The organism is Methylobacterium carpenticola (assembly GCF_042748905.1).
GTDB lineage: Bacteria > Pseudomonadota > Alphaproteobacteria > Rhizobiales > Beijerinckiaceae > Methylobacterium > Methylobacterium carpenticola.
Map to the genome: position 1 here is coordinate 792,363 of NZ_JBHZEO010000001.1, position 222,301 is coordinate 1,014,663.

Genomic DNA, 222,301 nt, shown 5'->3' on the forward strand with positions numbered 1-222,301 from the left:
CGGCGACGACGAGCAGGCAGTCGAACCCGACCTCCTGCGGCGAGCGGCCGAGGCGCTCGCCGAGGAGGAACGGCGCGACGGCCAGGAAGGCGTAGAGGCTGGTGCCCGCGCAGGCTCCCGCCACCAGGTAGGCCCGGTAGGCCGGCGTGCCGAGGAGCCGCAGATAGGCCGCCGCCACGGCGGAGAGGCCGGGCAGCGCCACGGGCTGCCGGTTGGTCTCGGGCAGCGTCGTCACGACGAGGAGCCCCAGCACCGCGACGACGGCGGCGAGAAGCACGAACACGGCCCGCCAGCCGAAGGCGCCGCCCACCACCCCGCCGATCGCCGGGGCGAGCGCCGGGGTCAGGGTCATCGCCATGGTGAGGAGCGCGATCTTGCGCGTCGCGTCGGTGGCGCTCGACACGTCCCGCACCATCGCGCGGCCGAGGACGAGGGAGCCGCAGGCGCCGAGGGATTGCAGGACCCGGGCGGCGACCAGAACGCCGATGCTCTGCGCGGGAATCGCCAGGAGGAGCCCGGCGAGGTAGAGCGAGAGCCCGGCGATCAGCACCGGCCGGCGTCCGAAGCGGTCGGAGAGGGGGCCGTAGACGAGCTGCCCGCAGGCGAGCCCGACGAGGTAGAGCGTGATGGTGAGCTGCGCCGCCACCGGCGAGGTGCCGAGATCGGCCGCCGCCGCGGGCAGCACCGGCACGAAGATGTGGAGCGCCACGGTTCCGGTCATCGTCACGGCGACGAGGAGCGGCAGCGAGGCCCGGGCGGGCGCGGTCTTCAGCACGGTTGGATCCGGCGTCCTTCGATTCGACGGGTCCGCGCCGCGGGCCGAAGCGGCGGCCGCGGGGCGGTTGCGCCGGGACGGCGCGCCCGTGTCGGGAAGCCAATCCTATGCCCGCCGACGGGCGGAGCTGCCATGCCGACGTGGCATGGCAGGGTTCCGCCGCGCCGGCGCCGTGCTCAGTTGAGGCGCCGCCCGGTCTGCGTGTCGTCGCGCCCGAACTCGCGGAACACCGCCCAGGCGGCGTCGATCAGGGCCTGGACGGACGGCAGATCGTTCACCGCGGAGGCGGGCAGGCGCTGCAGGTCGAGGATGGAGGCGGCCGCGCGCAGGACGCAGAGCTCCGTCTGCGCGTCCGGGAGGCGGACGCTGTCGTGGTCTTCGAGGATCATGGCGGGGGCTTTCGAGCGAGAGGGATGGGAGTCAGGCCGCCGCGGCCAGCACGGGGCGATCCTCGCCGCGGACCGAGCGGAGCTGGCGCAGGGTGCGCTCGTCGAAGCCCGCCTCGACGGCGATGATCTCCTCGCCCTCGATCTGGCGGGGCAGGCCGAGCGGGAAGGCCCGGAAATGCAGCTGGATCAGGCGCAGGAGCCAGGAGGTGGGGTTCTGGGAGATGAACCGGGAGACGCCCCGCGGCAGCCCCCATTCCACGATCGCCGTGGTGAGCGCCAGGGCGATCGGATTGAGGCGCCGGCCGGAGATCCGGGCCCGGTCCGACACGCAGATCCGGCCCCATTCCCAGATGTGCGGCGCCGAGGGCGCCGGGCCGTCGCACAATTCCGGCAGCACGCTCGAGAGCAGGTAGGGCCGCGTCGTCGGCAGCAGGCGGGAATACCCGAGGAGGGCGCCCTCCTGCATCGCCAGCAGGTGCACGGCGTGCTCGTCATCGAACTGGTCGATCTCGCGCTGGTCGGGCTTGGCGAGGTCGTCCCAGCCCTTGTCCCGGACGAAAATATCGTGACGGAGCCGATAGACTTGCTCCATCTCGGACGCGTAGCGGTGGATGTTGGTGGCGTCGACGACGTGGATCATGGCGGGACTCCGCGATAAGGCGGAATCCTTTCTACTCACGGGCCGGGCCCGTCATAGTCCAAGAAATTGTACCAGGGTTTCAACTGATAATGCCGAGTCTGAGGCCGAGGGCAACCGCGTGGGCGCGGCTCGTCGTGCCGAGCTTGCGCCGCACCGCGCGCAGGTGCCGGATCGCCCCGTGCTCGGAGATGCCCATCGCCTCGCCGATCTCCCAGTCCGACTTGCCGTCCGCGGCCCATTGCAGGCTCTCGCGCTCGCGGGGCGAGAGCGGCTCGGCGAGCGCCTCGGCCTGCCCGTTGGCGATGAGCAGCGCCTGCCCGAGGGCGTAGGTGCCGACGAGGGTCAGCATCCCGCGCACGGCGGGGCTGAGATCGAGGCGCTCGCCCACGAAGCTCACCCCCGCCGTGTCGCCCTCCAGGGTGAGGAGCGGCAGGGTGAAGCCCTCGCGCAGGCCGAACTCGCCCGCCTCGCCGAGCACGCGCCGGGCGTTCGGGTCGTCGGGGGCGTAGAGGCCGGGATCGCTCCAGGAAAAGCCGCTCGCCCGCTCGCCGATGCCGCGCACCGCCGGGTCGTGGAGGATGTAGTTGCGGGCGTAGTAGCGGCGCGCCCATTCGTCCGGATAGGTGCCGATGAACACCGTCGGGCGCCGGTCGCAGGGCAGCGCGTCGCAGATCCGCAGGGTCGCCAGCAGCACGTGCTCGACCCCGATCCCGGCGAGCCGGGTCAGCAGCTGGTCGCGCAGCGCCTCCGGCGTGGCCGTGCGGTTGATCGCATGAAGCAGCTCGCGGGAGAGGTCGAGCGACTTGACGGACATGGCGGACCCTTCGGGCGCGAGGCCGGATCGCCGCCCGCTCGCGGCGCTGACGACCGGCCTCATGCCGTTCGTCCCGTGCCGCCATCGGCGAACCGACGGATCTCACGCAAAAGCCGTGACAAGCACCGAGCAGAACCGCCCGGCGGCGTGATCCTGCCCCACTTCAGCAGGAGCCGGTAGACCCCAATTCTTCGCGGGCCGGGGACATCCTGCCCGCGCGCGATGAAAGAGAGAATTTTACGGATGGGATCATCGGTCGACGTCAGTCGGCGAGGGTCACGTCACGGAAGAGATGCCGCCCGAGCGCGTCCATGACGTAGCCCCGCACCTCGCGCCGCGCGACCACGAACACGGCCGAATGCGCGATCGGCACCCAGGGGGCCTCGCGCTTGAAGATGCGCAGGGCCTGCGCGTAGAGGGCGGCCCGGCGGGATTGGTCGGTGGTGCGGCGCGCCGCGGTCACCAGGGCGTCGAAGGCCGGGTCGCACCAGCGGGCGATGTTGCTGCCGCCGGGCCGCGTCGCCGTGCAGCCGAGGAGCACGCCGAGGAAATTGTCCGGATCGCCGTTGTCGGCGGTCCAGCCGAACAGCGCGAGCGGCGTCTCGCCCGCGAGCATCCGGCCCCGGTAGGTGCTCCATTCCTCGGTCATCGGGCGGACCCGCACGTTGATCCGCGCGAGATCGGCCTGGATCAGGTCGGCGACGCGCCGGCCGTTCGGGTTGTAGGCGCGGCTGACCGGCGGATACCACACCTCCGCCTCGAACCCGTCCGGGTAACCCGCCTCGGCGAGGAGCCGCAGGGCCGCGTCGCGGTCGAAGGGGTCGTCGCGGATGGCCGGGTCGTAGGCCCAGAGGTTCGGCGGGATCGGCGTGCGCGCCGCGGTGCCGCCCGCCCCGTAGACGCCCCGGACGATGGCCTCCTTGTCGATCGCCATCCCGATCGCCCGGCGCACCCGCCCGTCGTCGAAGGGGGCCTTGCGCGTGTTGAGCGCGAGATAGCCGATGTTGAGTTCCTCCTGGCGCATCAGCGTGAGCGCCGGATCGGCCGCGATGGCCTCGAGATCGGCTGGGTTGGGGAAGGCCGTCAGATGGCACTCGCCCGCCCGCACCTTGGCGAGCCGCACCGCTGCGTTGGGGGTGATCGAGAAGACGAGGCTGTCGACCGGCGGGCGCCCGGCCCAGTGCTCCGCGAAGGCGCGGTAGCGCAGCACCACGTCGGGCTGGAAGCCGGCGAAGCGGAACGGACCGGTGCCGACCGGCTCCCGGTCGATCCGCGCCGGATCGCCCGCGGCGGCGGCCTCGGCGGCGTATTCGGCCGACTGGACGCCTCCCAGCGCCATGGCGATGTCGGCGAGGAAGGTCGCGTCCGGCTCCTTCAGGCGGATGCGCAGGGTGAGCGGATCGACCGCCTCCACGGCGTCGAGGAGTTCCGGCAGGCCGAGGTCGCGGAAATACGCGTAGGTGCCCCCCGAGACGCCATGGAACGGATGGTCCGGCTTCCATTGCCGCTCGAAGGAGAAGACCACGTCCGCCGCCGCGAGGGCGCGCGTCGGCCGGAAACGCGGCGTGTCGTGGAAGCGCACGTTCGCGCGCAGGCGGAAGGTGTAGGTGCGGCCGTCCTCGGAGATCGTCCAGGATTCGGCGAGGCCGGGGCGGATGGTGGTGGTGCCGGGCGCGAACTCGACCAGCGTGTTGTAGATCGGCCAGGTGGCGTCCATCCCGGTCGTCGTGGTGACGAGCTGCGGGTTGAGGGATTCGGGGTTGCCCTCCGAGCAGAAGACCAGGGTCTTGGCGGCGGCCGGGGAGGCGAGGGCGAGCGTCAGGAGGACCGTGCCGAGATGCCGCCGGATCGCCATGGCGCGGGTTCCTTTCCCATGAAGGCGCGATGGCCGCGACAATGGCGCGAGATGCCCGCTCCCGCATAGGCAAAGACCGTCATCCCTTGTCGGATGAGGCGGAGATCCGCCTACCCCGCGCGGGAGAGCGGTTCCCGCATCCGGTCCTCGGGGCGTTGCAGCAGGTTCGCCGCCGGGCGCACCTCCGGGCTCAGCTCCGCCGGGAACTCCACCCGCACCCGCGTGCCCTCGCCCTCGCGGCTCTCGATGGCGATGCGGCCCTGCAGCCGGCCCGTCACGAGGTTGTAGACGATGTGCATGCCCAGCCCCGAACTGCCCCGGTGCCGGGCCGTGGTGAAGAACGGGTCGAAGATCCGCTCGCGGTCCGCCGCCGCGATGCCCCGGCCGTCGTCGGCGACCTCGATGCGCACCCATCCCTCCTCCCGCGTCGCCGTCACGGTGATGGAGCCGGGCGTGCCCTCGGCGAAGCCGTGCACCACGGCGTTCGTCACGAGGTTGGTGATCACCTGCGCGAGCGCCCCCGGATAGGTGTCGATCTCGCTCTCCGCCCCCGCCCGCAGCATGATGCGGTGGCCGCCCTTGCGCAGCAGCGGCCCCAGGCTGCGCAGCAGCTCGTCGAGCCACGTGTGCAGGGCGATGCGACGGCGCTCGTCGCTGATGCGGTCGACCGCGACCTGCTTGAAGCTGTGCACGAGGTCCGCGGCGCGGCCGAGATTGGCGGTGAGGAGATGCGAGCCCTCCTGCACCCGGTCGATGAAGCTCGTGAGCCGCGAGCGCGAGAGCTGCCCGCTCGCCGCGAGGGTGTGGAACTCCCGCGCCTCGTCGCGCACCAGCGTCGCGGTGGTGAGCGCGATGCCGAGCGGCGTGTTGATCTCGTGGGCGACGCCCGCGACGAGCTGGCCGAGGGAGGCGAGCTTCTCCGCCTGGATCAGGTCGGCCTGGGTCTGGCGCAGCTCGGCGAGGGTGCGGTCCGCCTCCTCCTTGGCGAGGCGCAGGGCCCGCTCGCGCCGCCGGATCTCGGTGACGAAGATGCCGGTCGCCCGCGCCATGTCGCCGAGTTCGTCCCGGCGGTCCGTGTCGCCGACCTCGCGCCGCGACGGGTCGGCGGCGAGCGCCAGCATGCTGCGCTGGAGCCGCCGCAGGGGCGCGGTGATCGAGCGGGCCACGGCGAGCGCGACCCCGGAGCCGATCACGAGGCCCGCGGTCGCGCCGATCAGCAGCAGGCGCCGGATCGAGCGGCCGAAATGGTCGGCGTCGTCGATGAAGATCTGGTTGAGCCGGCGCGCGCTCTCGCCCATGCCGGCGGCGAGCCGGTCCATCTCGGCGATGCCCTCGTTCTGCCGGCTCAGGCCCGCGATGGTGGTGCCGAGCCGCGCCCGCCAGCCGTCGATCGCATCCACCATCTCGCCCTGGATCAGGGGAGAGATCGGCAGGGCGGCGGCGGTCTCCGACAGGGCCGCCCCCTCGTCCAGCATGGCGGCGGCGCTCGCGGCGTCCCGGCGGCGCAGGGCCTCGGCGGTGCGCTGGCCGAGCTTGAGCGTCGCGATCGCGATGTTCTGCGTCGCCTGCTCGGTCTCGTTGGCCTGCACCGCGTAGGCGAGGAGCTGGGTCACCTCGTCGTGCAGGGCGCGCTGGGCCGAGCCGTCGATCTTGAGCACCCGGTCGCACCAATCCCCGAGCACGCCGACGGGCGAGACCGCCGCCGCGGGCGCACCCATGGCGGCGAGTTCCTCCGGCTCCGGGCTCCGTCGCGAGGCCTCGTAGGCGGCGGCGAGGATCAGGCTCTCCTCCGCCTCCCGCGCCCGCCCGTCCGTGCGCAGGACCTCCGCGAGGTCGCGGGCGGCGTTGCGGATCTGCGTGAAGGCGGCCCCGATGCGCAGCGGCGGGGCGCCGCGCAGCATCTCGGCCTCCTGGGCCGCCACGACGGTGCGCAGCGCGTTGACGGCCGAGACCACGTCGCGGACCTGCCGCAGGCGCCGCGCCTTCTCGGTGAGCGAGGCGACGAGATCGGTATTGGCCGCGCGCTGCCGGTCGCGGGCCTGATCGGCGAGGCTCACGAGCGTGTCCGCGCGGGTCGCCATCTCGGCGATGAGCGCGTCGTTCTCCCGGGTGATCTGCGCCAGCCCCTGCATGCGCGCGACCGAATCGATCAGCGCGCCCTGGGCGGCATCGATCCGCGCCGCCTGCTCGGGCGTGCGCGCGAGCCCGCGCAGGTCGTCGAGCGCCGCCATCGCCCCGGCGGCGAGCCGGGAGAAGCGCTCCGCCTGGTCGCTGCGCGCGTCGGGAGCGGCGGCGAGGTACTCGTCGCGCACGGTCGTGGCGGCGCTGAGCGTCCGGTAGATGGTGCCCGCCACGACGGCACCGGCGCGCGCCCGCTCGGCCTCGGCGAGGAGCAGCCAGCCCGCGAGCGCGATGAGCGCCGCGATCGCGATCGGAAGACCGCCGACCAGGAGGATCTTGTGGCCGACCCGCATCCCTGCCCCGTACCCCCCGCGAACCGGAATCTCCGGGTCCGACCGCGCGGAACCGCACGCCGCGGTGGGGCGGGGCGGCGCGCACGCGGGAGAGTAGAGCCCAGTCAGGAGCGCGGGCAAGCCGAGCGTCGCGAGCGGCCGGTCTGCGGGCGGGACGGGCGGGCGCGCGATCCGGGGCGGCCGGAGCCGGCGACGGAGCGTGCGCTCGGCGGCGGAGGCGCGGATGCCGCGAACAGGGGCGGCGGCGTGCAGGCGCGGCACCTGTCCGGCCGGCCGGGTCCGAGGATCGCCCGCAGGAGCGCGGCGCCTTCGGGATCCTCGTCCAGGATGTCGGCGCTGAAATGGGGCATCGGCGTCACTGTCCGAGGGGCCGGCCATCGGCGATCCGGATCGGCGCGCCGATCACCCGCACGGAGGCCCGTCCGGTCTCCGCCGCGCAGCCCGCCGGGCGATAGGGCCAGGCGGCGCCCGCGCAGGGGTCGGCCGGCATCGCCGGAGCGGGGGCCCGCGTCGCGGCGCGCGCGGCCGTTCCGGCCGCCGGCCCCGGTCCGGTCGCCATCACCACGATGCCCGTCAGCAGCAGCGCGCTCACCAGGATCAGCCTCGCCAAGTTCAGTCTTGGCAGGGTCACCCTTGCAAGGGTCAGCCTTGGAAAGGTCAGCCTCGGAAGGGTCAGCCTCGTCTTGCCCATCACGACCGTCTCCGCCCCGCCCGTGCCGGGCTGTTGTGGGAATGGCGTATAGGCGGGGCGGATGTCCGGGGTTTTGCGTCGGGCGAGGCCCGGCCGGCCGTCCTATTGCGTGGCGCCCGGGTGGACGCAACATTTCCTGAGCCGCCCGCATCCGGACCCCGGCACGACAACGGACCGCAGGGCCGGCCCGCCACCCCGTCCTATCTCGCGGAGGTGTTGCCGGGAGACCCGACCCCATGCGCCGTGCCGCCCTGATCCTCGCCACGCTCCTCGCCGGGCCCGTCGCCGCGGCACCGCGCCCGCCGGCCGAGACGCAGCCGCCGAACGCCCCCGACCAGACACCGGCCTTTCCGGGCCAGACCCGCGCGCCGCAGCCGGACGAGGCCACCCGGGTCGCGGTCTCCACGGTCGCGCGCGGGCTTGCCGGGATCTGGTCCTTCGCCTTCCTGCCGGACGGGCGGATCCTCGCCACCGAGAAGGCGGGCCGCCTGCGCCTGATCCTGCCGGACGGCCGGACGGTGCCGGTCGACGGCGCCCCGAAGGTCGATGCCCGCGGCCAGGGCGGCCTCCTCGGCCTCGCGCTGAGCCCGACCTTCGCGAGCGACCGCTCGGTCTTCGTGAGCTTCAGCGAGCCGCGCCCGGGCGGCAACGGCACCAGCGTCGCCCGCGCCCGGCTGGTGGAGGAGGGCGGACGCGCCCGGCTCGACGGGCTCCAGGTGATCTTCCGTCAGATGCCGACCTATGACGGGGACAAGCATTACGGCTCGCGCCTCGTCTTCGCGGGGGACGGGGCGCTGTTCGTGACCGTGGGCGAGCGCTCGGACCGGCAGACCCGCGGGCAGGCGCAGGATCTGGGCAGCGGGCTCGGCAAGGTGTTCCGCATCCGGGCGGACGGGTCGGCGCCGGAGGACAACCCCTTCGCGGGCCGCCGCGACGCCCTGCCGACGATCTGGTCCTACGGCCACCGCAACGTGCAGGCGGCGGCTCTGGACGGCCAGGGCCGGCTCTGGACGGTGGAGCACGGGCCGCGGGGTGGCGACGAACTCAACCGTCCGCAGCCCGGGCGCAATTACGGCTGGCCGGAGGTGACCTACGGCATCGAGTACAGCGGCGGCAAGGTCGGCCGGGGCATCACCCGGCGCGAGGGGACCGAGCAGCCGGTCTATTACTGGGACCCGGTCATCGGCCCCTCCGGCATGGCGCGCTACGACGGCGCGCTCTTCCCGGCGTGGCGCGATGCCATGCTGGTCGGCGGCCTCGTTTCGGAGGGGCTCGTGGTGCTGCGGCTCGACGGCGACCGGGTGGCGACGGAGGAGCGCATCCCGCTCGATGCCCGCATCCGCGACGTCAAGGTCGGGCCCGACGGCGCGGTCTACGTGGCGACGGATGGGCGGGACGGGCGGATCCTGCGGCTCGCGCCCGGGCGTTGAGGCCTCCGCGTCATGCGCCGAAGCGGTCACTGCTTCGGCGGTGACGATGATGCGAAACCAGGGATCTGCGCCATATGGCGCGGGCCGTTCCGCTCAGGCCTTCGGCACCCAGGTCCAGGCGATGTCGCGCACGCGGATCGGCCGCGGGATCAGGCCCAGCTTGTGGAAGCGATCGGCGGTGAGCTGCTGGCTGTCGAGGACGGCCTCGTCGATCGGCTTGATCCGCAGGCGGCTGCGCGCCACCACCGCCGCCTCGATGTCGAGGGGGATTCCCTGCGCCGCATGGAGCGCCTGCGCGTAGGCGTCCCGGTTCGCGCCCGCCCAGACCGCCTCGCGGGCGAGCACGTCGGCGATCTGCCCGACCACGCCGGGATAGCGTTCCGCGAAGCCCTTGTTGGCGAGGTAGAAGCTGTGCGGGTTCGCGACCTCGCGGTTGAGGGCGACGATCCGGGCGCCCTTCGCCTGAGCGATGGCGAGATAGGGATCCCAGATCGACCACGCGTCGATCGCGCCGCGCGCGAAGGCCGCGACCCCGTCCGCCGGGGCGAGGTAGACCGGGGTGATGTCGCTCCACGACAGGCCGGCCTTCTCGACGGCGGCGACCAGCGTCGCGTGCGCGCTCGACCCCTTGGGCACGCCGATCGTGCGTCCCTTCAGGTCGGCGAGGCTGCGGATTGGGGAGGCGTCCGGCACGATCACCGCCTCGCCGCCGGCCTCCTGCGCGGCGACGTAGAGGAGGTTGCCGGCGGCCGCCTGGGCGAAGATCGGCGGCGCGTCGCCCACCGTCGCGAAATCGATCGCCCCGAGGTTCAGCGCCTCCAGCATCGGCGGTCCGAACTGGAACTCGACCCAGCGCACCGCCACGCCGAGCGGCTGGAAATGCGCCTCGTAGACCCCGCGTTGACGGGCGGACACGAACAGGCCGGCCTTCTGGAAGCCGAGCCGCACCTCCTTCGGCAGCGGCGCGGCCTCGGCCCGGGCGGGGAGCCGGCCCGCGGCGAGGAGGGCGGTGGCTCCGGCGAGAAGGTCTCTGCGTCGCATGGGCATGATCCGGTAGAGCGGCTGCGTTGTTCGTTTTGGCGAACGGATGCGCCATCGCTACCGGATCGGCCTGGAAAATCAATCGGTTCGCAAGGCGCGGGCGGCGGTTCGGCCGATCAGGGGCGCTGCTGATCGCGCGGACGACGCACGTGCCATTCTCCGCCCGGACCGCACCGGGGACGAACCTTCCCGGGGATTGTCGCGGAGGGAAAGCACATGCTCCCGGTGCGGCATTCCGGCTCAGGTGCGGTGCGGCGGGAGGTGGGGGTGCTCTTGGGGAGCCCGAACCGGCGATGGTGGCCAGCGGACCGGCTCCTGGAAGCCGAAACGGTCCTCAGCATGAGGATGGGATTTGCTATCCCGATTTCCGCGCCGGCTTTCTCCCGCCGCTTGTTCCGAGCTGCATGCCCCGTCGCCCCCTCAAGGCCCTCCGGTCTCATCGAGCGGGTAGGCTGCCTCGACCACGTAGGGACCGCCGCCGACCGAGTCGCGCGCCGAGTAGAGGGCGAAGCGCTCCGCCGTGAAGGCGAGCGGCGCGAAGGCTCCCTGAAGGGCGAGGTAATGCGCCACCGCCTCGGGCGTCGCCTCGCGCCGCAGCCGGGCCAGGGTGACGTGCGGCGTGAAGCGGCGCGTGTCGGGCTTCAGGCCGAGGCGGCGCATCAGGCGCTCCTGCTCGGCCTGCAGCTCGTCGAGGCCCGGGGAGGGGACCACGCGGGCGAAGACCGCGTTCGGCCGCTCGCGCCCGAAGCTCGCGAGCCCGTCGAGGCCGAGCGGCAGGACGCCCCGCGGCCGGGTCTCGCCGAGGGCGACGGCGATCTCCTCGGCGAGCCCGCCATCCACGTCGCCGATGAAGCGGAGGGTGATGTGATAATCGGTGGGCTCCACCCAGCGGGCACCGGGCAGGCCGCCGCGGTGGCGGGCCAGGGCCTCGCCGATCGCGAGGGGGATCTCGATCCCGGTGAACAGGCGCGGCATGGCGTTCTCCGGTTGGGATGTCTTGCCGGTCAGGGCGCCTTGCGCAGGCGCGCCACGAAGGTCTCGACGGTGGGCAGGATGCCCGCGACGATCCGCTCCACGCCCGCGGCGGTCGGGTGGAGCCCGTCCGGCAGCGCGAGGCCGCGGTCCCCGGCGACGCCGTCGAGGAAGAAGGGATAGAGCAGCAGCCCGTGCCGCTCGGCGAGGCGCGGGTAGATCGCGTCGAAGCGGGCGACGTAGTCGGGGCCGAGATTGCGCGCCGCCTTCATGCCGGCGAGCAGCACCGGGATGCCGCGCGCCGTCAGGCGGGTGATGATCGCATCGAGGTTCTTCTCCGCCACCGCCGGGTCGGTGCCGCGCAGCATGTCGTTGGCGCCGAGTTCGAGGATGACGCCCTCCGTGCCGTCGGGCACCGACCAGTCGAGCCGGTCGAGGCCGCCCGTGGTGGTGTCGCCCGAGACGCCGGCATTCTCGATGCTCACGGCGAGGCCCTTCGCGGTGAGCGCCCGCTCCAGCACCGCCGGGAAGGCGGCCTGCGCCGGAAGGCCGTAGCCGGCGGTGAGGCTGTCGCCGAGGGCGACGAGGCGCAGGCGGTCGGCCGCGCGGGCGGGGCCGGAGAGCAGGGTCATGGCGGAAACACACAGAAACAGGAGCGTCGCGAGGCCGCCACGGTAGCTGGCTAGGAGGTGGCGGAGCCGGGGACGACCGACCATATCGGGCGGGCGGGCGGTCGTGCGATCGTCACTGCGGCTCACCTGATTGTCCTCCGGGGCACCGTCCTGATGCCCTCACAGATCGGCCAAAGACCCATGACCGACAAGGCCAGCGCAGCGGCCAAGGCCCCTGCCATCACCCTCGACGGCGTCGATCTCAGCCTCGGGCGGGGGGCTGCGCGGGTGCACATCCTCAAGGGGATCTCGCTCTCCGTCGCGGCGGGCGAGGCGGTGGGCCTCGTCGGCCCCTCGGGCTCGGGCAAGTCCACCCTGCTCATGACCATGGCGGGGCTGGAGCGGCCGGATTCCGGGCGCGTCCTCGTGGAGGGCACGGATCTCTCGCGCCTCGACGAGGACGCGCTCGCGCGCTTCCGCGGCCGGCGCATCGGCATCGTCTTCCAATCCTTCCACCTCGTGCCGACCATGACGGCGCTGGAGAACGTGGCGCTGCCCCTCGAACTCGCCGACCAGCCGGACGCTCACGCGCGGGCCGAGCGGGAGCTGACGGCGGTTGGGCTCGGGCACCGGCTGCACCACTATCCCGCCCAGCTCTCGGGCGGTGAGCAGCAGCGCGTCGCCATCGCCCGCGCGGTGGCGCCCGATCCGGCGATCCTCGTCGCCGACGAGCCCACCGGCAACCTCGACGAGGCGACCGGATCCTCGATCGTCGACCTGCTCTTCGCCCTCAAGCGCGACCGCGGCGCGACCCTCGTGCTCGTGACCCACGATCCCGGCCTCGCCCGGCTCTGCGACCGCACGGTGCGGCTGCGCTCCGGGCACGTCGAGGCGGCGGCCGCGGCCTGACGGATCGGACCCCATGCACGGCAGCCTGCCCTCCCTGAGCGCTCCCGGGCGCCGCAACCCGGCTCCGCGCCTGCCCCTCGTCCTGCGGCTCGCCCTGCGCGAGCTGCGCGGGGGCCTGCGCGGCTTCGCGGTGTTCCTCGCCTGCCTCGCCATCGGCGTCGCGGCGATCGCCGGGGTCGCCTCCGTGTCGCGCTCCCTCACCGACGGGCTCGCCCGGCAGGGGCGGACCATCCTCGGCGGCGACCTCGCCTTCGGCCTCATCCACCGGGAGGCGAGCCCGGCCGAGCGGGCCTTCCTGGAGGCGCGCGGTCGCGTCTCGGCGGTCGCCTTCACCCGCGCCATGGCGGTGGCGGGCGACAAGGGCGCGGCCCTGGTGGAGCTGAAGGCGGTGGGCCCGGATTACCCGGCCTCCGGCGACCTCGTCACCGAGCCGGCCCTGTCCCGCGCCGACCTCCTCGCCGAGCGTGGCGGCGCCTACGGGGCGGCGGTCGATCCGGCGCTCCTCGCGCGGCTCGATCTCAAGCTCGGCGACCGCGTCACCATCGGGACCGCCACGGTCGAGCTGCGCGCCGTGCTGACGAACGAGCCCGACAAGATCGCGAGCGGCCTCGGCTTCGGCCCGCGGCTCCTCACCGGCGAGGGGGCCCTGCGCGCCTCCGGCCTGATCCAGCCGGGCAGCCTCAACCGCTGGGTCTACCGGCTCCAGCTCGCCGACCCGTCGGATGCACGGGTCGAGCAGGTGATCGCCGAGACGAAGGCGGGCCTGCCGGAGGCCGGCTGGGAGATCCGCTCGCGGCTCAACGCCGATCCGCGTTTCTCGCGCAGCGTCGAGCGCTTCACCCAGTTCCTGACCCTGGTCGGCCTCACCGCCCTGATGGTCGGCGGGGTCGGCGTCGCCAACGCCGTGCGCGGCTTCGTCGATCGCAAGCGGGCCTCGATCGCCACCCTGAAGAGCCTCGGCGCTCCGGGCGGGCAGGTGGTCGGCCTCTATCTCACCCAGGTGATGCTGATCGCCGCCCTCGGCATCGCCCTCGGCCTCGCGGTCGGCACGGCCCTGCCCTTCGGGCTCGTCGCCGTCTTCGCGGACCTGCTGCCGGTGCCGCTCGAGCCCACGGTGGCGCCGGGCGAGCTCCTGGTGGCGGCGCTCTACGGGTTCCTCACCGCGCTCGCCTTCGCGATCGGGCCCCTCGGTCGCGCCCACGACATCGCCGTCTCGGGGCTGTTTCGCGACACGGTCGATCCGGAGCGGCGCTGGCCGCGCCCGGTCTACGTCGCGGTGCTCGCCGCCGCCCTCGCGGGTCTGGTGGCGCTGGCGCTCCTCACCGCCTTCGACCGCAAGGTCGCGCTGATCTTCATCGTCGCGGCGGGGCTCGCCTTCGCGCTCCTGCGCGGCATCGCCCTCGGGCTGATGGCGCTCGCGCGCCGCCTGCCGCGCCCGACCCGCGCCGCCCCGCGCCTCGCGCTCGCCAACCTGCACCGGCCGGGGGCGCTCACCCCCTCGATCGTGCTCTCGCTCGGGCTCGGCATCACGCTCCTCGTGACCCTGAGCCTGATCGATGCCAGCATCACCCGGACGCTGACCCGCTCGCTGCCCTCGCGCGCGCCGAACCTGTTCTTCCTCGACATCCCGGGCCGCGACGCCGCCGCCTTCGACCAGCTCCTCGGCGGGGCCGCGCCGCGGGCCAAGATCGAGCGGGTGCCGATGATGCGCGGGCGCATCGTCGCCCTGAACGGCCGGCCCGCCAGCGAGATCAGGGCGCCGGAGGACGCGGCCTGGGTGCTCGACGGCGACCGGGGCATCACCTACGCGGAAGATCTGCCGGACGGCTCGCGGGTCACCGCCGGATCGTGGTGGAACGCCGAGCAGGCCCGGACCCCGCTCGTCTCCTTCGACGACCAGCTCGGCCGGGCGCTCGGCCTCAAGGTCGGCGACAGCGTCACGGTGAACGTGCTCGGCCGCAACCTCACGGTGAGGATCGCCAACCTGCGCCATGTCGAGTGGCGCAACCTCGGCATCAACTTCGTGATGGTGTTCTCGCCCGGCACCTTCCGGGGCGCGCCGCACGCCGACCTCGCGACCCTGACCCTGCCGGAGGCGGACCCGGCCCTGGAGGCGCAGATCCTGCGGCGGGCCGCCCTGGCCTTCCCCTCCGTCACCAGCGTGCGGGTCAAGGACGCCCTGGAGGCGGTCAATGACCTCGTCGGCAAGCTCGTCTTCGCCATCCGCGGGGCGAGCGGCGTCGCGCTCGTCGCGAGCCTCTTCGTGCTCGCGGGCGCCCTGGCGGCCGGGCACCGGGCCCGGCTCTACGATGCGGTCGTGCTCAAGACCCTCGGCGCCACGCGCGGGCGGCTCCTCTTCGCCTACGCCCTCGAATACGGGGCGCTCGGGCTCGCCACGGCCGTGTTCGGCCTGATCGCCGGCACCCTCGCCGCCTGGGTGATCGTCACGCAGGTGATGCGGATCGACTTCCTGCTCGACCTCTCGGGGGCCGTGACGGCGGCGGCCCTGGCCGTGGTGGTGGCGATCGGCCTGGGCCTCGTCGGGACGTGGCGGATCCTCGGTCAGAAGCCGGCGTCATACTTACGAAGTCTGTGAGGATTTAATCCCGACTTGGTGATGCGGCCGATGGACGTAGCACCCGGGCCGGGCCGGCGGCGAGCTTTGCCGGCCTGAGGCCTTGTGCGCATCGGCCAGGCCTCACATATTCCCGGCACGACGCCGTGCTGCGGCGTCCGAGGATCGCGTGAGCCTCGATTCAGGAATCACCACGCTAGAGAGCTTCCGAAGGAATCTCCCATGGCATTCGAGAACAGCCCGTTCCGGCAGGGCGGCGCGAGCGGATACGGAGCCCCGACGGGCTACGCCCGCGGCCAAGTCGAGGTCGACCAGGGCCTGCGCGCGTTCATGCTCGGCGTCTACAACAACATGGTGCTCGGCCTCGCCGTCTCGGCGGTGGTCGCGCTCGGCGTCAACAAGCTCGCGGTCGCCAGCTCCTCGGCCGATGCCGTGGCCCGCATCGGCTCCATCCCGCTGACCGCGTTCGGCAAGGCCCTGTACGGCTCGCCCCTGATGTGGGTGGTGGCGCTCGCGCCGCTCGCCTTCATCTTCTTCTTCTCCTTCCGCATGGACCGGATGTCGGCGGCGACCGCCCGCACGACCTTCCTGGCCTTCGCGGCGGTGATGGGTGCCTCGCTCTCCACGCTGCTGATCCGCTACACCGGCGCCAGCGTGGTGCAGGTCTTCTTCATCACCGCGGCGGCGTTCGGTGGCCTCAGCCTCTACGGCTACACCACCTCGCGCAGCCTGTCGGGGATCGGCTCGTTCCTGGTCATGGGCCTGATCGGCCTCGTGATCGCGAGCTTGGTGAACATCTTCCTCGCGTCGAGCGCGCTGCAATTCGCCATCTCGGTGATCGGCGTCGTGATCTTCGCGGGTCTCACCGCCTACGACACGCAGAAGCTGAAGGAGATGTACCTCTACGGCAACTTCGATCAGGAGGCGGCCGCGAAGGTCTCGGTGTTCGGCGCGCTGACGCTGTACCTGGACTTCATCAACATGTTCCAGTTCCTGCTGTCGCTGATCGGCAACCGGAACAACTGACAAATGGCGGCGCCCGAGCGTCGCGCCAGCCCCGGCCGCGCCCCGCGCGGCCGGGGTTTTTCGTGGGCGGATCAGCCTTTCCGCAGGCCGGCCAGCAGCAGGTCGATCATTCCGTCGAGGGGCGGGGCGACGTCGCCCGGGCAGCGCACGAGCAGCACCGGGTGGCAGTAGCGCAGGATCGCCGTGTGCACGTAGCGGGCGGCTTGCGCCGGATCGGAATGGCGGAACTCGCCCATGCGCACGCCCTCGGCGATGACGCGCTCCATCACCGTGGTGATCCGGTCGACGTGGTGGTGGCAGACGTCCCAGCTCTCGGTCATCGCCGCCTCCACCATCTCGTGCAGGCGGGGGCTCGCGGTGACGCGCTCGGCGCTGTCGCGGTGGAGGGTGTGGATGATCGCCCGCAGGCGCTCCGCCGCCGGTCCGGGCCGGGCGGCGACCGCGGCGATCATGGCCTCGACCTCGCCGGTGAGCCGCTCCACCACCGCCTCGTTGATCGCCTTCTTCGATTCGAAGAAGCGGTAGACGTTGGCCGGGCTCATGCCGAGCGTCTTGGCGATGTCGGCCACCGTGGTCTTCTGGTAGCCGATGTCCTGAAAGAAGCGCGCCGCCGTCGACAGGATGCGGCAGCGGGTGGTCGGGGCGGTCTCGTCCGGAGGCGGCTCGGCGATGGTCATCCCGCGAGCCTATAGGACCTCGCCCGAGCAGTTCAAAAGCACGCCCGCCCCGGCGGTGACGGATTTACCCATCTGTCGCGCAATTGCGTCACCTTGCGTCACCCATGAGGGCGCGCGTCACGCACCCCCTTAAGCCGAACCGGCATCATTCGCTGAAGGAGATGCCGGTCACGATCCGAACTGCGAGCCGAGCTGCTCCAGGTATTCCGCCAGATCGAGGCCGCCGACGCGCATGCCGTAATCGAAGCGCATCCCGGGACGGATCGGGATGCTCTCGCGGCGGGTGGTCAGCGTGAAGGGCTTGGTGCAGACCCAGGCGCCATCGCGACGATGCTCGAAGTAGTCGAGGATCTCGTGTCGGCCCATGATCGTCTCCGCTGCGACTCTGTTCCGACAACGTGGCAGTTGCAGGAAGGTTCACCGCAAATGTCATGCGGTCCGGTTCCGGTGCTAAGCTTGACCGATCTTACGGGGTGCGACGTCGTGGAGCAGGGAACAGTGTCGTGAGACGGGTGCGGGGCGGCTTGCCGGGACGCCGCGGGAGGCCGATGGTCGAAAGCCGGATCATCCCTCGGAGCGTCCCCCGATGCCGATCGCCCGCCGCGAGGCCCTCATCCTGCTCGGTGGCCTGATGGCGGTTCCCGCGCGGGCCGGTTCCCAGAGCGCGGCCACCGCGGCCGCCTTCGGCTTCGACCGGGCCGATGGCACCCGCCTCGCCCTGTCGGACCTCGCCGGCAGGCCGATCCTCGTGGTCAACACCGCGACCGCCTGCGGATACGCGCCGCAATTCGCCGGGCTGCAGCAGGTCTGGACCCGCTTCGGCGCGCGGGGGCTCACCGTCATCGCGGTGCCCTCGGGCGATTTCGGACGCCAGGAGCCCCTCGACGGTCAGGCGATCGTGGAGGCCGTGCGCCGGGCGCACGGCGTGACCTTCCCGGTCGTCGGCAAGACGGCGGTGACGGGGCCGGACGCCCATCCGTTCTACCGCTGGGCCGCCGGCGAGAAGCCGGGGGAGACCCCACGCTGGAACTTCCACAAGTACCTCGTCGGCCGGGACGGCCATCTGGCCGCCGCCTTCGCCTCGCCGGTCGAGCCCACCGATCCCCGCATGGTCACGGCGATCGCCCGCGAGCTCGATTCGCAGGCCGGCTGACGGCGGAGCCGCACCGTCCGGCAATCATCTGCTAGATGTGGGGGCGCGCAGTCGAGCGACCGGGAGCGACGGTCCCGGTGGGCATCCGCCGCATCGGGGAACCGTATTCGTCGGCATGACGGCTCCGCATGTCCGATGACGCACCTGCGCACGCGTCGAATTTGCGAGATCGACGCTCGCAGCTGTGCTTCGGAAGTCTGCATCCGGGGCGCTTGCCGCGATGCATCGGAAGCGGGACCCTGGCTCGGCGCCTCGTGAGTCGTTTCTGAAATCCATGGGAAATAGAGACGAATACGTGATGCCGGTCAGTATTTGACATTTGTTTGTTCAGGTGCCGGTGAACCGCTGGTTTGGTGTTGCTGTCCCGCAACTTTCTTGATCAATCGTCGCAGTGACAGTGTCCGCCCGGTTCCGGACCGCGACCACGGCGTGCTGATTATCCCTTTTCATCCGTTAGACTTTTCCATCCGGTCCGCGGATTGATCGAGCCTGAGTAACGTGGGTCCGATGCTGCTGGACCCGATGGATTTCCCGGCCGGTTTCGGGACAGCATGCCCATTGCCAAGCTTGAACGGCAACGAATCGAGCGCTGCGGTTCGGGGGGAGGCACCAAGTGGGGATGCAATCGATGACACCAACCATGAACTCGCGCCGCGCGATGGCGGCGGCCGTCGGCGGGGCGCTTCTGGGCGGCCTCGCGTTCGGGCAGGAGGCGGCCGCGCAGCCCGCTCCGGCCCCGAGCCCGCTCCAGGCCTCCTGCCCCTTCGATCAGCCGACGCTGCAATACGTCATCCGGCGGGCTGCCCAGGAGGATTCCACCGGCCTCGACAACGACTTCTGGGCGGTCATCGTGAACGTGGCCGGCCAGGTCTGCGCCGTGGCGCATTCCGGGCCGTTCCGCGAGTCGCAGTGGCTCGGCAGCCGGCAGATCGCCGCCGCCAAGGCCTACACGGCGAACGCGTTCAGCCTCAACCTGCCGAAGGGCCCGCTCTCGACGGCGCAGCTCTACGGCTTCGTGCAGCCGGCGCCGAGCGGCGGCAACCCGCTCTACGGGCTCGAAGGCGGCAACGTGGAGAGCAGCCTCGTCTATGCGGGGGACTACGCCACCTTCGGCACCCCGAACGATCCGCTGGTGACCCAGCGCGTCGGCGGCACGATCACCTTCGGCGGCGGGCTCGCCCTCTACCAGGGCAACACCAAGGTCGGCGCCATCGGCGTGTCGGGCGACACCGCCTGTGCCGACCACTCCGTGGCGTGGCGCGCCCGCGTCATCCTCGGCGCGGTCGGGCCGGGCACCGACAAGCTGACCTTCGTCAACAACGCCACGCCCCAGACCGGCGGCCATCCGCGCTGCCCGAACGACGCCGGCACGCAGGGCGCGACCTTCCCGCCGAACTCGTAAGCCTCGGCGCCGGGAGGCGGCCCGCGCCGCCTTCCGGCCTCTGCCCGGTTTGGGGGCGACCGCTGGCCTCCCGGACGAGAATCGGAGAGGGTGGCGCGGCCCGAGGCCGGTGCTCCGGGGCGAGGTCCGGATCGTGTCGATGTCCGCAGCGTGCCGCAGGGGAAATCCGGGCCGGGCCGGCGCGCGGGACCGCGCCGGCGGCTTCGTCCTGCTGGAACTGGTCCTGGCCTTCGGCATCCTCGCCCTGCTGGCGGCGCTCGCGCTGCCCCGCTCCCGCCCCTTCGACGGGCCGGCGCGCCTCGGGCTCAAGGCGCATGAGATCGCCGTGCTCCTGCGCCGCGACCGCGACGCGGCCCGCCGGGCGCAGCAGAGCGTGAGCACCGCGATCGACCCGCTCGGCGGCACGGTCCGCTCCGGCGCCGCGAACGGCGCGGTGACCGTGCCGCCGGCCTTCGTGCTGCGCAGCGCCGCGCCGGCGATCCGCTTCGCGCCGGACGGCAGCGCCTCGGGCGGGCGCATCCTCCTGGCGGGCCGGACCTCCGGCGCGGTGGCCGTCGCGATCGACGGCCTGACCGGGGCCGTGACCGTGACGCGCGAGGACGCCCGTGTCCGGTGAACGCGACCGGTCCGGCGGCTTCTCCCTCCTGGAGGTGCTGGCGACGCTGGCGATCGCCGCCGCAACCCTGGTCGCGCTCTCCTCCTTCGTCTTCCTCATGACCCGGCAGGCCGACCGCGTGGCCGCCGGATCCCAGGAGCGCGAGGTCGTGGGGCAGAGCCTCGACACCCTCGCCCGGGCGATCGAGCGGGCGCAGCGCCTGCGCTGGGCCGGGCCCGAGCCCCGCTTCGTCTTCGCGGGCACCCGCGACACGCTGCTCTTCGCCTTGGACCGGGGGGAGGGGGAGGCGCCGCGGGTGGTCGAGATCCGCAGCATCGCCGAGGCCGGCGGCGGCGTGCTGCTGTGGCGCGAGGGCGCCTTCGATCCGCGCCGGCGCGACGGGATGCCGGCGAGCTTCGGCGCCACGCAAAGGCTGCCGGTCGGGGGCGCCGTCCTGCATTTCGCCTACGTGACCCCGGGCACGCCGCGGCGCCCCGAGATCCTCACCGACGACTGGCCGGCGGTCGATGCCATGCCGGAGGCGGTGCGCCTCGCGCTCACCGACCCGCGCACGGGCGCGATCCGCTCCAGCCTGCGCGTGCCCCTCCGCATCGGGGCCGAGCCCGGCTGCCTGTCGCCCCGCAAAGCCCCCTGCAGCCGCTTCGACGAGCGCACGGCGCCGCCCTCGGACGACGACGCCCCCGCCCTCGGCACGATCCTCGGGAACCTGCCCTATCAGGTGCGGCGATGAGGGGCCGGGACGGCTTCATCCTCGTCGCGACGCTCGGCGTGCTCGCCCTGCTCGCGAGCCTCGCGGGCGGCGTCGCCCTGCTCACGCGCGGCGCCCATGACGGGCTGCGCACCGCCTCGGACCTGCTGCGGCTCGACGCCCTCGTCCGGGCGGGAATCGAACTTGCCGCCCATCAGCTCATCGGCCTGCGACTGCCCCCCGACCGCATCGCGGGCGAGATCCGCCTCGACGACGGCACGGTGCGGATCGCCGCGAGCGACGAGGCCGGCCGGATCGATCTCAACTGGTCCGATCCGCTGCTCCTTGCCGCCGCCGCCCAGGCCGCCGGCCTGCGCAGCCTGCCGCCCGCCGCCTTCGCCGCCGCGGCGGTGGCGTGGCGCACGCGCAACGAGCCCCCGCCCGCCGCGCGCGCCTCCCGCGGCGCGGACGGCGCGGCCCCGATTCCCAAGCGGGACGGCTTCCGCACGGTCGGCGACCTGCGCTGGATCCCGGGCCTGACGGCGGAGGAGATCGGGCGCCTGTCCGAACTCCTCACCGTCCACAACCCCTCGGGCAAGGTGAACCCGCTCGCGGCGTCCGACGCCGTGCTCCTCGGGCTGCCCGGCGCCACGCCGCAGATGCTCGCGGGCGTCGCGGCCCTGCGCCGGCTGCCGCCCGCCCAGGCCGCCGAGCAGGTGGCGCGGATCGTCACCGGGCCGGCCGCCTCCTTCGTCACCGCCCGGCCGGGCCGGGCCTTTCGCCTGCGCGTCGAGGCCGAGCGCCCCGCCGCGCGGCGGGCGGCGAGCGTCGTGCTGATCCGCGCGCCGCCGGACGAGGCGCCGTATTTCCTGACGGAGTGGAGCGACTGAGCTCGCCGGATCTCCCTGTGATGCCCGCGACACAGGCGCGCTGTTTCTGAAGTCCGGCCCGTTGCTTCGGGGCGATGGTCCCGCATCTGTCATGGACTTCCCTCGGGCCGCGGGCGAGGAATTCGGCAAGCCGTCCGGAAGGACTGGCCGGGGGGGTGGTCCGTGGGGGCGCTGGAACGATCCGTCGCGCGCGATGCGACGCCGCTCGACGGCCCCGAGGCCGCGTGGCGCGAGGGCCGGATGGCCGCGGGCGAACTCGCCGACGCCCTCGCCGCCCATCACGGCCTGCCTCGTTTCGACCGCGACGCCGTGGCGGCGCTCACGGACCTGACCGCCGGGCTGTCCCGCCGCTTCCTGCGCGATGCCTTCCTGTACCCGGTCGCGGGACCGGACGGGCCGCTGCTGCTCGTCGCCGATCCGGGCAACGGCGAGGCCATCCAGGCGGTGGGTCTGGCGCTTGGCGCGGAGCCCAGCCTCGGCATCCTCTCCTTCGAGGAGATCACCGACCTCCTCGCCCGCGGCCACGCGGCCGATGCGGAGCCGGAGGCGGGCGCCCGGCCGGCGCGCAACGATCTCGGCCTCGCCGACGACGTCGAGGCCCTGCAGGATCTCGCCCGCGGTGCCCCGATCGTGCGGGCGATCGACGCGCTGCTGGAGCGGGCGGTGGAGACCGGCGCCACCGACATCCACCTCGAGACCGGGCGGGAGGACCTGAAGGTCCGCTTCCGCATCGACGGCCGGCTGCGCCTCCAGCAGGCCCTGCCGCGGGACATGGCGCCGGCGATCATCTCTCGGGTCAAGATCCTGGCCGGGCTCGACATCGCCGAGCGGCGCCTGCCGCAGGACGGCCGCACCACCGTGCAGGTGCGCGGCGGCGAGGCGGATCTGCGCGTCGCCGTGATGCCGACCCTCTACGGCGAGACGGCGGTGCTGCGCATCCTGCTCAAGGACACGCGCCTGCTCGATTTCGGCCGGGTCGGCCTCACGCCGCGGGATCAGCAGGCTCTGGAGCGGATCCTGGCGGAGCCGCACGGCCTCATCATCGTCACCGGGCCGACCGGCAGCGGCAAGACGACGACCCTCGCCACCGCGATCTCGCTCCTCAACGATCCTGCCCGCAAGATCGTGACCGTCGAGGATCCGATCGAGTACCAGATCCCGGGCATCCACCAGACCCAGGTCAAGCCGGCGATCGGCCTCACCTTCGCGAGCGCGCTGCGCTCCTTCCTGCGCCACGACCCCGACGTGATCATGGTCGGCGAGATGCGCGACCGGGAGACGGCCGCGATCGGCATCCAGGCGGCCCTCACCGGCCACCTCGTGCTGACGACGCTCCACACCAACAGCGCCCCGGACGCGGTCATCCGCCTCGCGGATATGGGGGTCGAGCCCTACCTGATCGCCTCGTCCCTGCGCGGCGTGATCGGCCAGCGGCTGGTGCGGCGCCTGTGCGAGCGCTGCCGGACGCCCGATCCCGCGGGCGAGGAGGCGCTCGATGCGATCTGCCGCCGCCGCGGCTTCGAGCGCCCGGAGGCCCCGCGGATCCACCGGCCGGTCGGCTGCCCGCATTGCGGCGGCAGCGGCTTCCGCGGCCGGATCGGCGTCTTCGAGATCATGCCGGTGACCGACGACCTGACCGGCCTCATCCGCCGGGAGCCCGATCCCCTGGCGCTCCTGCGCGTCGCCCGCGGCGCCGGGATGCGCACCATGCTGGAGGACGGCCTCGCCAAGGCCGCCCGGGGCCTCACCTCGCTCGACGAGGTGATGCGGCTGACGGGCTAGGGCGATGGCGCTCCTCCCGTTCCGGGCCCGGCTCTCCGGGCCCTCCCTCGGTCCCGTCGGGCCGATCCTCGGCGCGATGCTCGACGCGACGGCGGCCCGGCTCGCGCCCTGGTTCGGCCGCCTCCAGGGGGCGCGGCGGGTGGTCGTGGTCGAGGCCGAGGCCCTCCTCCTCTACGGCGTGGCGCGCGGCGGCGCGGCGACTTTGCTCGCCCGGCTCGGGCCCGGGGAGCGCGCGCCGGAGCGCCTGCGCGGCGGCGCCCTCGAAGCCCGGCTGCCCCCCGGCCTCTTCCTGCGCCGCTCGCTCGCCGTGCCGGAGGCGGGGCGGGCCTATCTGCGGCCGATCATCGAGCACCGCCTCGAACGCCTCACCCCCTGGCAGCCCGAGCGGGTGCTCTACGGCTTCAGGGCCGCGCCACCTTCCGGCACCGAGGCCGAGCTGACGGTCGATCTCCTCGTCACGGCCCGGGAGCGCATCGCCCCGCATCTCGCCCGGCTCGAGGCGGCGGGCCTCGTCCCGACCGCTCTGGGGAGCGCGGAGGAGCCGCTCGCGGCGCCCCTCGCCATCGATCTCTATGGGGGTCGGGCGGGGGCCGGCGATCCGCGCCTGCGCCGGCGCCTCGGCTCCGCGATCGGGGCGGCCTTCGCGGTCCTGGCCCTCGCGGTCGCGGTCACGGGCTGGCTCGCGGCCTCGGCGGAGGCGGAGCTGGCCGCCATCGACGAGCGCCTGGGCGCCCTGCAGCGCCGGGTGCAGGCGCGCGCTGCCCCGCGGGCGGGCCGCGCGCAGGCGCTGCTCGCCGCCCACCGTCCCGAGGACGGGGTCGGCCCCCTCCTCGACAGGCTCAGCGAGGCGCTGCCGGACCACACCGTGCTGCGCGAATTGGAGATCGGCCCGGGCAAGCTCCGGCTCGCCGGGCGCTCCGGGGATGCGCCCGCCCTCGTCGGCCGGCTCGAAGGGCAGGCGGGTCTCGCGGGCGTGCGCTTCGCCGCCCCAGTGGTGCGCGACGGGGAGGGGCGGGACCTGTTCGATCTCGCCGCCTCCCGCGGCGCTCCCGCCGCGCCGGGAGGATCCCCGTGAGCGAGACCGGCCTCCTCTCCCGGCGCTGGCTGTGGCCGGCCGCCCTGGCCCTGTTCCTCGGCGGGCCCTGCCTGCTGCTGGCGCTCGCCGCCGGGAACACCGTGCGCTGGATGCAGGCCGCGGAGGCGGCGACGGAGCGCGGCGCGCAGCTCGCCCGGCTGGAGGCCCGGGTGCGCGGCCTCGCCCAGTCGCCGGCCGCCGCACCGGTCGAGACCGCGTCCCTGTTCCTGTCCACGGGAAGCCCGAGCCTCGCCCGCGCCGAGTTGCAGACCCGCCTCGCCGATCTCGTGGCGAAGGCCGGCGGGCGCCTCGTCGAGGTGCAGATCGAGGACGAGCCGCAGCCGGCCGATCCGCTGAGCCTGCTCGCCCGCCTCACCCTGGAGAGCCGCAATCCCGGTCTCGTCGATCTGCTGGAGGCCCTGGAGGGCGCCCGGCCCCTCCTCACCATCGAGGGCCTGACCATGCGCCCGGCGCAGGCCCGCGGCACCACCGCCGAGGACGATCCGCTCCTGCGGGTCGGCCTCGCCGTGCGCGGCTACCGGCCGGAGGAGCGGCCGTGAGCCTCCGCGTCGCCCCGCTCCTCACCGGACTCGCCCTGCTCGCCGGCAGCGCCACGGCCGCCGCCGCGCAGGCCGGCTCCATCGGCGCGATGCTGTTTCCCGGCACCGCGCCGCCACCGGCAGCGGCGCCCGCTCCGGCAGCCACGGCTAGCCCCACGGTCGGCCCCTCGGCTCCGACCGGGCCGGCGCCGGCCGAGGCGGGCCGGCCCGCCCGCGCGCGGCCCCTGTTCTCGGCCACCCGCCGCCCGCCGCCGGTGAGCGTCGCCGCCGCGGTGGAGGCCGCGCCGGTGATCGAAGCCCCGCCTCCTCCGCCGAGCCCCCCGCCGCAACTGCGCCTCGTCGGCATCGTCGAGGGCATCGACCGGCCGCTCGCGCTCCTGCGCGGCGAGATGGGCGAGCGGACCCGGACCGTGCGGGTCGGCGACCGGATCGAGGCGTGGGAGGTCGTCCGGATCGAGGCGGGCGGCATCCTGCTGCGCGACGGCGATCGCGAGCAGGATTACCAGATCTTCGCCAAGGAGGCGGCTCCGGGCTCCGTCGCTGCGCCCTTCGGCACCGCATCACCGGTTCGTCCGATGATGTCCGGGGCCTCCGCTCTCCCGCGCTGAGTCCGGGCCGGCCGTCGCGCCCACCCGGCCACGGCCTATGCTGGTCCGGCAATCATGATGCCGGCTGGTTCATCTGGTCGTAACGCGGACTCTATTTCCATGTTGCGTGGCGGTCTGGGCACAGTGCTTCATCGTAAGTCTTAACATTCAGAAATGAATTTGACTCCCTGATCAGCCCTGCCTACGCTCCGACCGACGCACTTCGGATCGAACTCTCATGCACGTTGCGCGCATCGGCTCCGGAGCGCTGTTGATTGCCGGCCTTATGGGGATCTTCGGCTCCGTGCGGGCGGAGGACCTGTCGCGGGCGACGCTGGCCGGGCCGACGATGGGGGTCGATCTGAGCGCGCGGCCGACCCGTGATGCCAGGGCGGCGCGCGAGGGCGGTCTCATGCCCCGCGACGCCGCGCCGGGGCGCAGCTACCATTTCCCGGCCGAGCCGGTGGAGGCGACGGCCGGCCTGCCCATCGACCTCAACGAGCCGCTCGAGGTCGGCAACGGCCCGGGCGGGGAGGGCACCTACCGGCTCAATTTCGAGCGGGCCGACATCAAGGACGTGCTGCGCACGGTACTCACCGAGACGCTGGGGCTCAGCTACAGCCTCGGCGCGGACATCTCGGGCCAGATCACCATCTCCTCGCCGCGTCCCCTGACCCGGGCCGAGATGCTGGGCGCCATCGAGAGCCTGCTCGCCAGCCAGGGCCTCGCGCTCACCCGCAACGGCGGCGGCTACCTCATCGCCCCCACCGCGCTGGGAGCGGGCTCGGTGCAGTTCGGAGCGGGGACGCAGGCCGGCTACGGCGTCTCCGTCGTGCCGCTGCGCTACGTCTCGGCCGCCGTGATGTCGCGCCTCGTCTCGGGCTTCGTCACCGAAGCCGAGGGGGTGCGGTTCGACATCGCCCGCAACACCATCGTGCTGAAGGGGCCCGGCACCAAGCGGCAGGAGGCGGTGAGCGCGATCCTCTCCCTCGACGGGGACTGGATGCGCGGTCAGTCGGTCAGCCTGTTCGAGCTGCGCCGCACCCGGCCCGAGGCGGTGGTGGCCGAACTCGCGCAGCTCTTCGACACCGCCGAGAACGGCGCCGGCTCCGGCCTGATCCAGTTCAAGCCGGTGGCGCGCCTGCGCTCGGTGCTGGTCCTGTCGAAGAACCCGGCCCTGATCCGCCGGGCCGAGACCTTCATCCGCAAGCTCGACAACACCAGCGAGGCGGCGGAGGAGAACGTCTTCGTCTACAAGGCGCGCTACCGCGACGCGCGCGAACTCGCCCGGGTGGTCAACGGCCTGTTCGGCAACGGCCAGAGCGGCGCGATGGGGGGGCTCGCGCAGCAGCAGCAGAACCGGGCCGGGCTCGGGTCGGGGGCGGGCGGGCTCGGCGGCCAGGGCGCCGCCGGCTCCGGGCTCGGCGGGGGCGGCGGCTTCGGAGGCGGCGGGCTCTCCTCTCCGGGCGGCTCCGGCTTCGGTGGGGGCGCCCAGCCGCAGGGCGGCGGCAACGGCACGGATCTGCTGCGGGCGCGCTTCGCCTCGGCCTTCGGCGATGCGGTCCCCGCCGGCCCCGCCGACGCCCCGGGTCCCGGCATGAACAGCGCCATGATCGACCTGACGACGCAGCCCGGCGCCCGCGGCCGCGGCGTCGCCATCAGCGCCGATCCGGCCAACAATGCGGTCGTCACCTACGCGGACGGCGACACCTACAAGAAGATCTACGCCGCCCTGCGCCGCCTCGACGCCACGCCCGCGCAGGTGGCCGTCAACGTCACCATCGCCGAGGTGCGGCTGAACGATCAGCTCAAATACGGGGTCCAGTACTTCCTCGACAGCAGCCGCATCGGGCTCGGCAAGAACAAGGGCTCCTTCGGCCTCGTGAGCGCGGCGGCGACGAGTGCCACCAACGTGCTGAAACCCGCGGCCGGGTTCAACTTCCTGGTCGGCGGCTATTCCGGGCCGGACGTGGTGATCTCGGCGCTCGACGGCTTCACGGACGTGAAGGTGCTCTCCTCCCCGTCCCTGGTCGTCCTGGAGAACCAGCCCGCGACCCTGCAGGTGGGCGATTCGGTGCCGATCACCACCCGGCAGGCGCAGAGCGTCGAGATCGTCAACGCGCCGCTCATCAACCAGGTGGAGTTCCGCGATACCGGCATCATCCTCAACGTGATCCCGCGCATCGGCCAGAACGACGCGGTCACCATGCAGATCGAGCAGGAGATCTCCGCGGTGGTCGCCGGCTCCGACACCCTGACGCCGACCATCTCCAAGCGCCGGGTGGCGAGCACGATCTCGGTGGCGAACGGCCAGACCGTGCTCCTCGCCGGCCTGATCAGCGACAAGCGCCAGCGCGAGCGCGACGGCATCCCGTTCCTCAGCCGCATCCCCGAGGTGGGCCGCCTGTTCAGTTCGACGGACAACGCCGCCGAGCGGACGGAACTCGTCGTCTTCATCCGCCCCGTCGTGGTCCGCAACGGCCGCGACGCGCAGCGCGTGGCGGAGGATTACCGCGGCCAGATCCTCGATTCGGGCGTGCGCCGCGGCGCCCGCGCGCCGGTCTACAAGCCGTAGGGACGGCGGCCGTGGCGGCATCGATCCTCGGCCGAGCCCGGCTTCCGTCAGGCGGCGGCGCGGCCGGGACCGCCCCCCTGGGGACCGAAGCGCCGCCAGCCGGCCGCCGGGTTCCGGGCCGGCCCCATCGCCCCCCGTCCTGTGGCGTGGGGGACCGTTCGACCGAAACCCGCCCCTGGTCCCGCCGATGACCGCCGCCATCGCCGTCTGCCCCGCCGAGCGGGCCGGCCGCCTCGTCCTGCCCCTGGTCGCCGCCGCGCTCGCGCCCGCCCTCTGGCTCGGCCCCGGCCCGCTGCTCTCGCTCGCGCTCGGCCTCGCCCTCGCGGTGGCCGTGGCCCAGATCGTCTGGCAGGACGTCGCGAGCCTCACCATCGCCGACGGGGCGGTCGCGGCCATCGGGCTCGTCGGCGCCGTGGCGCGGCTGAGCGGGGAGGAGCCCGGAGCCGCGGCCCTGGCGCTCGGCATCGACGCTCTCGTCTGCGGCGGCGGCCTCTGGCTCGTGCGCGAGGCCTATTACCGGCGCCGCGGTCATGACGGCATCGGCCTGGGCGACGTGAAGCTCGCGGCGGCGGGCGGCTGCGTCGCCGGTCTCGACGGCTTCGCCTGGGCGCTCCTCGCGGCCAGCCTCGCCGGGCTTGCCGCCGTGGGCCTGAGCCGCCTGCACCCGCGCCCGCTCGGATCCGCCGACCGGCTGCCCTTCGGGGCCTTCCTCGGCCCGGCCCTGCTCGCCGTCTGGGCCTGGGGCGCGCTCGCCGGGGGCGTGCTGCCGTGAGCACCACCTTCGAGTACCGCGCCCTCGACACGGCCGGCCGGATGCTGACCGGCACGATCGAGGCCGAGACCAGGGCCGAGGTGATCGCGCAGCTCGATCAGGCGGGCTTCACGCCGCTCGCCGCCACGGCCCGGGGGCCGGCGGGGGCGGCGCGGGGCTGGCGCGACCTCCTGACCCCGGAGCCGCAGCCCGACGACATCACGGCGATGACCCTCGATCTGGCCATGCTCCTGCGCGGCGGCGTCGCCCTCACGGATGCCTTGATGATCCTGGCGCAGCTCGATTCGCGGCGCTGGCTGGTGCGGGTGCTGCGCGACCTGCACCTCTCGCTCAGCCAGGGCCGCAGCCTGTCCCAGGCGGTGGCCCGCCATCCCCGCCTGTTCCCGCCGATCTACCGCAAGATGGTGGAGGTCGCCGAGGCCGCAGGGCGGCTGGAACAGGCGCTCACCAGCCTCGCGGCGGAGCGCCGGCGCGGCGAGGCGCTGCGCCGCCGCTTCGTCTCGGCCATCGCCTACCCGCTCTTCCTCGTCGTCGCCGCCCTCGGCGTGCTGGCCTTCGTGCTGATCTACCTGATCCCGAAATTCGAGGTCGCCCTGCAGGGCTTCCGGGACCGCATCGACCCCTCCGCGTTGTTCGTCTTCAACCTGTCGGCGGCGGTGAACGCGCATCTCGACCTGATCGTGATCGGGATCGCGGCCCTGCTCGGGGGCGGGCTGGCGGTCGCCCGGCTCGGGCGCGAGCGCGGCTTGTGGCTCGGCCTCCTCGCCCGCCTGCCGGTCACCGGCCCGCTGCTGTCGCACGAATTCACCGTGACCTTCTGCCGGACGCTGGCGATCCTGGTCGGTGGCGGCGTCGACATCTCGACCGCCCTGCGGCTGATCCGCGGCGTCGTGCGCCTGCCCGGAGCGGGACCGGAAATCGACCGGATCATTGCCGACGTGCGCCAGGGCCAACGCCTGTCGGAGGCCCTCGGCCAGGGCCGGCTCTTCCCGCGCCACGTGGTCCAGATGCTCCGGGTCGGCGAGGAGGCGGGCGAATTGCCCGATAGCGCCGGACGGGTCGCGGAATTCTACGAGACCAAGCTCGAGGCGGCGCTCGGCCGCCTGATCGCCGTCGTCGGTCCCGCCGTGATGGTGCTGGTGAGCCTCCTGATCGCGTGGCTGATCATCTCCGTGATGACGGCGCTGATGAGCATCAACGATCTGCTCACCTAGGGTCCGCCATGACACCGGTCGACACGCCACTCCGCACCCGATGGGTCCCTGCCATGATGATCACCAGCCTCCGGCGCCGGATCCCGCCCGCCCGCCCGCCCGCGGCGCGGATGCGCGACGCGCGGGGCGGCTTCACCCTCGTGGAACTGCTCGTCGTGCTGGTGATCCTCGGCTTGGTGATGGGGCTCGCCGGTCCGCGGGTGCTCGGCTACCTGTCGAGTTCGCGCGAGCGCACGGCGAAGCTGCAGATCGAATCCTTCGCCTCGGCGCTCGATCTCTTCTTCCTCGACAACGGGCGCTATCCCTCCACGAGCGAGGGCTTGCAGGCCCTGGTGCAGCGCCCGGCCGCCGCCGAGAGCTGGGGCGGTCCCTACCTGAAGCAGAATACCGTGCCGGCCGACCCTTGGGGCCGCCCCTACGAGTATCGCGCGCCCGGCAAGGCCGGCCCCTACGCGATCATCTCGCTTGGACCCGACGGGCAGCGCGGCAGCGGCAGCGCGATCGGCCGCGAGTGAGCGGGGTGCCGCGGGCGGGGATGCGATCGAGGTCGTCCGGCGCCGTCCGGGGTCCGGAACCCGCGCCGCCCCTCATGCCGAGGTGCTCCGAGGGAGCCTCGACGCAGGCCGCGACGGCGATCCGGTCATCGGATGTGCGGGGGCAGGGGCCAGGGGTGCTTCGCGGGCGCTTCGCGCCGCCGCGGCATGAGGACCGGGTCGGGCTCCAGGGCCGCCCCGACGCGCCGGATCGCGGGCGCGGCCCGCGCAGCCGCGCGGGCTTCACCCTGGTCGAGGCGCTGACGGCGCTCGCCATCGTGGCGATGCTCGGCCTCGCGGTGCAGCGGGGGGTGATCCAGTCGCGCCTCGGCTGGCTCTGGATCGACGACCGGGTCGCGGCCGAGCGCGTCGCCCGCTCGCTCCTCGCCCGACCGGTCAACCTCGCGCAGACCCAGGCCGGCGGCTGGAGCGGCACGGCGGAGGATGGCCGCGCCTTCACGGTGCGCCTCTCGCCCGTGACGCTGCCGCTGCCCGACCCGCTCCCGGATCCCGACGCCAGGACGCCGGCCGCTCCCGCACCGCCGGGGCCGGGCACCGCGCAGCAGGCGCCTCAGGAGCCGCCGATCCGCTGGGTGCCCCGGCGGCAGCGCATCGAGGTCGCGAGCGGCCGGGGCAGCCTGACGATCGAGACGATCCGGCTCTGCCCCGTCGAGGACGGGCCGGTCAACCGCGCGGGAACACCCGGGCCTCGCTCGCGCTGAGCGCCACCCGGTCGCCCTTGCGGTAGACCTCGGTCACCGTCACCTCGACCGCGCCCTCGGCGCCGTCGAGCTGGATCTCCGCCACCGTCCCGCGGGCGGTGCGGCGCCACTCGCGCACCGTGCCGTAGAGCGAGGCCGGGCCCTCCGCCACCGAGAGGTGCCAGGGCCGCAGGCAGAGATCCACCGGCCCCTCCGGCCAGCCCGGCTCGGCGGCAAGCGTCGGGCGGCCGTCCACGAGGACGCGCCCGCCCGTCACCTCGGCGGCGATCCGCGCGGTCTCGCCCACGAAGGACATCACGAAGCGCGAGGCCGGGTCGTCCTGCACCTCGTGCGGCGCGCCGACCTGCTCGATGCGGCCCCGGTTGAGGATCGCGATGCGGTCGGCGAGTTCGAGGGCCTCGTCCTGGTCGTGCGTCACGAAGATCGTGGTCTGGCCGGTCTCCCGGTGGATCTCCCGCAGCCAGCGGCGCAGGTCCTTGCGCACCTGCGCGTCGAGGGCGCCGAAGGGCTCGTCGAGGAGCAGCACCGAGGGCTCCACCGCGAGCGCCCGGGCGAGGGCCACGCGCTGGCGCTGGCCACCCGAGAGCTGGCCCGGATAGCGCGCGGCGAGCGTCGGCAGCTGCACGAGGTCGAGGAGGTGGCCGACCCGGCGCCGGATCTCCGCCTCGGGCGGGCGTCGGCTGCGCTCGCGCGAGCGCAGGCCGTAGGCGATGTTCTCGAACACCGTGAGGTGGCGGAACAGGGCGTAGTGCTGGAACACGAAGCCGACGCCGCGCCGCTGCACCGGCACGTCGGTGGTGTCGCGCGCGCCGAAGAACACCCGGCCGGCATCCGGGATCTCCAGGCCCGCGATCACCCGCAGGAGCGTGGTCTTGCCGGAGCCCGAGGGGCCGAGCAGGGCGAGCAGCTCGCCGGGTGCGATGGTGAGGCTCACCCCTTCGAGGGCGGCCGGCCCGCCGCCGCTGAAGCTCTTCGCCACGCCCTCGACGCGCACCTCGGTGCCCGCGCTGCTCACCGAGCGGGCGGCCGTGGCCTCCCCGCTGCGCGCGCGGGCATGGGGGGCGGTGAGGGCGTCCACGGTGCCTGCCACCATCTCAGTGCGCTCCCCGGCCAGCGAGGGAATCCGCGTGGCGCCATTCGAGGAAGCTCTTTCCCGCCAGGGTGACGAGGGCCAGGAGAGCCAGGAGAGAGGCGATCCCGAAAGCCGCGACGTAGTTGTATTCATTGTACAGGATCTCGACGTGGAGCGGCATGGTGTTGGTGAGGCCCCGGATCCGTCCCGACACCACCGAGACGGCGCCGAACTCCCCCATCGCCCGGGCGTTGCACAAGAGGACGCCGTAGAGCAGCGCCCAGCGGATGTTGGGCAGCGTCACCGTGCGGAACACCCGCCACGGACTCGCGCCGAGGGTCAACGCGGCTTCCTCGTCGGTGGTGCCCTGGTCCTGCATCAGCGGGATCAGCTCCCGGGCCACGAACGGGAAGGTGACGAACACCGTCGCCATCACGATGCCCGGCACCGCGAAGATGATCTCGATGCCGTGGCGCTGCAGGAACGGCCCGAGCAGGCCCTGGGAGCCGAAGATCAGCACGTAGATCAGCCCCGCCACGACGGGCGAGACCGAGAAGGGCAGGTCGATCAGGGTGATCAGCAGGTTACGGCCGCGGAAGTCGAACTTGGCGATCGCCCAGGAGGCCGCGATGCCGAACACCACGTTGAGCGGCACGGCGATGAGCGCGACGAGGAGCGTGAGGCGGACCGCCGCCAGCGCGTCGGGCTCCGCGAAACTGGCGAAATAGGTCCCGAGCCCGCGGCTCAGTGCTTCCGTGAACACCACGGCGAGGGGCAGGAGCAGGAACAGCGCCAGGAACGTCACCGCCGCCAGGGTGAGCGCGACGCGCACGCCCTTGGGCTCCGTCAGCGGCGAGGGGCGGGCGGAGGCCGTTTCAGAAGTCGTCGGATCAGACATGGCCGAACCTGCGGCGGCTGTAATCCTGGATCAGGTTGATGGCGAGCAGCGCCCCGAAGGACATCAGCAGCATCACCGCCGCGATGGCGGTCGCGCCGGTGTAGTTGAACTCCTCGAGCTTGATCACGATGAGGAGCGGCGCGATCTCCGAGACGTAGGGCAGGTTGCCGGCGACGAAGATCACCGAGCCGTACTCGCCGACCGCCCGCGCGAAGGCGAGGGCGAAGCCGGTGAGCACCGCCGGAATCAGCGGCGGCAGGATCACCGTGACGAGGGCCCGGAAGCGCGAGGCGCCGAGGATCGCGGCGGCCTCCTCGCTCGACTTGTCGATCTCGGCGACGAGGGGCTGCACCGTGCGCACGCAGAAGGGCAGGCCGACGAAGACCAGTGCCACCAGGATGCCGAGCGGGGTATAGGCGACCTTGAGGCCGAGCGCTTCGAGGGGCGCGCCGAGCCAGCCGTTGCCGGAATAGAGCGTCGCGAGGCAGATGCCCGCCACCGCGGTCGGCAGCGCGAAGGGAAGGTCGACGAGGGCGTCGATCAGCCGGCGGCCGGGGAAGCGGTAGCGGGTCAGCACCCAGGCGATCAGCAGGCCGAAGACCGAATCGATCGCCGCGGCGGCGAGCGAGATGCCGAAGGAGGTCTTGAGGGCCGCGAGGTTGCGCGCGTCGGTCACCAGGGCCCACAGGCCGGCCGGGCCGATCGCCGAGGCGCGCAGCAGCAGCACCGCGAGCGGGATCAGCACCAGCAGGCTCAGATAGGCGATCGCGAAGCCGAAGGTGAGCCGGAAGCCCGGCAGCGCGCTCGGCCGCCGGAACCGGCGCCGCGCCGCGATGCGGCCCGGTGCCGGGAGGGCCGAGGCCGTGCTCACTGCTTGGCCTTCAGGATCGCGTCGAAGACGCCGCCGTCATCGAAATGCGTCTTCTGCGCCTTGGCCCAGCCGCCGAAGGTGTCGTCGATGGTGACGAGCTTCAGCTTCGGGAAGCGGGCGAGGTCCTCCTTGGCGGCGGCGGATTCGTCCCGCGGCCGGTAGAAGTTCTTGGCGATGATCGCTTGCGCCTTCGGCGTGTAGAGGAATTGCAGGTAGGCTTCGGCCTGCTTGCGGGTGCCCTTCTGGTCGACGTTGCCGTCGACCAGCGCCACTGGCGGCTCGGCCAGGATCGAGAGCGAGGGCACGACGATGTCGAACTTGCCCTTGCCGAATTCCTCGTCCGCCAGGAAGGCTTCGTTCTCCCAGGCGATCAGCACGTCGCCGAGGCCGCGCTGCACGAAGGTCGTGGTGGCGCCGCGCGCGCCGGTGTCGAGCACCGGCACGTTCTTGAACAGGGCGGTGATGAAGGCCTTGGCCTTCTCGTCGTCGTTGCCGTTCTGGGCGAGCCCGTAGGCGTAGGCCGCGAGGTAATTCCAGCGCGCGCCGCCCGAGGTCTTCGGGTTGGGAGTGATCACCTGGACGCCCGGCTTCACCAGGTCGTTCCAGTCCTTGATGCCCTTCGGGTTGCCCTTGCGCACCAGGAACACGATGGTCGAGGTGTAGGGCGTCGAATTGTTGGGCAGGCGCTTCTGCCAGTCGGCCGGGATCTTCTTCGAGCGCGCGGCGATGGCGTCGATGTCGCTCGCCAAGGCCAGCGTCACCACGTCGGCGGGCAGCCCGTCGATGACGGCCCGGGCCTGGGCGCCCGAGCCGCCATGCGAGGCGCGCACGGTCAGGCTCTCGCCGGTCTTCTGCTTCCACTCCGCCGCGAAGGCCGCGTCGATCGCCCGGTAGAGTTCCCGGGTCGGATCGTAGGAGACGTTGAGCAGCACCTGCGCGTCGGCCGCGCGCGGCGCCGCCGCGCCGCCGAGAAGGGCGGCGCCCGCGACCAGGGCGAGGGCCTTGCCTCCGAACAGGCGGCGCAGGCCGGAGAGCAGTCCGCCGCGCGGCGCGGTCGCCGTCTCGCCCGGGGTCCCGCTGCGGGCGGCCGGGGCGGCCTCGCGCGGGGCCTGCACGAGGCCGAGCGCCGCCGTATCGGTGGTCTCGCGGTCGATCAGGATCAGGCTCCCGGTGTCGCGGTTGTCCCGGTAGGCATCCACCGCCACCGGACGGTCGAGGGTCAGCACCACGTCGCCGATGTCGTTGACGGCGAGGCTGTCGGCGCCCTGCGACAGGCCGGTTTCCGGATCGATGCGCGAGACGATGCGCTCGACCACCGCGTTCGCCGTCACGGTGCCGACCTTGGCGGTGAGCGTCGCGCCGGGCGTCAGATCCGTCTCGCGGGCCCAGAACAGGCGCACGTCGAGCCGCTCGGTGACCCGCGGCAGGGCCTCCGCCGCCGCGATCACGCTGCCGCGCGAGGCGTCGCGCTCGTCCGCCAGCACCAGCGTGACCGACTGGCCGGCGATGGCGACGTCGAGGTCGCCGTCGGCCGTGAAGATCCGCGCGATGGTCGAGGACTGGCCGGAGGGCAGCACCGTCACGGCGTCGCCCGGCGCCACCCGCCCGGAGGCGATCAGGCCCGAGAAGCCGCGGAAATCGAGGTTCGGCCGGTTCACCCACTGCACCGCCATCCGGAAGGGGGCGACCTCCTCCTCCACGTGGGCGGGCACCTCCTCGAGGTGTTGGAGCAGCGGCGGGCCGGAATACCAGGCGGCGGCGGTGCCCGGCAGCACGACGTTGTCGCCATTCGCCGCCGAGAGCGGGATCGCCGTCACGTCGGAGAAGCCGAGGGGCTTGGCGAAATCGTGGAACTCGGCCGCGATCGCCTCGAACCGGCTCTCCGACCAGCCGATCAGGTCCATCTTGTTCACGGCGAGCACGACCCGCCGGATGCCGAGCATCGAGACGAGGAGGGCGTGGCGCCGGGTCTGGCGGCTCAGCCCCTTGCGGGCATCCACCAGCAGCACCGCGACGTCGGCCGTCGAGGCGCCCGTCGCCATGTTGCGGGTGTACTGCTCGTGGCCGGGCGTGTCCGCGACGATGAAGGAGCGCCGCTCGGTCGAGAAGAACCGGTAGGCGACGTCGATGGTGATGCCCTGCTCGCGCTCGGCCTGGAGGCCGTCCACGAGGAGCGCGAGGTCGATCTCGGTGCCGCGCGTGCCGTGGCGGCGGGAATCGCGCTCCAGCGCGCTCACCTGATCGTCGAAGATCTGCTTGGTGTCGTGCAGCAGGCGCCCGATCAGGGTCGACTTGCCGTCGTCGACCGAGCCGCAGGCGATGAAGCGCAGCACTTCCTTGCGCTGGTGGACCGCGAGAAACGCCTCGTAGCCGAAGGCGCGGGTGGACTGGTGCACCGTCATCAGAAATAGCCTTCCTGCTTCTTGCGCTCCATGGCGCCCGCCCCGTCCTTGTCGATCACGCGGCCCTGCCGCTCCGAGGTGCGGGCGGCCAGCGTCTCGCCGATGATCTCCGGCAGGGTCGCCGCATCGCTCTCGACCGCGCCGGTGAGCGGGTAGCAGCCGAGGGTGCGGAACCGGACCGTGCGCAATTCGGGCGTCTCGCCCGGCTCCAGCGGCAGCCGCTCGTCATCGACCATGATCAGCTGCCCCTCGCGCCGCACCACCGGGCGCTCGGCGGCGTAGTAGAGGGGCACGATCGGGATGTTCTCGCGCTCGATGTAGAGCCAGATGTCGAGTTCGGTCCAGTTCGAGAGCGGGAAGACGCGCAGGGATTCGCCGCGCTTCTTCTTGAGATTGTAGAGGTGCCAGGGCTCGGCGCGCTGGCGCTTGGGATCCCAGCGGTGCTGCGCCGTGCGCAGGGAGACGATGCGCTCCTTGGCGCGCGAGGCCTCCTCGTCGCGCCGCGCGCCGCCGAAGGCCGCGTCGAACTTGTACTTGTCGAGGGCCTGCCGCAGGGCCTGCGTCTTCATCACGTCGGTATGGACCTCGGAGCCGTGGCTCACCGGCCCGATGCCGCGGGCGAGCCCGTCCGGGTTGGTGTGGACGAGGAGGTCGAGGCCGAGGTCCTTCGCCCGCTGGTCGCGGAAGGCGATCATCTCCCGGAACTTCCAGGTCGTGTCGACATGGAGCAGCGGGAAGGGCAGGCGGCCCGGCGCGAAGGCCTTCAGCGCGAGGTGCAGCAGGACGGACGAGTCCTTGCCGATCGAGTAGAGCATCACCGGGTTCTCGGTCTCGGCGACCGTCTCCCGCATGATGTGGATGCTCTCCGCCTCCAGGCGCTGGAGGTGGGTGAGGCGCGGCAGATCCGCGTCGGGGTGCTTCAGCGCGGCGCTCATGCGGCCAACTCCGATTTGCGGGACTGCGGAGCACCGGGCGCGCCGCCCACGTGCAATCCGCATTCCTTCTTGGCTTCCTGCTCCCACCACCAGCGACCGGCCCGCTCCGGCTCGCCGACCTTCACGGCCCGCGTGCAGGGCGCGCAGCCGATCGACGGAAAGCCCCGGTCGTGCAGGACGTTGTAGGGAACGAAGTTCTCGTGGACCGCGTGGGCCACGTCGTCCCGCGACCAGTCGGCCAGCGGGTTGATCTTGATGAGCCCGCGGGCCGCGTCGGCCTCCGCGAGCGGGGTGGCCGCGCGGTTCGCCGACTGGCCGGCGCGCAGGCCGGTGATCCAGGCCGCGGCGCCGTCGAGGGCGCGGCCGAGCGGCACCACCTTGCGCAGGCCGCAGCAGGCCTGCCGGGCCTCCACCGACTGGCGGAAGCCGTTGATGCCCCGCTCGGCCACGAAAAGCTCCTCGGCCTCGCGCTCGGGCACGTAGGCGCGGATGCGGAAGCCGTAGGCGGCCTCGGTCTCCGTCCAGACGTCGTAGGTCTCGGGGAAGAGCCGGCCGGTATCGAGGGTGACGATCTCCGTCCGCGACTTCGCCATGCGCAGGAAATGCGTCAGCGCCTGATCCTCGAGCCCGAAGCTCGTGGTGAAGACGAGCCGTCCCGCCACGCGCTCATCGATGAGCGCGAGGCGGGCGGCCATGTCGAGGGGAGCGAGCGCGGAAGCGAGCTCCTGCGCCGCACGGTCGAGAGCCTCAGTCATGGAATCCGTGGGGGAACGCCTTGTCGGATCCGCTAAGTGTTCGCTATACCGAACGGTGTCAAGGCATGGCTGCCGCGCGTGCCCATCGTTTTGCGCGGTGCAGCGCGGCCGATGCACGGTGAAGTCCGGCCCCGTAGGGGCTGGACGGCAGCGGAACTAGAACGTTCTTCTCCTCCGGCAAGCCGGCGCCCCAAGATCCTTCTCTCCAGCCTCCGGAGACCGTCGTGGATGCCATCGATTTGAAGATCCTGGCCCTGCTCCAGCAGGATGCGACCCTGTCGATCGCCCAGATCGGCGAGCGCGTCGGCTTGTCGCAGACCCCCTGCTGGAAGCGGATCCAGCGCCTGGAGGCGGACGGAGTCATAGACCGCCGCGTCGCGGTTCTCGATCCCGTCAAGCTCGGCCTCGGCCTGACGGTCTTCGTCTCGGTGGAGACGAGCGACCATTCCCGGGAATGGCTCGACCGCTTCGCCTCTGCGGTAGCGGCCATGCCGGAAGTGCTCGAATTCTACCGGATGGCCGGCGACGTCGACTACATGCTGCGGGTCGTCGTCTCGGACATGCAGGCCTACGACGCCTTCTACAAGCGGCTGATCGGCTCGCTGCCGCTCAAGAACGTCACCTCCCGCTTCGCCATGGAGAAGGTGAAGAGCACGACGGCGCTGCCGCTTCCCACGGCGCCATTCACCCCCGTCCTGGTGGCCGCCGGAGGGGGTGGGAAATAATATTCTCCCGCGGCGCGTCATGGCAGTGGCGTTGATCTCCTTCCGGCCCGTTCTTCAAAAAGAACATTCCCGTTGACTCCCGGCCCCCGGGGCCACACATGGTGCGCGCATGTCTCGATCCGCCCTGCTCCCCCGCACGGCCCCCTTCGGCGATGCCGAGCGGGCCCATCTCGATGCCGCCCTCGGGGCGGCGACGCCGATCCAGCGCGCCTGGCTCGCCGGCTTCCTCGCGGGCCTCGACGCGGCCGCGGGAGCGCCCACCGCCGACCAGCCCCAGGCCGCGGCGCCCCCGCGCGCGGCCGAGCCGCTGACGATCCTGTTCGCGAGCGAGTCGGGTAACTCGGAGAAGCTGGCGGGCGACGTCGCCAAGCTCGCCCGCAAGGGCGGCTTCAAGCCCAAGGTGGTGGATTTCGCCGATCTCGACCTCGCCGCGCTTCCCAAGGAGAAGCGCGTCGTCGTGATCGCGGCGACCTGGGGCGAGGGCGAGCCTCCGGCCCGGGCCGTGCGGGCCTATAACGAGCTGATGGGGGAGGGCGCCCCGCGCCTCGACGGCGTGGAGTTCGGCGTGCTCGCCCTCGGCGACACGTCCTATGCGGAGTTCTGCGCCATCGGGAAGCGCCTCGACGCGCGCCTTGAGGCGCTCGGCGCCAAGCGGGTGCTCGACCGGGTCGATTGCGACCTCGACTTCGACAAGCCGGCTGCCGCCTGGATCAAGGACGCCCTCAAGGCCCTGGCCCCGGCCGAGCCGGCCGGGAACGTGGTGGCGGTGGATTTCGCCCGCCCCGCCCCGGGCGAGGCCGACGAGGCCGAGGTCAGCCGCGAGCCGGTCACCGCCGAGGTGATCGAGCACGTCAACCTGAACTCGTCGCGCTCCGACAAGGAGACGATCCACCTCGCGCTGGCCTTCGAGGACGGGGCGCCGGCCTACGAGCCGGGCGATTCCCTCGAACTCTACCCCGAGAACGACCCGGCGCTGGTCGACGAGATCCTCAAGGCCGCGGGCCTCGCGGGCGATGCTGCCCTGCGCCAGGCCCTGCTCGCCGAGCGCGACATCACCACCCTGTCCTCCGCGACGGTGGAGCGCTTCGTGAAGGCGACGGGCCACGCCGAGGCGCGCCGCCTCATCGACAACGGCGAGGTGCGGGCCTGGATCGAGGGGCGCCACCTCATCGACCTCCTGGAGACCTATCCGGCGAAGCTCTCGGCCGAGCACCTGACCGACATCACCCGGCCGCTGCCGCCGCGGGCCTACTCGATCGCCTCCTCCCGCAAGGAGGTCGGGGACGAGGCGCATCTCACCATCGCGGCGGTGCGCTACGCGACCCACGGCCGCTCGCGCACCGGCGTCGCCTCCGTCCACGTGGCCGACCGCATCCGCAACGGCGCCAAGCTGAAGGTGCGGGTGAAGCCCAACAAGCACTTCCGCCTGCCGAGCGATCCGTCGACCGACATCATCATGGTCGGGCCGGGCACCGGCGTCGCGCCCTTCCGGGCCTTCGTGCAGGAGCGCCGGGCCGCCGAGGCGCCGGGCCGCAACTGGCTGTTCTTCGGCGACCGCCGCTTCACCCACGACTTCCTGTACCAGCTCGAATGGCAGGAGGCCCTGGAGGACGGCTCGCTGAACCGCATCGACGTGGCCTTCTCGCGCGACCAACCCGAGAAGATCTACGTGCAGGACCGCCTCTACGCGCAGCGGCGCGAGCTGGTGGAGTGGCTGGAGAACGGCGCCCATTTCTACGTCTGCGGCGACGCCAAGGCGATGGCCAAGGACGTGCGGGCCGCCCTGGTGCGGGCCTACGCGGACGTGAAGGCGCTCGCGCCGGAGGCGGCCGAGGCGGCCGTCGCGGCGCTGGAGAAGGCCAAGCGCTACCAGCAGGACGTTTACTGAGCCCGCTCTCCCGACATGGATCGCGGGAACCCCTCTCCCGAACGGGAGAGGGGTTCCGCGTCTGACACGGATCATCCCGATGGACGACCACAAGACCGATTATCCGGCTCGCGAGCGCAGCTACGAGACGCCCCCGTCCGAGCGGCCGATCACCGATGCCGAGGCGGCGCGGGCGGCGGCGCTCTCGGCCAACGAGCACATCAAGATCGCGAGCGGCTACCTGCGCGGCACCCTGGCCGACGGGCTCCTGAAGCACGCGACCGGCGCCATCTCGGACGATGACGGCCAGCTCGTGAAGTTCCACGGGATGTACCTGCAGGACGACCGCGACCTGCGGGCCGAGCGGACCAAGAAGAAGCTCGAGAAGGCCTTCTCGTTCATGATCCGCCTGCGCATCGCGGGCGGCGTCGTGAGCCCCAGGCAGTGGCTCGCCCTCGACGACATCGCCCGCACCTACGCCAACGGCACGCTGCGGGCGACGACGCGCCAGACCTTCCAGTATCACGGCGTGATCAAGTCGAACCTCAAGCGCACCATGCAGGCGATCGACGCGGTGCTGCTCGACACCATCGCGGCCTGCGGCGACGTCAACCGCAACGTGATGGCGGCGACGAACCCGGCCCAGACGGGGGCCCACAAGGCCGCCTACCAGCTCGCCAAGGACATCTCCGACTCGCTCCTGCCGAAGACCAACGCGTGGCGCGAGATCTGGCTCGACGGCGAGCGCGTGGTCGGCGGCGAGGACGAGGCGGCGGTGGAGCCGATCTACGGCAAGACCTACCTGCCGCGGAAGTTCAAGACCGTGGTGGCGGTGCCGCCCTCGAACGAGGTCGACATCTTCGCCCACGACCTCGGCTTCATCGCCATCCTCGACAAGAAGAACAAGCTCAAGGGCTGGAACGTCACGGTCGGCGGCGGCATGGGCATGACCCATGGCGAGACCGACACCTTCCCGCGCACCGCCGACGTGATGCTGTTCTGCGAGCCCGCGGACGCCCTCAAGGTCGCCGAGGCGGTGATGACCGTCCAGCGCGACTGGGGCAACCGCAAGTCGCGCAAGAACGCCCGCCTCAAATACACGATCGAGCGCTACGGTCTCGCCGCCTTCCGGGCCGAGGTGGAGCGCCGGGTCGGCAAGCCGCTGCAGGATCCGAAGCCCTTCAAGTTCGAGAGCAACGGCGACCGCTACGGCTGGGTCGCGGGCGAGGACGGGCGCCACCACCTCACGCTCTACGTGCCCTCGGGCCGCATCAAGGACGTCGAGGGCGGGCCGCGCTATCTCTCGGGCCTGCGCCGCATCGCCGAGATCCACGAGGGCGATTTCCGCCTCACCGGCAACCAGAACGTCATCGTGGCGAACGTGCCGGCGGACAAGCGGGCGGAGATCGACCGGCTCGTGGCGGAATACGGCCTCACGATCGGGGCGTCGGCCCTGCGCCGCAACAGCCTCGCCTGCGTGGCACTGCCGACCTGCGGCCTCGCGCTGGCCGAGAGCGAGCGCTTCATGCCCGATCTCCTCACCGAGCTGGAGGCGAGCCTCGCCGCGCACGGGCTCCAGGACGACGAGATCACCATCCGGATGACCGGCTGCCCGAACGGCTGCGCCCGGCCTTTCATCGCGGAGATCGGGTTCGTGGGCCGCGGGCCCGAGCGCTACAACCTCTATCTCGGCGCGGCCTTCGACGGCTCGCGGCTCTCCAAGCTCTACGCCGAGGACGTGATGGCCAAGGACATCCGCGCGACGCTCGATCCGCTCTTCGCGGCCTATGCGCGCGACCGGCTGCCCGGCGAGCGGTTCGGCGATTTCGTGATCCGGGCCGGCTTCGTGGCGAAGACCACCAACGGGCCGGACTTCCACGACAGCACCGGAGCGCTCAAGGCGGTTGCCTGAGGCCGGACGGATCCGGCCTCGACCCTTTGCCCCGGGCGCATGACGCGCGCGAAGTGCGGCCCGGGATCGAGTATGGCGGGATCGCGGAGGTCTCGGGCCCGCCCGGCGGACGGGCTCCGGACCGGGCCCGAAGATCCGCTCAGCCTCCATGCGCATAGGCCCAGTACAGGTCCCGCGCCTGCTGGTAGAACGGCCCGGGCTCCAGCTCCCGCCCGTCGATCGCGGTCACCGGCATCACCTTCGAGAAGTTGCCGGAGGAGAAGATCTCGTCGGCCCGGGCGAAATCCTCGTAGGTGAGGGTGGTCTCGACGACGGTCATGCCCGCCTCGCGCAGGAGGGCGATCACCCGGTTACGCGTGATGCCGGCGAGGTAGGTGCCGTTGGCGGCCGGGGTGTAGACCACGCCGTCCCGGGCCAGGAAGGCGTTGGCGTTGGCGAATTCGGCGATGTTGCCGAGGGCGTCGCGCACCAGGCAGTTGCCGAAGCCGCGCGATTGCGCCTCGGTGAGGGCCCGCGCCCCGTTCGGATACAGGCAGCCGGCCTTCGCCTCGACCGGGGCGCATTCGGCGGTCGGGCGGCGGAAGGGCGAGAGGGTCACCGAGAGGCGCCCCGGCACCGGCATCGGCGCCTCGTAGAGGCACAGGCACCAATTGGTGGAATCGGGATCGAAGCGCACGCCGCCGGCAAAGCCGCTCTCGGCCCAGTACATCGGCCGGATGTAGAGGGGCGTCGTCGCGTCGAAGCGGCGCAGGCCCTCCTGCACGAGGTCGCGCCACGCCTCGACGGCGACGACCGGCTTCAGGCCGAGCGCCGTCGCCGAGCGGTTCACCCGCGCGAGATGGAGATCGAGGTCGGGGGTCACGCCCTCGAAGGCGCGGGCGCCGTCGAACACCGTCGAGCCGAGCCACGCGCCGTGCGTCCGCGGTCCCATCATCCGGACATTGCCGGGATGCCACGCATCCTCGAAGAAGGTCCAGGTCGTCTCGGCCATGCGCGTGCCTCCGGCTCAGCGATTCATGCGGCGATCAGATCGCGAAATCCGCGTCCGGTCCAGGCGACCGATGCTTCCGCTCCTCACCCGCCGAGCGAGAAGGCGGGCGTCGGCGCGGCGCGGCCGGTGAGCAGGCGCTTGGCGAAGGCGGCGCCCCGGACGGCGAGGCCGACCGGCTTCGGCAGCGTGCGGTGGCAGAAGGCGAGCTTCTTGACGTAGGATTCCACCCGCCACTGCGCCACCGACCCCTTGGGCAGGAACAGCACGTCGCCGGCGGCGTAGCGCCGCGGCGGGTTGGTCGCGTCGCCGATGATCGCCGCACCGTCGAGGAAGTAGAGCGTCTCGTCGATGTCGTAGTGCCACTCGAACTCGCCCGCGGTGCAGTCCCACAGCAGGGTGCTCGCGGTGCCGTCCGAGCTGCGCGCCAGGAGGGCGTTGCGCGCCTCCGGCGCTCCCGCCCGCACCCAGCCCGGGTTGATCGGGGCGGACTTGAGCGAGACGTCGGTCGGGCAGTAGACGATCGGCGGCAGCGACACGGTGGAGCCTCCTCTGAGCGGCCGGGGTCACGCTGCGCCGGTCCGGCGGCGTCCCGCCCGCCGCGGGCGGCGGGGCATCGACGCGCCGGAGCCGCTGCGGCTCCCGCAAGACCGCGTGTAGCAGTCGGGCCCTTGAGGCGCGTTGAATCGGATCCGCGAAAACCGCGGACCCGTCTCAGGATTTGGCAAGGATTGTCCGCCCCGATGGCCGAACCTGTCCGATAGGGGGCCGGCCGCGCGGCATGACCGACGAGGAGTTTCATCGCCGATGCCGCTCGACCCCCGGCTCCGCCGCTATCTCGAGGTCATCGCCTTCGCGGGCGGAGGCCGGCCGACGACGATCGCGGCCCGCCGCACGGGCCTCGAAGGGCTCGGCCGTCTCGCGGGCGCGCCGGTGCCGGTCGCATCCGTCGAGGACCTCGCCCTCGACGGCGCGGCCGGCGCCCTGGCCGGGCGGCTCTACCGGCCCCTGGCGCCGTCCGGCGCGGGGCTCCTGTATTTCCACGGCGGCGGCTTCGTGGGCGGCAGCCTCGACGCCCACGACGCGATCTACCGCCGCCTCGCGACGGCGAGCGGCTGCACCCTCGTCGCGGCGACCTACCGGCTCGCTCCCGAGCATCCGTTCCCGGCCGCCCATGCGGATGCCCGGGCGGTGCTGTCCGGTCTCGCCGGGCATCTCGCGGCGCTCGGCCTCGATCCCGCTCGGCTCGCGATCGGCGGGGATTCCGCAGGGGCCAATCTGGTGGCGGGCTTGTGCCAAGCGGTGCGGGACGCGGGCGGGCCGCCGATCGCCGCCCAGCTCCTGCTCTGCCCCGTGCTCGACGTGGCCGGGGAGGGGGAATCCTACCGGCTCTACGGAGAGGGGCACGGCCTCGACCGGGCGACGCTCGCCCTCGACATCGCGGCCTATGCGGCCGGGGCGGATCCGGCCGATCCGCGCCTGTCGCCCCTGCGGGCGCCCTCGCTCGCGGGGCTGCCGCCGGCGCTGATCCACACGGCGGAATGCGACATGGTGCGGGACGACGGGGCCGCCTACGCGGAGCGCTTGGCGCAGGCCGGCGTGGCGGTGCGGCACACCTGCCATCCCGGCATGATCCACCACTTCTACGGCATGGGCGGACTCATCCCGGAGGCGGGACAGGCCCTCGATGCGATCGGCGCCGAACTCGGCGCCGTGCTGTCCGCGTCCCGCTCCCGCGGCGGCGCCGTCCGTTGAGACCGGCGCCGCCGCGGGAGCGCCCGGGCTTCAGGACGCGGCTGCTCGGCGGCGCGTGGCCGGGGTGCGCAGGACGGCGTCGGGGGCCGCCTTCTTGGCCGCGGCCGGCCGGCGCTTCTGACCGAGGCCGATGCTCTTGGCGAGTTCGGAGCGCTGCGCGGCGTAGTTCGCGGCCACCATCGGGTAGTCGAGCGGCAGGCCCCACTTCTGGCGGTACTGCTCGGGGGTGAGGCCGCGGGTGGCGAGGTGGCGCTTCAGCGACTTGTACTGACGCCCGTCCTCCAGGCTGATGATGTAGTCCGGCGTGACCGACTTGCGGATGGAGATCGGCGGGACCAGCTTCTCGGGCTCGGGCGCGGCACCCTTGCGCAGGCCGCTCAGGGCCGTGTGCACCGATGTCAGCAGCTCCGGCAAGGCCGAGGCCGGCACTGCGTTGCGGGTGACATAGGCCGCAACGATGTCGCTCGCGAGCGCGATCGTCGCGGCGCCATCGATCGAGTTATCCGCCGTCATAAGGCTGGTCCCCTGTGCTTTTCGCTCCTCGGCACCTGTGGACGGTGCTCGGGATCATCGTGAGACCTAGGTCGAAGGTCGGAGATGGGTGCCGGTTACGATCCCCAATGACTGAAATCCCAGGTCGGTCACCCAAATGGGTGATGACGCCGATAAGTCAATCGCCTCTGCTGCCGGGTGGTGAATGGAGGCAGCCTTGAGCGAGTTCGGTCCTGTTCCGTCCTGGGCCCGGCGGCGCATGCAGCGGGTCCGCGAGCGGAGTCGTGGTGGGAAGGTCGTGCGCTGGATCGCCTTCGCGGCATCCGATCGAATGCAAGCTCCGCCGATGGTACCCGCCGAGGTTGCGTCCGCGGCTCCAGCCGGCAACGTGATCCCGTTCGCGCCGCGCGCGACCGGCGCCGAGGCCGACAACGCCGCGGCCTGAGCGTTGCGCGCCGAACCGGTGATCCACGGGGGCGAGCAGGCGCAGCATGAAAAAGGCGGGTCGGCGCTCGCGCGCCGCCCGCCTCGTGCGTCGGAACGGTTATCGATTCCTCAATGCGCCTCGCGCAGGGACACCGCGGCCGGCCGGAGGCCGAAGCGCTCGGCGAGATGCCAGCGCAGTTCGCGGGAAGAATGATAGCCGTAGCTCTTGTCGATGAGATGGCTGATGTCGATCGGGCCATGGCCCTCGCCGTAGCGGCTGATCTGATCGACATGGAATGTGCTGCCGTCGTTGAAGACGGACGGGGCGCCGGAGCGCCGGGAGTACTCGAATATCATTGTTGGGTCGTTTCTTGTCTCGTTGCAGCGCTCCCGAGGGAGCGCCTGTGTCGGTGTCGTGGGCGACCGGACGCGGTGTCCGGCGCCGGGCGGACCGGGCCGCCCGGGGCAGGCCGTGGGGCCCGCCGGGACCGTTAACCCTCAGGCGACCTGAAGGTTGCCGGCCGAGACCTTCCCGCTGCGCTTGTCGGTCTGAAGCTCGTAGGAGAGCTTCTGACCCTCGGCGAGGCCGCGCAGGCCGGCCCGCTCCACAGCCGAGATATGGACGAAGACGTCCTTGCCGCCGTCATCCGGCTGAATGAAGCCGTAGCCCTTCTGGTCGTTGAACCACTTGACAGTACCAGTATTCACGAAGTCGTCCTCGTCTCGTGCAGGATTCCCCGACCGAAGCGGCCTGGCGGGCCGGTCGGCGCGACAGCGTCTGCGGCGGGGAAAGCGATGGGAAAGTCCGGCCCGGCTCGCGCTCGGCGCAAGCCGTCCGCCCGATTCGCTGATCCACATGTAGGGGGCGTATGGGGCCGGAACAAGGCCGGGATCTGCGATCAGGGGTTGGTGCGCCCGCGCTGGTCGGGGTCGATGCCGCCTTCCGGCGTGGTGTCGTTGGCGACATCGCCCTCCTCGGTGTTGACGCCCGCGAGGTCCGCCGGGTCGGCACCGGCGCGGGTCGTGCCCTTGCTGGTGCCGATGCCGGGATTGCCCTTCAGGTCCGCATCGGTCGGGGTCGTGGTCTTCGGCTGCTTCGACGTCATGCACGCTCCTCGTTCGGGAGAGGGGAATTCGGCGATGGATGCGCTCAACGGTTGAGAGCCCGTTCGAGTTCGCTCCGGCTCATGCGCGAGCGGCCCTTGATGTCGCGGCGCTTGGCCTCCGCGTAGAGGTCGGCCCGGCTCGCCTCCGAGCGCGTCTCGCGCTCCTTGCGGCGGGTGCGGCGGAAGGTGCTGCGGTTCTGCTCCGGAGTGTCCTGATTCGAGGCGCCCGCCTCGCGCAGGGCGATGGCGATGGCCTGCTTGGGATTGGTGACGGCGCGGCCGTCGCGCTGCGCGAGGTCGCCTTCCTTGAATTCGTGCATCACGCGTTCGATGGTGCGCTTCTGCGCGTCAGTGGTGCGGGCCATGGCCGGACTCCGGCATTCGGGTTTCGCGACTTGACTCCACAACGCCGCAATGCACGGACCGTTCGCCGGTCATGCGCAACCTTGCCTGTCGCATCCGCGCGTCTCTCCCCATATAGGTCAGGGCGTAAAGACGGTCGGGTCGTTCATGGCGGGTATCTCGGTTTCTCTCGAAGGCTCCAACATCCAGCTCTCGTTCCAGAAGGATGACCAAGCCACGGCGGTCGTCATGGACGCGCGCGCCGCGCGCGCGCTGGTGCGCGCCGTGGGGCAGCTTCTGACGGCCATCGACGAGAGCGACGAGACGGATGCGGGCGACGAGATGAGCGAAGAGGACATCGCCATGCTCGACGTCACCTCCCCGGTGATCGAGGTCGGCACCGACGAGAGCGGGCAGGCGGTGGTGGCGCTCCAGGCGGGCGCGCTGCCGCCCTTTCAGCTCCGCCTCACGGACGAGGAGGCCCGCCACGTGGCGACGAGCCTCAACGAGATCCTGAACGCGCCGCGCGACGTGCGCACCTCGCACGGCGGTCACTGAAGCCGGGACCTCACATCCGGATGCCGGGATCCGTCGGGCCGCCCGGCAGGTAATCGGGTTCGGACCCTGGGCCTTTCGGATCGCTCACGCCGGGATCGTTCACGGGATAGGGGCTGCGCGGACCGGTCGGGCCGGTATCCGGCAATTCGTCCGGCTGGGTCGGCGGGACGTCGGTGGGCGGGGTGCCGGGGTCGGGCAGGCCGGGATTGGCCATGGCGGCCCTCCTTTCATCCATGGTGTTCGGTGTGGGGAATCAACCGGGGGGGCTCCGGGGCGGTTCCGGCCGAGGGGACGGCGCCGCAGGCGGGAACTGCGGCAGGCGGGGTCGGTTGCCCCGGCGAGATCCCCAACCCCGGAGACATGGCATGCCCGACATCCGCCAGGCGAAGATCCTCATCATGGCGACCGATGGTTTCGAGCAATCGGAACTCGAAGTGCCGAAGACGACGCTGAGCCAGGCCGGCGCCACGGTGACGGTCGCGGCCCCGAAATCCCGGCAGAGCGGCGATTCGATCCGGGGCTGGGACGCGAAGGATTGGGGGCGGCCGGTGAAGGTCGATGCCGACATCGAGAGCATCGATCCTGCCGGCTTCGACGCCCTGGTGCTGCCCGGCGGCCAGATCAATCCCGACAAGCTGCGGCTGGAGCCGAAGGCGCTGGAGATCCTGCGCAGCTTCCTCGGCAGCGGCAAGGTCGTGGCCGCGATCTGCCACGCGCCGTGGCTGCTCGTGGAGGTCGGCGCCGCCAAGGGGCGCAGGATGACCTCCTACGCCTCGATCAAGACCGACGTCATCAACGCGGGCGCCGATTGGCGCGACGAGGCGGTGGTCACCGACAAGGGCATCATCACGAGCCGCAACCCGGGCGACCTCGACGCCTTCTCGGCGAAGATCATCGAGGAGGTTCAGGAAGGCCGCCACGACCGCGCGGCGTGACCGGGCGGGCTGGGGAGGGACGGGCGCTTCTCCCCTCTCCCGAGCGGGGGAGGGGCCGCCTCTTCCTCAAGGCGCGTGCCCGGGCGGCCCCACCGTCACGCCTCGTGGCCTTCGGTCTCCATCAGGATCTCGCGCTTGCCGGCGTGGTTGGCGGGACCGACGATGCCCTCCCGCTCCATCCGCTCCATCAGCGACGCCGCCCGGTTGTAGCCGATCTGAAGACGCCGCTGGATGTAGCTCGTCGACGCCTTCTTGTCCCGCAGCACCACCGCGACCGCCTGGTCGTAGAGGTCGGCCGCCGGATCGGCGAAGCTGCCCTGGTCGAAGACCGGCGCATCGGCCGGGGCGGCCTCGGCCTCCTCTTCGTCGGCGGTCACCGCGTCGAGATAGGCCGGCCGGCCCTGGCGCTTGAGATGGGCCACGATCGCCTCCACCTCGTCGTCCGACACGAACGGGCCGTGAACCCGCGTCGTGCGGCCCCCGCCCGCCATGAACAGCATGTCGCCCTGACCCAGAAGCTGCTCGGCTCCCATCTCCCCCAGGATCGTGCGCGAGTCGATCTTCGAGGTCACCTGGAACGAGATCCGCGTCGGGAAGTTCGCCTTGATCGTCCCCGTGATCACGTCCACCGAGGGCCGCTGCGTCGCCATGATCAGGTGGATGCCCGCCGCCCGCGCCATCTGCGCCAGGCGCTGGATCGCCCCCTCGATGTCCTTGCCGGCCACCATCATCAGGTCGGCCATCTCGTCCACGATCACCACGATGTAGGGCAGCGCGCCCAGGTCCATCACCTCGTCCTCGTAGACCGCCTCGCCCGTCTCCCGGTCGAAGCCCGTCTGCACCGTCCGCGTGATCACCTCGCCCCGCTCGCGCGCCTCCGCCACCCGCGCGTTGAACCCGTCGATGTTGCGCACGCCGAGCTTCGACATCTTCTTGTAGCGCTCCTCCATCTCGCGCACGGCCCATTTGAGGGCGATGACCGCCTTCTTGGGATCGGTGACCACCGGCGAGAGCAGGTGCGGGATGCCGTCGTAGACGGAGAGTTCCAGCATCTTGGGATCGACCATGATCAGGCGGCACTCCTCGGGCTTCATGCGGTAGAGGAGGGAGAGGATCATGGTGTTGATGGCCACCGACTTGCCGGATCCGGTGGTGCCGGCGACGAGCAGGTGGGGCATGCGGGCGAGGTCGGCGATGATGGCCTCGCCGCCGATGTTCTTGCCGAGGCAGAGGGCGAGCTTCTGCTTGGTCTCGGCGAAGGCGGGGCTGGAGAGGATCTCGCGCAGGTAGACGGTCTCGCGCTTGACGTTGGGCAGCTCGATGCCGATGGCGTTGCGGCCCTGGACGACGGCGACGCGGGCCGAGATGGCGGACATCGAGCGGGCGATGTCGTCGGCGAGCGAGATGACGCGCGAGGACTTGGTGCCGGGTGCGGGCTCCAGCTCGTAGAGCGTCACCACCGGCCCGGGCCGCACCGCCAGGATCTCGCCCCGCACCCCGAAATCCTCCAGGGTCGATTCGAGCAGCGTGGCGTTCTGCTCCAGCGCGTCGGTCGAGACGGTGGCGCTCGGCGAAGGCCCGCGCGGCTCCGCGAGGAGCGCGAGCGCGGGCATCTCGTAGGCATCCGCCTGCACGGGAGCGGACGCCGGGGCCCGCCGGGGCGCGAGCGGGGGCGCCGGCGGGGCGACCCGGCTGCGCGGGGCGGCCTCGGCCTCCTCGGGCGCGGGGCCGGCCGGGGCCTTGCGCGGGGCCGGCCGCACATCGCCGAAGGTCGGCTCGCGGCGCCCTGGTGCGGCGGGGGTGCGGTCCGTCTCCACGGTCTCCTCGTCCCAGAGGGCGTCGTCGCCCTCCGCGAAGGCGCGCCGGGCGGCGAGAGCCGGGGAAGCCTCGTCAGGCTCGAGGGCCTCGGCGCCGCGGCGGCTCTCGCGCCAGGACACGATCCGCTGTGCCACGTGATCGCGGGCGCTCAGGGCCCAATGAGTCAGGGCGTCGAGGCTGGCGATGCCGAGACCGGGGCCATCGTCGTCGCGGGCCTGGGCCGCGGGACGGCGGCTGCGCGTCGGGGTGCGGGTCGGCGCGGCGAGGTAGAGGTCGGCATCCTCGTCCTCCTCCTCGTCGGCGTCGCCGAGGCTGCAGGCCGCCGTGAGGCAGATCACCGCCGCGGCCGCGTAGGCGAAGCCCGCGAGCGCGCCCACCGGCCCGAGCACGGCCTTGGCGGCGCCGAGCAGCGCGTCGCCCGCCACGCCCCCGAGGCCGGTCGGTAGGGGCCAGCGGGCGGTGGGGGGCAGGGCGCTCGCCACCGCGCTCGCCGCCGCGGCCCCGACGAGCCACAGGGCGAGCCGGGCCTTCAGCCGGCCGAGCCGGTGCGTGCGCAGGATCTGAACGCCCCAGACGGCCAGCGGCAGCGCGAAGGCGAGCGCCCCGAAGCCGATCAGCTGCATGCCGAGATCGGACACGATGGCCCCGCCGGAGCCCAGCAGGTTGCGGGCGGGCCGGCTGGTCGCGTGGTTGAGGCTCGGGTCCTCGACCGACCACGTCGCCAGGGCGAGGGTGAAGGCCACCGAGCCGAGCAGGAGCGTGAGCCCTGCCAGCTCGGTCATGCGCCGCTTCAGGAACGAGCGGAGCGTGTCGACGAGTGCATCGTAGGGCGATGCCGAGCGGCGAAGCGAACGCATGCGAAAGCGAACCGGGTACGCGGAACCTTCCACAACCTAGGGCTCGCGAGGTTAATGCCCGTTTAAGACTAACGGCCTCAAGACGTCTTGAGAATCAACGATTTGGCGCGGGGCGGGGCCGCCCGAACGACGAGAGCCCCGGCCGGGATGGCCGGGGCTCTCTCGCGGCCGGGACTGGCCGCCCATGCGGGCGGCCCTCCGGGGTCAGTAGTTGTAGGCGCGCTCGCCGTGATCCGCGACGTCCAGACCCTCGCGCTCCTCCTCCTGGGTGACGCGCAGGCCGACCAGGAGATCCACGACCTTGTAGAGGATCGCCGAGCCGATGCCCGACCACAGGATGGTGAAGCCGACGGCCTTGGCCTGCGAGATGAAGGCGGGGCCGAACTCGTAGGCGGCCGCGACCATCTCGCCGGGCTTGGCGGCGTAGTCGGGGGCGCCGGTGCCGCCGAGGGCCGGGTTGACCAGGATGCCGGTGGCGAGAGCGCCGATGATGCCGCCGATGCAGTGCACGCCGAACACGTCGAGCGAGTCGTCGTAGCCGATGGCGTTCTTCACCGCCGAGCACATCACGAAGCAGGCGGCGCCCGCCACGAGGCCGAGCACGATCGAGCCCATCGGGCCGGCGAAGCCGCAGGCCGGGGTGACGGCGACGAGGCCGGCGACCGCGCCCGAGAGCATGCCGAGCAGCGAGGGCTTGCCCTTGGCGGCCCATTCCACGAACAGCCACGACAGGCCCGCCGCGCAGGTGGCCACGAAGGTGTTGATCATCGCCAGGGCGGCGGAGCCGTTGGCCTCGAGGTTCGAGCCGGCGTTGAAGCCGAACCAGCCCACCCACAGGAGCGAGGCGCCGATCATGGTCATGGTCAGCGAGTGCGGGGCGAGGAGGTCGCGGCCGTAGCCGATGCGCTTGCCGATCAGGAGGCAGCCGACGAGGCCCGCGACGCCGGCATTGATGTGCACCACGGTGCCGCCCGCGAAGTCGAGGGCGCCCCACTTGAAGAGCATGCCCGCGTCGGCGTTGACGGCGTCGAGCGCGTCCTGGGCGGCCTTCTTGGCGGTGTCGTCGGTGGCCGCGGCGAGCGCCTTCGCGGCGTTGCCGACCGCGTCCGGGCCGCCCCAGTACCAGACCATGTGCGCCATCGGGAAGTAGATGAAGGTGACCCACAAAGCCGTGAACAGCATGAGCGCCGAGAACTTCATCCGCTCCGCGAAGGCGCCGACGATCAGCGCGGGCGTGATCATCGCGAACGTCATCTGGAAGCAGATGTAGACGTATTCGGGGATGACGACGCCGTTCGAGAAGGTGCCCACCGTGCTGTTCGGGTCGATGCCCTTCAGGAAGGCCTTCGAGAAGCCGCCCACGAAATCGTTGAGGCCGCCGCCGTTGGTGAAGGCGAGGCTGTAGCCGTAGAACACCCAGAGGATGCCGACGAGGCTGACGATGGCGAAGACCTGCGTGAGCAGGGACAGCATGTTCTTGGTGCGCACGAGGCCGCCGTAGAAGAGCGCCAGGCCCGGCACCGACATCAGCAGCACCAGGGCCGTGGAGATCAGCATCCAGGCGGTGTCGCCCTTGTTCGGCACCGGCGCCGCGGCCGCGGCCGGCGCGGCCTCGGTGGTCGGCGTCTGCGCCAGCGACGGCTCCACCAGGAGGAGCGCCAGGGCGGCGCCTCCCAGGCCGAGAGCCAGGAGGTTGCGAAGCTTCATGGGAACGGAACTCCCGATCGATACGATCACAAACGGGTCAGGTTGAGAGGCCGCCGCGCCGGGCGCGGGCAGGGAATCACGGCTGTTGGATCACGACTCCTCGATCGCGGCGCCCCGATCAGAGCGCGTCGGCGTCGGTCTCGCCGGTGCGGATCCGGACGGCCTTCTCGAGCGGCAGGACGAAGATCTTGCCGTCGCCGATCTGGCCGGTACGGGCCGCCGCCGCGATGGTGTCGACGACGTTGCCGACGAGGTCGGAGGCCACCGCCACCTCGATCTTCAGCTTGGGAAGGAAGCTCACCGCGTACTCGGCTCCGCGGTAGATCTCCGTATGGCCCTTCTGCCGACCGTAACCCTTGACTTCGGTCACGGTCAGGCCGTGCACGCCGATGCTGGTGAGCGCGTCGCGCACTTCCTCCAGCTTGAACGGCTTGATGATGGCCATGACGATCTTCATGGGTCGTGCCCCCTTTCCGATTGGCACCCGGTTCCCGCGCTGGTGAGGCCCGGCCGGCAGCATGACGGGGATGCCGCTCGCTGCGGGCACCCGTCGCGCCCCGCATATCAAGGAACGTGCCAGAATCTTCGGCGGGCCTTGCGGACAAGCTGCCCGGTTCCTGGGCCGATTGCGGAGAATGAAGCCGATCCGGCCGGCAGGGCAGATTAAATTTTGTGCATCTGCAAACGGAATAATCAAAAGCGGGCCGGGCTCGCGCCTCAGCCCGCCGGCTTCTCCTGCACCGGACGGATCATGCCCTCCTGGGCCACCGAGGCGACCAGGGTGCCGTCGCGGGTGAAGATCAGCCCGCGGGCGAAGCCGCAGGCACCCGAGGCGCTCGGGCTGTCCTGGGCGTAGAGCAACCACTCGTCGGCGCGGAACGGGCGGTGGAACCACAGGGCGTGGTCGAGGCTGGCGGGCTGGATCGAGCGCTCGAAGACGGTCCGGCCATGGGCGGCGAGCGAGGTGTCGAGAAGCGTCATGTCGGAGGCGTAGGCGAGCACGCTCTGATGCACGGCGGGATCGTCCGGCAGGGGCGCGGTGGCGCGGATCCAGACGTGGAAGCGCGGCGGCTGCGGAGTGCGCTGCGTGTAGCGCTCCGGCTCGACGGGGCGCAGCTCGATCGGGCGCTCGCGCTCGAAATAGGCCCGCACCGGCTCGGGCATGGCGGGCATGATCGAGGCCCTGAGGCCGGTCTCGTCGGCGAGATCCTCCGGCATCGGCACGTCGGGCATCGGCATCTGGTGGTCGAAGCCCGGCTCCTCCAGGTGGAAGGAGGCCGACATGGCGTAGATCGGGCGTCCGTGCTGGATCGCGGTGACGCGGCGGGTGGTGAAGCTGCGCCCGTCGCGGATGCGGTCGACCTCGTAGATGATCGGCACGCGCGGGTCGCCGCCGAGCAGGAAATAGGCGTGGAGCGAGTGGGGCCGGCGCTCGGCCGGTACCGTGCGGCTCGCGGCGACGAGGGCCTGCCCGATCACCTGCCCGCCGAAGACGCGCTGCCAGCGATCCTTGGGCGAGCGCCCGCGGAAGAGGTTCTGTTCCAGCTGCTCCAGATCGAGGATGTCGAGAAGTTCGTCGACCGCGCGCGTCATCAGCGTTTTCCAGATCCCGGACAGGCGAGAAGCGGGGCGATCTGGCGCGGGCCCGCGCGCGCCGTCAAGCGGCGGTGCCCCGTGCTTCGTGCTATGGCGGGCCATCGGCAGGGAGGGCGGCGGGATGGCGGCACAGGCTCGGCCTCATCGGGAGATCATCGTGGCGGGGGGCGGATTGCCCGGCCTCTCGCTCGCCGTGGCGCTCCGGCGCGCCTTCGGCGAGGCGGTCCGGATCACGGTCTGCGACCCGGCCTTCGCGCGTGCCGGCGGTCCCGATCTGCGGGCCTACGCGGTGGCGGCGGGCGGGCGGCGGATGCTGGAGCGGCTCGGCGTCTGGCCGGCGGTGGCGGCGGGCGCCCAGCCCATCCGCGAGATGGTCATCACCGACAGCCGGCTCTCCGACCCGGTGCGGCCCACCTTCCTCACCTTCGCCGGCGAGGTGGAGGAGGGCGAGCCCTTCGCACACATGGTCGAGGGCGGCGCCCTGCTCGGGGCCCTGCGGGCGGCCGCGGCGGAGGCGGGGGCGATCCTCGATCCGACGCCGGTGAGGGCGGCGGTGCCGGAGAGCGGCGCGATCACGGCGCGGCTCGCCGATGGCCGCTCCCTGCGCGCGAGCCTCGTCGTCGCGGCCGACGGCGCCCGCTCGCGCCTGCGCGAGGCGGCCGGCATCAGCTGGATCGGCTGGTCCTATCCGCAATCCGGGATCGTCGCGACGGTCTCGCACGAGCGCGACCACGAGGGCCGGGCGGTCGAGCATTTCCTGCCCTCGGGCCCCTTCGCGATCCTGCCGCTCTCCCCCGGCGGCTCCCTCGGCCACCGCTCCTCCATCGTCTGGACCGAGCGGCAGGCGGACGTGCCGGCCCTCCTCGGCGGCGACCGCGAGGACGCGCTGCGCGAGGTGGAGCGCCGCTTCGGCCTCACCCTCGGCGCGCTCGCCCTGGAGACGCCGCTCGCCGCCTATCCGCTCTCCTTCGGCATCGCCCGGCGCTTCGGCGCCCCGCGGCTCGCGCTCCTGGGGGATGCCGCGCACGTGGTCCATCCGATCGCCGGCCAGGGACTCAATCTCGGCCTCAAGAGCGCGGCGGCCCTCGCCGAGGCGCTGACCGACGCTATGCGCCTCGGGCTCGATCCGGGCGGACCGGACGCCTTGCAGGCCTACGAGCGCAGCCGGCGGGCCGACACCCTCGCCATGGGGGCGGCGACGGACGGGCTCAACCGGCTCTTCTCCACCGACGTCCTGCCGGTCCGCCTCGTGCGCGACTTCGGGCTCGGGCTGGTGGACCGGCTGCCGGCGCTCAAGCGCCTCTTCATCCAGGAGGCGGCGGGCCTACGCGGTGCGCAGCCGCGGCTGATGCGGGGCGAGGCGCTCTGAGGCGCGGGCCCTGATGTCCGCGCACAGGATGGCGGCGGCGAGATAGCCGGTCAGCGAGACGGCGACGGTGGCGGGGCGGATCGGCTGCTCGAAATGGGCGCTGACGCTCATTCGCTTCCTCCCGATTCGGTGCCCGGCGATGGGAAGCCGAAATCGGGCGCGGCGTGAAGCCGGTGCCGGTTCACGGTTTCTCGATCGGGGACGCGGACGGCGGGCATGCGGACGGGGAGCCGCCCCGTCGATGTCATGACGCGCCCCGCGATTTCCGTCGCCCGGTCGGGCGACGGCATGCCCTGTCCCGTGCGGGGCGTTGTGCGCGTGCAAGCGGCCAATCCCATTCATGGCATGCGCTGTCGGTCCTCATCCTGAGAGGGCGCGAGGCGCCCGCCGGATGCGGTCCGCCGATGAGCCGGCAGCCGCGCCCTATCCCCGCAACTCCGCCAGCTTCTCCACCAAGCGCGGATCGTGCAGGGCGGCTATCCGCTCCTTCGGGGTCAGCCACTCGGCCGCTTCCGCCGCGCTCACGGCCTCGGCGAGCTTCGCCTCGGCGAGCGTCCGCTCGGCGTCGATCCGCCCGCGCGGGCGCGCGGCCGGGGGCGGCAGCATCGCGAGATGGATCTCGCGCAGGGTCGGATCGGCCTGGATCGCCGTGATCGCGTCGGAATCGTCGAAGCCGCGCGCGGCGTTCTCGGCCTCCAGCGCCTTGGCGCGCACCGCCACCGGCGGCGGCTCGCGCTCCTCGGGAGTCATCAGGAGGCCGAGCCGCTTCAGCGCGAGGCCCCAGGCGAGCTGGCCGCTCGCCCAGGAGATCGGGATCGCCAGGACGAGGCCGAGGATCGTCGGCGACATCCACAGGAACAGCGAGGTGGCGATCGCGAAAGCCGCGGCCCCCGAGACGAGGCCGAGGATCGTGTGCCAGCGGTGGCGGCGCACGATGTCGCGGAACGGGATCGAGCCGTCGTCGCGCCGCTGCGGGTTCCAGCCGGTGTCGCGCCCGAGCAGGATCTGCACCACCGAGCCCGACTGGATCAGCATGGCGATCGGGGCGATCAGCGCCGAGAGCAGCGTCTCGATCAGGCCGGAGAGGACGAGGCGGAGGGCGCCCCCGCTGGCCCGCCGCACCCGCCCGTCGAGGAGGCCGAGGATCAGGCCGAACAGCTTCGGGGCGAGCAGGATGCCCATCGTGATCCCGAAGAGCTGGAGCGCGCGCACCGGATCGAAGCGCGGCCAGACCGGATAGAGCCGGAACTCGCTCGGGAAGTATTCGGGGCGGATATAGGCGGTCTGGAGGGCCAGCGCGACGCCGACCACGAGCTGGGCCGCCCAGAGCGGGGAGGCGACGTAGCCCGCGATGCCGGTGGCGAAGTGCTGGCGCGAGGGCAGCTTGAGGCCGGCCGCGCCGATGATGCGGGCGTGCTGGAGGTTGCCCTGCGCCCAGCGCCGGTCGCGGACCGCGATGTCGATGAGCGAGGGCGGGCTCTCCTCGTAGGAGCCGCCGAGGTCGGGGATCATGTAGACGCCCCAGCCTGCCCGCCGGATCAGCGCCGCCTCGACGAAGTCGTGGCTGAGCACGTGGCCGCCGAAGGGCGGCTTGCCCGGCAGATCCGGCAGGCCGCAATGGGCCGCGAAGGCCTTGGTGCGGATGATCGCGTTGTGGCCCCAGTAATTGCCGTCCCGTCCCGACCACAGGGCGAGGCCCGTGGCGATGACCGGCCCGTAGATCCGCGCCGCGAATTGCTGCACGCGGGCGAACAGGGTGTTGCGGTTGATGATCAGGGGCAGCGACTGGATGATGCCCGCATCCGGATCCGCCTCCATGGCGGCGGCGAGGCGCACCACGCAGTCGCCGCTCATCAGGCTGTCGGCATCGAGCACCAGCATGTGGTCGTAGTGACCGCCCCAGCGGGTGACGAAATCCGCGATGTTGCCCGCCTTGCGGTGGTGGTTCTTCGGCCGGTGGCGGTAGTAGAGGCGGATCTCCGGGCCGAGCTTCTCCCGCAGGGCCAGGAAGGCGCGCTCCTCGGCGACCCAGGCGTCGGCCTGGGTCGAATCCGACAGGACCCAGTAGTCGAAGCGGGCGCCCTGGCCGGTGGCCTCGATCGATTCCCGGATCGCCTCCACGGCCGCGAAGGTGCGGGCGGTGGCCTCGTTGTAGACCGGCATCACCACCGCGGTGCGGCTCGTCAGCGGGCCGGGCGCGGGCGCGGGCGGGCGCCGCCGCAGCAGCGCGCCGAAGCCGAGCAGCGCCGAGGTGAAGGCGAGCGCGATCCACGAGAAGTTCAGCGTGAACAGCAGCAGCAGCAGCAGCTGCAGCCATGTGGCGCTGCCCGCCACGGTCACGACCTCGTACATCTCGAAGGCGCCGTAGGCGGTCATCAGCGCCGCCGCCCCGAACACGAACAGCCGCGCGAGGCGCGGGCTCGGATAGGAGGCGCCGCGGTGGCCGAGCGAGGGTGACCAGCGGCGCAGGTCCTGCACCGGCATGGCGAGCGGCGCCTCGGGCGGCACCGGGGGGGCGGGGGACGCCACCGGCGTCACAGGGTCCAACGAAACAGCCATGTCTCACTGACGGGTTGGTCGCCGTTCTTGACGACGAGGCGCATCTCGCAGGCGGTCTCGCCGCCGGGATCGAGCTCGAAGACGGCGCGTACCGTCTTGCGCTCGGGATAGAGGTAGAGCAGGGGCCGGAATTGCGGGTCCCGCTTCACCGGCGGCGCATCGGGCTTGGGCTGCACGATCGCGCCCGGCGAGGCGGTGACCGAGAGCTTCAGGGCCTCGGGGGCGACGCCCGGCGCGAAGGGGGCCTCGCCGGCGAAGTCGACGAGGAAGAGCCGGCGCTTGCCGCCGCTGCCCCTGCCCACCCGCGTGCCGGTGCAGCGCGCGAGCGGCGGCGCCCCCGGCACGTCCCAGCACCAGAACTGCCGGTAGCTGAAGGCGGTCTCCTTGGCGATCGGCTCCTTCGGGCGCCAATAGGCCAGGATGTTCTCGTTGACCTCGGATTCGCTCGGGATCTCGATGAGCTGCACCGCGCCCGCGCCCCAGGGGTGCTGCTCCCGGCCCGGGCCCCAGGTGTTGTAGGGCTCCACCCACAGGCTCGGCCGGCGCTCCCAGCGCTGCACGTCGTCCTGATAGGCCGCGTAGTCGCGGTCGCGCTGCACCAGCCCGAAGCCCTTCGGGTCCTGGTCGAGGAAGGAGGAGATCTGCAGGGTCTCGGGGTTCTGCACCGGCCGCCAGATCGCCTCGCCCCAGCCGTTGCGGATCTGCAGGCCGCAGATCTCGTGGGCGGCGGGCCGGGCATCGTCGACGGCGCGGTGGTCGGCCGCGCCGAACAGGTAGGCGCCCGTCATGCCGCCGATGCCGACATGCTCGAGGGTGGTGCGGGGGCACAGGGTCGCCTCGATGTCGACGATCGTGGCGTCGCCCGGGCGCAGGGTCATGTGCAGGGCCGCCGTCGCCGATTCGGAATCGAGCAGCGCGTGGATCGCGATCTGGCCGCTCGCGGGGGCCGGGCGCTCCAGCCAGAAGGCCCGGAACATCGGGAATTCCTCGCCCCGCGCCTCGGCCGGACGCAGGGTCAGGGCCCGGGCGGTGACGCCGTAGCTCTGGCCCGCCGCCAGCGCCCGGAAGAACGAGGCGCCCTGAAAGATGGCGCAATCGGTGAGCGGGCCGCCGCCGAAGCTCGCGTAGAGCCGGAAGCCCGAGAAGCCGAGGTCGCGGCCCTCCTCGGGCGGGCTGGTCTTGCGGAAGTCGAACCGGCCGCGGTCGTAGGCGATGCGGCGCACGATCCCGTCCTCCACCGTGTGGAGGGCGACCGCGTTGGCGAAGAGGTAGCCCCGGTGCAGCGGTTCGAGCACGAAGCCGCGGCCCTCGTCGCGCCAGAGCAGCAGCTCGGGCCTCGGCCGGATGCCGACATATTGCTCGTAGGTGAGCTTGCCGAACGGGTCGGGCAGGTCGTTCGGCGGGGCGGCGTAGGGCTTGGCGGCGAGCGCGCGGGCCAAGGCCACGACGGTGCCGGGGTCGAAGCGGTCGCCGTCGTTCAGGGTGGGCGCGGGCGGATCCTCGGCCCGGGCGCCGCCCGCGACGGCGATGCCTGCCCCGGCGAGGGCCAGCACCGCGCGGCGGTCGAGTCCGGGCCCGACATCGGCGGTGCGGGGAGAAGCGGGGCAGCGTGGTGTCATGCGCTCTCGTGCGGGGCGTGAGGGGTCTGGCAGGGCATGGCTCGCGTGCCGTTTACCACGCCGGAAGCTGAATTGGACGTTAAGATGGGCCCGGATGTCCGGTCGTATCATGCGTTTGCCCGCGCGCCCGATTGGGCTAGATCGGGGGCCCCGCGGGGCCGGTTCCGGGCCCGCGTCAGCCGGACGAAGAGCCCGAATGACCTCGACCCCGACCGCCCCCGGCGCCCGTTCGCTCCTGTGTGTCGTGCTGGCGGCCGGCAAGGGCACGCGGATGCGCTCCGACCTGCCGAAGGTGCTCCATCCCCTGGCCGGCCGGCCGATGCTCGGTCACGTGCTCGCCGCGGCGCGGGAGGCGGGGGCGGGCGGCATCGCCGTGGTGGTCGAGCCCGGGCGGGCCGACGTCGCCGCCGCGGTCGCGGCCGCCGCGCCCGGCGCCGCGGTCTTCCCGCAGGCCGAGCGCCTCGGCACCGCCCATGCGGTGCTCGCCGCGCGCCCGGCCCTGGAGGCGGGCTACGACGACGTGGTGATCGCCTTCGGGGACACTCCCCTGATCCGCCCCGAGACCCTCGCCCGCCTGCGCGCGCCCCTCGCCGAGGGCGCGGCGATCGCGGTGCTGGCCTTCGAGGCCGCAAACCCGACCGGCTACGGGCGCGTGCTGACCGCGGGCGACCGCGTCGTCGCGATCCGCGAGGAGAAGGATGCGAGCGCGGAGGAGCGCCGCGTCACCCTGAGCAATGCGGGCCTGATGGCCCTGTCCGGGCGGCTCGCCCTCGATCTCCTCGGCCGCATCGGCAACGCCAACGCCGCCGGCGAGTACTACCTGCCCGACGCGGTGGCGCTGGCCGTGGCCGATGGCGAGCGGGTCGCGGTGGTGCCGGTCGCGGAGGCCGAGGCGCAGGGCGTGAACGACCGGGTGCAGCTCGCCGCGGCGGAGGCCGCCATCCAGGCGCGCCTGCGCCGGGCGGCGATGCTCGGCGGCGCCACCCTGACCGCCCCCGAGACCGTCTTCCTCAGCCACGACACCCGGCTCGGCCGCGACGTGGTGGTGGAGCCGCACGTGGTGTTCGGGCCCGGCGTCGTGGTGGGCGACGGCTGCACCATCCACGCCTTCTCGCATCTGGAGAAGGCGACGCTCGAAGCCGGCGTCCAGGTCGGCCCCTATGCCCGGCTCCGGCCCGGCGCCGCGCTCGCCGCGGGTGCGCGGATCGGCAACTTCGTCGAGGTGAAGAACGCCGCGATCGGGGCGGGTGCCAAGGTCAACCACCTCTCCTACGTGGGCGACGCGGAGGTGGGGGCGGGCGCCAATCTCGGCGCCGGAACCATCACCTGCAACTACGACGGAGTGAACAAGCACCGCACCGTCATCGGCGAGGGCGCCTTCATCGGCTCGAACTCCGCCCTGGTGGCGCCGGTGACGGTCGGGACGCGGGCCTTCGTGGGCTCGGGCTCGGTGGTGACGCAGGACGTGCCCGCCGAGGCGCTCGCCCTCGGGCGCGCCCGCCAGGTGGTCAAGCCCGGCTGGGCCACGGGCAAGGCACCGAAGAAGAGCTGAGGGGCGCGGCCGTCGCGGGCCTGAGCGGACATGCGTGGGGCAATCCCGCTCGAGGTCCTGGTTTCGCATCGTTCTCACCGCCGACACGGTGACCGCTTCGGCGAATGATGCTTAACCACGGATCGTTCATGGCCATCGTCGCCCGGCCGCGGTACGGTGATCGGACGATCACGGGAGGCGGGCCATGCTCAAGCGGCCGGCGGACACCACGGTCCCGGATTTCTCCGGTCATCCGGATCTCGTCGTCATCTATCTCGGCATGCGGGTTCGAGCCTTGTACGGGCTCAAGACCCTGCTCGGCCTCGGGCCGGAAATCGATCGGGCCGGTGCCGCGCGACCGGATGGTCTGCTGCACTCCGAGAACGGCATCATCTACGGCTTCCGTCCCCTGCATATGGGCATGCGCTGGTACTGGCGCGACATGGAGAGCCTGGAACGCTGGGCGCGATCCGAGCCGCATCGTCGGTGGTGGGCGAACTTTCTCAGGGACAGCGGCGGCACCGGCATCTGGCACGAGACCTACCACATGCGCGGGGGCATGGAGGCGATCTACAGCGGCCCGCTGGCGGTCGGCTTCTCGGCCTTCCTGCCGATGCAGACCGCCCGCGGCACGATGACGAGCCGGCATCGCGCCCATGCCGCCGCCGATCTCGGCCATCTCCCCCTCGACAATCCGCCGGATGCCCGCCCGGCCGCCTGATGCGCCACCCGCGTCGCAGCCCCGACGGGGGAGGACGATCCGACAAGGAGGACGAGCTGGAGAGCCGTCGATCCCGACCTCCGGGGCATGGCGTGCGCGGCAGGGCTCCACTAGGGTCCTGCCGCATCGCCGATCCGCGCGATGGCGAGGCGGTGATGCGCGACCGCACGACCCTGCTTCCCGGCCTCGACGCCATGCGGCGCGCGTGCGGCACGCACACCGCAGGCGAAGGCCTCTCGCGGAAGGGGCCCGCCTCCGGCTACGATAGTCCGGTCAATCCCATGACCATGGGGCCGCGCGGCGGGTTCGCGGCGCTCCGCATCCGCCTGGACGGGGGCGCATGAGCGCGAGCGACGATCCCGATCTGCGCGCCGCCGAGTATGTCCTCGGCACGCTCGACGCTGCGGAGCGGGCCGCCTTCGAGCGCGACCGGGCCGCGGATCCGGCGCTCGCCGCCGCCCAGGCCGCCTGGGAGGCCCGCCTCGCGCCCCTCGTCGAGGCGCTGCCGCAGGCCTCGCCGAGCCCGAGCGTCTGGGTGGCGCTCCGCGACGCCCTGCCGGCGCGCCAGCGCGATCCCGCGGCGGCCGATTCCGCCGCCCTGCGGCGCTGGCGCCGGATCGGCCTCGGGGCGAGCGCCCTCGCCGCCGGCCTCGCCCTGTTCGTCGCGGTCGACATGCTCGCGCCGCGCCGGCCCGCGGCGCGCTACCTGGCGGTGGCCGGCCGCGACGGCGAGCGGCCGGCCCTCGTCGTGACGATCGATGCCCGCGCGGGCACCGTGCAGGTGCGTGCGCTCGCGGTGGAGGTGCCGCGGGGGCGTAGCCTCGAACTCTGGTTCGTCGCGCCGGGGAACGCCCCGCGCTCCCTCGGTCTCGTCGCCGATGCGCCGCGTACGCGCCTGATGCTGCCGGCCGACCACGCCGGGATCGAGGGGGCCACCCTCGCCGTCACCGTCGAGCCCCCGGGCGGCTCGCCCTCCGGCAGCCCGACCGGGCCGATCGTCTATCGCGGGGAACTCGTGCGCGATTGAGACTGGCCGCATACGTTTTCCGCCGCCCGCCGGACGGGTGCCCTGATTCCGCCGCGGCGGCGTGGCTCCTCGTCACCGCTGGCGGGGCAGGGGGCGCAGAGGCTAGAGTGCCGCGCTTCAGGCCCCGCTCGGGGCGGTCCGGCGCTTGCGCGGGGCCATGCAATGAGGTGCGCCGGTGCCCCGGAGCGGGACGCCGCCGTTCAGAATCGAGGCGAGCATGTGCGGCATCGTTGGAATCGTCGGTCGTGACGCCGTGGCGGGGCAGGTGATCGATGCCCTGCGGCGGCTCGAATATCGCGGTTACGACTCGGCCGGCATCGCCACCCTGGAAGAGGGCCGCCTGGAGCGCCGCCGCGCCGAGGGCAAGCTCACCAACCTCCAGCTCAAGCTCCTCCAGAACCCGCTCTCGGGCGCCATCGGCATCGGCCACACCCGCTGGGCCACCCATGGCCGGCCCAACGAGACCAACGCCCACCCGCACGCCACCGACCGCCTCGCGGTGGTGCATAACGGCATCATCGAGAATTTCCGCGAGCTGAAGGCCGAGCTTCAGGCGCAGGGCTGCGTCTTCGAGACCGAGACCGACACCGAGGTCGTCGCCCAGGCGGTCACCCAGGCGATGCGCGGCGGCCTCTCGCCCGTGGCGGCCGTCGAGGTCACCCTGCCGCGCCTGCGCGGCGCCTTCGCGCTCGCCTTCCTGTTCGCGGGCGAGGAGAACTTCCTGATCGGCGCCCGTCACGGCGCCCCGCTCGCCATCGGCTTCGGCGAGGGCGAGACCTATCTGGGCTCCGACGCGCTGGCGCTGGCGCCCTTCACGGACGAGATCACCTATCTGGACGAGGGCGACTGGGCGATCCTCACCCGCGAGGGCGCCGAGATCCGCGACCGGCAGGGAGCGGTCGTCGCCCGGCCGCGGCAGAAGATCGCCACCCAGGCCTTCCTGATCGACAAGGGCAACTACCGCCACTTCATGGCGAAGGAGATCCACGAGCAGCCCGAGGTGGTGGGCCGCACGCTCGCCCACTACGTCGATCTCGCCCAGAGCCGGATCGCCCTGCCGGAGGCGCTGCCCTTCGACTTCGCCAGCCTGTCGCGCCTGTCCATCACCGCCTGCGGCACCGCCTACTACGCGGGGCTCGTCGCCAAGTACTGGTTCGAGCAGCTGGCGCGGCTGCCCGTCGAGATCGACGTCGCTTCGGAGACCCGCTACCGCGAGCCGCCGCTGGAGAAGGGCGGGCTCACCCTCGTGATCTCGCAATCGGGCGAGACCGCCGACACGCTGGCCTCCCTGCGCTACGCCAAGGCGCAAGGGCAGCACGTGCTCGCCGTGGTCAACGTGCCGACCTCGACCATCGCGCGGGAGGCCTCCGCGGTGGTGCCGACGCTCGCCGGCCCCGAGATCGGGGTCGCTTCCACCAAGGCGTTCTCCTGCCAGCTCACCGTGCTGCTCTGCCTCGCCATCGCGGCGGGCCGGGCGCGCGGCACCCTCGATGCGGCGCAGGAGCGCCGGCTGATCGACGCGCTGATCACCGTGCCCGGCCTGATGGCCGAGGCGGTGAAGCGCGAGGAGGAGATCGAGGTGCTGGCGCGCGAGATCGCCAAGGCGCGCGACGTCCTCTATCTCGGCCGCGGCACCGCCTACCCGATGGCCCTCGAAGGGGCGCTGAAGCTCAAGGAGATCTCCTACATCCACGCCGAGGGCTACGCGGCGGGCGAGCTGAAGCACGGGCCGATCGCGCTCATCGACGACAACGTCCCGGTGATCGTGATCGCGCCGCACGACGCGATCTTCGAGAAGACCGTGTCGAACATGCAGGAGGTCGCGGCGCGCGGGGGCCGGATCGTGCTGATCGGCGATGCCACGGGGGCGGATGCGGCGGGGCTCGACACGCTGGCCACCCTGCGCATGCCGGCCCTCGACCCGGTGGTGGCGCCGATCGTCTACGCGGTGCCGATCCAGCTCCTGGCCTACCACACGGCGGTGGTGCTCGGGAAAGACGTCGACCAGCCGCGCAACCTCGCCAAGTCCGTCACAGTGGAGTGACGCCCCTCGGCGTCACGCCTCGGCGCGGTGCTCCTGCCGCGCCGCTTCCCAGACCTCGCGGGCGGCGTCCGCGTTCATGGCCGCGATCCCGAGCCCGACCAGCAGGTCGGGCCAGGCGGAGCGCCACAGGAAGGCCGTGACGAGACCCGCCCCGACGATCGCCACGTTGGCGACCGCGTCGTTGCGGGCCGACAGGAAGGCGGCCCGGGTCAGGCTGCCGCCGTGGGCGCGGTAGGAGGCCAGCACCAGCGCGCAGGCGAGATTGACTGCGAGCGCCCCCAGCCCCGTGAGCGAGAGCGCCACCGCCTGCGGCGGGACCGGGGTGTTGAACTTCTCCCAGGCCGTCCAGAGGGTCGCGAGCCCCGGCACCAGCAGGATCAGCGCCAGCGCCATGCCGACCCGGGCGCGGTTGCGCGCGCTCCAGCCGAGCGCCACCAGGATCAGCAGGTTGATCGAGGCGTCCTCCAGGAAGTCGATGCTGTCGGCGAACAGCGACACCGACCCGATCGCCGTCGCCACGGCGAACTCGATGCCGAAATAGCCGAGGTTCAGCGCCGCCACGAGCGCCACCGCGCGCCGCAGGCCGGCCGTGTCCGTCATGGGCCGCATCATCGCTCCATCCCCGCCGCTCCAGGTCTTTGATTTTACCGCATTTTCTGCGACGAACCGGTATCCGCTCCGTCGGACGATGCTCTAGCGGGCGCGCGCGTGCGCGTCACGCCGGCTTCCGGCGCACGGGTGGCATGCAGGGCCCCGACCTTCGTGCGGTCTTGAATACGGGCCCCGGCCCGCGCAGAAGGCGTCGCCACTCTGGAATCGGTCCATGCCCACCTATCGCTCCCGCACGACCACCCACGGCCGCAACATGGCCGGTGCCCGCGGCCTCTGGCGCGCCACCGGGATGAAGGACGCCGATTTCGGCAAGCCGATCATCGCGGTGGTCAATTCCTTCACGCAGTTCGTGCCCGGCCACGTGCACCTGAAGGATCTGGGGCAGCTGGTCGCCCGCGAGATCGAGCAGGCCGGCGGGGTCGCCAAGGAGTTCAACACCATCGCGGTCGATGACGGCATCGCGATGGGCCATGACGGCATGCTCTACTCGCTGCCCTCGCGCGAGCTGATCGCGGATTCCGTCGAGTACATGGTCAACGCGCATTGCGCCGACGCCATGGTCTGCATCTCGAACTGCGACAAGATCACCCCCGGCATGCTGATGGCGGCTCTGCGCCTCAACATCCCCGTGGTGTTCGTCTCCGGCGGCCCGATGGAGGCCGGCAAGGTGGTGCTCGGCGGCACCCGCAAGAAGCTCGACCTCGTGGACGCCATGGTGGCGGCCGCCGACGACCGCGTCGCGGACGAGGACCTGCAGGTCATCGAGCGCTCGGCCTGCCCGACCTGCGGCTCCTGCTCGGGCATGTTCACCGCGAACTCGATGAACTGCCTCACGGAGGCCCTCGGCCTGTCGCTGCCCGGCAACGGTTCGGTGCTCGCCACCCACGCGGACCGGCGCCGCCTGTTCGTGGAGGCCGGCCACCTGATCGTGGATCTCGCCCGGCGCTACTACGAGCAGGACGATGCCAGCGTGCTGCCGCGCTCCATCGCGAGCCTCAAAGCCTTCGAGAACGCGATGACCCTCGACATCGCCATGGGCGGCTCGACCAACACGGTGCTGCACCTGCTCGCCGCCGCCCACGAGGCCGGCGTGAACTTCACCATGAGCGACATCGACCGCCTCTCCCGGCGGGTGCCGGTTTTGTGCAAGGTCGCGCCCGCGGTGGCGAACGTCCACATGGAGGACGTGCACCGGGCCGGCGGCATCATGGCCATCCTCGGCGAGCTCGACCGGGCGGGCCTCCTCGACACCACGGTCGGCAGCGTCCACGCGGCGAGCCTCGCCGCCGCCCTCGACCGCTGGGACGTGCGCCGCACCGACAGCCCGATGGTCCACAGCTTCTACGCGGCGGCGCCCGGCGGCATCCCGACCCAGACCGCCTTCTCGCAGGAGGCGCGCTACGACGGCCTCGACCTCGACCGCGAGACGGGCGTGCTGCGCGACGCGGAGCACGCCTATGCGCGCGACGGTGGCCTCGCGGTGCTCTACGGCAACCTCGCGACGGATGGCTGCATCGTGAAGACCGCGGGCGTCGATGCCAGCATCCTCACCTTCTCGGGCTCGGCCCACGTCTTCGAGAGCCAGGACGCGGCGGTGGAGGGCATCCTCGGCGGGCGCGTGACGGCGGGCGAGGTGGTGCTGATCCGCTACGAGGGGCCGCGCGGCGGGCCCGGCATGCAGGAGATGCTCTATCCGACGAGTTACCTGAAGTCGAAGGGCCTGGGGAAGGCCTGCGCCCTCGTCACGGACGGGCGCTTCTCGGGCGGTTCCTCGGGCCTGTCGATCGGCCACGTCTCGCCGGAGGCGGCGGAGGGCGGCCTGATCGGCCTCGTGGAGCAGGGCGACCGGATCGAGATCGACATCCCGAATCGCCGCATCCACCTCGCGGTGGACGAGACGGAGCTGGAGCGGCGGCGGGAGGCGCAGACGGCCAAGGGCTGGCAGCCGGCCGAGCCGCGCAAGCGCCAGGTCTCGGCGGCCCTGCGTGCCTACGCCCTGCTCACCACCAGCGCCGCGCAGGGGGCGGTGCGCAAGGTCTGATACGGTTTCCGGACGATCACTTTCGGAAACCGTATCACGAGCCCGCGCGGCGCCTGAGCGAGGCCGGTTTCCGCATCGCGAAGCGATCATCCGGAAACCGTATGAGCCGGAGGGGGCGTTCCGCCGCGGGCGCTGTCCCGGCGGCGGGCGCCCCTATATGGCGCCGGGACGCCCCCTTTCCCGGATGACCCCTTGCCCGGCTACCTGCCCTTCGCGGGCGCCCTCGATCTCCCGGCCTTCGTCTGCGACAATTGCGGCTTCTGGCAGCGGCACTTCGCGGAGCCGCCATCCTGCCCGCTCTGCCGCGATGCCCGCCACGTGGTGCCGCAGGACGGCTGGCGCTTCCGCGGTGTCGCCGAGGCTCAAGGTGCCTTTCCGTGCCACTGGGCCGAGGTCGAGCCCGGCGTGTGGAGGTTCTGGAACGATCCCGTCTCGGGGATCGGGCCGAGCGCCTACCTGATCACGACACCGGGCGGGAACATGGGCTTCGAGGGCTGCTCGGTGTTCAGCGAGGCGGCGCTCGATCGCATCGCGGCCCTCGGCGGGATGGCGGTGCTCTCCGCCTCGCATCCGCACAGCTACGCCGCCCTGCCGCAGCTGCAGGACCGCTTCGATCCGGAACTGGCGCTTCCGGCGGCCGACTTCGTGTGGAGCGCGGCGCTGCAGGTCTCCTGGCCCTACGACGACGCGCTGGAGCCGCTGCCCGGGCTCGAACTCCACCGCACAGCCGGCCACTTCGACGGCCACGCGGTGCTGTACGACCGGGCGCGAAAGATCCTGTTCTGCGGCGACGCGCTGAAATTCGAACTCGATCCCGCCGATCCCCGCCGGGCGCTGACGATCTCGGCCCACAAGGCCTTCGTGCGCGGGGTGCCGCTCACCCCGGCCGAGCTGCGCCGCTACCGGGCGGTCTTCGAGCGCCTCGACTTCGTGCAGACCTGGACGCCGTTCGAGCAGGCCGCGAATGTCGGGCGGCGCGAGGTGCTGGCCCTCATCGACGCCATGCTGGCGGGCCGTCCGCACGCCTCTCCGGTGCCGCTCTCGGACCTCGCATAGGCGCGGGGGGCCCGCGCCTACGCTGCCGGGATGTACTGGTACGTCCAGGTCTCGCTCAGGATCTCGTCGCCGCGGCGCAGGAACAGGCGCAGCTCCACCGGCTCGGGCCCCGTCACCGCGAGGTCGAACTCGGCCCGCCAATGGCCCGGCACGTCGTCCGGCACCGCCTCGGTGCGGGCGAGCGGGAAGCTGCCGCGCGAGGCGGTGAGCACCGGCTCGGGCTTCACCCCCGCCGGCAGCCGCGCCAGCGGCTCGCCCAGGAACTCCACCACGAACTTGCGCACGCCCCTCGGGCGATCCGTCCCGGCCTGCCCGCCATTGCCCTCGCGGGTGGCGACGCAGCGCGCGAAGGCGGAGGGGTAGGGCTCGTCCGCCACCCAGTGCAGGCGGTAGGCGAGGTCGTGCACCGTGCCGGCGCGGGCGGGCTCGGCCGGCACCCACATCGCCACGATGTTGTCGTGGATCTCGTCGTCGGTCGGGTTCTCGACCAGCTGCACGCTGCCGCGGCCCCAATCACCCAGGGGCTCGACCCAGAGCGAGGGCCGGCGGTCGTAATAGACCCCGTCCTGGTAGTGGTCGAAGATCCGGTCGCGCTGCATCAGGCCGAACCCGCGCGGGCGCTGGTCGGAGAAGGCCGAGACCATGGTGCGGGGCGGGTTGCGCAGGGGGCGCCAGAGGCGCTCGCCGGCGCCGGTCCACAGGGCGAGCCCGTCCGAATCATGCACCTCGGGCCGCCAGTCGACGGCGGAGGGCTTCGCCGTCTCCGAGAACCAGTACATGGAGGTGAGCGGCGCGAGGCCGAGGCGGCCCACGTCCCGGCGCAGATGCAGCTGCGCCTCGATCTCCATCACCACTGCCTTGGTGCGGCGCATCCGGAACCGGTAGGCGCCGGCCACCGAGGGGCCGTCGAGGAGCGTCATCACCGTGACGGTGTCGGCTTCGGGCGCCGGCGTCTCGAAGAAGACGTGGGTGAAGTCCGGGAATTCCTCCGGCCGGTCCGGCATCACCGTGTCGAGGGCGAGGCCGCGGGCCGAGAGGCCGTACTGGTAGAGTTCGCCGATCGCCCGGAAATACGAGGCGCCGAGGAAGGCCACCCAGTCGTTCTTCTTCCAGTCGAGGGCGCCGCCGCGGCGCTCCTGGAAGCGGAAGCCCGCGAAGCCGGGATTCGCCGGCAGGCGCCGGGCGGGGGAATCCGCCGGCATCTCGAAGGCGTCCCGATCGTAGATGATCTCGCGGGCCTGTCCCCCCTCGACCACGTGCATCCGCACCGGCTTCTGGAAGAAGCGGCCGAGATGGAAGAAGGTCACCGGGAAGGCGCTCGGCCCCTCCGCCCAGAGGGCGTGGTCCGGCTTGAAGCGCAGCTTGCCGTGGGCGTCGTAGTCGATCGCCTGGAGCACCTCCCGGTCGGGGATCGCGGGGGGCGCGTAGGGCGCCGCCGCGAGGTCGCGGGCGCGGGCCTTGAGATCCTCGAAGCTGAACGGGGCGGGTGATCCGAGGGGCAGCCCGGCCGCCAGGGAGGGAAGGCCGGAGCCGGCCAGCAGCGCGGCGGCGGACAGGAACGTGCGGCGGTCGAGCATGGGCGTCAGCGCCGGGTGCGGATCGGCTCGATGCTGGAGGCGCGCTGCCAGAGCTGGATCATGATCCAGAGGGCGACCAGGCTGAAGGCGACCATCAGGACGTGCCCGACGAGGTCGCCGAGTTCGAACAGGCCGGCGATGGCCCAGCCGGCCGCGATCGCCACGCCGAACACCTCCGTGCCGACCAGCACCATGATGCTGATCAGGGTGACGAGGTTGCGGGTGTTGAGGGATCCGGAGGGGGCGGACACGGGCGGGACCTTCGGGCGTGAAGCGGCAGAACCGCGGGACGGGGCCGGATCGTATTCCGTTCGGCGCCGGGGGGCAGTAGCCTGAAGGCCCCCTGCGGCGCAACCTGCGCCTTCGTCACGCCCTCCCGCTCACGCCATCCCAAGAGCCTCATGCCCGACACGCCGGTCTTCGCCCGCGCCGCCTGCGCGGCGCCCCACAGCCTCGCCGCCGAGAGCGGCCGCTCCGTCCTGGCGGAGGGCGGCAACGCCGTCGAGGCGATGCTCGCCATGGCGGCCACCATCGCGGTGGTCTACCCGCACATGAACGGCATCGGCGGCGACGGCTTCTGGCTGGTGCGCGAGCCGGGCGGGCGCGTCCACGCCATCGAGGCCTGCGGCCCGGCGGGATCGCTCGCCACCATCCGGCGCTACCGCGACAAGGGCTACGAGAGGATCCCCGACCGCGGACCGGACGCCGCCGTCACGGTGGCGGGGGCGGTCGGCGGCTGGGCGCTGGCGCGGGAGCTTGCCGCCGCGCTCGGCGGGCGGCTGCCGCTCGGTCTCCTCCTCGGCGACGCGATCCGCCACGCCCGGCAGGGTGTCGCGGTCTCGGCCTCCGAGGCGCGCTATACCCCGAAGGAACTCGACACGCTCCACGACCAGCCGGGCTTCGCGCCGACCTTTCTGATCGACGGCAAGCCGCCCCAGGCGGGGGCGATCCGCGCCCTGCCGGCCCTGGGCGCCACCCTGGAGCAGCTCGCCCATGCGGGCCTCGACGATTTCTACCGGGGCGATGTGGGGCGCGAGATCGCGTCCGATCTGGAGCGGGCCGGGAGCCCGGTGACCCGCCACGATCTCGAAGCCTACCGGGCGCGGTCCCGGGCGCCGCTCGCGCTGCGGCTCGCCAAGTCCACGGTCTACAACTGCCCGCCGCCGACCCAGGGGCTCGCCGCCCTGATGATCCTGGGGATCGTCGAGCGGCTGGGTGCGATCCCGCCCGAATCGCCCGCGTGGTGCCACGCCCTGATCGAGGCGACGAAGCGCGCCTTCCGGGTGCGCGACGCGGTGGTGACCGACTTCGACCGGCTGCGCCACGATCCGGCCGGCTTCCTGATGCCCGACCGCCTCGCCCGCGAGGCCGCGGCCATCGCCATGGACCGGGCCGCGCCCTATCCGCTGCGCCCGCTCGGCGACGGCGATACGGTCTGGATGGGGGCGATCGACGGGAACGGCCTCGCGGTCTCCTACATCCAGTCGGTCTACTGGGAGTTCGGCTCCGGCCTCGTCCTGCCGGGGACCGGGATCGCGTGGCAGAACCGCGGCACCTCGTTCTCCCTCGATCCGGGGGCCGCCAACCCGCTGGAGCCCGGCCGCAAGCCGTTCCACACCCTCAACCCGGCCATGGCCGTGCTCGATGACGGGCGGGTGGTTTCCTACGGCAGCATGGGCGGGGACGGGCAGCCGCAGTTCCAGGCCCAGGTCTTCACCCGCTACGCCCATGGCGGGATGGGCGTCGCCGATGCGGTCGACGCGCCGCGCCTCCTGTTCGGCCGGACCTGGGGCGCCGAATCGATGACCGTGAAGGTCGAGGACCGCTTCGATCCGTCCTGCATCGCCGCCCTGCGCCGCGCCGGCCACGAGGTGGAGGAACTCGGCGGCTCCTACATCGACTCCCTCGGCCATGCGGGGCTGCTGGTGCGCCATCCCGGCAACGGCCGGATCGAGGCGACCCACGACCCGCGCTCGGATGGCGGGGCGGCCGGGATCTGATACGGTTTCCGGAAGATCACTTTCGGAAACCGGATCACGAGCCCGCGCGGCGCCTGAGCGAGGCCGGTTTCCGCATCGCGAAGCGATCATCCGGAAACCGCATGAGAGACTGCACCGTCGATCAAGACGGCTCCCGGACATGAAAAACCCCTCTCCCGACCGGTCGGGAGAGGGGGTGTCGGCCGCCCGCGCGTCACGCGGCCTACCGCGGGGCGCGCTTGGCGAGGATCCGCTGCAGGGTGCGGCGGTGCATGTTGAGGCGGCGGGCCGTCTCCGAGACGTTGCGGTTGCACAGCTCGTAGACCCGCTGGATGTGCTCCCAGCGCACCCGGTCGGCGGACATCGGGTTCTCAGGCGGGTCGGCCCGCTCGCCCGGCTGGGCCATCAGCGTGCCGTGGATCTCGTCCGCGTCGGCGGGCTTCGCCAGGTAGTCGAAGGCGCCGAGCTTCACCGCCGTCACCGCGGTGGCGATGTTGCCGTAGCCGGTGAGGATCACGCCCCGGGCCTCCGGCCGGCGTTCCTTCAGGCGCGCGATCACGTCGAGGCCGTTGCCGTCGGCCAAGCGCATGTCGATGACCGCGAAGGCCGGCGGATGCGCATCCACCAGCGACACGCCCTCGGCGACGCTCTCGGCCACCTGGACCTGATAGCCGCGGGCCTCCATGGCGCGGGCGAGCCGCGTCGAGAAGGGCTTGTCGTCGTCCACGATCAGCAGGCTGCGATCGGCGTGGGCCGCCAACGGGTCGCCCTCGGGAATCGCCCCGGGGGCGGCCGCTGGGCTCGGGGTTCCAAACTGCGTCATCAAGAGACGATCCTCGCCATTCGTTCAGTTTCTTCAGGCCTTTATATAGGAACGTCGCGGGCCGGCGTTAGAGGGAGTGCACCATTTGTTCCTCCAATTCTGCGCAGCGCGACCTCTCTCTCGAAAACGTGACGGGGCCAGGCGATGCGGACGACCGCGCCCGTGGAGGGGTCGGCGGCGTTGGCGAGCGCGATCTGGGCGCCCGAGCGCTCGATCAGGGTCTTGGCGATGAACAGGCCGAGGCCGAGGCCGGAGCCGACCTCCCCGCCCTCGGCCCGGGAGGCGCCGCGGGTGGTGACGTAGGGCTCGCCCACCCGCAGCAGCACCTCCGGCGCGAAGCCCGGCCCGTCGTCCCGGATCTCCAGCCAGACCCGCTCGGCGTTCCAGCGGGCCTCGATGATCACCCGGCTCTCCGCGAAGTCGACCGCGTTGTCGACGATGTTCGACAAGCCGTAGAGCACGCCCGGGTTGCGCCGGCAGCTCGGCTCCGGCCCCTCGCCGCGGGTCGAGACGTCGAGGACGATCCCGAGCGCCCGCTGGGGTGCCACCAGCTCCTCCACGAGGTGGCTGATCGAGATCGTCTCCAGAAAGCCCGACTGGTCGTCGTCGAGGGAGGTCAGCTTCGAGAGGATGCCGCGGCAGCGCTCCACCTGCTCGCGCAGGAGCTTCAGGTCGTCGGCGACGGCGGGGGTGGCGGTGGGGCCGAGCGCCCGGTCGAGCTCGTTCACCACCACCGTGATGGTGGCGAGCGGCGTGCCGAGCTCGTGCGCCGCCGCGGCGGCGAGCCCGTCGAGCTGCGAGAGGTGCTGCTCGCGCGCGAGCACGATCTCGGTGGCGGCGAGTGCCTGGGCGAGCTGGCGCGCCTCCTCGGCGACCCGCCACGCGTAGACGCCCGTGAAGGCGATGCCGAGCAGGATCGCGGTCCAGACCCCCGACACGTACAGGAAGGGGATCTCCATCCGCTCGGCCGAGAACCAGGGCAGCGGCCGATGCACCAGGGCGAGCAGCGTCGACAGGCCGACCGCGAACAGCCCCAGCGCCAGCGTGTGGACCGGCGGCAGGGCCGTCGCCGAGATCAGCACCGGGGCGAGGAAGAGCAGCGAGAACGGGTTCTGCAGGCCGCCGGTGAGGAACAGCAGGGCGGCGAGCTGGGCGATGTCGAAGGCGAGCAGCAGCGCAGCGTTGGTGTCGCTGAGCCGGTAGCTTGCCGGGAAGCGCACCCGCAGCATCAGGTTCAGCCACGACGAGGCGGCGATCACGAGGAAGCACCAGCCGAAGGGCAGGGGCAGCCCGAGGCCCAGATGCGCGCCCGCCACCGCGGCGCTCTGCCCGGTGATGGCGAGCCAGCGCAGGCGCACCAGGGTGTCCAGGCGCAGGTGGCGCGCGTCGTGGACGAGATCGATCGGCGAGGCCTCTGTCATGTCACCACGATAGCGCGGGGCGCGCCGCCGCCCAGAGGACGCCTCGCGGGACCATGAAACATAATGCCGCTTTGATGGGCAGAACCTGCGACGAAAAAGGCACAGCCCGATCTATTTGGTATCATATTGCACCTTGGTAGGGGGACATGCCCTTGCGTCCGCGGCCCGGAACCATAACTTCAGGGTGGCAGTTGTAGGCTGGCGTCTCTGGGCGGCGCCGCGGCGCTGCTGGTTGTGAAACGGGCGGTCGCAGGCATGGATCTCTCATATTTCTGGTACGAAGCGGCCCACTGGATGCTGACGCCGGCCCGTGCTGCGGCCGATGCGACCCAGCTCGTGTTCCAGAACCCGGCCAATCCCATCTCCTACACGCCCTACGGCCGTACGGTCTCGGCGGCCTGCGAGATGTTCGAGCGCACCACCCGCCGGTACGGCAAGCCGGCCTTCGGCCTTCCGACGACGGTGGTGGAGGGCACGACCGTCGCGGTGAGCGAGCGGGTCGTCTGGGAGAAGCCGTTCGGCCGCGTGGTCGCCTTCGACCGCGCGCTCAAGCGCCCGACCGTGCAGGCCCAGCCCAAGGTGCTCGTGGTCGCCCCGATGTCGGGCCACTACGCCACGCTCCTGCGCGGCACCGTCGAGGCGCTGCTGCCGGCCCATCAGGTCTTCATCACCGACTGGAACGACGCCCGGATGGTCCCCCTGGACGAGGGGCGCTTCGACCTCGACACCTACATCGACTACCTGATCGAGATGTTCGGCCATCTCGGCCCGGACCTGCACGTGATGGCGGTCTGCCAGCCGGCCGTCCCGGTCTTCGCCGCGGTGGCGCGGATGGAGGCGGAGGGAATGCCGGGCGTGCCCACCTCCATGACGCTGATGGGCGGCCCGATCGACACCCGCCGCTCGCCGACCGCCGTGAACTGTCTCGCCGCCGAGCGCGGCATGGAGTGGTTCAAGCGCAATTGCATCACCGTCGTGCCGCCGGGCTATCCGGGCACCTGGCGCGAGGTCTATCCGGGGTTCTTCCAGCTCTCCGGCTTCATGGGCATGAACCTCGACCGGCACCTGACCGCGCATTGGGACATGTTCAAGCACCTCGTGCGCAATGACGGCGACTCGGCCGAGAAGCACCGCGAGTTCTACGACGAGTACCTGTCCGTGATGGATCTCACGGCCGAGTTCTATCTCCAGACCGTCGAGACCGTGTTCGTGGAGCACGCCCTGCCCAAGGGCACGATGCGCCACCACGACGCCCTCGTCGATCCGGCGTCGATCCGCCACTGCGCCATCATGGCGGTGGAGGGCGAGAAGGACGACATCTCCGGCGTCGGCCAGACCAAGGCGGCCCTCGACCTCGCGGTGAACCTGCCCGAGGAGCGCAAGCTCTACCATCTCCAGCAGGGCGTGGGGCATTACGGCGTCTTCAACGGCTCGCGGTTCCGCGCCCACATCCTGCCGCGCATCTCGGCCTTCATGCACGAGATGCAGGGCACGGCGGCGCCGGCTCTGCTTCAGGCAAGCTGAGGCGCGCCGACCCGCCGCAGCCGGCCCGCTGACAGGAGAGCCGCCGACCGCCTAGAATGCCTCCCATGCGAGTCGCGTTGCTGCGCCGGTCGGCGCCCGATCCCACCCACCTCACGGTCGAGCACGAGGGCACGAGCTTCCGCGTCTCCATGCGGCGGCGGGCGAGCGCCCGCCGCATCACGCTCCGGGTGTCGAGCGCGACCGGCGACGTCGTTCTCACGCTGCCGGAGCGCACGGCGGTCTCCACGGCCCAGCGCTTCGCCGATGCGCATGCGGGCTGGATCGCGGCGCGGGTCGCCACGGTGCCGGCCCGGGTCGCCCTCGAACCGGGGGCGCTGGTGCCGCTGCGGGGCGTTCCGCACCGCATCCTGCACTGGTCGGTCGGGACCGGCGCGACGGTGGCGACCCGCGACGCGGACGAATCACCGATCATCGCCGTGTCCGGCCAGCCGCCGCATGTCGGGCGCCGCGTGCGGGACTTTCTCGAAGCGGAGGCCCGGATCGACCTGCGCGAGGCCGTCACGCGTCATGCGCGGGCCCTCGGCCGGGCGCCGAAGCGCCTCACGGTGCGCGACACGCGCAGCCGCTGGGGCTCCTGCTCGGCGCAGGGGCACCTGAACTTCTCGTGGCGGCTGATCCTGGCGCCGACCTTCGTGCTCGACTACCTCGCCGCCCACGAGGTCGCCCACTTGGCCGAGATGAACCACTCGGACCGGTTCTGGACCCTGCTCGACCGGCTCTACCCGCGGGTCGAGGAGGCCGAGCGCTGGCTCAAGCGCCACGGCACGGAGCTGCACCGCTACGGGTAGCGGCGGATCCGGATCCGTGAGGCGCCGGGCGGGCTTCCGCTTCTTGCGCGCGTCCGCTCAGCCCTTGGTGCGCACCACCACCGCAGTCGTGGCCGGCCAGGTCGGGCGCGGATCGACCTCGCCCGGCGCCAGGGTGCGCGGCGCGATGGAATCGCAGACCTCGCGCTGGCGGATGATCACCGCGCCGGTCTCGTCCCGGCGGCGGATCAGGCCGCCGTCGCGGCAGAAGCCCGCGAGCTCCGCCGCGCGGCCGGCCCGCCGGCCCCGCGGGTTGCGCGCCACCGGCGGGTGCTCGATGGTCAGCGGTGCGGACCGTTCGAGCGAGCGCTCGATGTAGGTGGTCTCGTCCACGGGCAGCGGATCGGCGTGGGCGACGGCCGGCGCGGCCAGCAGAAGGGCGAGGGGGGCGGCTCTCAGGGACGGGCGCATGCTCGGCATCCGGTCGGGCGGGTGAAGCAGGAATCTAGAGTGGACCGGGTGCCGGAGAAAGGCACGGTCCGGCACTTCGGCAGAGGCTGTGTCATTGCTGCCGAGACGCGGGCGGCGTCGCCTGGAAGCGGTAGCCGGGATTGTCTTAAATAAGTGCCTCAAGCGAAAAACGGCCCGCTCACCAGCGCGCTCGGGCGCCTCATCCGGGCCGATCGCCGCTTCCGAAACGTTCCTTCGCTTGACAGTCAAGAATCCCCGTGGTCGGAAGCCGGCCGGGATCCGCCGACCGACGGCGCGGAACGGAGCGGGAGAGGCGTGCGAGACATGGTGCGACGGGGCGGGCTCCTGGCGGCCCTGCTGCTCGCGGCGGGGCTCTCCGCCGGACCGGCCGCGGCTCAGGGGGCGGTCAAGCAGACCTTCGACGACTGGCAGTTGCGCTGCGAGACGCCGGCCGGCGCCAAGGCCGAGCAATGCGCGCTCGTGCAGTACGTGGCGGCGGAGGATCGGCCGAACCTCACCCTGGCGGTGATCGTGCTGAAGACCGCCGACAACCGCGGCACGCTCCTGCGGGTGGTGGCGCCGCTCGGCATCCTGCTGCCCTCGGGCCTCGGGCTCAAGATCGATCAGGCCGATATCGGTCGCACCCTCTTCGTGCGCTGCCTCTCCACGGGCTGCGTCGCCGAGGTCGTGATGGACGAGAACCTGATCAAGCAGCTCAAGACCGGCCAGCAGGCGACCTTCATCGTGTTCCAAACCCCGGAGGAGGGCGTGGGCATCCCGCTCCCGCTCAAGGGCTTCGCGACCGGGTTCGACAAGCTGCAATAGCCGGGGACAGCATGGTGACGGCAGGCGGATTTCTGAGAGGATGTGCGGCTCTCCTGTGCGGGTCGGTGCTCGTCGCGAGCCCGGCCCGGGCGCTGGAGGATGACGGCAGCAACCCGCTCCTGAACATCTTCCGCTATGGCGGCACCACGAAGCCGCCGGAAGCGCCGCCGAACCCCGACGATGCCTATTGCCCGCCCGTCGACGTGGCGGAGGGCGGGGCCTCCCTCCAGGCGCTCGCGGGCGGCGCGGTGCGCCATCAGATCGCGATCGCGCAGGTGAGCCGGGAGTGCAGCACCGGGCCGGGCGGCACGGTCGTGGTCAAGGTGGGCGTGCAGGGGCGGGCGCTGCTCGGGCCCGGCGGCGCGCCGGGGCGCTACGACGCGCCCGTCACCGTGACCGTCAAGCACGGCAGCACGGTCATCGCCCGCCGCAGCCGGCGCGCCGCCGTGACGATCCCCGCGGGCGCGGCGAGTGCCACCTTCGCCATCGTCGAGGAGGGCCTCACGGTGCCGGCCTCCGCGGCGGCGGATTTCGAGATCGAGGTGGGGCTCGGCGGCGGCGGGTCCGCGAAGCCCGCCCGGCGGACCCGCAAGCCTGCGGCCGTCGCCGCGCCGGCGGAATGACGCCGCCGCCTTCGTGCCTCCGACGCCGGTCCCTCTCGCCCCGCACGACGATCCCGATTTCACCCGCCGCCTCGTCCTGCCGCGCGCGCCGGGCGGGTCCTGGCTGTCGCTGACCGTCGCCGCCGGCCGCTTCGCGCGGCCGACCCGCCCGGTGCTCCGCTTCCTGCGGGCGGGGGGGCACGCGGATGCCGTGCTGCCGGGCCCCGTGCTGGGGCGGGCCTCCTGGCTCGGCCCGGTTCCGCCCGGCACCGAAACCATCCTGCTCGCCGCCCCCGCCGAGGGGTTCCGGATCGAGGCGGCGCGGCTCCTCGGACTGCCGGCGGTGCTCGCCCGGGCGGCCCGGGCCCGGCCCGCCATCCTCGCCGCCGCCCTCTATCACGCGGCGCGGCGTGACCGGCGCCGGTTTCACAACATGCTGCGCATCGCCGCCGCGGTGACGCCCCTCGACGGCTATGCGGCCTGGAAGGCCGCGCGCGCCCGCGCCTTCGAGCCCGCCTTCGACCGGCGCGCCGCCGCGCCGCCCCGGCGGATCGGTCTGCGGCTCGAAGCCGATCCCGCCGAGCGGGAGGCCGTGCGGCGCACCGTGTCGGCGCTCGTCGGCCAGAGCCACCGCGACTGGCAGCTCGCCCTGGCGTGGCGCGGGACGCCGCCCGGCGCGGGCGCGCTGCCGCAGGATCCGCGGATCGTCGACCGTCCCGGCTTCCCGCAGGCCGAGGCCGTGATGAGCCTCCATCCCGGCGACGTGCTGGCGCCGGATGCGCTGGCGCAGCTCGCGGATGCGCTGGAGGGGGCCGACCTTGCCTATGCGGACGAGGAGATCGAGACCCGGGCCGGGGTGGTTCCCCGCCTCAAGCCGGACTGGAGCCCGGACTTCGCCCTCGCCACGGGCTATCCGGGCCGACCGCTCCTGATCGCGCGGCGGCTCCTCGATGCCTGCGGCTGGAATCCGGCGGAGGGGCTGACCGCGCTGCCGCGGGCGGCCTTCCTGGCCGTTGCCCCGGAGAGGGCCCGCCATGTGGCCCGCCCGCTCTGCCGCCGTCCCGAGGGGCCGGACGATCCGGAGGCCCAGATCGCGGATCTCACCGCCGCCCTCGCCCGGGCGGGCTCCCCGGCCCGGCCGCGCCGGGCGAAGGGCGTGCTCGATCTCGCGTGGCCGCTGCCGGTGCCGCCGCCCCTCGTCTCGGTGGTGATCCCGACCCGCGACCGCCCGGAACTGATCCGCGTCGCCGTGCGCGGCGTGCTGACGGAGACCGATTACCCGGCGATCGAACTCGTGATCGTCGACAACGGCTCGGTCGATCCCGCGGTCGCCGCCCTCTACGACAGCCTGGAGCCGGACGGCCGCGTGCGCCGCCTCGACCGGCCGGGCCCGTTCAACTTCTCCGGCCTCGTCAATGCGGGCGTGGCGGCCTCGCGCGGGGCGGTGGTGGTGCTCCTCAACAACGACGTCGCCGTGCGCGAGCCGGGCTGGCTCGCCGAGATGGCGGCGCTCGCCCTGCGCCCCGGCATCGGTGCGGTGGGGGCGAAGCTCCTCTACGGCAACGGGCGCCTGCAGCATGCGGGCGTGGTGGTCGGGCTCGGCGGCCGGGCGGGCCACATCCTGCGCAACCGCCCCGCCGACACGCCGGGCCATCTCGGGCGCCTCACGGTGACGCACGAGGTCGCGGGTGTCACCGCCGCCTGCCTCGCCGTGACGCGCGCGGCCTTCGACCGGATCGGCGGCTTCGACGCGGAGGCCTTCGCGGTCGATTTCAACGACATCGACTTCTGCCTGCGGCTGCGGGCGGCGGGGCTTCGCAACCTCTGGACGCCGCACGCGGTGCTCGACCACCACGAATCCGTGAGCCGCGGGCCCGCCGTGGGCGCCGCGCGGCTGCGCTTCGAGGCCGAGGCCGAGCGCTTCGCCGCCCGCTGGCGGGACGTCATCCGGGACGACCCCTATTATCACCCGGCCCTCTCCCTCACGACCTTCGGGGAGGATCTGGAGTGAGGATCCCGCGGTTCTTCCCTCTGCAGCCCGCCTTCGACGCGCTGCGCTTCGCCGAGCCGCTGGGACGGCCATCCCCCGGGCGATGGCTCGCGGCGCTGCCGGTGCTGGCCCGGCAGCCGCGCGCGGCGCTCGCCCTCGCGCGGGCGTGGCTCGGCGGCAAGCGCGTGCGGGCGCGCAATCTCGCCACCGCCCTCCTCGGCGCCGCCCACCGGCTGCATCCGCGCTCCGTGCCGGCGCCGGAGCGGGCGGCCCTGCCGGAGGATCCCGTCATCCTCTGCCCGCCGGGCCACGCGCTGGCGGCGGGGGCGGTGGCCCTGATCGTGGAGGCGTTCCGGAGGGAGCCGGGGCTCCAGGCGCTCTACGGCGACGCGCTGGTGCTCGGGCCCGGCGACGCGCCGCTGTTCCCGCTCCTGCGTCCGGCCTTCGATCCGGATTTCCTGCGCGCGGTCGACTATGTCGGGCCGGTCGTGGCGCTGCGGCGATCCGCCCGCGACGAGGGCGGCCCGGCGGAAGGTCCCGCGCTCCTCCTGGACCTGCACGAGCGGCACGGGCCCGGAGCCGTCCGCCACCTGCCGCGGCTGCTCTCGCTCTGGCGGCCCTTCGCGGCGCAGGCGCCGGGTGGGGCGGTCGGGCGCGGCCCTGCCGTCGTGCCGGCCCTCCGCCGGCCGCTGCCGGACCCCTTGCCCGTGGTCAGCCTGATCGTGCCGACCCGCGACCGGGTCGATCTCCTGCGCACCTGCCTCGACAGCCTCGGCGCCTGCACCGATTGGCCGGCGCTGGAGATCATCGTCTGCGACAACGACAGCCGCGAGACCGAGACCCTGGCGTATTTCCGGGAGATCGCGGCGGCGGGCCGTGCCCGGGTGCTGGCCTGTCCCGGCCCGTTCAACTTCGCGGCCATGAACAACCGGGCCGCGGACGTCGCCCGGGGCCGACTCCTCGGCTTCGTCAACAACGACGTCGAGGCGTTCCGGCCCGACTGGCTGCGGCGGATGGCCGAGGAGGCCCTGCGGCCGGAGGTCGGGGCGGTGGGGGCGAAGCTCCTCGACGGGGCCGGGCGCATCCAGCACGGCGGCATCGTGCTCGGCACGGGCGGGCTCGTCACCCACGCCCATCGGCACTTTCCCGGCGACGCCCCGGGCTATCTCCACCGGCTCGCGGCGACGCACCGAGTCTCGGCGGTCACGGCCGCCTGCCTCGTGGTGGAGGCGCGCAAGTTCGCGGAGGTCGGCGGCTTCGACGCGGAGGCCTTCGCGGTCGATTTCAACGACGTCGATCTCTGCCTGCGCCTGGATCGGGCGGGCTATCGCACGCTGATGGTGCCGGGGGCGGTGCTGCATCACCGCGAGGCGGCGAGCCGCCGCTGGACGGACGCCGCTCGGGCGCGCCACGCGGCGGAGGTCGCGGCTTTTCGCGCCCGCTGGGGCACGGCGCTCGGTGCCGATCCCTGGTACCACCCGGGCTTCGATCCGCAGGCGCCGACCTATACGCGCCTCGGGCCGGCCCCCGCACAGGCCTCCCTGCGCTGAAACGCGAACGGGGCCGCCGATCCGGCAGCCCCGCTCCAAGTGTCGTCTCCAAGTGTCGTCGGTGAGCCGCGTCGCTACTGGACGAGGCGGGGGCCGCCGGCCTGCACCTTCTCGTTCTCGCCGAGGATGCCGAGACGGCGGGCGACCTCGGAATAAGCCTCGATCAGGCCGCCCAGATCCTTGCGGAAGCGGTCCTTGTCGAGCTTGTCCTGGCTCTTGATGTCCCAGAGGCGGCACGAATCGGGGGAGATCTCGTCGGCGACGACGATGCGCATCAGGTCGCCTTCCCAGAGCCGGCCGGTCTCCATCTTGAAGTCGACGAGGCGGATGCCGACGCCGAGGAAGAGACCCGACAGGAAGTCGTTGACCCGGATGGCCAGCGCCATGATGTCGTCGATCTCCTGCGGCGTCGCCCAGCCGAAGGCCGTGATGTGCTCTTCCGACACCATCGGGTCGTTGAGCTGGTCGTTCTTGTAGTAGAACTCGATGATCGAGCGCGGAAGCTGGGTGCCCTCCTCGAGGCCGAGCCGCGTCGCCAGCGAGCCGGCCGCCACGTTGCGCACCACGACCTCGAGCGGGATGATCTCGACCTCGCGGATCAGCTGCTCGCGCATGTTGAGCCGGCGGATGAAATGCGTGGGCACGCCGATGTCGTTGAGGTGCTGAAACACGAATTCGGAGATCCGGTTGTTCAGCACGCCCTTGCCGTCGATCACCTCGTGCTTCTTGGCGTTGAAGGCGGTCGCATCATCCTTGAAGTGCTGGATGAGCGTGCCCGGCTCCGGTCCCTCATAGAGGACCTTCGCCTTGCCCTCGTAGATGCGACGGCGGCGGTTCATAGGCGTGTACCGTGGTTTGAGGAAATCCATGGGGCCGTGGCTCCAAAAAACGTGTGAGGCCCGCGGCGCGGCGACCCGAAACCAGGTCGGGCCGGGGACGCATCGTCCCGGCAGCCGGTCGCAAACTACCCGAAGCGGAAAGGCAGCACAACGCGCTGGCCGGGCCGCGACGGCGCGGCTCGTCCTCCGAAGGGTCGGCCAAGCATCTGGCCGGGTGTGCGGCGGATCGGGGCCGCCGTCCCTGTCGTGCACTGCAATGCCCGGCATGTGGTTCCGGGCGGGCCATGTGTCAAGAATCGCTGATTTTCGGCGCGGATCAAGCCGCCTCGACGCGGGCGCCGCCGCTGCCTTAAGCTGAGACCGACCGGACGGGAGTGCCGGACCGGACAGGGAGAGAGCGGCATGGCGGAGCGGGGAGGGGCGGTCGCCGCCCTGGCGGCGCGGTTCCGGGAGGGCACGCCCCTCGTCAGCGCGTGGTGCGGCATCGCCGAGCCGGCGGTGGCGGGCCTGCTCGCGGCCGAGCCGGGTTTCGATGCCATCACGCTCGACATGCAGCATGGCGGCCACGACTTCGACAGCATCGCGCGGACGGTGCCCCTGGTGGCGGCCCGCGGCAAGCCGACCATCGCCCGGGTGCCGGTGGGCGCCTTCAGCACCGTCTCGCGGCTATTCGATGCGGGCGCCTCGGCGGTGATCGCCCCGATGGTGAACAGCGCCGAGGATGCCCGGCTGTTCGCGTCCTTCGCCAAGTATCCGCCGCTGGGCGCGCGCAGCTGGGGGCCGCTGCCGGCCCTGGCGCTCTCGGGGCTCGCGCCCGAGGCCTATCTGCGGGAGGCGAACGGGTTCTGCCTCTCGCTCGCCATGGTGGAGACGCGCGAGGCCCTCGACGCCGTCGACGCGATCCTGGCGGTCGAGGGCATCGACGGCATCTTCATCGGCCCCTCCGACCTCTCGATCGCGCTCTCGGGCGGGGCCGGCCTCGACCCGGGCGGGACGGTGGTGCGCGCCGCCCTCGACCATGCCCGGGCGCGGGCCCGGGCGGCGGGCAAGCGGATCGGCGTCTACGCCCATTCGGCGGCCCGCGCCCGCGAGAACATCCAGGAGGGCTTCGACCTGATCGCCCTCATGGGCGACGGGGCCCTGCTGCAGCTCGGTGCCCGCGCGGCGCTGACGGAGGCGCGGGGCTGAGCATCCCGCGCTGAAGGGCTTGCCGGATCGGCGGCGACGATGCCGAGACGGGTCTCGGTCGAGTTGCCCCGCGCCGTTCTGCGCACGGCTTCCGTCTCTGGAGCCGGGCCGATGTGATGAACCGATCCGGCCTGCGCTCGCTCACCGGCACACGTCATCCGCGACTCTTGACGTGGGAATTTTTCCCACATAGATCGGAGCCACGGGGCCGATGGAGGGTCCGCCGATGGCTGCACAGACTCGCCCGACCGCTCCCCTCTTTCCCCACTCCCCCGAGCTTCGGGCTTGGATCGCGGCCGGTCCGGCCGCGGCGCCTCATCGATCGGGCCGGATGCGCGGCCACGCCCTCGGAGCGGGCCCGGCCGGGATGCCGGGGGCGCGCGGAGCGCGGCCACGCGGGACGGTGCCGGGCCCGATGCCCCGGCCGGGCCGGCGGTCGGGCCTGTTCCTGGGCTGTGCCGTGCTGCTCGCCCTCGCGGCGCTATCGATCCTCGCGCTCGTCCGCCCTGGCGACGGCACCGCGGTGACCGAGGGCGGATGCGCCGGGCGCGTCTACCGGGATCCGGTGACCGGGCGGCCGGCGCCGATCGGCACGACGCGCCTGGACGCGGCCGGCCACCTCGTCTGCCGGCCGCGCGGCTGACGCCGCGTCTATTCCCCGGCGAAGCGCTGGGCCAGGAACAGCCCGGCCTGCTGGAGCACGGCCTCGTCGATGCCGTGGCCGAGGCCGGCCGAGAGGTGCCACTCCACCGGAATCTCCGCCGCCGCGAGGAGATCGGCGGTCATGAACAGGGCCTGGACCGGGATGACCTCGTCCTGATCCCCGTGCGCGACCAGGATCGGCGGCACGGAGCGGATCGCCGGCCCCAGGCTCTCGGGCCCCTTGCCCTCCTCGATCACCAGCATGCCGGACAGGCCGACCACCGCCGCGAGGCGCCGGGGCCGCCGCAGGGCGACGTGGAGCGCCATCATGCAGCCCTGGCTGAAGCCCACGAGGGCGAGGCGGCTCTCGTCCAGCCCGGCCCGCGTCAGCTCCGCGTCCAGGAAGCCGTCGAGGGTGGGGGCGGCCCGGTTCACGCCGCGCCAGCGCTCGTGCGGATCGCGGAAGGTCAGCGGGAACCACTGCCGGCCGAAGCCCTGGATGCAGGGCTCGGGAGCGTGCGGCGAGACGAAGGCGGCGTCCGGCAGGAGCGGCTGCCAGGCATGGGCGAGGTCGATCAGGTCGTTGCCGTCCGCGCCGAAGCCGTGCAGCAGCACCACGAGCTGGCGGGGCGGCCGGCCCGAGCGGGGCGGCAGGCGCGGGCCGGTGAGCGTCGTCATGGCAGGAATTCCGGGATTCAGGAGGAGACGGGCGCCGCGTCGCGCGCCTTGGCCACGCGGTAATACGCCCACAGCACCTTCGCGGCGACCCCGCGCCAGGGTCGCCAGAGCTCGGCCCGGGCTGTGAGCGCGGGCGCGCTCGGCCGGGCGTCGAGGCCGTCCGCGAGCCGCGCCGCTTCTTGGAGCGCGAGGTCGCCCGCCGGGAAGGCGTCCGGATGGCCGAGGCAGAACAGCAGGTAGACGTCCGCCGTCCAGGGGCCGATGCCCCGCACCGCCACCATCAGGCGGTGGGCCTCGTCGGCGGGCAGGGCGTGCAGGCCGTCGAGGGGCAGGCTTCCCGCCGCGACCGCCTCCGCCACCGCCCGCAAGGTGCGGATCTTCGGAGCCGACAGGCCGGCGGCCTTGAGGTCCGGCTCCGCGGCGCCCGCGAGGCTCTCCGGGGTCAGCACGGGCAGGAGGCACTTCAGCCGGTTCCAGATCGCCCCCGCGCTCGCGGTCGAGAGCTGCTGCGCGACGATGATGCCGGCGAGCCCCTCGTAGCCCGGCGGGCGCTTGCGCAGGGGCGGCACCGCCCCCGCCGCGACGATGCGGGCCATCACCGGGTCGCATCGCGTGAGCGCCGCAACGCCCTCCTGCAGCACGGCCTCGGAATCGAGGAGCCGCGCGGGCGGGCTCCCGGCATCGACGGCGCCGGCGCCGATCCCCATCTGTGGCTCAGCCGCTCTCCGTCCCATGGCGCCCGTGTCTCCTCCGGTCTTCCGCTTCGCTCCGAGCCCCAACGGGCGCCTCCATCTCGGCCATGCCTATTCGGCTCTCCTGAACGCGGATTTCGCCGACAGGATGCAGGGCCGCCTGCTGCTGCGCATCGAGGATATCGACACCACCCGCTGCCGGCCCGCGCTGATGGCGGCGATGCGGGACGATCTCGCTTGGCTCGGCCTCGCCTTCCCGGAGCCGGTGCGGCGCCAATCCGCGCATTTCGCCGATTACGCCGCCGCCCTCGACGCCTTGCGGGAGCGCGGCCTCGTCTATCCGTGCTTCTGCACGCGCAAGGCGATCGCGGCGGCGAGCCGGGCCCGCGACCCCGACGGGGCGCCCCTCTATCCGGGCACCTGCCGCGACCTGTCCCCGGCCGAGGCCGCGGTCCGGATCGCCGCGGGCGAGCCGCATGCCTGGCGCCTCGCCATGGACCGGGCCCGCGCCGCCTGTCCGGGGCCGCTCACCGTCGAGAGCTTCGACGCCGCGGGTGCATTCACCACCCGCCTCGCCGAGCCGGAGCGCTGGGGCGACGCGGTGCTCGCCCGCAAGGACGTGCCGACGAGCTACCACCTCGCCGTGGTGCACGACGACGCCGCGCAGGGCGTCACCCACGTGGTGCGCGGCCGGGACCTCGACGCCGCCACCGACCTGCACCGCCTGCTCCAGGCGCTGCTCGGCCTGCCCGCGCCCCGCTACCACCACCACGCCCTGCTCCTCGACGAGGGCGGCGACAAGCTCGCCAAGTCGCGCGGCTCCGAGCCGCTCGCTGCCCTGCGCGCACGGGGCGTCACCGCGGCGGATCTCCGCGCGCGCCTCGGCTTTCACGCGGAGCGCCCCGCGAACCGCTCCCGGTAGGCGCGCGGGCCGGTGCCGATCACCCGCAGGAAGCCGCGCCGCATGGTCTCCTCCGATCCGAAGCCGCACTGGGTGGCGGCCCGCGCCACGGGCGCGCCCTGCTCCAGGAGGCGCCGGGCGGCCTCGACCCGGATCTCCTCCACCGCCCGGGCCGGGGTGCGCCCGGTCGCCTGCCGGTAGTGGCGCGAGAAGCTGCGGGCGCTCATGGCGGCCTGCTCCGCCAGCGCGCCGAGGGAGAGGTCGGCGCGCAGGTTCTCGGCGATCCAGGCGTGGAGCCGCTCGAACCGCCCCGCCTCCTGCAGGGCGAGCAGCGTGCTGAACTGCGCCTGCCCTCCGGGGCGCTTGAGGAAGACGACGAGCTGGCGGGCGACCGCCAGGGCCGCCGCGCGGCCGAGATCGTCTTCCACCAGGGCGAGGGCGAGATCGATGCCCGCGGTGACCCCGGCCGAGGTCCAGACCGGGCCGTCCCGCACGAAGATCGGATCGGGGTCGAGGCGCACCTGCGGGAAGCGCTTGGCGAATTGCGCGCAGCGGCCCCAATGGGTGACGGCGCAGCGTCCGTCGAGGAGGCCGGCGGCCGCGAGCACGAAGGCGCCGCTGCAGACCGAGGCGGTGCGGAATGCCGTCTCCGCGCGGCACCGGACCCAGGCGACCAGCGCCGCATCCTCGCTCACCGCGTCGACTCCGCGCCCGCCCGCCACCACCAGCGTGTGCAGGGGAGCGCGCGCCGGGGGCAGGGGCTCCGCCGCCAGGGCGAGGCCCGCCGTGCTCGTCACCGAGGCTGCCGGGCCGACCACGGCCGGCGCGTAGGGCAGGGGCCGCGCGCCGGCCGCCGCGATGTCGTTGGCCGTGGCGAAGACCTGGAGCGGCCCGGCCACGTCGAGGAGCTGGACGTCCGGAAAGGCCAGGATCTCGACGCGGCGCGGGTTTGGCATGAAGCGAGGGATGTTTGGCGTCTCCGCCAGAGCCTGCTCCCGTAAGCTAGGGGCCGTCAATCGGGAGCCGCCATCATGACCCTGCGCTTCGGGATCCTCGTCTTTCCGTCCGTCCAGCAGCTCGACCTGACGGGACCCTACGAGGTCTTCGCCTCGGTGAAGGACGCCGAGGTCCATCTCGTCTGGAAGGAGCGGGCGCCGCTCACCGCCGCCACCGGCCTCGTCCTCGCGCCGACCACCACCTTCGCGGCCTGCCCGCCCCTCGACGTGCTCTGCGTGCCGGGCGGCAGCGGCGTGAACGCCCTCCTGGAGGACGAGGGGACCCTGGCCTTCCTGCGCGAGCGGGCCCCGGCGGCGCGCTTCGTCACCTCCGTCTGCACCGGCGCCCTCGTCCTCGGGGCGGCCGGGCTCCTGCGCGGGCGGCGCGCCACGACGCATTGGAACGCCCTCGACTTCCTCGGCCATTTCGGCGCGGAGCCCGTCGAGGCCCGCATCGTGCAGGACGGCCCGCTGATCACCGCGGGCGGCGTCACGGCGGGCATCGATTTCGGGCTCGCCGTGGTCGCGTCCCTCCTGGGGCGGGAGACGGCCGAGACGATCCAGCTCTGCCTCGAATACGCTCCCGCGCCGCCCTTCTCGGCCGGCACGCCGGGGGAGGCCCCGCCCGCGATCCTGGCGCGGGCGCGGGGGGCGCTCGCCGGCTCCCGGGCCGCGCGCGAGGCGATCCTCGCCCGCCTGCCGCCGCAGGCGTGAGCGCGCGTCAGGTCACGCCGGTCGGGCCGTCGAGGATCGCCCGGACCCGGCGCACCAGGTCGAGCCGCCGGTAGGGCTTGTTGACCACCTCGAACTCGTTGCCGCCCACATCCGTGCGCTCCAGGCTCGCCTCGGCATAGCCCGTGGTCAGCAGCACCTTGAGGCGCGGCTGGCGCCGCCTTGCCTCGCGCGCCAGCACCACGCCGTTCATGCCCCCGGGCATGATCAGGTCGGAGAACAGGAGATCCACCCGCTCGCTGCGGTCGAGGAGGTCGAGGGCCTCCCTGCCGTTCGCGGCCATCAGCACCGTGTAGCCGAAATCCTGCAGGATGGCCTGGGCGAGTTCGGCCACGTCGCGGCGGTCGTCGACGATCAGGATGGTCTCGGTGCCCGGCCGCTCGTTGCCGCGCGCGCGCGCCGCGGCCGGGCGCTCCTCGTCGCCCGTCGCCGGGAAGATCAGGCGCACGGTCGTGCCCTCGCCGACGCGCGACTCGATCTGGACCGCCCCGCCGGACTGCTTGGCGAAGCCGTAGACCATCGACAGTCCGAGGCCGGTGCCGCGGCCCTCCTCCTTCGTGGTGAAGAAGGGTTCCATCACCCGCGCCAGCACCTCGGGCGGCATGCCGGTGCCGGTGTCGGTGATGCCGATGGCGACGTAGCGGCCCGCCGCCGGCAGGCCCGGCCCGATCTCGTCCGACCCGATCTCGCGGTTCTCGGTGCGGATCGTGACGGTGCCCCCGTCCGGCATCGCGTCGCGGGCGTTGAGCAGCACGTTGAGGAGCGCGACCTCGGTCTGGGTCGGGTCGAGGCGGGCGTTGCGCAAGCGCGGATCGAGGTCGGTCCGCACCGTGATCTGGTCGCCCAGCGTGCGGTCGGCGAGTTCCCGCATGCCCTCGACGAGGGTGTTGAGGTTGAGGGCGCGCCCGTCGAGGCGCTGCTTGCGGGCGAAGGCCAGGAGTTGCTGGGTGAGCGTGGTCGCCCGTTCGGCGGCGGCGCGGATGTTCTCGGCCGCCCGGACCATGCGGGTCGGGTCGGCCTGCGGATTGGCGAGGCCCGCCTGAAGGATGTCGATGTAGCCGACCACCACCTGGAGCAGGTTGTTGAAGTCGTGGGCGATGCCGCCGGTGAGCTGGCCCAGCGCCTCCATCTTCTGCGACTGGCGCAAGGCATCCTCGGCGTCGCGGCGGCGCGACACGTCGAGCTGCGAGGCGAAGAAATACACGAGGTCGCCGGCGTCGTTGTAGACGGGCGAGACGAACAGGGCATTCCAGAAGGTCGAGCCGTTCTTGCGGTAATTGAGGATCTCGGTCGAGATCTCGCGCCGGTCCTTGATGGCGCGCCGGACCTCGGCGATCGTCTGCGGGTCGGTCTCCGGGCCCTGGAGGAGGCGGCAGTTGCGCCCGATCAGCTCGGGCGGCTCGTAGCCCGTCATGGTCCGGAAGGCCTGATTGGCGAAGATGATCGGGTTGTCCGGCTTGCGTGGATCGGTGACGATCATCGGCATGCGCGTCGTCTCGACGGCCGCGAAGAAGATGTCGCTCCTGTGGTCGGTGATCTCGCCCGAGGGACCGTGCTGGACGGTCGGGCCGCGCCCGACCGGCGGCGTCTCTGGCGTGCTCGTCATCGTGCCCCCGGGACCGCGTCCGCGCTCAACCCCTGTCGCAGAGGAAGGACCGGACCGCGCCGCGCATTCTGTTCCACGTGCTCACGAGATATGGGCGGAGCGCCCGGGGTCGAGGTCTCCGGATAGCGCGCGACGGCACGCCGCAAGGCGCGCCCGAGCCTTCATGCGGTCAGCCTTCCTCCTCCACGGCGAAGGCGACCTCTTCGGAATGGGCCCGCTCGAAGGACTGGATGACGTGCTGGTAGGAGCGCCAGGTCTCGCTGGCGTGGTCCGTCTCGTCGGGGCGCAGGGCGAAGAGCAGCAGCGAGCGCCCGGTCACCTCGTAGAGGCCGCCGATGTCGAAATGCTCGAGGTCCGCCACCTCGGGCCGGTTGGTGTCCACGAGCCGCACCCAGTCGCGGCCGCCCACCACCTCCGGCAGCGTGAAGGGAACGAGGTCGTGATGGGCGTTGAGGAGGACGAGCAGCGTCGCCTCCGAGCCGCGGCGGCGCAGCCCGCTTGTCGGCGCCCGTCCGTCGAGGAGCACGCAGAGCGCCCGCGCGTCGCCCTCGTTCCAGTTCTCCGGGGTCATCTCGGTCCCGTCCGGGGTGAGCCACGCCACGTCCTTGACCCCGAGCTCCTCGTCGTAGTCCCCGGTGAGGAAGCGCCCGCGCCCCAGCATGGGCAGGGCCTTGCGCAGGGTCAGCAGGCGGCGGGCGAACTCGGCGAGGTCGCGCTCCTCCGGCCCGATCGCCTCCCAGTCCAGCCACGAGATCGCGTTGTCCTGGCAATAGGCGTTGTTGTTGCCCTGCTGCGTGCGCGCGAACTCGTCCCCCGCCAGCAGCATCGGCGTGCCCCGCGACAGGAACAACGTCGCCAGCAGGTTGCGCATCTGCCGGAACCGCACCGCCCGGATCCCCGCATCCGCCGTCGGACCCTCGACCCCGTAATTGTACGACAGATTGTGCGAGTGACCGTCCCGGTTGTCCTCGCCGTTCGCCTCATTGTGCTTGTCGTTGTACGACACCGTGTCGGCCAGCGTGAACCCGTCATGCGCCGTGATGAAGTTCACCGAGGCCCACGGCTTGCGCCCGCGCTTGTTGAACTTGTCGGCCGAGCCGGTGAGCCGGGCGGCGAGGTCGGGCAGGAGGCCGTCGTCGCCCCGCCAGTAGGCGCGCACGTCGTCGCGGAAGCGGTCGTTCCACTCCGCCCAGCCTGGCGGGAAGCCGCCGACCTGGTAGCCGCCCGGCCCGCAATCCCACGGCTCCGCGATCAGCTTCACCGAGTTCAGGACCGGGTCCTGGCGGCAGGAATCGAGGAAGCCGCCGCCTTCGTCGAAGCCGTAGGGCTCGCGGCCCAGGATGGTGGCGAGGTCGAAGCGGAAGCCGTCCACCCGCATCTCCGTCGCCCAGTAGCGCAGCGAATCGGTGACCATCTGCAGCACCCGCGGGTGCGAGAGGTTCACCGTGTTCCCGGTCCCGGTGTCGTTGATGTAGTAGCGCTTCTGGTCGGGGAGGAGGCGGTAGTAGGAGGCGTTGTCGATGCCCTTGAAGGAGAGGGTCGGCCCGCGCTCGTTGCCCTCCGCCGTGTGGTTGTAGACCACGTCGAGGATGACCTCGAGGCCGGCGCCGTGCAGGCGGGCGACCATCTCCTTGAACTCGGAGAAGGCGAAGTCGGGCACGGCGGCGTAGCGGCGGGCCGGGGCGAAGAATGAGATGGTGTTGTAGCCCCAGTAGTTCCACAGATCCTTCTGGCGCAGGTAGTCGTCCTGCACGAAGGAGTGAACCGGCAGCAGTTCCACCGAGGTCACGCCCAGGCTGCGGATGTAGTCGAGCACGGACTTCGTCCCGAGGCCGGCGTAGGTGCCGCGCAGGCGCTCGGGCACGGCCGGGTGGCGCTTGGTGAAGCCCTTGACGTGGGCCTCGTAGATGACCGTGCGGTCCCAGGGGACGTTGGGCTTCTGATCGCGGCCCCAGGTGAAGGCCGGATCGATCACCCGGGACTTGCGCGTGAACGGCGCGCTGTCGCGCTCGTCGAAGCTGAGGTCGTCGCCGCTCTCCATGCGGTAGCCGAAGAGGGCGGGGTTCCACTCGATGGAGCCGACGAGGGCCTTGGCGTAGGGGTCGATGAGGAGCTTGTTGGGGTTGAAGCGGTGGCCGGCCTCGGGCTCGTAGGGCCCGTGGACGCGGTAGCCGTAGATGGTGCCGGGACGGGCATCCGGCAGGTAGCCGTGCCAGACCTCGTCCGTGTATTCGGGCAGGGGGATGCGCGCGATCTCGGTCTCGCCGGCATCGTCGAATAGGCAGAGTTCGACCTTGGTGGCGTGGGCGGAGAACAGGGCGAAGTTGACGCCGAGCCCGTCCCAGGTTGCTCCCAAGGGAAACGGCTGGCCCTCCCGGATGCGGGGACGGCGGATCACCGCCGGTTCCGCGGGCGTCGGGGGCGGGGAGACGAGCTTGGTCATGAGCGAGCCGAACGATCCGTAGCGGGGCGAAAGCCACGGGAGGCTGAACGCGCCGCCCACCGCCTGGGCTCCCGCCGCGGTGCGTTTTCCCCCGGATCCGGCCCGAGCCCGGGCCGGGCTCAGCGCCCGGGCGCTTCCTCGCGCGGCGCGGTGTCGATCGTCTGCTGGGCGATGTAGCGGCTGACCATGCCCTCCACCTCGCCGATCGTCTCCTCGATGAGGTGGGCCTGCAATTCCGCGCGCAGGTCGTCGCGCTCCGCGCCCTCGCGCTCCTGCAGACGCTGGAAGGCTTGGCGGACGACGCGATAGACCGCCTCGCGCTCGTCGCGCGACATGGCGGGGGAGATCGCGCGGGCGATCAGATCCGTGAAATCCGAGTCCGACATCCGGGTGGCCTCATGACCCGATCCGGTCGATCCCGTCGGGATGGCCGGATCCAGGCTTCGCTCAGGTGTCCGCGTTGATCGCGCGGAGACCGGATCAGATGTTGTGGTCCTTCACGCCCTCGACGAGGAGGGTGGCGCTGCCCCAGGTCACGAGGAGGCAGAAGAAGATCACCGACAGGCTCTCGCCCCGCAGCGGCAGCGCGGAGAATTGCGGGGCTGCCGGCGGCACGAAGGTCGCCAGATAGATCGATTGCTTGCTCGCGGCGATGCGGGCGCGTTCGAGCATGACGACGGCCGACTCGTTCAGGCGCTCGGCGACGGTGCGCTCGATCACGAGGCGCTCGTATTCGAGCAGGGCCTGGGCCGCGTTGGGCGCGTCCACCGCCATCGTGTCGCTCGTCAGCGATTTCTGAAGCTGCCGCATCTGCTGGTCGATGGCTGCGACGTTGGCGACCAGGGCCTGGATCGAACGCGACTTCTCGTCGAGCGACGACGAGCGCAGGACCTGAAGATCGTTCTCGAGCTTGATCTTCTCCTTCCGCAGGTCGATCAGCGTCATGTAGGTCGCTTCGGCGGACTTGGCCGGATCGATGATCCCCCAGCGGTTGCGGAACTCCTTGAGGGCGAGATGCGCCCGGGTGAGCCGCTCGCCGGCCTTCTCGACCTCCTCGCGGCTGTGCCGCAGCATGTCCTCCTGCGCCCGCTCCGAGATGACGTTGATCAGCGCCTCCGCACGGCCGACGATGTGGTTGGCGATCGCGAGCGAGTCCTGCGGCGTGAAGGCCACCACCTTGAGGGTGATGATGCCGGAGACGAGGTCGATCGACGCCTGCACGTGCTTGCGCCAGTACTTCAGCAGCTCCTCGACCGGCTCCTTGCCGGAATACTTCGCCCAGAAATCCGCCTCGTCGCGCATGAACATCGCCCGCACGTTGAGCGCCTTCTGCGCGCTCTCCAGCATCGGCAGGCTGCGGATGTATTCCGAGACGATGTAGGTGTCCTGGCTGTTGTTCTTCTGGATGAGGCTCGCGAACTCGCCGATCTTGACGTCGCCGAGGGGCAGCACCTCGCCGCGCACGGCGAAGCGCGCCTCGACCAGGTACTGGTCGGAGGCGATCAGGAAGAGGTAGAGGCCCGCCGCCGCGGTCGGCAGCAGCACGAAGAGAACGAAGCCGCGGACGATGCCGGCGCCCGCGCGCCGGGGCCGGACCTCCTCCTCCGTGCGGATGAGCCGGGTCCAGCGCAGGGGCTGGAGCAGCTGGAGCATGCGCCGCGGCCGCGGCGCGTCGACGGGCTCGATCGTCTCGGCGTCCCGGCGCAGCTCGGGCAGCGAGCGCCGCGCGAACGCGATGACGCTCCCGAGCCTGTCGCGCCGTTTGACCTCGTCCACGCTCATGCCGTCTGGTTCCCGCTCCCGCACGCCCGGCAGATGCCCGCCACCCGCGCCCCCGCCGGACTGCCCGGATCCGCGCAAGCGGCCGCGCTGGCTTATGCGGCCCAACCCTGGCGGGGGTCAACGAAGCGCGCCCGGGACCGGGCGCGGCCGGCCCTGCCGGCGCCTCCGGAGATCCCGATTTTTTCGGCCTTTTTGATGGCGCTGGGGTATCCCGGAGGTTACGCGAGCGCCCCTTCGAGCCGCGCCCAGGCCCCCGCATCGCCCGGCAGCCCGAAGCGCAGGCGCGCCGGCGCCGCCTCGAAGCGGCGCACGAACAGACCGGCCCGGCCGAGCCGCGCGAACAGGGCGGGGGCATCGGGAAAGTCCGCGGTGCGGAACAGGCGGGTGCCTCCGACGAGGCGCCCGCCCGCGCCTGTGAGCAGGCGGTCGAGGCGCGCGGCGTCGCGCCCCCGCGCTGCGGCGGCCGTCTCCCGCCATGCCCGGTCGGCGAGGGCCGCCCGGCCGACCGCGATCGCCGGCCCCGAGACCGCCCAGGGGCCGAGGCTCCGCCGCAGCCGCCCGGCGAGGGGATCGCGCGCCACCGCGAAGCCGAGCCGCAGGCCGGCGAGCCCGTAGGTCTTGCCGAAGGAGCGCAGCACCACCGCGCCCGCCGGGACCTCGCCGCACAGGCTCTCCACCGGCTCGAGATCCGCGAAGGCCTCGTCGACCACGAGGAGCCCGCCGCGGGCCGCGAGTATTGCGGCCGCCTCCGCGAGGGCGCCGCGTCCCGCCACCCGGCCGTCCGGATTGTTGGGATTGACCACCACGGCGACCTCCGCCTGCATCGCCGCGGCGAGGTTCGGCACGGTCGCGACATGATGGCCGGCGCCGCGCCACGCGGCGGCGTGCTCGGCATAGGTCGGCCCGACCACGGCGACGCGGCTCGCCGGCCGCAGGACGGGCAGCCAGCCGATCAGCGCCTGCGTGCCGGGTGCCGCGACCACCTGCGCGGGATCGGCTCCGTAGGCCGAGGCGGCGGCGGCTTCGAGGGCGCGCGCATCCTCCGGCGCGGGCAGGCGGGTGAGGAGGCTGGCCTCCAGCGCCGGGCACGGATAGGGGACGGGGTTGATGCCGGTGGAGAGATCGATCCAGGGCGTCGGCGCGTCCGGGAACAGCCGCCGCGCCTCGTCGAGATCGCCTCCGTGCCGGATCGTCTCCCGAGCTTCCATGCCCGCCTCGCTTCATCCGCCCGACAGCCTGTTCGTGCTCGCCCTCGCCCTCGCGGTGGAGGCGGCCCTCGGCTATCCCGACCGCCTCTACAGGGCGCTCGGCCACCCTGTCACCTGGATCGGCCGGCTGATCGCGGCCCTCGACCGCGGCCTCAACCGCGAGGGCGACCCGCCGGCCCTGCGGCGCGGCGCGGGAGTCCTCGCGCTCGCGATCCTGCTCGCCGCCACGGGGGCTGCGGCGCTCCTCCTCGTCCTCGCCGCGCAGGCGCTCGGGCTGCCGCTCCTCCTCGGCGGCCTTCTCGCCGCGAGCCTGCCGGCGCAGCGCAGCCTTCACGCGCACGTGGCCGCGGTCGCGGTCGCCCTGCGCCGCGACGGCCTGCCCGGCGGGCGCCGGGCGGTGTCGATGATCGTCGGCCGCAACCCCGAGAGCCTCGACGAGGCGGCCCTGTGCCGGGCCGCGATCGAGAGCCTCGCCGAGAATTTCTCCGACGGCGTGGTGGCCCCCGCCTTCTGGACCGGGGCGGCGGGGCTGCCCGGGGGGGCGCTCTACAAGGCGATCAACACCGCCGACAGCATGATCGGCCACCGAACGCCGCGCCACGCCTCCTTCGGTTGGGCGGCGGCCCGCCTCGACGATCTCGTGAACCTGCCGGCCTCTCGCCTGACCGCCGCCCTCCTCGTCGCGGCGGCGGCCCTGCGGGCCGATTGCTCGGCTCCGGGCGCCGTCCGGGCGGTGCTGCGGGATGCGGGCAAGCACCGCTCGCCCAATGCGGGCTGGCCGGAGGCCGCCATGGCCGGGGCGCTCGGCCTGCGGCTCGCCGGCCCGCGGGTCTACGGGACGGCGCGGGTCGAGGACCATTGGATGGGCGACGGCCGCGCCGAGGCGAGCGCGGCGGATATCGACCGGGCCCTCGCGCTCTACCGGACCGCGATCGGGATCCTGTGGGGCGGTGCGGCGGGGCTGGTGGTTCTCGCCCTTCTCGGCTGAGCGCGTCGCCGATCCGGCGTCATGCCGCGGCGTCGTCTGCCGGAGGACAGGGGACGGCGCCCAACCGAATCCCGTCCGAAGAGGGACAACGGGGCCATCACCGCCGCGCGAGCGTCATGTCGGGCTCGGTGCCCGGCCCCGGGCGGCGCAGGACGGCCTGCGCCACGAAGACCATCACCACGCCGCCGAGCAGGCAGGCGGCGAGGAACAGCATCGGCGTGAGGTCGCTGCCGGTGCGGTCGCGGATCCAGGGCACGGCGTTCTGGGCGATGAAGCCGCCGAGATTGCCCACCGAGTTGATCGCGGCGATGCCCGCCGCCGCGGTGGCCCCGCGCAGGAAGGTCGGGGGCAGCGACCAGAATACCGGCTGGCCCGAGAAGATGCCCGCCGCCGCCACGCACAGGCAGGCGAATTTGAGGGCCGAGCCGGGCACCACCACGCTCAGCGTCAGGGCGGCGGCTCCGATCAGGGCGGGTCCCGCGATGTGCCACGTCGTCTCCCCGGTCTTCGCCGCATGGCGCGGCACCCACCAGAGGGCCAGCGCCACCGCGATCCAGGGGATCACGTTGAGGAAGCCGTTGACGGTGTTCGAGACGCCGAAGCCCTTCACCACCGTCGGCAGCCAATAGCTCAGGCCGTAGGCCGCGAGCGGGAAGGCGACGTAGAGGAGGGCGAGGATCATCACCCGGCGGTCGAGCAGGACCCGGAACGGGTTGGCGTGCTCCGTATGCGGCGTGGCCGCCGCCTCGCGGGCGAGCACGTCGGCGAGCCACTTCTTCTCCTCGGCGGGCAGCCAGCGCGCCCGCTCCGGTCCCTCCGGCAGGATGAAGAACACCACCACGGCGAGCAACAGGGCCGGGATACCGGTCGCGACGAAGACCCATTGCCAGCCGCGCAGGCCGAGGAGCCCGTCGAGGTCGAGGAGGGCGCCGCCGATCGCCGCGCCGACGGCGTTCGCCAGCGCGCTCGCGATCATGAACCAGCCGACCATGCGCCCGCGGTGGCTCTGCGGGAACCACAGGGTGAGCGCGAACAGCACGCCGGGGAAGAAGCCCGCCTCCGCCGCGCCGAGGAGGAAGCGCAGGACGTAGAACATCGCCGTGCCCTGCGTGAAGCCGAGCAGCACGGTGATCAGGCCCCAGGTCGCCATGATCCGGGTGAACCAGAGCCGCGCCCCCACCTTCTCGAGGATCACGTTCGCCGGCACCTCGAACAGGAAGTAGGCGACGAAGAACAGCGAGGCGCCGAGCCCGTAGGCGGCCTCGCTCAGGCCGAGGTCGCCCACCATCTGGAGCTTGGCGTAGGAGACGTTCTGCCGGTCGATATAGGCGATGAGATACATCAGCCCGAGGAGGGGCATCAGCCGCCAGGTGATGCGGTCGATCGTGCGCGTGCCGAGCGCGTCCGGCGCGTGATCTGCCATGGTGCGTCCCTCCCGGACGGATCTGATCCCGCAACCGGCTCGTCACGGCCGGTTTCCGGTGTGAGAATAGGCGCCGTGCCTCCCACGGAAAGCCGTCCCTCGATAATCCCGGAGTGTTCAGCTCTTGCGGATCGCGGCGAAATTGCCCTTGAGCGCCTCCCAGCGCTGCCAGAGGCCGTCGAGGGGGCGCGGCTCGCCCTGGCCGCCCGCGCGCACCACCACGGTCGCCGTGCGCCCGACCGTGAGTGACTCGGTTTCCTTCGAGGGGTCGAGGGCGACGCGGACCGGCACGCGCTGGGCGAGCCGGACCCAGGCGAAGGTCGGGTTGACGTTGGCGAGCAGGTTGGCGCCCGCCGAGCGCTCCCGGTCCTCGATGCCCGCCGCCACGCTCTCGACCCGGCCGGTGAGGTCGCGGCTGCCGCCCATCAGGTGCACGCTGACCGGATCGCCGATGCGGATGCGATCGAGCTTCGTCTCCTCGAAATAGCCCTCGACGTGGAGCGTGTCGCTGTCGACGAGCGCCATCACGGCCTTGCCGGTCGCCACGTAGCTGCCGGGCCGCAGCTCCAGGTTGGAGATGCGGCCGTTCACCGAGGCCCGGACCTCCGAGCGGGCGAGGTTGAGCTTGGCGAGGTCGCGGTCGGCCACGGCCTGGTCGTAGGCCGCGCGGGCGCCCTGCTCGGTCGCCTGGGCCTGTTCGAGGCGCTGCTGCGAGACGACGTTGTCGCTGAGCTGCTGGTAGCGCGCGAGGTCGGCCTCCGCCTGGACCAGCGTGGCCTTGCGGCCGGCTACCACCGCCTCGGCCTGCCGCAGGGCCAGCGCGAAGCGCTCCGGGTCGATGCGGAACAGGACGTCGCCGCGCCGGACCGTCTGGTTGTCCTTCACCTCGACGTCGCGGACGAGGCCCGACACGTCGGGGGCGACGCCCACCACCTCGGCGCGCACCCGGCCGTCCCGGGTCCAGGGGGCCTCCAGGTAATAGTCCCAGAGAGCGGCCCCGACCACGAGGGCGACGAGCAGCAGCAATCCCGTGACGGCGAAGCGGCCGAGGAATGCGAGAAGGCGGGTCATGGCGAGACTCAAGGCAGGCGCGAGGCCAGGGCGACGATGCCGCCGAGGCACGTGATGGTCAGGGCGAGGTCGAAGAGCGGCCGGTGCCAGACGAGGCGGTAGAGCCCGGCCCAGGCGATGAGGCGGCGCAGCACGAGGCTCACCCCGAAGGCGAGGATCGCGTAGACGAGGAGGGCCGGCAGGAAGACGCCGTAGACGTCGAAATCGGGCATCAGGCGGCCTCCCGGACCGGATCGGCGCGGCGGCCCCGCGCCGGATCGTAGGGCGCCGCATCGGGGAACAGGGCGCGGCGAAGCCCCGCGAGGCCGAGGAGGGCGTCGCGCCGCCCCTCGGGCCCGGGCTGCGCCCCGATCCGGCGGAGCGCCGCGTCGATGGAGTCCAGCATCGCCGGGTCGGCCGTCCCCGTCTCGCGGCGGTAGTGGCGCGAGACGGCGTCGAGCACCCGGTCGAGGGCGGCGACCTGATCGGCGGGCAGGGCGTGGCGGGAGCGGCGCAGGAAGACCAGCACCATGCCCACCCGCAGCTCCGCCAGGGTGTCGACGCGGCGCAGGGCGCTGCCGGGCGCCGCGGCGGCGATGCGGGGCACGAGGAGCCCGAGACGGTCCATCATCAGGGCCGCGAAGGCGACGCGGTCGCCGCGCCCGCGCCGGGCCGCCGCCCGCGAGAGGTCCCGCCGGCTCGCGCGCAGCAGCCGCCACGCGCCCTGCTCGGCGCCGATCGAGCGGGTGAGGCTGGTGACGAGGGCCGCGATCCAGATGCCGATGAGCAGCGCCATGCTGGAATTCACGAAGGCCGAGAACTCGGCATTGTAGCGGTCCTGCAGGGCGAGCAGGGCGTTGCCGTTGACGCCGAGCGCGATGCCCGCCGCGGCGGTGCGCGGATGCGCCATCAGCAGGCCGCACAGCAGGAGCGGCGGCGCCACCACCAGGGTCAGCATCGCGAAGTCGTGGACCCGCGGCAGCACCCCGAACAGCAGCAGGCCGGCCGCGACGGCGCCCACCGCCGACCAATGCGCGAAGCTGAGGATCGCGGGGGTCGGGTTGTCCTGCGCCGCGAAGAGGCAGCAGAGGACGAAGCCCATCATGGCCGCCGTCGCCCCGTCCGGCCACGCGGTGGCGATCCACAGGCCGACGCAGACCGCCGCGGTGATCAGCAGGCCGAGGGCGGAGCGCAGGGCCATGCCGTGGTCGCGGTGCTGCGGCGGGAGGGCGGCGAACTCGCCGCCATAGGCCAGCGGCGCCCGCAGCCGGCCGCCCCCGCGGGCGATGTGCTCCTCCAGGGTCCGGCAATCCCGGGACAGGGCCACGAGTTCGCGCAGGCGGTCGAGCAGGCTCGCGCGCACCAGCGCCGTCCAGGTCGGATCGGGCGGCAGCCCGTGCTCGGCGGTCTCGATCCGCGCCGTGAGGTCGGCCACCCCCCCGGCGGGGGCGCCGGCCTTCGCCCAGGCGTCGAGGGAGCGCAGGAGGTCGCGCAGGTCGGGGGTGAGCCCCGAGAGGCCGCGCAGGGCCTCGATCCGGTCGGCGAGGGAGGAGAGCACCGGCAGCAGCAGCAGCATGCGCGACCGCAGGGTGCGCACCCACGGCGCGGCCGCGGCCTGCCGCGAGGTGTCGTAGGCGAGATGGGCGGCGAGCACGTCGATCTCGCCCGCATCCGCCGCGAGCCGCAGGCGGCGCGCCCGCACCGCCGGATCCTCCGCCTCGCCGGCCAGCACCTCGCCGGTCCAGTGGCCCGCCTCGGCGAGCCAGTCGGCGATGCGCCGGGCCACCACCGGCGCCACCGATTGCGGGACAACGGTGCTCGACACCACGGCGGCGCAGAGGATGCCGAGCGTGATCTCCTCCGCCCGCGCGACCGCGGTGTCGAAGATCGTGCCGGGTTCGCTCACCGCCGGGAAGCCGATCAGGGCCGCCGTGTAGCCGGCGAGCATGAACAGGTAGCTGCGCGGCGTGCGGTCGAGGAGCGAGAGGTAGAGGCAGCCCGCGGTCCAGAGGGCGAGGGCGGCGGTGAGGATCTCGGGGGCGTTGACGAGGTTGGGCACCAGCGCGACCGCGACGGCGACGCCGATCAGCGTCCCGCCGACCCGGTAGGCCGCCTTCGCGCGCGTCGCCCCCGCCAGGGCCTGGGCGGTGATGAACACCGTCGCCATCGCCCAGTAGGGCCGGGGCAGGTCCATCCAGAGGGCGATCCAGAGGGCGAGGATCGCCGCGCCCGCGGTCTTGCCCGCGAAGAGCCAGGCGCGCCAGCCGGGAAGGGTCATGATGCGGCCCTCGCGGGAGGCGGCAGATCGGGGCCCAGGCGATCGCCGGTGCCGTCGCGCAGCGCCCGCAGGACGCGCAAGGCGGCGTGCAGATCCTCGTCCGGCACATCGGCGAAGAGGCGGGCGCGCAGGCGGTCGAACTCCGCCTCGATCGCCCCGACCCGCGCCCGGCCCGCCTCGGTGAGGCGCAGCACCTTGGCGCGCCGGTCGGTGGGATCCTCCTGCCGGGTGACGAGGCCGGCCTCCTCCACTTGGTCGAGGAGCCGCACCAGGGTGGGCCCCTCGATGCCGAGGGCCTCCGCGAGGGCGCTCTGGCGCGGGTCGCCGCCGAGCCGGCCGATGAGCAGCAGCGGCAGGGCGGTGGCCTCGGTGAGCCCGTAGGCGGTCACCACCGCGTCCGCCGCCCGCCGCCAGGAGCGGCCGGCGCGCAGGAGGCCGAGCGTGAGGTTCTGGAGGAGGGTGCGGCGCATGGGACTTGAACGCGACGGCGAGAGGGCCGTTGCAGGAGCTGATAGATAGGATGCTAGCGATTGCCGCGCATCCTCTCAGCCATGCGTTGCCGTCGGGGGAGAGCGTCGCAGCGGTTGTGTCGCGGTTCGGCCGCCGGAGGCGGGACCGCTCAGAGGCCCGGCCCCTTGGCCGCCCCGAGGATCCGGCCCGGCCCGCCATATTCCGCCTGCAGCACCAGCACGTAGGAATCGGCGTCGCCCGCCTGCAGCACCGTCCGCGGCACCTCGTAGCGGGTGGGCACGCCCGACCAGCTTCCCACGTGGTGCATGCCGCGCACGACGTTGCGGTAGGTCACGGTCTTGCCGCGGTTCTCCCCGCGCGCGATCGTCACCTCGCGTGAGCGCGCCACCGGCAGCAGCCAGAGTTCCGCCCGGCGGCCCGCCTCGGGCGCGGCGCCGACATCGATCACGATGCGGTCCGCCGCCGCCTCGCTGCGGATCGGCACCGGCAGGCTCACGGCGGTGCCGGGATCGCGGATCGTGTGCTCGAGGGCGGCGCGGTCGGAGCCCACCACCGCCGAGGCGCCGTTGATCACCGCCTGGGGCGTGTAGACCTGCCGGTCCCCCCGCACGCCCGCATAGGCGCGCTGGCGCTCGGTGAAGGCCGTGCGGGCCAGCGTGTCCTTCCAGCCGAGATAGTCCCAGTAGGTGACGGGCAGGCTCAGCGCGATCACACTCGGATCGCGCGACAGGTCGCCGATGAGGTGATCGGCCGGCGGGCAGGCGGAGCAGCCCTGGCTGGTGAAGAGTTCGACCACCGCCCGGGGCGCGTCGCCGGCCACGGCCGGGGCAGCGATGCCGAGAATCAGGGCGGCCAGAAGCCAACGGGGTGCCGCGCGGGTCATGCCCGCATCAAGCCCCGGCGGCCGGGCTGACGGAAGTCACGTTAGCTTGAGCCGCCGGGTTCGCGGCCGGCTGCGCCGCCCGCGGCAGCAGGGCGGGACGCCAGCGCCGGTGCATCCACATCCACTGCTCGGGATGCTCGCGCACCCAGCCCTCGATCACCCGCGTCATCGCCTGCATGGCGCCCTGCACGTCGATCGCCCCGGAGGCGTCGCGCGGCAGGTCGAGGGGTGGGGTGAGTTCGAGGCGGAAGCGGTCGTCGGGCAGGCGGATCACCCGGACGCCGTGGACCGGGCACTCGTAGTGCCGGGCGAGCTTGGCGAGGAGCGGGTTGACCAGGGCCGGACGGCCGAGGAAATCCACCACCACGCCGCGGGTGAAGTGCTGATCCACCAGCATGCCGAGATGGCCGCCGCGCTCGATCACGCCCTGCATCGCGAAGGCGGCGCCGGGGCCGGCGGCGGTGAGACCGCCCATCGTGGCGCGGCGCACCTCCTGCACGAGCTCCTTGGCGGCCGGGTTGTTCGGCGGCCGGAACACCGCGCTCGCCTCCAGGCCGAAGCGGGCGGCGCAGATCGCCGGCAACTCCCAGTTGCCGAGATGGGCCGAGAAGATCAGGCCGGGCTTGCCGTCGTCGCGCAGCGAGAAGAAGTGCTCGATGCCCGAGACCTCGATCCGGCCCGGCGTCGCGGCTTCCGGGTCGTAGTCGAAGATCTCGGCGAGGTGCGCGTATTCGGCGCCGGTGCGGCCGATGTTCTCCCAGGCCCCGCGCGCGATGGCGGCGATCTCCTCGGGCGAGCGGTCCGGATAGGTCTCGCGCAGGTTGGCGAGCGCCGTGCGGTGCGCGGGCAGGCGCGGGCCGAGCGTGCGGCCGAGCCACGCTCCGAAGCCGCCCGCCCGCCGCGGCCCGAGCAGGCTCGCGACGCCGAAGAGCAGGCGCACGAGCCAGATCATCGGCAGCCCGGCGAGGCGGGAAACGAAACGGTACAGCCTCAGCTTCAGGCGCAGCACGGGCATCTCGCGAGGGGTGGCGGCGGCGCCGGAGCGGGCGCCGTTCCGTGAGGTCGTCGGCCCGACACGGGGTTGCAAGGGGGGCGGCGGAAGAAGCTGAGCACCGCGGCCGCGGCGTCACAGCGTGGCGATGATCTTCCCGAAGACCTGGCGCGATTCGAGCCGCGCCAGCCCCTCCGCGAAGGAGGAGAGCGGCAGCACCGTGTCGACCACCGGGGTGATCCCCTGAGCCATCTTGGCGAGGGATTGCCCGATATTCTCGATCCGGCAGCCGAACGAGCCCGTGATCCGGTACTGCTGCTGGAACAGCTGCATCAGGTTCATGGTGGTGGAGACGCCGGAGGTCGAGCCGCAGGTCACGAGCCGCCCGCCGCGCTTGAGGCAGAGGAGCGAGCCGTTCCACGTGTCCGGCCCCACATGCTCGAAGACCACGTCCACGCCCTTGCGCTTGGTCAGCCGCCGCACCTCGCCCTCGAAGCGCTCGGTGCGGTAGTTGATGACGTGGTCGGCGCCGAGCGCCCGCGCCTTCTCGCCCTTGATGTCGTCGCCCACCGTGGTGAAGACCGTGCAGCCGATGGCCTTCGCCATCTTGATCGCAGCGGTGCCGATGCCGGAGCCGCCCGCATGCACCAGGATCGATTCGCCGGGCTCCAGCCGGGCGTTGTCGAACAGCATGTGCTGCACGGTGCCGAAGGCGATGGGCGCGCAGGCGGCCTCGACGAAGCCCACGCCCGCCGGCACCGGCACCACGAGGCGGGCCGGCATGACGACGCGCTCGCGGGCGAAGCCGTCGATGTGGAAGCCCATCACGCCGCCGACCTCCTCGCAGAGGTTGTCGCGCCCCTCGCGGCAGGCCCGGCAGCGCCCGCAGGTGAGCGCGCCGTAGAGCGCCACCGCGTCGCCGACCTTGAGCCCCGCGACGCCCTCGCCGAGCGCCGACACCTCGCCGGCCGCCTCCGCGCCCACGGTGAGCGGGAGCTTGCGCTTGGCGAAGGCCATGCCGCGGAAGCCCCACACGTCGATGAAGTTGAGCCCGACCGCCCGGATCCGCACCTCGACCTCGCCCGGGCCGGGCGGGGGCGGCGCCTCGACCTGCGACAGGCGCAGGTCGCGGTCTCCGAAGATCTGAAGGGCTTGCATGATCCGACTCAAGGGTTGGGGGAGGAGGTGTCCGGTGGCGGCAGATTATGGCCGAGGCGGGTCGCCAGGGCCGGTCCGGCCACCTGACAGATTGCCTTGACAGTGCCCACCGGCAACGATGTCGCTGCGATCGATGTCGAGCTTCATGCCGGACGGTCGGAGGGTGAGCCCGCCCCGCTATTTTCGTATGGATCCACCATCGGGGTCGGCCTAGCGTTTCAATCCGCGCCCCTGTGCAGGGGCGACCTTATTGCTTCAATTAGCCTGCGATGGCCGGCTCCCGCCTCGCGACCCCATCCGGCTTACCGGCCCTTGCGTGAGCGGGCAACACCGCGCCGTCCGGCTGCGATTTCCGATGGATCACTCCGGCGCCAGGAACCGGCGCCGGGCCCAGCCGACGATGCGGCCGTACTTGACGCGGCACCACGTGCGCCCGCTCGGCGTGTCGGTGGTGCAGCCGAAGCCGCGCAGGCGGGCGTCCCAGGGGGCCCGCCCCACGGCCGGGGCGGCCGCATCCGGCCCCTCGCGGATGCTCAGGGAATCGCCCGGGGGCACGTCGTCGACCCGGAAGGTTTCGGATTGGGCGAAGGCCGCTCCCCCGGTGAGACCGAGGAGGACGAATGCCAGTCGGACGCGACGCATCGCGCATCAGCCTCTTCATCACGCGCCGATCCCCGGCGCGAGGCCGCTTCGGCCCAGTCAATACGGCGGAATCAGGGATCCGGGCGGTCAGCCGCGGTGCACGCCCATCATCGCGGTGAGCCCGCCATCGACCGGCAGCACCGTGCCGGTGATGTAGGCGGCGCCCGGCCCCATCAGGAAGGCGACGAGGGCCGCGACATCGTCGGGCGCGGCGAAGCGCCCGGCCGGGATCTGCTTCTCCATGGCGGCGCGGTGAGCGGCGTAGGGGGCCATCATGGCGGTGTCGATGAAGCCCGGCGCCACCACGTTCACCGTGACCCCGCGCCGCGCCGATTCGAGGGCGAGCGTGCGGCAATAGGCGATCAGGGCGCCCTTGGTGGCCGCGTAGGCCGCGTTGCCCGGGTTGCCCCGCAGGGCCGCCACCGAGCCCACCGCCACGATCCGCCCGGCTTTGGCCCGGGTCATCGGCCGCACCAGCGCCTTGGCGAGCCGCGTCAGCGACCAGAAATTGACCTGCATCGCCGCCTCGGCGCGCTCCTGGTCGAGCATGGCCGCCAGCGTGTCGTAGGATTGCCCGGCATTGTGCACGAGGCCGAAATAGCCGGCCTCCGCCGCCGTCTCGCAGAAGGCGTCGAGGGCGGCCCGGTCCGCGAGGTCGAGGGGCAGGGCGCGCGCGCGGCGGTCCGGATGCGCCGCCGCGAGGTCCGCGACCAGGGCCCCGGCCGCCTCGCCCGATTCGCGCACGGTGAAATCCACGTCGTGGCCGGCCGCCACCAGCGCCCGCACCACGGCGGCGCCGAGGCCCCGGGCGCCGCCGGTGACGAGGATCCGCGTCGGCCCGGTCCCGGCGCCGCTCATGCCGGCTCCGCCGCGAAGACGAGGCAGGTGTTCTGGCCGCCGAAGCCGAAGGAGTTCGACAGCACCGTCCGCACCGGCAGGTCGCGGGCCTGCGTGACCACGTCGAGGGGGAGCGCCGGGTCCGGCACCGCGTAGTTGATGGTCGGCGGCACCCGGCCATGCGCCAGGGTGAGGAGCGAGACCGCCGCCTCCACGGCGCCCGCCGCGGTCAGCGTGTGGCCGATCATCGACTTGTTCGACGAGATCGGCACCGCGCGCATGCGCTCGCCGAAGACGGAGAGGCAGCCGAGCGCCTCCATCTTGTCGTTCTCGGGCGTGCCGGTGCCGTGGGCGTTCACGGTGTCGATCCGCTCCGGCGTCAGCCCGGCATCGTCGAGGGCGTCCTGGATTGCCGCGATGATCGGCGCGCCGTCCGGGCTGGAGCGGGTGCGGTGGAAGCCGTCGCCCTTCTCGCCGCAGCCGAGCACGTAGCCGAGGATGCGCGCGCCGCGGGCCTCGGCGGCCGCCGCATCCTCCAGCACCAGGGCGGCGGCGCCCTCGCCCATCACGAAGCCGTCGCGGTTCTTGGCGAAGGGCTTGGAGGCGGCCTCGGGCGGATCGTTCTGCGTCGAGAGCGCCGAGAGCAGCGAGAAGCGGATCAGCGATTCCGGGTTCACCGACCCGTCGGTGCCGATGCAGAGGGCGGCCGTCATCTCGCCGCGCCGGATCGCCTCGACCCCGAGCTGGATCGCCGTGGCGCCCGACGAGCAGGCGGTCGAGAGGGAGATCGGCGAGCCCTTGGTGCCGAAGCGGTCGGCGATGCGGTCGGCCACCGTGCCGAAGACGAACAGGTCGTGCCACGCGTCGAAGCGGCGCGTGGCGGCGGCGCGCAGCAGATCGGCGTAGGTGACGTCGCCGGAGACCGCCGCCGCCTCGGCCAGGGCCTGGCGCTGCGGCCATTCCATCTCGACGGGGGGCACCGCGATGAAGAGCGCACCCGGAAAGTCGCCGGGCAGGCCCGCCTGCGCGATCGCCTCCTCGGCCGCGGTGGCGGCGAGGTGCTCGGAGAGCACCGGCGCCACCATCGGCTCGGCCTTGAGGAAGTCGACCGTGCCGGCGATGCGGGTGCGCAGGCCCTCGATGGGGAAGCGCGTGATCGCGTGGATGCCGGAGCGCCCCGCCGTCAGGGCGGCCCAGTTCTCCGCCACGCCCTGACCGAGGGAGGTGACGACACCGATGCCCGTGACGGCGACGAGGGGCCGGCCCTTGGCGTCGCGATGCGCGCGGCTCATGCGGAGCTCCCGGCGGGCAGGATGCGGATGACGCCCTCGCCGCGGCGGTGCCCGACCGCCGTGACGGCGACCTCGCGGGCCGCGCCCTCCGCCACCAGCAGGGCCGCGAGCGCGGCGCCGAACGGGGCCGTGACCTCGAGGGTGTGGCCGGTGAGGTCGCCGAGGGCGCTCACCCGGGCGCCGGGCGCCAGGGTGGCGAGGCTCGCCGCCTCCTCCCCGGTGATGCCGGCGCAGCCGGTGGCCCCCGAGATGACGGCGTCGGGCGCCTCCAGGCCGGCCTGCCGCCAGAGTCCCGCCAGGCTCGCCGTGACGCTGCCCGGCGCGCGCCGGGTGCGGTCGCTCGCCACCGCGGCGAGGCGGGCGAGCGGCGCCGCGCCGCGGGCGGCGGCGTGCGCGGCGGATTCCAGCACCAGGAAGGCGGCGCCGCTGCCGAGGATGAAGCCGCCATTCCCCTCGCGGCGGAACACGGGGGCGTAATCCGGCCGCTGGAGGAAGCCGCCCATCTCGTGGACGAGGAGCACGTCCGCCCGCTCGGCGTTGTAGGAGCCGCCGACCAGCATGCACTCCACCTGGCCCGCGGCGATGCGGGCCTGCGCGATGCGCAGGGCGTCGACGCCGCTCGATTCCTCGCCCATGAAGGTGCGCGAGGCGCCGGTCACCCCGTGCACGATGGCGATGTTGCCGGCGAGCAGGTTCGAGAGCTGGGCGAGGAACAGGGTGGGGCGCAGGTCGTTCTGCAGCCGCTCGTTCAGGAAGGCGCCCGGATCGTCCGCGGCGCGCAGGCCCGTGAGGATCTGGCCGTCGACCGCGTAGTCGCGCTCGCCGCCGCCCGCCGCCACGATGAGGTGCATGGCCCCCTTGCGCGCGGCATCGCCCTTGAGGCCGGCCGCGTCGAGGGCGAGGCCGGCGGCGTAGACGCCGAGCCGCTGCCAGGGCTCCATCTGCCGCTGGTCGGCCTTCTTGGGGATCTGCCCGTCGAGGGAGAGGGGCGCCACCGGGTGGACCGGCCAGGGCGCGAAGGTCTCCGCGTCGGTGCGCGGCGGCCGGCCGGCCTCCAGGGCGGCGCGATGCGCCGCGACGCCCTCGCCCGCGCCCGACACCAGCCCGAGGCCGGTGATCACGACCTCCCGGGTGCTCACGCGGCGGCTCCGTCGAGGAGGCCGATGGCCCGGGCGCGGTCGCGCATCGGGCCGTCGAGGCCGGCGGGGAACGGCATGGTCTTGAAGCGCAATTCCGCGTTGCAGAGCGGCTTGCCCTCGGCGCGGATGGTCGCCTTGGTGACGGCGTAGCCCGAGCCGTCATGCTCCAGGCTCGCCTCCACGGCGAGGTCGGCGCCCGGCCCCACGAAGGAGCGGAAGCGCGCCTTGTCCACGCCCATCAGGAACGGCATGTGGCTGAACCCCGAGCGCGCGAGGATGAGATAGCCGGAGGCCTGCGCCATGGTCTCGGTGAGGAGCACCCCCGGCACCAGCGGGTGGCCCGGGAAATGGCCTTCGAAGACCGGGCTCTCCATCGGCACCGTGGCGTGCGCCTCGATGCGGCCGGCCTCCCGGTCGAAGGCGACGACCCGGTCGATCATCTCGAAATATTCGAGGCGCATGCGCGCACCCTCGCGGGGATCAGACCTTGGCGGCCTTCTCGGCCACCAAGCCGTCGATGCGGGCGCAGAGGTTCTTCAGCACGAAGTACTGCTCGGCCGGCACCTTGCCCTCGTTGACCTCCTGGGTCCACTGCTCGAGGGGCAGCTTGATGCCGAAGGCCTTGTCGATCGCGAAGGCGATGTCGAGGAAGGCGAGACTGTCGATGCCGAGATCGTCGATCGCGTGGCTCTCCGGCGTGATCGAGTCGCGCGGGATGTCGGCCGTCTCGGCGATGATGTCGGCAACGCGGTCGAAGGTATCGGACATGGGCGTGCAGCCGCTTTCGTGATGAGGTCCGGCTCGACCCCGCGACCCACGGGGCTCCGCCCGAGCCCTTGGTCACGGACCGCTCTGACGAGGGCCTCGAGCTGTCTGGTTTACGTCCCGCCGGATCCGGCGAGCCGAATCGGGCCGGCGGCGCGCCGTCGACCCGGTCGAGGGGCTCGCATACACGAGGGGGGAGCGGCGGGCAACCGCGGCTCCGTTCCGCTTCGTTCCGCGTTGACGGCCGGGCGGAGGATCCCGCCCGCACCGGAGGAGCCCATGGACAGCGTCACGCCGCCGGAGGTGCGCCGGGAGCCGGCCCGCTCGCAGGGGACGGCCCGGGTCGCGCTGGTGCTCGGCCTCGCCGCCCTCGGGCTGTGGACCGTGCGCGGCTTCCTGCCGGCCCTCGTCTGGGCGGCGATCCTCGCGATCGCGCTCTGGCCGCTCTACGCGCGCCTCGCCCGCCGGGTCCCGCCGCGGGGGCACGACGTGCTGTGGCCGGCTCTGTTCACGCTGGCGGTCGCCCTGGTCGTGCTGGTGCCGCTCGTCCTCGTCGCCGTGCAGGCGGCGCGGGAGGCCCGCGACGTGCTCCAGTTCTGGCACCGGATCGAGGAGCAGGGCTGGCCGGTGCCGGACGTCGTCGCGCACCTGCCCTTCGGCGCGGCCCCGGTCTCCGCGTGGTGGCAGCAGAATCTCAGCCGCCCGGCGGGCTCCTCGGAGCTGCTGCACCATCTCGACCGCGCCTCGCTGCTCGGCTTCGGGCGCAGCTTCGGCACGCAGATCGTCCACCGGGTCGTGCTGTTCGGGTTCACGCTGCTCACCCTGTTCTTCCTGTTCCGCGACGGCCCGGCGGTGGCGCATCAGGGCCTCGTCGCCTGCCGCCGGCTGTTCGGGGCGCGCGGCGAGCGGGTGGCCCGCCAGATGGCGGCCTCGGTGCACGGCACCGTGGACGGCCTCGTGCTGGTCGGCCTCGGCGAGGGCTTCCTGCTCGGCGTCGTCTACGTCCTTGCGGGCGTGCCGCATCCGGTGCTGCTCGGGGCGGCGACCGCGCTCGCGGCGATGATCCCCTTCGCGGCGCCGGTGGTGTTCGGTCTCGCCGCCGTGCTGGCGGGGGCGGGCGGCAGCCTCGCCGCGGCGGTGGTGGTCGTGGCGGCGGGCCTCGTCGTGACCTTCCTGGCCGATCACGTCGTGCGCCCGGCCCTCATCGGCGGCGCGACGCGGCTGCCCTTCCTGTGGGTGCTGCTCGGCATCCTCGGCGGCGTCGAGAGCTTCGGACTGCTCGGCCTCTTCCTCGGGCCGGCCGTGATGGCGGCCCTGGTGCTGCTGTGGCGGGATTATACGGAGGGGGAGAGGGCGTGAGGCTTGTTGGCCGATCGTGGAAAGGAGTTTTCTGGATTCGTCTGCGCAGTTTTCGATATTGACCCGCTCGGGCCTGTGTAACAGTCTTCGGGCGCAGTTGCGAAGAAATAAAGTGATCTTGCCGCTGCGGCTGCCTCTGTGCTGGATAGGCCGCCGCATCGGAAAAACGATAAGATCATCGGAGGTGGGGGATAATGTCGATGCCCGTCTACGGCCATTCTCTGCCCGGCGAGGATCCTTCTTATTGGGAGCTGCTCTCGGATCATTCGCGGGCGGTTGCCGAAGGAGCCAAAGAGTTCGCGAGCGTTTTCGGGTGCGGCTGGTTGGCGGAGGCTGCCGGATGCCTGCACGATATCGGCAAATGCTCGGCTGAGGTGCAGGCCTACCTCCACGGCGAAGGGCCGAGCCGGGATCACTCGACGGCGGGGGCCAGGGTGGCGGTCGCGCGCTACCCGCACCCGCTCGGCCGGATGCTGGCGCTCGTCATCGCCGGTCACCACGCGGGTCTTGATGACGCCGAAGGAATCGATCGGCGCCTGGATGCCGCCGCGACCCCGATTCCCGCTTACGATGGGTGGGAGGCTCATGCGGGTCCGCTGCCATCGCCGCAGCGGTTCGTGCTGGAACGGAACCGCCGCACGGGCTTCGCCGAGAGCTTCCTGATCCGGATGCTCTTCTCCTGCCTCGTCGATGCGGATTTCCTGAAGACGGAGAGGTTCTACAAGCAGAAGGTCTCACGCGGCCTCGGCCTGCCGATCCCGGTTCTTCGTGACCGGCTCCGGGCGCACATGGCCGAAAAGCGCGCGGTCGCCAAGCCGACGCCGGTCAACGCCCTGCGGGCGGAGGTGCTCGACCACATCCTCGGCAGGGCCGCGCTGCCGCCCGGCCTGTTCACCCTCACCGTGCCGACCGGCGGCGGCAAGACGCTCGCCTCGCTGTCCTTCGCCCTCGACCATGCGAAGGAGCACGGACTCCGTCGCGTCGTCTACGTGATCCCCTACACCTCGATCATCGAGCAGACGGCCGCGGTCTTCCGCGCGGCGCTGGGGGACGACGCGGGCGTGCTGGAGCATCACGCCAGCTTCGACTGGGAGGTTGCGGGCCGGAGTGGCGATGCGGGTTGGGGAGCGGACGCCACCGCCGCGCTGCGGCGCGCCGCCGAGAACTGGGATGCACCGATCGTGGTGACGACCGCGGTGCAGTTCTTCGAGAGCCTGTTCGCCGTCCGCACCTCGCGCTGCCGCAAGCTGCACAACCTCGCCCGCAGCGTGATCGTCCTCGACGAGGCGCAGAGCCTGCCGCGCCACCTCCTCGCTCCCTGCATGGCGGCGCTCGAAGAACTGGCCACCAATTACGGCGCCACCGTCGTGCTCTGCACGGCGACTCAGCCGGCCCTGCGCGAGTGCGACGGCTTCGAGGGCGGCTTCAAGATCGGTCCCGACCGCGAACTGGCGCCCGATCCGCAACGCCTCGCCCGTGCCCTCAAGCGGGTTCGGGTCGAGCGCCGGTCCGGGCCGGTGCCGGATGCCGAGATCGCCGCCCGCTTCGCCGCCGAGCCGCAGATGCTCTGTATCGTCAACGGCCGGGCGCATGCGCAGACCCTGTTCGGCCTCATCGCGGAGCAGCCCGGTGCCGCCCATCTCAGCACGCTGATGTGCCCGCGCCATCGCCGTGCGGTGCTGGATGAGGCGCGGACGCGGATCAAGGACGGGAAACCGGCCCGGATCGTCTCGACCTCCCTGATCGAGGCGGGCGTGGACATCGACCTGCCGGAGGTCTGGCGGGCCGCCGGCGGCCTCGATTCGATCGCCCAGGCCGCCGGCCGCTGCAACCGCGAGGGCACGCGCCCGGATCTCGGCCGGCTGGTGGTGTTCGAGCCCGAGGGCGGCATCGGGCATGCGGAGATGGCCGAGTTCTGGAAGGCGGCCAAGTTGGCGATGGGAGAGAGCGACGATCCGCTCGGCCTCGACGCGATCCAGCGCTATTTCAGGGAGGTGTATTGGCGGATCGGTCCCGATGCGCTCGACGCTGCCAAGATCGAGGGCAAAGTCTTCCCGATCCTCCTTCGGGTCGCCGAGCGCACGAACGCCTTCACCTTCCCGTTTCGGTCGATTGCCGAGGCCTTCCGCGTGATCCCCGATGCCATGGAGACCGCCATCGTGCCTTGGCGGGCCGGGCCGGACGACGACGAGGCCGAGACGATCCTCGGGCGGATCGGTTCCATGGACCGCCCGCTCGCCGATGATCTCCGGCGGCTTCAGTCCTACACGGTCTCGATCCCGAAGCCTCAACGCGATGCATGGCTGAAGACCGGAATCCTGCGTCAGGTTCATCCGGGCCTCGGTGATGCTGTCCTGCGCTTCCAAGAGCTTGGTGACCATTACGACCCGCGAATGGGCATCCGGCTCGACGGCGGGATGGCGCGGTCGGCGGACAGCAATGTCATAGGCTGACCGGACCTGTCGCCTCGTGCGGGTCTCCCAGGATGGGGCGCCCATATGCGGCAGTGCCGCCCAGACTAGCAGGTCTTGCGGCGCAATGGTGTCGCATCGTGGGTTCTCAACTGAAAATTTTATCCTTTACCAGCGTTTGCAATCGTTGCTAGATCGACGTGAAGATCGGGAGCGATCATGGCATATGGTGTCCGGCTGAAGGTTTGGGGCGATCGTGCCTGCTTCACGCGGCCAGAGATGAAGGTCGAGCGCGTCTCCTATGACGTGATCACGCCCTCGGCGGCGCGGGGAATACTCGAAGCGATCCTCTGGAAGCCGCAGATACGCTGGGTCGTCGATCGCATCCACGTGCTGAAGCCGGTCCGGTTTCAGTCCTTTCGGCGCAACGAGGTGGGGGCGAAGATGCCCGCCGTCACAGCGGAGCGCGCGATGCGGGCGGGCTCGGTGGCGGGGCTCGGCCTCGTCGTCGAGGACAACCGGCAGCAGCGGGCCACGATGCTCCTGGTGGACGTGGCCTATGAGATCCACGCGCATTTCGAGCTGACCGACAAGGCTGGCCCCGAGGACACACCGGCCAAGTACGCGAGCATGTTCAACCGGCGCGCTGCCGCCGGCCAGTGCTTCCACCGGCCCTGTCTCGGCACCCGCGAATTTCCGGCGGAGTTCACGCTGGTGCCGCAGGACGCCCCTCTGCCGGCGAGCGCGCTTCCGGCTGATCAGCGCGACCGCGACCTCGGCTGGATGCTGCACGACATCGATTTCGCGAACGACCGGGCGGCGCGCTTCTTCCGTGCGCGCCTCGTCCGCGGCGTGCTCGACGTGCAGGAATGCCTGCGCGAGGGGGTGGCCGCGTGACCATCCTGCAATCCCTCGACCGCTACTACGACCGGATGGCGGCGCGGGGTGAGGCGGAGGCCCCGGGCTTCTCCCGCGAGAAGATCAGCTTCGCGATCGTGCTCTCGCCGGAGGGCGAGGTGCGCGACGTCATGGACCTGCGCGTTGCGAGCGGCCGTAAGCGCGTCCCCGTCCTGCACGAGGTGCCGGCCGCGGTGAAGCGCACCGCCGGCATCCTGCCGAACCGGCTCTGGGACAAGACCTCCTACGTCCTCGGGCGGACGGCCGGGGAGGGCCGCCGCACCGCCGAGGAGCACGCCGCCTTCAAGGCCCTGCATCGTGACCTGCTCGCGGGCAGCGACGATCTCGGGCTCGTCGCCCTGGCGCGGTTCCTCGATGCCTGGGACCCGGCGGCCTTCGACGCGCCGCCGTTCAGCCCCGAGATGCTGGACACCAACATCGTGTTCCGCCTCGCCTCCGAGCTGCGCTTCATCCATCAGCGGGAGGCCGCCAAACGCCTCCTCGCCGCGGAGGCGGGGGAGGAGGCGGGCGAGATCTGCCTCGTGACCGGCCGGCGTGCGCCCGTGCAGCGCTTGCACGCCACCATCAAGGGGGTCGAGGGCGCGCAATCCTCGGGCGCGTCCCTGGTCTCGTTCAACCTCGACGCCTTTGCCTCCTACGGCAAGGAGCAGGGGGCGAATGCGCCGACCTCCGAGGCGGCGGCCTTCCGCTACGGCGCGGCGCTCAACCGGATGCTCGACCGCGCGAGCGCGAACCGCCTGCGCCGTCCCCTCGGGGACACCACGGTGGTGTTCTGGGCGGATACGGCGAACAGCATCGACGAGAAGGCGGCCGCCGCCGCCGAGTGGCTGTTCGGCGGCGTCGTCGATCCGCCATCCGAAGGGAAGGACGACAGCCAGGAGGCGGTCAAACTCCACGACGCCCTGAAGAAGGTGGCGGAGCTGAAGCCGGTCGCAGAGCTGGGGGTTGGCGTCGTGCCGGGCACGCGCTTCCACGTGCTCGGCCTCGCCCCGAACGCCGCGCGGCTCGCGGTGCGCTACTGGCTGGAGGATTCGATCGATGCCTTCGCCCGGCAGCTCGGCCGTCATTACCAGGCGCTGGAGCTGAAGCCGGCGCCCCGTGGCTGGAAGAGCCCGCCCTCGCTGCGATGGCTCCTGGCGAAGACCACCGCGCTGCAGGAGAAATTCGACAACGTCCCGCCCTTGCTCGCGGGCGAGATGACCCGCGCGGTCCTCGCGGGCACGCCCTATCCGCGCACGCTGCTCGCCGCGGCGCTGATCCGCCTGCGGGCCGGCGACGACCCGACGTCCGGCTGGCACGCCGCCGTGATCAAGGCCCACCTCAGCCGCCAGCCTTTCAAGGAGATGCTTCCCGTGGCGCTCGACCCCGACCATCCCAGCACAGCCTACCAGCTCGGTAGGCTCTTCGCGGTGTTGGAGCAGGCGCAATACACCGCGCTCCTCAGCGTCAACGCCTCGATCGCCGATCGCTATTACGGGGCGGCCTCCGCGACGCCGGCCCGGGTCTTCGGCCCGCTTCTGCGGGGCCTCAACACCCACATCTCGGATGCCCGCAAGCGCGGGCGCGGCGGCTGGATCCAGCCGAAGGTGCAGGAGATCATGAAGAGGCTTCCCGCCGACCTTCCGAAGACGCTGAAGCTCGAGGACCAGGGCCGCTTCGCCGTCGGCTACTACCACGAGCGCGCCACCCGCCCGACGAAGGCGGACGAGACCGAGACCAAGGGGGACGAGGCCTGATGACCACCCGAGCGAAGCCGCTGACCCGGCGCCACGAGTTCGTGCTGTTCTTCGACGTCACCAACGGCAACCCGAACGGGGATCCCGACGCCGGCAACATGCCGCGCATGGACCCCGAGACCGGCCACGGCCTCGTCAGCGACGTCTGCCTCAAGCGCAAGATCCGCAACTTCGTCGAGCTGACGCAGGCGGATGCGGTCGGGCAGCGCATCTACGTGACCGAGGGCGCGATCCTCAACGAGAAGCACCGCGAGGCCTATCTGCGCCTGCGGCCGGACGATCCGGACGCCAAGAAGGCCAAGAAGCTGACGCCGAAGACCGACGAGGAGGCGCAGCGCCTGCGCCAGTTCATGTGCGACAACTTCTTCGACATCCGCGCCTTCGGCGGCGTGCTGTCGACCGGGATCAATGCGGGCCAGGTGCGCGGCCCGGTGCAGATCGCCTTCGCGCGCTCCGTCGAGCCGATCCTGCCTCTCGAAGTCTCGATCACCCGCATGGCGGTGACCACCGAGAAGGAGAAGGACGAGCGGCGCGAGGGGGAGGACGACGAGAAGCGCGGCGACAAGCGCACCATGGGCCGCAAGCACATCGTGCCCTATGGTCTCTACCGCGCCCACGGCTTCGTTTCGGCCCCGCTCGCCTCGCACCCGGTCAAGGGCACGGGGTTCTCCGAGGACGATCTCGATCTCCTGTTCGAGGCGCTCACCGCCATGTTCGACCATGACCGCTCGGCGGCCCGCGGCGAGATGGCGACGCGCAAGCTCATCGTGTTCCGGCACGACTCGGCCCTCGGCAATGCGCCGGCTCACGCGCTGTTCGACCGCGTGAAGACGTGGCGCGTGCACAAGGGATCGCAGCACGAGATCGGCGCGGAGGCGCTCGACAACGCGTCCGCGCCACGCAGTTTCGCCGATTACGCGGTCACCATCGACAGTGAGGGGCTGCCGGAGGGGGTCGAGGTCGTGGAGCGATGAGCGCCGCGCCGCCGGATCCCGCCCTCGAAGACACCCTGATCCCGCTCTCGGCCCTCCAGCACTTCCTGTTCTGTCCCCGGCAATGTGCCCTGATCCATCTGGAGGATCTGTGGGCGGAGGATGTGGCGACCGCCGAGGGGAGGATCCTGCACGAGCGGGTCGATGCGGGCGGGACCGAGGGGCGGGCGGGTGTCCGGGTGGCGCGGGGGCTGGCCCTGCGCTCGCTCGCCCTCGGCGTCGCCGGGCGGGCCGATGCGGTGGAGTTCCGGGGCAGGACGCCGCGGCCGGTGCCCGTCGAGTACAAGCGCGGCAAGCCGAAGACCCACCGGGCGGACGAGGTGCAGCTCTGCGCGCAGGCGATCTGCCTGGAGGAGATGTTCGGCACGCCCGTCCCCGAGGGCGCGCTGTTCTACGGCGAGACCCGGCGGCGCCAGGGCGTGGCCTTCGACGCGGAGCTGCGCGCCCTCACGGCCGAGGTCGCGGCGGGCGCCCGCGCCATGATCGCGGGCGGCACCACCCCGCCCCCGCGCCGGACGCCCGGCTGCCGCCGCTGCTCGCTTCAGGACCTCTGCCAGCCCGGGCGCCTGGAGCGGCCACCCGCCATCGCCGGCTGGCTCGCCGACCGGATCGCCGAGTGAGGATCGCCGCATGCGCCGGATGCGCAACACCATCTACGTCACCAGCGAGGAGGCGTGGCTGCGCAAGGACGGCGCCAACCTCGTGGTCGAGGTCGCCGGTGCCGAGCGCGGCCGGGCGCCGCTCCACGTCATCGACGGCGTGGTGAGCTTCGGCCGGGCCGGTGCCTCGCCCGCCCTGCTCGCGGCCTGCGCGGAGGCCGGCATCACCGTCTCGCATCTCGATCCGGCCGGGCGCTTCCTCGCGCGGGTCGAGGGCCGGCGCACCGGCAACGTGGCCCTGCGGCGGGCGCAGTTCCGCGCCGCCGACGATCCCGTCCGGGCGGTCCCGATCGTGCGCGGCATCGTCGCCGCCAAGGCCGCCAACCAGCGCGCGGTGCTGCGCCGGGCCTTGCGCGACCACGGGGAGGCGCTCGCGCCCGCCACCCGCGCGGAGCTGGAGGCCGCGGAGCGGCGGCTCACCGACGCCGCGCGCCGCACCCTGGTGGCGCCCTCGGTGGAGGCCCTGCGCGGCCTGGAGGGCGAGGCGGCCGCCATCTACTTCGCCGCTTTCCCGGCCCTGGTGCGGGTGGAGGATCCGGCCTTCCGCTTCGGGGGCCGTTCGCGCCGGCCGCCCCTCGACCGGATGAACGCGCTCCTCTCCTTCCTCTACGCGCTCCTGGGGCACGATTGCCGCTCGGCCGCCGAGGCGCACGGCCTCGATCCGCAGGTGGGCTTCCTGCACGCCGACCGGCCGGGCCGGGCGAGCCTCGCCCTCGATCTCATGGAGGAGCTGCGCCCCGTCCTCGCCGACCGCCTGGCGCTCAGCCTCGTCAACCGCCGCCAGCTCGCGGCGGGGGATTTCGTGGTGGAGGAGGCCGGCGGCGTGCGCCTCACCGACGATGCCCGCAAGCGGGTGCTGGTCGCGTGGCAGGAGCGCAAGCGCGACGAGCTGCGCCACCCCTTCCTCGCCGAGACGATGCCGCTCGGCCTCGTCGCCCATGCCCAGGCGCAGATGCTCGCCCGGCACCTGCGAGGCGACCTCGACGGTTATCCGGCCTTCATCTGGAAGTGAGCCGTCCGCCATGCTGATGCTCGTCGCCTACGACGTAAACACCATGACGGCGGAGGGGCGCCGACGCCTGCGCCGGGTCGCCCGCGCCTGCCTGGATGTCGGCCAGCGGGTGCAGAACTCGGTCTTCGAGTGCGAGGTGGAGCCCGCGCAATGGACGGAGCTGCGGGCCCGCCTGATCGCCACGATCGACCCGCAGCGCGACAGCCTGCGCTTCTACCGGCTGGGGGCGGAGGGGCGTCGGCGGGTCGAGCATATCGGGGCCAAGCCGACCCTGGATCTCGACGGGCCGCTGCTGTTCTGAGCGCCCGTGCGAACCGCCAGCGCACGGCCCCGCCCTCGGGGGCTCGCGCCGGTGATACCGCCGCAGGATCAGGGTCTTCCGGGCGTGGGACGGTCCTGGCGCAGCTGTGGCCGCCCGCCGCGGTGGCGGTTCGCGCGACAGGGGCCATGGAGCCGTTCTCGTCAATCGGCTAGACCAGGGCAGTCGCTCCCTCACAGGGGCGCGGATTGAAACCTCTGGGACCCGAGGCGCCATCGCGCCCCGGTGGTAGCTCCCTCAGGCCTGTAGGCCGCCGTGAAGGCATGCCCCGTCGCGGAGACGGCACAACAGAGCCGATCCTCGAGCAGGAGCAGGCCGCCGGCCATTCATCGCGCGTCTCCGGGAGGAGCGGGAGCGTGATCTATAGCGCAGGCTAGATTTGCCTTCCAATCATTGGCGCGCGATCGACCTCGAGGCACGTCGCGGCCCCGGCTCGCCCACCGCTGCCCGGGCTTCGGTCGAAGACGGGATCACGGGGCGCGCCGTGGGACCGACGCCTCAGACGGGGCGCAGCAGCACGTGCTTCTTGCGCCCGAAGGAGAGCTTGATCACGCCGTCCGCCGTCAGGTCGGCCTCGCCGAGCACGGCGCGCTCGTCCGTGACCGGGGCGTCGTTCACCTTGAGGCCGCCGCTGCGCACCTGCCGGCGCGCCTCGCTGGTCGAGGGCAGGAGCTTGGCGTGCTCGGGGCCGAAGGCCGCGAGAACGCCGAGGCCCGCCGCGAGGACGGACCGGGGCACCTCGATCGTCGGCAGCGTCTCGGGGGCGGCGCCCTCCTCGAAGGTCCGGCGCGCGGTCTCGGCGGCGGCCTCGGCCGCCTCGCGGCCGTGCAGCAGGGCCGTGGCCTCCGTCGCCAGCACCTTCTTGGCCTCGTTGATCTCGGCCCCGCCGAGTGCGGCGAGCCGGTCGGTCTCGGCGAGCGGCAGCAGCGTGAACAGGCGCAGGAAGCGGCCCACATCCGCGTCCTCGGTGTTGCGCCAGAACTGCCAGTACTCCCAGGGGGAGAGCATGTCGGGGTTGAGCCAGACCGCGCCGGAGGCGGTCTTGCCCATCTTGGCGCCCGAGGCCGTGGTCATCAGCGGGCAGGTGAGCGCGTGGAGCTGCGGCGTGCCGAGGCGCCGCCCGAGATCGATGCCCGTGACGATGTTGCCCCACTGGTCGGAGCCGCCCATCTGCAGCGTCACGCCGTAGCGGCGGTTCAGCTCCACGAAGTCGTAGGCCTGCAGGATCATGTAGTTGAATTCCAGGAACGACAGCTCCTGGTCGCGCTCCAGCCGCAGGCGCACGCTGTCCATCGACAGCATCCGGTTCACCGAGAAGTGGCGGCCGATGTCGCGCAGCATCTCGATGTAGTTGAGCGTCGTCAGCCACTCGGCGTTGTCGGCCATCAGGGCGCCGCCGGGCGCGTCGCCGAAGGCGAGGAAGCGCGCGAAGGTCTTGCCGATCTCCGCCTTGTTGGCGTCGATCTGGTCGAGGGTCAGGATCTTGCGGCTCTCGTCGCGGCCGGACGGGTCGCCGACCCGCGTGGTGCCGCCGCCCATCAGCGCCACCGGCTTGCCGCCCGTCGCCTGCAGCCAGTGCAGCATCATGATCGAGAGCAGGTGCCCGATATGCAGCGAGGGCGCCGTGCAATCGTAGCCCACATAGGCCGTGAGCCGCCCCTCGGCGGCGGCGGCGTCCACGCCCGCGAAGTCGGAGCATTGGTGGACGTAGCCGCGCTCGATCAGGACCTTCAGGAAGTCGGAGCGGGGCACGAAGTCGGAGGGCGCGGCCATGGGCGGTCTGTCTCGTGAGGCGGCGGGACAAGCCCTGACCGCCATGCTAAGCAGGTTTCGCGAAGGTGGTCACCGGTTTTGAGTCGAAAACCTGCGACACTTCAAGGCGCTAAGCGGATTCGAGGTGGCGCGCCACCGCAGACCCGCTCGGCGAGGGTCGATGGGCGGCGCTCATAGCAGCGCGCGGGCGGAAACGCACGGGGGCGGACGATGATGCGGGCGATCGGCCTGATGAGCGGCACCTCCCTCGACGGCATCGACGTCGCGCTGATCGAGACCGATGGCGAGGGGCTGCGGGTGACGCGCGGCCATAACGGCCGGATCGAGCCCCTCGGGCCCACCCTCTGCCGCGACTATGCGGAGGAGGACCGGGCGCTGCTGCGGCGGGCGCTCGACGACGCGGTGGCGATCACGCGGCGCACCGAGCGGCCGGGCTGCCTGCGCGCGGCGGAGGACCTCGTGACGCGCCGCCACGCGGAGGCGGTCGAGGCCTTCCTCGCCGAGAACCGCCTGTCGCCCGGCGAGATCGACCTCGTCGGCTTCCACGGCCAGACCGTGATCCACCGGCCCGCCGAGGGGCTCACGGTGCAGATCGGCGACGGCGCGGCCCTTTCCCGCCGTCTCGGCATCCCGGTGGTCTCGGATCTCCGGCAGGCCGACGTGGCGGCGGGCGGGCAGGGGGCGCCGCTGGTGCCGGTCTTCCACCGCGCGCTCGCCCGCGCCTCGGGCTTCACGGGGGATCTCGCCGTCCTCAACATCGGCGGCGTCGCCAACGTCACGCTGATCGCCGGGAGCGACGATCTCGTCGCCTTCGACACCGGGCCCGGCAACGCCCTGGTGGACGATTGGGTGAAGGAGCGCACCGGGCAGGGTTTCGATGCGGGCGGGCGCCTGGCCGCCGCGGGACGGCCCGACGAGGCGCTGCTGGCCTGGCTCCTCGTCCACCCCTTCTTCACCCGCCGCCCGCCCAAATCCCTCGACCGGAACGCCTTCTCGCACCGCGTCGTCGGCCAGCTCCCGACCGAGGACGGGGCCGCGACCCTCACCGCCTTCACGGTGCGCGCCATCGCCCGCGCCCTCGACTTCGCGGACGCGCTCCCGCCGCGCTGGATCGTGGCCGGGGGCGGGGCGAAGAACGACGAGATGCTGCGGCTGCTGCGGCACCACCTGCGCACCGAGGTGATGCGGGCCGACGAGGTCGGCTGGTCCTCGGCCTTCCTAGAGGCGCAGGCCTTCGCCTACCTCGCCGTGCGCTCGCTGAAGGGCCTGCCGCTCACCGTCCCCTCGACGACCGGCGTGCGGGAGCCGGTGACCGGGGGCGTGCTGGCGCGCCCGTGAGCCTCGGCCACGCGCTCCGCCGGATCATCCGCGAATACCCGCTCGCGCGGCTCGATCCGCTGCCCCGCCATCCGCTCGCCCACGTGATCCGCCGCGGCGCGCCCGACGAGGTGCGGGCGGCCCTGCCCGCCGACGCCCCCGGCCTCCTCGTCAAGGGAAGCCCCGGGCGCGGCCTGCACTGGGCGGCGGTGCCCTGGATCGCGGTGTTCGACCCGGCCGTGACCACGAGCGCGACGGAGGGCTTCTACCTCGTCTACCTGTTCCCGGCCGATCGCGAGGCGGTGCATCTCTCCCTGGCGCAGGGCACCGTCGCGGCGATGCGGGCGCATGGGCCGCGGGCCGAGGCGGCCCTGCGCGCCGATGGCGAGCGTCTGCGGGCCCGGCTCCCGGACTTCGCCGCGCGGCTGCCCGAGACGGCGATCGGGCTCGGGAGCGAGGGAGACCTGCCGCGGGGCTACGAGGCGGCGCACATCCTCGGCATCACCACGCCGATCACCGGCCTCGATGACGAAACGCGGCTGCGCCGGGACCTCGCGACCGGCCTCGACGCCTACCGGGCGCTCCGGGCGCGGGGCGGCTTGAACTGAGACGCGGCGGGAGATGACGGCTGCCCGCGCGGAGGGTTTGTCCCGGCCCGCATCCCGCGCTAGACCGCTTCCATCATGTCGCACAACAGCTTCGGCCACCTCTTCCGCGTCACGACCTTCGGCGAGAGCCACGGGCCGGCCCTCGGCTGCGTGGTGGATGGCTGCCCGCCGCTCATCCCGCTGGAGGCCGCCGAGATCCAGGCGGAGCTCGACCGGCGCCGGCCGGGCCAGTCGCGCTTCACCACCCAGCGCCGGGAGCCCGATGCGGTGCGCATCCTCTCGGGCGTCTTCGCGGACGACCGCACCGGCGGGCGCCAGCTCACCACCGGCACCCCGATCGCGCTGATGATCGAGAACGTCGACCAGCGCTCGAAGGACTATTCCGAGATCCGCGACACCTACCGGCCCGGCCATGCCGACTACGCCTACGAGGCGAAGTACGGCATCCGCGACTATCGCGGGGGCGGGCGCTCCTCGGCCCGCGAGACCGCCGCGCGGGTCGCGGCGGGGGCCATCGCCCGCAAGGTGCTGCCGGGCGTCACCATCCGGGGCGCCCTGGTCCAGCTCGGCCCCCACGCCATCGACCGCGCCCGCTTCGACTGGAACGAGGTCGGCAGCAACCCCTTCTTCTGCCCGGACGCGGTGGCGGCCGCGCAATGGGCCGAGATCCTCGACGGGATCCGCAAGGACGGCTCCTCCATCGGTGCCGTGATCGAGGTGGTGGCCGAGGGCGTGCCGCCGGGCCTCGGCGCCCCGGTCTACGGCAAGCTCGATTCGGACCTCGCCGCCGCGATGATGTCGATCAACGCGGTCAAGGGGGTCGAGATCGGCGACGGATTTGCGGCGGCGGCCCTGCGGGGTGAGGAGAACGCCGACGAGATGCGCCCCGGCAATGGCGGCGCGCCGAGCTTCCTCGCCAACCACGCGGGCGGCATCCTCGGCGGCATCTCGACGGGGCAGGCCATCGTCTGCCGCTTCGCCGTGAAGCCCACCTCCTCGATCCTGACGCCCCGGGCCAGCGTGACCCGCGACAACCGGCCCGCCGACGTCGTCACCAAGGGCCGCCACGACCCCTGCGTCGGCATCCGCGCTGTGCCGGTGGGCGAGGCGATGATGGCCTGCGTGCTCGCCGACCATTACCTGCGCCACCGCGGGCAGGTGGGCGAGCCCCGGCCCTTTCAGCCGGAGTGAAATCGGCACGATTTCAGTTTCGCTGAAATCAATGGCCGGCTATAAGGCCGGCGTGAAACTCGGCGACTGGCTTCGGCAGCAGGGCGTGTCCCGCATCGACTTCGCGCGGCGCTGCGGGCTCTCCCCCGCGGCGGTGACGGGCCTGTGCAACAATCCCGGTGCGTGGCTGTCGCGCGAGACCGCCTCCCTCGTCGCCCGCGAGACCGGCGGTGCCGTGACGCCGAACGACTTCCTGGGCCTGAGCGCCCCACGGCAGGAGATGCCCGTGCCCCACGCTTCCGTCCTCGAGACCATCGAGGCCTTCGCCCGCGGCGAACTCGTCATCGTCACCGACGACGACGACCGCGAGAACGAGGGCGATCTCGTCATCGCGGCCTCGCTCTGCACGCCGGAGAAGATGGCCTTCATCATCCGCAACACCTGCGGGATCGTCTGCGCGCCGATCACGGGGGCGGAGGCCAAGCGCCTGCGCCTCGAGCCGATGGTGGCCTCGAACGACGCGCCGCTCGGCACCGCTTTCACGGTGACGGTGGACGTCAAGCACGGGCTCACCACCGGCATCTCGGCCGAGCAGCGCTGCAACACCGTGCGGGCGCTCGCCAACGGCAACATGGGCGCGGCGGATTTCGTGCGGCCGGGCCACGTCTTCCCGCTCATCGCCCGGGACGGCGGCGTGCTCATGCGCTCGGGCCACACGGAGGCGGCGGTCGATCTCTGCCGGCTGGCGAAGCTGCCGCCGGTGGGCGTGATCTGCGAACTCGCCAACGACGACGGCACCGTGATGAAGGGGCCGCAGATCACGGCCTTCGCCGAGAAGCACGGCCTGCGGCAGATCTCGGTGGCGGATCTCATCGCCTACCGGCAGGCCCGCGAGAAGCTCGTGGAGCGGATCGGCAGCTTCCCGGTGAAGACGGAGTGGGGCAGCCTCACCGGTTACGCCTACACCACGCCCTTCGAGCCGATGCAGCAATTCGCCTTCGTGCACGGCCGGATCGGCGACGGGCGCGACATGCTGGTGCGCCTGCACCGCTCGAACGTCGTCGCCGACGTGATCGAGGGCGGGCGCTCCATCGCCTGCGTCATGCGCCGTTTCGCCGAGGAGGGGCGCGGCGTCCTCGTCTACCTGCGCGACGGCACCGCGGGCGTGCCGCTCACCAGCTTCCGCGAGGAGCAGGACGACGGCGCCGAGGCTGCCCGGGTGCGCCAGTGGCGCGAGGTCGGCCTCGGCGCGCAGATCCTGCGCGATCTCGGGGTGGTCTCGATCCGCAACCTCGCCACGGCCTCGCGCTCCTATGTCGGCCTCTCGGGCTTCGGCATCGAGCTGCTCGGGGACGAGCCGCTGGAGGCTTAGAGGGGGCGTTCCGGCGCCCTGCCCGCCATGTCCCTGCGTGCCCTGCGCAGTCTCGTCGCCATCGCCCGGCAGGGATCCTTCGCCCGCGCCGCCGAGACGGTGGGCCTCACGCAATCGGCGGTGAGCCTGCACGTGCGGGGGCTGGAGCAGGAGTTCCGGGCGGTGCTGTTCGACCGGTCGCGGCGCCGGCCCGTGCTCACCGAGGCGGGCCACGTCGCGGTCGCCCGGGCCGAGGAGATCCTCGCTCTCTACGACGGCCTCGCGGCGGAGCTGGAGGCGGGCGGGGCGCTCGCCGGGCGGCTGCGCGTCGGCGCGATCCAGACCGCCCTCGCGGGCCCGGTGCCGGATGCCCTCGCGCGGCTGCGCGCCACGCATCCGCGCCTGCGGGTGCAGGTCGTGTCGGGCATGTCGGCGGAACTCGCCGTGCGGGTCGATACGGGCGAGCTCGATGCGGCCGTCACCACCGGACCCGTCCGCCCGCATCCGGCCGGGCTCGTCACCACGCCGCTCTACGAGGAGGGCTTCTGGATCCTCGCGCCGCCGGGGCTGGAGGCGCGGGGCGCCCGCCGGATCCTGGAGGAGCTGCCCTTCATCCGCTTCGACCGGCGCGCCTGGGCCGGTCGCACCATCGCGCAGGAATTGCGGCGCCAGCGGCTGCGGGTCGACGGCGACATCGAGCTCGACAGCAAGGAGGCCATCCTGCGGATGGTGACGAAGGGGCTCGGCGCCGCCGTGCTGCCCCTGTCCGAGGCCGGACGCCGGGCCCTGCCGCCGCTCACCTGCCTGCCCTTCGGCGATCCGCAGAGCCGCCGGGCCGTCGTGCTGCTGGAGCGGGAGGACCGCCCGGCCCAGCGCCTCGCGGCAGCGCTCGCCGAGGCGGTGCGGGAGGCCGCCGCCGGATCCGCGAGCCTGGCTCATCGATGAGCCCGGCTTGAGGATCGGTCGAGTTATTCGCGTTTTTCCTCAAGCGATCCCGCCCCTATGGTCGCCGCATGATCGCGACCGTCCTCCTCGCCCTCGTTCCCATCGCCCTGCTGATCGGCCTCGGCTCGGCCCTGCGCCGGTCGGGCTTCCTCGCCGAGAGCTTCTGGCCGCAGGCGGAGCGGCTCGGCTACTACGTGCTGCTGCCGGCGCTGTTCGTGCACGGGCTCGCGACGGCCCGGCTCGACGGCGTGCCGGTGGCGGGGCTCGCCCTGGTGCTGGTGGCCCCGACGCTCGCGGTCGCCGGAGTGCTGGTGGCGCTCCGGCCGGTCCTCGGCGGCTCCGGCGCGGCCTTCACCTCGGTCTTCCAGGGCGGGGTGCGCTTCAACAACTACGTCGGCGTCTCGGCGGCGGCCGGCTTGTTCGGGACGCAGGGCGTCGCGCTCGCGGCGGTCGCCAACGCGGCGATCGTGCCCACCGTCAACGTGCTCTGCGTGCTGGTCTTCGCCCGCTTCGGGGCGGGCGGGCGGCTCGCGCCCCGAGGCATCGCGCGTCAGCTCGCACTCAATCCCCTGGTGGTCGCCTGCGTGATCGGCATCGGCCTCCAGGCCGCGGGCCTCGGCCTGCCGCCGGGTCTCGACACGCTGCTGCGGACCCTCGGCCAAGCCTCGCTGCCGCTGGGCCTGCTCTGCGTCGGCGCGGCCCTCGACCTGTCCGCCGCGCGCAGGTGGCTGCGGCCGGTCCTCGTCGCTTCGGGCGCCAAGTTCGTGCTGATGCCGCTGGCGACGCTGCTCGCCTGCCGGGCGCTCGGCCTCCAGGGCGCGGCAGCCACCACCGCGCTGCTGTTCCAGGCGCTGCCGACCGCCTCCTCCTCCTACATCCTGGCGCGCCAGCTCGGCGGGGACGCGCCCCTGATGGCGGGCATCACCGCGGCGCAGACGGTGCTCGCCGGGGCGGCGATCCCGATCGTGCTGCTCGGCCTCGCGGTCTGAGCCGGGGCGGTCAGCGCCCCATCAGCGCCTCGACATGGGCGGCCACCGATTTCGACAAGCCGTCGAGGTCGTAGCCGCCCTCCAGCACCGACACGATCCGCCCCTTCGCGTGCCGGTCGGCGATCTCCATCAGGCTCCGGGTCGCCCAGGCGAAATCCGCCTCCGTCAGGCGCAGGTTCGCGAGCGGGTCGCGCCAATGGGCGTCGAAACCCGCCGAGATCACGATCAGGTCCGGGCGGAAGGCCTCGACCCGCGGCAGGATCCCGTGCTCGAAGGCCTCGCGGAAGCGCTCGCCGTCGTCGCCCGGGCGCAGGGGCACGTTCACGATGGTGTCGTGGTCGCCCCGTTCGGAGGTGGCGCCGGTGCCGGGATAGAGCGGCATCTGGTGGGTGGAGCAGTACAGCACCGAGGCGTCGCTCCAGAAGATGTCCTGCGAGCCGTTGCCGTGGTGGACGTCCCAATCGACCAGGGCGACGCGCTCCGCCCCGTGCCGCTTCTGCGCGTGGCGCGCGGCCACCGCCGCCTGGTTGAAGAAGCAGAAGCCCATCGCCTGGGTGCGCTCGGCATGGTGGCCGGGCGGGCGCATGGCCGCGAAGGCGTTGGCGACCTTGCCCTCCATCACCTCGTCCACCGCCTGCACGGCGGCGCCGAGGGAGCGCAGCACCGCCTCCAGCGTCCCGGGCGACATCACCGTGTCGGAATCGATCGCCACCAGCCCCTCGCGCGGGGCCGCCTCGGCGATGGCCTCCACGTAGGCGCGCGGATGGGCGAGCGCCGCGACGTCGAGATCCGCCCGCGGGGCCTGCTCGCGCACCAGGGCCGAGAAGCGCTCGTCCTCCAGTGCGTGCTCGATGGCGCGGATGCGGTCGGGGCGTTCCGGATGGCCGTGGGGCGTGGCGTGGTCGAGGGATGCCGGGTGGCAGAGATACAGCGTCGTCATGCCATCATTGGCCCGAAGGCCCCCTCCCGTGGCTGTGGCATACACCGTGGCAGGAGGCTGACCGGGACGCAACACATGCGTGCATTCGTGAGCAGGCGGCCCGCACCATGGCCCGCGGCGGCTTCGCAGTGCGGCGCCCGCGCTGTAAGCTTAACGGCCGGTCAACCATGACGCACCGAGGCTGACCGCGAGCCGGATCCCGATTCGATGCGCCGTCACGCCCTCCTTCTCGCTGCCGCCCTGGCCGTGTCCGGCTGCAGCTACAAGAGCATTCCCGATCCGAGCCTGTCCGCGCAGGACGCGGCCTGGATGGCGATGATCCCGGACGGCGAGACCGACCCGCGCTTCGCCCGCTACCTGACCGACGATCCGACCGGGCAGCCGCCCGGCACCATCGTGGTCGAGACGAAGGAGCGGCAGCTCTACTACGTGCTGCCCGACCGCAAGGCCGTGCGCTACGGCGTGACGGTGGGCGACGAGGCCTATGGCTGGAGCGGCACCGCCCGCGTGTTCCGCAAGGCGGCCTGGCCGGACTGGAACCCGCCGGCCGAGATGGTGAAGCGCTGGCCGCACGTCCACCCGATGAAGGGCGGGCCGGCCAACCCCCTCGGCGCCCGCGCCCTCTACCTCGCGGATGGCGACCACGACACGCTCTACCGCATCCACGGCACCAACGAGCCGGAGCGGATCGGACAGGCGGCCTCCTCGGGCTGCATCCGCATGCGCAACATCGACGTCGTCGACCTCTACAACCGCGTCGGCGTCGACGCGAAAGTCATCGTGCGCTGATCGTCGCAACCGTTTCGCAACGCTGCCTCCTTGCTTCGGCTTAACCTGAACGCGGATTCAGATTTCGACGTTAACCGCTGGGGTGATCGTCGTCGCGCATAGTCCTTCTCACACGGGGACAAGCACCGGCATCAAAAAGGCCGGGGAGGCACGACAGATGATCAAGTCTTCTCTGCAGGAATTCTGTAACCGTATGGTCGCCAAGGGCCGGGTCTCGCATGCCGACGTGCGCGAGCTGGCGCGGGAGGTGCTGCCCGACGGGTTCGCCAGCCGCGAGGAGGCCGACATGCTGATCGGCCTCGACCGGGCGGTGCCGGCGGATCCCGACTTCGCCGATTACCTCATCGCCTCCGTCGTGGATTTCGCGGTCTGGGGCGAGCGCCCGACCGGCCGGATCGACGCCGACATCGCCCGCTGGCTCGTCGGCAGCCTGTCCTGCGGCAGCGGGCCGACCGCGACGGGCGCCCGGATCGCCGTCGAGGTGGTGCGCGAGGCGCAGGCGACCGACGCGGACCTCGTGGCTTTCGCGCTCAGCATCAACCACCTGCGCGCCGGCGTCGACGAGGCGGACTTCCCGGTCGCCCTCGCGGCCTGAGCCGCCCTCGACCGGCCGGGTCGGCCGATCTTGGACCAATCGGGGTCGGTCTGCTGCGCCCCACTTGCCTTTTCGCTGCTTTCGCAGCGCGCGCCGATGCATTAACGGAGATGAGCTTGGGCGTTTCCGGCCCGGCCTGATCCTTCCCACGGCTCGAGTGCGCGCTTCGATGTTCGACAAGATCCTGATCGCAAACCGGGGCGAGATCGCCTGCCGCATCATCAAGACGGCGCGGCGGATGGGGATCAAGACGGTCGCCGTCTATTCCGATGCCGACCGGGACGCGGTCCACGTGGCCATGGCCGACGAGGCGGTCCATATCGGACCCGCCCCGGCCGCGCAGTCCTACCTCCTGATCGAGAAGATCATCGAGGCCTGCAAGCGCACCGGCGCCCAGGCCGTGCATCCGGGCTACGGCTTCCTCTCCGAGCGCGAGGCCTTCCCCAAGGCCCTCGCCGAGGCCGGGCTCGTCTTCATCGGCCCCAATCCCGGCGCCATCGCCGCCATGGGCGACAAGATCGAATCCAAGAAGGCCGCTGCCGCCGCCAAGGTCTCCACCGTGCCGGGCTTCCTCGGCGTGATCGAGAGCCCCGAGCACGCCGTGACCATCGCCGACGAGATCGGCTACCCGGTGATGATCAAGGCCTCCGCCGGCGGCGGCGGCAAGGGCATGCGCATCGCCCACTCGGCCGGCGAGGTGGCGGAGGGCTTCGCCCGCGCCCGCTCCGAGGCGGCCTCCTCCTTCGGCGACGACCGGGTCTTCATCGAGAAGTTCATCACCGACCCGCGCCACATCGAGATCCAGGTCATCGGCGACAAGCACGGCAACGTGATCTACCTGGGCGAGCGCGAGTGCTCGATCCAGCGCCGCAACCAGAAGGTCATCGAGGAGGCGCCCTCGCCGCTCCTCGACGAAGCGACCCGTCGCCTGATGGGCGAGCAGGCGGTGGCTCTTGCCAAGGCGGTGAACTACGATTCCGCCGGCACCGTCGAGTTCGTCGCCGGCCAGGACAAGTCCTTCTACTTCCTGGAGATGAACACCCGGCTCCAGGTGGAGCATCCGGTGACCGAGATGATCACCGGCCTCGACCTCGTCGAGCTGATGATCCGGGTGGCGGCGGGCGAGCGGCTGCCCCTCACGCAGGACGCGGTGAAGCTCGACGGCTGGGCCGTGGAGAGCCGCGTCTACGCGGAGGATCCGACCCGCAACTTCCTGCCCTCGATCGGGCGGCTGACCACCTACCGGCCCCCGGCGGAGGGCGCGCAGGGCACCGCCACGATCCGCAACGACACCGGCGTCGAGGAGGGCAGCGAGATCGCGATCCACTACGATCCGATGATCGCCAAGCTGGTCTCCTGGGCGCCGACCCGCGCGGAGGCGATCAGCGCGCAGGCCGAGGCCCTCGACGCCTTCGCCATCGAGGGCATCCGCCACAACATCCCGTTCCTGGCCGCGCTGATGCAGCATCCGCGCTGGCAGGAGGGGCGGCTGTCGACCGGCTTCATCGCCGAGGAATTCCCGGGCGGCTTCGCGGCGCCGGTGCCGGCGGGGGACGTGGCGCTGCGGATGGCCGCGGTGGCGGCGGCCATCGACCACCGGCTCAACGAGCGCAAGCGCGGCATCTCGGGCCAGATGCGCGATCCGAGGCACCTGCGCTTCGAGCGGGATCGGGTGGTGTGGCTGGGCGAGCAGCGCTTCGAGGCGACGGTCGAGACGCTCGACGGCGATCAGGTGGCGGTGGCGTTCGCGGACGGCCCCACCTGGGTGGTGGAGAGCGCGTGGCGGCCCGGCGAGCCGGTCTGGACCGGGTCGATCGGCGGTGCCCGGGCGGCGGTCCAGGTGCGGGGCCTGCTGAACGGCGTCTTCCTGCAGCACGCGGGCGCGGCCGCCGAGGCGCGGGTCTACACCCGGCGCGAGGCGGAGCTCGCGGCCTTGATGCCGGTCAAGGAGGTCGGCGGCTCCGGCAAGCAGCTGCTCTGCCCGATGCCCGGTCTGGTGAAGAGCATCATGGTGACGCCGGGCCAGGAGGTGAAGGCGGGCGAGCCGCTGGCGATCGTCGAGGCGATGAAGATGGAGAACGTGCTGCGCGCCGAGCGCGACGGCACGGTGCAGACCATCCAGGCCAAGGAGGGCGACAGCCTCGCTGTCGACGCCGTGATCCTCGAATTCGCCTGAGAGCGGATCGGCCGTGCCGCTCTACTTCGCGTACGGCTCCAACATGGACCGGGCCGCCATGGCCCGGCGCTGCCCCGCCTCCACGGTGCGGGGCATCGGCCGCCTCAACCGCCACCGCTTCGTGATCATGCGCGAGGGCTACGCCTCGGTGGTGCGCGATCCCGGCGCCACGGTCTGGGGCCTCGTCTGGGACCTCGCCCTCTCCGACGTTCCGGCCCTGGACCGCTACGAGGGCGTGGCGAGCGGCCTCTACATCAAGGCGCAGCAGCCGGTGACGACGGAGGGGGGTGTGCGGCGCGCGCTCGTCTATCTCGGCCGCGGCCAGGGCGGCGTGCCGCGGCCCGGCTATCTCCAGGGTGTCATCGCGGCCGCGCAGGAGGCGGGGCTGCCCGAGGCCTATCTGCGGAGCCTGGGGACATTGCTGCGGGCGGGGTGAGATCGGCTCCGGGGGGAGGCGTGGCCCCTTCGGCTCCCTGATACGGTTTCCGGGAGATCACTTTCGGAAACCGTATCACGAGCCCGCGCGGCGCCTGAGCGAGGCCGGTTTCCGCATCGCGAAGCGATCATCCGGAAACCGTATGAGAGCCTGTTTGACGGGTCTGCATCCTCCCACTCCCGCTCTCGGGCTGAGGTCGCGAGTGGGACGGATGGATGGTTTGTTGAAGGTGACCGCCGGGAGCCGTCAACAGGCTCGGAGAAGCCTGACGCGCTCACCGCCCCTTGAACAGCGGGTGCTCGATCTTGTCGCCCGTCCGGATGCCGAGCTTCGCCGCCGTGCCGGCGTTGAGTTCGAGCACGGCGAGGACCGGGCCGCCCGACGGGATCGTGCGCGTCGAGAGCGGTTCCGTATCGGCGGCGATGCGCGTGACGGTGCCGTCCGCCCGGATGAACAGCATGTCGAGGGGCAGGTAGGTGTTCTTCATCCACATGGTGACGGGCGCCACCTGAGCGAAGTCGAACAGCATGCCGTGATCGGGGGCCATGCTGCGGCGGAACATCAGGCCCTGGGCGCGGCCGGCATCGTCGCGCATCACCTCCACCTGGAAGGCGTGGCGCCCGCCGCGCGAGACGATGGAGAGCGGCTCGGTCGGACCCTCCGCCCGCAGGGGCGAGGCGACGAGCGCGAGCAGGACGGCGAGGACGGCGAGCGCCGTCGCGGCGCTGGGCCGTGCGAATCGGATCGACATGACGTGAAACTTAGTGCGAGGCGGGCAGGGTGCCATCCGCGAGGCGGACCTCGGCGGCCATCAGGCCCTTGGAACCGTCACCGTAGCGCACCATCACCGTCTCGCCGGGCTTCAGCTCGGCGATGCCGTAGCGCCGCAGGGTCTCCATGTGCACGAAGATGTCCGGCGTCCCGTCGCCGCGGCTCAGGAAGCCGAAACCGCGCAGGCGGTTGAACCACTTCACCACCGCCGTTTCCAGGCCGCTCGTCGGCACCACGGTGACGTGGGTGCGCGGCATCGGCAGTTCGGCCGGATGCGTCGCGGTCGACTGATCGAGGGAGATCACCCGGAAGGCCTGCCAGCCGCGGGCGCGCTGGACCGCCTCCACGACGATGCGGGCGCCTTCGCTGGCGCTCTGGTGGCCGTCCCGCCGCAGGCAGGTCACGTGCAGCAGAACATCCGGTGCACCGTTGTCGGGTACGATGAAGCCGAATCCCTTCGCGACGTCGAACCACTTGATGCGGCCGCTGATCTCCACGAGGTCGAGCGGCGCATCCGTCTCGACGTCCGTGCCGGCGCGTTTCGCGCTGGCCTCGAACGTGCTCCCCGGCCGAGGGCCGAGCGGGCCTGAACCGAATTCGTCCGACATCGTAAGCAACCCACACCGAATCGCGACGGGCGATTCACAGGGGAGCTTAACAAAGTCATGACTCGGGGAAAGCCCGAATCATCGCCTAATCCAAGGGGCGAAGGCGGCTTTCCCGCCCGAACAGGGACGTTTCTCGGCGGCTTCTGCATCCGGGCGGTGCAGGCCGCCACCACGCTGCGCAGCCGGTGCAAGCGCGGAGGCCGGGAATTGACGCCGTTGCGCGATTGTGTCGCAGGGCTCGACCGGATCCCGTGCCTCGTCTAAGCAGCCTCGCGCCGGCGCGCCACGGTGTCGCCCGCTCGTCCTCTTCCCGGTCTCGCAGGGCCTTGTCGGAACATCACCGGACGCATGTCCGAAACCTGTTCGGGGGCCGCGGCCTGAGCGGAGCCGCTTTCGCGGCGTTCTCCGCCGTGGCGGCCCTGCCGCGCCGCCTCGCCGCGCCGTCCCCCGCCGGCCGGCTCGCGGTGATCGATGCGGCGCGCGGCGCAGCCCTCGCCGCCATGGCGCTCTACCATGGCACCTGGGATCTCGGCTTTCTGCGACTGACGCCGGAGAATGCGGCGCTCACGCCCCTCGGCCGGGCGGCGGCGCACGGCATCGCCGGCAGCTTCCTCGCCCTCGTCGGGGTGAGCCTCGTGCTGGCGCAGGGTGGGGCCTTCCGGCCGCGGCCGTACCTCACACGGCTCGCCCGCATCGGGCTCGCCGCCGCGGCGATCTCGCTCGCCACGCGGGTCGCCTTCCCGGAGAGCTGGATCTTCTTCGGCATCCTGCACTGCATCGCCGTGTCGAGCCTCCTCGCCCTGCCGGCCTTGCGGATGCCGGTCGCGCTCGTGGCGATGGCGGCCCTCGCGGTGCTCGCGGCACCCACCGTCCTGGCGTGGCGCGATGCGGCGCCGGATTTCCTCGACGCACCGGCCCTGCTGGCGCTCGGGCTCGGCCGGACGGTTCCGGTCACGAACGACTACGTGCCGCTCTTCCCCTGGTTCGGCTGCGTGCTCGCCGGAATCTGCGCCGGCCGCCTCGGGCTGCCGCGCCTGGCACGGTCCCGGCTCGGATCGTGGCGGCCCGCGTCCCGCGGCGGCCGGATCCTGGCGGGGGCCGGGCGGCACAGCCTCGCGGTCTATCTCGTCCACCAGCCGGTGCTGCTCGGGCTGTTCTCCGGGGTGGTGGCGGTGACCGGGCCGCATCCGCGGGCCGGGGAGGCGAGCTTCCGGCAGGATTACGCGCAGACCTGCGCGGTGGCGGGCGGCGCGCCGGAGCGCTGCCGCGCGGCGGCGGAGTGCCTGCTGGAGCGCCTGCGCGGGGAGGGGCTGTGGCAGGCCGCCGGCCGGGGCACGCTCTCCGGCGAAGAGCGCGCCCGGGCCGTCACGCTCTCCCAGGCCTGCTTCATGCAGGCGTCCGAGTGAGCGGTGGCGCTCAGTCCTTGGCGCGCTCCACGTAGGAGCCGTCCGCCGTCATGATGACGACGCGGGTGCCCGTGGTGATGTGGGGCGGCACCAGGGTGCGCACGCCGTTCGAGAGCGTGGCGGGCTTGTAGGAGGACGACGCGGTCTGGCCCTTGGTCACCGGCTCGGTATCGGTGATCTCGAGGGTCACGCGCTGCGGCAGCTCGATGGCGAGCGGCGTGCCGTTGTGCAGCGAGAGCATCACCGCCATGCCTTCCTGCAGGTAGGCGGCTTGGTCGCCGATCACGTCCTCCGGCACCGCGACCTGCTCGTAGGATTCGGGGTTCATGAAGTGGAAGCCCTCGCCGTCCGCGTACAGGAAGGTGTGCTCCCGGTCCTCCACGAAGGCACGCTCGACCTGCTCGGTGGTGCGGTAGCGCTCCGACACCTTCACGCCGTCGGTGATGCGGCGCATGTCGAGCTGGGTCACCGGGGTGCCCTTGCCGGGGTGGATGTTCTCGGCGGAGAGGATCACATAGAGGCGGCCGTCCTTCTCGACGACGTTGCCTTTGCGAAGCGAGCTGGCGATCACCTTCACGGGGCGGGTCCTAAGAGCGAGCGTTGACAGAATCGGTCGGCGTCCCGCAAGCCGCTGCCGGCTCGGGGTGCCCGAGCGCCCGCCCTATCGCATCTGACGCGCGACCGCCAGTCGCGACCGGTTCGACCATGACCACCGCCTCGCCCTGGTGGACGCCCCACGTCCACGCCGACCGCCGTCCCCGCCTGCTCGCCCGCAACCGCATCAAGGCGGCCCTGCGCGCGTGGTTTACCGATCGCGGCTTCGTCGAGGTCGAGACCGCCGCCCTCCAGGTCTCCCCCGGCAACGAGGCGCATCTCGCCGCCTTCGCCACCCGGGCGATCGGGCCGGACGGGCGGGGCATGCCGCTCTACCTCCACACCTCGCCGGAATTCGCCTGCAAGAAGCTCCTGGCCGCCGGCGAGCGGCGGATCGTCAGTCTCGCGCCCGTCTACCGCAACCGGGAGCGCGGGCCGCTGCACCATCCGGAATTCACGATGGTGGAGTGGTACCGGGCCGGCGAGCCCTACGGCGCGCTGATGGGCGATTGCGCGGCGCTCCTCGCGCTCGCCGCCGAGACCGCCGGCACGAACCGGTTCCGCTTCCGCGACCGCGAGGCGGATCCCTTCGCCGAGCCCGAGCGGCTCGGCGTGGCGGAGGCCTTCGCGCGCTTCGCCGGCATCGATCTCCTCGCCACCGTGGCGGCGGACGGGGCCACGGACCGGGAGGCGCTCCACGCCGCGGTGACGGCGGCCGGCCTCCGCACCGCCCCCGACGACACCTGGGCGGACCTGTTCAGCCGCGTCCTCGTGGAGCGGGTCGAGCCGGAACTCGGGCAGGGGCGGGCGACGATCCTGTGCGAGTATCCGGTGCCCGAGGCGGCGCTGGCGCGGCCGAGCCCGGACGATCCGCGGGTGGCGGAGCGGTTCGAGCTCTATGCCTGCGGGGTCGAGCTCGCCAACGGCTTCGGCGAACTCACCGACGCGGACGAGCAGCGCCGCCGCTTCCTCGCCGAGATGGACGAGAAGGAGCGCGTCTACGGCGAGCGCTATCCCCTCGACGAGGATTTCCTGGCCGCGCTCGCCCAGATGCCGGAGGCGAGCGGCATCGCGCTGGGCTTCGACCGCCTCGTGATGCTGGCGACGGGGGCCCGCCGGATCGAGGAGGTGATCTGGACCCCCGTCGCGGGGGGATCGCGGTGAGCCGGCGGACCCTGCGCGATCCTGCGGGCCTTGCGGCGGCCGGGCTGGTGGCGGCGGAGACCCTCCCGGCGCTGGAGCGGGTGGCGGCGCGCTACGCCGTCGCGGTCACGCCCGACATGGCCGAGCTGATCGAGACGCCGGAGGACGGGATCGGCCGCCAGTTCCTGCCGGACGCCGAGGAACTGGAAACGGCCCCGGAGGAGCGGGCGGACCCGATCGGCGACGGGGCGCATGCGCCGCTGCCGGGCATCGTCCACCGCTATCCGGACCGGGTGCTCCTCAAGCCTCTGCATGTCTGCCCGGTCTATTGCCGCTTCTGCTTCCGCCGCGAGGTGGTGGGCCCCGAGGGGCTGGGCTCCCTCGACGAGGCGGGGCTCGACGCGGCGCTCGCCTACATCGCGGCGCGCCCGGCGATCTGGGAGGTGGTGATCACCGGAGGCGATCCCTTCCTGCTGGCGCCCCGGCGCCTGGAGCGGATCGCGGCGGCGCTGCGGGAGATGGACCATGTCCGGGTCCTGCGCGTCCACACCCGGGTGCCGGTGGTCGATCCGGCCCGGGTGGATGCAGGCCTGGTCGCCGCCCTGAAGGCGTTCGGCCGGGCGGTGTTCGTTGCGCTCCACGCCAATCATCCGCGGGAATTCACGCCGGCCGCCCGCGCCGCCCTCGCGCGGCTCGTCGATGCGGGCATCCCGATGGTCTCGCAATCGGTGCTGCTGCGGGGGATCAACGACGATCCCGAGACGCTGGCGCTCCTGATGCGGAGCTTCGTCGAGAACCGGGTGAAGCCCTATTACCTGCATCACGGCGACCTCGCCCCGGGGACCGCGCATTTCCGCACCGGCCTCGCGGAGGGGCAGGCGTTGATGCGCGGCCTGCGCGGGCGCCTCTCGGGCCTCGCCCAGCCCACCTACGTCCTCGACATTCCCGGCGGGCACGGCAAGGTGCCGGTGGGGCCGGGCTACCTCGCGCCGCGGGGCGCGGGCTGGACCGTGACCGATCCGGATGGGCGCGAGCACGCCTATCCGCCGGAGGGAGGGGAGCGATGCGCAGACTCTGGGGACGCCTGAGTTCCGTCAACGTGCAGAAGGCCGTCTGGGGGCTGGAGGAGCTGGGCCTCGCCTACGAGCGGGTCGAGGCGGGCGGCGCCTTCGGGATCGTGCGCGAGCCGGCCTATCTCGCCCTCAACCCGAACGGGCTGGTGCCGGTCCTCGAAGAGGACGGCTACGTCCTGTGGGAATCGAACGCGATCCTGCGCTACCTCGCCGAGGCGCACGGGGGCGGACGGCTGCGGCCGGAGGAGACGCGGGCGCGGGGCCTCGTCGATCAGTGGCTCGACTGGCAGGCCACCGCCTTCACCCCCGCCATGCGGGACGCCTTCTGGCAGACCGTGCGCACGCCCGCGGAGCGGCGCGACGAGGCCGTCATCGCCCGTTCGGTCGCGGCGAGCGAGGCGGCGGCGGCGGTCCTCGACGCGCATCTGGCGGGACGCGCCTTCGCGGTGGGCGACGCCTTCAGCCTCGCCGACATCGCGCTCGGCTGCGCGACCCATCGCTGGCTGCACCTCGCGGTACCTCACGAACCCCGGCCGCACCTGCAGGCCTGGTATGCGCGCATCGCGTCCCGGCCGGCCGCGGCCAAGGTGCTGGTCACGCCGATCACCTGAGCGCGCCGGCCGGGCCCGCCGCGGATCCATCGGCCCTTCTGCGGGAAGTTCTCATCCGCTAAGGCGGGCGGCGGAGCCTTTTCTCCCATCAGGACCCCGCCATGCCTCTCGACAAGACGCTGATCGACGCGCTGCAGGCCGTCACCACCGCGACCCTCACCACGGTGCTCCTCAAGAAGGGCATCCGGCGCTGCTGGATGCGCGGAACCCAGCCGCGCTTCGCGGCGGGCAAGCGCGTGGTCGGGCCGGCCTTCACCCTGCGCTTCGTGCCCGCCCGCGAGGACCTCGCCACGCCGGAATCCTGGTCGAGCCCGACCTCGACCCGCGGCGCCATCGAGGCGATGCCGGAGGGCTGCATCGCGGTCGTCGACGCGATGGGCGTGACCGATGCGGGCATCTTCGGCGACATCCTCGCCGCGCGCATGCAGAAGCGGGGCGTCGCGGCCCTGGTCACCGACGGCGTGATGCGCGACGGCGAGGGCGTGGCCGGCACCGGCCTGCCGGTCTGGTGCTCGGGCGTGGCGGCCCCGGCCTCGGTCGCCGGCCTCACCTTCGTGGGCTGGAACCAGCCGATCGGCTGCGGCGGCGTCGCGGTGTTCCCCGACGACATCGTCGTGGCGGACGGGGACGGCGCCGTGGTGATCCCGGCCGCCATCGCGCAGGAGGTGGCGTTGGCCGCGGTCGAGCAGGAGCGGCTCGAACTCTGGATCATGCGCGAGGTCGAGAAGGGCGTCGCGCTGCCCGGCCTCTACCCGCCGAATGCCGAGACCAAGGCCCGCTACGAGGCCGAAACGGCCGCGAAGTAGCGGTCGAGGCCGTGACCGTTCGCTCGAACGGTCACGGCTCCTCGTCCCCGGTCCCGGCATCCGCCTCGGCGGAGGCGGCTCGGCGCGGCAGCGTCAGGCGGTAGACGCCGCGGAAATCGTCCGGATCGGGAACCACGCGCCCCTTGCGCAGGATCGCGACCCGCCCCTCCTTCATCAGCCGCACCGCCTCCCGGCGGACCGGCTGCATCAGGGGGCTCCAGCCGTCCGGGTGCGGGCCTCCGAGCGCGCGGGCCACCTCCGAGGGGCAGACGCTCTTGTCGGGGCCGCGGGTCTCCACGAGCCGGAGCAGGGTCTCGGCGATCGTCGCGTCGGCGGGTTTCTCAGTCGTCATCGGGTTCCTGCAGGGCGCGGCACGCCTCCGAGGCGAATTGGCGCTGCCACATCACATAGACCACCGCGAGGGTGGTGACGAACAGCACGTAGGGGCTGACGAACCAGCCGAGATAGGCCAGCGCGAAGAACCATGCCCGCTGGCCCCGGTTGAAATGGGCGCCCGCCACCACGTTCATGCGCGCGGCCCGGCGGGCGGCGCGGCGGATCGTCTCCTCGTCGCTGCCGCGCGGCGGCACCGCGCCGATGAGTATGGCGCCGTAGTTGAACAGCCGGTAGGCCCAGGCGAACTTGAAGAAGGCGTAGACGAAGAGCAGCGCCAGCCCCGCCACCTTGAACTCCCAGGTGGTGCGGGTGGTCTGCGTGCCGAAGGGCAGGGTGCCGAACAGCGTCAGCACGTCGTCGGCCGAGCGCGTCAGCGTCAGCACGCTGCCGAGCGCGATCAGCGAGGTCGAGGCGAAGAAGGCGGTGCCGTTCTGCAGCGAGGCGTTGATGGTGGTGTCGACCACCCGGTTCTCGCGCAGTTCGAGCTGCTCGGCCCAGGCGTGCCGGTAGCGGTTCATCATCCGGTTGAGGCTGCCGCCGCTGCCGGAGAGCCGCTCGACCGCGACGCTGTAGCCGATCCAGGCGGTGAGGAAGACCGCCACCGCCGCGAGGTCGAGGAGGGAGAAATCGCCCACGGGTCGCGCGGCCTCAGCCGCGCAGGATGACGAAGCCGCCGGGCGGCGTCTCCGCGGCGGGCTCGACCGCGACCGCCATGACCCGTGCTCCGGCGGGGCCGCGATGCAGGGCCGCGACCATCGCCTCCACCGATGCGGAGGGGCCGGACAGGATCGCCTCGACGCGGCCGTCGGGCCGGTTGCGCACCGATCCGTTCAGGCCCAGCCGCCGGGCCTCCCCGCGGGTCCAGGCCCGGAAGCCCACGCCCTGCACGCGGCCCTCGACCACGGCCCTGACGGTTCGCTCTGCTGCCACGGCTCGCGCTCCCCCCTTCTTATGATGCGGGCAGGTAGCATGCCGCCGACCGCCTGAGAACGCGCGCCGCCGCAGGGTGGACTTGATCCGGGGCCGCTAACCCTCTAAGCGGGCCGCGCCTTCCGCCCGGCCCGTGACGTCGTGGGCGGGCTTGCCGCAGGTGAGGGATATGGCCAAGGAAAAGTTTTCGCGGACGAAGCCGCACTGCAACATTGGCACGATCGGTCACGTTGACCATGGGAAGACGTCCCTGACGGCGGCGATCACGAAGGTGCTTGCGGAAGCGGGCGGTGCGACGTTCACGGCCTACGACCAGATTGACAAGGCCCCGGAGGAGAAGGCGCGCGGGATCACGATCTCGACGGCGCACGTGGAGTACGAGACGCCGAACCGTCACTACGCGCACGTGGACTGCCCTGGTCACGCGGACTACGTGAAGAACATGATCACGGGTGCGGCGCAGATGGACGGCGCGATCCTGGTTGTGTCGGCGGCGGACGGCCCGATGCCGCAGACGCGCGAGCACATCCTTCTGGCGCGGCAGGTCGGCGTTCCGGCGCTGGTCGTGTTCATGAACAAGGTCGACATGGTGGACGATCCGGAGCTTCTGGATCTGGTCGAGCTTGAGGTGCGCGAGCTTCTGTCGAAGTACGACTTCCCGGGGGACGACATCCCGATCACCAAGGGGTCGGCACTGTGCGCTCTGGAGAACCGGGAGCCGAAGATCGGGCACGACGCGATCCTCGAGCTGATGAAGACGGTGGACGCCTACATCCCGCAGCCGGAGCGTCCGATCGACCTGCCGTTCCTGATGCCGATCGAGGACGTGTTCTCGATTTCGGGCCGCGGCACGGTGGTGACGGGGCGCGTGGAGCGCGGGATCATCAAGGTGGGCGAGGAGGTCGAGATCGTCGGCATCCGTCCGACCACGAAGACGACGGTGACGGGCGTCGAGATGTTCCGCAAGCTGCTTGACCAGGGTCAGGCGGGCGACAACGTGGGCGTCCTTCTGCGCGGCACGAAGCGCGAGGACGTGGAGCGCGGCCAGGTGGTGTGCAAGCCGGGTTCGGTGAAGCCGCACACGAAGTTCAAGGCCGAGGCCTACATCCTGACGAAGGAAGAGGGCGGGCGTCACACGCCGTTCTTCACGAACTACCGTCCGCAGTTCTACTTCCGGACGACGGACGTGACCGGGGTGTGCCAGCTGCCGGAGGGCACCGAGATGGTGATGCCGGGCGACAGCGTGACCATGGACGTGACGCTGATCGTGCCGGTGGCGATGGAGGAGAAGCTGCGCTTCGCCATCCGCGAAGGCGGCCGCACCGTCGGCGCCGGCGTCGTCGCATCCATCTCCGAGTAAGCCTGATCCGGTGTCCGGGCGATCACGTCCGGACACCGGATCACCGCCCGCGCGGCGCGGAGCAGGGCTCCGCGCATGCCTGAGCGAAGCGGAAGCCGTATGAGACGATCGGGCCCGGACGCGATCCGGGCCCGCCGATCGGACGAGCGGAGCGGGTGCCATGCTGCACCCGCTCCGTTTTCGTTGTGGGGGCGGCTGTCGCACGCCGCCGCCATGGTCCCGAGTGGATCAGGCCGCCCGGATCGAGGCGAGGAACCGTGCGACGTCCGCATCGCGGTCCTGCGACTGCGCGAGAGGTTCGAGGCCGCGCCGAGCACCTGCGCGGCGGCACCCGTCTCCTCGGCCGCGCTGGCGACCCCGGCGACGTTCGCGGTGACCTCCCCGGTGCCGGGTCCGGCGTCTCGGCGGAGATCGGCCGGCGGCCGTTGACGCGGATCCGCATGGTTGGGCCTGGATCTGGCCGAGTGCGTGCGTCGACGGGAGGCGGACGGTGCGCGGATCCGACGCCGCGTCGTCGATCCTGGCATCTGATCGTAGGAGAGCCGGGCCAGGACCGCCATCAGTCCGAGCATGAGGGAGAAGCAGGCGATCGACTTGCCGCGGATCGATGAGGCGGCCGGCACGATGACAATATCTCGGATGTCAGGATGCCGCCGGAGCCGCGGGCCGGCCGCGATGCCGGCCGGATCGCGCCGCGGGGTCCGCCGGGCCGGCGTGCCGCCCAGGGACGACATTCCGCTTGCATCGAGGCCGCTGTTGCGGCTAAGGAGCGGACGCGCCGCGGCGCCGCAGGAGTGTAGCTCAACTGGTCAGAGCACCGGTCTCCAAAACCGGGGGTTGGGGGTTCGAGTCCCTCCACTCCTGCCAGAGGCCGTCGGACTGACCCCTGCCGCTCCCGCCCGCCGCGCATCGTCCCCCCGCCATTGCAGAACAGCGCATCCTGGCCGTGCAGGGCCATCGACAAGCCCGCGCAACTGCGTTAGAGGCATCGCCCATCCCAGATCGAACAGGGCGGCGGCGCGGGCTTGGGGTTGTCCAGGCTCCGCGCCTCTGTTGGTTTCGAGCGGCGACGGTTTGTCGGATTATGGCATCGAACGAAGCGACCAAGAAAGTGGACCTCGGGCGCAATGCGGCCCGCGGCACGCCCGCGCCCCGCGGCGGCGGAGCGCCGACGCCGCCCGCTCGGCCGGCCCCGAAGCGCGTCGGGCCGTTCGAGTTCCTGCAGCAGGTGCGCGACGAGGGCCGCAAGGTCACGTGGCCGACCCGCAAGGAGACCCTGATCACCACCCTGATGGTCTTCGTCATGGTGGTGGTGGCGAGCCTGTTCTTCGTCGTCGTCGATCAGGTGCTGCGCTACCTCGTGACCCTCGTCCTGGGGATTGGGGCGTAAGGCCCGGGAATTGGGGTCTGAGGAGAGAGACGCCGTGTCGAAGCGTTGGTACATCGTCCACGCCTACTCGAACTTCGAGAACAAGGTCGCGCAATCGATCAAGGATCAGGCGGCGCAGCGCGGCCTGCTCGACAAGTTCGACGAGGTGATGGTCCCGACCGAGAAGGTCGTGGAGGTCCGCCGCGGCCGCAAGGTCGATGCCGAGCGCAAGTTCTTCCCGGGCTACGTGCTGGTGAAGTGCGACCTCACGGACGAGGTCTATCACCTCATCAAGAACACCCCGAAGGTCACGGGCTTCCTCGGGGCCGACAAGTCGAAGCCGGTGCCGATCCCGGACGCCGAGGCCGAGCGCATCAAGGGCCAGGTGCAGGAAGGCACCGAGCGCCCGAAGGCCTCGATCTCCTTCGAGGTCGGCGAGTCCGTGCGCGTCTCCGACGGTCCCTTCGCGTCGTTCAACGGCGTCGTGGAGGAGGTCGACGAGAGCCGCTCCCGCCTCAAGGTGGCGGTCTCCATCTTCGGCCGGGCCACCCCGGTCGAACTCGAATACGGTCAGGTCGAGAAGATCTGATCGTCACGCGAATAGCGAAGGGGAAATAGCGAACAGGGTCGTCGCGCCCCGCGGATCGGTCCGCCGGGCACGAGGGCCGTTCGCCACTTGCCGCTCGCCATTCGCCTCACCCGCGGAAGGTCCGCCCGGTTCGCCGCCGGGACCCACGGGCCGCACCGCGACCTGCAACCGCCTCGCACGCTCCATCGGTTACGCGCCGGGGAGGGGAGGCAACCAACGGGAGCAGTCCCATGGCGAAGAAGATCACGGGTTACGTGAAGCTTCAGGTGCCGGCCGGCGCCGCCAATCCGTCGCCGCCGATCGGTCCCGCGCTCGGTCAGCGCGGTCTCAACATCATGGAATTCTGCAAGGCCTTCAACGCGAAGACCGCGCAGATCGAGAAGGGCACCCCGATCCCGGTGATCATCACCGCGTATCAGGACCGGTCCTTCACCTTCGAGATGAAGCAGCCGCCGGTGTCGTTCTTCCTCAAGAAGGCGGCCGGCATGAAGATCGGCAAGAAGCCGGCCTCCGGCTCGAAGACCCCCGGCAAGGGCGCGCCCGCCGGCAAGGTCACCGAGGCGCAGATCCGCGAGATCGCCGAGAAGAAGATGCCCGACCTGAACTGCGATTCGGTCGATTCCGCCGTCGCCATGATCCGCGGCTCCGCCCGGGCCATGGGTCTCGAGATCACCGGCTGAGGAGGGCGTCATGGCACGTGAAGGCAAGCGCATCCGCGCCGCCCGCGAGGGCATCGACCCGACCAAGGTCTACTCGCTCACCGACGCGGTGAAGCTGATCAAGGAGCGCTCGACCGCCAAGTTCGACGAGACCTTCGAGATCTCGATGAACCTCGGCGTCGATCCGCGCCACGCCGACCAGATGGTCCGCGGCGTCTGCAACCTGCCGAACGGTTCCGGCCGGACGGTGCGGGTGGCGGTGTTCGCCCGCGGCGCCAAGGCCGACGAGGCCAAGGCGGCGGGTGCCGACATCGTGGGCGCCGAGGATCTCCTCGAGACGATCCAGGGCGGCACGATCGACTTCGACCGCTGCATCGCGACCCCGGACATGATGCCGCTCGTCGGCCGTCTCGGTAAGGTGCTGGGCCCGCGCGGCCTGATGCCGAACCCGAAGGTCGGCACCGTCACCATGGACGTGAAGGGCGCGGTCGGCGCCGCCAAGGGCGGTGCGGTCGAGTTCCGCGTCGAGAAGGCCGGCATCGTGCATGCCGGCATCGGCAAGGTGTCGTTCGAGGATCAGAAGATCGTCGAGAACGTCCGCGCCTTCGCGGATGCGGTGGCCCGGGCCAAGCCCACGGGCGCCAAGGGCACCTACATCCAGCGCATCGCCGTCTCCTCGACGATGGGCCCCGGCATCAAGGTCGATCCGGCGAGCGTGCTCGCCGCCGCCTCGGCCTGATCCCGCGACCGTTTCGGGATGCTGAAGGGCCCGCCCCGGCAACGGGGCGGGCCTTTCTGCTTGGGCTCGGTGCGGTCGGCGGATCGTGAGCGGAAATCCGGTCTCTCGGGGGCGCCTTCCGGCCGCGCTGTGCTAGATATGGCACCATGCGTAGCACCGTCCCGGTCTCCTCCTCGCGACGCGTTCTCTGCGTCTTTCCCGCCTACACGCCGTCCTTCGGCACCTTCTCGCACGCCTACCCGCTCATGGGCGGGGTCAAGGCGTTCATGCCGCCGCAGGGCCTGCTGCTCATCGCCGCCTACCTGCCGGAGACCTGGCAGGTCCGCTTCATCGACGAGAACATCGCCCCCGCGACGCCGGCGGATTTCGCCTGGGCGGATGCGGTGTTCGTCTCCGGCATGCACATCCAGGCCGCGCAGATCCGCGACATCTGCGGGCGCGCCCACGCGGCCGGCCGGGTCGCGGTGCTGGGCGGGCCCTCGGTGTCGGGCTCGCCCGAGCAGTATCCGGGCTTCGACTATCTCCATATCGGCGAGATCGGCGACGCCACCGACGAGCTGATCCGCCGGCTCGACGCCGACGCGAGCCGCCCGCCCGCCCAGGTGAGGCTGGAGACGGCGGACCGCCTCGGCCTCTCCGACTTCCCGGTGCCGGCCTACGGGCAGGTGCCGCTCAAGCGCTACCTGATCGGCTCCCTGCAATTCTCCTCGGGCTGCCCCTATCGCTGCGAGTTCTGCGACATCCCGGCCCTCTACGGCCGCCAGCCGCGGCTGAAGACGCCCGAGCAGCTCCTGTCCGAGCTCGACGCCATCGTGGCCCAGCCCGGGCATCCGGCGGTGGTCTACTTCGTCGACGACAACTTCATCGGCAACCGCAAGGCCACGCGGGAGATGCTGCCCCACCTCGTGGAGTGGCAGAAGCGGAACGGCTACCCGCTCCAGTTCGCCTGCGAGGCGACGCTCAACATGGCCAAGCAGCCCGAGATCCTCGAGCTGATGCGGCAGGCCAACTTCATGACGGTGTTCGTCGGGATCGAGACGCCGGAACTCGACGCCCTCAAGAGCATCGACAAGCAGCACAACGCCGCCGTGCCGATGATGGAGGGCATCGCCACCCTCAATTCCTACGGGCTGGAGGTGACCTCGGGCATCATCCTCGGCCTCGACACCGACACGGCGGAATCCGAGGAGCGGCTGATCGCCTTCATCGACCGCTCGAAGGTGCCGGTCCTCACCATGAACCTGCTGCAGGCGCTGCCGCGCACGCCCCTGTGGGACCGCCTCGCCAAGGAAGGGCGGCTCGTGGACGACCCGCGCCTCGAATCGAACGTGCGCTTCCTGCGCCCGCACGACGAGGTGGTGGCGAGCTGGCGCCGGGCCATCGCCCATGCCTACACGCCCGAGCAGCTCTTCGACCGCTTCCGCCACCAGATCGACCAGACCTACATCCATCGGATCAAGACGCCGGCGAGGACGCGGATCACCCGCGCCAACCTGCGCCGCGGCCTCGTGCTCGGCTTCAACATCGCGCTGCGGGTGGGCCTGCTCTCCGACTATCGCGGCGCGTTCTGGCGGGCGGCGGGCTACGCCCTGCGGCGCGGGCAGATCGAGGCGGTGTTCAACATGGGCTTCGTCGCCCACCACCTGATCCGCTTCACCCGCGAGGCCCTGCGCGGCGAGCACAACGCCTCCTTCTACGCCGCGAAGGCGGTCGAGCGGCGCGGTGCCCGGGGCGGCTGGTGGGGACGGCGGCGGCCGGAGGGAAGGGCGGCCTGAACCCCTTCCGTCTCCGGAGGACGTGTGACATCCTCTCCCCACGGGCGAGGCGGGGTGCCCTGCGACCGAATATCCCTATTCGGCCACTTGGCAGGGCGTTTGCACGCCGCTATAGACCGCGCTCCACGTTTTCACACCATTGACGGGCCTCGGCCGATCGGCCGTGGCCTGACGAGACGTCCCCGGGCAACCGGGTGACGAGTGGCCGGCGGGCACAAGGGGATCTCTCCTCGCGCCCCGTCCGGCCATGTCCTGTCCGAGACTGCAGGCGCCGGCCCGCCGGCTTAATCCGCCAGCCTGCACAGACGGGGAAGACCGAGTTTCACCGCCCTGGCCGCCTCGCGGCGGCACGGGCGTCGGTTTGAACCATCTCGCCCGGAGCGTCGGCATCCGCCGCCGAGCCGGGGACAGGGCCGTGAAGCGTCGCTCGCGCCGCCGCGGTCTTAACGAAGGCCTTGGCACCGCGTGGGCGGCACCCGCAACCGGCGGAACTGCTCCTGGTTCCGCCAACCGGAGAGAGCCCGGTGGACAGAGCAGCAAAAGCTGATCTCGTCGCGACGCTCAACGGGGTGTTTTCCACCACCTCGCTGGTCGTCGTGGCCCACTACAAGGGCCTCACGGTCGCCGACATGCAGAAGCTGCGCGCGCAGATGAAGCAGGCCGGCGCCACCGTGAAGGTCGCGAAGAATCGCCTCGCCAACATCGCTCTCGATGGCACGGACGTCGCTTCCATCAAGCCCCTCCTGAAGGGTCCGACCCTGCTCGCCTATTCGAGCGATCCGGTCGCGGCCGCGAAGGTGGCGGTGGATTTCGCCAAGGGTAACGACAAGCTCGTGATCCTCGGCGGCGCCATGGGCGCGACGGCCCTGAACCCGGACGGCGTGAAGGCTCTGGCCACGCTGCCGTCCCTGGACGAACTGCGCGCCAAGATCGTGGGCCTCGTGCAGGCTCCCGCGACCAAGATCGCTCAGGTCGTCAACGCGCCGGCTGCCAAGCTCGCCCGCGTGTTCGGGGCCTATGCCGACAGTGCCAAGACGGACGAGGCCGCCTGACGGCTCTTCGCTTTCAACCCCATCGTTCAAACCGACAACACGCAGGAACTGGAAATGGCTGATCTTGCCAAGCTCGTCGACGACCTGTCGTCCCTGACCGTCCTCGAGGCCGCCGAGCTCGCGAAGATGCTCGAGGAGAAGTGGGGCGTCTCGGCCGCCGCCGCCGTCGCCGTGGCCGCCGGCCCGGCCGCGGGTGGCGCTGCCGCCGCGCCGGTCGAGGAGCAGACCGAGTTCACTGTCGTCCTGGCCTCGGCCGGCGACAAGAAGATCGAGGTCATCAAGGAGGTCCGCGCGATCACCGGCCTCGGCCTCAAGGAGGCCAAGGACCTCGTCGAGGGCGCGCCGAAGCCCGTCAAGGAGGGTGTCTCCAAGGACGACGCGGCCAAGCTCAAGGCCCAGCTCGAGAAGGCCGGCGCCAAGGTCGAGCTCAAGTAAGGCGATGCGGGCCACCCGGCCCGCGGACCGCGTCGCGGCCGCCGGCTCCGTGCCGGCGCGCCGCGGCCCCTCCAGCCCGCGGGCTCGCGCCCGCGGGCTAGAGCGTTTTCCGGCGAAGGGCTTGGCGCTCCGACGCCCCCTCGGGATCCGGGGCATGGATCCCCATATGTTTCTGTTCGGGTGAGGGTCGCCGCGGGCGATCCGGCCGGCGAGGTCGATGCGGCAAGGGTCCCCAGCAGGGGCTCCCGCGTCCCTCCGGCCCCCGTGAGCGGTGGATGAGGAGCGAGGTCACCTATGGCCAACACGCTGGTCGGTCGCAAGCGCATTCGCAAGTTCTTCGGCAAGATCCGGGAAGTCGCCGAGATGCCGAACCTCATCGAGGTCCAGAAGGCGTCCTACGACCAGTTCCTGATGGTGGACGAACCCGAGGGCGGGCGTCCCGACGAGGGCTTGCAGTCCGTCTTCAAGTCCGTCTTCCCGATCTCCGACTTCTCCTCGACCGCGCTGCTCGAATTCGTGAAATACACGTTCGAGGGCCCGAAATACGACGTCGACGAGTGCCGGCAGCGCGGCATCACCTTCGCCGCCCCGCTGAAGGTCACGCTGCGCCTCATCGTGTTCGATGTCGATCCGGATACCGGCGCCAAGTCGGTCAAGGACATCAAGGAGCAGGACGTCTACATGGGCGACATGCCCTTGATGACGGAGAACGGCACCTTCATCGTCAACGGCACCGAGCGCGTGATCGTCTCGCAGATGCACCGCTCGCCGGGCGTCTTCTTCGACCACGACAAGGGCAAGACCCATTCCTCGGGCAAGCTCCTGTTCGCCGCGCGCATCATCCCCTACCGGGGCTCCTGGCTCGACGTGGAGTTCGACGCCAAGGACATCGTCTACGCGCGCATCGACCGGAAGCGGAAAATCCCCGTCACCTCGCTGCTGTTCGCCCTCGGGCTCGACGGCGAGGAGATCCTGTCGACCTTCTACAACCGCGTCAGCTACACGCGCGACGGGCATGACTGGCGCGTGCCCTACGACGCCGAGCGCCTGAAGGGCTTCAAGGCCACGACCGACCTCATCGACGCGGAATCGGGCGAGGTGGTGCTGGAGGCCGGCAAGAAGCTGACCGCCCGTGCCGCCCGGCAGATCGCCGAGAAGGGCACCAAGGCCCTGCGCGCCACCGACGAGGATCTGGTCGGCCAGTACATCGCCGAGGACATCGTCAACTACAAGACCGGCGAGATCTATGCCGAGGCCGGCGACGAGATCAGCGAGAAGCTGCTGAAGGCGCTGAGCGACGTCGGGATCGAGGAGATCCCGGTGCTCGACATCGACCACATCAACATCGGGCCCTACATCCGCAACACGCTCGCGGTGGACAAGAACTCGGCCCGCGAGGGTGCGCTGTTCGACATCTACCGGGTGATGCGCCCGGGCGAGCCGCCGACGCTCGAGACCGCCGAGGCGATGTTCCACTCGCTGTTCTTCGACGCCGAGCGCTACGACCTCTCCGCGGTCGGCCGCGTGAAGATGAACATGCGCCTCGACCTCGACGCGCCCGACACCATGCGGACCCTGCGCCGCGAGGACATGCTCGCGGTGGTCAAGGCGCTGGTGGACCTGCGCGACGGCAAGGGCGAGATCGACGACATCGACCATCTCGGCAACCGCCGGGTGCGCTCGGTCGGCGAACTGATGGAGAACCAGTACCGTCTGGGCCTCCTGCGCATGGAGCGCGCCATCAAGGAGCGGATGTCGTCCGTCGACATCGACACCGTGATGCCGCAGGACCTCATCAACGCGAAGCCGGCGGCGGCGGCGGTGCGCGAGTTCTTCGGCTCGTCGCAGCTCTCGCAGTTCATGGACCAGACCAACCCGCTCTCCGAGGTGACGCACAAGCGGCGTCTCTCGGCGCTCGGCCCGGGCGGTCTGACCCGCGAGCGCGCGGGCTTCGAGGTGCGCGACGTCCACCCGACCCATTACGGCCGCATCTGCCCGATCGAGACGCCGGAAGGCCCGAATATCGGCCTCATCAACTCGCTCGCCACCTTCGCGCGCGTGAACAAGTACGGCTTCATCGAGAGCCCGTTCCGCCGGGTGAAGAACGGCGTCGTGACCGACGAGGTGGTCTACCTCTCGGCCATGGAGGAGGCGAAGTACTACGTGGCGCAGGCGAGCGCCGCGATGGATGCCGAGCGGCATCTCACCGAGGATCTCGTCGTCTGCCGCCGCGCGGGTGAGGTCATCGTGGTCGCCCCCGACCGCGTGGACCTGATGGACGTGAGCCCCAAGCAGCTCGTGTCGGTGGCCGCGGCGCTGATCCCGTTCCTCGAGAACGACGACGCCAACCGCGCGCTCATGGGCTCGAACATGCAGCGCCAGGCGGTGCCGCTCGTGCGGGCCGACGCGCCCTTCGTCGGCACCGGCATGGAGGCGGTGGTCGCCCGCGATTCGGGTGCCGCCATCGCGGCGCGCCGGGCCGGCATCATCGATCAGGTGGACGCCACCCGTATCGTCATCCGCGCCACCGAGGAGACCGACCCGACCAAGCCCGGCGTCGACATCTACCGGCTGCAGAAGTTCCAGCGCTCGAACCAGTCGACCTGCATCACGCAGAAGCCGCTGGTCCGGGTGGGCGAGCAGGTGAAGAAGGGCGACATCATCGCCGACGGTCCCTCGACCGAGTTCGGCGAGCTGGCGCTCGGCCGCAACGTGCTCGTCGCGTTCATGCCGTGGAACGGCTACAACTTCGAGGACTCGATCCTGCTCTCCGAGCGGATCGTGAAGGATGACGTGTTCACCTCGATCCACATCGAGGAATTCGAGGTGATGGCCCGCGACACCAAGCTCGGGCCGGAGGAGATCACCCGCGACATCCCGAACGTCTCGGAGGAGGCGCTCAAGAACCTCGACGAGGCCGGCATCGTCTATATCGGCGCCGAGGTCCACGCGGGCGACATCCTGGTCGGCAAGATCACGCCGAAGGGCGAGAGCCCGATGACGCCGGAGGAGAAGCTGCTCCGCGCCATCTTCGGCGAGAAGGCCTCGGACGTGCGCGACACCTCCCTGCGCGTGCCCCCGGGCGTCACCGGCACCATCGTCGAGGTGCGGGTGTTCAACCGGCACGGCGTCGACAAGGACGAGCGCGCCCAGGCCATCGAGCGCGAGGAGATCGAGCGCCTCGCCAAGGACCGGGACGACGAGCAGGCGATCCTCGACCGCAACACCTACGCGCGTCTCGCCGACGTGCTGGTGGGGCAGTCCCCGGTCGCCGGCCCGAAGGGCTTCAAGAAGGACACGCTCCTCACCCGCGAGAACCTCACGGACTATCCCCGCTCGCAGTGGTGGCAGTTCGCGGTCATCGACGATCGTCTGATGACCGAGATCGAGGCGATGCAGAAGCAGTACGACGAGTCGAAGAAGCGCCTCGAGCAGCGCTTCCTCGACAAGGTCGAGAAGCTGCAGCGCGGCGACGAGCTGCCTCCGGGCGTCATGAAGATGGTCAAGGTCTTCGTGGCGGTGAAGCGCAAGATCCAGCCCGGCGACAAGATGGCGGGCCGCCACGGCAACAAGGGCGTGGTCTCCCGGATCGTGCCGATCGAGGACATGCCGTTCCTGGAGGACGGCACCCATGCCGACATCGTGCTCAACCCCCTCGGCGTGCCGAGCCGCATGAATGTCGGGCAGATCCTCGAGACGCATCTGGGCTGGGCGGCCGCGGGTCTCGGGCGCCAGGTCAGCCAGGCGGTCGATGCCTATCTGCGCACGCAGGACGTCTCGCAGCTGCGCGACCGGATGAGCCAGATCTACAGCCCCTCCGAGCTGGAGGGTCTGTCCGACCAGGACCTCGCCGAGGTCGGCAACAACCTGCGCCGCGGCGTGCCGATGGCGACGCCGGTCTTCAACGGCGCCAAGGAGGCCGACATCGAGGCGATGCTCGAGATGGCCGGGCTCGACCGCTCGGGTCAGTCGACGCTCTATGACGGGCGCACCGGCGAGCCCTTCGACCGCAAGGTCACGGTCGGCTACATCTACATGCTGAAGCTGCACCACCTCGTGGACGACAAGATCCACGCGCGCTCCATCGGCCCCTACTCCCTCGTCACCCAGCAGCCGCTGGGCGGCAAGGCGCAGTTCGGCGGTCAGCGCTTCGGCGAGATGGAGGTGTGGGCCCTCGAAGCCTACGGGGCGGCCTACACGCTGCAGGAGATGCTCACGGTCAAGTCGGACGACGTCGCCGGCCGCACCAAGGTCTACGAGGCCATCGTGCGCGGGGACGACACCTTCGAGGCGGGCATCCCCGAGAGCTTCAACGTGCTCGTGAAGGAGATGCGCTCGCTCGGCCTCAACGTCGAGCTGATCTCCTCCAAGAAGGCCGCCAACGACCAGCTCGAAGCGCCGCCGGAGGCCGCCGAGTAAGGGCTGCCCTCATGGGGCGGACGCGCCGCGGGACCCGTCCCGCGTCCGCGCGTCCGCCCCGATCCCCGGCGAGGCCCCAGGTCCCGCCCGGGCCCTCCGACGACATGCGGATTTCAAGCGCGACGCTCGCCCCACCGGCCCATCGGGGTGATCCGTCGGCTTCAAGGAGATGATCATGAACCAAGAGGTCATGAATCTTTTCAACCAGCAGGCTCAGCCTCAGAGCTTCGACCAGATCAAGATCTCGATCTCGTCGCCTGAGAAGATCCTGTCTTGGTCCTACGGCGAGATCAAGAAGCCCGAGACGATCAACTACCGGACCTTCAAGCCGGAGCGGGACGGCCTGTTCTGCGCGCGGATCTTCGGGCCGATCAAGGATTACGAGTGCTTGTGCGGCAAGTACAAGCGCATGAAGTACAAGGGCGTCATCTGTGAGAAGTGCGGCGTCGAGGTCACCCTCGCGCGCGTGCGGCGCGACCGCATGGGCCATATCGAGCTCGCGGCGCCCGTCGCCCATATCTGGTTCCTGAAGTCGCTGCCGAGCCGCATCGGCCTCCTGCTCGACATGGCGCTCAAGGACCTGGAGCGCATCCTCTACTTCGAGTCCTACGTCGTCATCGAGCCGGGCCTCACCCCCCTGAAGGAGCGTCAGCTGCTTTCGGAGGAGGAGTACCTGCGCGCGCAGGAGGAGTACGGCGAGGACAGCTTCACGGCGATGATCGGCGCCGAGGCCATCCGGCGCATCCTCCAGGACCTCAACCTGGAGAAGATCGCGGCTGACCTGCGCGAGGAGATCGCCACCACCACCTCCGAGCTGAAGCCCAAGAAGCTGCTCAAGCGCCTCAAGATCATCGAGGCGTTCCAGCTCTCGGGCAACAAGCCGGAATGGATGATCCTGACGGTCGTGCCGGTGATCCCGCCGGACCTGCGTCCGCTGGTGCCGCTCGACGGCGGTCGCTTCGCGACCTCGGACCTCAACGACCTCTACCGCCGCGTCATCAACCGCAACAACCGCCTGAAGCGGCTGATCGAGCTGCGCGCGCCGGACATCATCATCCGCAACGAGAAGCGGATGCTGCAGGAGGCCGTCGACGCCCTGTTCGACAACGGCCGCCGCGGTCGCGTCATCACGGGCGCCAACAAGCGTCCGCTGAAGTCGCTCGCCGACATGCTGAAGGGCAAGCAGGGCCGGTTCCGCCAGAACCTGCTCGGCAAGCGCGTCGACTATTCGGGCCGCTCGGTCATCGTGGTCGGTCCGGAGCTGAAGCTGCACCAGTGCGGGCTGCCGAAGAAGATGGCGCTCGAGCTGTTCAAGCCCTTCATCTACGCGCGCCTCGACGCCAAGGGCTTCTCCGCCACGGTGAAGCAGGCCAAGAAGCTCGTCGAGAAGGAGAAGCCGGAGGTCTGGGACATCCTCGACGAGGTGATCCGCGAGCACCCGGTGATGCTGAACCGCGCGCCGACGCTCCACCGCCTCGGCATCCAGGCCTTCGAGCCGAAGCTGATCGAGGGCAAGGCGATCCAGCTGCACCCGCTGGTCTGCGCCGCCTTCAACGCGGATTTCGACGGCGACCAGATGGCCGTGCACGTCCCGCTGTCGCTCGAAGCGCAGCTGGAAGCGCGCGTGCTGATGATGTCGACCAACAACATCCTGCACCCGGCGAACGGCGCGCCGATCATCGTGCCCTCGCAGGACATCGTGCTCGGCCTCTACTACCTCTCGATCGTCGCCGAGGGGATGCCGGGCGAGTACAAGCCGAACAACCCGAAGAACCCGATGCAGGGCGTCTACGGCGATTTCGGCGAGCTGGAACACGCGCTGGCCTCGCGCGCGATCACGCTGCACACCAAGATCAAGTGGCGCTGGAAGGGCCTCGGCCCCGACGGCGAGGAGGTGACGCGCACCTACGACACCACGCCGGGCCGCGTGATCCTCTCCAGCGTGCTGCCGCGCCACCGCAAGGTTCCCTTCGACGTCGTCAACAAGCTGATGACCAAGAAGGAGATCTCGGCGATGATCGACACCGTCTACCGCCATTGCGGTCAGAAGGAGTCGGTGATCTTCTGCGATCGCATCATGGGCCTGGGCTTCAGCCACGCCTTCCGCGCCGGCATCTCGTTCGGCAAGGACGACATGGTGGTGCCGGAGAACAAGTGGTCGATCGTCGACGAGACCCGCGCGCTCGTGAAGGATTACGAGCAGCAGTATCAGGACGGCCTGATCACCCAGGGCGAGAAGTACAACAAGGTCGTGGACGCCTGGGCGAAGTGCTCGGACAAGCTCGCCAGCGAGATGATGAACCGCATCTCGGCGGTGCAGAAGGACGAGAAGGGCGCCGACAAGCAGGTCAACTCGATCTACATGATGAGCCACTCGGGCGCCCGTGGCTCGCCGGCGCAGATGAAGCAGCTCGCGGCGATGCGCGGCCTGATGGCCAAGCCCTCGGGCGAGATCATCGAGAGCCCGATCATCTCGAACTTCAAGGAAGGTCTGGACGTGCTCGAGTACTTCAACTCGACGCACGGCGCCCGCAAGGGCCTCGCCGACACCGCCCTGAAGACCGCGAATTCGGGCTACCTCACCCGCCGCCTCGTCGACGTGGCGCAGGACGCGGTCATCCGCGAGGTGGATTGCGGCACCGACAACGGCATCCGCATGCGGGCGATCATCGACGCCGGTCAGGTCGTGGCGACGCTCGCGACCCGCATCCTCGGCCGCGCCACGGCGGAGGATCTGATCGCGCAGGACGGGTCGATCATCGTGCCGAAGGGCCAGATGATCGAGGAGCGCCATCTGGACGCCATCAACAAGGCCGGCATCCAGGAGGTGAAGATCCGCTCCGTGCTGGTCTGCGCCACGAAGAACGGCGTCTGCGCCACCTGCTACGGGCGCGACCTCGCCCGCGGCACGCCCGTCAACCAGGGCGAGGCGGTCGGCGTCATCGCGGCGCAGTCGATCGGCGAGCCGGGCACGCAGCTCACGATGCGCACCTTCCACATCGGCGGTGCGGCCCAGATCGCGGACTCGTCCTTCATCGAGTCGAGCTTCGAGGGCACGGTGAGGATCCGCAACCGCGGTCTCGCCCGCAACTCGGACGGCGATCTCGTCGCCATCGGCCGCAACGTGGCGGTGGTCATCGTCGGGCCGGACGGCACCGAGCGGGCGGTCCACCGCCTGCAATACGGGGCCCGCGTGAAGGTCGACGAGGGCGACACCATCAAGCGCGGCCAGCGCATCGCCGAGTGGGATCCCTACACCCGGCCGATCCTGACCGAGGTGGACGGCATCGTCGCCTACGAGGACCTGATCGACGGCCAGTCGATCACCGAGACCACCGACGAGTCGACCGGCATCGCCAAGCGCGTCGTCATCGACTGGCGGGGCTCGGCGCGCACGGCGGACCTGCGTCCGGCGCTCGCGATCCACGATCACAACGGCAAGGTGCAGAAGCTGCCCCGCGGCTCCGACGCCCGTGCCCTGCTGCCCGTGGACGCGATCATCGGCGTGGATCCGGGCTCCCGGGTCAAGGCCGGCGACATCCTGGCCCGCGTCTCGACGGAGAGCGCCAAGACCCGCGACATCACCGGCGGTTTGCCGCGGGTGGCGGAGCTGTTCGAGGCGCGTCGTCCGAAGGACGCGGCGATCATCGCCGAGAAGTCGGGCACGATCGCCTTCGGGCGCGACTACAAGAACAAGCGCCGCCTGTCGCTGACCCCGCACGACGGGTCGGAGCCGGTCGAGTACCTGATCCCCAAGGGCAAGCACATCCACCTGCAGGATGGGGACGTGGTCGAGATCGGCGACTTCATCGTCGACGGCAACCCGGCGCCGCACGACATCCTGGCCATCAAGGGCGTCGAGGAACTCGCCGCCTACCTCGTGAACGAGATCCAGGAGGTCTACCGGCTGCAGGGCGTGTCGATCAACGACAAGCACATCGAGGTCATCGTCCGGCAGATGCTGCAGAAGGTGGAGATCACCGATAGCGGCGATTCGGAGATCCTCACCGGCGACCAGATCGACCGGACCGAGCTGGCCGACATCAACGAGCAGCTGATCAGCGAGGGCAAGAAGCCGGTGCAGGGCGTTCCCGTCCTCCTCGGCATCACCAAGGCCTCGCTGCAGACCCGCTCCTTCATCTCGGCGGCCTCGTTCCAGGAGACCACCCGCGTCCTCACCGAGGCGGCGGTCAACGGCAAGGTCGACACCCTCGAGGGCCTGAAGGAGAACGTCATCGTCGGCTCGCTCATCCCGGCGGGCACCGGTGCGATGATCGCCGACATCAAGTCGATCGCGCGTCGCCGCGACGACCTGATCATGGCCCAGAAGACCGCCGAGAGCGGCGCGGCGCTTCAGGAACTGCCCGCCGCCGAGTAGGCGAGGGGAGTTCCGCCGACATCATGAGAGGGCCGGCGCCGCCGAGAGGTGGCGCCGGCCCTCTCGCTTTTCAGGCGGCGTCCGCCCCGTGCGCGCCCGGCCGCCGCCGCCAGGGCCCGCCCACGGGGATCCTGTGAGCGGTTGCTCCCGAAACCGGCCATTAACGCTTGACAGGGTCCGGACCGGGCATTAAGAGCGCGTCCTACTGAACGGCTGGCCGTAGGCGGCAGCTGATCGACGAGCCCCAAGAGCCTCGATCCAAGCCGCCTAAACGCGACCGAACTTCAAACCGACTGACACGTGTCAGACCGGCATGACCGCGGGGGCCTCGGCTCCGGTGGTCCTCTGCTCGCATGGCGCGCCAAAGGCTGGAGAGCAGCCTGGGGCGCGATTTGCGTTGCTGTTTGTCCAGCGCCGGTCCGCCCGGACGAGATTGAATTTGACGGTCGCCCCGGACGGCGATGCGTTGCGAGAGGAATGGCATGCCGACGATCAACCAGCTGATCGCCAATCCGCGGAAGGCGCAGAAGGCCCGCAACAAGGTGCCGGCTCTCGAGGCCTGCCCGCAGAAGCGCGGCGTCTGCACGCGCGTCTACACCACGACCCCGAAGAAGCCGAACTCGGCGCTCCGCAAGGTGGCCAAGGTCCGCCTGACCAACGGCTTCGAGGTGATCGGGTACATTCCGGGTGAGGGTCACAACCTCCAGGAGCACTCGGTGGTCATGATCCGCGGCGGCCGCGTGAAGGATCTTCCGGGCGTGCGCTACCACATCCTGCGCGGCGTGCTCGACACCCAGGGCGTCAAGAACCGCAAGCAGCGCCGCTCGAAGTACGGCGCCAAGCGTCCGAAGTAAGCGTATCCAGCGTCTTTATCGCCTGCCCCGCAAGGATGTCGCCGGCTTCACGCTCAAGGCGGCCTGCGCGGGGCGTACCAGATCGTTATTTTAAGACCTGAAGGAAGCGCGCGATGTCCCGCCGCCATTCTGCCGAGAAGCGCCAGATCATCCCCGACGCCAAGTACGGCGACGTCGTGCTGACCAAGTTCATGAACTCGGTCATGTACGAGGGCAAGAAGTCGGTCGCCGAGAACATCGTCTACGGGGCCTTCGACATCATCGAGAACCGCGCCCGCGTGAACCCGATTGAGGTGTTCCGGGCCGCCCTCGACAACGTCGCTCCGGCGATCGAGGTGCGCTCGCGGCGCGTCGGCGGCGCCACCTATCAGGTGCCGGTCGAGGTTCGTCACGAGCGCCGCCAGGCGCTGGCGATCCGCTGGCTGATCCAGGCCGCGCGCTCGCGCAACGACCGCACCATGGTCGAGCGCCTCTCGGCCGAACTCCTCGATGCCGCCAACAACCGCGGCGCCGCCGTCAAGAAGCGGGAAGACACTCACCGGATGGCCGAGGCCAACCGCGCCTTCTCGCACTACCGCTGGTAATCACCCGCGGTCTCTCCCGCCTTCAGGAGCCCCCCGATGCCCCGCACGCATGCGATCGAGGACTACCGCAACTTCGGCATCATGGCCCACATCGATGCCGGCAAGACCACGACGACCGAGCGGATCCTCTACTACACCGGCAAGTCCCACAAGATCGGCGAGGTCCATGAGGGCGCCGCCACCATGGACTGGATGGAGCAGGAGCAGGAGCGTGGCATCACGATCACCTCGGCTGCGACCACCTGCTTCTGGCGCGACAAGCGCCTGAACATCATCGACACCCCCGGCCACGTCGACTTCACCATCGAGGTGGAGCGCTCGCTCCGCGTGCTCGACGGCGCCGTCTGCGTGCTCGACGGCAACCAGGGCGTCGAGCCGCAGACCGAGACCGTGTGGCGTCAGGCCGACAAGTACGACGTGCCGCGCGTCGTGTTCGTCAACAAGATGGACAAGATCGGCGCCGACTTCTTCAAGTGCGTCGCCGACATCATCGACCGCGTGGCCGGCAAGCCGGTCTGCCTCCAGCTGCCGATCGGCGCGGAGAGCAGCTTCCGCGGCGTGATCGACCTCATCAAGATGAAGGCGATCGTGTGGTCGGGCGAGGCGCTCGGCGCGAACTTCGCCGAGGAGGAGATCCCGGCCGATCTCGCCGAGCAGGCTGCGGAGTACCGCACCAAGCTCGTCGAGGCCTGCGTCGAACTCGATGACGAGGCCATGGCCGCCTATCTCGACGGCGTGGAGCCGGACGAGGCCACGATGCGCCGCCTCGTGCGCACGGCGGTGCAGCGCCGCGCCTTCCACCCGGTGCTGTGCGGCTCGGCGTTCAAGAACAAGGGTGTCCAGCCCCTCCTCGACGCCGTCGTCGACTACCTGCCGTCTCCCGCCGACCGCGGCGAGATCAAGGGCATCGACTACAAGACCGAGGAAGAGGTCGTCCGGCGGCCCTCCGACGCCGATCCGTTCTCCATGCTCGCCTTCAAGATCATGGACGATCCGCATGTCGGCACCATCACCTTCTGCCGCATCTATTCCGGCAAGGTGGAGTCGGGCGCCAACCTCCTGAACTCGACCCGCGACAAGCGCGAGCGCGTCGGCCGCATGCTGCTGATGCACGCCAACAACCGCGAGGACATCAAGGAGGCCTATGCCGGCGACATCGTCGCGCTGGCCGGCCTCAAGGACACCCGCACGGGCGACACCCTCTGCGATCCGACCAAGGCCGTGATCCTGGAGAAGATGGAGTTCCCCGAGCCGGTGATCGAGATCGCCGTCGAGCCGAAGTCGAAGGCGGACCAGGAGAAGCTCGGCATCGCGCTCTCGAAGCTCGCCGCCGAGGACCCGTCCTTCCGCGTCTCCACCGACCAGGAATCGGGCCAGACCATCCTGAAGGGGATGGGCGAGCTCCACCTCGACATCAAGGTCGACATCCTGAAGCGCACCTACAAGGTCGAGGCCAATATTGGCCAGCCGCAGGTGGCGTACCGGGAGAAGCTGACCCGTCGCACGGAGATCGACTACACCCACAAGAAGCAGACCGGTGGCACCGGTCAGTTCGCGCGGGTGAAGCTGGTGGTCGAGCCGAACGAGCCGGGTGCCGGCTACGCGTTCGAGTCGAAGATCGTCGGCGGTGCGGTGCCCAAGGAGTACATCCCGGGCGTCGAGAAGGGCCTCAACAGCGTCCTGACCGCCGGCATCCTGGCGGGCTTCCCGGTGGTCGACATCAAGGTGGAGCTGGTCGACGGCGCCTACCACGAGGTCGACTCCTCGGCGCTCGCCTTCGAGATCGCCTCACGGGCCGCGCTCCGTGAGGCTCTCCAGAAGGGTGGCTCGGTCCTGCTCGAGCCGGTGATGAAGGTCGAGGTCGTGACCCCGGAGGATTACACCGGTTCGGTCATCGGCGACCTGAATTCCCGGCGCGGCCAGATCCAGGGCCAGGACATGCGCGGCAACGCCAACGTCATCAACGCGATGGTGCCGCTCGCGAACATGTTCGGCTACGTGAACCAGCTCCGCTCCTTCACCCAGGGGCGCGCGAACTTCACGATGCAGTTCGACCACTACGAAGAGGTCCCGCGCGGCGAGGCCGAGAAGGTGGTGGCGAAATACGCCTGACGACCCGCGGGCCCCGGCCGGATACCGGCCGGGCGCCCCGATGATGACGGGGTTTGATGCGCCGACCGCTCAAGCCCGACCTCAACAGCAGACCGTTACGGAGATTTGGCCATGGCCAAGGAAAAGTTTTCGCGGACGAAGCCGCACTGCAACATTGGCACGATCGGTCACGTTGACCATGGGAAGACGTCCCTGACGGCGGCGATCACGAAGGTGCTTGCGGAAGCGGGCGGTGCGACGTTCACGGCCTACGACCAGATTGACAAGGCCCCGGAGGAGAAGGCGCGCGGGATCACGATCTCGACGGCGCACGTGGAGTACGAGACGCCGAACCGTCACTACGCGCACGTGGACTGCCCTGGTCACGCGGACTACGTGAAGAACATGATCACGGGTGCGGCGCAGATGGACGGCGCGATCCTGGTTGTGTCGGCGGCGGACGGCCCGATGCCGCAGACGCGCGAGCACATCCTTCTGGCGCGGCAGGTCGGCGTTCCGGCGCTGGTCGTGTTCATGAACAAGGTCGACATGGTGGACGATCCGGAGCTTCTGGATCTGGTCGAGCTTGAGGTGCGCGAGCTTCTGTCGAAGTACGACTTCCCGGGGGACGACATCCCGATCACCAAGGGGTCGGCACTGTGCGCTCTGGAGAACCGGGAGCCGAAGATCGGGCACGACGCGATCCTCGAGCTGATGAAGACGGTGGACGCCTACATCCCGCAGCCGGAGCGTCCGATCGACCTGCCGTTCCTGATGCCGATCGAGGACGTGTTCTCGATTTCGGGCCGCGGCACGGTGGTGACGGGGCGCGTGGAGCGCGGGATCATCAAGGTGGGCGAGGAGGTCGAGATCGTCGGCATCCGTCCGACCACGAAGACGACGGTGACGGGCGTCGAGATGTTCCGCAAGCTGCTTGACCAGGGTCAGGCGGGCGACAACGTGGGCGTCCTTCTGCGCGGCACGAAGCGCGAGGACGTGGAGCGCGGCCAGGTGGTGTGCAAGCCGGGTTCGGTGAAGCCGCACACGAAGTTCAAGGCCGAGGCCTACATCCTGACGAAGGAAGAGGGCGGGCGTCACACGCCGTTCTTCACGAACTACCGTCCGCAGTTCTACTTCCGGACGACGGACGTGACCGGGGTGTGCCAGCTGCCGGAGGGCACCGAGATGGTGATGCCGGGCGACAGCGTGACCATGGACGTGACGCTGATCGTGCCGGTGGCGATGGAGGAGAAGCTGCGCTTCGCCATCCGCGAAGGCGGCCGCACCGTCGGCGCCGGCGTCGTCGCATCCATCTCCGAGTAAGCGCTTCGCCGCTGAGAGCCAACGCGGGACAGGTGAGGGGGCGGGCCCTCGAGCCCGCCCCTTCCCCGTCGCGAGGACCAGACAGTCATGAACGGCCAGAATATCCGCATTCGCCTCAAGGCGTTCGATCATCGCATCCTGGATTCGTCGACCCGCGAGATCGTCTCGACGGCGAAGCGGACCGGTGCGCAGGTTCGCGGGCCCATCCCGCTGCCGACCCGGATCGAGCGCTTCACCGTCAACCGCTCGCCGCACATCGACAAGAAGTCGCGTGAGCAGTTCGAGATGCGCACCCACAAGCGCGTGCTCGACATCGTCGACCCCACCCCGCAGACCGTGGACGCGCTGATGAAGCTCGACCTCGCCGCGGGCGTGGACGTGGAGATCAAGCTCTGACGGTCCGCTGAGGATCGTTGGAGCTTCGGGCAGAACCGCGCGGGGGAGAACCATGCGCTCAGGAGTCATCGCACAGAAGGTCGGCATGACCCGCGTCTTCACGGACGCTGGTGAGCATGTTCCGGTCACCGTGCTCAAGGTCGATCAGTGCCAGGTGATCGCTCACCGCACGGTCGAGAAGAACGGCTACGTCGCGCTGCAGGTCGGCGTCGGCAAGGCCAAGGTCAAGAACGTGTCCAAGGCCGAGCGCGGCCGCTTCGCGATCGCCAAGGTCGAGCCGAAGCGCAAGCTCGCCGAGTTCCGCGTGTCCGAGGACGCGCTGATCCCGGTCGGCGCCGAGATCACCGCGGACCACTTCATCCCGGGCCAGTTCGTCGACGTGACGGGCACCACCACGGGTAAGGGCTTCGCCGGCGGCATGAAGCGCTGGAACTTCGGCGGTCTGCGCGCCTCGCACGGCGTGTCGATCTCGCACCGCTCGATCGGTTCGACCGGCGGCCGTCAGGATCCGGGCAAGACCTTCAAGAACAAGAAGATGCCGGGCCACCTCGGCGTCGAGCGGGTCACGACCCAGAACCTGCGCGTCGTGCGCACGGATCCGGAGCGCGGCCTGATCCTGGTCGAGGGTGCGGTCCCGGGCGTCGCCGGCGGCTGGATCCAGATCCGCGATGCGGTGAAGCGCAAGCTGCCGGCCGAGGCGCCGATGCCGGGCAAGTTCCGCGAACTCGCCAACGGCTCCGCTCCCGCCGAAGCCCCCGAGGCCCCGGCTGCTGAGGAGAACGCGTGATGAAGTTCGAGATCACGACGCTCGACGGCGGCGAAGCCGGCTCGGTCGAGGTCAACGAGGACATCTTCGGTCTGGAGCCCCGCGCGGACCTGCTGCAGCGCTGCGTGCGCTGGCAGCTCGCCAAGCGTCAGGCCGGCACCCACAAGGTGAAGACCCGGTCCGAGATCAGCCGGACCACCAAGAAGATGTACAAGCAGAAGGGCACCGGCAACGCCCGCCACGGCGCGGCCTCCGCCCCGCAGTTCCGCGGCGGCGCCCGGGCGTTCGGCCCGGTGGTGCGCTCGCATGCCCACGATCTTCCCAAGAAGGTCCGGGCCCTGGCGCTGCGGCACGCCCTCTCGGCCAAGGCGAAGGATTCCTCGCTCGTCGTCGTCGATGACGTGCGGCTCGAGGACGGCAAGACCAAGGCGCTCAAGGAGCGCTTCGGCAAGCTCGGCTGGTCCAACGCCCTGATCATCGGCGGCACCGAGGTGGACGAGAACTTCGGCCGCGCGGCGCGCAACCTGCCGTCCATCGACGTCCTGCCGGTGCAGGGCATCAACGTCTACGACATCCTGCGGCGCGACAAGCTCGTCCTGACGCGCGCGGCCGTCGATGCGCTGGAGGCGCGTTTCAAATGAGTGCGGATCCGCGCCACTACGACGTGATCGTCGCTCCCGTGATCACCGAGAAGGCCACCAACCTCTCGGAGCTGAACAAGGTCGTCTTCCGGGTCGCCCCGAAGGCCACCAAGCCGCAGATCAAGGAAGCGGTCGAGAGGCTGTTCGAGGTCAAGGTGAAGAGCGTCAACACGCTCGTCACCAAGGGCAAGACCAAGATGTTCCGCGGTCAGCGCGGCCAGCGTTCGGACGTGAAGAAGGCGATCGTGACCCTCGAAGAGGGCCAGACGATCGACGTCACGACCGGGCTGTGACGGAACGGCGTTAAGGGAACACGACGATGGCTTTGAAGACATTCAAGCCGGTCACGCCGAGCCTTCGCCAGCTCGTGATCGTGGACCGGTCGGAGCTCTACAAGGGCAAGCCGGTGAAGGCCCTGACCGAGGGCAAGACCTCCTCGGGCGGGCGCAACAACCTCGGCCGCGTGACCGTCCGCTTCCGCGGCGGTGGCCACAAGCGCACCCTGCGCAACGTGGACTTCAAGCGGCGGGAATTCGCCGGCAAGGTCGGCACCGTGGAGCGGATCGAGTACGATCCGAACCGCACGGCGTTCATCGCCCTCGTGACCTACGAGGGCGGCGCGCAGAGCTACATCCTGGCTCCGCAGCGCGTGAAGGCCGGCGACAGGGTGGTGTCGGGCGAGCAGGTCGACATCAAGCCGGGCAACGCGATGCCGATCGGCAACATGCCGGTGGGCACGATCGTCCACAATGTCGAGCTGAAGATCGGCAAGGGCGGCGCGATCGCGCGGTCGGCGGGCAACTACGCCCAGATCGTCGGCCGCGACCAGGGCTACGTGACGCTGCGCCTGAACTCGGGAGAGCAGCGCCTCGTGCACGGCCAGTGCTACGCCACGGTGGGCGCGGTCTCGAACCCCGACCACATGAACATCTCGCTCGGCAAGGCGGGTCGCAAGCGCTGGCTCGGACGCCGTCCGCACAACCGCGGCGTCGCGATGAACCCGATCGATCACCCGCACGGCGGTGGTGAGGGTCGCACCTCGGGCGGCCGTCACCCGGTCACCCCGTGGGGCTTCCCGACCAAGGGCAAGAAGACCCGCTCGAACAAGCGCACCGACACCTTCATCGTGTCGAGCCGCCACAACCGCAAGAAGTAAGGGCTTCGCGCCATGGCACGTTCAATCTGGAAGGGGCCGTTCGTCGACGGCTACCTCCTCAAGAAGGCGGACACCGCGCGCGGCTCCGCCCGGAGCGAGGTGATCAAGATCTGGAGCCGCCGCTCCACGATCCTCCCGCAGTTCGTTGGCCTGACCTTCGGGGTCTACAACGGGCAGAAGCACATCCCGGTCTACGTCACCGAGGAGATGGTCGGGCACAAGTTCGGCGAGTTCTCGCCGACCCGGACCTTCCACGGTCACGCGGCCGACAAGAAGGCGAAGAGGCGCTAAGATGGGCAAGGCAGCAGCACCCCGCGCGCTCCCCGAGAACGAGGCGAAGGCCGTCGCGCGCATGCTGCGCGTCAGCCCTCAGAAGCTCAACCTCGTCGCGCAGCTGATCCGGGGCAAGAAGGTGGCGACCGCGCTCGCCGACCTGCAGTTCTCGCAGAAGCGCATCGCGGTCGAGGTCAAGAAGTGCCTCGAGAGCGCGATCGCCAACGCCGAGAACAACCACGACCTCGACGTCGACGACCTCGTGGTCAAGGAAGCTTACGTGGGCAAGGCGCTCGTCCTGAAGCGTTTCCATGCCCGCGCCCGTGGCCGGGGTGCCCGCATCCTGAAGCCGTTCTCGAACCTCACCATCGTGGTGCGTGAGGTCCGGGCCGAGGCCGCGTGAGGAGGAACTGATGGGACAGAAAGTCAATCCGATCGGTCTCCGGCTCGGCATCAACCGGACCTGGGACTCGCGCTGGTACGCGAACAAGGGCGAGTACGCCCGCCTCATGCATGAGGACGTCGCGATCCGCCAGGCGCTGATGAAGCAGCTGAAGCAGGCCGCGGTCTCCAAGATCGTGATCGAGCGCCCGCACCGGAAGTGCCGCGTCACCATCCACTCGGGCCGCCCGGGCGTGGTGATCGGCAAGAAGGGCGCGGATATCGAGAAGCTGCGCAAGCTCGTCGGCACGATGACCAAGGCCGACGTGACGATCAACATCGTCGAGGTGCGCAAGCCCGAGGTCGATGCGACGCTCGTCGCCGACTCGATCGCTCAGCAGCTCGAGCGCCGCGTCGCCTTCCGTCGCGCCATGAAGCGCGCCGTGCAGTCGGCGATGCGTCTCGGCGCCGAGGGCATCCGCATCAACTGCTCCGGCCGTCTCGGCGGCGCCGAGATCGCGCGTCTCGAGTGGTATCGCGAGGGCCGGGTGCCGCTGCACACCCTGCGCGCCGACGTCGATTACGGCACGGCGACCGCCTTCACCACCTACGGCACCTGCGGGATCAAGGTGTGGGTGTTCAAGGGCGAGATCCTCGAGCACGACCCGATGGCGCAGGACAAGCGCGCCCACGAGGAAGGCGGCCGCTCGGGCGGGCGCCGGGAGCGTGAGCGCGGTTCCGAGCGGGGTGACCGCGGCGATCGTGGCGATCGCGGCGGTCGCGACGCGGCCTGATCCGCACCGCGAGATTTGAGAGGCTGCGATGCTGCAACCCAAGAAGACGAAGTTCCGCAAGCAGTTCAAGGGCCGCATCCACGGCGCCGCGAAGGGCGGAACCGACCTGAACTTCGGCTCCTACGGCCTCAAGGCCCTGGAGCCCGAGCGTATCACCGCGCGCCAGATCGAGGCGGCCCGCCGCGCGATCACCCGCGAGATGAAGCGCCAGGGCCGCGTGTGGATCCGGATCTTCCCGGACGTGCCCGTGACCCAGAAGCCGACCGAGGTCCGCATGGGCTCGGGCAAGGGCTCGCCCGAGTACTGGGCGGCCCGCGTCCACCCGGGCCGGGTCATGTTCGAGATCGACGGCGTCGCCGAGGACATCGCCCGCGAGGCGCTGCGGCTCGGCGCGGCCAAGCTGCCGGTCCGCACGCGCTTCATCCAGCGCATCGCGGACTGAGGGAGACATCAACCATGAAGTCGACTCAGCGGCTGTCTGATCTGAGCGCGATGTCGCCCGATCAGCTCAGCGAGGAGCTCGTCAACCTGAAGAAGGAGCAGTTCAACCTGCGCTTCCAGCGGGCGACGGGCCAGCTCGAGAACGTCGCGCGCATCCGTGAGGTGCGCCGGGACATCGCCCGCGTCCGGACCCTGCAGCGTCGCAAGACGCTGCAGGCGGCGCAAGGCTAAGGAGAGAGCCCCATGCCGAAGCGCGTGCTGCAGGGCGTCGTCGTCAGCGACAAGCAGGACAAGACCGTGGTGGTCAAGGTGGAGCGGCGCTTCACCCACCCGGTGATGAAGAAGACCGTTCGCCGGTCGAAGAACTACCACGCTCACGACGAGAACAACGTCGCCAAGGTCGGCCAGACGGTGTTCATCGAGGAGTCGCGGCCCTACTCCAAGCTCAAGACCTGGAAGCTGGTCGAGAGCGCGGCGGGCTCGGCGGTCGAGGCGTGAATCCGGTGCGCGGGATCCCGTCCTCGCGAGAGGGCAGGGTTCCGCACCGGGCGGGCGGCCTCGATTTGCCGCTTGCCATCGGGGTCGATCCGGTGTAACCGACCGGCCTCCACGACAGACAGGACGGGTGCTCGCGCCCATCGTCGCGTTCGTTGACCGCGCCGGCTTCATCGCCGCAGCGCGGTCTCGTCAATGGCGGGGACGTCAGATCCCCATCAGGCTGCCGTCCGCGTCGCGATCCCGCGCCGCGGAGACCTGCCTGAAACAAGGAAAGGGTGCTGGGCCGTGATCCAGATGCAGACGAATCTGGACGTCGCCGACAATTCCGGCGCACGTCGCGTAATGTGCATCAAGGTGCTCGGCGGATCCAAGCGGAAGTATGCCGGCGTCGGCGACATCATCGTGGTGTCGGTGAAGGAGGCGATTCCGCGCGGCCGCGTGAAGAAGGGCGACGTCATGAAGGCGGTCGTCGTTCGCACCGCCAAGGACGTGCGCCGTCCGGACGGATCGGTGATCCGCTTCGACCGCAACGCCGCGGTGCTGATCAACAATCAGAAGGAGCCGATCGGGACCCGCATCTTCGGGCCGGTGCCGCGCGAGCTGCGCGCGCGCAACCACATGAAGATCATCTCGCTCGCCCCGGAGGTGCTGTGATGGCCGCCAAGGTGAAGAAGGGCGACACGGTGGTCGTCCTGACCGGGCGCGACAAGGGTCGCTCCGGCGAAGTGGTTCAGGTGATGCCGAAGGAAGGTCGCGCGCTCGTCCGCGGCGTGAACCTCGTCAAGCGCCACCAGCGTCAGACCCAGACGCAGGAGGGCGGCATCATCTCCAAGGAGGCCGCGATCGACCTGTCGAACCTCGCGGTCGCCGACCCGAAGGACGGTAAGCCCACCCGCGTCGGGTTCCGCATCCTGGAGGACGGGCGCAAGGTGCGCTTCGCGAAGCGCTCGGGAGATCTGATCGATGGCTGAGGCGCTCAACGGCTACACGCCGCGGCTCAAGAAGCACTACGACGAAGTCGTGCGTGCGAAGATGATCGAGGAGTTCGGCTACGCGAACCCCATGCAGGTGCCCACGATCGAGAAGATCGTCATCAACATGGGCGTGGGCGAGTCGACCCAGGATTCCAAGAAGGCCACCGTCGCCGCCGAGGATCTCGGCCTGATCGCCGGCCAGAAGCCGGTCATCACCCGGGCGCGCAAGGCCATCGCGACCTTCAAGGTCCGCGAGAACATGCCGATCGGCTGCAAGGTCACCCTGCGCCGCCAGCGCATGTACGAGTTCATGGACCGCCTCATCACCATCGCGCTGCCGCGCGTGCGTGACTTCCGCGGCTTGAACCCGAAGTCGTTCGACGGGCGCGGCAACTACGCGCTGGGTCTGCGTGAGCACCTCGTGTTCCCGGAGATCAACTACGACAAGGCGCAGAACGCCTGGGGCATGGACATCGTCGTCACCACGACGGCGAAGACCGATGCCGAGGCCCGTGCCCTGCTCAAGCACTTCAACTTCCCGTTCCGGCAGTGAGGAGCCACCGCTTCTCAGACGCGGCAACCGGAGAGCTTTAGAAATGGCAAAGAAGAGCAAGATCGAGAAGAACAAGCAGCGCGTCGCGCTGGTGAAGCGGTTCGCGGACAAGCGCGAAACGCTGCTCGCCACGGCCAACGACGAGTCGCTGCCGATGGAGGAGCGCTTCGAGGCGCGCCTCAAGCTGGCGGAGCTGCCCCGCAACGCCAACCCCACCCGCATCCGCAATCGTTGCGCGATGACCGGCCGTCCCCGCGCCTATTATCGCAAGCTCGGCATCTCGCGTGTCGCGCTCCGCGATCTCGGCTCGCGCGGGATGATCCCGGGCCTCGTGAAGTCCAGCTGGTGAGGGGAGGGCACACCCAATGATCACCGATCCCGTGGGCGATATGCTCACCCGCATCCGCAACGGCCAGCAGCGCCGCCGCAACGTCGTGCAGACGCCGGGCTCGAAGCTCCGCGCCCGCGTCCTCGACGTGCTGAAGTCCGAGGGCTACATCCGCGACTACGCCACGACCGATTACGGCAACGGGCGCACCGAGTTCGCGATCGAGCTCAAGTACCATGACGGCCTGCCCGTGATCCGCTCGATCGAGCGCGTCTCGAAGCCCGGCCGCCGGGTCTATTCGTCGGTCGATACCCTGCCGCGCGTCGCCGACGGTCTGGGCATCACCATCGTGTCCACTCCGCTGGGCGTCATGGCCGACCACGAGGCGCGCGAGCGCAACGTCGGCGGCGAGGTGCTCTGCAAGGTCTTCTGACCTGCGGACCCCACCCGACGAGGAGAGACGAACATGTCCCGCGTAGGCAAGAAGCCCGTGACCGTGCCGGCCGGCGTCACCGCCACCGTCGACGGCCAGACCGTGAAGGTCAAGGGATCGAAGGGCGAGCTGCAGTTCCGCGTCCCCGACCAGGTCGAGGTCACGCAGGCTGACGGCGCGATCTCGGTCCAGCCCCGCTCCCAGACCAAGGAGGCCCGCGCGATGTGGGGCCTCTCTCGGGCGCAGGTCGCCAACCTCATCGAGGGGGTGACCAAGGGCTTCGAGAAGAAGCTGGAGATCAACGGCGTCGGTTACCGCGCCGCGGTCGCCGGCAAGGTGCTGAAGCTGTCCCTCGGCTACAGCCACGACATCGAGTACGAGATCCCGGCCGGGATCACGATCACGACCCCGCGTCCGGTCGAGATCATCGTGGCCGGCATCGACAAGCAGCGGGTCGGCCAGATCGCCGCGGAGATCCGCGAGTATCGCGGTCCCGAGCCCTACAAGGGCAAGGGCGTGAAGTACGCCGGCGAGTTCATCTTCCGCAAGGAAGGCAAGAAGAAGTAAGGGCGGCCGACCATGTCTCGCAAAATCGACCTGCTCGACCGGCGCCGCGCGCGCGTCCGCCGGGCGCTCCGCGCGGCGGCGAATGGCCGCCCGCGCCTCTCGGTGTTCCGCTCCTCCAAGCAGATCTACGTCCAGGTCATCGACGACGCGACCGGCCGCACGCTGGCCGCCGCCTCGACCCTCGACAAGGACCTGCGGGCCCGCCTCAAGACCGGCGCCGACAAGGCGGCCGCCGTCGAGGTCGGCAAGCTCGTGGCGGAGCGCGCCACGGCGGCGGGGGTCACCAAGGTGATCTTCGACCGCTCGGGCTACCTCTATCACGGCCGCGTCAAGGCTCTTGCCGACGCGGCCCGTGAGGGCGGCCTGGACTTCTAAAGGATCCGGGCGGGGCACCCCATGTGCCCCGCGCCACGGCGGATAGCGAACAATGCGAGCGGGACCGCCGCCCGCGCCAGTGAACCGGAAGTGAACTGATGGCACGTGAACGTGAAGGTCGTCGCCGCGACGACCGCGAGGAGCGCGACAGCGAGTTCGTGGACAAGCTCGTCCACATCAACCGCGTCGCCAAGGTGGTGAAGGGCGGCCGTCGCTTCGGCTTCGCCGCGCTCGTGGTCGTGGGCGACCAGAAGGGCCGCGTCGGCTTCGGCCACGGCAAGGCCCGCGAGGTTCCCGAGGCGATCCGCAAGGCCACCGAGGCGGCCAAGCGCGGCCTCATCCGCGTGGCGCTCCGCGAGGGCCGCACCCTGCACCACGACGTCGCCGGCCGTCACGGCGCCGGCAAGGTGATCCTGCGCGCGGCTCCCCAGGGCACCGGCATCATCGCGGGTGGACCGATGCGCGCCGTCTTCGAGTCGGTCGGCATGCAGGACGTGGTGGCGAAGTCGCTCGGCTCGTCGAACCCCTACAACCTGATCCGCGCCACCTTCGACGCCCTGAAGCGCGAGGATTCGCCCCGTGCGGTCGCCGCGCGCCGCGGCCTCAAGGTCTCGGCCCTCCAGGCCCGCCGCCGCGATGCGGAATCGGGCTCCGACGCGTCCGACGCGGCGTAAGGAGGCAGGCAGATGGCAGAGAAGACCCTGCGGGTCCAGCAGATCGGCTCCCCGATCCGCCGCGAGTCCAGCCAGCGCGAGACGCTGGTCGGCCTCAAGCTGAACAAGCTCCACCGCATCGCCGAGCTTCCGGACACCCCGTCCGTGCGCGGCATGATCGCGAAGGTGCATCACCTCGTGCGCGTCCTCGACGACGCGGCGTGAGGAGGGCGTCATGAAGCTGAACGAGATTCGCGACAACGAGGGCGCGACGAAGGACCGGATGCGCGTCGGACGCGGCATCGGGTCCGGCAAGGGCAAGACCGCGGGCCGCGGCGTGAAGGGTCAGAAGGCCCGCACCGGCGTGGCGATCAAGGGCTTCGAGGGCGGTCAGATGCCGCTGCATCGTCGCCTGCCGAAGCGCGGCTTCACCAACCCGGGCGCCACCGACCTCAACGAGGTCAATGTCGGCCGCATCCAGCAGGCCGTCGATGCCGGCAAGCTCGACCCGAACGTGCCCGTCACGGTCGAGGCGCTGCTCGCCGCGGGCGTGGTGTCGCGGGTGCGCGACGGCGTGAAGATCCTGGGCGTCGGCGAGCTGAACGCGAAGCTGACCTTCCAGGTGGCGCGCGCCTCCAAGTCGGCGGTCGCCGCGATCGAGAAGGCCGGGGGTTCCGTGACCCAGGCCCTGGCCGCGACCGACGGCGCGGTTGCGTCGGCGTAAGTCAGACTTTAAGTCGATCGAGATCGGCGGCGGCCCGTGCGAGCAGCGCGAGGCCGCCGTCCTTGTTTCTGAGCGCGATTCGTCGCGGCCGTTCCCGTCAAGGACCCTGTCATGGCCTCTGCAGCCGAGCAGCTCGCCGCCAACCTGAACTTCGGCGCCATCGCCAAGGCGGAAGAGCTCAAGAAGCGTATCTGGTTCACCCTCGGCGCTCTCATCGTCTACCGGCTCGGCACCTACATCCCGCTGCCCGGCATCGATCCCGACGCGCTCCGGCAGAGCTTCGCCAACGCGCAGGGCGGCGTGCTCGGCCTGTTCAACATGTTCTCGGGCGGGGCGGTCGAGCGCATGGCGATCTTCGCGCTCAACATCATGCCCTACATCTCGGCCTCGATCATCGTGCAGCTCCTCACCTCGGTGCTGCCGTCGCTCGAAGCGCTCAAGAAGGAGGGCGAATCGGGCCGCAAGGTGCTCAACCAGTACACCCGCTACCTCACGGTGATCCTGGCGATCTTCCAGGCCTGGGGCATCGCGGTGGGACTGCAGAGCTCCGGCGGCATCGTGCAGGATCCCGGGCCCTTCTTCGTCGTCTCGACGGTGATCACGCTCACGGGCGGCACCCTGTTCCTGATGTGGATCGGCGAGCAGATCACCTCGCGCGGCATCGGCAACGGCTCCTCGCTGATCATCTTCGCGGGCATCGTGGCGCACCTGCCCTCGGCCATCGCGGGCACGCTGGAACTCGGCCGGCAGGGCGCGCTCTCCACCGTGGTCATCCTCGGCGTCGCCGTGATGGCGGCGGCGGTCGTCTACTTCATCGTGTTCATGGAGCGCGCCCAGCGCCGGCTCCTGATCAACTACCCGAAGCGCCAGGTCGGCAACCGCATGTACGAGGGCCAGACCTCGTTCATGCCGCTCAAGCTCAACACGCCGGGCGTGATCCCGCCGATCTTCGCCTCGTCGCTGCTGCTGCTGCCCGCCACCGCGGCGAGTTTCCAGACCGATCCGAACGGCACCGGCATCGTCGCCACCCTGGCGACCTATCTGGGCCACGGCCGGCCTCTCTACATGGTCCTCTACGCGGCGCTGATCATCTTCTTCGCCTTCTTCTACACGGCGGTGGTGTTCAACCCGCAGGAGACGGCCGACAACCTCAAGAAGCATGGCGGCTTCATCCCGGGCATCCGCCCCGGCGAGCGCACGGCGGAGTACATCGACAAGGTGCTGAGCCGCATCACCGTGATCGGCGCCGCCTACCTGACCCTGATCTGCCTGATCCCCGAGATCCTGGTCTCCTACGCCTCGCTGCCGTTCTATTTCGGCGGCACCTCGCTCCTGATCGTCGTCTCGGTCACCATGGACACGGTTGCACAGGTCCACGGCCACCTGCTCGCTCACCAGTACGAGGGTCTGGTGAAGAAGGCGAAGCTGCGCGGGGCGCGGCGCCGTTAGCCCAACGTCGGGGGCCGGGTGGCTTTCCTCGCCCGGCCCTCTCGATCATCATTGTCCGCGATGCGACTCGCCGCCTTCTGCGGTCGTGGCGGGGCGCATGTCGGATGGTAAGGCCCGCACCGGTGCCAGAGAATAACGGCCCCGGGTGGACGCCAACGCCCACGGGGCGCATGGGAGAGACAGGTTATGCGGATCATTCTCCTCGGCCCGCCGGGCGCCGGGAAGGGCACGCAGTCGACTCGGATCGTGGAGCGGTTCGGCATCCCGCAGCTCTCGACCGGCGACATGCTGCGCGCCGCCGTGGCGGCCGGGACGCCGGTCGGCCTCCAAGCCAAGAGCATCATGGAGAGCGGCGGGCTGGTTCCGGACGAGGTGGTGGTCGGTATCGTGGCGGATCGCGTCGAGGAGGCGGATGCCCGCAAGGGCTTCATCCTCGACGGCTTCCCGCGCACCGTCGCGCAGGCCAAGGCGCTGGACGCCATGCTGGCCGAGAAGGGGCTCGCCCTCGACGCCGTCATCGAGTTCAAGGTGGATGAGGATGCGCTGGTGGGCCGCATCGCCAAGCGCGCCGCGGAGACGGCCGCCCGCGGCGAGCCGGTCCGCAAGGACGACACCCCCGAGGTGTTCAAGACCCGGCTCGAGGCCTATCGCAGCCAGACCGCGCCGCTCTCGGACTACTACGCCGAGACCGGCCTGCTGCGGCCGGTCGACGGCATGGCGCCGATCGAGGACGTGACCCGCGAGCTCGACGGGCTGCTGCGCGGTCTCCAGCCGGTCTCGGCATGAGCGTAGCGCGGACGAACCGGTTGACAAGCCGTTTCGTCCGCGATAGGCCGCCCTCCTTCGTTCAGACATGGACGGCCCGGCGTGCCTTTCTGGAGGCCGCTCGGGCCGATTTGCGTCGGGACGGCGCGCAGGGGCCGGGCTCCACCGGACGCGCGCGGACACACTGAAAACACGTTCGTCCGTGCTGGCATCCTGCCCCGGACGCGATGGAGAGCTTACCCGTGGCCCGTATCGCAGGCGTCAACATCCCGACCAACAAGCGCGTCGTCATCGCGCTCCAGTACATCCATGGCATCGGCCCCAAGAAGGCCGGGGAGATCACCGAGAAGGTCGGTATCCCGGCCGAGCGCCGCGTGAACCAGCTCACGGACGCCGAGGTGCTGCAGATCCGCGAGGCGATCGACCGCGACTACATCGTGGAAGGCGATCTGCGCCGCGAAGTCGCGATGAACATCAAGCGCCTGATGGATCTCGGCTGCTACCGGGGCCTGCGCCACCGCCGTGGCCTGCCGGTCCGCGGCCAGCGCACCCACACCAACGCCCGCACCCGCAAGGGCAAGGCGAAGCCGATCGCCGGCAAGAAGAAGTAATCCGCCGCGGGGGGAGGGGCGTCCCGCCTCGCCCCCGCATGTTCGGCGGCGCGCCGCGCCGCCTGTCCGATACCGTCCCGAGCGCCTGGCACCACGGGCGCGCCTGAAGGATCGAAAGAGAATATGGCCAAGGAAGCTACCCGCGTCCGTCGTCGCGAACGCAAGAACATCGTCTCCGGCGTCGCGCACGTGAACGCCTCGTTCAACAACACGATGATCACCATCACGGACGCGCAGGGGAACACGATCTCCTGGTCGTCGGCCGGCGCCATGGGTTTCAAGGGCTCGCGCAAGTCCACCCCGTACGCCGCCCAGGTCGCCGCCGAGGATGCGGGCCGCAAGGCCGCCGAGCACGGCATGCGCACCCTTGAGGTGGAAGTGTCCGGCCCTGGTTCGGGCCGCGAGTCGGCTCTGCGCGCGCTGCAGGCGGCGGGCTTCACGGTGACGTCGATCCGCGACGTGACGCCGATCCCGCACAACGGCTGCCGGCCGCGCAAGCGCCGCCGCGTCTGATCCGGCGCGCCGTCCCGCTGCGTCGCCATGGCGTCGGTTGGGATCAGGAGCAGGAACGGTTCGCCCGGCGTCCTTTGCAGGACGCTGGGTTTCTCCGTTGAGAGCTTCGGAAGCGTCTGAGCGCGGCGTCCTGACCGCATCCGCTTCCTTTGCGATTGGGACTGTCAGGACGATTCGCGGGCTGGCCGGGCGCGGGCGGGCCCGGCAGGTCGACGAGAGGTGAGATCGTGGTGATTCAGAAGAACTGGCAAGAGCTGATCAAGCCGAACAAGCTCGAAGTCGTTCCGGGGCACGACCCCAAGCGCGTCGCGACCGTGGTGGCCGAGCCGCTGGAGCGCGGCTTCGGCACGACCCTCGGCAACGCGCTGCGCCGCGTGCTGCTGTCCTCGCTCCAGGGCGCGGCCGTGACCTCGGTGCACATCGACGGCGTGCTGCACGAGTTCTCGTCGATCCCGGGCGTGCGTGAGGACGTCACCGACATCGTCCTCAACATCAAGACCATCGCCATCCGCTCGTCCAGCGACACGCCCAAGCGCATGACGCTGCGCAAGACCGGCCCGGGCCTGGTCACCGCGGGCGACATCAGCACGATCGGCGACATCCAGATCCTCAACCCCGACCTCGTGCTCTGCACGCTGGACGACGGGGCGGAGATCCGCATGGAGTTCACGGTCGCCACCGGCAAGGGCTACGTCCCGGCCGAGCGCAACCGCCCCGAGGACGCCCCGATCGGCCTGATCCCGGTCGACGCGCTGTTCTCGCCGGTCACCAAGGTGTCCTACCGCATCGAGAACACCCGCGAGGGCCAGGATCTCGACAAGGACAAGCTGACCATGACGGTCGAGACCAACGGCGCGGTCTCGCCGGAGGATGCGCTCGCCTACGCGGCCCGCATCATCCAGGATCAGCTTCAGATCTTCGTGAACTTCGAGGAGCCCCGCAAGGAGGAGGCCGCGCCGCTCGCGCCGCAGCTCCCCTTCAACCCGGCTCTGCTCAAGAAGGTGGACGAGCTCGAGCTGTCGGTCCGGTCGGCGAACTGCCTGAAGAACGACAACATCGTCTATATCGGCGACCTGATCCAGAAGACGGAAGCCGAGATGCTGCGCACGCCGAACTTCGGCCGCAAGTCGCTCAACGAGATCAAGGAAGTGCTCGCCGCCATGGGCCTGCACCTCGGCATGGACGTTCCCGGCTGGCCGCCGGAGAACATCGAGGATCTCGCCAAGCGCTTCGAGGAGCACTACTGAGCGAATGGGGAGCGGCGAACGGGGTTCTTCCGGTCGCCGCTCCCTTCGCCCCTCCCGATGGGCCCTGCGGGACCCGTCGGGAGGGGCGAAGGGTGAATCCGGGGCCCCGCCCCGTTCGCCCATCGCCCCTCAGCATTCGCCCGACGAATACCGGCCGGCCCGTGGCACGGCGGCCGAGAATCAAAGGAGACAGCCATGCGTCACGGGTTCCGCGGTCGTCGCTTCAACCGCACGGTCGAGCATCGCAAGGCGATGTTCGCCAACATGTCGGCCGCGCTGATCAAGCACGAGCAGATCGTCACCACGCTGCCGAAGGCCAAGGACCTGCGGCCGGTGGTCGAGAAGCTGATCACCCTCGGCAAGCGCGGCGACCTGCATGCCCGCCGTCAGGCCATCGCGCAGATCCGCGACGAGGCCATGGTGAAGAAGCTGTTCGAGGTGCTCGGCCCGCGCTACCAGGGCCGTCCCGGCGGCTACTGCCGCATCATGAAGGCCGGCTTCCGCTACGGCGACAACGCGCCGATGGCAGTGATCGAGTTCGTGGACCGCGACGTCAACGCGCGCGGCCAGGATTCCGGCCCGACCCAGGCGGCCGCTACCGAGACCGAGGCCGCCTGAGGCGCGAGCCCACCCCATCGACCTTCGCGAAAGGCGGCCCATCGGGCCGCCTTTTTTCGTGATGCGGACCGCGCCTTGGATGGTAGCGCTGGACCTCGCGGGCGCGCTGGGGAAGGGTGGACGCGACGAACCGAGCGATCCCATGCCTCTCCTGACCGACCAATCGCCCGAAACCCTGCGCGCCTCCCACGCCGTCCTGCAGGAGCGCTACGCGGTGCTGAAGGGGCGCGGCCTCAAGCTCGACATGACGCGCGGCAAGCCCGCGCCCGAGCAGCTCGATCTGGCCGAAGGCCTTCTCGCGCTCCCCGGCAACCGCGACCACCTCACCGAAACGGGCGAGGATGCCCGCAACTACGGCGGCATCCAGGGGCTCCCGGAGGTGCGCCGGCTGTTCGCGGGCGTGCTCGGCGCCGCGCCGGAGCAGATCGCGGTCGGCAACAATTCGAGCCTCGCGCTCATGCACGATTGCCTCGTCTACGCCCTGCTCAAGGGCGTTCCGGGTGGCGCCGGGCCCTGGTCGCGGGAGGGGGAGATCCGCTTCCTCTGCCCAATCCCCGGCTACGACCGTCACTTCGCCCTCTGCGAGACCTACGGCATCGTCATGGAGACGGTGCCGATGACCCCGGCCGGCCCCGACATGGCGGTGGTCGAGGATCGCGTCCGCGATCCGCGCGTGAAGGGGATGTGGTGCGTCCCGCAATATTCCAACCCGGGCGGCGAGACCTACGCGGACGAGACGGTGGAGCGCCTCGCCCGGATGGAGACCGGCGCGCCGGACTTCCGGCTGTTCTGGGACAACGCCTACGCGCTGCACCACCTGACCGAACGCCGGCCCGTCCTGCGCAACGTGCTGGAGGCCGCCGCGGAGGCGGGCCATCCGGACCGCCCCTTCGTCTTCGCCTCGACCTCGAAGGTGACGCTGGCGGGAGCCGGGCTCGCCTTCTTCGCCGCCTCGCCGGCCAATCTGCGCTGGTATCTCGCCCAGGCGGGCAAGCGCAGCATCGGGCCGGACAAGCTCAACCAGCTGCGGCACGCCCGCTTCCTCGCGCAGGACGGGGCGCTCGACCGGCTGATGGACAGCCACCGCCGCCTGCTCGCGCCGAAGTTCAAGGCCGTCACTGACACGCTGGAGCGGCAGCTCGGGGGCACGGGCGCGGCCCGCTGGACGACGCCGGAGGGCGGCTACTTCGTCCTGCTGGAGGTGCCGGAGGGCTGCGCCACCCGCGTCGTGGAACTCGCGGCCGGTTGCGGCCTCGCCATGACGCCGGCCGGGGCCACGCATCCCTATGGCCGCGATCCGCATGATCGGACCCTGCGGCTCGCGCCCTCCTATCCGAGCCTGAGCGACGTGGAGGCGGCCGCGGAGGTGATCGCCCTCTGCACGCTCCTCGCCGCCACCGAGGCGCGGATCCGCGCGGCCGAGCACGGCCGCTGAGGACCGGCCCGATCGATCCGGGCGTCCTCGCCGATCGGCGAGGACGCCCTCGGCATCCGCAGACACGCCTCAGCCTGAGGCGTGTCGCGGGTTCCATGGCCCCACCTCGGCGAGGCCGTCTCGGCCGCATCAATCGTCCGGCTGCTCGTACATGATCGCGCCGGTTCGCGGGTCGGCGTAGAATTCCAGCTTGCGCCCGTTCTTGTAGCCTTCGCCCTCCCAGCGCTCGTCGTCGGCCGCGAGCGCGGTGATCGACTCGTAGCCGGCCGCCGAGAGCTTCGCCTTCACCTGCTCGGCCGGCATCCAGTCGGCGCCGGGCCGGCCGGCCGCGAGCGCGAGGCCGGCGCTGCCCGCCGTCAGCGCGGCGGCGAGGGCGAGCGAGGAGAAGCGCATCGATCCGGACTCCCTGTTCGTTCAACCAGGGAGGGAACCGCGAGCCGCCGGCTACGGTTCCGCTTGAGCTTGGCCGGTCGGCGAGTGCTCAGTTCGCGTAGGTGAAGGCGCCGTCGCGCCAGACGTAGAGCACGTAGCCCGGCGCGGTGACGTCGCCCTTCTGATCGAAGCCGACATTGCCGAGCACGAGGTTGAACCGCTCGGCATGCAGCGTGGCGGCGATGGCTTTCGGATCGGTGGACTTGGCGAAGTTCCCGGCCTCGACCAGGGCCTGCATCGCCGCGTAGCCGTAGAGCACGAAGCCGACCGGCTCGATCCCGTCCGCCTGCAGGGCCTTCACGGCGGCGGCGGCCTCCGGCTTGCGGCGCAGGTCCGGGTTGAAGGTCATCAGGACGCCGTTGCTCGCCGCCCCCGCCAGCGTGCCGAACTCCTTGGTGGCGATGCCGGAGGTGCCGAACCATTGCGGCCGGTAGCCGAGTTCCGCGGCGGTGCGCACGAGCTTGCCCATCTCCTGGTAATGGCCGCCGTAATAGACGACCTCGATCCCGGCCGCCTGCAGCCGCTTGATCAGCGCGGCATCGTCCGTCTGGCCGGGCACGATGGCGGCGAACAGGGCCTCGTTCTGGCCGATCTTGTTGAGGTTCGCCTTCGTCGAATCCGCGAGGCTGCGCGAGAGCGGCGTGTCGTCGTAGAGGATGGCGATCTTCTTGTCGCGGAAGCGCTCCGCCAGGATGGTGGCGGAGAGGCGCCCCTGATCATCCTCGCGGCCGGAGACCCGGAAGATGGTGGCGAGGCCACGATCGGTGAGCCGCGCGGCGTTGGAGGCGGGGCTGATCATCACCACGCCGTTCGCCGCGTAGACGTCGGAGGCCGCGAGCGAGGCGCTGGAGCAGACGTGACCGACGACGAGGCGAACCCCCGCCTGCACGAAGCGCTCGGCCACCTCGACCGCCTGGCCCGGCTCGCAGCCGTCGTCCTGCACGCTGAGCACGATCGGCTCGCCCGCGATCCCGCCGCGGCTGTTGGCGTCCTTCATCGCCGCCTGCACGCCCTGCAGCACCTGCTCGCCGATTCCCGCCACCGTGCCGGAGCGCGGTACCGCCACGCCCACCACCACTTCCGCGGAGGCGGGCGCACTGCAGAGCAGCCCGGCGATCACGAGCCACAGGGCCCATGCCCTGCTCCGCGTCATCCTGGCTCCTCTCTGCTCCACGTCATCGTCCTCCGTCAGCGGATGGGACCGGGCCATAGCACGGCCGGCAGCCTCCTGTCCGCCATGCCCTGAGCCCACCATTCTACGCACACGATCTGTCACATCGGCGCCATTGGGTGCGAACCGGGCGCTTTCGCGGCGGGGCCCGATGCGCCAGGATCCCGCCCATCGCGGCGATCGCCGCGAGGCGCTCCGCGGGGACCTCCGCCGCGCCGAGGGAGAACGGAATGACGGCAGGCGCTCTGCTCCGGGTCGCGGTCCTGGATGATTATCAGCAGGCCGCGACGGGCCTTGCCGATTGGGGGAGCCTCGGCCCCGCGGTCGCGATCGATGTGTTCGACGCGCCGGTGCCGCGGGCCGAGGCGGCCGAGCGGCTCGCGCCCTACGCGGTGCTCTGCCTGATGCGCGAGCGCATGCCCCTCGACGCGGAACTGATCGCCGCGCTGCCGAACCTGCGGCTCGTGGTGTTCACCGGCGGGCGCACGCATTCCCTCGACTTCGCGGCGCTCGCGGCCGCCGGCGTCACCGTCTGCCACACCCGCAACGGGGAGGGGGGCGTGGCCACGGCGGAACTCGCCTTCGCCCTCATCCTCGCCTGCCTGCGCCATCTGCCCGCGGAATTCGCCCGGATGCGCGCCGGGCGGTGGCAGGAGAGCATCGGCAGCACCCTCGACGGGCGCACCCTCGGGCTGGTTGGGCTCGGGCGCATCGGCAGCCGCATGGCGCGGATCGGCGCCGCCTTCGGGATGCTGCCGGTGGCCTGGAGCCCGAACCTCACGGAGGAGCGCGCGGCGGCGGGCGGGGCGGCCCTGGTCTCGCGGGAGGATCTCTTCCGCCGCGCCGACGTGATCAGCCTGCATCTCGTCCTCGCGCCCGCGACCCGCGGCATCGTCGGCGCGGCGGAGATCGGGCTGATGCGGCCCGGCTCGGTCCTCATCAACACCGCCCGGGGCCCGCTGGTGGACGAGGCGGCGCTGGTCGCGGCCCTGCGCGAGGACCGGATCACCGCCGGCCTCGACGTCTTCGACCAGGAGCCGCTGCCCGCGGACCACCCGCTGCGGGCGCTGCCCAACGCGGTGCTGACCCCGCATCTCGGCTACGTGACGCACACCACCTACCGGATGTTCTACGAGGACACGGTCGAGGCGATCGCCGCGTGGCGGCGCGGCGCCCCGGTCCGGGTCGTCAGCGGGTGACGCTGTAGATCGAGGCGCCGGCCGCGACCGGCGCCGTCACCGTCGAGAACACGCCGAGCACCTTCTGAACCTCGGTGAAGGGCGCGTTGGAGACGTAGACGAGGTCGCGGTTGCGCATCCGGAAGGCCTGGGCGACGAACAGGCTGTTGGCGTCGCGCATGTTGATCCGGTAGACCACCGGCACCTGCGGGCTGCCGAGGAGCGGGCTGTTCGGGCGCAGGCGGCGCACCACCGAGGCCGGCTCGAAGCGGAACAGGAACACGCCCGCCGGATCGGCCTGGAAGTCGGACAGGCCGCGCGCCTTGGTGAGCGCCTGGGCGAGGGTGATGCCGTCCGCGTTGAACGGGATCTCCGACTGGGCGCCGAGGGCGCCGACCGCCAGGAAGGTCTGCGGGTCGCGCACCAGCGTGACGGTGTCGCCGGGCCGCAGGTAGATGTTCTCGCGCGGGTTCGACACCACGCTGAGCAGCGGCACCGTGGCGGTGGTCTGGCCGCGCGACAGGCGCACGAAGGTCTCGTTCACCGGGGCCGAGACGCCGCCGGCGCTGGCGATCACGTCGAGCAGGCGGTCGCCGCGCTCGGTGAGCGGCACCCGGCCGCCGCCGATGGAGGAGACCGGCCCGCGCAGGGCCGCGGCCGAGAGGCGCGCGCCCCCGCCGGCCGCCGCCGCCTCGCCGAGCACGGTCACGCTCGAACTCAGCGGCGAGGTCACGGTGAGCAGCACCTGCGGCTGGATCGCCTTGCCGGCGAGTTCCTGCTCGATCTGCGCCTGCACGTCCTGGACGCGCTTGCCCGCCACGTGGACCCGGCCCGCATAGGGCACGGTGATCGCGCCGTCGCGGCCGACGATCTGCTCCGGGATGGTCGAGGATTTCGAGCCGGCCGAGAACCGGTCGGCGATGACGGGGCCCGAGAACAGGCCGCCGGAGCCGGCCTCCCAGATCGTCACGGTGACCGCGTCGCCGATGCCGATCACGGGGGCGATCGAGGGGCGGCGGTCGCCGAAGGAGGCGAGCAGGCTGTCGAGGGGCCGGCCGCGCATGGCCTCCACCACGGCCGGATCGACGTCGATGATCTCGTAGCGGGCGAGCAGGCCCTGGTCGGTGGCGACGTCCGCACCCTCGGTCACGGCGCTGGCCGTGGGGCCGGCCGCAGGCAGGAAGTTGCTGCAGCCGGAGAGCAGCAAGGCCCCCAGGACTGCGAGCGGTCCGACGCGCACCATACAGGTCCTCCACACCGAACGCCGCCCGGCCGCTGCCGCGCCGGCGTTCATCGTCCTGGAGGCGCGGGTTCCACGGCGACGCCGCGGCACGACATCCGCGCCCGAACTCACTTGTCAGAGCGGGGCCGTCCGGGGTGGACGATCCCGCGGTCGCGGATCGTGCGGCAGAGCCGCCGTTGCGGCGCTCCGCCGACCGTCAGCCTAGCAGGGAGCGATGCCACAATCGATTTAACAGACCGCTCGACGGGGCTGCCGGCGTGGGAGCCGGCCCGCCTGTTGCCCCGAGCCCACAGCTGGCCGTGCCGGGGCACGGCGAGGCGGCCCGACGGCCGCGCTTGGTCGGGCAGGAATGCGACGCCCATGTGGCGGTCCCGTCCCGGTCCGGGCATTGCGGGGAAAACCACAGGCGGATCATCGTCCTTCCTTGTTCCTGCCGCGATTGCGCAGTTCCTCGCAACCCACGGGGGGTACCGCCGCTCCGCCGTCGTCCTGTTCAAGGACAGCCACCTTTCCTGCGGCTTGCGCCCCTGATTCCGGCGCGGTGTTGCAGGGATGCCATTGCCCTGCGGGGGGTGGCCCTTACCCTGAGTTGCGACGAGGCGTTGCCGCCCCGCCGTCGTGCAAACAGCCCCGAGGTGCGCGCGTGAGAGCTGATCCTGCGAGACACGGTGGAGCCGGATCCACGGGCCGGACGAAGCGCCAGGTCTTCCTCTTCCTGCAGGGCCCGATCTCGCCGTTCTTCGCGGAGATGGCGGACGCGCTGGAAGCGCGCGGTCATCGCTGCCTGCGGGTCAATCTCTGCTTCGGGGATTGGCTGTTCTGGCGCCGCCCCGGCGGCATCGATTTCCGCGGCTCGCGCGAGAAGTGGCCGGCCTTCGTGGCCGATCTGATCGACCGCGAGGGCGTGACGGATCTGGTGCTCCTCGGCGAGCAGCGCTTCTACCACAAGGTCGCGATCGCGGCGGCCAAGGCCCGCGACCTCAACGTGACCGTGACGGATTTCGGCTATCTGCGGCCGGACTGGATCACCTTCGAGCGCGACGGCATGTCGGGCGACAGCTGCTTCCCGCGCGATCCCGAATCCGTGCTGGAACTCGCCCGCGAGGCACCGGAGCCGGACCTGTCGCCGCGCTACCGCGACAGCTTCGTCACCCAGATCATCTGGGACATGGCCTACCACCTGATGAGCAACTGGCTCTGGTGGCTCTATCCCGGCTATCGCTCGCACCAAGTGCATCACCCGGCGCTGGTCTACCTCTTCACCGCGCTCCACATCCTGCGCGCCAAGTTCACCGGGCCGAAGGGCGACCGTCTGGTCGAGGCGCTGCGGGCGGCGGGCACGACCTATTACGTCATGCCCCTGCAGATGGAGAACGACTTCCAGCTGCGGGCCTATTCCCCGTTCTTCGATCTGAAGACGCCGATCCACATGGTGATCCGCTCCTTCGCGGCCCATGCGCCGGCGGGATCGCGGCTGCTGATCAAGATCCACCCGCTCGATCCGAACATCCGCAACTGGCGCCGCATCGTGCGCCGCTCGGCCCTGAAGTGGAACGTCGCCGACCGGGTCGACTACGTCGACGGCGGTCAGCTCGCCACCATGCTGGACGGGGCCCGCGGCGTCGTCACCGTCAACAGCACCGTCGGGATGTGGTCGATGCGGGCGGGCAAGCCCACCATGACGCTCGGCGCCGCCGTCTACGACATCGACGGGCTGACCTATCAGGGCTCCCTCGACCGGTTCTGGACCGAGGGGCAGCCGCCGCGCCGCGACCTGTGGGACGCCTTCATCAAGGCCATCGTGGCCAACATCCAGATCCGCGGCGTGTATTACCGGCGCGAAGGGCTCGCCGCGGCGGTGGAGGCCGGCGCCGCCCGTCTCGATCTCGCGCAGGGGACCTGGCTCGAGGTCCGCAACCGCGCGGCCCGCCGCAAGCGCCAAGCTCCGGTGCTCCAGCCGGAACTCGGCGGGATCGAGGCGATCCAGAACGTCTGAACACGACCTCTTCGGCATGATCGGACCACGAAGCCGGCCCTCACGGGCCGGCTTCGCCGCGTTCGGGGCCCCGCTTCCTCGGCCGGACCGCATTCCGGCTCGGGGACAAGACCGGACGGATTGATATATGTTGATGATTGCTTGCGACTGTGGCCGCCTGCTTTTCTGATTTGTTTCTGTGTAATCAGCAATACTGATGGATTTTACCGTTATGTTGCCGAAAGACGTTCTCGAGATCACAGTTCGGTCGTGAAGCCGCGCCAGCAGGGAGCGTCTGCCAGTGCGGTGGCCGTGTCCGACCGGCTCTCCGCCCCAGAAGCGGACGGGAGGAAGGAGCCGAACGAACCATGGCCGATCTCACCCGCACGGCCGCGCGCGTGGCCGGAACCGTCGCATCGACCGCCCGCGTGCCGATCTGGCTCGCCGGCATCGCCGGAGCCGACAAGTCCTTCTCGAAGAACCCGATCCTCGGCAGCCCGACGCTCAACCGCCTGGGCCTCCACGTGGCGCGCGTGCAACTCGCCGGGCGCATGGCCGAGCATCGTCGCGCCCGGCTCGCCGCCCTGATCGACCTGACCGACCGTGCCGCCTTCGACCGGGACGGCATCGTCATCAAGCGCGACTTCCTGGAGCCCGAGGCGTTCCGGGCGCTGAAGGAGGAGGTCTTCGGGCGGTCCTTCGCGGCCCGCGAGCTGCGCCAGGGGCAGGCCGTCCAGCGGATGGTGCCGCTCGGGCGGGACAACCTGCCGGGGCTGCCCCACCTCGCCGCGCTCACCCGGAACCCGACCCTGCGCGGGCTGACCTGCTACGCCGCATCCCGCTCCGGCGAGCCGGTCACCTATCTGCAGACCGTGCTGGCCGAGCCGGACGGTCCGGACGATCCCCAGACCGCCCTGCACGCCGACACCTTCCACGCGACGACCAAGGGCTGGTTCTTCCTGCACGACGTGGCGGAGGAGGATGGTCCCTTCGTCTATGTGCCGGGATCGCACCGGCTGACGCCGGAGCGCCTCGCCTGGGAGCGGGCGCAGAGCATCGCCGCCCGGGACGCCGCCGACAGCCACCACGCCGCCGGCTCCTTCCGGATCCGCGCGGAGGACCTCGCGGCCCTCGGCTATGGCGCACCGGTCCGGGTGGCGGTGCCGGCCAACACCCTGGTGATCGCCGATACCTTCGGCTTCCACGCCCGGGCGCCGAGCCTGCGGCCGAGCACCCGGGTGACCGTGCACACCTATATCCGGCGCAATCCCTTCCTGCCCTGGACCGGCCTCGATCCCAAGGCGCTCCCGGGCCTGCGCGGACGCGAGCTGTCGCTCTATCTGGGGTTTCAGGACCTCAAGCGGCAGCTGACCGGGCGCGGCGCGCCCTGGCGGCCGGTCGGCCCGGTGGCGATCGACGCGCCGGCGCAGGTCTGACCCCAGGCAGGTCTGACCCCACCCCGGAACGCGGTCAGCCGCGCCGCAGGACGTGCCGCCAGATCAGGGACCACGCCTGCTTCATCACGGCCTCGGGCGTCAGCGTGCGTCGGGCGAGGGCGGGATCGCCCTCCGCCAGCCGGTGGACCAGCACTTCGGGCGGGCAGGGCAGGCCGGTGCGGGGGTCGACGTAGCGCGGATAGGCGATGAGCGCCCCGGCCACCAGCTCGTCGAGGCTGAGCCGCCGGGTCCGGCGGGGGCAGGGCGGGCTCTCGGTCAATCCCCAGCCCGCGTAGAAGGGCAGGCCGTGGGTCGTCACCGGCTTGCCGCGCAGCAGCGCCTCGAAGCCGATCAGCGAGGTCAGCGTCTCCACGTGGTCGGCCGCATCGATCGCATCCGCCGCCGAGACGTCGCGCAGCACCATGTCGGCATGGGCGGCGAGGTCCTTGGGCGGCACCCAGCCGGGGCGCAGGCCCGCCTCCACGTCCGGGTGCGGCTTGAAGGCGATGACGGCGGCCGGATGGCGCTCGCGGGCGCGGCGCAGCAGGTCCGCGTTGGTGCTCACGTCGCGCGTGCCGAGACGGATCGAGGCGTCGTTCTCGACCTGGCCGGCCACCAGCACCACCGGGCCCGGCCGGGGCGGCCGCGGCATCGCCCCGCTGCCGACATTGTACTTGCTGACCCGGGCGGCCACGATCGCCTCGCGCAGGCCGGCGGCGCGGGCGAGCATCGCCTCGTCGAACGCCGCCGTCTGGAGCAGCGTCTCCAGGTCGCTCGGGCGGGTGGCATCGTAATAGACGCCGGTGCGGTCGAGGACGTGCGAGGCGCCCGGCCGCAGGGCGACGCCGAGGCCGATCGAGCGCAGGAATCCGTCCTCCATCCGCAGCAGCGGCAGGCCGGCGGCGCGACAGGATTCCTCGGTGCCCTCCGGCATGCGGCTCGCCCAGGCGACGACCCGTGCGAAGCCCCGTAGGTCCGCGGCGGTGACGCGGGTCGTCGCCTCGGCGATCACCGGACGGTTGCCGGGTGACGCGAAGGTCTCGGCGACGGAGCGGCGCTTCCAGGCGGAGAAGCCGAGGCACAGGGTGCGCGCCGCGTTCTCGCGCTGGCGGCCGACGACGAGCGAGAGGACGTCGAGCGCCTCCTCCAGGCCGCAGGCCTCGCCCGTATAGGGATCGAAGTAGCGCGAGCAGACGATGTAGGCGGCGGCGAAGACCTCTTCCGGGCTGCGCTCATGCGAGCGCCGCGCGAGGTGCAGCCGGTCGTCGGTGAAGCCCCAGCCGGCATAGAAGGGCAGGCCGAAGCAGGTGACCGCGCGGCCCGCCAGGGCCGCCTCGACCCCGATATGGCTCGTGACGACCATGAGCCGCTCGCAGGCGTCCACCACCGACCACGCCGCCACCGGGTCGGCGACGAGGCGGGCGCCGTAGCGCTGCGCGGTCTCGGCATCGATGTGGCCCGCCGTGCCGAGCGGTGCCGAGGGGTCCATCACCACCACGCGCTCGGCGCGGGGATGCTCGGCGGCGGCCGCCGCCAGCATGGCGGTGAAGCAGGTCGCCCCGGCGAGCCCGAAGCCGATCGTCGGATCGGTGCGGGCCTGATCGACGATCGCCACGCGCCGGATCCCCGGCTCGGCCGGGCCGACGATCTCGGCGAGGGGGCGTCGGCGCGGGTCGTTGTCGAGGCTCAGGGCCTCGGCGCGCAGACGGGCGATGCCGGCGCGCGCCCGGGCCAGGATCTCCGGGGTCTCCCAGCCGCCCTCCTCGAGCATGATCTCGAGTTCGCTCGGGGCGGTGGCGTCGTAGTAGATGCCGAGCCCGTCCACGATGTAGCTGAGATCGCGCACGCCCTTGGCCTCGGGCAGGCGCAGGAAGCCCTCGTCCCACCGGTCCGTCAGCCGCACGCGCCGCGACATCGGATCGCTGCCCAGCCGCCGCGAGCGTCCCGGTGTCGGAGCCTCGCTCTCGGATGCCGTCCGGGGCCAGAACCGCTTGAGCTTGCCGTGATCCATCCGCTACTCGTCTCGGGCGGGTCGTTGCTCGCCGCGGTTTCAGCGCCCGTTCCATATCGGCATGACGGCGTCAAGCGCGGCCGTGGCTCCGAGCGCAGCGCGCGGTCCTTCCGGTGTCCCGGCGGGGCGGCTATAGGCGGGACCGCCGGGCGGGCCGCGCCCGTTCCGAAGGAGGAGCCGGATGCCCGTCATCCTGATCACCGGCGCGTCGAGCGGGATCGGCGCCGCCCTCGCGCAGCATTACGCGGCGCCCGGGACGCTGCTCGCCCTCAATGCCCGGGGTGCGGATCGCCTGGAGGCGGTGGCGGCCGCGTGCCGGCAGGCTGGCGCCGAGGTCGAGGCCCGCAGCCTCGACGTGCGGGACCGCCCGGCCATGGCGGCCTGGATCGACGATCTCGCCGCGCGAAGCGGCCTCGATCTCGTCATCGCCAATGCGGGGGTGAATGGCGGTCACCCGCAGGGGGGCGTCGAGACGGCGGAGACGGCCCATCTCGTCCTCGACGTGAACCTGATGGGGGCACTCAACGTCGCGCTGCCGAGCCTCGCCCGGATGGAGGCGGCCGGCCGCGGCCAGGTGGCGCTGATCTCCTCGCTCGCCGCCTTCGCGCCCCTGCCCGACGCCCCGGCCTATAGCGGCACCAAGGCGGCCCTTCTCGCCCACGGCCTCGCCCTGCGCGAGAAGCTGGCGCCGAAGGGCGTGCGGGTGAACGTGGTCTGCCCGGGCTACGTGAAGACCGCGATGGGGGCCGATTATCAGGGCTGGCGGCCGCTCGAGATGAGCGCCGAGGCGGCGGCGCGACGGATCGCCAAGGGACTCGCCCGCGACGAGGGCGTGATCGCCTTCCCGGCGGCGCTCGCCGCCGCGGCCCGCGGCGCCGCGCTCCTGCCGGAATCCCTGCGTCGCCTCGGGATGCGCGGCTTCAGCTTCCGGATGGGAGAGCGCCAGCAGCGCTGAGACACCATGAGCCTGCGCATCGCCCTGTTCACCCTGGAAGCCCTGCCCAACGCCCGCGCGGTGCGCCGTTTCGTGGCGGACCACGCCGCGGAGATCGCCGTCGTGGGCCTGTCCGATCCCGAGCGGCCGAGCGTCGGCGGGTTGATCGGCCAGGTCCGCCGCCATCTCCTGCGCTCGGGGCCGGGCATCCTGCCCTATCTGGCGGTGAATTTCGGCTTGCCGGACCTGCTGCGGGGCCTGGCGCCGGTCACCCAGCGGATCGGTGGCCTCGGCGACGTGGCGGAGGCGACCCCGTTGCGGAATCTCTGCACCCGACTCGGGCTGCCGCATGCGGTGATCCGGGACGTGAACGCGCCCGAGACGACGGCTCTGCTCGCCGAGCACCGCGCCGACCTGATCGTCTCGTTCCACTTCGACCAGATCTTCGACGCGGCGACGCTCGCGGCGGTGCCGCTCGGCGGCCTCAACGTGCATCCTTCGCTGCTGCCGCGCTTCCGGGGACCGGTGCCCACCTTCCACGCGCTGCTCGACGAGACGCCGGCCTTCGGCGTGACGGTGCACCGCCTCGCCCCGGCGATCGATGCCGGCGGAATCCTGGCGCAGGAGACGGTGGCGCTGCCCGGCGACGTCACCGCCTCGCGCGCGGCCGTGCGGCTGCACGAGGCCGGTCGGCCGCTGCTCGACGGCGTGCTGGCGGAGGTGCGCCGGGACGGCCGGATGCCGGCGGGGCGCGTCCTGCCGGTCCTGCCCTATTGCGGCTTTCCCTCGCGCGCGGAGCTGCGCGAGCTGAAGCGCCGGGGGCGGCGCCTGGTGGATGCCGAGGATCTGCGGGAAGCCCTGAGCTTGTCCGCGCGGCGATGAGGTGGTGCGCAGGCTGGCTGCATCCCGAGGCCGGCACTGGTCCTTCGCGGCCCCGACCCCGATCAACCAAGCTTCCACCGCTTTCCCGGGCGCACGCTGCGCGAGCGGAAGGCGACCCGGGATCCAGCACGAGACGTCGCGAAGCGACCGCTTTACTCGACGGCGCTGAAGATTGAGTCGCTTTGCGGCGAATCCTCATGCGGGATCCCGGATCTCCTTCCGCTGACGCTCCAGTCATACGGTTTCCGGATGATCGCTTCGCGATGCGGAAACCGGCCTCGCTCAGACGCCGCGCGGGCTCGTGATACGGTTTCCGAAAGTGATCGTCCGGAAACCGTATCATCAGGGGAGGGTGATCCGGGAACAGGCCCCTCTATCAGGACCGCCGGGCCATCAGCCGCTCGACCAGCGAGCCGCCGCGGTTCAACTCCTCGGCCTCCTCCGCCAGGACGGCGACCGTGGTGCGGATCTGCTCGGGCGTGTGCTCCGAGGTCAGGAAGAAGCGCAGGCGCGAGGACCGCTCCGGCACCGCCGGATGGATGATCGGCTGCACGTTGATGCCGCGCTTGAACAGCCGGTCCGACAGGGTCACGGCCTTGAGCGAGTCGCCGATGATCACCGGGACCACCGCGAGGCCGAGGCTGAAGCCGGTGTCGAGGCCGCGGGCGCGGGCCTCCGCCAGGAACAGGTTGCCGTTGCGGCGCAGGCGCTCCACCCGCTCGGGCTCGCGCCGCATCACCGCCAGCGAGGCGGTGGCCGCGGCGGCCAGCGGCGGCGACAGGCCGACCGAGTAGACGAAGCCGCCCGCGGTGCATTTCAGATATTCGACCAGGGGCGCGCAGCCCGCCACGTAGCCGCCGCAGGACGAGAGCGTCTTCGAGAGCGTGCCCATCCAGATGTCGACGGCGCGCGGGTCGACGTCGCAATGCTCGTGCAGGCCGTGGCCGTCCCGGCCCAGCACGCCGAGGCCGTGGGCGTCGTCCACCATCAGCCACGCGCCGTAGCGCTCCTTGAGCGCGACGAAGCCGGCGAGGTCGGGGGCGTCCCCGTCCATGCTGTAGAGGCCCTCGATGATGATCAGGGCGCGGCGGTGCTCGTGGCGCGTCGCGTGCAGCAGGGCTTCGAGCGCGGCGATGTCGTTGTGCGCGAAGCTGCGGCGCTGGGCGCCCGAGAGCTGCGCGCCGGTCACCACGCTGTTGTGGATCAGGGCGTCGTGATAGATCACGTCGCCCGGCTCCATCAGGGCGGCGATGGTCGCGACGTTGGTGGCGTGCCCGCTCACCATCGCCACGCAGGCCTCCGTGCCGTAATGCGCCGCGAGCGCGCGCTCGAGGGCGAGATGGCCCGGGCGCTCGCCCGCCACCACCCGGCTCGCCGAGGCGGAGGTGCCGAAGGCCGCGAGGGCTTCCTGGGCCGCCCCGCTCACCTCCGGATGCCCGTTGAGCCCGAGATAATCATAGGACGAGAAGTTGATCAGCGTCTCGCCGTCGATGCGGGTCGTCGCGCCGGCCTTGGCGTCGTGGACGCGGAAGAACGGGTTGCCGAGGCCGATCAGGTCGGCGGCGGAGCGCTGGAGCTTCAGCTCCTTGTAGCCGGGCAGGGTCTCGAAATCCTGCGCGGGCACCAGGGCGGGCTTCGGTGCGGGGCGGGCGGGCGCCGGGCGCGCCGGGGCCTTGCCGAGGCGGGCCGCCACGAAGCCGGCCAGGGCCTCGCGTCCGCCGGAGGGTTTGGTGGAACCGGTCATGCTCTCAGCGTCCGTCCGTGAAGGATCCCGCCTTCTGCGGGACGAGTGCGGCGAGATCAGGGATAGGCCGGCGCGGGGTGAGCCGCGCCGGCCGGGCGATCACAGGATCACCTTGATCTCGCGGCTCTTCTCCTCGACGAGCGCCTGGATCGGATCGAGCTGGCTCGCATCCAGGCTCTCGCCCATGTGGCGCTGGGCGAGGCTGAGGGCCGTCGCCGAGGCCTCGTCGATCGGCGCCGCCACCGACTGGATCAGGGTGTCGGCGAGTTCGTTGATGGTCTGCCCGCTCGACACGCCCGCGGGCGGCGCTTCGAGCCCGAAACGCTCCTGCAGGCTGGCGCCGAGTTCGACGCCCATCAGCGAGTCGAGGCCGATCTCCGAGAGCTGCCGTACCCGGCTGAGGTCGTCCTTCGGCAGCCGCAGGATGCGCGCGACATCCTCCACGATCGCGTCCGCCACCACCTTGCGCACCTCGTCCACGTCGAGGCTGCGCAGCAGGGACGGGATGCTGATCGCGGTGACGCCGCCGGTCTCCGCCTGCTGCTCCGACCCGAGGGCCGCGTAGCTCGGTGCCTTGAGCGTCGCGAGACGCTCGCGGGCCTTGCCCCAATGCATGGCGGCGATCGCCACCACGGCATCGTCCGGAGCCGGGCCCTGGAGCCCCAGCGCCTCGGCCATCAGGTCGAGGGACTTGCGCGCCTCCACCGGGGTGACGCCGACGCGCTCCGACAGGGTCTCCATCACGGCGCGGTTGCGGGCGAGCACACCGACATCGCCGATCGCGCCCCAGGCGACGGCCAGGGCCGGGAGGCCGAGGCGGCGGCGCTGGCGGGCGAGGCCCTCCATGAAGCCGTTCGCCGCCACATAGGCGCCCTGGCCGGGATTGCCGATGAAGGTCGTGGCCGAGGAGAACAGCACGAAGTAGTCGAGGTTGCGCGTGCGGGTGAGGGCGTCGAGGTGGCACGCCCCCGTCACCTTCGGCGCCAGCACCGTCTCCAGGGCCGCCTGATCCAGGTTGGCGATGAGGCCGTCCTGGAGGACCATGGCGCCGTGGATGATGCCGGCGAGCGCCGGCCCCTCCGCCTCCACCGTGTCGAGCAGGCGGGCGACCGCCTCCCGGTTCGTGGTGTCGCAGGAGGCGACGCGCACGGTCACCCCGCGCTCGGTCAGGGCGGCGATGGTCGAGAGCGCCGCCTCGCCCGACGGGGCCTTGCGGCCGACGAGCACGATGTGCTTGGCGCCGCGGTCGGCGAGCCAGCGCGCCGCCTCGATGCCGAAGCCGCCGAGGCCGCCGGTGACGAGGTGGCTGCGGTCGGGCGCCACCGTGAAGGGCCGCCGGACCTCGGCCGGGATCGTGCCGGGCTTGGGCGGCGCGATCACGATCTTACCGATATGCCCTGATTGCTGCATCAGGCGGAAGGCGTCCGACACCTCCTCGGCCGCGAAGGGCTGGTAGGGCAGGGCCTTGAGGGCCCCGTCCGCGAACAAAGCCATCACCTCGCGGAACAGCCGCTGGCCCTCTTCCGGCTGGAACTGGAGCAGCTGGTCGAGATCGACCCCGAAATAGGACAGGTTGCGGCGGAACGGACGCAGGCCGATATGGGTGTTGGCCACGTAGTCCCGCTTGCCGAGTTCGACGAAGCGGCCGAACGGCTTGAGGACGTTGAGGCTGCGCTCCATCGCCTCGCCCGAGAGGCTGTTGAGCACCACGTCGACCCCGTCGCCGGTGATGCGGCGGATGTCGTCCACGAAGGCGAGCGAGCGGGAATCGAGCACGTGCTCGGCCCCGAGCGCCTTCACGAGGGCGCGCTTCTCGGTGGAGCCCGCGGTGGCGATCACCCGGGCGCCGCGCATGGCGGCGATCTGCAGGGCCGCGAGGCCGACGCCGCCCGCGCCGCCATGGACCAGCACCCACTCGCCCGCCTTGAGATGGGCCAGGGTGACGAGGCCGTAATAGGCGGTGAGGAAGGCGACCGGCGTGGTCGCGGCGGCCTGGAGGCTGATGCCCTTCGGCGCCCGCGCCACCACCATCTCCGGCACGATGACGTGGGTGGCGAAGCCCGATTGCGCGAAGGCCACCACCGGATCACCCGGGGCGACCGCGGTCACGCCCGGACCCACCGCGGCGACGCGGCCCGAGCATTCGAGGCCGAGCCGGGGGCCGGCGAAGCCGTCCTCCAGGATCTCCTCGGGCAGCATCGAGAGCGCCCACAGCACGTCGCGGAAATTCAGGCCCGTCGCCTCGACGGCGATCTCGACCTGGCCGGGGCCGGGCGCCACGCGCTCGGCCGGTCCCCAGCGCATCTCGTTGAGGCCGCCGACGGCGCTGCGCTCCAGGCGGGCGGCCGGGGCCGCCTGCATCTCGGCGCCCGCGAGCGGGCCGGCCGAGCCGGGCGAGAACCGCACCACGCGGGTGCGGTCCTCGTCCAGCACGATCTCGGTCTCGGCGGTGCCCGAGAGGACGAGGTCGCGCAGGCGCTCCGCGGTGCGCTTGGAGGTGAGGGCCGGCGAGAGGTCGATCCGGCGCACGTCGAGGCTCGCCACCTCGTTGGCGAGGGTGCGGGTGAAGGCCCAGACGCCGGTCTCGACGCTGCCCTCCGGGCCGCCGCGGTCGCGGGTGGCGCCGGGGCAGACGACCCACAGACGGGTCGGCCGCGTGCCGAGATGCTCGACGCAGCGCTTCAGCCCGAGGCAGCGCTCGCGCAGCCGCGCGGCCGGGTCGCCGCCGCGGGCGAAGGCCCCCGCGAGGTAGACCACCGTGTCGGGGGTCTCCCGCTCCAGCTCGCGCAGCGACGCCTCGGAATCGAGGATGATCGACACGTGCACGCCGCTCGCGACGAGGAGCGTCGCCAGGGAGGAGGCGGTTTCGGCCGCGAACTCGTCGTCCGAGCCGATGATGAAGGCGAAGGTCTGGCCCGGCGCCGGCTTCGGCCGGGGCGGCGCCTCGGCGAGCAGCAGGAGGTCGTTGCCGGCCTCCGTGGCGGCCCGGTCCGCCGCGACCTTCACGAGGCCGGCGGCCGAGAGCGTCCGCTGCCAGCCCGCGACGTCGTCGAGGCGCCCGACCGGCAGGCTCGCCTCGCCCTCGAACCAGCCCGGGGTGAGCCCGAAGACGAGATCGCGGAACAGGGAGGCGGCCGGCTCGACCGCCGCGAACAGGCCGCCGGTGGCGAGGCTCGCGGCGAGGCGGCCGAGCAGGTCGCGATCGCTGCGGTGGAGGATGTCGCTTGCCAGCACCGCGTCGACGCTCGCCGGGGCGAGGTCGCCCGCATCCTCGATCACGGTGACGCCCGCGGGCAGGGCGAGGCGCGCGCGCTCGGCGAGGCGGCGATCCGCCTCGAAGATGGCGAGCTTGGCTTCGCTCGCCGCCGCGAAGGCCGCGACCTGCGCGGAGAGCGGGCCGTAGCCGATCTGCAGCAGGCGCAGGGCTCGGTCGCGCGGCAGCGCCGAGCGGCTGCGCTCCAGGAGGCGCATCAGCGTGGCGGCCGAGGCGCGCACCGTGGCGCCGCGCAGGGTGAAGCCGTCGAGGGCCGCCTGCGGCAGCGTCGGCGCCTGCGTCAGCGTGCCGGCGAGGAGACGGCCGACCACCGCGCCGAGATCCGCGCAGAGCAGCAGCTCCGCCGAGAGGTCGGGATGGTCCGCCGCGATCCAGCGCATGATCTCGTCGGGATCGGGCAGGGTCACGTCGGTGCGCAGCCGCCAGCGGCCCTCGGCCACGGCCTCGGCGAGGCCGCTGCCTTCGAGGGCGATGAGCTGGTTGACGAACCACGCCCGCATCGCCGCCGGCACCTGAGCGGTGGCGCCGACATCGATCGCGCCGCCGCGGGACAGGCCGCGGGCGAGCCGGTAGGCCAGGGCCGTGGCCCAGCCTTCGAGCAGCATGTGGCCGGGCGCGAGCACGGCCTCGCCCTGGGCGATGACGCCCGGCGCCTGCCGCCGCACGGTGGCGGCCACGGAGGGCTGCGGCTCCAGCGGGATCGCGGCCGGCTCGGTGGCGAGCTCCGTCGACTGGCGGATCAGGTAGGCGTCGAGGTCGCCGCCGCTCTTGCCGCGCAGGGCCTGGAAGCGGCCGTCGCGCAGGGTGGCGATCACCGCGCCCTCGGCATCCACCAGGGTGAAGTCGGCCAGGATGCTGCGCTCGTTGCAGCGCAGGGTCCGGATCTGCGCGCGGGCGATGGCGGCGCCGGGCTTGATCAGCCGCACCTCGCCGAAGCGCACCGGCACGTAGGCCTTGGTGGCGCTCTCGCCGAGGAGGTCGGCGAAGAGCAGGATCAGGCCGTGGAAGCACGAGTCGAGGCGCGACGGCACCAGGCCGAAGCGGGGATTGGCCTCCGCCGGCAGCAGCTCCGAGACGATCGTCGTCTCGTCGATCCGCGCGCTGCGCGCCACCTGCCGGAAGCTCGGGCCGAAGCCGAGGCCGGAGCGCAGGGCGCGCTGGTAGAGTTCCTCGCCCTCGATCACCTGCTCGTCCGGGAGCGCGACCGCCACCGGCGCCGGGGCCGGCCGCTCGCCCTCCACGATCTTGGCCACCGCGTGGAGCTGCCACGCGGCCTGCGCGAGGCGCGGCCGGGAGAGGATCTGCACCTGGTTGACGCCCGGCGCGACCCGCGCCTGGACCTCGCGCAGGGCCTCCTCCGAGAAGATCATCGGCTGCTGGATCTCGACATCCGCCAGCGTGACGGTGTCCGAGCCCAGATGCTCGCGGGCGACCGCGAGCGCCATCTCCACGAAGGCGGCCCCCGGCAGGATCGCCTGCCCGTCGATGCGGTGATCGTCGAGATCCGGGCTGGTGGCGATGTCGAGATGCGACTGCCACTCCAGGCCGCCCGCGAACAGGCGGGTGCCGATCAGCGGGTGGTAGGGGCGCGGGCTCGCGGGGCTCAGCACCTCGGTCGTCTCGGCGAGACGGAAGGGCTTGCGCTGCCAGGGATAGGTGGGCAGCGCCACCGCGCCGGCCGGCTCGGGCCCGAAGGCCACGGCCTCGTCCACCGCCGCGCCCTGCACGAGGGCGCTCGCCAGCGCCTGCAGGAAGGGATCACGGTCGGTCGGCTTCTTCTGCAGCACGCCGACCGTCGCGCCGTCGATGCCGAGCGGCTCCAGGCAGTCGCCGATATGCGGCAGCAGGGTCGGGCGGGGCCCGACTTCCACGAAGACCCGGGCGCCGGCCTTGGCGGCGGCCTGCACCGCCTCGCTGAACCGCACCGGTTCGCGGATGTTGCGCCACCAGTAGCCGGCGTCGAAGCGCTCGCCCGGCAGGACGTCGCCCGTCACCGTCGAGGCGAGCGGAACCGTGCCGGCGGAGGGGGCGAGGCCCTTGAGGTCGCGCAGGAGCGGGACCTCGATCGGGTCCATCAGGCGTCCGTGGAACGCGTAGTCGAGGTCGAGCTTGCGCCCGCGGCGGCGCTTGCGCGCGAAGGCCTTCATGGCGGCCTCGACCGACTCGACCGGGCCCGCAACCGTGACGGCCTTGGGGCTGTTCAGCGCCGCGATGTCGAGATCCGGGTAATCGGCGAGGAAGGCCTCGACCTCCTCGACCGGCGCGAGCAGCACCGCCATGGTGCCGAGGCCGCGCGTGCTCTCCTGATGCTTCGAGCGGTTGAAGATCACCCGGACGGCCTGTTCGAGGCTCAGGATCCCGGCGCCTTCCGCCGCCGCGATCTCGCCCACCGAGTGGCCGAGGATGAGGTCGGGCGTCAGGCCGACGGCGCGCAGGGCCGCCGTGGAGGCGCTCTGGATCGCGAAGATCAGCGGCTGCGACACGCTGGTGAGCGCGAGGCGCTGGTCGAGATCCTCGGCGAACAGGGCTTCCTTCAGCGACCAGCCCGAGAGCGGCCGGAACAGGGCGTCCACCGCGTCGAAGCGGGCGGCGAAGACCGCGCTCGTCGCATAGGCGTCCCGGCCCATGCCGGCCCACTGGCTGCCGTTGCCCGAATAGACGAAGGCGACCGGGCCGGCCCGCTCGACGGCGGTGCCGAGGGCCGCCGCCGGCGGCTCCTCCGCGGCGGCGACGGCGCGCAGGGTCTCGGCCATAGCGGCCGCGTCGGTCAGCGGGATGGCGAGGCGCGCGGGCAGGCGCTCGCGGCGATGGGCGACGGCGGCGGCGAGGCGCGCGAGATCCTCCGTTCCGGCGCCCTCCAGCCGGTCCGCATAGGTCTCGGCGAGCTCGTTGAGGGCGGCGCGGGTCTGGGCCGAGACCAGCAGCACCTCCGGCACCGGCGCGGGCTTCGCCGCCGCGGCGGGCTTCGCCGCAGCCTTCGGGTCGGTGAGGATGACGTGGGCGTTGGTGCCGCCGAAGCCGAAGGAGTTCACGCCCGCGAAGCGCTCGCCCTTGGTGCGGGGCAGGGGCCGCGCGGCCGTGTTGACCGCGAGGTTCAGCTCGTCGAAGCGGATGTTCGGGTTCAGCTCCTCGCAATGCAGCGAGGGCGGCAGCAGGTCGTGCTCGAGGGCGAGGCTCGCCTTGAGCAGGCCGGCGAGGCCGGAGACCGGCTCGGTATGGCCGATATTGGTCTTGATCGAGCCGATCGGCAGCGGCGTCGAGCGGGCCCGGCCGACCTTGGCGCCGATGGCGCCGGCCTCGATCGGATCGCCCACCGGCGTGCCGGTGCCGTGGGCCTCCATGAAGGCGATGGCGTCGTGGGCGATGCCCGCCTCGCGGTAGATCTCCTCCAGGAGCACGCCCTGGGCGTAGCCGGAGGGTAGCGAGATGCCGGTGGTGCGCCCGTCCGAGTTGACCTTGGAGGCGGCGATGACGCTGCGCACGGCAGCACCCGCCCGTGCGGCGGCCTCGGCCGATTGCAGCACCAGGACGACGCCGCCCTCGGAGCGCACGTAGCCGTCGGCCTTCGCGGAGAAGGCCTGGCACAGCCCGGTGCGCGAGAGCATCGAGGCGTTGGAGAAGGAGATGAAGTTGAACGGGCTGGCGAGCAGGTTCACGCCCGCGACCACCGCCGTGTCGATCCGGCCCGAGGCGATCGCCGCCACGGCGGCGTCGAGGGCGACGAGCGACGACGAGCAGGCGGTGTCGAGGGTGAAGCTCGGCCCCTTCAGGTCGAAGATGTAGGAGATGCGGTTGGAGAGGATCGACAGGGTGTTGCCGGTCGCCGCGTAGGCGTCGCCGGAGGCCACGTCGAGCACCCGCAGGTTGCCGTAATCGAGCGAGGAGGCGCCCACGAACACGCCGACCTCGGTGCCCGCGACCGCGGAGGGACGCAGGCCCGCATCCTCCAGCGCCTCCCAGGTCAGTTCCAGCAGCATGCGCTGCTGCGGGTCCATCTGCTCCGCCTCGCGGGGCGAGATGCCGAACACGGTCGGATCGAAGGACCAGATGTCGTCGAGGACGCCCGCGGCCCAGGTGTAACTCTTCCCGCGCTCCTGCGCCCGGGGATGGCCGAGCCGTTCCAGCGACCAGCGGTCCTCCGGAATCCGCGAGACGGCGCAGCGTCCCTCCACCAGGAGCTGCCAGAGGCCGTCGATGCCCGTTGCACCCGGAAGCCGGCAGGCCCGACCGATGATCGCGATGTCAGGACGATGTCTCACGTTCGGTACGCACGCTCGCTCATTGGGGAAGCCGGCGGTTTCGTGCCGACGCGGACCTTCCTAAGCCATAATATGCGATCCGAGCCGAGGCCAACCCCCGGTGGTCGCCCTAATCCCACCGTTCATGCTGCGATGCGAACGGTGTTGCACATCCTCATCAGTCAAACCTGAGCCGAGAATAGCGGCAGCTTGCCTTCAAGCGCGCCATATCGGCCGATGTCTGCCGGTGGTCAGGCTGGGGTTTTGGTTAAGCTGGCTCCGCCCCGTCCTTTGCTCGCCTGCTGATCAGTAAACCCGAAATTCGGGTCGTATTGCGGCGACGGCCGGGGCAGGACGATGGCAACGAGAGGTTGCGGCCGGTGGGCCACAGTCCCGCAGGCCGCCTAGAACGCCTTGAAGGTGATGATGGTGCGGGTGTCCTGGATGTCCGGGATCGTCTGCACCCGCTCGGCCACGAAATGGCCGATATCGACGCCGTCATCGACGTGGAACTTCGCCAGCACGTCGTAGTGCCCGGCCGTGGAGTAGATCTCGGACGCGATCTCCCGGTCGGCGAGGGCGCTTGCCACCGCGTAGGTGCGGCCGAGCCGGCATTTGATCTCGACGAAGAAGGTTTGCATCGGCACTCGGGCTCCCCGATCGGTCCGGCGGCGCGGGGGCACCGCCGCCCGATGGTCTGGCCCGGCGGGATGCGCGGTCCGGGGCGGAGGCGCCACCCCGCGCCCGCATCGCCCGATCCCGCCCCCGTATCCGTCCCGCCCCCGGTCCCGATCTAGAGCACCTCTAACCGGGCGGCGCGTGGCCGGCAACTGAGCGCCGGTCTCGCGCTCCCCGCCGCGGAGCCGCCGCCTGCGGGGTTTCCGCTCACCAGAGCCGGAACTGCGCCTTCGCGCGGGCGAAGTTGGGGTTGTAGTAGGGGTCGTTGCGCAGCTGCGGGCCCCAGCGCTCCAGCATCGTCATCACCTCCGACTCGAAGCGGGCGCGCTTCTCCGGCGTGTCCTCCTGCCCACGGCTCTTCGATTCGTGGTGGATCAGGCTGGCATGCGGCGTCCAGATGATCCGGTAGCCGGCCTGCCGGATCCGCAGGCAGAGGTCGACGTCGTTGAACGCCACCGTGAGCCTGTCGGCGTCGAAGCCCCCGACCTCGGCGAACACGCTGCGGCGCATCATCAGGCAGGCCCCGGTCACAGCGGAGACCTCCTGCGTCATCACCATGCGGCCGAAATAGCCCGGATCCTCCGGTCCGATGCCCAGATGGCTGTGGCCGGCGACGCCGCCCGCCCCCAGCACGACGCCGCCGTGCTGGAGCGTGCCGTCCGGATAGGTCAGCTTGGCGCCCACCGCCCCGACATCCGGCTCGACGGCGATGGAGACCATCTCGGCGAGCCAGCCGGACTCGGTCACCTCGATGTCGTTGTTGAGGAACAGGAGGAGCGGCCCGCTGGCCGCCGCCGCCCCCTCGTTCGACAGGGCCGAGAAGTTGAAGGCGCCCGGGCTGCGCAGCACCCGGACCCGCGGATCGGCGGCGGCCTCGGCGAGCAGCTTTCCGGTCGCGGGCTCGCGGCTGTCGTTGTCGAGGATGATCACCTCGATGTCCGGGTAGGTGGTCTCGTGCAGGAGGCCGCGCAGCGCGACGGCGAGCAGCTCCGCCCGGTCGCGGGTCGGGATCACCACCGACACGCGCGGCGCCGGCGCCGGCAGGATGCGCACGAGGCGGTTGAAGCCGAGCGGCCCGCGCTCGGCCCGGTGCGGCCAGCCGCGCCGCGCGATCAGATCGCGCAGGGATTGCAGGCGGGCGGCCTCGGCGCGCTCCAGCGCCGTATCCGAGAAGGTGCCGGAGCCGATCGCCGCCCGCCAGTGATAGAGCACCTGCGGCAGATGGCGGATGCGGTCCGGGGACAGGCGGTCGCTGAGGCGCAGGAGCAGGTCGTGGTCCTGGCTGCCCTCGAAGCCCGGCCGCAGGCCGCCGACCTCCCGGACCAAGCTCGCCCGCACCACCGTCAGGTGGTTGATGTAGTTCTGCGCGTAGAGGAGTTCGGGGTTCCAGTCGCTCTTGAAGTGCGGCTCGAAGCGGTGGCCCCTGGCGTCGACCTTGTCCTCGTCCGTGTAGATCAGGTCGAGCTGCGGCTCGCGCAGGATCGCCTTGGCGACCTCGAACAGCGCGTGCTCCGGCAGCACGTCGTCGTGGTCCATAAAGGCGATGAAGGCGCCGGTGGCGAGGTCCAGGGCCGTGTTGGTGGCCCGCGCGATGTGCCCGTTCTCCGGACGGCGCACGAGCTTCACCCGGGGCTCGTCCTGGGCGATCCGCGCCAGGAGGCGCGGCACCGCCGGGTCCGTCGAGGCGTCGTCGGCGATGCAGAGTTCCCACCGCGGGTAGAGCTGCGCGCGCACCGAGCGCAGCGCCTCCTCCAGCACCTTGGGGGCGGGGTTGTAGACCGGCATCACCACGGAGATCAGCGGCGGGTCGGCCATCGCGGCGACCTCGGCCCGGATCTGAGCGCGGTCCGCATCCGTCAGGGTGTCGAAGCAGCGCACCCAGGTGTCGTAGCCGGTGAGGCCGGGCGGGGTGATCGCGCGGGTGAGCCGGTTGCGGGCCCGCACCCGCTTGCCGAGGCAGCGCCAGAACACCGCCTGCGCGGCGAGAACGGGCGCGCGCAGGACGCCCCGGCCGAGGAGCGTGAGCCGGCTCTGCACCCGGATGGTGAGGTCGGTGAGGGTCACCTCCGTCTCGCCGAGCATCGGCGTGAGCCGCAACGCCGCGAGGCCGGCGGGGAGCCGGCCGATCCAGGTGAAGCGGCCGTTGCCGAAGGCGCGCTCGGCGAGGCTGGTGTTCTCGTGCTCGCTCAGGCCCTCGGCGACGGCCGCCAGTTCGACGCGGCTGAACGAGCCGCGGCCCTCGTCCCGGAAGCTGATCTCCACCCAGCGCCCGCCGAGGCCGGTCCCGCGCAGGTCGAGGAGGAGGGCGCCCGCATCGTGCGGATCCGCGGCGAAGCTGCGCGTCGTGCCGTTCCCCCACAGGGGCACGATGGCCGCCTGCAACTCCGCCGGGCGGGCCATGCCCGCGCGGATCCGGCCTGCGCGCTCGCTCGTCACGCTCGTCCTCGTTCTGCCCGATCGATGGCCGGCCTCTATCCCAGGCGTCCCCGGACGGGAAGGGCAGCAAGGAAGGGAGGGGCGAGCGCTCGTCCGCCGGCGCCGCCGCTTCGGAGCGATCGTCCCGCTTTTCCGCGAAGCCGGCTCGAAATGGCGCTTGCCAAGCCCGAGCGGCCCATCTATACGCCCCCTCACACCGGAGCTGCCTCCCGCAAGGGCCGCTCCGAGGGGCGCGTAGCTCAGCGGGAGAGCACTACGTTGACATCGTAGGGGTCACAGGTTCGATCCCTGTCGCGCCCACCATCTAACCCTCTGATATCACAAGGGCCGCACCGCAAGGGCGGCCTTTTTTGCGAAGTGATCCCAGGTTCACTGAACCTGTGAACCGGCCCGCGAGCCCTGGCGACAGGTTCATGTGGAGGCATCATCCTCCCCAGGACGCGCCATGTTCGACTCACCCAGCCTCGCCTTCACACCTACGGTCCTCGAATGGTCCCGCGGGCTCGCCAGCCTGTCGCCGGGCCAAGCGCCCTGCCCCGGCTTCCGGCCGGAGGAGTGGCTGTTCCCAGCAATGCGCGGGCTGCCGTCACTTGCTGTCGGCACAACCCCGCTCCTGATGCAGCACATTGCAGGCGAAAATTGCCTTTTCGGGTGGATGACAGGCGCCCGGCACGCTTCCTAAGTGCCTCCCATGACCTTGCAACTTGCCTCGCAGGCAGTCCGCATTGCCACCTTCACCGAGCCTGAAGACGGCCTCCTGCTGTTCGCGAACGGCCGGCTCGTCGCCATCATCTCGCAGCTCCGCAATTCGGTCAGCGATGAACTCGCCGGCCGCTGGTTCCTCGAAGCGGGATTTGGTCCCTGCGCCCACCGCGCGCCTGAGGCGTTCGATACCGCCGGGGATGCGGAGAGGTGGGTGAGGAGCTGCCTTGAGGTCGAGTGGGCCGGGCTCGAGGTCTCCTAGGAGCAGAATGCCAGCCGCTCGGCGGCGCCCCTGGAACTGACCCGAAGATCGGCTGTTCTGATCCCGCGCGCCTGCCCTCTCGTCCTCGCACCAGTCGGCCGGTGACCAACGCGTTGCGTTGACCCCGCTATGCCTTCCGGCTGGCGGGGTCGCTCACCGTTTGGGGAGGCGCTGCATGCCACTGCCAGATCCGCTGCGCGACTACGCGGCCGAACTCCTCGCCGAGGTCATTGTGCTGCTACGCACGGGCGACCGTCTCCTACAGGAGATCGAGATCCTACAGGCTCAGCAGCACCAGCTGCACGGCGATCTGACGGAGTTGCGGGCCAAGGCGTGTGAGGAGTGCGGGACCAGCTCGCAGCGCCACGACCAGCTCGGGTCAATCCTCACGCGGATGAGGGAACCACCTAAAGCGTGAATGCCGGGGCTTCATCGCAGCGCTTTCAAGCGGGCGCGTATGCTTGCGCTCTTGGCCACGACGGACGCGAGCTCCGACCTGCTGGTACGAAGAGCACGGCGTAGGGCTTCGTGCTCTTCCCGCAGCCGGGCGCTTTCAGCTCGAAGCGCCGCATTCGTGAGGAGCAGGCGGGCGAAGGTGTCGGCATCGGCATCGGACATGCCGGCTAGCGTGCCATCGATGGAGCCGGGACCGCGCTTATCCAGGTGAACCTGGTCAGCAGGAGCCGACAGACGGATGTCGGCACGAGGGATGAGTGGGCCATGAGCCGGCGCCGCGGTTCCTGTTCCCCGCTGCGTCGAACCTCTCGTGACTACCCGGCCCACTGAGCCTCACGGGATCGGCCACGAGAACTGGTCGAAGCCGCCCTGTCGTCACCAGCCCTCTTGCGATCCAGCCCGCCAGTGGTCCGGCCCACCGCAGGCTCCTCAACGAGAGAGGGCATTCCTGTAGCAGGCCAAGCTCGGCTGACAAGCGGCCTCTGGAAGCTGCTCGGCCTCGGGAGATGGCGCTACGCGCGCACTCGGTTGGGACACGCTCACGCTGTTCGGGGTGCATCCCACATCAGGCATCCGCCGCGGCGACTGGAGCGGGGTCCTGATGCCCTGCGTCTACCCGGTGTACGAGGTAAACCGCGAGTTCCCGCGGGTCCACCTGTGGTGCTGCGTGCGGGATAAGCTGGGGCACGGACGGGGCGCTCGGGCGCAGTCAGGGCGGGTTCTCGACCAAGATGCATCTGCGCGCTGAGGGCGGGGGCAAGCCGATCACGGCCGTCCCGACGGCCGGTGAGCGCCACGAGCAGTCCGCGCTAGACGCGCTGATGGATAAGGGGGGCGGTGCCACGTCCAGGGCGCGGACGCCCGCGTCCCCGCCGGACAGCAGGTGATCGGGGCTATTCCAGCCCACCGGCCCGTCGCCGCCTCAGGCAGCGCCGGATCGAACCGGTCATCCCGACCCGTAGGGACCAACCGCGCCAGCCCGGCTTTGACAAAGCCGCATACCGCGAGCGCAACAAGGTCGAGCGGCTGATCAACCGGCGCAAGCAGTACTGCCGCATCGCCACCCGCTACGAGAAGCGGGCGACCAACTACCTCGCCATGGTCACGCTCGGCATGACCATGCTCTGGCTCAAATGACTTTGCAGAGACGCCCTAGTCTTCTGGAAAGATGTATAAATTTGTCGCACGGCGTCGAGAAATCAATGACGTCGCATGTTGGTAAAATCCTCCCCTTATTGCTGAATGTCTATCAGAATTGTTTCGTTATATAATAGACATCAACCGGTGCGAGGCCTCTTTTTAAGCATTCGGGATCCTTGTGCAGGGGATGATGTTCGTCACCATGGTCGCATTCGCATACATATTCCACTGCAGGGCCAAAAGCCTCAGCAAGAGCTAGGCCTGCGTCAGTCTTGATCGTTGCGCGCTCGTTTCTATCTTCCGAGTGAACCATCAAGGCAACATCTACGTGCGACTCCTCCCCGTCTTCTGGCGCAATTGTTAAAAAAATCTCCCATTTGTCTCCCGATAGTTGCATATTGTTGTATTTTGCAGTTCGAAATCCACAGTAGTATTTTCTTTTTGGCCCAGGCGGAGGGTTCTTTCTTTGGTTTTGCTTATGTGCAATTTTGCAGCCTATGCGATGAACATCTGTATCTTCAGGCGCTAAACGCCGAAGTATCGCAGACTCATGAGACCTACCATCCTCCTTCGATTGCCCGAATACAAAAAGGACTTTATCGACATGTATCGAATTTTGAAACGCCTTGTCGAAAATAATCGATCGGGAAATTTCATCATCAGCCTCGATCGTCATGCCCTAATTTATCCTCAAAAGACTGAAGTTGTTCGGATCTATATTAGATTTTCTCTCTATTGTCTGCCGATTCCGTCTTACAGTGTAACCAAACTCCCCATCAGTGATAGTTATGGCGATCTTTGTGTTGCCAAATGCCCATAACATCAATATCGCCTCCGAACCTAGCCAAGAAAGCTCGGGCGGCGCCAGTTCTCTGTTTTTCATCTGCGCGACCAACGAACGCGCTGTGCTTATAGTGCCATCATCTACTCTATCATCGTCGTCTTCTGAAACGCTGAGTTCTTCTAAATCTTGTTCTATTTGCCTGTATTTCTGATGGGCTAATATATTCAAGTCAGAACTTGACGCGCTGGTACTCACAGTAGGAATCGACCTAACCATTAGCAGTGGCCGAGCCTCTGCTGCGCTCGGTGTAATGGATGATAATATGCTCCAATGTTTTTCTATTTCTTTGGTTATTGCAGACGGAGATTCTGTCGAGCCTAGACTAGGCACAACGACGAACCTAAATGTTCTATCGCGTTTAATGTCCATATCGGCCAACGTGCATATTATAGAGTGCAGTTCTAGGGTTATATTTTTTTACAAGCGTCCCGATTTGACGATCCGCATCGCTTCTTCTTTCTGTTGGAAAATGAAAGACTTGGCGTACTCCGATATATCAGAAGTTGTCGCAGAATTGAGGTCAATTTTCCAACCAATAGACGGATATGACTTAATGGGTATCTGCTGGGCGCCCAAAGTCGGAATATTTACTTGCATCGCAAGCATCTGCAGCTCATTTGACGTCCAGGTCAGCACCCTGTTCATCTCATGATCTCCAGGTCCTTCAAAATTTTTACGAACATTATATTGGTATACAAAATCTGATGCGTTTGCTGGATATTTAGCATCTGGAACGAATTCAGAGAATTTATTATATCTTTCTTCGGAGTCTTTGAAGCTCATCGCCAGATTTAGGACGGTTGCCACTCTTATAACTTGTAGATTGCCAATAATTCTTGATTGAAGCGCGCAAAGCACTTCAAGCGCTGGTAAAATTTCGGCGATCCGCGGAGGCCCATCCTCTGCCGCATCCACATTTGAGCTCAATCTAAAGTCAATGCGACCTATCGCAGAAGATACTTGAAGGTGGTATTCGCCCATGGCGCCATCGGCTTGTGATGAGGGAGCTGGAAATCCTGGCGCGCGTTGATAAGCCTCGGGCATTTGCCCGTTAAACAGCATTCTCCAAATATCCGCGGCGTCCAAAATTGGCGTGTTTGGGGCTGGAAACAGTACCCCTTGCAGTTGATCGGCTTTCCAGAACATAACTTTTACTCCCAGCCATCAACCCGCCACTGGACGTCGCCTGATACGGATCTAGGTGGCTCCGCCATATCACGAATCGCCAAATGAGAATGCACGGGCAGCTTCGGACTGGCTATATAGGAGCGCAAACTCGCGACGGTGAGGATGCCGATTTGTGCGCGGCGTGTACGCGTCCCCACACTCGGAGGCCGCTGTGGCAAGCGCTTGATGACAAACGGCGTCGCAATCGACCTCGCCGCGGTCATCCTCGCCAACGCCTACGTCCGGGACGTCCTCGCGAAAGAGGACGCGTCAGAGGGGCAGAAGCGCATGGCGGTCCGGACCGCGATCCTGCTGGCGAGGCCGGCGTGACGGACCGAGGGCTTGACGAACTAATATGAGATGTTAGTTTCTGTCTGCCGGTCGCGAGCCGGCGCCGCGCCCCGGCACTGGGGCGGGAGACGACACCATGACCACGCACACGATCGGCGGCATCCAGATCACGGCGCTCCACGATGGAGCCGCGGTCCAGTTCCAGAAGGAGAAGGATCTCAACGACTCGCTGAAGGCCACTTTCCCGAAGGCCCGCTGGGGAGCCGAGACCAAGTCGTGGCACATCCCGGGCAAGCTCGCCGTCAGCCGCGCCCTGCGGTGGGCCGAGGAGCGCCAAGCTGAGCGGGCCGCGCAGGAGCAGGCCGCAGAGCAGGCCCGCCGCGACGCAGAATTCGAGGGGCGCCCTGCACCGGCAGCCCCCCTCGAAGGCTTGGCCTATTTCCAAGCGCTCCGCGCCGATGGGCGCAAGATCTCAACTCAGAACGTTAAATTCATCCCCGGTAACAAAAATATTCGGGCGGACGTCGTATTCGCATACGACCCCGAAGCGGTGCGTCTCATCAAGACCATCCCGGGTGCAAAATTTGACGGATACCACAAGACGTGGTCGATCCCGATGGACCAAGCCCATGCGCTGCATGCCATCATCGGAGCGATGGATCAGGCTGTTGCGGCTCAACTCGCAAGCCGGAACGCGGAGCGCCGTGCCGAGCAGGCGGCGCGCGATGCCAAGGCAGCAGAGAGGCGAGCCAACCGCTACCCGGTTCTGGAGTGGGACGCGCCGGCCGTAGGATCCGTCGCAATGCTTCACGGCCGGGCTGTTTTGGTCGAGGGCCTGGGTGACGTGTGGCGCTTGGACGGCGGGGATTACGACGGCATCTACCCGCCGCACCTCTGGGACCGCCGGGTCCGGTACGTCTATTTCCGCGAGGCGACGCAGGCGGAGGCGGAAGCATTTCTGCTGCGCGAGCGGGAGCGGGTTGAGGCGGAGGCGCAGGAAGAGCGGGACAGGCACGAGCGAAACGTGCGGGAGCGGCTTGAGACCATAGCGCGGCAAAACGCGGAAGCCGAAGAGCGGGAGAAGGCTCTGGCGGATCGCTGGAGCACTGTTCCGGATGGCCCCGTGATCACGGTCACCTTGCAACGTGGGCGCAACGATCCTGTCGAGTTGCCGATTGCGATCCCCCAGCCGCCACCGTCCGATCGGGGCGAGGTCGCGAAGATCGACGAGGTGATTTCCTACATCAGGTGGACGCCCGAGCCGGCCGTGGTCGCTGGAATTGGGTCGGATGCCCCGATCATCGCATCCGCCAAGCGGGAAACCATCGACGGGCGGGAGGTGTGGTCCACGAACGTGCGCGGCAAGGATGGGCGGATCGTCAAGCTTGCTCTCGCCTCCCGTCCTGAGCTTGAGACGCTGATCTCCTACGCCGAGGAGATCATGCGCAGGGTGCAGGCTGCCGCCGCCGCCTATTATAGCAAGGAGGAAGCGGATCAGCTGGCCAGGGCGCAAGCGCAGGTCCCCGAGGGGCGCGTTCTGGCGCAGTTCATCGGCTGCATCGACGACGGATGGGTCGCCCAATATCGCCTCCCGGATGGGCGGGTCGTGACGACCCTCATCGACCCGTTGCCGATCCAAACCGCAGATACGATGGTCGGCCAAACTCCTTGGTACGCGACCCTGCCGATTCCTGAGACGCTCACCGAGGAGGCCGTTGCGCCCCACGCCGGCCGGAGGCGCCCCGTGCGTGTCGCGCTGCGAGACCTCGGCGCGCCGGGGTTTGGCCCCGATGACCCTGCAACGGATCTGCGCGAGGCTGCCGCAGATGGAGGGCTGAGCAGTGAACCGTGAGATGTCCCTTATCCGCTACCGTGTCGGCGATCCCTATCCCGGTCCCCTCGCCGGCGAAGGCCTCCAGATGACGATCGAGCCGGCCGAGCGGAGCCTCAACGCGATGCTGGTGGCCGGGCTTGCTCGGCCGAGCGTCAACGAGGTCGAGGCGCTCACGCGCGCGCCGATCCGCCTCGGATTGCTGGTGCGGTCTCCGATCATCTACGTGGTGATGGCTGGCGCGGGCATCGATCTCGATGCCGCGGTCGCCCATGCCGGCGACGCGACCCGGGGGCCGCTCGTGGCCGCGGCCAGGGCGGTCTATGCCTGGGACGAGGAGCACCGCGGCCTCCTCACCGTGACCACAGTCGACACCGCGTCCGGCATGGTCCGTGGGCTGAGGGCGGTCAGCCTCTCGCGGCAGTGGTGGGCGACGCTCGCCACTGGCCTTGAGGCGTGCCCCGTTGCGACGACGGCGGAGCGCGAACGCGTCAACGCAGAGACGTATCGGCGGTATCCGACCCCCGCAGCGATGCTCGCGGATTGCAGCATCATCGAGATGGGAGGCGCGCTGTGAGCCGCGAGTACGGTCACGGCCAACGGGCCGCGCGCCCGCGCATGGTGGTCGCGGGCCTTGACCTCGGCACGGCGATGGTACCGGCCGATGTCTACATCGAGATCAAGCGCCTGCTTGAGCTGGATGACGACAAGATCCTTGCCGCATTCGCCGCGGGCGCGGACGCCCTGGCTAAGGGGGATGCCGCGGGCCCGCTCGTCGAGGATATCGACGATCTGGACGCGACCTCCGCTGCCTTGGAGGTCAGCCGGTCACGGCTCAAGGCCTGGCGCAAGCATGCTCGCCAAATGACTTGGCCCGAGCTGCGTGTGCTGCTGCTCGGGCTCAGGTCGATTGTACTGGCTGATCGTGCTTCAATCCGCGCAGGACATGCCCGCGATTAGAGGTCCATATGACCTAGTAGAAATCTGTTTGCGCAAATCCGCGCGGCAAGGCCGCGATGTCAAGGAAACTGCCAGAGATGCCACGGCCAAGCAAGACCGACATGGAGGCGATCGCCGCATCTTCGGTGGATGAGGACGTGCCTCTCGCCGACCTGCTCCGCATCACTCGGGCACAGCGGGGCGAGACGCAGGCCCAATTCGCGGCGACCCTCGGTGTGTCGCTGCCGGCGCTGCGCGCCTGGGAGCAAGGCAGGGCCACGCCGATGGAGCGGCTGGTGCGCCACGCCCTGCGCGCCCTCGCTCGGGAGGCCGATGCCTCTCCGCGGACATAGCGGCATGGCGCGAGCCGCAACCATCATCCGGCAAGTCCCCGACACCTGGGGCGACCCATGGGATGTCCGCGAGGAGCGCCCGACTCAACACGGCTTCCCGATCTGCTTCGGGTGGCCCCACGGCGAGCCCCGGGGACGGGGCGCCGGTGGCCCGCGCGTGATCGTCACACCCGAACTCGCGCAGCACATGGAGCGGTTCCGGGCCGCGGGCGGTGCGCGGGGCGGTGCCGTGCTCGGCCTGCCGCTCGGCGCCACCTCCATCAAGCGCATCCGCCGCCTGCTCGGCCACCACTACATCGCCGACCGGGCCGCGTGGTGGGAGGCGCAGGCAGCCGATCTGGCGGACCTGACGATCGACGCATTCGCGGCTCGCCACGGATGCTCGGTCGGGAGCGTGTCGCAGGCGCGCGCCGCTCTGTTCGGCGCGTCGCTGCGGCCAGCGGGTTGGTGGCGGGCACCGGACGTAGCGGCATTGATCCTAGCAGATCGGCCCCGCGCAGATATCGCAGATCAACTCGGCGTCTCGGTCGGCTCGCTTGGTCGACTGAGATGGGCGTTGCGAGCTTCCGCCGCTGAATAGGCGGTGGATGGCGCTGGTAATGGCGGATTGCCCTGGATCGTAAAGGGTGGCGGCTATTGGTCGGAGCGCAACAGGCCGCCCAACGGGTGACGCTGCGATCCCCACCAAGGCGTTCGTGATTTGTCTGGGAAGTGCCTTTCCAATTTTCCGGAATGTTCTCGTTGACGCGAAGTCATGATGATGCATATCTTGCGATGCAACCCTTGAGGGCGGATGAACGCATCGCCGCAACCCCTCCCGGGCAGCGCGCGAGGCGAGATGTGCAGGATTCCGCCAGGACACCCGACGCCGCGCTCATCGACACACTCGTCGCCGAGTACGTGGGGCTCTATGCCCAGCTGCTGCTGCAGCGACGTCCCGAGCCGGAGGAGATGGTGGCACGCCTCCTCGCGCTCCGCGGCACCATGGTGCAGGTAGCGGCCGACCGCGGTGAGCGGTGCTGGCAACACCTCGCGCGGCAGGTGCGGGCCACCTGCGCAGGGCTGTTGGGCGATGGCTTCCCCACCCAGTGAGGGCCCGCGGCATCGCGGCAAGTTGCTGGTGGTGGCCCTGATCCTGATCGGCTTCGCGCTCCTTTATGGAGTCGTGCAGACCTACAGGGCGCGCTCGGGAATGCCCTGATCGGTCAGGCCGCCCCATCCCGCCGCTCGCCCCGCGCCACCTCCATCATCTCGTCGTCCGGCAGCGGGCGTTGCAGCTGCAGGGCCTCGTCGGCCGGGGCCTCGAGCCACGTGCGCCACTCCTCCGGTGTGGTGAGCAGGACCGGCATGGCCTTGGGGTGGACCGGTCCAACGATCCCGTTGGCGGTGGTGGTCAGGAATGCATAGAGCCGGTGCTCCTCCTCGACCGGCTCGTCGCGCTTGGGGCCGCGGACGCCCGTCCAGGGCCGCCAGATCCCAGCGAAGGCGAACAGCGGCCGCTCCTCCGACAGCGCGAACCAGACCGGCGTCTTGCGCGGCTTGGTGTCAGCGTACTCGCTGAACGACGAGACCGGCACGAGGCACCGGAACTCCGGCTTGAGCCAGGGCCGCCAGTACGGCGAGGCGACGTTGCGCACGTTGGTGACAGGCTGAGGACCGGCCTTCGGCGGCGGCGGGAAGCCCCACCGCATCATGGTCAGCTCGCGCCCGTCCTCGCTTGAGCGCACCACGGGCGCCATCTGGTCGGGGAAGATCCCAGGCAGCGGCGGCAGGTTGCCGGTCTCGTCGCGGATCACCTGGAAGGTGCGTCGGATCTCGTCCGGCGAGCGGGTGAGGCTGTAGAGATTGCACATGACGGGATCATAGCTAGACAACGTCGGCTAGCCAGGGTCGCGACGGTGCCTTCGGGGCCGCCATTCGGATGACGGCCACCATGCCCCGTTGTGCCATCTACACTCGCAAGTCGACCGAGGATGGGCTCGACAAGGATTTCTCGTCGCTGGATGCCCAGCGCGCTGCCTGCGCTGCCTACATCGCAAGCCAAGCAGGTGAGGGCTGGATCGCGCTGCCTGATCTCTACGATGATGGCGGCTGGTCGGGTGGCACGTTGCAGCGGCCGGCCTTGCAGCGCCTGCTCGCGGACGTCGCGGAACGGCGCCTTGACGTCATCGTCGTCTACAAGATCGACCGCCTCTCCCGTTCCCTGTTCGATTTTAGTCGGCTCGTGGAGCTGCTCGACCGCCATGGCGTGAGCTTCGTGGCTGTCACGCAGCCGATCGCGACGACGACGAGTATGGGGCGCCTCATGCTCAACGTCCTCCTGTCCTTTGCGCAATTCGAGCGCGAGGTCATCGGGGAGCGCGTGCGCGATAAGGTCAAGGCATCGCGCATGCGAGGTCTTTGGCTCAATGGCCACCCACCCTACGGCTACCGCATCGTGGAGCGGCGGGTAGATCGGCGTCTTGCCGTCGTGCCGGCTGAAGCAGCGATCGTCCGGCAGATCTTCGAGGCCTTTACCCGCCTACGCAGCGCCACGGCCGTTGCCCGGGCACTCGCAGAGATGGGCGCGCAGCAGCGTAACGGCTCGCCATTCACGGCTTCGGTCGTGCGCAAGGCGCTGCGCAACCGCCACTACCGAGGCGATTCGGTGCATCGCGGGATGTGGTACGTGGGCACTCACGAGGCGATCGTGCCGCCCTCCCTCTGGGACGCTGTACATGCCCCGCCTCGCCCCCTGCGACGTCGCAACCCTCGACCGCCCGGGCTCCTGTCAGGGCTCGCTTACGGCCCCGGCGGCCGAGCGCTGATCCACACCTCGACCCTTCAGCGCGGCCGCCACTACCGCTACTACGCCTCGACATACATCACGCATGGCGACCCCTCGCGGTGTCCGGTCGGCCGCCTCAGGGCCGAGGCCCTCGAGGATCTTGTGCTTGCGTGGCTTGACCGCGTGGCAAATGCGGCCAAGGCGCCCAGCGCCGTTGATCCGCGAGAACGTATCCTCCTTGCCGTCGCCAGGATCGATGTGGATCCGGGTGGCGTTCAGGCGCGCCTCCACGACGGGACCATCAACCGGATTGCAGATGGCCTGCTTCTCCCCCGCATCGTTCGTGCTAGAACAAAATCAGAACATGCGCGAGAGCGAGCCAGCCCGGAGGCGACCTATGACGATGCGGACGACGTTCGTGGTTCAGACGTTCGAGATCCACCGTAAGAAGCTGCGCCCTGGCACGCGCGACGTGGCACCGACCGAAAGTGGAGCGCTGAAGCGGGCGGAGGCGATCGCCGCGCGGATGCCGGGCGCCGCAGCGCTCAAGATCGTGGCCGATGATGAGACCGGCGAGCTGGACGTGGTCTCGATCCTGGGCCGGTTCGGGGAGATCCCGGAGGACTTCGCCGAGCAGATCGCGGGCGGCTGATGCCTCGTGGGCCGCACTACGACCATGAGCGCGCCCAGGCATCCACGACGGCGGAGCTACGCGCCGCCGGCATCACGACCATGCACGTCTACTGCCAGCGGATCGGCTGCGGCCATGAGGCGGTGATCGCGACGGACCGGTTTCCAGATTGGCTGACGACGGACCAGTACGCCTCGCGCCTGCGGTGCTCGAGATGCGGGGCACGCCGGCCGGAGGTGCGCCGGGACATGCTCGCCCACTACGCCAGCGCCCACGCGGAGACGGGCTGGGGCATGGGCAGCGCGGGCCCGCTGCCGGCGAGCTACAAGGTGGTGGGGCGAGATCTGCCATGGCCGGATCGGCAGGAATGACCGCTCAGGAATACTGGATGGAGATCTCCGAACGCAGGCGCAGACAGATGGCAGCCGCAAGGCTGCGCCCTGTGGACCCGCAAACCTCAAGGAGATAGTCGGAACGACCGCACTCCGTCTGCTCACAAAGGCCCCCTGCCTTGCGGCTGGCTGCGGGTAGGGGCTACCTTGCTTTACACATGTTATCACAACGAAAATGAACTCAGAATCGATTACTCCATAGGGAAACATGTTCAGCCATGCCAGCACAGTTCTTTTTTGTTATCCCATTTATATCTGCGCAGATCGCAAGAGATTTCAGGAGCGCCTGTGCAAAGCTGAGGGCGACGCTCGAAGCGTGTCTATCGCAATCTGATATGAGTGACGTAAAAATCGCAGTGTGTTGTCATGAGATTCCACCTTCATTCAGAGAAGATTTCCCGCAAATAAAATTTATCGACGCGCCATTAGGCCCTCCACGGGTAGGGGCGACAATCAATGAAATACGCTATGATAAAGCTAGTAAATTAAGAAGGCTTGCTGTGCATGTGCATGACTCCGGCGGTGGTCATGTTATGATGCTCGATGCAGATGACCTCGTTAGCTCAAAGCTTGTCGCTCAAGTTAGACTTCACGCGCCTGAAAGTTCCATGCTATTCAATGGTGGTTTCGTTGTTTCAGAACCCCGGCGCGTAGCTTTGAATATGTTGGAAGATTTAAAATTGCCCCTTTGGGAAGGATGCGGCAGTTGTCTTGCTGCTTTCTTCAGAAAAGATGATCTACCATTCGCAATGGTCGATTTCTCGCCCTGGAAGCTATTCAACCAACTACAAGGGCATAAGAGCTACAAACATGATTTCAGGCTTGCCAAACGAGAGCTTACAACGACAGATGAACCAATGGTAATTTATGTCAAGGACCACGGATCAAATCTAACAATGATCCAGTCAAACGGCCAAGAAGATAATGTATTTGAACATCAGGCGGCGAGAGAAATATCTAAGAAAATTGGCGACGATTTCAAAATTCCCGAGGAATGGTTGAGAAAGTAGTTACAATCATGTCAAAAGAAGATGAAGACCTTGGCTTCAAATACTATCAGAACACGTCAGACACACTAATCGTCTGGTTTGGGGGTATTAATGAGCCATACATTAGCTCAAAGCTCGCCGATGAAACCGGTTTTAATGTTCTTGCTGTTCGAGATCATAAATTTAGCTGGTACACAAAAGGTATTATTCCCGGACATGCCTCTATAGAGGACGGGAGATCTTGGCTGAGTAGTTTTATAGAAGACAAAAAAATCATCAAAACTGCTTTTTGTGGGCAAAGCAGTGGCGGCTATGGGGCCTTACTCTACTCCTTTCACTGCCATGCCAATTGCTGCGTGACCTTCTCACCACAAACTCGCAATCTGTTTACTGGGCAATGCACAATGGTGCCCGGCGTGAAAATTGTTGATGTGGGAGAGCTATATAAAAATACGAAACATACAAAACTGATATTCAACATCGGAAGATCTGAGTCATCGCACGAGCACGAGTTTTTTTGGGATGATTGGCGTCAGGTTGAAAAATTCAAAATGCATGACAGTGCTACATTTATCACGCATCCGATCGATAATCATTCAATATCAATAGTTTTGAGAAACGACGGCATCTTGTACAAATTTGTCCACAATCTGCTTAGAATATATCTTTAAATCTAGTCATCGAACTTGTTCTGAGAGGTCACCACAATTGAATGACCCCTCATTGCCTTTATAAAGTCAAACACGTTCACAGCAATTTGTGGAGATCTGCAAGATGCAAAATGTAAGTACTATAATCTCAGTCGCACAGACTAGTCATTTTAAATATATACCGTAATATACGAATGACAATATCGAGACTACCGCAAGATATCAAATATTGAGAGCTGAAAGTATGTAACAGATGGGGCATCGCAATGACATCATAACATTTTTGCGCTATAATGTTTATATACGTTAATATTTAACTGGCGGTCGTACAACAGTGTCGGTCAATAATTAACCAGAGGTTGACTTGCGGCCGTTAAAAGGTTAGCGCTTGATCATAAAGTCCGGCGATGTCCTTCTGGCACCAAGTTCCTTGGCTATCGGCTGTGCAATGCATCTAAAGGAAGTCAAAATATGATTTTGAGTACGCGGATTATACCAAATGTGGTGCATCAAATCACCTTCCAGCATGAGTATTCAAGCATATCGTTGATGGACGAATCTGCTATGGATACGCTATTGTACATCGGTGTAAGAGATGAAAGTGGGCCAATTGTAGTTAATAATCATATAGGGGGAAATTGGGGGGTGGAAAATTTCCTACAAAGACCTCGTACCGATGATAACCAACGAAATACTGTGTGGTTTAAATTCCACGCAGGGCGGATTGAGATGTGGAATTCAATCATTGCTTTGAATTTTGATCGGTTTGATGAAAGTTGTTCCAAAAGAGTTCGGCTCGTCAAACTTGAAGGGGTTGTAAATCAAGCAAATTCTTTGCGATTTTTAGTTATGACGCCCGAAGCCATGGCGGCTGAAATTGGTTACAATGTATTGCACAGGCGCATCGATCTGCTTGAGCGAAGTAAAATTTGATTCGAACGTTCGCTATTGCACGAAGTGAGTGCTAGAAATGGCTGTTAAAATGTCCCTTGCTCACCAATTGCGCAATCACAATACTTGTGACTCGACGGTGGCAATATGCACGTACAATCGAATCGCTACCCTTCCGCGCACGATTGAAGCGTTGAGCCGGTTGCGAGGTGAATATAGCTTTGAAATTATAGTTGTAAATGGCCCCTCCACGGACGGCACAACTGAATTTCTAAAGACTTCAAAAAATGTGCGTGTATTTGACAATCCAGAGCCAAATTTGGCTGTATCCAGAAATATTGCAATTGCGAATGCGCGAGGGCGATACATCGCGTTTATCGATGACGACGCCGTGCCGGAGTTTGACTGGCTGTCATTGCTTATAAAAAAATTGGACTCTAACACAGATATTGTCGCGCTTGGAGGATTCATCAGAGACGCAAACGGTATAAATTTTCAGGCAAAATACGTGTACTGTGACGTGTTTGGGAAGGGCTATCCTTGCGAGAATGCTGAATATGTTGTCTTTCCTTCAAAAGGAAAGAGAATGTATCTAAGTTTGACCGGCACTAATGTTATATATCGCGTTGATGCGTTGAAGCGCATCAACGGGTTTGATGAGATTTTCGCATACTTCCTTGATGAGACCGATGTAAACAAAAGAATGGATGATCTCGGGCTGCGTTGTGAGATGCTCCCAGACGCCGAAATTCACCACAAGTATGCGCCTAGCCACCTCCGCACTGCCAAGAAGGTGGCGACAAATATGTTCCCCACGGCGCGCAGCATTGCATATTTTGCAATGCGTCATGGTGTTCCTGAAGTTGGATGGGATGAGGCAGTTAAACGACTAAGCCAATTTTATTCTGATGAGTATATTTGGAAGATTGATTCCTTAGTTCGCGGTGAAATCGATCGCGAGCAGTTCGAGGCCCTGATGTATCAGTCGGCTCAAGGAATAATTGCCGGCATCGACTACTATTTCGACAATTTGCACTTATCTCACGAGAATCGACTTTCTAAATATCACTCCATTGAAAGTCCTGTTGTGCATCGGAGTATGAAGCGCGATTCAGATGTTCTCCGTCTGTGCATGTTCTCACAAGATCATTCGCACGAACGGAGTGGTGGGATAGGTAGATGGACCAATCTTGTTGCAAAAGGACTTGCGGAAAGAGGAAACGAAATCACCGTTATAGGCGATATTTCATGTAGCGATCAACAGGAATATTGTGATTTTAACTCTAACAATTTCTGGTCGCATAACGTTGGATGTTTTGAGAAAGCTGATTCTCTGGAAATTGACTGCCTTGGGTTGCCGCCATCGTTAGCTAATACATCAAAGAGAAAGTTCTCTGAGATGCGCCGAATAATGCCGCGCCGACAGTTCCAGGTCGCGAGTTCACCTATTTGGGATGTGGAGGGAGCCGCCGCTATTGGCAGCGGTTCGGTACCCGTAGTTTTAAGCCTTCATACTTGTGCTGGCTTAATGCTAGACTCCAAACCTGAATGGAAATTAGATGAATCATATTATAATAATCATGTTCTTCGTGTAATATCCGCAGAAATACAGGCATTAAAAAGGGCGCCTCTTATTCTTGCAAACTCGAACGCTATCATGAAAGACATTGGAAATCTTTATGACATGGACTTATACAGTAAGGCGCATGCAATTGTGCCGCACGGCATTGAAGATATTGATAACGGAGAAAATGTTCTGCAACAAAGGGAGGCGGAACGTGAAGCTGATATTGAAAGTCCAATTCGGATCTTATTTGTTGGTAGATTAGAGACGCGCAAAGGCATAAAAGATCTTGTGGCTATTGCTAGAGCTTTATTGCACGAGAATATCAATATCCACTTGGATATTGTTGGAGAGAAAGTCGATGAAGTAAACAGTAAAATTGTTGATCAACTTGTGGAACAGTATCCGGATAGAGTGATCCGCCATAATTATTTGTCTAGTTTCGAATTAGATAACTTAATGCGACGTTCCGATGTATTTTTTGCTCCTTCGTTGTATGAGTCATTTGGGCTTATCTATGCTGAAGCTATGAGATGTTCTGTGCCTTCGGTTGCATACAGCACCGGCGGAGTTCCTGAAGTAATCAGCGATGGCGTTGATGGCTTTCTCGCGGAACTACACAATCAGCAAGATTTGTATATGAAGATGAAGCAAATCGTACTAAACAAAGAACTCCGAAGCCAGATGTCACGGGCTGCTAGATTTAGTTTTTCGTCGCGTTTTCACTACAAGATAATGGCTGAGAAATTGGAAATTGTTTACAAGGAGATTGCAGAAATACATAGGTATTCGAAGTTCGTAAGTCAAAATTCTGCCTTTTAGTGGTCCCAATAGATCAAGCCTAGCCGCGTATCCGGCGGCTAGGCTTGATCGATGTAGGTTGTACACGGAATCAGTGCTCGCGGTGCGCTCGCCCCTGGACCGATTGCTCCCGCTCGATTTTGTCCAGCAGCTCCACCTGCTTCCGCGTGTCATCCCGCATGATGCGGATGCACTCGGCGATGCGCCGCTGGCAGTCCAGGATGTCCCGCAGCAGGTCGCGCTTCTCCTTCATCAGGTCCATGTAGGCGACGGTGCCCTGCAAGTGGACCGCAGGCGCCTCGGTGACTGGCGGCGGAGTGGATGCCACGGCGGAGTCCTTAATCCGGTCCGCCTTCAGCATCAGGCGCAGCCCGAAGAACAGGATGAGCGCACCGACCGCCGCCTGAATGAGCGGGAAACCAGCCAGGGAATCGTAGATCGCCTTCAGGAACCCGGCCTCAGCCATCGACCCGCTCTCCCTTCCCCGCCGAGGATCGCGGCACCAGCGAGATCCCCGCCTTCACCGCCTCCGCCCGCAGTGCCTCGATCTGTCCCTCAAGGGTGTCTTGCCGCCGCACAGCGTCCTTGCGCGCAATGAAGCAGGACAGTAGCTCGAACATCGTGAGGGTGCCGAAGATCGGGATGCCAAGCGCGGGCGCGTTCGCCTTCAGGGCGTCGATGAAGAGCGTGAGCGCCATCTCTCCCCAGACCAGGGCGGAGAACAGAGCGCACCAGGCCCGGATGATGGCGCCGGACGGGTTCACCCGGCCGTTGTTGATGTGGCCGTTGAGGTAGAGGGCGCCCCCGCGGAGCGCCCCGCAGATCCCGAAGAAGACGGCCAGCCCCTCCTCTGTCACCCCGAGCGTCTGGATGGGCTTCAGGGCGCCCCGCTCGAGCGTGTCGCCGGGCATCGCCAGGGTGAGGGCGATGAGCACCATCATGACGGCGGCCGACCACTCGAACATGCGCTCCGAGCTATAGGGGCCCGCCGGATGCGCAGCGTCACGCTCGAACAGCCCCATCACGGCCTCCCGGCGCCGCGGCCACATACGGCCGTCCACTTCGCGTTGTGGATCCGCACCTGGCGGCGCGTCTCCGGGGTGTCCTTGCCCGAGTAGGTGATCGGGCTCGCCGTCTTGCAGAACCGAGCCGCGTCGATCTGCTGATCCGGTACGATGCACGCGAATACGAAGAACCCGGCCGCGGCGCAGGTGAAGGTCATGCGTCCCTCCGGAGGAACGGGTCGGCCGGGTCCTCGGCCTCCACCGCGGCGCGCTCAGCCGCGGCCTTGGCGGCCGCCTCCTGGCGCTCCGCCTCAGCGCGGGCCGCATTCGCCTGTGTAGCCGCGCCGAGGTCGCGCAGCGCCTGCTCGGCCCGCCGGTTGGCGAGCCACTGGTTGATACCCTTGGCGACCAGCGTCAGGAGCGCCGTCGCCCACCACGGCAGCCTGATCATCGCGTGACCGGCTGCACCTTGTCGCTCGGGACCGCGCTGGCGATCGGGGCGGAGGCCTTGATCTCGGCCACCTCGGGCAGGGCCGCGGCCGCGGCGACGAGGTTCTTCTTTGAGCGCGCGACCAGCCCCCAGATGGTGGTGCCGATCATCACGAGCGCGCCGGCCGCGATGATGAGCTGATCGGTGAGGCTCGCCATCTGCTCGGCGGAGATCCAGCCGCGGGCGACGGCGAGCGCGCCGCCAATCTGGAGGAGCGTGCGGGCGAGCGATAGGAGCTGTTCCTGGTTCATGGCGGTG

General features: G+C 70.5%; 217 protein-coding genes, 2 tRNA genes and 3 pseudogenes (1 of these 222 running past the window's edge). 134 read left to right on the forward strand and 88 right to left on the reverse strand.

Annotated elements, in window-relative coordinates:
* The 7 genes from ACE101_RS03755 to ACE101_RS03785 all read right to left on the reverse strand — a co-directional run.
* Positions 1-775: the 5' portion of a multidrug effflux MFS transporter gene (locus tag ACE101_RS03755; protein WP_379126209.1), read on the reverse strand. Its footprint begins 395 nt before the window's first position; 775 of the gene's 1,170 nt are visible here — the first part of the coding sequence; it begins with the start codon at positions 773-775; the stop codon falls past the left edge of the window.
* 176 nt (positions 776-951) lie between these two features.
* Entirely contained in the window at positions 952-1,164 is a 213-nt protein-coding gene (locus ACE101_RS03760) for a hypothetical protein (RefSeq protein ID WP_379126210.1), read from the reverse strand.
* Positions 1,165-1,195: 31 nt separating this feature from the next.
* A complete protein-coding gene (locus ACE101_RS03765) occupies positions 1,196-1,804 on the reverse strand; it encodes an acyl-homoserine-lactone synthase (protein WP_379126211.1) in 609 nt (202 codons plus the stop codon).
* A gap of 79 nt (positions 1,805-1,883) precedes the next feature.
* Positions 1,884-2,681 carry a helix-turn-helix transcriptional regulator gene (locus ACE101_RS03770; RefSeq protein ID WP_379126212.1) on the reverse strand — a complete coding sequence of 266 codons (798 nt, stop codon included), beginning with the start codon at positions 2,679-2,681 and terminating at the stop codon, positions 1,884-1,886.
* 199 nt (positions 2,682-2,880) lie between these two features.
* Positions 2,881-4,473 (reverse strand): ABC transporter substrate-binding protein, encoded by a 1,593-nt coding sequence (locus ACE101_RS03775; protein WP_379126213.1) that lies wholly within the window; start codon positions 4,471-4,473, stop codon positions 2,881-2,883.
* 110 nt (positions 4,474-4,583) lie between these two features.
* A complete protein-coding gene (locus ACE101_RS03780) occupies positions 4,584-6,947 on the reverse strand; it encodes a sensor histidine kinase (protein WP_379126214.1) in 2,364 nt (787 codons plus the stop codon).
* A 355-nt stretch (positions 6,948-7,302) separates the two neighbouring features.
* The gene (locus ACE101_RS03785; RefSeq protein ID WP_379126215.1) at positions 7,303-7,557 is read right to left on the reverse strand and encodes a hypothetical protein; all 255 of its coding nucleotides are present in this window, start codon (positions 7,555-7,557) and stop codon (positions 7,303-7,305) included.
* 317 nt (positions 7,558-7,874) lie between these two features.
* On the opposite strand from ACE101_RS03785, the gene ACE101_RS03790 reads away from it, so the two are divergent.
* Positions 7,875-9,068: a PQQ-dependent sugar dehydrogenase gene (locus tag ACE101_RS03790; RefSeq protein ID WP_379126216.1), complete on the forward strand. Its 1,194-nt coding sequence runs from the start codon at positions 7,875-7,877 to the stop codon at positions 9,066-9,068.
* Positions 9,069-9,161: 93 nt separating this feature from the next.
* Here ACE101_RS03790 and ACE101_RS03795 read toward each other — a convergent pair whose 3' ends face one another.
* From ACE101_RS03795 to ACE101_RS03805, 3 genes are all read right to left on the reverse strand, one after another.
* Positions 9,162-10,109, reverse strand: coding sequence for an aliphatic sulfonate ABC transporter substrate-binding protein (locus ACE101_RS03795; protein ID WP_379126217.1), 948 nt, complete (start codon positions 10,107-10,109; stop codon positions 9,162-9,164).
* Positions 10,110-10,529: 420 nt separating this feature from the next.
* A complete protein-coding gene (gene thpR / locus ACE101_RS03800; protein ID WP_379126218.1) occupies positions 10,530-11,084 on the reverse strand; it encodes an RNA 2',3'-cyclic phosphodiesterase in 555 nt (184 codons plus the stop codon).
* A 29-nt stretch (positions 11,085-11,113) separates the two neighbouring features.
* A complete protein-coding gene (locus ACE101_RS03805) occupies positions 11,114-11,839 on the reverse strand; it encodes an arylesterase (protein WP_379126219.1) in 726 nt (241 codons plus the stop codon).
* Between the two features lie 54 nt (positions 11,840-11,893).
* On the opposite strand from ACE101_RS03805, the gene ACE101_RS03810 reads away from it, so the two are divergent.
* The 3 genes from ACE101_RS03810 to ACE101_RS03820 all read left to right on the forward strand — a co-directional run bounded on the left by ACE101_RS03810 (position 11,894) and on the right by ACE101_RS03820 (position 16,202).
* A complete protein-coding gene (locus ACE101_RS03810; protein WP_379126220.1) occupies positions 11,894-12,601 on the forward strand; it encodes an ABC transporter ATP-binding protein in 708 nt (235 codons plus the stop codon).
* Positions 12,602-12,614: 13 nt separating this feature from the next.
* Positions 12,615-15,197 (forward strand): ABC transporter permease, encoded by a 2,583-nt coding sequence (locus ACE101_RS03815; protein ID WP_379126221.1) that lies wholly within the window; start codon positions 12,615-12,617, stop codon positions 15,195-15,197.
* Between the two features lie 201 nt (positions 15,198-15,398).
* Entirely contained in the window at positions 15,399-16,202 is an 804-nt protein-coding gene (locus ACE101_RS03820; protein WP_379126222.1) for a Bax inhibitor-1/YccA family protein, read from the forward strand.
* Between the two features lie 71 nt (positions 16,203-16,273).
* On the opposite strand, the gene ACE101_RS03825 is transcribed toward ACE101_RS03820, so the two are convergent.
* The gene (locus ACE101_RS03825) at positions 16,274-16,879 is read right to left on the reverse strand and encodes a TetR/AcrR family transcriptional regulator (protein ID WP_379126223.1); all 606 of its coding nucleotides are present in this window, start codon (positions 16,877-16,879) and stop codon (positions 16,274-16,276) included.
* 168 nt (positions 16,880-17,047) lie between these two features.
* Positions 17,048-17,245 carry a hypothetical protein gene (locus ACE101_RS03830; RefSeq protein WP_379126224.1) on the reverse strand — a complete coding sequence of 66 codons (198 nt, stop codon included), beginning with the start codon at positions 17,243-17,245 and terminating at the stop codon, positions 17,048-17,050.
* Positions 17,246-17,465: 220 nt separating this feature from the next.
* On the opposite strand from ACE101_RS03830, the gene ACE101_RS03835 reads away from it, so the two are divergent.
* The 14 genes from ACE101_RS03835 to ACE101_RS03900 all read left to right on the forward strand — a co-directional run bounded on the left by ACE101_RS03835 (position 17,466) and on the right by ACE101_RS03900 (position 31,448).
* Positions 17,466-18,032, forward strand: coding sequence for a glutathione peroxidase (locus ACE101_RS03835; protein WP_379126225.1), 567 nt, complete (start codon positions 17,466-17,468; stop codon positions 18,030-18,032).
* Between the two features lie 628 nt (positions 18,033-18,660).
* Entirely contained in the window at positions 18,661-19,434 is a 774-nt protein-coding gene (locus ACE101_RS03840; protein ID WP_379126226.1) for a heme-binding protein, read from the forward strand.
* A 139-nt stretch (positions 19,435-19,573) separates the two neighbouring features.
* Positions 19,574-20,050, forward strand: coding sequence for a hypothetical protein (locus tag ACE101_RS03845; protein WP_379126227.1), 477 nt, complete (start codon positions 19,574-19,576; stop codon positions 20,048-20,050).
* Positions 20,040-20,780, forward strand: coding sequence for a prepilin-type N-terminal cleavage/methylation domain-containing protein (locus ACE101_RS03850; RefSeq protein WP_379126229.1), 741 nt, complete (start codon positions 20,040-20,042; stop codon positions 20,778-20,780). The genes ACE101_RS03845 and ACE101_RS03850 overlap by 11 nt, the downstream gene beginning before the upstream one ends.
* Complete coding sequence (locus tag ACE101_RS03855; protein ID WP_379126230.1) at positions 20,777-21,628, forward strand: type II secretion system protein GspK; 852 nt, start codon at positions 20,777-20,779, stop codon at positions 21,626-21,628. The genes ACE101_RS03850 and ACE101_RS03855 overlap by 4 nt, the downstream gene beginning before the upstream one ends.
* Before the next feature lie 162 nt (positions 21,629-21,790).
* On the forward strand, positions 21,791-23,410 hold the full coding sequence (locus tag ACE101_RS03860) for a GspE/PulE family protein (RefSeq protein ID WP_379126231.1): 1,620 nt from the start codon (positions 21,791-21,793) through the stop codon (positions 23,408-23,410).
* Between the two features lie 4 nt (positions 23,411-23,414).
* Positions 23,415-24,485 carry a PilN domain-containing protein gene (locus ACE101_RS03865; RefSeq protein WP_379126232.1) on the forward strand — a complete coding sequence of 357 codons (1,071 nt, stop codon included), beginning with the start codon at positions 23,415-23,417 and terminating at the stop codon, positions 24,483-24,485.
* Positions 24,482-25,045: a type II secretion system protein GspM gene (gspM, locus tag ACE101_RS03870; RefSeq protein ID WP_379126233.1), complete on the forward strand. Its 564-nt coding sequence runs from the start codon at positions 24,482-24,484 to the stop codon at positions 25,043-25,045. Before ACE101_RS03865 ends, gspM begins: the two co-directional genes overlap by 4 nt.
* Entirely contained in the window at positions 25,042-25,653 is a 612-nt protein-coding gene (locus ACE101_RS03875) for a hypothetical protein (RefSeq protein WP_379126234.1), read from the forward strand. The genes gspM and ACE101_RS03875 overlap by 4 nt, the downstream gene beginning before the upstream one ends.
* 250 nt (positions 25,654-25,903) lie before the next feature.
* Complete coding sequence (gspD, locus tag ACE101_RS03880; protein ID WP_379126235.1) at positions 25,904-28,207, forward strand: type II secretion system secretin GspD; 2,304 nt, start codon at positions 25,904-25,906, stop codon at positions 28,205-28,207.
* A 187-nt stretch (positions 28,208-28,394) separates the two neighbouring features.
* Positions 28,395-28,979: a prepilin peptidase gene (locus ACE101_RS03885; protein WP_379126236.1), complete on the forward strand. Its 585-nt coding sequence runs from the start codon at positions 28,395-28,397 to the stop codon at positions 28,977-28,979.
* Positions 28,976-30,193 (forward strand): type II secretion system F family protein, encoded by a 1,218-nt coding sequence (locus ACE101_RS03890; protein ID WP_379126237.1) that lies wholly within the window; start codon positions 28,976-28,978, stop codon positions 30,191-30,193. Before ACE101_RS03885 ends, ACE101_RS03890 begins: the two co-directional genes overlap by 4 nt.
* A 53-nt stretch (positions 30,194-30,246) precedes the next feature.
* On the forward strand, positions 30,247-30,708 hold the full coding sequence (gspG, locus tag ACE101_RS03895; RefSeq protein ID WP_379126238.1) for a type II secretion system major pseudopilin GspG: 462 nt from the start codon (positions 30,247-30,249) through the stop codon (positions 30,706-30,708).
* Between the two features lie 155 nt (positions 30,709-30,863).
* Positions 30,864-31,448, forward strand: a complete 585-nt coding sequence (locus ACE101_RS03900) for a PulJ/GspJ family protein (RefSeq protein ID WP_379126239.1) — start codon at positions 30,864-30,866, stop codon at positions 31,446-31,448.
* Here ACE101_RS03900 and ACE101_RS03905 read toward each other — a convergent pair.
* The 7 genes and pseudogenes from ACE101_RS03905 to ACE101_RS03935 all read right to left on the reverse strand — a co-directional run bounded on the left by ACE101_RS03905 (position 31,411) and on the right by ACE101_RS03935 (position 38,381).
* Complete coding sequence (locus tag ACE101_RS03905; RefSeq protein ID WP_379126240.1) at positions 31,411-32,541, reverse strand: sulfate/molybdate ABC transporter ATP-binding protein; 1,131 nt, start codon at positions 32,539-32,541, stop codon at positions 31,411-31,413. The two genes, ACE101_RS03900 and ACE101_RS03905, sit on opposite strands and share 38 nt — an antisense overlap.
* Before the next feature lies 1 nt (position 32,542).
* Positions 32,543-33,418 (reverse strand): sulfate ABC transporter permease subunit CysW, encoded by an 876-nt coding sequence (cysW, locus tag ACE101_RS03910; RefSeq protein WP_379126241.1) that lies wholly within the window; start codon positions 33,416-33,418, stop codon positions 32,543-32,545.
* Positions 33,411-34,289, reverse strand: coding sequence for a sulfate ABC transporter permease subunit CysT (gene cysT / locus ACE101_RS03915; protein ID WP_379126242.1), 879 nt, complete (start codon positions 34,287-34,289; stop codon positions 33,411-33,413). The genes cysW and cysT overlap by 8 nt, the downstream gene beginning before the upstream one ends.
* Positions 34,286-35,281 (reverse strand): sulfate ABC transporter substrate-binding protein, encoded by a 996-nt coding sequence (locus ACE101_RS03920; RefSeq protein ID WP_379138462.1) that lies wholly within the window; start codon positions 35,279-35,281, stop codon positions 34,286-34,288. The genes cysT and ACE101_RS03920 overlap by 4 nt, the downstream gene beginning before the upstream one ends.
* Before the next feature lie 110 nt (positions 35,282-35,391).
* Positions 35,392-36,691 (reverse strand): annotated as a pseudogene (gene cysN, locus ACE101_RS03925) (sulfate adenylyltransferase subunit CysN); the annotation flags it as partial.
* Positions 36,691-37,626 carry a sulfate adenylyltransferase subunit CysD gene (cysD, locus tag ACE101_RS03930; RefSeq protein ID WP_379126243.1) on the reverse strand — a complete coding sequence of 312 codons (936 nt, stop codon included), beginning with the start codon at positions 37,624-37,626 and terminating at the stop codon, positions 36,691-36,693. The gene cysD and the pseudogene cysN, both read right to left, overlap by 1 nt.
* Complete coding sequence (locus ACE101_RS03935) at positions 37,623-38,381, reverse strand: phosphoadenylyl-sulfate reductase (protein ID WP_379126244.1); 759 nt, start codon at positions 38,379-38,381, stop codon at positions 37,623-37,625. Before ACE101_RS03935 ends, cysD begins: the two co-directional genes overlap by 4 nt.
* Positions 38,382-38,605: 224 nt before the next feature.
* Between ACE101_RS03935 and ACE101_RS03940 the strand changes: the two genes are divergently transcribed.
* The 3 genes from ACE101_RS03940 (at position 38,606) to ACE101_RS03950 (ending at position 42,885) form a co-directional block, all read left to right on the forward strand.
* Positions 38,606-39,106 carry an Lrp/AsnC family transcriptional regulator gene (locus tag ACE101_RS03940; protein WP_379126245.1) on the forward strand — a complete coding sequence of 167 codons (501 nt, stop codon included), beginning with the start codon at positions 38,606-38,608 and terminating at the stop codon, positions 39,104-39,106.
* 109 nt (positions 39,107-39,215) lie between these two features.
* Positions 39,216-40,994, forward strand: a complete 1,779-nt coding sequence (locus tag ACE101_RS03945) for a diflavin oxidoreductase (RefSeq protein ID WP_379126246.1) — start codon at positions 39,216-39,218, stop codon at positions 40,992-40,994.
* Positions 40,995-41,073: 79 nt separating this feature from the next.
* The gene (locus tag ACE101_RS03950) at positions 41,074-42,885 is read left to right on the forward strand and encodes an NADPH-dependent assimilatory sulfite reductase hemoprotein subunit (protein ID WP_379126247.1); all 1,812 of its coding nucleotides are present in this window, start codon (positions 41,074-41,076) and stop codon (positions 42,883-42,885) included.
* Between the two features lie 139 nt (positions 42,886-43,024).
* Here ACE101_RS03950 and ACE101_RS03955 read toward each other — a convergent pair whose 3' ends face one another.
* Together ACE101_RS03955 and ACE101_RS03960 are read right to left on the reverse strand one after the other, a co-directional pair.
* A complete protein-coding gene (locus ACE101_RS03955) occupies positions 43,025-43,876 on the reverse strand; it encodes a branched-chain amino acid aminotransferase (RefSeq protein ID WP_379126248.1) in 852 nt (283 codons plus the stop codon).
* Between the two features lie 83 nt (positions 43,877-43,959).
* On the reverse strand, positions 43,960-44,412 hold the full coding sequence (locus ACE101_RS03960) for a cupin domain-containing protein (RefSeq protein WP_379126249.1): 453 nt from the start codon (positions 44,410-44,412) through the stop codon (positions 43,960-43,962).
* A gap of 268 nt (positions 44,413-44,680) precedes the next feature.
* Between ACE101_RS03960 and ACE101_RS03965 the strand changes: the two genes are divergently transcribed.
* Positions 44,681-45,628 (forward strand): alpha/beta hydrolase, encoded by a 948-nt coding sequence (locus ACE101_RS03965; RefSeq protein ID WP_379126250.1) that lies wholly within the window; start codon positions 44,681-44,683, stop codon positions 45,626-45,628.
* A gap of 30 nt (positions 45,629-45,658) precedes the next feature.
* Here the strand turns inward: ACE101_RS03965 and ACE101_RS03970 are convergent, their stop codons facing one another.
* Positions 45,659-46,141, reverse strand: coding sequence for a Ros/MucR family transcriptional regulator (locus ACE101_RS03970; RefSeq protein WP_379126251.1), 483 nt, complete (start codon positions 46,139-46,141; stop codon positions 45,659-45,661).
* A gap of 196 nt (positions 46,142-46,337) precedes the next feature.
* On the opposite strand from ACE101_RS03970, the gene ACE101_RS03975 reads away from it, so the two are divergent.
* A complete protein-coding gene (locus ACE101_RS03975; protein WP_379126252.1) occupies positions 46,338-46,565 on the forward strand; it encodes a hypothetical protein in 228 nt (75 codons plus the stop codon).
* 110 nt (positions 46,566-46,675) lie between these two features.
* On the opposite strand, the gene ACE101_RS03980 is transcribed toward ACE101_RS03975, so the two are convergent.
* The 4 genes from ACE101_RS03980 to ACE101_RS03995 all read right to left on the reverse strand — a co-directional run bounded on the left by ACE101_RS03980 (position 46,676) and on the right by ACE101_RS03995 (position 48,017).
* Positions 46,676-46,903 (reverse strand): AsnC family transcriptional regulator, encoded by a 228-nt coding sequence (locus tag ACE101_RS03980; protein ID WP_379126253.1) that lies wholly within the window; start codon positions 46,901-46,903, stop codon positions 46,676-46,678.
* Between the two features lie 141 nt (positions 46,904-47,044).
* Positions 47,045-47,254 carry a cold-shock protein gene (locus ACE101_RS03985; RefSeq protein ID WP_379126254.1) on the reverse strand — a complete coding sequence of 70 codons (210 nt, stop codon included), beginning with the start codon at positions 47,252-47,254 and terminating at the stop codon, positions 47,045-47,047.
* Positions 47,255-47,445: 191 nt separating this feature from the next.
* Positions 47,446-47,652, reverse strand: a complete 207-nt coding sequence (locus tag ACE101_RS03990; protein WP_379126255.1) for a hypothetical protein — start codon at positions 47,650-47,652, stop codon at positions 47,446-47,448.
* Between the two features lie 44 nt (positions 47,653-47,696).
* Positions 47,697-48,017: a DUF6496 domain-containing protein gene (locus ACE101_RS03995; RefSeq protein WP_379126256.1), complete on the reverse strand. Its 321-nt coding sequence runs from the start codon at positions 48,015-48,017 to the stop codon at positions 47,697-47,699.
* 145 nt (positions 48,018-48,162) lie between these two features.
* Here ACE101_RS03995 and ACE101_RS04000 point away from each other — a divergent pair, with 145 nt between their 5' ends.
* On the forward strand, positions 48,163-48,552 hold the full coding sequence (locus ACE101_RS04000) for a hypothetical protein (protein ID WP_379126257.1): 390 nt from the start codon (positions 48,163-48,165) through the stop codon (positions 48,550-48,552).
* Positions 48,553-48,562: 10 nt separating this feature from the next.
* Here the strand turns inward: ACE101_RS04000 and ACE101_RS04005 are convergent, their stop codons facing one another.
* Entirely contained in the window at positions 48,563-48,766 is a 204-nt protein-coding gene (locus ACE101_RS04005) for a hypothetical protein (RefSeq protein WP_379126259.1), read from the reverse strand.
* Between the two features lie 151 nt (positions 48,767-48,917).
* Between ACE101_RS04005 and ACE101_RS04010 the strand changes: the two genes are divergently transcribed.
* Positions 48,918-49,487 (forward strand): type 1 glutamine amidotransferase domain-containing protein, encoded by a 570-nt coding sequence (locus ACE101_RS04010; protein WP_379126261.1) that lies wholly within the window; start codon positions 48,918-48,920, stop codon positions 49,485-49,487.
* A gap of 95 nt (positions 49,488-49,582) precedes the next feature.
* Here ACE101_RS04010 and ACE101_RS04015 read toward each other — a convergent pair whose 3' ends face one another.
* The 4 genes from ACE101_RS04015 to tesB form a co-directional block, all read right to left on the reverse strand.
* On the reverse strand, positions 49,583-52,162 hold the full coding sequence (locus ACE101_RS04015) for a DNA translocase FtsK (RefSeq protein WP_379126262.1): 2,580 nt from the start codon (positions 52,160-52,162) through the stop codon (positions 49,583-49,585).
* A gap of 204 nt (positions 52,163-52,366) precedes the next feature.
* Positions 52,367-53,869 carry an ammonium transporter gene (locus tag ACE101_RS04020; protein WP_379126263.1) on the reverse strand — a complete coding sequence of 501 codons (1,503 nt, stop codon included), beginning with the start codon at positions 53,867-53,869 and terminating at the stop codon, positions 52,367-52,369.
* A 118-nt stretch (positions 53,870-53,987) separates the two neighbouring features.
* On the reverse strand, positions 53,988-54,326 hold the full coding sequence (locus ACE101_RS04025; protein ID WP_379126264.1) for a P-II family nitrogen regulator: 339 nt from the start codon (positions 54,324-54,326) through the stop codon (positions 53,988-53,990).
* A 260-nt stretch (positions 54,327-54,586) separates the two neighbouring features.
* Entirely contained in the window at positions 54,587-55,462 is an 876-nt protein-coding gene (gene tesB / locus ACE101_RS04030) for an acyl-CoA thioesterase II (RefSeq protein WP_379126265.1), read from the reverse strand.
* 124 nt (positions 55,463-55,586) lie between these two features.
* Here tesB and ACE101_RS04035 point away from each other — a divergent pair, with 124 nt between their 5' ends.
* Positions 55,587-56,834: an FAD-dependent monooxygenase gene (locus tag ACE101_RS04035; protein ID WP_379126266.1), complete on the forward strand. Its 1,248-nt coding sequence runs from the start codon at positions 55,587-55,589 to the stop codon at positions 56,832-56,834.
* Here ACE101_RS04035 and ACE101_RS04040 read toward each other — a convergent pair.
* From ACE101_RS04040 to ACE101_RS04050, 3 genes are all read right to left on the reverse strand, one after another.
* Positions 56,790-56,945 (reverse strand): hypothetical protein, encoded by a 156-nt coding sequence (locus tag ACE101_RS04040; protein ID WP_379126267.1) that lies wholly within the window; start codon positions 56,943-56,945, stop codon positions 56,790-56,792. The genes ACE101_RS04035 and ACE101_RS04040 overlap by 45 nt on opposite strands.
* Positions 56,946-57,257: 312 nt before the next feature.
* Entirely contained in the window at positions 57,258-59,393 is a 2,136-nt protein-coding gene (gene mdoH, locus ACE101_RS04045) for a glucans biosynthesis glucosyltransferase MdoH (RefSeq protein ID WP_379126268.1), read from the reverse strand.
* Complete coding sequence (locus tag ACE101_RS04050; RefSeq protein WP_379126269.1) at positions 59,369-61,012, reverse strand: OpgD/OpgG family glucan biosynthesis protein; 1,644 nt, start codon at positions 61,010-61,012, stop codon at positions 59,369-59,371. Before ACE101_RS04050 ends, mdoH begins: the two co-directional genes overlap by 25 nt.
* Before the next feature lie 196 nt (positions 61,013-61,208).
* On the opposite strand from ACE101_RS04050, the gene glmU reads away from it, so the two are divergent.
* The 5 genes from glmU (at position 61,209) to glmS (ending at position 66,335) form a co-directional block, all read left to right on the forward strand.
* The gene (glmU, locus tag ACE101_RS04055; RefSeq protein ID WP_379126270.1) at positions 61,209-62,564 is read left to right on the forward strand and encodes a bifunctional UDP-N-acetylglucosamine diphosphorylase/glucosamine-1-phosphate N-acetyltransferase GlmU; all 1,356 of its coding nucleotides are present in this window, start codon (positions 61,209-61,211) and stop codon (positions 62,562-62,564) included.
* Between the two features lie 184 nt (positions 62,565-62,748).
* On the forward strand, positions 62,749-63,264 hold the full coding sequence (locus tag ACE101_RS04060) for a DUF4188 domain-containing protein (RefSeq protein ID WP_379126271.1): 516 nt from the start codon (positions 62,749-62,751) through the stop codon (positions 63,262-63,264).
* A 155-nt stretch (positions 63,265-63,419) separates the two neighbouring features.
* Entirely contained in the window at positions 63,420-63,608 is a 189-nt protein-coding gene (locus tag ACE101_RS04065; RefSeq protein ID WP_379126272.1) for a hypothetical protein, read from the forward strand.
* Positions 63,605-64,291: an anti-sigma factor gene (locus ACE101_RS04070; RefSeq protein WP_379126273.1), complete on the forward strand. Its 687-nt coding sequence runs from the start codon at positions 63,605-63,607 to the stop codon at positions 64,289-64,291. Before ACE101_RS04065 ends, ACE101_RS04070 begins: the two co-directional genes overlap by 4 nt.
* A 217-nt stretch (positions 64,292-64,508) precedes the next feature.
* The gene (glmS, locus tag ACE101_RS04075; protein ID WP_379126274.1) at positions 64,509-66,335 is read left to right on the forward strand and encodes a glutamine--fructose-6-phosphate transaminase (isomerizing); all 1,827 of its coding nucleotides are present in this window, start codon (positions 64,509-64,511) and stop codon (positions 66,333-66,335) included.
* A 12-nt stretch (positions 66,336-66,347) separates the two neighbouring features.
* Here glmS and ACE101_RS04080 read toward each other — a convergent pair whose 3' ends face one another.
* Positions 66,348-66,935, reverse strand: a complete 588-nt coding sequence (locus ACE101_RS04080; protein ID WP_379126275.1) for a cation efflux transmembrane domain-containing protein — start codon at positions 66,933-66,935, stop codon at positions 66,348-66,350.
* A 223-nt stretch (positions 66,936-67,158) separates the two neighbouring features.
* Between ACE101_RS04080 and ilvD the strand changes: the two genes are divergently transcribed.
* Positions 67,159-68,988, forward strand: coding sequence for a dihydroxy-acid dehydratase (gene ilvD / locus ACE101_RS04085; RefSeq protein WP_379126276.1), 1,830 nt, complete (start codon positions 67,159-67,161; stop codon positions 68,986-68,988).
* Positions 68,989-69,180: 192 nt separating this feature from the next.
* Positions 69,181-70,044 (forward strand): MBL fold metallo-hydrolase, encoded by an 864-nt coding sequence (locus ACE101_RS04090; RefSeq protein WP_379126277.1) that lies wholly within the window; start codon positions 69,181-69,183, stop codon positions 70,042-70,044.
* A gap of 17 nt (positions 70,045-70,061) precedes the next feature.
* Here ACE101_RS04090 and ACE101_RS04095 read toward each other — a convergent pair whose 3' ends face one another.
* Positions 70,062-71,621, reverse strand: coding sequence for an OpgD/OpgG family glucan biosynthesis protein (locus ACE101_RS04095; RefSeq protein WP_379126278.1), 1,560 nt, complete (start codon positions 71,619-71,621; stop codon positions 70,062-70,064).
* 5 nt (positions 71,622-71,626) lie between these two features.
* A complete protein-coding gene (locus ACE101_RS04100; protein ID WP_379138465.1) occupies positions 71,627-71,815 on the reverse strand; it encodes a hypothetical protein in 189 nt (62 codons plus the stop codon).
* A gap of 207 nt (positions 71,816-72,022) precedes the next feature.
* Here ACE101_RS04100 and ACE101_RS04105 point away from each other — a divergent pair, with 207 nt between their 5' ends.
* Positions 72,023-73,621: a gamma-glutamyltransferase family protein gene (locus tag ACE101_RS04105; protein ID WP_379126280.1), complete on the forward strand. Its 1,599-nt coding sequence runs from the start codon at positions 72,023-72,025 to the stop codon at positions 73,619-73,621.
* Positions 73,622-73,823: 202 nt separating this feature from the next.
* On the opposite strand, the gene ACE101_RS04110 is transcribed toward ACE101_RS04105, so the two are convergent.
* The gene (locus ACE101_RS04110) at positions 73,824-74,423 is read right to left on the reverse strand and encodes an ActR/PrrA/RegA family redox response regulator transcription factor (protein WP_379126281.1); all 600 of its coding nucleotides are present in this window, start codon (positions 74,421-74,423) and stop codon (positions 73,824-73,826) included.
* 41 nt (positions 74,424-74,464) lie between these two features.
* Positions 74,465-75,844 carry an ActS/PrrB/RegB family redox-sensitive histidine kinase gene (locus tag ACE101_RS04115; protein ID WP_379126282.1) on the reverse strand — a complete coding sequence of 460 codons (1,380 nt, stop codon included), beginning with the start codon at positions 75,842-75,844 and terminating at the stop codon, positions 74,465-74,467.
* A 255-nt stretch (positions 75,845-76,099) separates the two neighbouring features.
* Between ACE101_RS04115 and ACE101_RS04120 the strand changes: the two genes are divergently transcribed.
* On the forward strand, positions 76,100-77,368 hold the full coding sequence (locus ACE101_RS04120; protein ID WP_379126283.1) for a polyhydroxyalkanoate depolymerase: 1,269 nt from the start codon (positions 76,100-76,102) through the stop codon (positions 77,366-77,368).
* A gap of 65 nt (positions 77,369-77,433) precedes the next feature.
* Positions 77,434-78,177 carry a M48 family metallopeptidase gene (locus ACE101_RS04125; protein ID WP_379126284.1) on the forward strand — a complete coding sequence of 248 codons (744 nt, stop codon included), beginning with the start codon at positions 77,434-77,436 and terminating at the stop codon, positions 78,175-78,177.
* Positions 78,178-78,234: 57 nt separating this feature from the next.
* Here the strand turns inward: ACE101_RS04125 and ACE101_RS04130 are convergent, their stop codons facing one another.
* A complete protein-coding gene (locus tag ACE101_RS04130) occupies positions 78,235-78,606 on the reverse strand; it encodes a hypothetical protein (protein ID WP_379126285.1) in 372 nt (123 codons plus the stop codon).
* Between the two features lie 324 nt (positions 78,607-78,930).
* Here ACE101_RS04130 and ACE101_RS04135 point away from each other — a divergent pair, with 324 nt between their 5' ends.
* The 4 genes from ACE101_RS04135 (at position 78,931) to ACE101_RS04150 (ending at position 83,573) form a co-directional block, all read left to right on the forward strand.
* Positions 78,931-79,431, forward strand: a complete 501-nt coding sequence (locus tag ACE101_RS04135; RefSeq protein WP_379126286.1) for an invasion associated locus B family protein — start codon at positions 78,931-78,933, stop codon at positions 79,429-79,431.
* A 65-nt stretch (positions 79,432-79,496) separates the two neighbouring features.
* The gene (locus ACE101_RS04140; RefSeq protein WP_379126288.1) at positions 79,497-80,054 is read left to right on the forward strand and encodes a hypothetical protein; all 558 of its coding nucleotides are present in this window, start codon (positions 79,497-79,499) and stop codon (positions 80,052-80,054) included.
* A 13-nt stretch (positions 80,055-80,067) separates the two neighbouring features.
* On the forward strand, positions 80,068-82,044 hold the full coding sequence (locus ACE101_RS04145; protein WP_379126289.1) for a glycosyltransferase: 1,977 nt from the start codon (positions 80,068-80,070) through the stop codon (positions 82,042-82,044).
* Positions 82,041-83,573, forward strand: coding sequence for a glycosyltransferase family 2 protein (locus ACE101_RS04150; RefSeq protein WP_379126290.1), 1,533 nt, complete (start codon positions 82,041-82,043; stop codon positions 83,571-83,573). Before ACE101_RS04145 ends, ACE101_RS04150 begins: the two co-directional genes overlap by 4 nt.
* A gap of 74 nt (positions 83,574-83,647) precedes the next feature.
* Here ACE101_RS04150 and purC read toward each other — a convergent pair whose 3' ends face one another.
* Positions 83,648-84,442: a phosphoribosylaminoimidazolesuccinocarboxamide synthase gene (purC, locus tag ACE101_RS04155; protein ID WP_379126291.1), complete on the reverse strand. Its 795-nt coding sequence runs from the start codon at positions 84,440-84,442 to the stop codon at positions 83,648-83,650.
* A 372-nt stretch (positions 84,443-84,814) separates the two neighbouring features.
* On the opposite strand from purC, the gene ACE101_RS04160 reads away from it, so the two are divergent.
* Together ACE101_RS04160 and ACE101_RS04165 are read left to right on the forward strand one after the other, a co-directional pair.
* A complete protein-coding gene (locus ACE101_RS04160; protein WP_379126292.1) occupies positions 84,815-85,600 on the forward strand; it encodes an HpcH/HpaI aldolase family protein in 786 nt (261 codons plus the stop codon).
* Positions 85,601-86,015: 415 nt separating this feature from the next.
* Positions 86,016-86,243: a hypothetical protein gene (locus ACE101_RS04165; RefSeq protein ID WP_379126293.1), complete on the forward strand. Its 228-nt coding sequence runs from the start codon at positions 86,016-86,018 to the stop codon at positions 86,241-86,243.
* An 8-nt stretch (positions 86,244-86,251) separates the two neighbouring features.
* On the opposite strand, the gene ACE101_RS04170 is transcribed toward ACE101_RS04165, so the two are convergent.
* Together ACE101_RS04170 and ACE101_RS04175 are read right to left on the reverse strand one after the other, a co-directional pair.
* A complete protein-coding gene (locus ACE101_RS04170) occupies positions 86,252-86,920 on the reverse strand; it encodes an alpha/beta hydrolase (RefSeq protein WP_379126294.1) in 669 nt (222 codons plus the stop codon).
* Positions 86,921-86,937: 17 nt separating this feature from the next.
* Entirely contained in the window at positions 86,938-87,627 is a 690-nt protein-coding gene (locus ACE101_RS04175; RefSeq protein WP_379126295.1) for a DNA-3-methyladenine glycosylase family protein, read from the reverse strand.
* Between the two features lie 34 nt (positions 87,628-87,661).
* On the opposite strand from ACE101_RS04175, the gene gluQRS reads away from it, so the two are divergent.
* On the forward strand, positions 87,662-88,534 hold the full coding sequence (gene gluQRS / locus ACE101_RS04180) for a tRNA glutamyl-Q(34) synthetase GluQRS (protein WP_379126296.1): 873 nt from the start codon (positions 87,662-87,664) through the stop codon (positions 88,532-88,534).
* Here the strand turns inward: gluQRS and ACE101_RS04185 are convergent.
* Complete coding sequence (locus ACE101_RS04185) at positions 88,501-89,469, reverse strand: GlxA family transcriptional regulator (protein WP_379126297.1); 969 nt, start codon at positions 89,467-89,469, stop codon at positions 88,501-88,503. The genes gluQRS and ACE101_RS04185 overlap by 34 nt on opposite strands.
* A 75-nt stretch (positions 89,470-89,544) precedes the next feature.
* Between ACE101_RS04185 and ACE101_RS04190 the strand changes: the two genes are divergently transcribed.
* Positions 89,545-90,222, forward strand: a complete 678-nt coding sequence (locus ACE101_RS04190; protein ID WP_379126298.1) for a DJ-1/PfpI family protein — start codon at positions 89,545-89,547, stop codon at positions 90,220-90,222.
* 7 nt (positions 90,223-90,229) lie between these two features.
* Here ACE101_RS04190 and ACE101_RS04195 read toward each other — a convergent pair whose 3' ends face one another.
* From ACE101_RS04195 to cobD, 5 genes are all read right to left on the reverse strand, one after another.
* A complete protein-coding gene (locus ACE101_RS04195) occupies positions 90,230-91,846 on the reverse strand; it encodes a hybrid sensor histidine kinase/response regulator (protein ID WP_379126299.1) in 1,617 nt (538 codons plus the stop codon).
* Between the two features lie 169 nt (positions 91,847-92,015).
* Positions 92,016-94,289 carry a glycogen debranching protein GlgX gene (gene glgX, locus ACE101_RS04200; RefSeq protein WP_379126300.1) on the reverse strand — a complete coding sequence of 758 codons (2,274 nt, stop codon included), beginning with the start codon at positions 94,287-94,289 and terminating at the stop codon, positions 92,016-92,018.
* 119 nt (positions 94,290-94,408) lie between these two features.
* On the reverse strand, positions 94,409-94,675 hold the full coding sequence (locus tag ACE101_RS04205) for a hypothetical protein (protein ID WP_379126301.1): 267 nt from the start codon (positions 94,673-94,675) through the stop codon (positions 94,409-94,411).
* A gap of 94 nt (positions 94,676-94,769) precedes the next feature.
* Entirely contained in the window at positions 94,770-96,071 is a 1,302-nt protein-coding gene (locus ACE101_RS04210; protein WP_379126302.1) for a KpsE/RkpR family capsule polysaccharide export protein, read from the reverse strand.
* 218 nt (positions 96,072-96,289) lie between these two features.
* Positions 96,290-97,279 (reverse strand): threonine-phosphate decarboxylase CobD, encoded by a 990-nt coding sequence (cobD, locus tag ACE101_RS04215; protein ID WP_379126303.1) that lies wholly within the window; start codon positions 97,277-97,279, stop codon positions 96,290-96,292.
* On the opposite strand from cobD, the gene cbiB reads away from it, so the two are divergent.
* Complete coding sequence (gene cbiB / locus ACE101_RS04220; RefSeq protein ID WP_379126304.1) at positions 97,278-98,267, forward strand: adenosylcobinamide-phosphate synthase CbiB; 990 nt, start codon at positions 97,278-97,280, stop codon at positions 98,265-98,267. The genes cobD and cbiB overlap by 2 nt on opposite strands.
* Before the next feature lie 97 nt (positions 98,268-98,364).
* Here cbiB and ACE101_RS04225 read toward each other — a convergent pair whose 3' ends face one another.
* The 14 genes from ACE101_RS04225 to ACE101_RS04290 form a co-directional block, all read right to left on the reverse strand.
* Positions 98,365-99,690 carry an MFS transporter gene (locus ACE101_RS04225; protein WP_379126305.1) on the reverse strand — a complete coding sequence of 442 codons (1,326 nt, stop codon included), beginning with the start codon at positions 99,688-99,690 and terminating at the stop codon, positions 98,365-98,367.
* 117 nt (positions 99,691-99,807) lie between these two features.
* The gene (locus ACE101_RS04230; protein WP_379126306.1) at positions 99,808-100,761 is read right to left on the reverse strand and encodes an efflux RND transporter periplasmic adaptor subunit; all 954 of its coding nucleotides are present in this window, start codon (positions 100,759-100,761) and stop codon (positions 99,808-99,810) included.
* An 8-nt stretch (positions 100,762-100,769) separates the two neighbouring features.
* The gene (locus tag ACE101_RS04235; RefSeq protein ID WP_379126307.1) at positions 100,770-100,973 is read right to left on the reverse strand and encodes a DUF1656 domain-containing protein; all 204 of its coding nucleotides are present in this window, start codon (positions 100,971-100,973) and stop codon (positions 100,770-100,772) included.
* Positions 100,973-103,018: an FUSC family protein gene (locus tag ACE101_RS04240; protein WP_379126308.1), complete on the reverse strand. Its 2,046-nt coding sequence runs from the start codon at positions 103,016-103,018 to the stop codon at positions 100,973-100,975. The genes ACE101_RS04235 and ACE101_RS04240 overlap by 1 nt, the downstream gene beginning before the upstream one ends.
* The gene (locus ACE101_RS04245) at positions 103,015-103,488 is read right to left on the reverse strand and encodes a MarR family winged helix-turn-helix transcriptional regulator (RefSeq protein WP_379126309.1); all 474 of its coding nucleotides are present in this window, start codon (positions 103,486-103,488) and stop codon (positions 103,015-103,017) included. Before ACE101_RS04245 ends, ACE101_RS04240 begins: the two co-directional genes overlap by 4 nt.
* Before the next feature lie 149 nt (positions 103,489-103,637).
* The gene (locus tag ACE101_RS04250; protein ID WP_379126310.1) at positions 103,638-104,372 is read right to left on the reverse strand and encodes a DUF1223 domain-containing protein; all 735 of its coding nucleotides are present in this window, start codon (positions 104,370-104,372) and stop codon (positions 103,638-103,640) included.
* A 7-nt stretch (positions 104,373-104,379) separates the two neighbouring features.
* Entirely contained in the window at positions 104,380-105,381 is a 1,002-nt protein-coding gene (locus ACE101_RS04255; protein WP_379126311.1) for a lipid A biosynthesis lauroyl acyltransferase, read from the reverse strand.
* 117 nt (positions 105,382-105,498) lie between these two features.
* A complete protein-coding gene (locus ACE101_RS04260; RefSeq protein WP_379126312.1) occupies positions 105,499-106,521 on the reverse strand; it encodes a zinc-binding dehydrogenase in 1,023 nt (340 codons plus the stop codon).
* Positions 106,522-106,881: 360 nt separating this feature from the next.
* A complete protein-coding gene (locus ACE101_RS04265; RefSeq protein WP_379126313.1) occupies positions 106,882-107,163 on the reverse strand; it encodes an SH3 domain-containing protein in 282 nt (93 codons plus the stop codon).
* A gap of 87 nt (positions 107,164-107,250) precedes the next feature.
* Complete coding sequence (locus ACE101_RS04270) at positions 107,251-108,021, reverse strand: SDR family oxidoreductase (RefSeq protein WP_379126314.1); 771 nt, start codon at positions 108,019-108,021, stop codon at positions 107,251-107,253.
* Positions 108,018-109,292: a beta-ketoacyl-ACP synthase gene (locus ACE101_RS04275; RefSeq protein ID WP_379126315.1), complete on the reverse strand. Its 1,275-nt coding sequence runs from the start codon at positions 109,290-109,292 to the stop codon at positions 108,018-108,020. The genes ACE101_RS04270 and ACE101_RS04275 overlap by 4 nt, the downstream gene beginning before the upstream one ends.
* Entirely contained in the window at positions 109,289-110,431 is a 1,143-nt protein-coding gene (locus ACE101_RS04280) for a beta-ketoacyl-ACP synthase (RefSeq protein ID WP_379126317.1), read from the reverse strand. The genes ACE101_RS04275 and ACE101_RS04280 overlap by 4 nt, the downstream gene beginning before the upstream one ends.
* Positions 110,428-110,892 carry a 3-hydroxyacyl-ACP dehydratase FabZ family protein gene (locus ACE101_RS04285; protein ID WP_379126319.1) on the reverse strand — a complete coding sequence of 155 codons (465 nt, stop codon included), beginning with the start codon at positions 110,890-110,892 and terminating at the stop codon, positions 110,428-110,430. Before ACE101_RS04285 ends, ACE101_RS04280 begins: the two co-directional genes overlap by 4 nt.
* 19 nt (positions 110,893-110,911) lie before the next feature.
* A complete protein-coding gene (locus tag ACE101_RS04290) occupies positions 110,912-111,199 on the reverse strand; it encodes an acyl carrier protein (RefSeq protein WP_012334570.1) in 288 nt (95 codons plus the stop codon).
* A 276-nt stretch (positions 111,200-111,475) separates the two neighbouring features.
* On the opposite strand from ACE101_RS04290, the gene ACE101_RS04295 reads away from it, so the two are divergent.
* The 8 genes from ACE101_RS04295 (at position 111,476) to cas2 (ending at position 120,584) form a co-directional block, all read left to right on the forward strand.
* On the forward strand, positions 111,476-112,555 hold the full coding sequence (locus tag ACE101_RS04295) for an AI-2E family transporter (protein WP_379126320.1): 1,080 nt from the start codon (positions 111,476-111,478) through the stop codon (positions 112,553-112,555).
* Positions 112,556-112,755: 200 nt separating this feature from the next.
* Complete coding sequence (locus ACE101_RS04300; RefSeq protein ID WP_379138468.1) at positions 112,756-115,008, forward strand: CRISPR-associated endonuclease Cas3''; 2,253 nt, start codon at positions 112,756-112,758, stop codon at positions 115,006-115,008.
* A 177-nt stretch (positions 115,009-115,185) separates the two neighbouring features.
* Entirely contained in the window at positions 115,186-115,863 is a 678-nt protein-coding gene (gene cas5c / locus ACE101_RS04305) for a type I-C CRISPR-associated protein Cas5c (protein WP_379126321.1), read from the forward strand.
* On the forward strand, positions 115,860-117,620 hold the full coding sequence (gene cas8c, locus ACE101_RS04310) for a type I-C CRISPR-associated protein Cas8c/Csd1 (protein WP_379126322.1): 1,761 nt from the start codon (positions 115,860-115,862) through the stop codon (positions 117,618-117,620). The genes cas5c and cas8c overlap by 4 nt, the downstream gene beginning before the upstream one ends.
* Positions 117,620-118,594, forward strand: a complete 975-nt coding sequence (cas7c, locus tag ACE101_RS04315) for a type I-C CRISPR-associated protein Cas7/Csd2 (RefSeq protein ID WP_379126323.1) — start codon at positions 117,620-117,622, stop codon at positions 118,592-118,594. The genes cas8c and cas7c overlap by 1 nt, the downstream gene beginning before the upstream one ends.
* A complete protein-coding gene (gene cas4 / locus ACE101_RS04320; RefSeq protein WP_379126324.1) occupies positions 118,591-119,232 on the forward strand; it encodes a CRISPR-associated protein Cas4 in 642 nt (213 codons plus the stop codon). The genes cas7c and cas4 overlap by 4 nt, the downstream gene beginning before the upstream one ends.
* Positions 119,233-119,242: 10 nt before the next feature.
* Positions 119,243-120,283 carry a type I-C CRISPR-associated endonuclease Cas1c gene (gene cas1c / locus ACE101_RS04325; protein WP_379126325.1) on the forward strand — a complete coding sequence of 347 codons (1,041 nt, stop codon included), beginning with the start codon at positions 119,243-119,245 and terminating at the stop codon, positions 120,281-120,283.
* Between the two features lie 10 nt (positions 120,284-120,293).
* Positions 120,294-120,584, forward strand: a complete 291-nt coding sequence (gene cas2, locus ACE101_RS04330) for a CRISPR-associated endonuclease Cas2 (protein ID WP_379126326.1) — start codon at positions 120,294-120,296, stop codon at positions 120,582-120,584.
* A gap of 516 nt (positions 120,585-121,100) precedes the next feature.
* Here the strand turns inward: cas2 and tyrS are convergent.
* Positions 121,101-122,375 carry a tyrosine--tRNA ligase gene (tyrS, locus tag ACE101_RS04335; RefSeq protein WP_379126327.1) on the reverse strand — a complete coding sequence of 425 codons (1,275 nt, stop codon included), beginning with the start codon at positions 122,373-122,375 and terminating at the stop codon, positions 121,101-121,103.
* 210 nt (positions 122,376-122,585) lie between these two features.
* Here tyrS and ACE101_RS04340 point away from each other — a divergent pair, with 210 nt between their 5' ends.
* From ACE101_RS04340 to ACE101_RS04365, 6 genes are all read left to right on the forward strand, one after another.
* A complete protein-coding gene (locus ACE101_RS04340; RefSeq protein ID WP_379126328.1) occupies positions 122,586-123,713 on the forward strand; it encodes an anhydro-N-acetylmuramic acid kinase in 1,128 nt (375 codons plus the stop codon).
* Entirely contained in the window at positions 123,710-124,300 is a 591-nt protein-coding gene (locus tag ACE101_RS04345) for a DUF3578 domain-containing protein (protein WP_379126329.1), read from the forward strand. Before ACE101_RS04340 ends, ACE101_RS04345 begins: the two co-directional genes overlap by 4 nt.
* 75 nt (positions 124,301-124,375) lie before the next feature.
* Positions 124,376-125,491: a chorismate synthase gene (gene aroC / locus ACE101_RS04350; RefSeq protein WP_379126331.1), complete on the forward strand. Its 1,116-nt coding sequence runs from the start codon at positions 124,376-124,378 to the stop codon at positions 125,489-125,491.
* A 52-nt stretch (positions 125,492-125,543) separates the two neighbouring features.
* The gene (gene ribB / locus ACE101_RS04355; protein ID WP_379138471.1) at positions 125,544-126,842 is read left to right on the forward strand and encodes a 3,4-dihydroxy-2-butanone-4-phosphate synthase; all 1,299 of its coding nucleotides are present in this window, start codon (positions 125,544-125,546) and stop codon (positions 126,840-126,842) included.
* Positions 126,843-126,869: 27 nt separating this feature from the next.
* Positions 126,870-127,766: a LysR family transcriptional regulator gene (locus tag ACE101_RS04360; RefSeq protein WP_379126332.1), complete on the forward strand. Its 897-nt coding sequence runs from the start codon at positions 126,870-126,872 to the stop codon at positions 127,764-127,766.
* A 68-nt stretch (positions 127,767-127,834) separates the two neighbouring features.
* Positions 127,835-128,755: an AEC family transporter gene (locus ACE101_RS04365; protein WP_379126333.1), complete on the forward strand. Its 921-nt coding sequence runs from the start codon at positions 127,835-127,837 to the stop codon at positions 128,753-128,755.
* Between the two features lie 10 nt (positions 128,756-128,765).
* Here the strand turns inward: ACE101_RS04365 and ACE101_RS04370 are convergent, their stop codons facing one another.
* The gene (locus ACE101_RS04370; RefSeq protein ID WP_379126334.1) at positions 128,766-129,695 is read right to left on the reverse strand and encodes a histone deacetylase family protein; all 930 of its coding nucleotides are present in this window, start codon (positions 129,693-129,695) and stop codon (positions 128,766-128,768) included.
* A gap of 207 nt (positions 129,696-129,902) precedes the next feature.
* Between ACE101_RS04370 and ACE101_RS04375 the strand changes: the two genes are divergently transcribed.
* From ACE101_RS04375 to ACE101_RS04390, 4 genes are all read left to right on the forward strand, one after another.
* The gene (locus tag ACE101_RS04375; RefSeq protein ID WP_379126335.1) at positions 129,903-130,484 is read left to right on the forward strand and encodes a L,D-transpeptidase; all 582 of its coding nucleotides are present in this window, start codon (positions 129,903-129,905) and stop codon (positions 130,482-130,484) included.
* A 157-nt stretch (positions 130,485-130,641) separates the two neighbouring features.
* The gene (locus tag ACE101_RS04380) at positions 130,642-131,079 is read left to right on the forward strand and encodes a hypothetical protein (protein ID WP_379126337.1); all 438 of its coding nucleotides are present in this window, start codon (positions 130,642-130,644) and stop codon (positions 131,077-131,079) included.
* A gap of 169 nt (positions 131,080-131,248) precedes the next feature.
* Entirely contained in the window at positions 131,249-133,255 is a 2,007-nt protein-coding gene (locus ACE101_RS04385) for an acetyl-CoA carboxylase biotin carboxylase subunit (RefSeq protein WP_379126338.1), read from the forward strand.
* 13 nt (positions 133,256-133,268) lie between these two features.
* Entirely contained in the window at positions 133,269-133,691 is a 423-nt protein-coding gene (locus ACE101_RS04390; RefSeq protein WP_379126340.1) for a gamma-glutamylcyclotransferase family protein, read from the forward strand.
* Between the two features lie 274 nt (positions 133,692-133,965).
* Here the strand turns inward: ACE101_RS04390 and ACE101_RS04395 are convergent, their stop codons facing one another.
* Entirely contained in the window at positions 133,966-134,442 is a 477-nt protein-coding gene (locus tag ACE101_RS04395) for a DUF192 domain-containing protein (RefSeq protein ID WP_379126341.1), read from the reverse strand.
* 10 nt (positions 134,443-134,452) lie between these two features.
* Positions 134,453-135,070: a cold-shock protein gene (locus ACE101_RS04400; protein WP_379126342.1), complete on the reverse strand. Its 618-nt coding sequence runs from the start codon at positions 135,068-135,070 to the stop codon at positions 134,453-134,455.
* 410 nt (positions 135,071-135,480) lie between these two features.
* Here ACE101_RS04400 and ACE101_RS04405 point away from each other — a divergent pair, with 410 nt between their 5' ends.
* Complete coding sequence (locus tag ACE101_RS04405; protein ID WP_379138474.1) at positions 135,481-136,476, forward strand: acetyltransferase domain-containing protein; 996 nt, start codon at positions 135,481-135,483, stop codon at positions 136,474-136,476.
* Between the two features lie 10 nt (positions 136,477-136,486).
* Here ACE101_RS04405 and efp read toward each other — a convergent pair whose 3' ends face one another.
* Positions 136,487-137,053, reverse strand: a complete 567-nt coding sequence (efp, locus tag ACE101_RS04410; protein WP_379126344.1) for an elongation factor P — start codon at positions 137,051-137,053, stop codon at positions 136,487-136,489.
* 128 nt (positions 137,054-137,181) lie between these two features.
* Here efp and epmA point away from each other — a divergent pair, with 128 nt between their 5' ends.
* The 4 genes from epmA to ACE101_RS04430 all read left to right on the forward strand — a co-directional run bounded on the left by epmA (position 137,182) and on the right by ACE101_RS04430 (position 140,703).
* Positions 137,182-138,234 carry an EF-P lysine aminoacylase EpmA gene (epmA, locus tag ACE101_RS04415; protein WP_379126345.1) on the forward strand — a complete coding sequence of 351 codons (1,053 nt, stop codon included), beginning with the start codon at positions 137,182-137,184 and terminating at the stop codon, positions 138,232-138,234.
* On the forward strand, positions 138,231-139,301 hold the full coding sequence (locus tag ACE101_RS04420) for a lysine-2,3-aminomutase-like protein (protein WP_379126346.1): 1,071 nt from the start codon (positions 138,231-138,233) through the stop codon (positions 139,299-139,301). Before epmA ends, ACE101_RS04420 begins: the two co-directional genes overlap by 4 nt.
* A complete protein-coding gene (locus ACE101_RS04425) occupies positions 139,277-139,897 on the forward strand; it encodes a glutathione S-transferase family protein (protein ID WP_379126347.1) in 621 nt (206 codons plus the stop codon). The genes ACE101_RS04420 and ACE101_RS04425 overlap by 25 nt, the downstream gene beginning before the upstream one ends.
* Positions 139,898-139,998: 101 nt before the next feature.
* Entirely contained in the window at positions 139,999-140,703 is a 705-nt protein-coding gene (locus ACE101_RS04430; RefSeq protein WP_379126348.1) for a ribonuclease activity regulator RraA, read from the forward strand.
* Positions 140,704-140,734: 31 nt separating this feature from the next.
* On the opposite strand, the gene ACE101_RS04435 is transcribed toward ACE101_RS04430, so the two are convergent.
* From ACE101_RS04435 to ACE101_RS04445, 3 genes are read right to left on the reverse strand one after another with little or no spacing between them, the layout of a single operon-like run.
* Positions 140,735-141,055, reverse strand: coding sequence for a DUF3253 domain-containing protein (locus ACE101_RS04435; RefSeq protein WP_379126349.1), 321 nt, complete (start codon positions 141,053-141,055; stop codon positions 140,735-140,737).
* On the reverse strand, positions 141,045-141,734 hold the full coding sequence (locus ACE101_RS04440; protein WP_379126350.1) for a DUF599 domain-containing protein: 690 nt from the start codon (positions 141,732-141,734) through the stop codon (positions 141,045-141,047). Before ACE101_RS04440 ends, ACE101_RS04435 begins: the two co-directional genes overlap by 11 nt.
* Positions 141,735-141,747: 13 nt before the next feature.
* Positions 141,748-142,029 carry an acylphosphatase gene (locus tag ACE101_RS04445; RefSeq protein WP_379126352.1) on the reverse strand — a complete coding sequence of 94 codons (282 nt, stop codon included), beginning with the start codon at positions 142,027-142,029 and terminating at the stop codon, positions 141,748-141,750.
* 169 nt (positions 142,030-142,198) lie between these two features.
* Here ACE101_RS04445 and tuf (ACE101_RS04450) point away from each other — a divergent pair, with 169 nt between their 5' ends.
* Positions 142,199-143,389: an elongation factor Tu gene (gene tuf / locus ACE101_RS04450; protein ID WP_379126353.1), complete on the forward strand. Its 1,191-nt coding sequence runs from the start codon at positions 142,199-142,201 to the stop codon at positions 143,387-143,389.
* A 228-nt stretch (positions 143,390-143,617) separates the two neighbouring features.
* Here the strand turns inward: tuf (ACE101_RS04450) and ACE101_RS04455 are convergent.
* A pseudogene (locus ACE101_RS04455) lies at positions 143,618-143,787 on the reverse strand (methyl-accepting chemotaxis protein); the annotation flags it as partial.
* A 392-nt stretch (positions 143,788-144,179) separates the two neighbouring features.
* Here ACE101_RS04455 and ACE101_RS04460 point away from each other — a divergent pair.
* The 42 genes from ACE101_RS04460 to ACE101_RS04665 all read left to right on the forward strand — a co-directional run bounded on the left by ACE101_RS04460 (position 144,180) and on the right by ACE101_RS04665 (position 180,247).
* Positions 144,180-144,256, forward strand: a tRNA-Trp gene (locus ACE101_RS04460).
* Positions 144,257-144,473: 217 nt separating this feature from the next.
* Complete coding sequence (secE, locus tag ACE101_RS04465; protein ID WP_379126354.1) at positions 144,474-144,779, forward strand: preprotein translocase subunit SecE; 306 nt, start codon at positions 144,474-144,476, stop codon at positions 144,777-144,779.
* 34 nt (positions 144,780-144,813) lie between these two features.
* Complete coding sequence (gene nusG, locus ACE101_RS04470) at positions 144,814-145,347, forward strand: transcription termination/antitermination protein NusG (protein WP_379126355.1); 534 nt, start codon at positions 144,814-144,816, stop codon at positions 145,345-145,347.
* 230 nt (positions 145,348-145,577) lie between these two features.
* Positions 145,578-146,027 carry a 50S ribosomal protein L11 gene (gene rplK / locus ACE101_RS04475; RefSeq protein WP_379126356.1) on the forward strand — a complete coding sequence of 150 codons (450 nt, stop codon included), beginning with the start codon at positions 145,578-145,580 and terminating at the stop codon, positions 146,025-146,027.
* Between the two features lie 10 nt (positions 146,028-146,037).
* Positions 146,038-146,745 carry a 50S ribosomal protein L1 gene (rplA, locus tag ACE101_RS04480; RefSeq protein WP_379126357.1) on the forward strand — a complete coding sequence of 236 codons (708 nt, stop codon included), beginning with the start codon at positions 146,038-146,040 and terminating at the stop codon, positions 146,743-146,745.
* 146 nt (positions 146,746-146,891) lie between these two features.
* Entirely contained in the window at positions 146,892-148,520 is a 1,629-nt protein-coding gene (locus tag ACE101_RS04485) for a B12-binding domain-containing radical SAM protein (RefSeq protein ID WP_379126358.1), read from the forward strand.
* A gap of 524 nt (positions 148,521-149,044) precedes the next feature.
* Positions 149,045-149,572, forward strand: coding sequence for a 50S ribosomal protein L10 (gene rplJ / locus ACE101_RS04490; RefSeq protein ID WP_379126359.1), 528 nt, complete (start codon positions 149,045-149,047; stop codon positions 149,570-149,572).
* A 54-nt stretch (positions 149,573-149,626) separates the two neighbouring features.
* Positions 149,627-150,007: a 50S ribosomal protein L7/L12 gene (gene rplL / locus ACE101_RS04495; protein WP_379126360.1), complete on the forward strand. Its 381-nt coding sequence runs from the start codon at positions 149,627-149,629 to the stop codon at positions 150,005-150,007.
* 294 nt (positions 150,008-150,301) lie between these two features.
* Positions 150,302-154,426, forward strand: coding sequence for a DNA-directed RNA polymerase subunit beta (rpoB, locus tag ACE101_RS04500; RefSeq protein WP_379126361.1), 4,125 nt, complete (start codon positions 150,302-150,304; stop codon positions 154,424-154,426).
* Positions 154,427-154,601: 175 nt separating this feature from the next.
* A complete protein-coding gene (gene rpoC, locus ACE101_RS04505) occupies positions 154,602-158,804 on the forward strand; it encodes a DNA-directed RNA polymerase subunit beta' (RefSeq protein ID WP_379126362.1) in 4,203 nt (1,400 codons plus the stop codon).
* A gap of 482 nt (positions 158,805-159,286) precedes the next feature.
* On the forward strand, positions 159,287-159,658 hold the full coding sequence (gene rpsL / locus ACE101_RS04510; protein WP_379126363.1) for a 30S ribosomal protein S12: 372 nt from the start codon (positions 159,287-159,289) through the stop codon (positions 159,656-159,658).
* A gap of 113 nt (positions 159,659-159,771) precedes the next feature.
* Positions 159,772-160,242, forward strand: a complete 471-nt coding sequence (gene rpsG, locus ACE101_RS04515; RefSeq protein WP_379126365.1) for a 30S ribosomal protein S7 — start codon at positions 159,772-159,774, stop codon at positions 160,240-160,242.
* A gap of 36 nt (positions 160,243-160,278) precedes the next feature.
* A complete protein-coding gene (fusA, locus tag ACE101_RS04520; RefSeq protein ID WP_379126367.1) occupies positions 160,279-162,354 on the forward strand; it encodes an elongation factor G in 2,076 nt (691 codons plus the stop codon).
* Between the two features lie 111 nt (positions 162,355-162,465).
* Positions 162,466-163,656 carry an elongation factor Tu gene (gene tuf / locus ACE101_RS04525; protein WP_379126353.1) on the forward strand — a complete coding sequence of 397 codons (1,191 nt, stop codon included), beginning with the start codon at positions 162,466-162,468 and terminating at the stop codon, positions 163,654-163,656.
* 87 nt (positions 163,657-163,743) lie between these two features.
* Positions 163,744-164,052 (forward strand): 30S ribosomal protein S10, encoded by a 309-nt coding sequence (gene rpsJ / locus ACE101_RS04530; protein WP_012330343.1) that lies wholly within the window; start codon positions 163,744-163,746, stop codon positions 164,050-164,052.
* A gap of 52 nt (positions 164,053-164,104) precedes the next feature.
* Positions 164,105-164,839, forward strand: a complete 735-nt coding sequence (gene rplC, locus ACE101_RS04535; protein ID WP_379126369.1) for a 50S ribosomal protein L3 — start codon at positions 164,105-164,107, stop codon at positions 164,837-164,839.
* A complete protein-coding gene (gene rplD, locus ACE101_RS04540; RefSeq protein WP_379126371.1) occupies positions 164,839-165,459 on the forward strand; it encodes a 50S ribosomal protein L4 in 621 nt (206 codons plus the stop codon). The genes rplC and rplD overlap by 1 nt, the downstream gene beginning before the upstream one ends.
* Complete coding sequence (locus ACE101_RS04545) at positions 165,456-165,752, forward strand: 50S ribosomal protein L23 (RefSeq protein WP_238237968.1); 297 nt, start codon at positions 165,456-165,458, stop codon at positions 165,750-165,752. The genes rplD and ACE101_RS04545 overlap by 4 nt, the downstream gene beginning before the upstream one ends.
* A gap of 26 nt (positions 165,753-165,778) precedes the next feature.
* Positions 165,779-166,615, forward strand: a complete 837-nt coding sequence (rplB, locus tag ACE101_RS04550) for a 50S ribosomal protein L2 (RefSeq protein ID WP_379126373.1) — start codon at positions 165,779-165,781, stop codon at positions 166,613-166,615.
* Positions 166,616-166,627: 12 nt separating this feature from the next.
* Complete coding sequence (rpsS, locus tag ACE101_RS04555) at positions 166,628-166,906, forward strand: 30S ribosomal protein S19 (protein WP_379126375.1); 279 nt, start codon at positions 166,628-166,630, stop codon at positions 166,904-166,906.
* Position 166,907: 1 nt separating this feature from the next.
* Complete coding sequence (gene rplV, locus ACE101_RS04560) at positions 166,908-167,291, forward strand: 50S ribosomal protein L22 (protein WP_015928591.1); 384 nt, start codon at positions 166,908-166,910, stop codon at positions 167,289-167,291.
* Between the two features lie 10 nt (positions 167,292-167,301).
* Positions 167,302-168,063 (forward strand): 30S ribosomal protein S3, encoded by a 762-nt coding sequence (gene rpsC, locus ACE101_RS04565; RefSeq protein WP_379126377.1) that lies wholly within the window; start codon positions 167,302-167,304, stop codon positions 168,061-168,063.
* Between the two features lie 28 nt (positions 168,064-168,091).
* Positions 168,092-168,505, forward strand: coding sequence for a 50S ribosomal protein L16 (gene rplP, locus ACE101_RS04570; protein ID WP_379126379.1), 414 nt, complete (start codon positions 168,092-168,094; stop codon positions 168,503-168,505).
* A 14-nt stretch (positions 168,506-168,519) separates the two neighbouring features.
* Positions 168,520-168,735, forward strand: coding sequence for a 50S ribosomal protein L29 (rpmC, locus tag ACE101_RS04575; RefSeq protein WP_379126380.1), 216 nt, complete (start codon positions 168,520-168,522; stop codon positions 168,733-168,735).
* A gap of 12 nt (positions 168,736-168,747) precedes the next feature.
* Positions 168,748-169,002, forward strand: coding sequence for a 30S ribosomal protein S17 (gene rpsQ / locus ACE101_RS04580; protein ID WP_379126381.1), 255 nt, complete (start codon positions 168,748-168,750; stop codon positions 169,000-169,002).
* Positions 169,003-169,287: 285 nt separating this feature from the next.
* Positions 169,288-169,656 carry a 50S ribosomal protein L14 gene (rplN, locus tag ACE101_RS04585; protein WP_012330332.1) on the forward strand — a complete coding sequence of 123 codons (369 nt, stop codon included), beginning with the start codon at positions 169,288-169,290 and terminating at the stop codon, positions 169,654-169,656.
* Positions 169,656-169,973, forward strand: coding sequence for a 50S ribosomal protein L24 (rplX, locus tag ACE101_RS04590; RefSeq protein WP_379126382.1), 318 nt, complete (start codon positions 169,656-169,658; stop codon positions 169,971-169,973). Before rplN ends, rplX begins: the two co-directional genes overlap by 1 nt.
* Positions 169,966-170,529 (forward strand): 50S ribosomal protein L5, encoded by a 564-nt coding sequence (rplE, locus tag ACE101_RS04595; RefSeq protein WP_379126383.1) that lies wholly within the window; start codon positions 169,966-169,968, stop codon positions 170,527-170,529. Before rplX ends, rplE begins: the two co-directional genes overlap by 8 nt.
* Positions 170,530-170,572: 43 nt before the next feature.
* Positions 170,573-170,878 carry a 30S ribosomal protein S14 gene (rpsN, locus tag ACE101_RS04600; RefSeq protein WP_379126384.1) on the forward strand — a complete coding sequence of 102 codons (306 nt, stop codon included), beginning with the start codon at positions 170,573-170,575 and terminating at the stop codon, positions 170,876-170,878.
* Between the two features lie 16 nt (positions 170,879-170,894).
* Positions 170,895-171,290, forward strand: coding sequence for a 30S ribosomal protein S8 (gene rpsH / locus ACE101_RS04605; protein WP_379126385.1), 396 nt, complete (start codon positions 170,895-170,897; stop codon positions 171,288-171,290).
* A 33-nt stretch (positions 171,291-171,323) separates the two neighbouring features.
* Positions 171,324-171,857, forward strand: coding sequence for a 50S ribosomal protein L6 (gene rplF / locus ACE101_RS04610; protein WP_379126386.1), 534 nt, complete (start codon positions 171,324-171,326; stop codon positions 171,855-171,857).
* Positions 171,858-171,869: 12 nt separating this feature from the next.
* Positions 171,870-172,232 carry a 50S ribosomal protein L18 gene (gene rplR / locus ACE101_RS04615; RefSeq protein ID WP_379126387.1) on the forward strand — a complete coding sequence of 121 codons (363 nt, stop codon included), beginning with the start codon at positions 171,870-171,872 and terminating at the stop codon, positions 172,230-172,232.
* A gap of 98 nt (positions 172,233-172,330) precedes the next feature.
* Positions 172,331-172,906 (forward strand): 30S ribosomal protein S5, encoded by a 576-nt coding sequence (rpsE, locus tag ACE101_RS04620; RefSeq protein ID WP_379126388.1) that lies wholly within the window; start codon positions 172,331-172,333, stop codon positions 172,904-172,906.
* Positions 172,907-172,918: 12 nt separating this feature from the next.
* The gene (gene rpmD / locus ACE101_RS04625) at positions 172,919-173,110 is read left to right on the forward strand and encodes a 50S ribosomal protein L30 (RefSeq protein ID WP_379126389.1); all 192 of its coding nucleotides are present in this window, start codon (positions 172,919-172,921) and stop codon (positions 173,108-173,110) included.
* A 10-nt stretch (positions 173,111-173,120) separates the two neighbouring features.
* Positions 173,121-173,609 (forward strand): 50S ribosomal protein L15, encoded by a 489-nt coding sequence (rplO, locus tag ACE101_RS04630; protein WP_379126390.1) that lies wholly within the window; start codon positions 173,121-173,123, stop codon positions 173,607-173,609.
* 111 nt (positions 173,610-173,720) lie between these two features.
* Positions 173,721-175,058 (forward strand): preprotein translocase subunit SecY, encoded by a 1,338-nt coding sequence (secY, locus tag ACE101_RS04635; protein WP_379126391.1) that lies wholly within the window; start codon positions 173,721-173,723, stop codon positions 175,056-175,058.
* 186 nt (positions 175,059-175,244) lie between these two features.
* Positions 175,245-175,844 carry an adenylate kinase gene (locus ACE101_RS04640; protein WP_379126392.1) on the forward strand — a complete coding sequence of 200 codons (600 nt, stop codon included), beginning with the start codon at positions 175,245-175,247 and terminating at the stop codon, positions 175,842-175,844.
* Between the two features lie 221 nt (positions 175,845-176,065).
* Positions 176,066-176,434 (forward strand): 30S ribosomal protein S13, encoded by a 369-nt coding sequence (gene rpsM, locus ACE101_RS04645; protein WP_127727799.1) that lies wholly within the window; start codon positions 176,066-176,068, stop codon positions 176,432-176,434.
* A 123-nt stretch (positions 176,435-176,557) separates the two neighbouring features.
* The gene (rpsK, locus tag ACE101_RS04650; RefSeq protein ID WP_015928609.1) at positions 176,558-176,947 is read left to right on the forward strand and encodes a 30S ribosomal protein S11; all 390 of its coding nucleotides are present in this window, start codon (positions 176,558-176,560) and stop codon (positions 176,945-176,947) included.
* 227 nt (positions 176,948-177,174) lie between these two features.
* Positions 177,175-178,194: a DNA-directed RNA polymerase subunit alpha gene (locus ACE101_RS04655; protein ID WP_379126393.1), complete on the forward strand. Its 1,020-nt coding sequence runs from the start codon at positions 177,175-177,177 to the stop codon at positions 178,192-178,194.
* A gap of 195 nt (positions 178,195-178,389) precedes the next feature.
* Entirely contained in the window at positions 178,390-178,812 is a 423-nt protein-coding gene (gene rplQ / locus ACE101_RS04660; RefSeq protein ID WP_379126394.1) for a 50S ribosomal protein L17, read from the forward strand.
* Positions 178,813-178,954: 142 nt separating this feature from the next.
* Positions 178,955-180,247, forward strand: coding sequence for an aspartate aminotransferase type Ic (locus ACE101_RS04665; RefSeq protein ID WP_379126395.1), 1,293 nt, complete (start codon positions 178,955-178,957; stop codon positions 180,245-180,247).
* Positions 180,248-180,376: 129 nt separating this feature from the next.
* On the opposite strand, the gene ACE101_RS04670 is transcribed toward ACE101_RS04665, so the two are convergent.
* Both ACE101_RS04670 and ACE101_RS04675 read right to left on the reverse strand, forming a co-directional pair.
* The gene (locus ACE101_RS04670; protein WP_379126396.1) at positions 180,377-180,640 is read right to left on the reverse strand and encodes a PepSY domain-containing protein; all 264 of its coding nucleotides are present in this window, start codon (positions 180,638-180,640) and stop codon (positions 180,377-180,379) included.
* An 88-nt stretch (positions 180,641-180,728) separates the two neighbouring features.
* A complete protein-coding gene (locus tag ACE101_RS04675; RefSeq protein WP_379126397.1) occupies positions 180,729-181,832 on the reverse strand; it encodes a branched-chain amino acid ABC transporter substrate-binding protein in 1,104 nt (367 codons plus the stop codon).
* 248 nt (positions 181,833-182,080) lie between these two features.
* Between ACE101_RS04675 and ACE101_RS04680 the strand changes: the two genes are divergently transcribed.
* Positions 182,081-183,049 (forward strand): D-2-hydroxyacid dehydrogenase family protein, encoded by a 969-nt coding sequence (locus ACE101_RS04680; RefSeq protein WP_379126398.1) that lies wholly within the window; start codon positions 182,081-182,083, stop codon positions 183,047-183,049.
* Here ACE101_RS04680 and ACE101_RS04685 read toward each other — a convergent pair.
* Entirely contained in the window at positions 183,039-184,271 is a 1,233-nt protein-coding gene (locus ACE101_RS04685) for a polysaccharide biosynthesis/export family protein (RefSeq protein ID WP_379126399.1), read from the reverse strand. The genes ACE101_RS04680 and ACE101_RS04685 overlap by 11 nt on opposite strands.
* Before the next feature lie 643 nt (positions 184,272-184,914).
* On the opposite strand from ACE101_RS04685, the gene ACE101_RS04690 reads away from it, so the two are divergent.
* Positions 184,915-186,267, forward strand: a complete 1,353-nt coding sequence (locus ACE101_RS04690; RefSeq protein WP_379126400.1) for a capsule polysaccharide biogenesis protein — start codon at positions 184,915-184,917, stop codon at positions 186,265-186,267.
* Between the two features lie 347 nt (positions 186,268-186,614).
* Positions 186,615-187,682, forward strand: a complete 1,068-nt coding sequence (locus ACE101_RS04695) for a phytanoyl-CoA dioxygenase family protein (protein WP_379126401.1) — start codon at positions 186,615-186,617, stop codon at positions 187,680-187,682.
* A gap of 34 nt (positions 187,683-187,716) precedes the next feature.
* Here the strand turns inward: ACE101_RS04695 and ACE101_RS04700 are convergent, their stop codons facing one another.
* Positions 187,717-189,693, reverse strand: coding sequence for a capsule polysaccharide biogenesis protein (locus ACE101_RS04700; protein ID WP_379126402.1), 1,977 nt, complete (start codon positions 189,691-189,693; stop codon positions 187,717-187,719).
* 181 nt (positions 189,694-189,874) lie between these two features.
* On the opposite strand from ACE101_RS04700, the gene ACE101_RS04705 reads away from it, so the two are divergent.
* Together ACE101_RS04705 and ACE101_RS04710 are read left to right on the forward strand one after the other, a co-directional pair.
* Positions 189,875-190,648: an SDR family NAD(P)-dependent oxidoreductase gene (locus ACE101_RS04705; RefSeq protein WP_379126403.1), complete on the forward strand. Its 774-nt coding sequence runs from the start codon at positions 189,875-189,877 to the stop codon at positions 190,646-190,648.
* A gap of 6 nt (positions 190,649-190,654) precedes the next feature.
* Positions 190,655-191,509 (forward strand): formyltransferase family protein, encoded by an 855-nt coding sequence (locus tag ACE101_RS04710; RefSeq protein ID WP_379126404.1) that lies wholly within the window; start codon positions 190,655-190,657, stop codon positions 191,507-191,509.
* 376 nt (positions 191,510-191,885) lie between these two features.
* Here the strand turns inward: ACE101_RS04710 and ACE101_RS04715 are convergent, their stop codons facing one another.
* The 4 genes from ACE101_RS04715 to ACE101_RS04730 all read right to left on the reverse strand — a co-directional run bounded on the left by ACE101_RS04715 (position 191,886) and on the right by ACE101_RS04730 (position 203,843).
* Positions 191,886-193,253, reverse strand: coding sequence for an aminotransferase class I/II-fold pyridoxal phosphate-dependent enzyme (locus ACE101_RS04715; protein ID WP_379126405.1), 1,368 nt, complete (start codon positions 193,251-193,253; stop codon positions 191,886-191,888).
* Between the two features lie 99 nt (positions 193,254-193,352).
* Positions 193,353-200,786 (reverse strand): SDR family NAD(P)-dependent oxidoreductase, encoded by a 7,434-nt coding sequence (locus tag ACE101_RS04720; RefSeq protein ID WP_379126406.1) that lies wholly within the window; start codon positions 200,784-200,786, stop codon positions 193,353-193,355.
* 383 nt (positions 200,787-201,169) lie between these two features.
* Positions 201,170-201,406 carry an Lrp/AsnC ligand binding domain-containing protein gene (locus ACE101_RS04725; protein ID WP_379126407.1) on the reverse strand — a complete coding sequence of 79 codons (237 nt, stop codon included), beginning with the start codon at positions 201,404-201,406 and terminating at the stop codon, positions 201,170-201,172.
* A 244-nt stretch (positions 201,407-201,650) separates the two neighbouring features.
* Positions 201,651-203,843 carry a glycosyltransferase family 2 protein gene (locus tag ACE101_RS04730; protein WP_379138476.1) on the reverse strand — a complete coding sequence of 731 codons (2,193 nt, stop codon included), beginning with the start codon at positions 203,841-203,843 and terminating at the stop codon, positions 201,651-201,653.
* A 264-nt stretch (positions 203,844-204,107) separates the two neighbouring features.
* On the opposite strand from ACE101_RS04730, the gene ACE101_RS04735 reads away from it, so the two are divergent.
* The 4 genes and pseudogenes from ACE101_RS04735 to ACE101_RS04750 form a co-directional block, all read left to right on the forward strand.
* Positions 204,108-204,182: transfer RNA gene (locus ACE101_RS04735), tRNA-Val, on the forward strand.
* A 388-nt stretch (positions 204,183-204,570) separates the two neighbouring features.
* Positions 204,571-204,843, forward strand: coding sequence for a hypothetical protein (locus ACE101_RS04740; protein ID WP_379126408.1), 273 nt, complete (start codon positions 204,571-204,573; stop codon positions 204,841-204,843).
* 175 nt (positions 204,844-205,018) lie between these two features.
* Complete coding sequence (locus tag ACE101_RS04745; RefSeq protein ID WP_379126409.1) at positions 205,019-205,261, forward strand: hypothetical protein; 243 nt, start codon at positions 205,019-205,021, stop codon at positions 205,259-205,261.
* A gap of 721 nt (positions 205,262-205,982) precedes the next feature.
* Positions 205,983-206,436, forward strand: a pseudogene (locus tag ACE101_RS04750) (IS5 family transposase); the annotation flags it as partial.
* Positions 206,437-206,548: 112 nt separating this feature from the next.
* Here the strand turns inward: ACE101_RS04750 and ACE101_RS04755 are convergent.
* Positions 206,549-207,115, reverse strand: coding sequence for a hypothetical protein (locus ACE101_RS04755; protein ID WP_379126410.1), 567 nt, complete (start codon positions 207,113-207,115; stop codon positions 206,549-206,551).
* A 585-nt stretch (positions 207,116-207,700) separates the two neighbouring features.
* Positions 207,701-208,429 (reverse strand): hypothetical protein, encoded by a 729-nt coding sequence (locus ACE101_RS04760; RefSeq protein ID WP_379126411.1) that lies wholly within the window; start codon positions 208,427-208,429, stop codon positions 207,701-207,703.
* Positions 208,430-208,573: 144 nt separating this feature from the next.
* On the opposite strand from ACE101_RS04760, the gene ACE101_RS04765 reads away from it, so the two are divergent.
* From ACE101_RS04765 to ACE101_RS04795, 7 genes are all read left to right on the forward strand, one after another.
* Positions 208,574-208,780, forward strand: coding sequence for a hypothetical protein (locus tag ACE101_RS04765; RefSeq protein WP_379138479.1), 207 nt, complete (start codon positions 208,574-208,576; stop codon positions 208,778-208,780).
* A 97-nt stretch (positions 208,781-208,877) separates the two neighbouring features.
* Positions 208,878-210,593: a hypothetical protein gene (locus ACE101_RS04770; RefSeq protein WP_379126412.1), complete on the forward strand. Its 1,716-nt coding sequence runs from the start codon at positions 208,878-208,880 to the stop codon at positions 210,591-210,593.
* Positions 210,583-211,149 (forward strand): hypothetical protein, encoded by a 567-nt coding sequence (locus ACE101_RS04775; RefSeq protein WP_379126413.1) that lies wholly within the window; start codon positions 210,583-210,585, stop codon positions 211,147-211,149. Before ACE101_RS04770 ends, ACE101_RS04775 begins: the two co-directional genes overlap by 11 nt.
* Positions 211,146-211,532, forward strand: coding sequence for a hypothetical protein (locus tag ACE101_RS04780; RefSeq protein ID WP_379126414.1), 387 nt, complete (start codon positions 211,146-211,148; stop codon positions 211,530-211,532). Before ACE101_RS04775 ends, ACE101_RS04780 begins: the two co-directional genes overlap by 4 nt.
* 77 nt (positions 211,533-211,609) lie before the next feature.
* On the forward strand, positions 211,610-211,864 hold the full coding sequence (locus ACE101_RS04785) for a helix-turn-helix domain-containing protein (RefSeq protein WP_379126415.1): 255 nt from the start codon (positions 211,610-211,612) through the stop codon (positions 211,862-211,864).
* Between the two features lie 157 nt (positions 211,865-212,021).
* Positions 212,022-212,444, forward strand: coding sequence for a hypothetical protein (locus tag ACE101_RS04790; protein ID WP_379126416.1), 423 nt, complete (start codon positions 212,022-212,024; stop codon positions 212,442-212,444).
* 260 nt (positions 212,445-212,704) lie between these two features.
* Complete coding sequence (locus tag ACE101_RS04795; RefSeq protein WP_379126417.1) at positions 212,705-212,956, forward strand: hypothetical protein; 252 nt, start codon at positions 212,705-212,707, stop codon at positions 212,954-212,956.
* A 113-nt stretch (positions 212,957-213,069) separates the two neighbouring features.
* On the opposite strand, the gene ACE101_RS04800 is transcribed toward ACE101_RS04795, so the two are convergent.
* On the reverse strand, positions 213,070-213,717 hold the full coding sequence (locus ACE101_RS04800) for an SOS response-associated peptidase (RefSeq protein WP_379126418.1): 648 nt from the start codon (positions 213,715-213,717) through the stop codon (positions 213,070-213,072).
* Between the two features lie 68 nt (positions 213,718-213,785).
* Here ACE101_RS04800 and ACE101_RS04805 point away from each other — a divergent pair, with 68 nt between their 5' ends.
* The 7 genes from ACE101_RS04805 (at position 213,786) to ACE101_RS04835 (ending at position 220,570) form a co-directional block, all read left to right on the forward strand.
* Positions 213,786-215,078, forward strand: coding sequence for a recombinase family protein (locus tag ACE101_RS04805; protein WP_379126419.1), 1,293 nt, complete (start codon positions 213,786-213,788; stop codon positions 215,076-215,078).
* Entirely contained in the window at positions 215,029-215,283 is a 255-nt protein-coding gene (locus tag ACE101_RS04810) for a hypothetical protein (protein WP_379126420.1), read from the forward strand. Before ACE101_RS04805 ends, ACE101_RS04810 begins: the two co-directional genes overlap by 50 nt.
* Positions 215,283-215,633, forward strand: coding sequence for a hypothetical protein (locus ACE101_RS04815; RefSeq protein ID WP_379126421.1), 351 nt, complete (start codon positions 215,283-215,285; stop codon positions 215,631-215,633). Before ACE101_RS04810 ends, ACE101_RS04815 begins: the two co-directional genes overlap by 1 nt.
* A gap of 239 nt (positions 215,634-215,872) precedes the next feature.
* Positions 215,873-216,664 (forward strand): hypothetical protein, encoded by a 792-nt coding sequence (locus ACE101_RS04820; RefSeq protein WP_379126422.1) that lies wholly within the window; start codon positions 215,873-215,875, stop codon positions 216,662-216,664.
* Complete coding sequence (locus ACE101_RS04825; protein ID WP_379126423.1) at positions 216,649-217,314, forward strand: hypothetical protein; 666 nt, start codon at positions 216,649-216,651, stop codon at positions 217,312-217,314. The genes ACE101_RS04820 and ACE101_RS04825 overlap by 16 nt, the downstream gene beginning before the upstream one ends.
* Before the next feature lie 528 nt (positions 217,315-217,842).
* On the forward strand, positions 217,843-218,226 hold the full coding sequence (locus ACE101_RS04830) for a hypothetical protein (protein ID WP_379126424.1): 384 nt from the start codon (positions 217,843-217,845) through the stop codon (positions 218,224-218,226).
* A gap of 37 nt (positions 218,227-218,263) precedes the next feature.
* A complete protein-coding gene (locus ACE101_RS04835) occupies positions 218,264-220,570 on the forward strand; it encodes a glycosyltransferase (protein ID WP_379126425.1) in 2,307 nt (768 codons plus the stop codon).
* Between the two features lie 70 nt (positions 220,571-220,640).
* On the opposite strand, the gene ACE101_RS04840 is transcribed toward ACE101_RS04835, so the two are convergent.
* From ACE101_RS04840 to ACE101_RS04860, 5 genes are read right to left on the reverse strand one after another with little or no spacing between them, the layout of a single operon-like run.
* Entirely contained in the window at positions 220,641-221,015 is a 375-nt protein-coding gene (locus tag ACE101_RS04840; RefSeq protein ID WP_379126426.1) for a hypothetical protein, read from the reverse strand.
* On the reverse strand, positions 221,008-221,571 hold the full coding sequence (locus tag ACE101_RS04845; RefSeq protein ID WP_379126427.1) for a hypothetical protein: 564 nt from the start codon (positions 221,569-221,571) through the stop codon (positions 221,008-221,010). Before ACE101_RS04845 ends, ACE101_RS04840 begins: the two co-directional genes overlap by 8 nt.
* Entirely contained in the window at positions 221,571-221,771 is a 201-nt protein-coding gene (locus ACE101_RS04850; RefSeq protein ID WP_379126428.1) for a hypothetical protein, read from the reverse strand. The genes ACE101_RS04845 and ACE101_RS04850 overlap by 1 nt, the downstream gene beginning before the upstream one ends.
* Positions 221,768-222,004, reverse strand: a complete 237-nt coding sequence (locus tag ACE101_RS04855; RefSeq protein ID WP_379126429.1) for a peptidoglycan-binding protein — start codon at positions 222,002-222,004, stop codon at positions 221,768-221,770. Before ACE101_RS04855 ends, ACE101_RS04850 begins: the two co-directional genes overlap by 4 nt.
* Positions 222,001-222,294 carry a Pam3-gp28 family putative phage holin gene (locus ACE101_RS04860; protein WP_379126430.1) on the reverse strand — a complete coding sequence of 98 codons (294 nt, stop codon included), beginning with the start codon at positions 222,292-222,294 and terminating at the stop codon, positions 222,001-222,003. The genes ACE101_RS04855 and ACE101_RS04860 overlap by 4 nt, the downstream gene beginning before the upstream one ends.
* Positions 222,295-222,301 lie beyond the last annotated feature (7 nt).

Coding starts and splice junctions, on each gene's coding strand:
- ACE101_RS04170 (WP_379126294.1), bottom strand. CDS start 86,920: ATGACGACGCTCACCGGCCCGCGCCTGCCGCCCCGCTCGGGCCGGCCG.
- ACE101_RS03825 (WP_379126223.1), bottom strand. CDS start 16,879: ATGACCATCGCCGAGCCGCCTCCGGACGAGACCGCCCCGACCACCCGC.
- rplX (WP_379126382.1), top strand. CDS start 169,656: ATGGCCGCCAAGGTGAAGAAGGGCGACACGGTGGTCGTCCTGACCGGG.
- ACE101_RS03990 (WP_379126255.1), bottom strand. CDS start 47,652: ATGACGTCGAAGCAGCCGAAGACCACGACCCCGACCGATGCGGACCTG.
- ACE101_RS04805 (WP_379126419.1), top strand. CDS start 213,786: ATGACGGCCACCATGCCCCGTTGTGCCATCTACACTCGCAAGTCGACC.
- rplE (WP_379126383.1), top strand. CDS start 169,966: ATGGCTGAGGCGCTCAACGGCTACACGCCGCGGCTCAAGAAGCACTAC.
- ACE101_RS04135 (WP_379126286.1), top strand. CDS start 78,931: ATGGTGCGACGGGGCGGGCTCCTGGCGGCCCTGCTGCTCGCGGCGGGG.
- ACE101_RS04400 (WP_379126342.1), bottom strand. CDS start 135,070: ATGTCGGACGAATTCGGTTCAGGCCCGCTCGGCCCTCGGCCGGGGAGC.
- rpsC (WP_379126377.1), top strand. CDS start 167,302: ATGGGACAGAAAGTCAATCCGATCGGTCTCCGGCTCGGCATCAACCGG.
- cas7c (WP_379126323.1), top strand. CDS start 117,620: ATGACCACCCGAGCGAAGCCGCTGACCCGGCGCCACGAGTTCGTGCTG.
- ACE101_RS04800 (WP_379126418.1), bottom strand. CDS start 213,717: ATGTGCAATCTCTACAGCCTCACCCGCTCGCCGGACGAGATCCGACGC.
- ACE101_RS04850 (WP_379126428.1), bottom strand. CDS start 221,771: ATGACCTTCACCTGCGCCGCGGCCGGGTTCTTCGTATTCGCGTGCATC.
- ACE101_RS04425 (WP_379126347.1), top strand. CDS start 139,277: ATGCGCAGACTCTGGGGACGCCTGAGTTCCGTCAACGTGCAGAAGGCC.
- ACE101_RS04195 (WP_379126299.1), bottom strand. CDS start 91,846: ATGACGAGCACGCCAGAGACGCCGCCGGTCGGGCGCGGCCCGACCGTC.
- ACE101_RS04385 (WP_379126338.1), top strand. CDS start 131,249: ATGTTCGACAAGATCCTGATCGCAAACCGGGGCGAGATCGCCTGCCGC.
- ACE101_RS04825 (WP_379126423.1), top strand. CDS start 216,649: ATGGTTGAGAAAGTAGTTACAATCATGTCAAAAGAAGATGAAGACCTT.
- ACE101_RS03855 (WP_379126230.1), top strand. CDS start 20,777: ATGAGGGGCCGGGACGGCTTCATCCTCGTCGCGACGCTCGGCGTGCTC.
- ACE101_RS03820 (WP_379126222.1), top strand. CDS start 15,399: ATGGCATTCGAGAACAGCCCGTTCCGGCAGGGCGGCGCGAGCGGATAC.
- ACE101_RS03970 (WP_379126251.1), bottom strand. CDS start 46,141: ATGACGGCGGATAACTCGATCGATGGCGCCGCGACGATCGCGCTCGCG.
- ACE101_RS04050 (WP_379126269.1), bottom strand. CDS start 61,012: ATGACACCACGCTGCCCCGCTTCTCCCCGCACCGCCGATGTCGGGCCC.
- rpsQ (WP_379126381.1), top strand. CDS start 168,748: ATGCCGAAGCGCGTGCTGCAGGGCGTCGTCGTCAGCGACAAGCAGGAC.
- ACE101_RS04745 (WP_379126409.1), top strand. CDS start 205,019: ATGCCACTGCCAGATCCGCTGCGCGACTACGCGGCCGAACTCCTCGCC.
- ACE101_RS04675 (WP_379126397.1), bottom strand. CDS start 181,832: ATGACGCGGAGCAGGGCATGGGCCCTGTGGCTCGTGATCGCCGGGCTG.
- rpsS (WP_379126375.1), top strand. CDS start 166,628: ATGGCACGTTCAATCTGGAAGGGGCCGTTCGTCGACGGCTACCTCCTC.
- ACE101_RS04700 (WP_379126402.1), bottom strand. CDS start 189,693: ATGGATCACGGCAAGCTCAAGCGGTTCTGGCCCCGGACGGCATCCGAG.
- ACE101_RS03810 (WP_379126220.1), top strand. CDS start 11,894: ATGACCGACAAGGCCAGCGCAGCGGCCAAGGCCCCTGCCATCACCCTC.
- ACE101_RS04340 (WP_379126328.1), top strand. CDS start 122,586: ATGATGCGGGCGATCGGCCTGATGAGCGGCACCTCCCTCGACGGCATC.
- ACE101_RS04845 (WP_379126427.1), bottom strand. CDS start 221,571: ATGGGGCTGTTCGAGCGTGACGCTGCGCATCCGGCGGGCCCCTATAGC.
- ACE101_RS04295 (WP_379126320.1), top strand. CDS start 111,476: ATGGACAGCGTCACGCCGCCGGAGGTGCGCCGGGAGCCGGCCCGCTCG.
- rpsK (WP_015928609.1), top strand. CDS start 176,558: ATGGCCAAGGAAGCTACCCGCGTCCGTCGTCGCGAACGCAAGAACATC.
- cas2 (WP_379126326.1), top strand. CDS start 120,294: ATGCTGATGCTCGTCGCCTACGACGTAAACACCATGACGGCGGAGGGG.
- ACE101_RS04395 (WP_379126341.1), bottom strand. CDS start 134,442: ATGTCGATCCGATTCGCACGGCCCAGCGCCGCGACGGCGCTCGCCGTC.
- ACE101_RS04210 (WP_379126302.1), bottom strand. CDS start 96,071: ATGAGCGTGGACGAGGTCAAACGGCGCGACAGGCTCGGGAGCGTCATC.
- secE (WP_379126354.1), top strand. CDS start 144,474: ATGGCATCGAACGAAGCGACCAAGAAAGTGGACCTCGGGCGCAATGCG.
- ACE101_RS03780 (WP_379126214.1), bottom strand. CDS start 6,947: ATGCGGGTCGGCCACAAGATCCTCCTGGTCGGCGGTCTTCCGATCGCG.
- tyrS (WP_379126327.1), bottom strand. CDS start 122,375: ATGGCCGCGCCCTCCGACTTCGTGCCCCGCTCCGACTTCCTGAAGGTC.
- fusA (WP_379126367.1), top strand. CDS start 160,279: ATGCCCCGCACGCATGCGATCGAGGACTACCGCAACTTCGGCATCATG.
- ACE101_RS04105 (WP_379126280.1), top strand. CDS start 72,023: ATGCCCGACACGCCGGTCTTCGCCCGCGCCGCCTGCGCGGCGCCCCAC.
- rplO (WP_379126390.1), top strand. CDS start 173,121: ATGAAGCTGAACGAGATTCGCGACAACGAGGGCGCGACGAAGGACCGG.
- ACE101_RS04275 (WP_379126315.1), bottom strand. CDS start 109,292: ATGAGCCGCGCGCATCGCGACGCCAAGGGCCGGCCCCTCGTCGCCGTC.
- ACE101_RS03770 (WP_379126212.1), bottom strand. CDS start 2,681: ATGAGGCCGGTCGTCAGCGCCGCGAGCGGGCGGCGATCCGGCCTCGCG.
- ACE101_RS04015 (WP_379126262.1), bottom strand. CDS start 52,162: ATGCGTTCGCTTCGCCGCTCGGCATCGCCCTACGATGCACTCGTCGAC.
- ACE101_RS03955 (WP_379126248.1), bottom strand. CDS start 43,876: ATGGCCGAGACGACCTGGACCTTCTTCGAGGATGCGTGGCATCCCGGC.
- rplD (WP_379126371.1), top strand. CDS start 164,839: ATGAAGTTCGAGATCACGACGCTCGACGGCGGCGAAGCCGGCTCGGTC.
- rpsG (WP_379126365.1), top strand. CDS start 159,772: ATGTCCCGCCGCCATTCTGCCGAGAAGCGCCAGATCATCCCCGACGCC.
- rpsH (WP_379126385.1), top strand. CDS start 170,895: ATGATCACCGATCCCGTGGGCGATATGCTCACCCGCATCCGCAACGGC.
- ACE101_RS04020 (WP_379126263.1), bottom strand. CDS start 53,869: ATGAAGCTTCGCAACCTCCTGGCTCTCGGCCTGGGAGGCGCCGCCCTG.
- cysW (WP_379126241.1), bottom strand. CDS start 33,418: ATGTCTGATCCGACGACTTCTGAAACGGCCTCCGCCCGCCCCTCGCCG.
- ACE101_RS04365 (WP_379126333.1), top strand. CDS start 127,835: ATGATCGCGACCGTCCTCCTCGCCCTCGTTCCCATCGCCCTGCTGATC.
- ACE101_RS03845 (WP_379126227.1), top strand. CDS start 19,574: ATGTCCGCAGCGTGCCGCAGGGGAAATCCGGGCCGGGCCGGCGCGCGG.
- ACE101_RS03765 (WP_379126211.1), bottom strand. CDS start 1,804: ATGATCCACGTCGTCGACGCCACCAACATCCACCGCTACGCGTCCGAG.
- ACE101_RS03885 (WP_379126236.1), top strand. CDS start 28,395: ATGACCGCCGCCATCGCCGTCTGCCCCGCCGAGCGGGCCGGCCGCCTC.
- ACE101_RS04300 (WP_379138468.1), top strand. CDS start 112,756: ATGCCCGTCTACGGCCATTCTCTGCCCGGCGAGGATCCTTCTTATTGG.
- ACE101_RS04270 (WP_379126314.1), bottom strand. CDS start 108,021: ATGAGCGGCGCCGGGACCGGGCCGACGCGGATCCTCGTCACCGGCGGC.
- cas4 (WP_379126324.1), top strand. CDS start 118,591: ATGAGCGCCGCGCCGCCGGATCCCGCCCTCGAAGACACCCTGATCCCG.
- ACE101_RS04705 (WP_379126403.1), top strand. CDS start 189,875: ATGCCCGTCATCCTGATCACCGGCGCGTCGAGCGGGATCGGCGCCGCC.
- ACE101_RS04860 (WP_379126430.1), bottom strand. CDS start 222,294: ATGAACCAGGAACAGCTCCTATCGCTCGCCCGCACGCTCCTCCAGATT.
- ACE101_RS04760 (WP_379126411.1), bottom strand. CDS start 208,429: ATGTTCTGGAAAGCCGATCAACTGCAAGGGGTACTGTTTCCAGCCCCA.
- thpR (WP_379126218.1), bottom strand. CDS start 11,084: ATGCCGCGCCTGTTCACCGGGATCGAGATCCCCCTCGCGATCGGCGAG.
- ACE101_RS04370 (WP_379126334.1), bottom strand. CDS start 129,695: ATGACGACGCTGTATCTCTGCCACCCGGCATCCCTCGACCACGCCACG.
- mdoH (WP_379126268.1), bottom strand. CDS start 59,393: ATGGCTGTTTCGTTGGACCCTGTGACGCCGGTGGCGTCCCCCGCCCCC.
- ACE101_RS04060 (WP_379126271.1), top strand. CDS start 62,749: ATGCTCAAGCGGCCGGCGGACACCACGGTCCCGGATTTCTCCGGTCAT.
- ACE101_RS04710 (WP_379126404.1), top strand. CDS start 190,655: ATGAGCCTGCGCATCGCCCTGTTCACCCTGGAAGCCCTGCCCAACGCC.
- ACE101_RS04130 (WP_379126285.1), bottom strand. CDS start 78,606: ATGCGCCCGTCCCTGAGAGCCGCCCCCCTCGCCCTTCTGCTGGCCGCG.
- cas5c (WP_379126321.1), top strand. CDS start 115,186: ATGGCATATGGTGTCCGGCTGAAGGTTTGGGGCGATCGTGCCTGCTTC.
- ACE101_RS04820 (WP_379126422.1), top strand. CDS start 215,873: ATGCCAGCACAGTTCTTTTTTGTTATCCCATTTATATCTGCGCAGATC.
- ACE101_RS03790 (WP_379126216.1), top strand. CDS start 7,875: ATGCGCCGTGCCGCCCTGATCCTCGCCACGCTCCTCGCCGGGCCCGTC.
- ACE101_RS04065 (WP_379126272.1), top strand. CDS start 63,420: ATGCGCGACCGCACGACCCTGCTTCCCGGCCTCGACGCCATGCGGCGC.
- ACE101_RS03905 (WP_379126240.1), bottom strand. CDS start 32,541: ATGGTGGCAGGCACCGTGGACGCCCTCACCGCCCCCCATGCCCGCGCG.
- ACE101_RS03760 (WP_379126210.1), bottom strand. CDS start 1,164: ATGATCCTCGAAGACCACGACAGCGTCCGCCTCCCGGACGCGCAGACG.
- ACE101_RS04375 (WP_379126335.1), top strand. CDS start 129,903: ATGCGCCGTCACGCCCTCCTTCTCGCTGCCGCCCTGGCCGTGTCCGGC.
- rplA (WP_379126357.1), top strand. CDS start 146,038: ATGGCACGTGAAGGCAAGCGCATCCGCGCCGCCCGCGAGGGCATCGAC.
- ACE101_RS03980 (WP_379126253.1), bottom strand. CDS start 46,903: ATGATATTCGAGTACTCCCGGCGCTCCGGCGCCCCGTCCGTCTTCAAC.
- ACE101_RS04000 (WP_379126257.1), top strand. CDS start 48,163: ATGGCGGGTATCTCGGTTTCTCTCGAAGGCTCCAACATCCAGCTCTCG.
- ACE101_RS04665 (WP_379126395.1), top strand. CDS start 178,955: ATGCCTCTCCTGACCGACCAATCGCCCGAAACCCTGCGCGCCTCCCAC.
- ACE101_RS04680 (WP_379126398.1), top strand. CDS start 182,081: ATGACGGCAGGCGCTCTGCTCCGGGTCGCGGTCCTGGATGATTATCAG.
- rplQ (WP_379126394.1), top strand. CDS start 178,390: ATGCGTCACGGGTTCCGCGGTCGTCGCTTCAACCGCACGGTCGAGCAT.
- ACE101_RS04285 (WP_379126319.1), bottom strand. CDS start 110,892: ATGCGCCTCGAATATTTCGAGATGATCGACCGGGTCGTCGCCTTCGAC.
- rplV (WP_015928591.1), top strand. CDS start 166,908: ATGGGCAAGGCAGCAGCACCCCGCGCGCTCCCCGAGAACGAGGCGAAG.
- rpsE (WP_379126388.1), top strand. CDS start 172,331: ATGGCACGTGAACGTGAAGGTCGTCGCCGCGACGACCGCGAGGAGCGC.
- rplC (WP_379126369.1), top strand. CDS start 164,105: ATGCGCTCAGGAGTCATCGCACAGAAGGTCGGCATGACCCGCGTCTTC.
- ACE101_RS04740 (WP_379126408.1), top strand. CDS start 204,571: ATGACCTTGCAACTTGCCTCGCAGGCAGTCCGCATTGCCACCTTCACC.
- glmU (WP_379126270.1), top strand. CDS start 61,209: ATGACCTCGACCCCGACCGCCCCCGGCGCCCGTTCGCTCCTGTGTGTC.
- ACE101_RS04115 (WP_379126282.1), bottom strand. CDS start 75,844: ATGACAGAGGCCTCGCCGATCGATCTCGTCCACGACGCGCGCCACCTG.
- ACE101_RS04380 (WP_379126337.1), top strand. CDS start 130,642: ATGATCAAGTCTTCTCTGCAGGAATTCTGTAACCGTATGGTCGCCAAG.
- rpoB (WP_379126361.1), top strand. CDS start 150,302: ATGGCCAACACGCTGGTCGGTCGCAAGCGCATTCGCAAGTTCTTCGGC.
- ACE101_RS04110 (WP_379126281.1), bottom strand. CDS start 74,423: ATGACGCAGTTTGGAACCCCGAGCCCAGCGGCCGCCCCCGGGGCGATT.
- rpmD (WP_379126389.1), top strand. CDS start 172,919: ATGGCAGAGAAGACCCTGCGGGTCCAGCAGATCGGCTCCCCGATCCGC.
- ACE101_RS03965 (WP_379126250.1), top strand. CDS start 44,681: ATGCCGCTCGACCCCCGGCTCCGCCGCTATCTCGAGGTCATCGCCTTC.
- ACE101_RS04685 (WP_379126399.1), bottom strand. CDS start 184,271: ATGGTGCGCGTCGGACCGCTCGCAGTCCTGGGGGCCTTGCTGCTCTCC.
- ACE101_RS04835 (WP_379126425.1), top strand. CDS start 218,264: ATGGCTGTTAAAATGTCCCTTGCTCACCAATTGCGCAATCACAATACT.
- tesB (WP_379126265.1), bottom strand. CDS start 55,462: ATGACGCGCGCGGTCGACGAACTTCTCGACATCCTCGATCTGGAGCAG.
- ACE101_RS03840 (WP_379126226.1), top strand. CDS start 18,661: ATGACACCAACCATGAACTCGCGCCGCGCGATGGCGGCGGCCGTCGGC.
- glgX (WP_379126300.1), bottom strand. CDS start 94,289: ATGACCAAGCTCGTCTCCCCGCCCCCGACGCCCGCGGAACCGGCGGTG.
- ACE101_RS04245 (WP_379126309.1), bottom strand. CDS start 103,488: ATGCGCCGCACCCTCCTCCAGAACCTCACGCTCGGCCTCCTGCGCGCC.
- ACE101_RS04855 (WP_379126429.1), bottom strand. CDS start 222,004: ATGATCAGGCTGCCGTGGTGGGCGACGGCGCTCCTGACGCTGGTCGCC.
- ACE101_RS04240 (WP_379126308.1), bottom strand. CDS start 103,018: ATGACCCTTCCCGGCTGGCGCGCCTGGCTCTTCGCGGGCAAGACCGCG.
- epmA (WP_379126345.1), top strand. CDS start 137,182: ATGACCACCGCCTCGCCCTGGTGGACGCCCCACGTCCACGCCGACCGC.
- ACE101_RS04125 (WP_379126284.1), top strand. CDS start 77,434: ATGCGAGTCGCGTTGCTGCGCCGGTCGGCGCCCGATCCCACCCACCTC.
- rplL (WP_379126360.1), top strand. CDS start 149,627: ATGGCTGATCTTGCCAAGCTCGTCGACGACCTGTCGTCCCTGACCGTC.
- ACE101_RS04810 (WP_379126420.1), top strand. CDS start 215,029: ATGACGATGCGGACGACGTTCGTGGTTCAGACGTTCGAGATCCACCGT.
- rpmC (WP_379126380.1), top strand. CDS start 168,520: ATGAAGTCGACTCAGCGGCTGTCTGATCTGAGCGCGATGTCGCCCGAT.
- ACE101_RS04010 (WP_379126261.1), top strand. CDS start 48,918: ATGCCCGACATCCGCCAGGCGAAGATCCTCATCATGGCGACCGATGGT.
- rpsL (WP_379126363.1), top strand. CDS start 159,287: ATGCCGACGATCAACCAGCTGATCGCCAATCCGCGGAAGGCGCAGAAG.
- aroC (WP_379126331.1), top strand. CDS start 124,376: ATGTCGCACAACAGCTTCGGCCACCTCTTCCGCGTCACGACCTTCGGC.
- ACE101_RS04005 (WP_379126259.1), bottom strand. CDS start 48,766: ATGGCCAATCCCGGCCTGCCCGACCCCGGCACCCCGCCCACCGACGTC.
- ACE101_RS04840 (WP_379126426.1), bottom strand. CDS start 221,015: ATGGCTGAGGCCGGGTTCCTGAAGGCGATCTACGATTCCCTGGCTGGT.
- ACE101_RS03775 (WP_379126213.1), bottom strand. CDS start 4,473: ATGGCGATCCGGCGGCATCTCGGCACGGTCCTCCTGACGCTCGCCCTC.
- ACE101_RS04770 (WP_379126412.1), top strand. CDS start 208,878: ATGACCACGCACACGATCGGCGGCATCCAGATCACGGCGCTCCACGAT.
- rpsJ (WP_012330343.1), top strand. CDS start 163,744: ATGAACGGCCAGAATATCCGCATTCGCCTCAAGGCGTTCGATCATCGC.
- ACE101_RS03950 (WP_379126247.1), top strand. CDS start 41,074: ATGGACGACCACAAGACCGATTATCCGGCTCGCGAGCGCAGCTACGAG.
- ACE101_RS04785 (WP_379126415.1), top strand. CDS start 211,610: ATGCCACGGCCAAGCAAGACCGACATGGAGGCGATCGCCGCATCTTCG.
- ACE101_RS04485 (WP_379126358.1), top strand. CDS start 146,892: ATGCGTAGCACCGTCCCGGTCTCCTCCTCGCGACGCGTTCTCTGCGTC.
- ACE101_RS04165 (WP_379126293.1), top strand. CDS start 86,016: ATGCCCCGGCCGGGCCGGCGGTCGGGCCTGTTCCTGGGCTGTGCCGTG.
- ACE101_RS04755 (WP_379126410.1), bottom strand. CDS start 207,115: ATGACGATCGAGGCTGATGATGAAATTTCCCGATCGATTATTTTCGAC.
- ACE101_RS04035 (WP_379126266.1), top strand. CDS start 55,587: ATGGCGGCACAGGCTCGGCCTCATCGGGAGATCATCGTGGCGGGGGGC.
- ACE101_RS04695 (WP_379126401.1), top strand. CDS start 186,615: ATGGCCGATCTCACCCGCACGGCCGCGCGCGTGGCCGGAACCGTCGCA.
- ACE101_RS04830 (WP_379126424.1), top strand. CDS start 217,843: ATGGACGAATCTGCTATGGATACGCTATTGTACATCGGTGTAAGAGAT.
- ACE101_RS03835 (WP_379126225.1), top strand. CDS start 17,466: ATGCCGATCGCCCGCCGCGAGGCCCTCATCCTGCTCGGTGGCCTGATG.
- ACE101_RS04160 (WP_379126292.1), top strand. CDS start 84,815: ATGGCGGAGCGGGGAGGGGCGGTCGCCGCCCTGGCGGCGCGGTTCCGG.
- rpsN (WP_379126384.1), top strand. CDS start 170,573: ATGGCAAAGAAGAGCAAGATCGAGAAGAACAAGCAGCGCGTCGCGCTG.
- ACE101_RS03865 (WP_379126232.1), top strand. CDS start 23,415: ATGGCGCTCCTCCCGTTCCGGGCCCGGCTCTCCGGGCCCTCCCTCGGT.
- cysD (WP_379126243.1), bottom strand. CDS start 37,626: ATGAGCGCCGCGCTGAAGCACCCCGACGCGGATCTGCCGCGCCTCACC.
- ACE101_RS04025 (WP_379126264.1), bottom strand. CDS start 54,326: ATGAAGATCGTCATGGCCATCATCAAGCCGTTCAAGCTGGAGGAAGTG.
- rplK (WP_379126356.1), top strand. CDS start 145,578: ATGGCGAAGAAGATCACGGGTTACGTGAAGCTTCAGGTGCCGGCCGGC.
- ilvD (WP_379126276.1), top strand. CDS start 67,159: ATGCCCACCTATCGCTCCCGCACGACCACCCACGGCCGCAACATGGCC.
- rplB (WP_379126373.1), top strand. CDS start 165,779: ATGGCTTTGAAGACATTCAAGCCGGTCACGCCGAGCCTTCGCCAGCTC.
- rplP (WP_379126379.1), top strand. CDS start 168,092: ATGCTGCAACCCAAGAAGACGAAGTTCCGCAAGCAGTTCAAGGGCCGC.
- ACE101_RS04545 (WP_238237968.1), top strand. CDS start 165,456: ATGAGTGCGGATCCGCGCCACTACGACGTGATCGTCGCTCCCGTGATC.
- ACE101_RS04725 (WP_379126407.1), bottom strand. CDS start 201,406: ATGCAAACCTTCTTCGTCGAGATCAAATGCCGGCTCGGCCGCACCTAC.
- ACE101_RS04235 (WP_379126307.1), bottom strand. CDS start 100,973: ATGCCCGATTTCGACGTCTACGGCGTCTTCCTGCCGGCCCTCCTCGTC.
- ACE101_RS04175 (WP_379126295.1), bottom strand. CDS start 87,627: ATGGGGATCGGCGCCGGCGCCGTCGATGCCGGGAGCCCGCCCGCGCGG.
- ACE101_RS04670 (WP_379126396.1), bottom strand. CDS start 180,640: ATGCGCTTCTCCTCGCTCGCCCTCGCCGCCGCGCTGACGGCGGGCAGC.
- ACE101_RS04120 (WP_379126283.1), top strand. CDS start 76,100: ATGGATCTCTCATATTTCTGGTACGAAGCGGCCCACTGGATGCTGACG.
- ACE101_RS04360 (WP_379126332.1), top strand. CDS start 126,870: ATGTCCCTGCGTGCCCTGCGCAGTCTCGTCGCCATCGCCCGGCAGGGA.
- ACE101_RS03795 (WP_379126217.1), bottom strand. CDS start 10,109: ATGCGACGCAGAGACCTTCTCGCCGGAGCCACCGCCCTCCTCGCCGCG.
- ACE101_RS04100 (WP_379138465.1), bottom strand. CDS start 71,815: ATGGTGCTGGTCGGCACGGAGGTGTTCGGCGTGGCGATCGCGGCCGGC.
- tuf (WP_379126353.1), top strand. CDS start 142,199: ATGGCCAAGGAAAAGTTTTCGCGGACGAAGCCGCACTGCAACATTGGC.
- ACE101_RS04765 (WP_379138479.1), top strand. CDS start 208,574: ATGCCGATTTGTGCGCGGCGTGTACGCGTCCCCACACTCGGAGGCCGC.
- ACE101_RS04730 (WP_379138476.1), bottom strand. CDS start 203,843: ATGGCCCGCCCGGCGGAGTTGCAGGCGGCCATCGTGCCCCTGTGGGGG.
- ACE101_RS03815 (WP_379126221.1), top strand. CDS start 12,615: ATGCACGGCAGCCTGCCCTCCCTGAGCGCTCCCGGGCGCCGCAACCCG.
- ACE101_RS04230 (WP_379126306.1), bottom strand. CDS start 100,761: ATGACCCGCCTTCTCGCATTCCTCGGCCGCTTCGCCGTCACGGGATTG.
- ACE101_RS04185 (WP_379126297.1), bottom strand. CDS start 89,469: ATGCCAAACCCGCGCCGCGTCGAGATCCTGGCCTTTCCGGACGTCCAG.
- ACE101_RS04040 (WP_379126267.1), bottom strand. CDS start 56,945: ATGAGCGTCAGCGCCCATTTCGAGCAGCCGATCCGCCCCGCCACCGTC.
- ACE101_RS03935 (WP_379126244.1), bottom strand. CDS start 38,381: ATGACTGAGGCTCTCGACCGTGCGGCGCAGGAGCTCGCTTCCGCGCTC.
- ACE101_RS04080 (WP_379126275.1), bottom strand. CDS start 66,935: ATGACGGACACGGCCGGCCTGCGGCGCGCGGTGGCGCTCGTGGCGGCG.
- ACE101_RS04815 (WP_379126421.1), top strand. CDS start 215,283: ATGCCTCGTGGGCCGCACTACGACCATGAGCGCGCCCAGGCATCCACG.
- ACE101_RS04250 (WP_379126310.1), bottom strand. CDS start 104,372: ATGACCCGCGCGGCACCCCGTTGGCTTCTGGCCGCCCTGATTCTCGGC.
- ACE101_RS04290 (WP_012334570.1), bottom strand. CDS start 111,199: ATGTCCGATACCTTCGACCGCGTTGCCGACATCATCGCCGAGACGGCC.
- cobD (WP_379126303.1), bottom strand. CDS start 97,279: ATGGAAGCTCGGGAGACGATCCGGCACGGAGGCGATCTCGACGAGGCG.
- tuf (WP_379126353.1), top strand. CDS start 162,466: ATGGCCAAGGAAAAGTTTTCGCGGACGAAGCCGCACTGCAACATTGGC.
- ACE101_RS04260 (WP_379126312.1), bottom strand. CDS start 106,521: ATGCAAGCCCTTCAGATCTTCGGAGACCGCGACCTGCGCCTGTCGCAG.
- gspG (WP_379126238.1), top strand. CDS start 30,247: ATGATGATCACCAGCCTCCGGCGCCGGATCCCGCCCGCCCGCCCGCCC.
- ACE101_RS04070 (WP_379126273.1), top strand. CDS start 63,605: ATGAGCGCGAGCGACGATCCCGATCTGCGCGCCGCCGAGTATGTCCTC.
- ACE101_RS04205 (WP_379126301.1), bottom strand. CDS start 94,675: ATGTCGGACTCGGATTTCACGGATCTGATCGCCCGCGCGATCTCCCCC.
- ACE101_RS04095 (WP_379126278.1), bottom strand. CDS start 71,621: ATGCTCGACCGCCGCACGTTCCTGTCCGCCGCCGCGCTGCTGGCCGGC.
- ACE101_RS03995 (WP_379126256.1), bottom strand. CDS start 48,017: ATGGCCCGCACCACTGACGCGCAGAAGCGCACCATCGAACGCGTGATG.
- purC (WP_379126291.1), bottom strand. CDS start 84,442: ATGGATTTCCTCAAACCACGGTACACGCCTATGAACCGCCGCCGTCGC.
- rplR (WP_379126387.1), top strand. CDS start 171,870: ATGTCTCGCAAAATCGACCTGCTCGACCGGCGCCGCGCGCGCGTCCGC.
- rplF (WP_379126386.1), top strand. CDS start 171,324: ATGTCCCGCGTAGGCAAGAAGCCCGTGACCGTGCCGGCCGGCGTCACC.
- ACE101_RS04640 (WP_379126392.1), top strand. CDS start 175,245: ATGCGGATCATTCTCCTCGGCCCGCCGGGCGCCGGGAAGGGCACGCAG.
- glmS (WP_379126274.1), top strand. CDS start 64,509: ATGTGCGGCATCGTTGGAATCGTCGGTCGTGACGCCGTGGCGGGGCAG.
- ACE101_RS03945 (WP_379126246.1), top strand. CDS start 39,216: ATGTCTCGATCCGCCCTGCTCCCCCGCACGGCCCCCTTCGGCGATGCC.
- ACE101_RS04190 (WP_379126298.1), top strand. CDS start 89,545: ATGACCCTGCGCTTCGGGATCCTCGTCTTTCCGTCCGTCCAGCAGCTC.
- ACE101_RS04715 (WP_379126405.1), bottom strand. CDS start 193,253: ATGACCGGTTCCACCAAACCCTCCGGCGGACGCGAGGCCCTGGCCGGC.
- rpoC (WP_379126362.1), top strand. CDS start 154,602: ATGAACCAAGAGGTCATGAATCTTTTCAACCAGCAGGCTCAGCCTCAG.
- ACE101_RS04435 (WP_379126349.1), bottom strand. CDS start 141,055: ATGACGACTGAGAAACCCGCCGACGCGACGATCGCCGAGACCCTGCTC.
- cbiB (WP_379126304.1), top strand. CDS start 97,278: ATGCCCGCCTCGCTTCATCCGCCCGACAGCCTGTTCGTGCTCGCCCTC.
- ACE101_RS03830 (WP_379126224.1), bottom strand. CDS start 17,245: ATGGGCCGACACGAGATCCTCGACTACTTCGAGCATCGTCGCGATGGC.
- ACE101_RS04430 (WP_379126348.1), top strand. CDS start 139,999: ATGCCTCTCGACAAGACGCTGATCGACGCGCTGCAGGCCGTCACCACC.
- secY (WP_379126391.1), top strand. CDS start 173,721: ATGGCCTCTGCAGCCGAGCAGCTCGCCGCCAACCTGAACTTCGGCGCC.
- ACE101_RS04225 (WP_379126305.1), bottom strand. CDS start 99,690: ATGGCAGATCACGCGCCGGACGCGCTCGGCACGCGCACGATCGACCGC.
- ACE101_RS04265 (WP_379126313.1), bottom strand. CDS start 107,163: ATGCGTCGCGTCCGACTGGCATTCGTCCTCCTCGGTCTCACCGGGGGA.
- cas1c (WP_379126325.1), top strand. CDS start 119,243: ATGCGCCGGATGCGCAACACCATCTACGTCACCAGCGAGGAGGCGTGG.